Genomic DNA, 230,686 nt, shown 5'->3' with positions numbered 1-230,686 from the left:
ACGTTGCCGGTGACGCCGGCACGCGGGGTCAGGAACATGTTGACGGTGGTGTTCTGACCGAAGTCGAACAACCGACTCCAGCTCTGGGTGGCGCCGAGATTCACCCAGGTGGCGATGGTGAAGTCGGCGAGCTGGCTGATCGCCTCCTGAGGAAGGGTGACGTGCTGCGCCCGGCTGGGGCCGTTCAGCCGGAGGGCGTTGCCGAAGCGGCCCGGCACCCGACCGATCTCCGGCTCCTCCGGATCTTCGCCGCCCGGGCCGCCGTTGCCCATCCGCGCGGTGATCGCGGCCTGGCACGCCGCGAGCTCGTCGACCATCCAGTCGAGCTTGGTCTTGAAGATCGGCTCGCCGAGGTCGGCGTAGCCCTGGGCCAGGGCCGTCAGGTAGTGCCCGGCCCAGTGACCGCTGAGCAGTCCGCCGTCCTCCCAGCCGCCGGGCACGGCGACGCCCGGCGGGTTCGGCCGACCGGCCTGGTTGTTGAACAGCACCAGGAAGCGCCGCTCGTCGAACTGGCGGAGGTAGTCCTTCGTGCGGTCGCGCTTCTCCTGGAGCAGGCCGTTGCCCAGGGTCACGTCGCGTAGCTGGAAAGGCCGGACCGGGGCGGTGCCGCCGGGGCCGGGCTCGGGTGGGGTCGCGGGCAGCGGGGCCGGGCCGGCTGCGGCCTCGGTGGCCGTCGCCGTCTCGGCGGCTGCCGCCGGGAGCGCGCCCGCGCCGACCGCGGCGGCCACGCCGATCGCCGATGCCTGAAGAACGTGGCGCCGGCTGACAGGGACCTTCTCGGGTTCAACCACTGTGGATCATCCTTCCCAGGTAGCTAGGGACTGACCGCTCGGCCGTTTCCTGCACGAAACCGTTGCGCTTGGCCCACCGACGTCGAACGCACTCGGCGGCCGCGGAGGGGGACTGGGTTTTCGGCGGCAGGCCTCGGGACCGCGCCGGGATTGTGAGCGTTAACTCTATGGCCGCTCACCCGCGCAGACAAGCACTCTGACCTGGTTGACATCTGTGCGAAACAGTCCTATGTTAGCGCTCACCCAACTGCCCTTCATGGAGGCTACGTGGCCGCCGAGTTCGGCGTCTCGGAGTTGTGGGACCCCGCGGTACGCCGTGACCCGCACCCGTTCTACGACCGGGTGCGAGCCGCCGGCCAACCCGTCCTTCAGGTCGACCCGGCGGGCACCAGGTTCTGGGTGATCGCCGGACATGCCGACGTGCTGCAGGCCCTGCGCCACCCGGCGATAGGGCACGAGGTCCAACGGCACTGCCCCGGCGGTCGGCGACCTGCCCCGCACGAACTGTCCGAACTGGCGAGAATCGAGTCCCGGCAGCTCATCAGCCTCGATCCGCCGGACCACACCCGCCTGCGGGGGCTGGTCAGCGGCGGCTTCACGGCCCGCGCGGTGGCCCGGTTGGAGCCGTGGATCAGCCACCTCGCCGACCAGCTGGTCGCGCGGGCGCGGCAACTCGGACGCATCGACGGGATCGTCGACCTCGCCGACCCGGTGCCGGTCAACGTCATCGCGGAGCTGGTCGGCATTCCCGAGCAGGACCAGCCGCAGTTCCGCGCCTGGTCGGCGGCGATCGTGTCGGCCGGGAACGGAAGCTCGGCGGCCACGCTGGCGTTCGGGGCGTACCTCGACGAGCTGGCCGCCCGGCGGCGGGCCGTGCCCGCCGACGACCTGATCTCGGAGCTGGTGACCATCGAGGAGCGAGGCGACCAGCTTGATCGCGACGAGCTGGTGGCGCTCGTGCAGCTGCTGCTGGTCGCCGGCCAGGAGACGACCGTCGACCTGATCGGCAACGGCATCCGCCTCCTGCTCACGCACCCCGGGCAGTGGCGGGCGCTGCGCGACGACCCGCTGCTGGCCGCGGCGGTGGTCGAGGAGACACTCCGGTTCCGGGGGCCGGTCGAGATCGTGCCACCGCGATTCGCCCTTCAGGACGTCGACCTGGCCGGCGGGCGGATTCCCGCCTTCGACCGCGTGGCCCTGTCGTTGTGGGGGGCCAACCGGGACCCCGGTGTGTTCGACCGGCCGCACGTGTTCGACATCCACCGCACGGACGTCCGCAGGCACATCGCCTTCGGGCATGGGATCCACTTCTGCCTCGGGGCTCACCTGGCTCGACTGGAGAGCCGGATCATGATCGAGCGAATCGCGCAACAGCTTCCCGACCTGCGTCTCGCGGTCGACCCCGCCGACCTCGACGGCTTCCGACTCCACCACGATCAGCTGCCGCTCGAGGTGTGAGGCGGGGCGTCCGGCGGCGTCATGCCGGTGGTGGACCACCGATGAGGGTGGCCTCCCGGCCCTGCGCCCGGCCTTCCTCCCGGGCCTGCGCGAGCAGCCGTCCGAGCCGCTGACGGCGCTGCCGGGCGAGGGCCCGCAACGCGAGGACGAGGACGGCGAGGAGAGCGGCGAGGGCCAGTTGCGGCCAGGGCACTGTCCAGACCGTCACCGTGCCCGAGGCCGACCGGATGTCGACGGCGCCCTGATCGCCGCCGAGGACGGCGGGGGTCACGTCGACCCTCGTCCGCAGCGGGCCCAACGCCCAGACGCCGGCGACACGGTTGCCGACCTTTCGGCTGCCGTTCGGCAGGAGTTCCTCGCCCTTGGCCTCCGGGGCGCTCTGTCTGCCCAGGCCGAACGGACCCGCGACCGTCACTCGCCCGCTGCTGGTCGCCGCCACGTTGCCGTCGTTCGTCGCGGTGTAGCTGATCTCGATGGCGCCGGCCGAGAAGGGGTTCCACGAGCGCCGGTACCTGGCGGTGAGGTCGCTGATCGCCACGGCTGCCGTGGCCGTGCCGCTGGCCCGCATCATGACCCGGAAGCCGACCCGGCTCTCGACGGCGACCGTACCCCCGGCGCTGGTGATCGTCGCCGCGATACCGGCCGGGTGGTCCCCCGGTGTGGCGTCCGGTGGCGCGGTGATGGTGAACGGCACCACCTTCGTCTCTCCGGCGCCGACGGTGACGTTCTGCTGCACCTGGATCCAGGTGCCGCCGTCGACCGATTCCTGGTCGGAGGCGAGCATGTTGAAGCGTCCCTTGTCGGTGAGGTAGCCGTCGGCCGCCTTCAGGGCGAAGACCGCACTGCCGTCGCTGAAGTTGCGTACGGCCAGGTGCTCCGTCACGACCTGACCCGGGTCGAGCGTGCGCTCGATCCACCGGCGGCCGTCCGGGCCGTGCCGGTCGGCCGGCTGGACCGACCAGGTGAGCGTCGGAGTGGCCGGTTGCGCCACCGCGGCGGCGGGCGCGATCGGCACGGTGACGAGCAGCGCGGCCAGCACGGCGAGCAACCGCGGCAGGGTTCGGTTCATGGGGAGCCCTTCGACATGGGGGCGCGGTGGGGGGCCGCGCGGCCCCCCACCCGTGCGCTACTCGAACAGGGACAGGGTCAAGGTCGAGGTGTACGCGCCGGCGGCGACCTCCACCGGGGTACGCAGGTACAGGTCGGCGTTGACCGAGTACGAGTCGCCGGCGACGGCCCCGGAGTCGAACGTCGAGACCAGCAGCTCCTGGTCGACCAGGCCCACGTTGTTGCCGGGCTGGGTCGGCTCGTCGAGGACGGTCCCGACCTCCTCGCCCTCGGTGACCAGGCCGGTGTCGCCGCCGTCGAGCAGGCGTGGCGCCCAGCCGAGGTGCCCGGCGCTGATCGGTGCCTGGCCGGCGCTGCCGGCGAAATCGGTGGCGCTACCCAGCACGGCCCACGCGGCGCCCGCCGGCACCTCCTCCTCGGTACGGGTGTCGGTGACGGTCACGGTCGGCAGGGTGCCGACGAACTGGCGTACCAGCAGCGTCGAACCGTCCTCGGAGAGCGCGACGGAGTCACCGGCGATCGACATCGCCAGGACGCCCGGTTCCCGGATCTCCTCGATGTCGACCGTCACCCGTACGTCGGCGCTGTCGTCGGGATCGGCCAGGGCCGGCGCCTGCAGCGCCATCGTCCCGGCCAGGGCGGCACCGACGGCGCCCGCCGCGACCAGCCGCTTACGCTTGAACGTCTTCATGCGATGCTCCATCGTGAGGTGTGGATCTCGGACAGGGTGGGGTCAGCCGGCGCAGTTGACGCCGGGGTGTTCGGCGGTGAGGACACTCGTCACGTCCTCGCCGTCGACGGATCCGGTGGCCCGGACGGTCACCGTGCCCGCCGCGACAGAGGCGGCCCGCGTGCCGAACGACTGGTAGGCGTTCGCGCCCGGCGCGACGTCGGCGAAGGACCGCTGGCCGTACGCGGTCTCCAGAACGATGTCCACCGGCGCGTCGTGGTCGTTACGCGCCTGCACGGCGACGTACGCCCTGCCGGCGAGGCACCGCGACTGGGCGGTGACCGTGACCGGCAACTCGGGCTGGACACCCGGATCGTCGGCGAAGACCCGCCAGTCCGTGATCGCGACCGCGGAGTAGGTGGTGCCGTTGCCGTTGGCCCGGATCGTGGCTCGGACCCGGGGCGTGGTGACCGGGTCGAAGGTGACGGTGTTGAACGCGGTGGTGCTCGTGCCGTAGGTGCCGGCGCCGGTCACGTCCCGCCAGGCCGCGCCGGCCTCGTCCCAGTACTGCAGCACCCACCCGTCGGGCTCGGCGACGCCGTCGCCGGTGCCGCGGTTGGCGTCCCGCCAGAACTTCAACTCCGATCCGGTGATCCGGACGGGACGCGCCCAGTCGTACTGGACCCACAGGGTCGCCGGGCGGTTGCCGGACCAGGTGCCCCAGAGCTGCGCCTGGCTCGGGTTCGACGGGTCGGTCCCGTCGTTGAGGGCGGTCAGGCTGTTCCAACCCGCGGTGTAGGAGGCGGTCGGGGTCGCGATGGGCGCGATGTTGCCGGTGAGCGGCCCGGACAGGTCCGCCGGGATGGTGACCGTCCGGGCGGTCTCCAGGTTTCCGGCCACGTCGAGCGCGCGGAACGACACGGTGTGCCGGTCCGGATCCGGTGCCGCGATCGCACCGGCGTAGGCGGTCCACGGGCCCGCCCCGATGGCGTACTCGATCCGGGCGACGCCGGAGGTCGCGTCGCTCGCGGTCACCGTGACCGCCCGGGTGGAGCTGTTCACGGTGGCCGTGCTGACCGGCGCCGTGGCGTCGATGCGTACGGTGAGGTTCGCGGCCTCCGAGATGTTGCCGGCCCGGTCTGTCGCGGTCGCCGTGACGCTGTGCTGGCCGTCCCCGGAGACGTTGACGTCGACGGAGCGGACGTCGGTCGCGACGACCGGCGCGCCGTCGTCCACCCGCGATTCGATCCTCAGCCGACCGCCGCGGTCGTCGACGCCCGCGGCGCGCACCCGCACCGCGGAGCGGAACCAGCCGGCGCCGCCCGCGCTGCCGCTGGGGGTGAGCGTCAGCGTCGGCGGGGTCTCGTCGCCCTCGGTGTCGCCCGGCGAGATGACCGTGACCTGCGCGGAGACGCGACCTGCCGCGTCGCCGAGCACGGTGCCCCGGGTCGTGAACGTCCCCGGCGCCGCGACGTCCTCCGGTCGCACCGGATCCCAGTAGACCGGCACCCGCAGCGTCTCGTCGCCGAACGACACGGCGGTGGTGTCGGGCAGCTCGGTCTCCCCCACCTCCACCGTCAGCCGCGGCTCGGCCACGGCCGTCGGCTGCGCGGCGAGGATCTTCCACTCCTCGACCGCCACCGCGGAGTAGGTGCTGCCGTTGGTCGACGCGTCGAACACCGCGCGAACCTGCGTGGTGGTCACCGGGTCGAAGCTGGTGTCCTGGAAGCCCTGGGTGCCGGTCGGGAAGCCGCTCGGGTTGGACACGTCGGCCCACTGCCCGGCGCCGAGGTCCCAGTACTGCACGCGCCAGCGGGCCGGGGCGGCGACCCCCGCGCCGCTGCCCTGCGGATTGTCGTTCCAGAACTCGATCTGCGAACCGGAGATCCGCATCGGCTGGTCCCAGGTGTACTGCACCCACTGCTGGGGCGGGTTGTTGCCGGTCCAGGTCCCCCACATGTCCGGCGGCAACGGATTCGACCGGACGATCTCGTCGTTGAGCGCCTTCACCCAGTACTGGGTGGGCACCGGCTCGTTGGAGACGGTGACCTTCGCCGCCTGGGCGATGTTCGGCCGGGGGGTCAGGTCGCGGCCCTTGACCGGTGTCGGCGTGACGAGCTTCATCCGCGGCGGGGTCTGCGTGTCGTCCCACTCGACCGGGTCGATCGACACCGACCGGCGGAAGTGGCCGCCGCCCACGGCGTCGGCGGTGTGGTACGCGATGTACCACTTGCCGTTGAACTCGAGAATGCCGGGATGGCTCGTCGTGGAGGAGACCGGCCGGAGCATGGTGCCCCGGTAGGTCCACGGCCCCGCCGGCGACGACGCGGTCGCGTACGCGATGCAGGCGTGGTAGTTCGCCGGGGTGCACTGCGACGTCGGGCCGGCGTTGTTCCCGGCGTACGCCAGGTAGTAGGTGCCGTTGCGCTTGAAGATCCACGCCGCCTCGAAGAAGCCGGTCAGCCCGGTGACCGTGCGCTGGGTGCCGACCGGAGTCTTCATGTCCGGTTGGAACTCCTGCATGCGCAGTTGGCTGAAGGAGCCCCAGTAGACGAACACCCGCTGGTTCGGCGCCGTGCCCTCGATGAGGATCGTCGGGTCGATGTTGTGGATGGTGTTCGGGGTGGGCACGCGCTGGGAGATGATCGGGCCGCCGGCGTGGTCGGTCCACGGGCCGGTCGGGCTGTCCGAGACGGCCACGCCGATCGCGAACTTGTCCGACGCCGGGCTGTCCCGTTCGTTGATCGGGACGTACCAGTAGTAGCGCCCGTCCACACCCCGGACCACCTGGCCGGCGTACGCGCGGCCCGGCGTCGCCCAGGCGAAGACCTGTTCCGGCCGCATCAGGGACGGAAAGTGGGTCCATTCGCCGCCCTCGACGTCGGCGGTGCGGAACGCGCCCCACTCGTTCATGACGAAGTCGTTGGTGGAGGGCCCGGCCTGGTCGTGGCCGGTGTAGATGTAGAGCTGGTCCCGGCCGCTGTCGTTGCCGGGGGCGCCGGCCGGCACGACCACCGGCGCCGGGTCGGCCGAGTAGTAGCTGCCGTCGCCGAGGATCGGATTGACGGTGTTGGTGAAGGTGTACGAGTCGGCGGCGGAGGCGGGGGTGGCCGTCGCGAGCAGGCCGCCGGCGACCAGCCCGGCGGCCGCCGCCGCGGCGACCACCCTGCGGAACCGGTGCGACGACCGGGGCTTCGGTGGGGCGGCTGCGCGCCCCACGACGGTGTTCACGGTGTCGATCTCCTCGCTGCTGGGCGGGGTGGTGGCGGCGCCGGGGAGGCGCCGCCACCAGTGAGGGTCAGCCGCAGCTGATGGCGCCGTACGGCGCCGCGATCTGTGCGGTCACCGGCTGCCCGTCGACCATTCCGGTGGCCTTCACCGTCGCGGTGCCGGCCTGGACGGCCTTGGCTCGGGCGTTGAACGCCTGGTACGCGGACTTCCCCGCGCCGACGTCGGAGACCGTGCGCGACCCGTACGGCGTGATCAGCTCGATGGTGAGCGGGACGTCGTCGCCGTTGCGGGCGTTGACCGAGACGTAGGCGTTGGTCCCGATGCACTGGGTACGTGCCTGGACCTCGACGTCCCATTCCGGCGGCGGCGGCACGTCGCCCACGGTGAGGGTCAGCGTGGTCCGGGTCGCACCCGCGTCGCCCACGTAGTCGGGCCGGATCAGGTCACCGATGACGGTGTAGCGACCGGGAGTCTTGACGATGTTCTCGTCGAAGTGCCAGTCGACGCCGATGGCCTGGTTGTCCCGGGAGCCGTCGTTGTAGGAGACCTCCACCTTGTTCGGTAGGTAGGGCAGTTCGCCCACGTCGACGGCCTGCTCGAACGACTCGGCGCCCTGGATCGAGATGCCGCCCGGGGCCGTCTCCGGCCGTACGTAGACGCGGGCCTCGGCGATCAGGCCGTACGCGTCGTTCGTGCCGTAGACCACGAACGGCTCGACGTTGGTCTCCGCGACCATCTCGGGCGTGATCTGCTGCCAGTTGAAGGCGACGGCGCCACGAGCGCCACTGGCGTAGACCGCGTCGAGCGTGCCCGGCAGGGCGGGCACCTGGCCGACCGCGGTCCGCATCAGCACCGGCGAGCGTACGGAGTCGACGGTCTCACCGTTGGCGCGCCACCGCAGCACGCCCGTGCCCGCACCGCCACTCATCAGACCCCAGATGCGGATCCGCAGGTAGCTGGTCGTGACCGGCTGGAATTCGAGGTGGTTGTAGGTGTTGGTGGCCAGCGCGTCGGCGTACGACGAGCCCTCCGCGAGGGTGACCGGGGTCCAGGTGGTGCCGTCCGCGGAGCTCTCGACCGCGTACGTCGTGGCCGTGGGTCGGCGGGTGCCGCCGTTGTCGTCGTACCAGTAGATGTCGGTCGACGACAGCCGCACCGGCGAGTTCCACCGGTACTGGATCCACGCCGCCCGCTCGGTGCTGGTGCCGTTCTGTGGTTGGCCCCAGTTGCCCCAGCCGTTGCCGGCACCGGGGTTCGAGTTGTTCGGCGTGGTGGCCTCGTTGACCCGCTGGTGGTTCTCCCACGACGCGGTGCCGCTGGTGGTGATCGTCGCCGAGGAGCCGAATTCCGCGGTGACCTCCCGCTCGGTGATGGTCACCGCGACCGTCGCCTCGGAGCGCTTCTCGCCGTCGTTGGCGAAGAAGCGGAACACGTAGTCACCGGCGACCGTGCCGGTCACCCGGGTCGCCAGCGCCTTGGCGTCGGCGAAGATGACCCCCGCTCCCGCCGGGGCCGAGACGGTCTCCCAGCCGAACGTGAGGTCGCTGTCGTAGGGGATGCCGTCGTCGGACGCGGTGCCGACCAGCCGGGTGGAGAGGTTGCCGTCCGCCGAGCCGTCGCGCGTGGCGGTGACGGTGGGCGCCTTGTTGGAGACGGGTGGCACGTCGCGCCCGGAGTCGAACACCTGGATCTCGGAGATCGCCGTGTAGAAGGTCGGGTTGTTCGTGAACGCGATGCGCACCTTGTCCGACGTGACGGACTCGAAGAGCGCCTCGTTGAACTTCGCCGCCGGCACGGTCGGGTTCTTGAACTGGCCCGGCACCTCCTTCCAGCCCCCGTTCCCGTCGGGCACCTGGACCCACCATCGCGCGGGCTCCCGGTAGCCGCCGGCCTGACGGTCGCTGACGAAGGTCACCTTGATGTTGTCGAACGACTTGGCCGAGCCCAGATCGAGTTCGACGTAGCCGTTGCGGTCGGTGGTGCCGTGGTTGCCCCAGTACGGCTCGTTGGCGGTGACGCCGTCGGTCACGGCCGCCAGCGACACCGGCCGCTCGGTCTCCTTGATCGCGCCGGGGGTGTAGTTCATCGAGGTGGCGCTCCAGCCGGGCGTGTGGAACTGCCGCCACGGCGTCGAGCGCGCGCCCTGCTGGGTGTACGACGAGTTGAGGGTCGCGCCCGCCGCCAGGTTCGGCGCGTCCTCGGTGAGGTCGATGCCCGCCGTCTTGAGGTACGTGACGACGCGGTCGTCCTCGATCGAGGTGGTCACCGCGGTCGGGAAGGTGGTCCCGGTGGTCGCGGTGAAGGTGACGGTCAGGCCCGCCTCGGCCTGGACCTGGTTGGTGTTCGGGTCGTAGGTGAGCTTGCCGATCTGGTCGGTGCTGACCTTCTTCTCGCCGTTGAGGAACAGGCTGTAGCCGGCGCCCAGCCCGTATTTGCTGCCGTCGGGGTCCCAGACGATCGTGACGTCCTGCCCGTGGTACCGCAGGTTGTTGACCATGAAGTGGTCGTAGCCGAACTTGATCGGCCACAGCTCGATCTTGTCGTCGGAGCGCGGCTGCAGGCCCGCCATGTCCTCGACGAAGATGTAGTTCATGTTCCCGAGCATCACGTGGTTCGGGTTGTTGCGGTTGTAGGTCTTCTCGGCCGCGTTCCAGTTGGAGTAGTACTCCGCCTGGTTCGGGGCGCGCAGGTCGGCGTTGGGGTAGATGCTCCAGGCCATCCAGTCCAGCAGCCGCTTGGCGTACGCCGGGGTGATGTACTTCTGCTCCCGGTCGTAGTGGCGCAGCGCCGAGCGGACGCCGCGGTACTGGACGGTGAAGTTGATGTTGGAGAAGTTGTTGGAGCCGCCGACTCCGTAGGCCGTCCGGTCGTACTGGTTGGCGGTGTAGAACGGGAAGATCGGGAAGTTGTCGCCGTAGGTCAGGAAGCGGTACCCGTCGACGTAGGTCTGCCACTGGTCGAACGGGATGAGGTTCTCGGCGTAGACGTCGTAGAGGTTCGACTCCTTCGCCGGGATCAGGTCACGGGCCTCCGCCGGAAGCGGGTTGGCCCGGCCGTTGGAGCTGGCCGCGGAGGTGGCTCCGTGCGAGGTGCCGGCCAGGAACATCCGCATCTCCGGGCTCCACAGCCGGCCGAGAATCGCCTCGCGAATGCCGTCGGCCGAGGCGGCCATGGCGTCGACCTTCGCCTGGTCGGCGCCGGCGAGCTGGTAGAGCTGCCGGGCCGCGTCGAACGCGCCCCACACGTACGCCGACTCCGGGCGTTCGATGGTGCGGGCGCCGGGCGCGCCGCCGTTGGCCTTCGGGAAGCCGAAGGAGATGGCGTCCGCGTCGTTGCCCGGCATGTAGTTGGTGTCGTAGGCGATCAGCTTGTCGTCGTTGCCGTCGTAGTGCTCGAGCTGACCGACGCCGTCACCCTCGAAGTAGCCGGCGAACTTGCGGGCGATCTCCGCTCCCCCGCCGTGCACGTTGTAAGCCTCCAGCCCGGCGGTGCCCAGGTACTGCGAGTAGTGGTTGTTCCAGCTGGTGTGACCGGGGCTGTCCAGGAAGGCCGAGGAGCCGGACAACTCGCCGATGTTGAGGATCTGGCCGTAGGGCAGATAGGGCGTACGGATCCACTTGGTGTCCTGCAGGTGCATCGGCTGGGTCAGCGCGACGGAGTTCTGGTAGAGGTTCACCCCCTCGATCGTCGTGGGGTACTGGTAGACGTAGCCGGGCGCGTTGGCGTCGAGGCTGTTGTAACGCTCGCCCCACCAGCGATAGACGATCGCCTTCTCCATGGCGGGGTCCGGGACGTCGATGTAGGGGATGTCCTGGGCCCAGCGCCGGTTGAACTCGGTGATGCCGTTGCGCACGGCCTCGGCCGGGGACAGCGCGGCGTAGTCCCGGTAGCTCTCGACCGTCTCCGGCAGGGTGGCCGAGGAGACGGCGCCGACGACCGACAGCGACACCGAGCCGCCGGCGGGCACCGTGACCTCGCGGTCGAGGTTGGTGCCGCTGCGGGTGAAGCCGGCACCGGTGAGGTCGATGCTGACGGTGTTCCAGGCGGTGTCGACCAGCCCGTTGTTGGAGCCGCTGGTGATCGTACGGGTGCCGGTGAGCGCGGCCGTGCCGCTCCCGGCCTGGGTGGCCACGGGCGAGGCGGCGCGGACGGTGAACGTCGCCGGCGCGTCGCCGGGGTTGCGGAAGTCGATGGCGGTCACCGCCACGTTGTCGTACGTGATGAACTTCGTCAGGTTGGCCGAGACCCCGGTGGCGCCGATCGTGTACCGGCCCCTGGCGTGGCTGGGGGCGTTGAACCGGTCGGCGTTGACCTCGGTGACCGTCTGCCCGGGCACGGTGACGGTGTACAGGTTGCCGAGGTTGTTGGGGCCGCCGACGAAGGTGCTGCCGGCGAAGCCCATGACGGTGAAGTTGTTGTTGCTCGCGCCCCGCATGTACAGCGAGCGGCCCCGGGTCATCAGCACCGCCGACCCGACCGGCCCGCTGACGCCGAGGACCCGGTCGAGGTAGTAGTCGGTGCCGCCGGCGGCGAGATCCTTGTCGAAGATCGACTGGTGCATGCTCGTCGCGGTGAACGGCACACCGGGCTTCAGCTGGTTGGCGACGTCACCGACGTTGTTGTAGACCGGGTCCCCGATCTCCATGGCATGGCTCTGCCCGTTGGTGTAGACGCCCACGTCACTTTCGTTGCCGGGCAGGACCGGGCTGTCGGCGTGTGCCGGGGACGGCACACCGACAGCCCCTCCCACCACGAGCGCGGTCAGGGCGGCCCAGAGGGGCGCCCTCCGCACGCGCGGACGGATCATGTCTTCTCCTCCTCGGTATCGGTGCGGCCGGCATTCGAGGCGTCGCCGGCGTCGCACCTCGGGTGGTGGGTCGATCCGGGTCAGTGTTAGCGCTAACACGTGGCACGTTGCTCAGCTTGCTCAGGCGTTCCCTGGTGATCAGTCCTCGATGGAGAGCCAGACGCGCATCGTCGAAGGCCCGCGGTTGGCCCAGGCGTGATATGCCACCAGCGGCACCTCGTCGAGCCGCTCATCCAGCAGACGAGCCGGCTCAGGGTTGACCCGGTAGGGCCAGTCGTCGTCGTCCGGGCGCACCCGCCGGCAGCGCACGGTGACCCTGCCGTCGACCACGCGGGGCGCCCGGCTGGTGTCGACGCGAAGCTCGTCGACGGTCTCGACGCCGGCGACGTCCACCGACTCCAGAGCGAGCACCACCGGGCCGCGTTCCACCGCGACACAGCCCCGCACGGCGTCGATGCGGGGATCCGGGTAGGTGAACCGCGGCACCATCGGCAGGGACAGGACGACCTCGTCGCCGCGCCGCCACCTGCGCCGCTCGGTCACCACGCCCGGACCGACGGGACGGGTGCCGCCGGCAACGGTGACCGTCGCGCCCTCGGCCGCCCAACCCGGCACTCGCAACGACAGCGACCAGGGCTGGTCGTCGTCGCTGTCGATGCGCACCCGGACCTGGCCGTCGTGGGGGTAGTCGGTCACGATGCTCAGGCGCCACTCCCGCCCGTCGGCGAGGCGGTGCTCGACCGTGCCGGGCAGGTACTGGTGCAGCTGGAGGCCGTCGTCGTCGGACGTCGCGACGTACGCCCCCAGGCTGGCCAGGGTGCGGGCGACGTTGGTCGGGCAGCACGAGACCTCGTACCAGGGCGCCCGCAGCGACGCCGCCGCGCGCAGGCTGGGCCGGTCGGCGTCGGGTAGCGTGCCCAGCTCCCGGCGGTGCAGCGTGTTGGTGTAGAAGAAGCTCCGCCCGTCAGCCGACGGCGAGGCCGACACGACGTTGAACAGTGTCCGCTCGATGAGGTCGGCGTACCGGGACTCACCTTCGGCGAGCAGCAGCCGCCAGGCGAGCATCACCGAGCCGACACCGGCGCAGGTCTCGGAGTAGGCCCGGTCGGGTGGCAGCACCCAGTCCCCGCCGAACGCCTCATCCTGGTGGCGGGAGCCCTGCCCCCCGGTGACGTACGTACGCCGTGCCACCGCGTTCTTCCACTGGTCGCGCACCGCCTCCAGCAGGCCGGCGTCCTTCAGCTCGACCGCGACGTCGGCGGCGCCGGCGGCGAGATAGTTCGCCCGCACCGCGTGCCCGCGCAGCACCGCCGCCTCCCGCACGGGAAGGTCGTCCTGGAAGTACTCCCGACCGAACTCCACATCGCTGAGCCGGCCGTGGCCCCTGCGGTCGACGAAGAGGGCGGCCTGGGCGAGGTAGCGGTCGTCACCGGTGGTCCGGGCGAGCTCCACGAGCGCGCACTCGATCTCCGGATGCCCGCACAGGCCGTCGACGCCGTCGGGCCCGAACGTCTCGCACACGTTGTCGGCGGCCTGCCGGGCGACCTCGAGCAGCCCGTCGTCGGCGCCGGGACGCGTCCGGGCGCGGGCCACCGCGGCCTGGAGCAGATGACCGACGCAGTAGAGCTCGTGGCCCCACTCGAGGTCGGACCACCGCGGCGCCTGCCCTCGACGACCGAACCTGGTGTTGAGGTAGCCGTCGGGCTCCTGCGCCGCGGCAACCCGCCGCACCACGGCTCGGAACCGCGACTCGAGCCCGGCATCGCCGGTCCGGCCGATCTCCCACGCCAGCGCCTCGAGGAACTTGTAGACCTCCGAGTCGGAGAACTCGCGTCCCCGGCGCTCGCCGGACAGGTCGCCCTGGGCGGCAAGGTCGAAGTTGCGGATCCAGCCCTCTCGCTCGAGCCAGTACTGGATGTGTTCCAGGCTCGCGCCGGCGTTGACCGACTGACGCTCGGCCCAGAATCCGCCGGTGATCCGGACCTCGCCCAACCCGAGCGGGCGAAGCCGGCCACGGGTCGGCAGGACGGGCGCGGCCGTGGGTGCCGTGCCGCTCATAATCATCCCTTCAGCGCGCCGGACATGAAGCCGCGCACGTAGTGTCGTTGGAGCAGGAGGAACAGGACGATGCACGGCAGGGCCAGCACGACGACGCCCGCTTCGGTCGCCCCGTAGTCGACGACGCCCTGTACCTGGCCGCGCAGGTTCGAGACCGCGAGTGGAAGCGTCATCCGCTCGGTGTCGTTGATGAGGATCAGCGGTGCCATGAAGTCGTTCCACGCGGCCAGGAACGCGAAGAGCCCGACCGTGATCAGGCCCGGCTTGACCGCGGGCAGCAGCACCCGCCACAACGCGCCGAACGACGAGCAGCCGTCGACCATCGCGGCCTCGTCGAGCTGGCGTGGCACCGCTTCGAAGGAGATGCGCATCAGGAAGGTGGAGAAGGGCAGCTGGAACATGGTGAGCACCAGGGCCACCCCGACGAGCGAGTTGTCCAGCCCCACCTCGTTGAGCAGCACGTAGAGCGGAATCAGCAACGTCGCGTACGGGACCATGAGGATGGCGAGCGTGACCAGGAACAGGATGTTCTTACCGGGGAAGCGGAACCGCGCGAACGCGTAACCGCCGAGCAGGGAGAGCAGCAGCGTCAGGGCGACCGTGAGCAGCGACACGAAGGCCGAGTTGCCGAGGTAGACCCAGATGCCGGCCTGGTAGTCGGCCAGGGTCCTGTAGTTGCCGAACCCCCAGCCGTCCACCTGGTTCGTGCCGGCCTGCGGGGCGACCGAGGCGACCGTGGTCCAGACGATCGGCGCCAGGAAGATCAGCCCCACCGCTCCGGTGAACACCCAGTACGGCGTCCGTAAAGCGATCCCGGCGATGGTGACGCCACTGGACCTGCTCCGGCCGGTCCGGGCCGTGCCGGGCGGGCGGGGCGCTCCGCCGACAGCGGTTGACGTGGCACCGGTGGCGATGGCCATCAGCTCTCCTCGGACCGGAAGGCGCGCAGTTGCAGCGCGTTGATGAGGATCAGGGCGAGCAGCACGATGACGGAGAGGGCCGCCGCCACACCGAGGTCGTTCTGGCCCTGGAACGCCATCATGTAGATCAGTTGGACGACGGTGATCGTGCTGCTGTCCGGGCCGCCCTTGGTGAGGATGTAGAACTGTTCGAAGGCGAGCAGGGAGCCGGTCACGCTGAGCACGGTCGTCAGCGCCAGCGTGGGGCGCAGCAACGGCAAAGTGATCTTCCGGAAGGTCTGCCACCGGCTGGCGCCGTCCGAGCGGGCGGCCTCGTAGACGTCCGCCGGAATGCCCTGCAGGCCGACGAGCATGAGCACCATGTAGAAGCCGGCGTAGCGCCACACGATGAGGAAGGTGGTGGAGAAGAGCGCCGCGTTCGGTGAGCCGAGGAACGTCACCCCGAGGCTCTCCATCAGGGGGGCCAGCGGACTCGCGTACGGCGAGTAGAGCACGTAGAACAGCAGCGACGCCGAGGCGAGCCCCAGGGCACTGGGAATCAGGAACGACGCGCGGAGCAGGTTGTTCCACCGGCTCGACTCCTGCACGAGCAGGGCCAGACCCAGCCCGAGGACCAGCAGCAGTACGGTCGCGAGCACGGTGTACTTGATGGTGAACACCACCGAGTCGGTGAAGAAGCGGTGGTCGATCGCCTTCACGAAGTTGTCGGGGGCGTTGATTCCCTGATCGCCCGTCAGCAGGGGCCATCTCGACACCGACATCTTGATCACGAGCAGCAGCGGCACAGCGAACAGCGCCACCACGAAGACCGCCGTCGGTGTCGCGTAGAGCCAGCCGAGCAGGGCGTGGCGGCCGCGGGAAGGAATGCGGCCGCGCGTCGCCACCGTGGGCGGACGAGACGGCGCGTTGACACTCATGGGAACCCCTCGTTCATTCGGCAGCGAGCAGATCGTCGACGCGTCGCGGGCAGGGCCCCGCCGCAGGCGTATGTCGGCCGATGAACCCATCGGTCGCCATACGCCTGCGTGCGGCGGCTACTGCTTGAGCACGCCGGTGATCTCGTCGTTGTCCTTGCGGACGTCGCCGCTTCCGTTGAGCACCTGATTGCGTACGAGGGTCAGCCAGGGGCTGCTCGGCGCGTTGAACGCCTGCTGGAAGTTCAGGGCGACGGGCGTGTCTCCCTTACCGGCCACCTCGTTGATGGTGACCAGCCGCGGGTCCTCGGCGGCGTACTTGTTGTTCGCCAGGTCGGAGCGCGACACCACGTCCTTGTTCTTCGCCAGCACCTCGACCTGAGCGTCCTCGGACATCATCCAGCTCAGGAAGTTCCAGGCCTGCGCGGCCTTCTTGGAGTCCTTCGAGACGCCGATGCCGTCCCCGCCGACGAACGTGGAGGCCCCACCGCTCGGGCCGGGGATGCCGGCGACACCGACGTCGAACGGGGTCGACGAGAGCAGCGTCGCCGGGTAGAACATCAGGCCGACCTTGCCCTCGGTGAACGCGGCCGTCCAGGTCGGGCCGGTCTCGTCCGCCGAGGCGGGCAGCACGGCACCGGACTTCCACAGGTCCTGCCAGGTGCGGTAGACCTTCTGGGCGGTGTCGTCGGCCAGCTTGGACTCCTTGCCGTCCGCGCTCAGCACCTCACCCCCGTCGGCCCACACCGTCGGGAACCAGGTGAAGACCAGGCACCCACCGCAGTTCAGACCGGCCGCCGTGCCGTAGACGCCGTCCTTCTTCGTCGCCTGGACCGCCTTGGCGGCGGCGGCGTACTCCTCGAGCGTCGCCGGAGCCTTCTCCGGATCCAGCCCGGCCTCCTTGAACAGCTGCTTGTTCCAGAACATCATCGACAGGTCCAGCACGAAGGGCAGCACGTGCGCCTTACCCTCGACCGTGCCGGCCGACAGGTGCCCCTTGTTGATGGTGTCCTTGAAGCTGAGGCCGTCGATGTTCGCGCTGAGGTCCTGGAACAGCCCCTGGTTCACCCAGTTCGGCACGTAGACGATGTCGGCGGCGAAGAGGTCCGGAAGGCCGCCGGAGCCCGCCGCCGCACCGACCTTGGCGACGTAGTCGTCGTTGGGTACCACGGTCAGCTGGACCTTGTTCTTGTGGCTGGCGTTGTACGCGTCGACGAGGAGCTTCGCCTGCTTCTCCAGCGGCGCACGGGTCCACAGGGTGAGTTCACTGCCGTCGTCGACGCCATTGGGTCCGGCCTCGGCCGCACTCGAACCGGCCGGGTCGTCGCCGCTGCACGCCGCCACGCCGACCGTCAGCGCCGCAACGAGGACTCCGGCCAACGACCGCAGGGCAGTTCGCCTGCCCAGAGGTCTTGTCATGGTTCTCTCCTAAGGTTCGTCGTTCACCGGGAGCCGCTGCGCGGTCCCGCCGAGCCGATGTCTCGTGTTCGTCACTTCGTGTTTCTCGATGAGGTGGAGCTGTCGCCGCTGCGTCAGTCGGCAGCAGGCGCTGTTGCGGCGGCCGCGCTCGGCGGACCGGCGGTGATCGGTCGCGGTGTCGCTTGGCGCGCTCGGCGCCCCGCCAGGTCGCCCGTCGGTGAGTTCATCGCAGTGGAAGCTGAAGGCCTGGCCGGCCGGGTCGCGGCTTTCGCCGGTAGCGGCCGGAATCTCGTCCGTTCGTTTGTGGACGGCCTGGCCGTCCACCACACCGCCCGGGCCTCGAGCTCGACGGCTCGACCGGACAGCGCACCACAGTCGACGCCCCGCCCTTGCCAGCGGAGTGAGCGATAACAGCGGGCGACGGCATCGGTGGCTCCTCACAGGGGTAGCGCGAGGCCAAGGCGGGGGTTCCCAGGCCGTTGTGAGTGGAGTCACAGATGATGTTAGCGTTAACTTCGCTGTCGTCAATACTTGGTGACGTGATTGTTTCCGGCAGATTGCGGCCGGGAAATCCGGGGCGGACGCGCCCACCGGAGCAGCACCCGGGACGCGGTTTACCGGTGCGCTCGAAGCGTCTCGCGCCCCGATCGGCGCGGCGAATTGCTTAGGCTCACCGCATGGCAGGCATCGCCCAGCTCAGCGGCATCGCCCTGGAATGCCCCGACCCGGCCGCGCTGGCGGCCTTCTACAGTGCCGTCACCGGCTGGCCGATCGTGTACGCCGCCCCGGACTGGTACTCGATCGGACCCAGCGAGGATGCCGCACTGCACCTGTCGTTCCAGTTGGCGCCCGGCCACCAACCGCCGACCTGGCCCGACCCCGCCTCGTCCATGCAGTTCCACCTGCACCTGCGCGTCGACGACGTGGCGGAGGCCGAACGGAGGCTCGTCGAACTGGGCGCGACGAGGTTGGCCGAGCAACCCGACCTCGCAGACGTCCGGGTCCTGGCGGACCCGGCCGGTCATCCGTTCTGCCTCTGCCCCCGCCGGGCGACGCCCGAGGCGGCCAGCTGAACCCTGGCTCTCATGGGTAGTCGGCGAGGGTGGGTTTGTCGGGCTTGCCACGGCTGGCGGGGCTGGGCCAGGCGGCGGCGGGGCAGGTCGGTGCGCCGGTGGCGGTGCAGCCGTTCTGTTCGCGCCTGCGGCGCCACTGCTCGTGCGCGGCGAAGACGCGGTTCAGGCCGTCGTGCTCGGCGCGTAGCTCCAGGAACTCGTCGAGCAGGTCGAACAGGGTCTCGACGGCGCGGGCGTCGAGGTCGGAATCCAGGTCGCGGAAGGGCTTGGGGCCGATGGGCTCGGTCAGGTGGGCGACGATGCTCCACCAGACGTGGTTGTCGAGGCCGTCGGCTCGCGTCACCAGCCACGGCTGGAAGCCGGTCAGCAGGCTCCGGGCGTTCGCCTGGTCGCATCCTTCGACGAAGGCCACGACGCAGGCGAAGTCGGCTCGGATGAGCCACATGCCGGGACGTCTGCGGATGTCGGCGAACAGGTCCCGGTAGTTGGTGATCGAGATCGGCACAGCCGAATTGTGCCTGGCGGCGGCCCCGTCCGGGCGGTGGCCTGGCCGCGGCTGTGGCGCATGCCGCGACCCGACCTAGGACAGTCGCTGCGCCCGGTGCAGGAGCCGCTGCGTGACCACCACCAGAGCGAGGAACGCGCCGCTGACGACCTGCTGGAACGACGAGGTGAGCACGCCGATCTGGTTGATCAGGCTCTGGATGACGCCGAGCAGCAGCACGCCCGCCATCGTGCCGGTGAGTCCACCGGCGCCGCCGGTGAGCAGCGTGCCGCCGATCACGACGGCGGCGATGACGTCGAGTTCCATGCCGACGCCGAGGATCGTGACGCCGGAGGAGAGCCGGGCGGCGTTGAGCGCGCCGGCCAGCCCGGCCAGCAGACCGGAGATGAGGTAGACGAGGACCTTGACCCGGGTGACCGGCACGCCCATGAGCACAGCGGCCTCCTCGCTGCCGCCGATGGCGAACACGTTCTGCCCGAAGCCGGTGCGTTGTAGCAGCACCCCGCCCAGCAGGACCAGGGCCAGGGTGATCCAGACCGGCACGGTGAGGCCCAGGAAGGCCGCCTGGCCCAGGGCGCTGAAGGCGTCGTCGCGCACCAGGTAGGTGTTCGCCCCCTCGTCGGAGATTGCGAGCATGAGGCCCCGCATGCCGAGCAGCCCGGCCAGGGTCACGATGAACGGCGCCATGCCGGTACGCGCCACGATCAGCCCCTGGATCAGCCCGATCGTGCCGCACACCGCGAGCGGCAGCAGCAGCGCGACGAGCAGCCCGTACCGGGAGCCGTAGGCGGCCAGCACCCCGGCGAGCACGAAGGACGAGCCGACCGAGAGGTCGATGCCGCCGCTGATGATGACGAAGGTCATCCCGATCGCGACGATGGCGAGGAACGACGACGACACCACGATGTTCGCAGCGTTCTGCGGGGTGGCGAACGAGTCGAACGTGGCGGCTCCGACCAGGACGGTGACCGCCAGCACGACGAGCGCGCCGTGGTGCTGCAGGAGGTGACCGATCCGTTCGCGGCGCAACGCGCCCGGTCCGCGTCGGGCGTCGGCGCCGGTGTCCGCGTCGGCGATGGTGGTGGTCATGCGCGCCTCCCTCGAGCGGCGTAGACGGCGGCCAGGATGATGACCGCCTGGGCCATCTGGGTCCAGGACTGCGGCAGGTTGTGCTTGATGAGCGTGGCCTGGAGCAGCTGGATGAGCAGGGCGCCCATCACCGTGCCGAGGACCCGGACCCGACCGCCGGTGAGCGGGGTGCCGCCGACCACCACGGCGGTGATCGCGGAGAGCTCCATCAGCAGGCCCAGGGAGGTGGGGTCGCTGGCCTGCAGCCGCGACGTGGCGAGGACGCCGGCCACCGCGGCGAGCAGGCCGGAGATGACGTAGACGGTGACCAGGATGCGCCGTACCGGTAGGCCGGACAGCCGGCTCGCGGCCCGGTTGCCGCCCACGGCCACGAGTTGGCGGCCGAAGGTGGTGCGCTTGACCAGGAACGCGACCAGCACGGTGAGCACCGCCGCGATGACGACCACGAGCGGCAGGCCGAGCACCGACCGGCTGCCGAGCGTGATCAGCGTCGGGTTGCGGAACTCGGTGAGCTGCGGCACCAGCACGTTCGCCAGGCCGCGTACGCCCACCAGCAACGCCAGCGTCGCCACGATGGGTTGCACCCCCACGTACGCGACCAGCGCCCCGCCGCCCGCGCCGACGGCCGCGCCGGCGATCAGGGCGGCGATGATCGCGACCGGGGCGCCGTATCCGAGGTAGAGCACCACCATCGCCGAGGCGAGGGCCATCACCGAACCGACGGAGAGGTCGATCCCCTCGGTGCCGATCACCAGCGCCATGCCCAGCGAGGTGATCACGATGGGCGCCACCTGGATCAGCTGGGTCCGGAAGTTCGCCACCTCCAGGAAGTGCGGTGTGAACGCCACGTTGAAGAGCAGGAGCGCGAGCACCGACGCGTACACGCCGTACTCCTGCAGCCACGCGAGCAGGCGTACGCGCCCGCTCCACGCGCGCGGCGCGGCCGCGGTCTCAGCCATCGGTCTCTCCCGTCGCGGCAATCGTCGCCATGATCGCTTCTTCGGTCACCTCGTCACCACTCAGCTCGCCGGCGACCGCGCCGTCGCGCAGCACGACGACCCGGTCCGCGCCCTCGACGAGTTCCTCCAGGTCGGAGGAGATCAGCAGCACGCCGAGCCCTTCGGCCGCCAGCTCGTCGATGAGCGCCTGCACCTCGGCCTTGGCGCCGACGTCGATGCCGCGGGTCGGCTCGTCGAGCAGCAGCACCTTCGCGCCGGTGGCCAGCGACCGGGCCAGCAGGACCTTCTGCTGGTTGCCGCCGGACAGCTCGGAGACCTTCTGGTGCGGCGAGGCGGCCTTGATGCGCAGCCGCCGCATGAAGCTGTCGACGAGCCGGTCGATCCGGGCTTCGGACACCACTCCGGAGCGGGACAGTCGGGGCAGGGCGGCCAGCGCGATGTTGTCCCGGACCGACAGGGTGGGCACGATGCCCTCGGCCTTGCGGTCCTCGGGGACGAGGCTGACGCCGGCCCGGATCGCCGCGGCCGGGGAGCCGCGCCGTACCTCCTGCCCGGCCACCGTCACGGTGCCGCCGTCGACCGGGAGAGCCCCGGCGATCGCCTTGGCGGTCTCGCTACGTCCGGCGCCGAGCAGCCCGCCCAGGCCGACCACCTCGCCCGGGCGTACCTGCACGGACACGTCCTGCAGGACGGGCCGGCGGGACACCGAGCGGGCCTCGACCAGGGGTTCACCGGCGGCGGTGGTGTGCTCGCCGGAGAACTTCGTGGCGCCCTCCCGCCGGATCTCGGCCGGGTCGCGGCCGAGCATCAGCGCGACGAGGTCCACCCGCGGCAGTTCGTCGAGCGGCCCGGCGTGCGCAACCCGGCCGTCGCGCAGGACGGTGACCCGGTCGCAGATCCGGTACAGCTCGTCGAGGCGGTGGCTCACGTAGATCACCGAGATGCCCTGGGCCCGCAGGTCGGCGATGACGCCGAAGAGGGTGTCCACCTCCCGCGGTTCCAGCGCCGAGGTGGGCTCGTCCATGATCACCACGCGCGCCTCGACGGAGACCGCGCGGGCCAGGGCCACCATCTGCTGGGTGCCCATGCCGAGCGAGCGAAGCGGCCGGCGTACGTCGGTGCGGATGCCGTACCGGGTCATCACCCGCTCAGCCTCGGCGTGCAACCGCGCCGTGTCGATGACGCCGAACCGGCTGCGGGGCTCCCGTCCGAGCAGCAGGTTCTGTGCGAGGCTCATCTGCGGGACGAGGTTGACCTCCTGGTAGATGGTCGAGATCCCGGCCCGTTGGGCGGCGAGGGGGTTGTCGTAGCTCACCGGCTCGCCGTGCAGCAGCAGCGTCCCGCGGTCCGGCCGATGGACGCCGGTGAGCACTTTGATGAGGGTGGACTTGCCGGCGCCGTTCTCGCCGACCAGGGCGTGCACCTGCCCCGCGTCGAGCCGGAAGGACACGTCGTCGAGGGCGAGGATCCCGGGGAATCCCTTCGAGATTCCCCGGGCCTGCAGAACCGCGGTGGCCATCAGTAGGCGTTCCCCAGGCTCTCCTTGGCGTTCGCCGTCGTGTACTCCCGGTCGCTGATGATGACCGTGGCCGGGATGCCCTCCCCGTCGAGGAACTTCTGGGCGGTGGAGAAGGCGAGCGGCCCGAAGCGCGGATTCGATTCGACGACCGCGGCCAGCCAGCCGTCGACGATGCCCTGCACGGCGGCACGGGTGCCGTCCACGGACACGATCTTCACGTCGCCGGGCGACTTGCCCGCGCCCTTGAGCGCCGTGACGGCGCCGAGCGCCATCTCGTCGTTCTCGGCGTAGATGCCCTTGGTGCCGGGGCGGGACTGGATCAGCTGCTCGGTCACCTGCTGGCCCTTCTCGCGGGTGAACTCGCCGGTCTGCTCGAAGGAGATGGTGATGCCCGGCGCCTTCTGCTGGATCTGGTCCTTGAAGCCCTTGGTCCGGTCGGTGGTGACGTTGTTGCCGGGCGCGCCGAGCAGGATCGCGACGTCGCCCTGGCCGCCGAGGGCTTCGATCATCCGGTCGGCCGCCCGCTGGCCCTGCTGGTAGAAGTCCGAGCCGATGAAGGTGAGGTAGTCGGTGCACGGCTGAGCGTTGATCTTGCGGTCGATGGTGATGATCGGGATCTTCTTCTCCGCCGCCTGCCGCAGCACCGGCTCCCAGCCGTCGGAGTTCAGCGGCGCGATGACCAGCAGCTTGGCGCCCTGGGCGATGAGCTGCTGCACGTCGGAGATCTGCTTGGAGAACTGGGACTGCGCGTTGGTGACGCGCAGGTTTGCGATGCCCAGCGTGGCGGCCTCGTCCTTGATGGACCTGGTCTCGGCGATCCGGAACGGGTTGGCTTCCTTCTCCGACTGGGAGAAGCCCACCACGTCCTTCTTGAGGTCGAACGTCTGCCCGCCGAAGCTCTGCAGGGTGCAGGTCGGACCGGTGGCGCCCGAGCTCTGCACGACCTGGTTGCCCGCGCTGCCGGCCGGCTCCGGCGTGCCTGCGCCATCCTCGCTCTTGGCGCAGGCCGCGGTGGTCAGGAGGGCGGCCAGCGCGACCGCCACCAATCTGGATGTCCTGGACATGGCGTTTCCTTCCGGAGACGGGGTTGTCAGTCGCGGAGAGGTGATGCGGGGGCGGCCGTCGCCGCGGCGAGCACCGCTGCGGCGACGGCGGTGCGGCGGATTCGCCTCACCGGAGCCCTCCGGAGGAGTAGAGCTGGCCGACCTCGGCGGCGGACAGGGGGCGGTCGTAGACCCGCACCTGGTCGATCGCGCCGCGCCAGTAGTCGACCGGGCCGCCGTTGAACTTGGCCCGCCCGATGACGGTCGGCCCGTCGGACGCCTCGCCGAAGCAGGAACTGGCCGTGCCGGCGGGCTGCCCGTCGACGTACAGCGTCAGCGTGCCGGCGGCGGCGTCGCGCACGCCGACCAGGTGATACCAGCGGCCCGGCTCCGGTGCGCTCGGCGCGAGCGCCCGGACCCCGGCGAAGCTGAACGCGAACCGGTTGTCGGCGCCCGAGTACTGCAGGAAGAAGGCGCTGTGGTTGTTGCCGTCCTGGCTCACCGCGGTGGCGAAACCACCGAGGCTGTCCAGCTTGACCCAGGCCGAGGCGGTGTAGTTGCCGGTGGTGTCGAGGATCGCGGCGCCGGTGTCGACGTACTGGTTCGCCCCGTTGAGCTGCACGGCGCCGCCGGTGCGCCCGGTCGTCCAGGTCGCGCCGTTCACCAGCGTCCCGTCGTGCTCACCGGCCCGGTCGTCGGTGACCGTGCCACTGCCCTCGTCCAGCGGCCACCAGCCCACTCCGGTGAGGCCGGGCGTGCCCGGCGGCAGCTGCGGCGCGTCCCCGCCGGTGCCGTCCACCGAGCGGACGATGGCCCGGTTGATGTCCCGGACCCGGTCGAAGTCCATCTTCTTGATCTGGCGGTCGTAGGTGTAGAAGCCGTTGACCTCGTGCTCCACGTCCGTGGTCTGGGTGTAGACGGCGCCGGAGAGCCCGCACCGGTTGGCCACGGTCAGCAGGTCACGCTGGTTCTCCACGTAGCGCCGGGTGAGGGTGGCGCTGTCCGGCGTCATCTCGTAGCCGTGCCCCTCGCCGAACCACATGTGCCCGGGCACCTCCAGTCCGAGCCCTCCGTGCTCGCCGTCCACGGCGACCCGGTCCCCGCTCGGCGTCGGCGAGGCGGGGCCGAGGTACTGGTGGAAGTCGATGATGTCGCCGCGTCCGGAGTCGCCCTTGGAGTCACAGCAGTTGACCCCGCTGTGCGCGTTGACCATCCGGCTCGGGTCCTGGACGCGCAGCTCGTCGGCGATCCGCCCGGTGGCCGTACGGTCCCACTCGCCCCAGCCCTCGTTGAACGGCACCCAGACCGTGATCGACGTCCAGCTCTGGTGCTCGGCGACGATCTCCTTGAGCTGCCGCTCGAACTCCTGCTGCGCGTCGACCGGCGGGATGCCGCCGGTACGCATGGACGGCATGTCCTGCCACACCATCAGGCCCAGCCGGTCGGCCCAGTAGTACCAGCGGTCCGGCTCCACCTTGATGTGCTTGCGGATCGTGTTGAAACCGAGCCGCTTGGTCTCGGCGATGTCGAAGCGCAGCGCCTCGTCGGTCGGCGCCGTGTAGATGCCGTCCGGCCAGTAGCCCTGATCCAGAGTGGACATGTTGAACAGGATCTTGCCGTTGAGGGCCAGGTGGAGCTTGCCGTCGGCGCCCCTGACCTTGCTCACCTCGCGCATGCCGAAGTAGGAGTCGACCTGGTCGACCACCTTCCGGCCGTCCAGCACCCGCACCTTCAGGTCGTAGAGGTACGGGGAGTCGGGCGACCAGAGCCGCGGCTTCGGCACCGGCACGCGCAGCTCGGTGCCGGCCGGGCCGGACGCGCGACCGACGACCTTGTTGCCGGCGTACGCGACGGCTTCCACCGTACGACCGTTGCCGCCCGCGACCTCGGGGGTGACCCGCAGGCTGGCGTCGTCGAGATCCGGCGTCATCGGCAGCCGCTCGACGTGGCTCGCCGACACCGGCTCCATCCAGACGCTCTGCCAGATGCCAGACGACGAGGTGTAGAAGATGCCCCGGTCCGGCACGTTGCGCTGCTTGCCGACCGGCTGCCACGTCTGGTTGGTGCGGTCCTCGACGCCGACCAGCAGCTCCTGGGCGCCGCGGCCGCGCAGGGCGTCGGTGACGTCGACGCTGAAGCTGTCGTAGCCGCCGCGGTGGGTGGCGACCTGGACGCCGTTGACCCAGACGGTGGCGTCGTAGTCGACGGCGCCGAAGTGCAGTCGCAGCCGCTCGGCGCCGCCGACCCGCCAGTTCGCCGGCACGTCGAACGCGCGCCGGTACCACATCCGGTCCTCGTGCCGCTGAATGCCCGACAGCGCCGACTCGATCGGGTACGGCACGAGCACCCGCTCGCTGAGCTGCTCCCCGATCGGCGGGGCTTCGCCTTCGTGCGCCCCGGCGAACTGCCAGACCCCGTTGAGGCTCGCCCATCTCGGGCGGACGAGCTGCGGGCGGGGGTACTCGGGAAGCGCGTTGTCTGGTGACACCTGGTCGGTCCAGGGGGTGGAGATCGGCGGCGTCCCCGGTTGCCAGCTGGCCTGCGCGTGCGCGACGCCCGGCACGCCGGCGACGACGCAGGCCGCGGCGACCAGCGCGGTGACTGCTTTCCTCATCGTTCAGGGCCCCTTTCTCACGAGCGTGGCGTGAGAGGGCAGGCCGCAGCGCCCGGGCACCTGACCGGGTGGAAAACCGGTCGGGGTCGGGTGGCGGTCTGCCGGAAATCGTTGAGAAACAATCAATCACCGTCACGATCCCAAGTCAATACCGTTCGATCAGTTCCGATCAGAAACGATCCCGAAACGTGGTCACCAGGCGCGGAGGCGGCACCGAGTACGATCACAACCAGACCGACTCGTTCACGAGGAGAGGACCACGTGGCACCTGGCGACGACGCCCGGACGGCGACCGAGGGCCGGCGCACCATGTTCGCCGCCGAGCGCCGGCAACGCATCCTCGAGCTGATGCACGCCAACGGGGCCGTCTCGCTCCGGGACATCGCCCAGGCCGTGCAGTCCTCCGAGGTCACCGTCCGGCGTGATCTGCGGATCCTGGAAGCCGACGGGCTGCTCAACCGCCATCACGGCGGCGCCACCCTGCCCGGCGCGCTGGCCACCCTGCCCGGCGCGCTCTCCCGCGAGCCGACGTACGCCCAGAAGGCCCAGCTCGCCGCCACCGAGAAGGCCGCGATCGCCGAGCTGGCGGCCTCCCTCGTCGAGGACGGGGACGCCATCGTCGTCGGCGCCGGCACCACCACGCAACTCTTCGCCCAGCAGCTCACCCGGCACGCGGAGCTCGCCGTGGTGACCAACTCGCTGCTGGTGGCCCAGGCGCTCGCCAACGCCCCGCGGGTCGAGGTCGTCCTCACCGGCGGCACGCTGCGCGGCGCCATCCTCGCGCTGGTCGGCAGCGCCGCCGAGCGCTCACTCGCCGGTCTGCGGGTGCGTCGCGCCTTCATCTCCGGCAACGGGCTCACCGCCGAACGCGGCGTCTCCACGCCGAACATGCAGGTGGCCAGCGTCGACCGGGCCCTCGCCGCGGCGGCCGAGGAGATCGTCGTACTGGCCGACCACACCAAGATCGGAGTCGACACCATGGTGCAGACCGTCCCCACCGACGAGATCGACCACCTCGTGACCGACGACGCCGCCCCGCGCGACGTGCTCGACGAGCTGGCCAACCGGGCCGTCCGGCTGCACGTCGCCCGCCCCTGACGTCTTTACCTTTCCACCCGCCGTACGCAATCATTCGCCTCAATCGGCTCGCCGGTCGCTGCGAGGAGGCACCGTGGCAGGCACGAGCACCGTCATCGAAGCCGCCGGCGTCGTCCGGGACTTCCCCGGCACCCGCGCGCTCGACCACGTCTCGTTCACGCTTCGCCGGGGCGAGGTGCACGCCGTCCTCGGCGAGAACGGCGCCGGCAAGTCGACGCTGGTCAAGGTGCTCTGCGGCATCGACCCGCCGGACGCCGGGATACTCCGGCTGCGCGGAGCGCCGGTACGGTTCGCCTCACCCCGGGACGCCGAGCGCGCCGGGATAGCCGCCGTCCACCAGGAGGCCAACCTCGTCCCGCAGATGAGCGTCGCCCGCAACCTGTTCCTCGGCCACGAGCCGCGCCGGCTCGGCCTGATCAGCGTCGCGGCGATGAACGCCCGGGCGGGCGACATCATGACCGGCTGCGGCCTGCGGATCGACGTACGCCAGCCCCTCGAGTCGTTCGACGGCGGGATCCGCCAGCTGGTCGCGGTGGCCCGCGCGGTCGCCATGGGTACGTCGGTGATCGTGCTCGACGAGCCCACGGCCGGCCTGGACGACGAGCAGGTCGACCGGCTGCTCACCATGCTCGACACGCTGCGGGCCCGGGGCCGGTCGATCGTCTACGTCAGCCATCGCCTCGCCGAGATCGAGCGGATCTGCGACCGCGCGACCGTGCTGCGCGACGGCCGCGTGGTGCACACCGGTCCGCTCGCCGGCCTGGATCGGATGCGGCTCGTGTCGCTGATGCTCGGTCGCCGGGTGGCGCTCGGGACGCCCAGCCCCGGAGGCGTGGCCACCGAGCCGGCCGACCCGCCGATCCTGCAGGCCACCGGCCTCACCCGTCGCCACGTGCTCGGCGGTGTGTCGATCAATCTCCGGCCGGGTGAGGTGGTCGGCCTCAGCGGGTTGCTGGGCGCCGGCCGCAGCGAGACGGCGAAGGCGATCGCCGGCGCCATGCCGCTGGACGCCGGTCAGGTGACGGTTTCCGGCGCCCGGCTGCGCCGGCGCTCCATCGCCGGCGCCGTCCGCGCGGGCGTCGGGCTGCTGCCGCAGAACCGTACGACCGAGGGCATCATCGCCTCGCTGTCGGTACGCGACAACATCGCGCTCGCCGCGCTCCCCCGGCTCTCCCGCGCCGGCATCGTCTCCGACGCCCGCCTCGACCGGATCGTCGACACCTTCATGCGCCGGCTACGGATCAAGGCGACCAGCCCGGGCCAGCCGGTCGGTGAACTCTCCGGCGGCAACCAGCAGAAGGTGCTGCTGGCCCGCTGGCTCGCCACCCACCCGCGGGTGTTGATGCTCGACGAGCCCACCCGGGGCATCGACATCGGCACCAAGTCCGAGGTGCGGTCCCTCATCGACGATCTGGCGGTGGACGGGCTCGCGGTGATGCTGATCTCCTCCGATCTGGAGGAGCTCGTCGGTTCCTGTGACCGCGTGCTGGTGCTGCGGGACGGCGCCGTCGCCGGGCAACTGACCGGCCCCGACGTCACCGAGAAGAACATCATGGCGCTGCTCGCGGCGAGCTGAGCACCGCGGTCACTAGGCTGTAGCGATGCAGCGGGCGGTGTGCTGGAGCGACCTCGATGGCTGACGCCGACGACGTGCGTCGGCTGGCGCTGGCGCTGCCGGACGTGGTCGAGATCGACAGCGCGGGCTTCGACTTCCGGGTCGCCGACAAAGGTTTCGTCTGGTCCTACCCGGAACGCAGACCCGGAGCCGCACGCCGCATCCGCACCGACATCGCCGTGCTCTACGTCGGCGACGAGGCCGAGAAGCAGGCCCTGCTCCTCGGCGAGCCGGAGGTCTTCTTCACCACTCCCGCCTATGACGGGCTGCCCCTGGTGATGCTGCGGTTGGCGCAGGTGAGCGTCGAGCGTCTGACGGAACTCGTCACCGACGCGTGGCGCATGCGCGTCCCGGGCGGTTGACGCAGGCCCTTACTCAACGGCTCAGCGCGGTCTCCCGTTCCACCCGCGACAGCTTCTCCGGATTGCGGACGTAGTAGAGCCCGGTGACGAGGCCGTCGTCGATGCGCAGGGCCACGACGCCGTCGATCTCCCCGTTGAGCCGCATGATCAGAGCCGGGCAGCCGTTGACCTGTACCGGTTCGAGCGACGCCTGGCCACCGACCCGGCCCACGCCGGCGGCCAACAGGCGGGCCACCTTGTCGGCCCCCACGACCGGCCGCGGCACCGCCTGCTTGACCCCGCCGCCGTCGCTCAGGGCGACCACGTCCGGCGCGAGGACGTCGAGCAGGCCCTGCAGGTCGCCCGTCTCGACCGCCCGCTGGAAGGCCTTGAGCGCGGCCCGCGTCTCGGCCGGGGAGACCACGTCCCGCGGGCGGCGTGCGGCGACATGCGCCCGCGCCCGGTGGGCGATCTGCCGGACCGCGGCGGGGCTCTTGTCGACGGCTTCCGCGATCTCGTCGTACCCGAGGTCGAACACCTCGCGCAGCACGAACACCGCCCGCTCGGTCGGCGAGAGCGTCTCCAGCACCAGCAGCATCGCCATCGAGACGCTGTCGGCGAGCGCGACGTCCTCGGCCACGTCGGGCGCGGTCAGCAGCGGCTCGGGCAACCAGGGGCCGACGTACGTCTCCTTGCGGCGGCCGAGCGTACGCAGTCGGGTGAGCGCCTGCCGGGTGGTGATCCGGACCAGGTAGGCACGCTGATCCCGCACCGCGTCGAGGTCGACGCCCGCCCAGCGCAGCCAGGTCTCCTGCAGGACGTCCTCCGCGTCCGCCGCCGAGCCGAGCAGCTCGTAGGCGACGGTGAAGAGCAGGTTGCGGTGGGCGACGAACACCGCGGTGGCGGGGTCCGGGCGGCGGTCCTCGCTCATAGCCCCACCGAGGTCCGCGTGCTGGCCATGCTGGCTCCTGTCGTCTCTTTCCCGTGCCGGTCACCCACCAGACGCCGGCCCGCGCCGTTCTGTGACACCGCGCCGGTAGGGGTCGGTTGGCCGATTCACGGCGTGGCGCCGCTTGACCTTGACACAGTGACAAGGTCTTCACTGTGCCGAGGAGGTGGTCCCGATGACCAGGCCACAGGAGGACACGGTCGCGATGCGCGCTCTCCAGGCGCTGGAGAGCGGCAGCTCGTCGGTGCGGCTGCAGGCGGCGCTGGCGGTCGGCACGGCCCCTGACCCGCGGTTCATCGACAAGCTCGTCGAGCGGTGCGCGATCGAGCCCGACTTCTACGTGCGCGAGATGCTCACCTGGGCACTCACCCGGCACGCACCGTCAGTGACGGTCCCGAAGCTCGTCGGCGAACTGCGCTCCGAGCGCACGCAGGCACGAAGCCAGGCGTTGCACACGCTGTCCAAGATCGGGGATCGACAGGCGTGGCCGGCGATCACCCCGGCGCTGCTGACCGACGCCGACGACGAGGTGGCGCGCAGCGCCTGGCGAGCAGCGGTCGCACTCGTACCGGAAGGTGACGAAGCCGAGTTGGCCGCAGTGTTGGCGACCCAGCTCGGGCGCGGCGAGCGTACGACGCAGTTGAGCCTCAGCCGGGCGCTGATCGCGCTCGGTGAGGTGATCATGCCGCGGCTGCGCGCCGCGATGACCGATGCCGACCCTCGCCGGCGTGAGCACGCGATCGCCACGGAACGGCTGTTGCGCGACCCTGATGCCGGATTCGAGCTTGCGATCGAGGAGGCGAAGCGCATCGTGGCCCTCGGCAGGACCGCCCAGGAGGGGTGACAGCCAGTGTTGATCGGTGATGTGGCACGACGGTCCGGGGTGAGCGCCCGCATGCTCCGGCATTACGACTCGCTCGGCCTGGTGCGGCCGACGGGCCGTACCGAGGGTGGCTATCGCGAGTACTCCGGCGAGGACATCCGGCGGATCTTCCATATCGAGAGCCTGCGGTCGTTGGGGCTGTCGCTGCGTGAAGTCGGGCGCGCGCTGGATGATCCCGGCTTCACGCCCTCGGAGCTCGTCGATGACCTGATCCGCCAGACACGCGAACGCATTGCCGGCGAGATGGAGCTGCTCACCCGACTCCGTCGGATCGGCGCCGCGGAGCCTGCCGGTTGGGAGGACGTCCTCCAGACCGTCGCGCTACTGCAGGCCCTGGGGTCGGAGAGCGCCGGGAAGCGGCAGCGTGCGGCCCTGTCCTCGGTCGAGCGGGTTCCGGTGCCGGTGGAAGCTCTGGTCGAGGCGGCGTTGAGCGAGTCGGACCCGAACGTCGCCGGAGCCCTTCGATGGGCTCTGGCGCAATCGGGCGACAGCGGCTTGGCGCTGCTGGCGGAGGGCCTCGGCGCACCCGTGGCCGAGGTGCGGGACCGTGCCGTCCGGGCCATCGCCGAGATTCCGGACGGTGCGGCGACCGCGCTGCTGCGGGACGCCCTCACGAACTCCGACCTCGTGGTCCGCAGGTGTGCGGCGCTGGCGCTCGGGGCACGTGGAGTGGTCGCGGCTGTCCCGACGCTCATCGACATGATCGTCGAGGAGAGGAATGACGTCGATGCAGCCGATGCGCTGAGCGCGCTGGCGAGTGATCCCGCGTCGGCGGATCAGATCGTCACCCGGCTCGTCGATCGCCTCGCCCACGGCACGACTGATTCGTCTGCACGCCGGCGGCTGACCCAGGCGCTCGCGGACATCCCGGGGAGCACGGCGTCGCGTGCCCTCGCAGATCTGTCCCATGACGAAGACCGCGCCGTCGCGCTCACCGCGGCCTACATTCTCGACCTACGGAACGCGCGATAACGGTTGGAGCTGGCGCTCCCTACTCTTCCGGGACGCCGGGACCGACCTCGCCGCGACTCAGGTGCTCGGCGTTGCGGTCGGCTTCGCTGTCGGCGTGCTCGGCTCCGGCACCCGGGTCACTGGTGCGCCGCCCCTCGGCATCCTGATACAACGCGCCGGTCTCGAGCGCGTCCTCCTGCCGCCGCTGACTCTGCTCAGGGTTCGTCACAACCGCCCCATTACCCCTCAGTCGCACCAGCAAACGAACGCACAACCGTGGCGTCGGTGGTCAGCGCTGGGAGAGCCGCGCGGCCAGCTCCGCCCGAAGCTGGTCGATCCCCTGCCCGGTCAGCGCGGAACCCGGCACCGCGTCCGGATACGCGCGGCACAGGGCGTCGACCCACTCCGGTGGCGCAACGTCGATTTTGTTGAGCACCAGCAGCTCCGGCACCTGCCCGGCACCGATCTCGTGCAGCACTCCGTGGACGGTGGTGATCTGATCGAGGGCGTCGGGCGCGGAGGAGTCCACCACGTGCATCACCAGATCGCTGCGGCTCACCTCCTCGAGCGTCGAGCGGAACGCGTCGACGAGCTGGTGCGGCAGATGCCGGACGAAGCCGACGGTGTCGGTGACGGTGTAGGTCAGCTCGCCGGTGCTGATCCGCCGCACCGTCGGATCCAGGGTGGCGAACAGGACGTCCTGGACCTGGGCGTCCGCGCCGGTGAGCCGGTTGAGCAGCGCGGACTTGCCGGCGTTGGTGTAGCCGGTGATGGCGACCGAGGGCACCTGATTGCGAGCCCGGCGGACCCGTGTGCGTTCCCGCCGCCGGCCCAGCTCGGCGGCGTTGCGGCGCAGCCGGGAGGCCCGCTGCCGCAGCGTGCGCCGCTGCGTCTCCAGTCGCATCTCGCCGGGACCGCGAACACCGATGCCCGCGCCGCCGGCGACTCGGCCACCACCCACCCGGGACATCGACCGGCCGTCGCCGCGCAACCGGGGCAGTTGGTACGCGATCTGCGCCAGCTCAATCTGCACCCGACCCTCACTGGTCCGGGCGTGCTCGGCGAAGATGTCGAGGATCAACGCCGTACGGTCCACCACCCGCACGCCGACCCGCTCCTCCAGGTTGCGCACCTGGCCGGGGCTCAGCTCCCCGTCGGCGATCACCAGCTCGGCCTGGACGCGCTCCGCCGCCGCGGCGAGTTCGTCGACCTTGCCGGAACCGACGAAGGTGGCCGGGTCGGGCCGGGACCGGTTCTGCACCACGGCCTCCGCGACGGCGAGGCCATCGGTGTCGGCGAGCCGGCGCAGTTCCGCCAGGGACACGTCGCTGCCGGGGCCGCTGCCGTCCGCGTTCTCCTCCTGCTGATGCACCGCCACCAGCACGGCCGTGGGTCGGCGCCCCGCGGGGCCACCGTCGGGGCCGAGCAACCACGATCCCGCCATCGTCCACCTCACCTCATGTCCGGTGGACTTCGAGCTACCCCCGACCCCGCCAACCATGCCGGTCACGTCGCTCCGCCGGGCGCGACCCCTGCGACTGATCACGACATACAGGTTCACAGCAGTTGTTACGCCGCAAGGCGGCCGTCGCCGTTGGGCGGGGCTGTCAGTCGAGGGGCCCGCGACGCACGCCTGGGACGGTGGGCCACTCGACCCGCCGGCGCAGCCGCCGCAGCCACCCGGGCGCACCCCACCGCGTTGTGCGGGTTCGGGTGGGTCGCTGGCCCGCCCGCTCCGCCGTGAGGCCGGCGCGTCCGAGCAGCCGGATCAACAGCCAGCAGAACACCGCCAGCGTGCCGAACAACGCGACCGTCACGATCCGCCAGGGCATGCTGTTGACCTGCAACATCTCCGGCAGGAGCGCGGCGACGCCGGCCACCGCGGTGATCGAGAAGAGCCATTGGAGCCGCTGCTGGAACAGCGCCGTCTGCAGCCCGAAGAGCTGGCTGAGATTGCTGCGGAGCAGTTCCAGACGCTGCCGGGCGGCCGCCAGGTGCCGGGTCACCCGGAGCCCTTCGATCAGGAAGGTGGCGACCGCGATCCGTACCGGATCCCGGTACATCAGGTCCACGTTGCCGACTTCGGCCAGGCCCCGGGCGAGTTGCAGTTGCACCCGCGCGAGCTGGGTGATCCGAGCGCCGAGGGAGTGCCCGGGCCCGACGAGTTCGTCGCGGTCGTTCGGATCCACCCCCACCCAGAGTTGGCAGAAGAACCACTGCGCATGGATCTGCCCGTACATGTCCTGGACCAGCCGCAGGGCCGCGGAGCCGCCCTCGACTCCGTCGTGCAGGACGGCCACCGTCGACCATCCGGTGGTGCGCACCACCAGGCCGCGTAGTCGCAGCGGCCCGTCGTCGGTCGTCGCGCCGGTGGCCTCCGGGAGGGTGGCGAGCCGCAGCAGCGACTCGACGAGGGGTGCGCCGTCGTCCCGCTCGGGGCCGCGTAGCACGAAGAACTGCCGCATGTTCTGGAACGGATAGCACCGCTCCCGCGGCTCGAATCCGGCCGAACCCTGGAGGATTCCGCGGATCGCCTGGACGTAGGCCGAGACGGTCAGCCCACCCGGTTCGGGCGTCTCGGCCTCGACCGTGCGCAGGTGCCCCGCCAGGTTGGACGGGAAGGTGTCCAGGTCACGCAGATAGCGGAAGTAGTCGAGGGTGTTCTCGTGGACCAGGTCGTCGTAGAACCGGCAGATGTCCTCGGTGCTCACCGGTGGCTCCGGTGCGGCGAACCGCAGGTCCACCGAGAGCACCCCGAGCGCCGGATAGATCACGATCTGCGTGCTGGTGTCCCACGTGGTGCGCCCGATCCGCACCGCCGACGTGCCGAGGGAGAGTTGCAGCACCGGTGGATGGGTGGCGAGGTACGAGATGTTGTAAGCCCGGGTCTCCTCGTGCTCGACCACGTCGACCGTGACAGCGCCCAACCGGGCCAGCAGCGGGATCACCGGCTCCATGTCCTGCACCGTGCCACCGAGGTCGAACTTGACGGGCACGTAGATGTGGTCGATGTCGAGGCTCACTGGATCATTGTCACCGCCAGCCCGATCCGCTTCTGCCCCGTCCATGCCGCCTCCAAAAGGGACGCACGCGACCTCTGTTGTGGATCGGGCGGGTTTGCTGCGACTATTGGTAAAGAGTCATTACAGTTAGTCCGGGTATCGCCGCAAGACTCGCAACTTGCTCAATTCGCTTAAGTCCGATATTGACACATGATCCGGACAGACATAGCGTGTCATCGATCGTTGCGCCCCGTCTCGACACCCCAGCGCGACGACAACCGAGAGGACGCGCCATGATCGCCCGTACCCGCAGCACCGTGACCCGAAGATTGGCCCAGTTCCTCGCGCTCTGCCTGGCGCTGGCGACCGTCTTCGCCCAGCCCGCCCACAGCAGCGCCCGGGCCGCGGCCCCGGCCTTCAACGTGATCGCCTTCTACAACGGCACCTGGGACGCGGCCCACATCAGCTTCGTTCGGGAAGCCAACCAGTGGTTCCCGCAGCGGGCCGCGGAGTACAACTTCTCCTACACCGCCACCAACGACTGGAGCCGGCTGAACACCGCCAACCTCGCCCAGTACCAGGTAGTGATCTTCCTCGACGACCTACCGCCGGCCGCCCAGCGGCCCGCCTTCGAGCAGTACATGCGCGGCGGCGGCGCCTGGCTCGGCTTCCACGTCTCGGCGTACACCGACAACCCGGGCGGCTGGGACTGGTACCACAACCAGTTCCTCGGCACCGGCGCGTTCCAGACCAACACCTGGGGGCCGACCACCGCCACGCTGCGGGTCGAGAACCGCACCCACCCGTCGACCGTCCGATTGCCCGCCACCTTCACCTCGTCGGTGAGCGAGTGGTACAGCTGGAGCCGCGACCTGCGGACCAACCCGAGCATCAACATCCTGGCCTCGGTCGACCCGAGCAGCTTCCCGCTGGGCACCGACCCGAACCAGACCTGGTACAGCGGCTACTACCCGATCATCTGGACCAACACCAACTACAAGATGCTGTACGCGAACTTCGGCCACAACGCCATGGACTACGCCAACAACGTGCCGCTGTCGTCCACGTTCGCCAGTGAGGTGCAGAACCGGTTCATCATCGACGGGCTGCTCTGGCTCGGCGGCGGTGGTGGCACCACTCCCCCGCCCACCGACCCGATCTCCCCGACCGCCTGGTACAGCCTGGTCAACCGGGGCAACGGCAAGTGCGTCGACGCCCGCGCCGCCGGCACCGCCAACGGCACGGCGATCCAGCAGTACGCCTGCAACACCAGCTTCGCCCAGCAGTACCAGTTCCAGCCCACCAGCGGCGGCTACGTCCGGGTGAACAACCGAAACAACAGCGCCCGGGCGCTGGACGTGACGAACGTGTCCACCGCCGACAACGCGCCGATCCAACTCTGGACCTACAGCGGCGGCAACAACCAGCAGTGGCAGGCGGTGCCGGAGACCGGCGGCTACTACCGGCTGGTCAACCGGCTCAGCGGCAAGTGCCTGGACGTGCCGGGTGGCTCCACCGCCGACAGCGTCCAACTGGTGCAGTACGCCTGCAACGGCACCGCCGCCCAGTCGTTCCGCCTGCAACAGCGGTAGCCCCGACACCGATCGGGCCGGTCGCCGGGCGCCCTGCGCGCCCGGCGACCGGCGTCCGTCGCCGCCTAATGTCCCTCGCCGCCTCGCGGCCTGGGTCCGTGGCCCGCCCGGCCGGGGCGGGTCGCGTACACCCGGCGTTCCGGCGGCGGCCACGTCCAATTGATCATGGATTTGGGTGCGCTTCGTAGCGTCCCGACCATGACTGTCCTTCCCGCACCATCGCCGCTCGGGCGCGCCGCGACGAGGCTCGTCGCCACGCGTACCCGTGCCGCAGCCGTCATCGCCGCGCTCGCCGTCACCGGCGGTGCCGCCGCGGTGGCCATCGCGACCTCGGCGCCCGCCGCCGCCGAACCGGGCAACGTCGTGGTCTCGGAGAACTTCTCCTCGGGGTCCCTGCCGGCCGGGTGGAACGCGGTCGACGGCGCCTGGAAGGTCGAGAACGGTCGGCTGTACGGAACCTCGGCCAGCTCCAGCGCGAACAACAAGATCACTTTCGGCCGGCACCTGAACGACTTCCGGCTCGAGGCGACCATGCGGTTCGAGTCGGTCTCCGCCGCGACCCGCTGGGCGTCGCTCGGCATCGACGTCCCGGCCGACGGCGCCACCCCTTGGTGGATCGCCACCATGCGCAGCGGCACCACCGCCGCCAACGGGCTCGAATTCGCCCAGCGGACCACGGCCAACGCCTGGGTGGTCACGAACACCGCCTCCGCCCCGTACGCCGCCGGCACCGGCCGCGACGTCCGCGTCGCCGTCGAGGTGCACGGCAACCAGGCTCGCTGGATCTTCGACGGCCGGGAGGCGATGCGCACCAACAGCCTCCAGCGCTCCGCCGCCGGCGTCCAGGCGCTCTTCGTCAACGGCGCCACCGTCTCGTACGACGACGTCACCGTCACCGAGCTGGCGCCGAACGGCTACATCCGCCCCGAGGGCAGCCCGTTCACGGTCATCGCGCACCGCGGCGCGTCCGCCGCCGCGCCGGAGAACACCCTGGTCGCACAGGAGATCGCGCGCAGGGGTGGCGCCGACTGGATCGAGAACGACGTCCAGCCGAGCAAGGACGGGATTCCGTTCATCCTGCACGACGGCACCGTCGACCGGACCACCGACGGAACCGGCAACATCCGCGACCTGACCGCCGCGCAGATCAAGGCGCTCGACGCCGGCTCCTGGTTCGGCCCGCACTATGTCGGCGAGCGGGTGCCGACCCTGGCCGAGCAGCTCGCCGACCTGCGCACCCGGGGCGGCAGCCTGCTGCTGGAGATCAAGGGCAGGCACACCAGGGACGAGGTCGCGACGATCATCCAGGTGATCCGCGACGAGCAGATGATGGGCCGGGTCTTCGTCCAGAGCTTCGAGGTCGACGCCCTGAAGTACACCTACGAACTCGCCCCCGAGCTGCCGCTCGGCCTGCTCCGCAGCAGCCTCGACGCCGACCCGGTGGCGATCGCCAGGGAGCTGCACCTGACCGCCTACAACCCGGATGGCAACGCGCTGCTGGCCAAGCCGGAGGTGGTCGCCCCGCTGCACGCCGCCGGGGTCGCCGTGATGGCCTGGACGATGGACTCCGCCGGCCTGTGGCAGCGGCTGGAGCGGATCGGCACCGACGCGATCATCACGAACCGCGCCTCCGAACTGGTCGGTTGGAACTCGGCGCTCATGCAGCGGGCTTCCGCCGACCCGACCGTGGAGGTCACGTCGCCGGCCGACGGAGCGCGCCTCGACCGGGCTCAGTCCCCGGTGATCGCGGTCGCCGCGACCAACGCGGACACCGTCACCGTCACCCTCGACGGCAAGAAGTCGGCCGCGGGCCGCAAGCTCGACCTGGGCAGGTTGACCGCGGGCAGGCACACCATCCGCGCCGAGGTCACCGGCCCGGAGGGCACCGCGATCGCGACCAGCACCTTCACCGTGACGGTGAACCAGGCCGGGCTCGGCTACCAGATCCTCACCTCCGGCGCCGAGGCCGCCGCGATCAACGCGATGACCGTGAAACTCGCCCACGCCCAGTACGCCGAACTGGCCAACTACGTCGACCGCCAAGCCGGCAAGCTGGTGCCGGCCGAGGTCGCCAGCGTCATCGCGGCCGACGCCCGGACCCTCGCGCTGAAGTAGTCCGGCGCACCACTGTGGAGATCCCCGTCGTCCGTCGGACGGCGGGGACTTCCGTTCTCGACTGCCGTACCCAGAGCCATGCCGTACCCACCGAATGTGAGTCGGTGTTCTACAATCGACGCCGTCCTGCGAGGCGTTCGGAGACACTGCGATCTCCACTCCCCGAGGGCTACTCGGGGGAGGCGCGCATGGACAGCGGGGCTCTGGGCAAGGGGTCGATTCCCGGGCAGATCCGTGGCTGCGCCGCGGGCGTCGTGGACAGAAGCTGGCTGGGCGGATGACCGACGATTCACTGGTCGCGGATGTCACGTCCACCCGGGAGGTGTGGACCGGTTCCTCGCTCGCCGACGGCGTCGAGGGGCTCGTGGACGCGATCCGCAGCGAGGGGTGGGTCGACGACCTGCTCGCCGGGGCGGCCTTCGGCCTGGACGTCGTGGCCACGGTGCTCGACCCGTTCAGCGCGTTGCTGGCCAACGGCCTCGGCTGGGCGATGGAGTACTTCGAGCCACTGCGGGAGATGCTCGACTGGCTGACCGGCATGCCCGACGTGGTCGCCTCGCACGCGGCGACGTGGGACAACATGGCCACCCACCTGCAGCGGATGGCGGCTGACCTGCAGGCACATCTGGCCGGGGACGTGCCGGACTGGCAGGGGCACGCCGCCCAGGCGTACCAGTCGCTGATGGTGAACAACGTCGACGCGATCGCCGGCCTGGGCGGGACGGCCGCCGCGATGGGGGCCGCCACCCAGGCCGCGGGAAACCTGGTCTCCTTCACCCGCGACATCGTCCGCGACCTCATCGCGGACCTGGTCGCACGCGTGGTCGTGTGGGCCGTCGAGGCGATCTTCGTGGTCACCATCCCGGTGATCGCCGTGCAGATCGCCGCCGCCGTGCTCAAGTGGGCGGGCCGGATCCTGAGCTACACCACCGCCCTGGTCACCAGCCTCACCAACCTCTCCAAGCTCATCAACGGCTGACCGGGGGGATCGTGGCGAAGCCCAAGGGACCGGACGGCGACGGTGGTGACGGGAGCGACGGCGGCGACGGCGGCGTGCCGCGCCCCCGGAGAAGCCACAACGGCAAGTCCACCACCATCGCCGAGGGCCACCAGGCCATCGCCGAGGCCGCCGCGGACGGCCGCCCCGGCGGACCGGGCTCCCGCGACGGCAAGCCCACCGATTCGCAAGGGGACGGCTCGGACTCGCGGCGCGCGCAGAACGACCCCGAGGTGGGCAAGCGCGAGGACGCCAGCGTGGCGGAGATCGAGAAGGCACGCAAGGAGGTCGCCCCGCGACTGCAGGAGATGGTCGACGAGGCGTGGGACCACGTCGACCAGAACAAGGACGCGATCCTGCAACGGGAGGGCTACCAGCGGCAGCGCGAGGAGCTCATCGCGAAGGGTTACCCCGACGAGGTGGCGGACCTGATCGTGGAGCGCACCGCGATGGGCACCGAAGCCCACCGCCACCTCGCCAATGCGATCGACGCCGAGGCGGACAGCATGTTCACCCCGGAATCGGGTTTCCGGCTGCGTGCCGAAATCGGCTTCGACAGCGGCGGCGTCGAGACTCGGACGGTACGGGACCAGGACTTCCGGCCCGACGTCATCCTCGAGCGGCAGTACAAGGACCCCGTGACCGGTGACCTCGATTGGGAGGTCGCGCACGCCTACGACCTGAAGACCGGTCTGAAGACCGGCATCGCCCCGGGCTGGGCCAACAACGTGCAGACGACGCTGGATCTACCCAGCGCACCGGAGGAGCTACGCCCGACGAAGCGACCATTGGGCGGATAGACTCACCAGGCCCCGGTCCCACCCGCTGCGAAAGGTTCGTATGTCGTCTGCTGAGAAGGCGCGACGGTGGCGGCAGATCCTGTCGGAGCTGCGGCCTCAGCTGCCGGGAGAGTGGTCCATTCGCGGAACCGGCGTCGGGACGACGCTGGTGCGGGAGCCGCTGGACTGGTCCCTGGCCTGGATCGGCTACTCCGGCTCTCCCACTCGCCCCGTGGGTTGGGTGTCCGCCGGCGTGCAGCCACTGGTGATGCCCTTCACCAGCTGGATCATGACCTACGGCGTCCGGATGGACGAGGTCCGATCCGGCCCGCGTACGGTGGATCTGCTCTCCGACGCGGCGGCTGATCAGACGCGGCAGTTCGTGCTGGAGACCGGCCTGGAGAAGATCGACGGCTGGCCGCCCGAGCGCCTCGCCGACGTGGCCGAGCGGGATTTCGCCCAGGACCCGCGCAAGCGCCGCACGCACTGGCATCAACTACCGGGCTGGCGGGTGGTCAACGGCACAGCGTCGCCCGTCGAGCCCGCGACGCAGCTCGCCGAGTCGTGCCAGGAGCGGGCCCGCGCGGCGTCCGCCAAGGGCGCGCGGCAGTTGTCGGAGCAGGCCGCGTTCTACGAGGGGCTGCGCCGAAGCTGGGACGAGGGCGGAGGCGAGGCGGCGCTGCGATTCCTGACCGAGCAGCGGGACCAGGCCCTCGCCGCACAGAAGCTCGACAAGGTCCTGGCCGCGTAGGTCGCCGTACGGGTGCTGCCCTAGAGCTCCTGGACAGAGCGTGACAGCAGGCAGAACTCGTTGCCCTCAGGATCAGCGAGCACGACCCAGCTCACGTCGGAGGGCTGTCCCACGTCGACGCGTCGTGCGCCGAGGGCGAGCAACCGGTCAAGCTCCGCCGCAGTGGTCACGCCGTCGGCACGCAGGTCGAAGTGCAACCGGTTCTTGAGCACCTTGCCCTCGGACACAGCCGCCACGTCGATCATCGGCCAGGCGCGGTCGGCGCTGCGGCGCCAGGGCGCTCAGTGATCGCGGTCCAGCCGCTCCACCACCGCAGCGAGAGCCGCCGGCACTCGTACCTGCGTCGCGCCGCCGGCTTGGCCGGCCGCGATGCGTACCGGATGGAACTCGCCGTCGTGCCACCAGAAGATCTCGTCGGAGCAACGATCGTCGGCTGCGGTAAACATGGACATGGCCAGGCGCTGCAGCGCCACCGCGCTGTCGTTCACCGGGGCATCCACAGGGTGCAGCAGCACCGCGCTGTAGCGTGGCGCCGCGACCAGCGCGCCGTACTCGGCGGCGTCCGGCAGGAAACGCTTGAGCGACATGAGCGCGGTCGTGACGAAGGGGTTGCCGTCCGCGGCGAGCAGGCGAACCGACCCACCGCCCGGCATCGCGTGATCGCGTACGTCGAGCGCGGCCAGCTCGTGCTGCACGGTCTGCCGCACGGCGAGGCGGATCAACTCCACGGGCTCGTGTCCGAGCTGCCCTGCCTGGGCGATGGTGAGCATCTCCAGGCGATCGGACCGGTTGATCACGACGGCCGCGGTGAAGTGCTCGCCGAACGGCATCGCGAGGTAGCTGTTGGCCTCCGCGGTCGCGGCCGCCGGGGTGAGGCGTAGCCGGAGCTGCCCGACGTCGGCCGGCCCGAGTTCGTCGGGGGTGACCCGCGCGGGCAACTGGCGGCGGATCCCCGCGACCCAGTCGGCCAGCAGGTCGGGCCACATCTGGCGGGGCTGATCCAGACAGAGGCGCAGCAGCGGAACCAGGGAGACACGGGCCCGACCGCCGGGTACGGGGATGAGGACCTCATCGGTGTCCGGGGCGACGCGGGCTCCCGGCATGAGGATCGGCAGCGCATCCTCGGCCAGTGCGCGGACGTTGCCCATCAGGTCTACGTTCTGCGACGACGCCACGATGCATTCATACCATCGGCGTACGACGGCAGCGACGTCCGCCGGTCGGGAACTAGGGTGGCGCCATGGCGGCCCGCAACGCTCCCGAGCAGATCATCCGCACCCGGACAGTCAGGGCGGACGCGATCCTGGGCAACCGCGTCGACCTGCGCGGCTACCCCTACCGGTTGCTGTCCGTCGTCTCCCATGGAGTCGGCGGCGACGCGGTCACCCTGGCCATCGCCGCCGCGGAGGTGCTGGAGACGTTCGGCTGGGAACTCGTGACCGTCTCCGAGTTCGGGAGCAGCAGGATGGTGTACGCCGTGCTGAGGCGCGCCCCGGGGCCGGCCCCGCTCCCCCGCCATCCGGACGGGCTCCGGCCCGCTTAGCGATCCGGAGCCAGGGTCGATCGACGTGTAGACCTTGCGTGACCCGGCTCACAGTCGGACCATCGACAGATGGCAGACATCGACGCAGATGGACGCGATTCGCGAGCGACCGTACCCGGACAACGAGGCGACGAGCGGTCGGACGCACCGGCCCGGGTCGACGTCGACGAGGCGCTGCTCGGCGGTGCCACCTACCGTGGCCTCGCCGAACAGCGGCTTTCCGAGGCCGAGGAGCGGTTCGAGAAGCGGCGCCGCACGGTCGGTCTGATCCTCGCACCGGCGCTGGCGCTGATCTTCCTCGCCCTGCCGCTCGACATGCCACCCAGCCAGCAGACCCTGGCCGGGATCCTGATCGGCGTGATCGCCCTCTGGATCACCGAGGCGGTGCCGATCCCGGTCGGCGGTCTCATCGGAGTTGGCGTGATCGTGCTGATGGGGGTCGCCCCGGCCGGTGACGTCCTGCAGCCGTTCGGCTCGTCGACCGTGTTCACCTTCATCGGCGCCTTCATCCTCGCCCAGGCCATGCTCAAACACGGTCTGGCGCAACGATTCGCGTTCCGCATCCTGTCGCTGCCCGGGGTGGGCAAGACCACCGGCCGGGTGATCATCGCCTTCGGTGTGATCACGGCCCTGCTGTCCGCGTTCGTGTCCAACACCGCGACGGTGGCGATGCTGCTGCCCACCGCCCTGGGCATCCTCGCGGTCATCGCCAAGCTGTTGCAGAGCCGCGGCCTGACCAAGCCGGGCTGGGACCCGACCCGGTTGCGGGTCGGCTTCGCGCTGATGCTGATGCTCGCGTACGGCGCCAGCGTCGGCGGTCTGCTCACACCCGTGGGCACGCCGCCGAACCTGATCGGCCGCGCCCTCATCGAGGAGGCCACCGGGGAGCGGATCTCGTTCGCCGGTTGGATGGCCACCGCGTTCCCGATCTGCCTGGTGATGTTCCTGGCCCTGGCCACCATCCTGCTGCTGCTCAACAAGCCGGAGATCCGCCGGATCGAGGGCGTGGAAGAGTACGTCGCCGCCGAGCGGGCCCGGCTGGGCAAGCTGTCCCGGGCCGAGAAGAACACCCTCATCGCCTTCGGGGTGACGGTGACACTGTGGATCTTCCCGGGCATCGTCGCGCTGATCGCGGGCACCGAGTCCAGCGTCTACGAGACGGTCAGCGGCCGGCTCAACGAGGGCATCGTCGCCGTGCTCGGCGCGTCCCTGCTCTTCCTGCTGCCGACCGACTGGCGCAACCGGGAGTACACGCTCAACTGGAGCGACGCCGCCCGCATCGACTGGGGCACCATCCTGCTGTTCGGCACCGGCATCATCTTCGGGGCGCTGCTCGACGACACCGGCCTGGCCCAGACCATCGGCGACGCCAGCTCCGACTGGCTCGGCCTGACCAACGTCTTCGCGATCACCGCCTTCGCCGTGGTGCTGGCGATCATCATCTCCGAGACGACCAGCAACACCGCCTCCGCCGCGGTCGTCGTGCCGATCGTCATCCCGGTCGCCGTGGCCGCCGGAGTGGATCCGTTCGTGCCCGCCCTCGCGGCCACCTTCGCGGCGTCCTTCGGCTTCATGCTGCCCGTGTCGACGCCGCAGAACGCGGTGGTCTACGGCTCCGGCACCGTACCGATCACCCGGATGATCCGCTCCGGCGCCTCGTTCGACGTCATCGGGGCGATCGTCATCCTGCTCCTCCTGCCGCTGATGCTCGCCGTCACCGGGGTCGGCCGATGAGCCAGCGGATCGCCGTCATCCCCGGCGACGGCATCGGCACCGAGGTCACCGCCGCCGCGCGCACCGTTCTCGACGCCGTCTGCCGCCGGCACGGCATCGAGCTCAGCTACGACGAGTACGACTGGTCGTGCGAGCGCTACCTGCGCGCGGGCGCGATGATGCCGGCGGACGGGCTGGACGTGCTGCGACCGTACGACGCGATCCTGCTCGGCGCGGTCGGCGCGCCCGGCGTGCCCGACCACGTCTCGCTGTGGGGCCTGCTGATCCCGATCCGGCGGGCGTTCCGGCAGTACGTCAACCTGCGACCGGTACGGGTGTTCGAGGGCGTCGACAGCCCGGTGCGGGGCGCCCGGGCCGGCGAGGTGGACTTCGTCGTCGTACGGGAGAACGTGGAGGGCGAGTACAGCGAGATCGGCGGCCGGCTCAGCCGCGGCCACCCCGAGGAGATGGCCGTGCAGGAGTCGGTGTTCACCCGGGTCGGGGTGAGCCGGATCGCCGACTACGCCTTCGAACTCGCGCGCACCCGCCGCCGCCACGTCACCTCCGCCACGAAGTCGAACGGCATCGTGCACACCATGCCGTTCTGGGACGAGGTGGTGACCGAACGGGCGGCGGCCTTCCCCGATGTGCGGTGGCGCAGCGAGCACATCGACGCCCTGGCCGCGAAGTTCGTACTCCAACCGGGCAGCTTCGACGTGGTGGTGGCGTCCAACCTCTTCGGTGACATCCTCAGCGACCTCGCCGCTGCGGTGGCCGGCTCGATCGGCATCGCCCCCTCCGGCAACCTCGACCCGACCCGCAGCTACCCGTCGATGTTCGAGCCGGTACACGGGTCGGCGCCGGACATCGCCGGCAAGGGGGTGGCCAACCCCGTCGGCGCGGTGTGGTCGGCGGCGATGATGCTCGACCACCTGGGTCATCCGGCGGCCGCGCAGGACGTCCTGGCGGCCATGGAGGCGACGCTACGCGAGGCGTCCACGCGTACCCGCGATCTCGGTGGCACCGCCGACACCCGGGAGGTGACGGCGGCCCTCGTCGACCACGTGGCCGGCTGACGACAACGCGTGCTCGCGGTCCGCTGGCGGCGAAGGCCGCCGGGGCTCAGCTCGCCGGCCCGCCCTCACCACCGCGCCCGGGGTCCCGACGGTACTCGGGGCGCAGCTTCGCGCTGGCGAACGCCGCCTTCACCGCCGCCGAGAGCGCGGTGATGTCGTACGCGCCGTGGTGGCGCCGGCCGTTGATGAAGAAGGTGGGGGTTCCGGTGACGCCGCTGAGGTCGGCCGAGTCGACGTCCTCGGCGATCCGGTCGACGGCCTCGCGCTCGACCATGTGCTCCCGGAACCGGTCGAGGTCCAGGCCGAGCCGTTCGGCGTAACCGAGCAGATCGGTGGGATTGAGCGCGTCCTGATGCGCGAGGAGCAGGTCGTGCATCTCCCAGAAGGCGCTCTGCGCGCTCGCCGCCTCGGCAGCCTCGGCGGCGAGCTGGGCGTGCGGGTGGACGTCGGTGAGCGGCAGGTGCCGCCAGACGTAGCGGATGTTGGCGAAGTCGGCCAGCAGTTCTCGGACCACCGGCTCGGCCTGCCCGCAGTAGGGGCACTCGAAGTCGCCGTACTCCACGACCGTCACCGGCGCCTCGCGCGGCCCGCGCATGTGGTCGCGCTCCGGATCGACCGGAAGCATGAGGTCGACGATGCCCTCGGCGACGCCCAACAGCGCGCGGGCACGCCGCACCGGTGAGAGCCGGGCAGCGGCGCGGAACACCAGCCAGGTGATGACGGACGCACCAATCGTCGCGACGAGGATGCCGAGTTTCGCCTCCTCCAGGGCGGGGCCGTGCAGCGCGTGGGTGGCGATCAGCAGGGCCACGGTGAACCCGATGCCGGAGACCGTGCCGACCCCGGCGACGGCGAGCCAGCCGACCGGTGGTCGGAAGCGGTTGCCGCTCAGCCGCGCCACCAACCACGAGGTGGCCACGATGCCGGCCGGCTTGCCGATGACGTACGCCGCCACGACGCCGAGCGTGACCGTCGAGGTCACGGCCCGGGACAGCAGCTCGCCGTCGATCACGATCCCGACGTTCGCCAGCGCGAAGAGCGGCACGATCACGTAGCTGGCCCAGGGATGATAGATGTTCTGCAACCGCTCGTTCGGCGACAGCGCCGAGGTGAGCCCGGCGCGGGCGGAACGGGCGAGCTGCGGGGTGGGCTGTTCCCGGAAGAGGCGGAACTGGTCGCTCGCCCGCTGCAGTTCGGTGCGACCGGGAGCGTGGGCGTAACTGAGCAGCCCCATCACCAGGCCCACCACGACCGGGTCGACACCGGACTCCGACACCGCGACCCAGGCCGCCACCCCCAGCAGCGCGTAGACCGGCCCGAACCGCACGCCGCCAGCCCGGACGAGCAGCACGAGGGCGAAGATCCCCGCCGCGACGACCAGCGCCGTCGACGAAGGATGCTCCGGATAGGCGATCGCCAGCACCGCGATCGCGACCAGGTCGTCGATGACGGAGACGGTCAACAGGAAACCCCGTAGCCGATCGGAGAAGCGCGGCCCGAAGACGGCCAGCGCGCCGAGCGCGAGCGCCGTGTCCGTGGCCATCACCGCGCCCCAGCCCGCGGCGGTGGTGTGCCCGGCGTTGATCACGAGGTAGATCAGGATCGGCAGGAGCATGCCGCCGAGCCCCGCCAGCATCGGCAACGCCAGCCGCCGCCGCTCCCGCAGCTCTCCGATGTCGAACTCGCGGCGCAGCTCCAGCCCGGCGACCAGGAAGAAGAGCGTCATGAGGCCGCTGTTGACCCAGGTACGCAGGTCGTGTGACACGGGCCAGTCGCCGAGCTGGACGGTGAAGGACGTGGTCCAGAGCGACTCGTACGACGACATGTGCACGTTGGCCCAGAGGAGCGCCACCACCGCGGCGACCAGCACCACCCGTGCGCCGCCGGTCTCGGTGCGCAGGAACGAGCGCAGCGGGGCGTTGAACCGGCCGACCCAGGCGGTCCGGTCGGACCATCGGTGCGGACTGTCGCTTGTCACGTCGACAATCCTCCTGGACCGGGTCGCCGCCTGGCCGGAATTCGGGCACTCTGATCCTTGTGGCAGAGGCGCTGCTCACCGTCGGCCATGGCACCGCAAGCCAGGCGGAGCTCACCGGCCTGCTGCTCGACGCGGGAGTGACCCGGCTGGTCGACGTGCGGCGCTATCCCGGCAGCCGCGCCCACCCCCACGTCAGCCGCGACGCGATGGCCCAGTGGGTGCCGGCGATCGGCCTGGACTACCGGTGGGAGGAGCGGCTCGGCGGACGCCGACGGGTGCCGGCCGATTCGCCGGACCGGTGGTGGCAGGTCGAGGCCTTCCGTGGCTACGCCGCTCACATGCGTACCCCGGAGTTCATCGAAGCAGTCGACCACCTGCTCGCCGAGGCGCAGAATTCGCGTCTCGCGATCATGTGCAGTGAGAGCCTGTGGTGGCGATGCCACCGGCGCCTGATCGCCGACTTCCTCGTCCGCGCCCGCGATGTCCCGGTGTGCCACCTCGACCATCGCGGCAAGCTCATCGCGCACACGGTCGCCGCCGGAGCCCGGCTGACCCCCGACCGGGTACTCGTCTATGACCTGCAGTGAGACGAACGGACCGTGCCGATCTGCGATCGGACCCGCGCAGAAGCATCACCAGGTGCACGACGGCGTGGGTAAGACCCGCGGCTTGCACTTCACCGCTGCAGCCAAGCACGGCGAGTCGTTCGCTGACTCGACACAGGTGGGCGTACGGGTTGCCACCGGGATGCGCGATCTGCTCAGCTCCATGCCGGCGGAGCCAGACCCGCACGCCCTCGTCGGTGCCCATGGCCCGACTGTAGGTATCGGGGCTGTCGGATTCGCTGGCCCCTGGGTATGGGCACTATGTCACAGCGCCGTGGACACGTCTGGCACTCGCCTGCCTGAGGGTCGGCAAACCCCAGCACCTGACGCCACCTGGTTTCGGGTGTTGGGCGTGGCACGAGCATGAGGACGGCCACCGCGTTGATCACCGATGACTTGTGAGGACGACCGAAGATCGTGCGGTGGCCGTGGGCCACGGCGTAGACCCCGCCGGGTGGCGGGTCATCCTGTACTAAGGCGTACTAGTCTCGGCACGACCGACGTCGGCTAGCTCAACTATTTGTGGCGCTGTGACGTCCGGTCTCCGGCGTGCGAGTGGTCGCCGTGCCGGACGCCGGCCGGACCTGAAATCCCTCGTCGTCAGCAGCTTCAGGCCTGCCGACGCTGCCTGTGCTCTCGGATCACCTCCGCGTACCGGTGTCCGCTAGCCTTGATCGTGCGGCGCTGGGTGAGGTAGTCGACGTACACGAGGCCGAATCGCTTGTCATAGCCGTACGCCCATTCGAAGTTGTCCAGCAGCGACCACGCGAAGTAGCCATCGACCGGGACTCCCCGGGCGGCGGCGGCCGCGCACGCCTCCAGGTGCAGTTCGAGGTACTCGGTGCGCCGCTTGTCCTCGACCTCTCCCGCCGGACCGACCTCGTCCCGCCACGCCGAGCCGTTCTCCGTGACGTAGATGCTGGTGGCGCCATAATCCTCGGCGAGGCGGACGAGCAACTCCGTCAGGCCGGCGGGGTGGCTCTCCCAACCCATTGTGGTCTCGAGGGCGCCGGGCACGGGCACCTGGCGGGCGTACGGCGCGGGCCCGCCGGGATCGTCGGCGACGACCTGCCGGAAGTAGTAGTTGAGGCCGAAGGAGTCCAGCGGCGCGGCGATCGCTTCGAGGTCGCCGGGGTGGACGGGCGGGGCGACCCGGTAGGTGTCGAGCATGTCGGGCGGGTAGCCGCGGCCGAAGAGCGGGTCGAGCCACCAGCGGTTGACGTGGCCGTCGGCGCGTACGGCGGCGGCGACGTCGGCGTCGCTGCGGCTGGCCGGCTCGATTGGGCTGAGATTGCACACGGCCCCGACCGACGCCGGCGCGGTGGCGTTGGCGCGCACCGCGGCGGCGGCCAGCCCGTGGCCGAGCAGCAGGTGGTGCGAGGCGGACACCGCGCGGGTCAGGTCGCGCTCTCCGGGCGCCATCCGGCCCTCCAGGTACCCGATCCAGGCGCAGCAGAGCGGCTCGTTGACGGTCATCCAGTCGGTGACCCGGTCGCCGAGCGCAGCGGCTACGGTGGCGGCGTAGTCGGCGAAGGCGAGCGCGGTGTCGCGGGCCGGCCAGCCGCCGCGGTCCTGTAGCACCTGGGGCAGGTCCCAGTGGTACAGCGTGGCGAACGGGCGGATGCCGGCCGTGAGCAGGCCATCGACGAGTCGGTCGTAGAACGCGATCCCAGCGGGGTTGGGCCGGCCGACGCCGTCGGGCATTACCCGCGGCCAAGCCACCGAGAATCGGTACGCGTCGAGGCCGAGCCGGCGCATCAGGCCGATGTCCTCCGGCCACCGCCGGTAGTGGTCGCAGGCGAGATCGCCGGTGTCGCCGTTGTCGATCGCGCCCGGGACACGGCAGAAGGTGTCCCAGATCGAGGGTTTACGGCCGTCAGCGGTCACTCCGCCCTCGATCTGGTACGCCGAGGTGGCGGCGCCCCAGACAAAGGTCGGCGGCAGGGCGGCGAGGTCGAACACGCTCTTCTCCTTCATGTCTTTCTTCGGACCGGCCGCCGTACTACTCGGACACGCCGCTGCGCACCCGCCGCGCGGTGTCCCCGTACCAGAGCGCGCTCTGCTTGGGGACGCGCGCCTGCGTGTCGTAGTCGACCCGGACGATGCCGAACCGCTTGTCGTAGCCGTACGCCCACTCGAAGTTGTCGAGCAGCGACCACGCGAAGTACCCGCGCACGTCCGCGCCGGCCTGCCGGGCCGTAGCCACGGCCGCGATGTGCGTCGCGAGGTACGCGGTCCGGTCGTCGTCGCGCACGAACCCGGTCTCGTCCGGCCGGTCGTCGAACGCCGCCCCGCTCTCCGTGATCACGATCGGCAGGCCGGGGTAGTCCCGGCTGATCCGGACCAGCAGGTCGGTCAGCCCCTGCGGGAAGATCTCCCAGTCCATCGCCGTGGTCGGCAGACCGCGCGGCACTGCCCGCTCCACCGGGTTGCCGTCCGCGTCCTCGGCGCGCCCGTTGTCGTCCACTCCGGAGAAGACGTGGCTGCTGTAGTAGTTGACGCCGAGCAGATCGAGGGGCGCCGAGATGATCTCCAGGTCTCCCGGGCGCACCGGGAGCTCGACCCCGCGCGCGGCGAGGTCGGTGAGCACGTCGGAGGGGTAGCGCCCGTACCGCAGAGGGTCCAGGTAGATCCGGGTGCCCAGACCGTCCGCGCGGCGCGCCGCCGCCCGGTCCAGCTCGCTGTCCGTCTGCGCCACGGCGGTACCCATGTTCAGCGTGATGCCGAGCTCGACCGGGCGGGTCGCGGCGGCGCGCATCCGCTGAGTGGCCAGGCCGTGACCGAGCAGCAGGTGGTGCACCGCGTGCATGGCGGCGGTGAAGTCGCGGCGGCCCGGGGCGTGCGCCCCGTACGCGTAGCCGAGCATCGCCGAGCACCACGGCTCGTTGAGGGTGGTCCAGGAGCGCACCCGGTCGCTGAGCTGGTCGAAGACCAGCATCGCGTAGTCGGCGAACCGATAGGCGGTGTCCCGGGCCGGCCACCCGCCGGCATCCTCCAACTCCTGCGGTAGGTCCCAGTGGTACAGCGTCACCCAGGGGTCGACGCCGCGGCCGAGCAGTTCGTCGACGAGGCGGTCGTAGAACGCCAGGCCGGCGGGGTTGGCCGGGCCCCGGCCGCCGGGCTGCACCCGTGGCCACGCCACCGAGAAGCGGTACGTGTCCACCCCGAGGTCCTGGATGAGCGCGACGTCCTGCGGCATGCGGTGGTAGTGGTCACAGGCCACGTCACCGGTCTCACCGTTGGCGACGGCGCCCGGCACCCGACAGAAGGTGTCCCAGATCGACGCGGTTCGGCCGTCCTCGTGCACCGCGCCCTCGATCTGGTACGCGGACGTCGCGACGCCCCACCGGAAGTTCGGTGGCAGGCCGGCGATGAGGTCGGACTGCGCGCTGGTCAGGGGACTGGTTGTGGTCATGCTTCTCCTCATTTGCGAGGTGCCGGTATCAGGGGGGCGGTGTCCTTCGTCGGGTGCAGCCAGCAGGCCACGGTCCGGGTCCGCCCGTCCGGCACCGGCGGCGCGCCGAGCACCGGCAATTCCCCGGCGCACGGGTCGAACGCCTTCGGGCAGCGCGGGTGGAAGGCGCAGCCGGTCGGCATCGCGCGCAGGTCCGGCGGAGAGCCGGCGATGCCGGTCAGCTCGCGGCGCGGGCCGCGCAGCGCGGGGAAGGAGTGCAAGAGGCCATCGCTGTACGGGTGCAGCGGGTCGCGGTAGAGGGCGGCGGCGGGCGCTTCCTCCACGATCCGGCCGCCGTACATGATGGCGATGCGGTCGGAGAACTCCACCAGCAGCGACAGGTCGTGCGTGATGAACAGGACCGAGAAGCCCAGCCGCTCGCGCAGCTCGACCAACTGGCGGAGGATCTGCCGCTGCATCACGACGTCGAGCGCCGTGGTGGGCTCGTCCATGATGACGATCTGCGGCTCGAGGGCGAGCGCCATGCCGATCATGACGCGTTGGCGCATGCCGCCGGAGAGCTGATGCGGATAGCTGTCCATCCGGTCGGCCGAGATGCCGACCATCTTCAGCAGGGTGCGGGCGCGCTCCAACCGGGCCGATCTGCTCATCGTCGGCTCGTGCGTCTTGATCACGTCGAGCAGCTGGGTGGACACCTTGTGCACCGGGTTGAGCGAGTTCATCGCGCCCTGGAACACGATGGACGTCTCCGCCCAGCGGAAACGCCGCAGCTCGGCCGGAGTGAGCGCCATGATATCGATCGGCTCGCCGCCGGACGGGTGGTAGAGCACCGATCCGCCGCTGACCACACCGGGCGGGGGCAGTAGCCGGGTGATCCCATAGGCGAGGGTGGACTTGCCGCTGCCGCTCTCCCCCGCCAGCCCGAGCACCTCACCGCGGTGCAGGGTGAGGTTCACGTTCCGGACCGCGTGCACGGCGTCGTCGCCCAGCCCGTAGTCGACGTTGAGGTCCCGGATCTCCAGGACGGGTCGCTTCATCGCCCGGCACCCTTCCCGTCGGTGTTGCTCACCACGACAGCGCCGGCCGGAACGTTCCCCGGCGGGCCCGGTCGCGGCGGATCCAGGACCGGGGTGAAGCCGACCCGCATCCGCACGGTGTGCCCGGCCGCGTTCTTGATCCGGGTCTTGCCGCTGCTGCGCAGGCGCGGGCTGACGAACTCGTCGATGCCGAAGTTCACCAGCGACAGCGCGGTGCCGAGCAGCGCGATGGCCAGCCCGGCGGGAACGAACCACCACCAGGCGCCCTGCGCGAGGGCCTGCTGGCCCTGCGCCCAGAACAGGATCGTGCCCCAGTTCCACGTCGAGATCGACGAGATGCCGATGAAGGCCAGCGTGATCTCCGACATGACGGCGAAGATGACGGTACCGACGAAGCCGGACGCAATGATCGCGGTGAGGTTGGGCAGGATCTCGAAGCCGATGATGCGCCAGGTCTTCTCACCGCTGGCCCGCGCCGCCTCCACGTAATCGCGGCGGCGCAGCGACAGGGTCTGTGCGCGCAGCACGCGGGCGCCCCACGCCCACGACGTCAACCCGATCACGAGCGCGACGATCAGGTCACCGGCGTTGCTGATGGTGGACGTCACGATGATGATCAGCGGCAGGGCCGGGATCACCAGGAACACGTTGGAGACCGCGGAGAGGCCCTCGTCGGCGGCGCCACCGAGGTATCCGGACGTCACCCCGATCAGGACGGACAACACGGTCGCCACCACCCCGGCGATCAGACCGACGACGACCACGCCGCGCGTGCCCACCAGGATCTGGCTGAAGATGTCCTGCCCGAGATGGGTCGTGCCGAACCAGTGCTCGGCGGACGGCGGCTGGACCAGGTCCGAGCTGCGCGCGTCCGGGTCGTATGGCGCGACCCACGGCCCGATGATCGCGAAGAGGACGTAGACGGCGAGGATGCCCAGCCCGGTGGCCACCTTGGCGTTCGAGACGAAGCGCAACCGCTCTCGCTTGCTCTTGGTCGGCTCGAGGGCCGGCTGGGCCATGGACCCTTGGCCCGGGATGACCTGTTCAATGCTGGAGGACGAGATGGTCATCGGTCAGCCACTCTTTCGGGTGCGGGGGTCGAGCAGCAGGTAGGCGACGTCGGCGAGCAGGTTGGCCACCAGGACGGCGATCGTGATGATCAGGAAGATGCCCTGCATCAGCGGATAGTCCTTGGCGCCTACCGCCTGGAACAGCTGGTAGCCGAGGCCCGGGTAGGAGAAGACGATCTCCACCAGAAGCGTGCCGCCGACGATGAACCCCAACGCCAGCGCGAAGCCCGAGACGTTCGGCAGCAGGGCGTTGCGCGCTGCGTAGCTCAGCGCCACCCGCCGCTCCGACAGGCCCTTCGCGTGGGCGACGGTGATGTAGTCCTCCGCCGAGACGGTCACCATCATGTTGCGCATCCCGAGAACCCAGCCGCTCATCGACGAGATCAAGATCGTTGCCGCGGGCAGCAGGCTGTGTTGCACGGCGCTGGGGATGAAGTACTGGTCGAACGCGGGCACCAGGCCCGGCTCATAGCCACCGGACGACGGGAAGAAGCTTCCTGGGCCGGCCAGCAGCGCGATCGCGACCAGACCCAGCCAGAAGTATGGGATCGAGGAGAGGAACGTCGTGGCCGGCATTAGGCCGTCGATCCACGAGCCGCGCCGCCAGCCGGCCACCACGCCGAGCGCGGTGCCGAGCAGGAAGCTGATGATCGTGGTGATGCCGACCAGGCCGAGCGTCCACGGCAGGCTGTTGCCGATGACCTCCGACACCGGTGACGGGAAGAACGTGAACGACACGCCGAGATTGCCGTGGAACAGCTGGATCCAGTAGTCGATGTACTGCTCGAACAGGCTCTGGTTCTTGTCGAGCCCGAAGAGCACGCGCAACGACTGGATCGCGTCGGTGCTGAGCCGCCCCTGGTACCTCGACAGGAGCGAGCTGATCGGGTCGCCCGGGATCATCCGGGGAATGAAGAAGTTGAGCGTGATGGCCGCCCACGCCGTGAACAGGTAGAAGGCGATGCGCCGCAGCAGGAACGTCATCGTGCCTCCTCCGAAAGGGTGAGGGCCGGTGGGGTCGGGAGCGTCGGATCGCCGGCCACCGATCCGGGTACCTCGGCGGCGACAGTGGCCGGGTCGTAGAGCCAGCACGCCGCCCAGTGGCCGGGCTGGTCATCGACTGGAAGCCGCGGCGGCAGGTCGGTGGTGCAGCGCGGCATCGCGTGCGGGCAACGAGGGTGGAACCGGCAGCCGGCCGGCGGCCGGATCAGGCTTGGTGGCTCCCCGTTTCCGCGGTCCTGTGCGGTGGTGGCGGCGATTCCGGCGATGCGGTCCGGGTCCGGGGCGGACTCGATGAGCAGCTGGGTGTACGGGTGGGCTGGGCTCTGGGTGACGGTCTCGCTGTCACCGCCCTCGACCATGCGGCCGGCGTACATCACCAGTGTCTCGTCGGCGAAGTACCGGGCGGAGGCGATGTCGTGCGTGATGTAGAGGATGGCTAGGTTCAGTCGATCCTTGAGGTCCCGCAGCAGGTTGAGGATGCCCAGCCGGATGGAGACGTCGAGCATGGAGACCGGCTCGTCGGCGAGGAGCACCTCAGGGTTGGCGCCCAGCGCTCGGGCGATCGCGATGCGCTGCCGCTGCCCGCCGGAGAGTTCGTGCGGGAACTTGTCCACGTACCGCTCGGGTGGCGTGAGACTGACCCGCGTGAGCAGCTCGGCGAGGGTCCGCTCGAGGTCTTCGGAAGTGCGGCCGGCGTTGCCGTGGATGCGCAGCGCCCGGGTGAGGTGATACCGCACCGTGTGCACCGGGTTCAGCGACGCGAACGGGTCCTGGAAGATCAACTGCACGCGTCGGACGTAGGCGCGGAAGCGGCGGCCGCCGCGGACCGACGTCGATACGCCGTGCAACAGGATGTCGCCGCCGGTGCGGGGGTACAGCTGGGCCAGGAGTCGGGCGACCGTCGTCTTGCCGGAGCCGGACTCGCCGACCAGCGCCGTCACCCGACCGCGGCGCAGCTCGAACGATACGTCGTCGACCGCGTGGACGCTGGCCCGCGTCCGGGAGAAGAGGTCGCGTAACCGCCGACGGACGGAGAAGTGCTTGGTCAGGCCGACGGCCTCCAGCACCACCTCGCTGCCCGGCGCCGCCGCGCTTTCGCTCACCGTCATGCCGAGTTCCTGTCTGGGGGTGTCCATGTCACCGAGGCGACGTGATGCCACTGTGGAGACGGGTGCCGCTCCCCCGGGTGGCCGGTGGCCACCCGGGGGAGGCGGTGTTGCTGATCAGCTACCGGCCGGCTTGAGGTGCAGGACCACGTCCACCGCGTTGGGCTGGGTGGGCTGCATCGCGCCGTACGGGTTCGCATCGTCGGGCCAACCGACCCAGTTCTTCGTGCTGTACGCGCCGCCGACCTGGTCCGCGCCGACTGGGATCATCGGCATCTGGTCGACGAAGATCCGCTGCAGCGTGGCCATCGCCGTGGTGCGGTCGGCGTCGCTCGTCGCGGCCGCGTACGCCCGCAGCGCCGCGGTGGCCTCCGGGTTGTTGAAGCGGCCGAAGTTGCCCGCCGGGGAGGCGGTGCCGATCGGCTTCAGCTGCGCACCGTCCATGACGGTCCGGTAGATGTCGTACGGCGTGGCGCCGCCCTCGGTCCACCGGAAGGTCGCGTCGAAGTTGCCCGCCTCGACGTTCTTGAACCAGGCGTCCTGATTGGCCTTGTCGACGGTCGCCGCGATGCCGATCTTGGACAGGTTGTCCTTCACGATCTCGAGGCTGGTCTGGTAGTCGGACCATCCGGCGGGGTCGGTCAGGGTCAGCTTGACCGGCTTGCCGGTCGGGTCCTTGAGCGTGGTGCCCTCGAGCTTGAAGCCGGCGTCGGTGAGCAGCTTCTTGGCGCCCTCGACGTCGACCGCGTGCTCCTTGCCCTTGAACTCCTCGGCGATGAAGGAGTCGCCGGCCGGGCTCGGCAGACCCGTGACGCTCTTCACCTGCGGGTGGAAGTACCCCGCCTCGGCCTGGACGAAGATGTCCTCGCGGTTGATGACCATGTTCATGGCCTTGCGCAGGGCGGCGTTGTCGAACGGCTTCTTGGTGGTGTTGATGTAGAGGCCGTGGATACCGAGGACCGCCGGCGCCCACACCTTGTGGCTGGCCGGGTCCTTGTCGACGAAGACCGTCTTGTAGTTCGGGATGAAGACGAAGCTCCACTCCGACTCGCCGTTGGCCAGCGCGGTCGTCTGCGCGTTGTTGTCCGTGTAGGACGTGTAGCGCAGCTCCTTCACCTGCGGCAGGTCCTGCCAGTAGCCGCCGGTACGCACCGACAGGGTGGTGGTCTGCGGCGTGAAGGACTTCAACGTGTACGGGCCGCTGCCGACCGGGTTCTTGTTGATGTCGGTCTTCGGGTCGCTGATCTTCTCCCAGATGTGCTTGGGCACGATCGGGACACGGAACAGCACCTTCGGCTGGTTGACGAACTGGGGGCTGTCGAAGGTCAGCGTGACGACGTTGCCGCTCACGCTCACCTCCTTGTACGGCGTGCCCTGGTCGTTCAGGGCGTCGTTGTCCTTGACCAGGTTGTAGGTGTACGCGACGTCCTCGGCCGTGAGCGGCTTGTCGTCGGACCACTTGACGCCGTCGCGGATGGTGACCTTGACCGACGTGTAGTCGGGCGCCCACTCGGCGTTGGTGGCGAGCCACGGCTTCATCGGGTCGGCCGGCTTGACCGGGTTCCACATCATCAGCGGCTCGTAGATCTGGTAGGCGTAGCCCAGCGACCTAGCAGCCGACGTGGTGAGGAACGGGTTGTGGTTCTCGGTCTGCGGTCCGTTCGGCATGCCGACGTTCAGCACGGTGGCCGTCTGAGGCTTGTTCTTGTTGGCGTTCGGGCTGTCGCCACAGGCGGCGAGCAGTCCGATCGCGGTCACGCTCGCGAGGGCGAGCGCGAGCGTACGTCTCACGCGCATGTATTCCTCCCATTGTCATGGTGGCGGTGGGAAATCTGGGAGCGGTCGGGGCGGTTGGGCGGACCCGACCATTCGGTAGAGCGCTCTCTTACTTGCGTTGGCAAGGCCGCCCTTGGGCGGCGTGGGGGTTAGGCGAGGTGCGTCGCGGCGAGGGCCGCGACCGTCGAGGTGCGGGTGATCAGGGTGGTGGGGATGACGGTGGGAGCGTCGGGCAGCGGCACGCCCTCGAAGTACGACATGAGCATCCGGGCCGCGGCTTCTCCCATCTCGCGCATCGGTTGGTGCACTGTGGTCAGTGGCGGCTCGGTGTGTGCCGCGTACGGGACGTCGTCGAAGCCGACAACCGCGACATCGTCCGGCACCGTGCGACCCGCCTCGCGGATCGCCTGCAGGGCGCCGCCAGCGGACAGGTCGTTGTGAGCGAAGACGGCGTCGAACTCGATGCCGGCCTTGAATCGCCCGTTGACCGCGTCCCGACCCGAGTCGTAGGTGAAGTCGCCCTCGACCACGAGCTGCGGGTCCAGCGGCAGGCCCGCGTCGGCGTACGTCTCGGCGAACCCCGCCAGCCGCTCCTGGGTGCAGCCGAAAGCCTCGATGCCGGTGATGACGAGCGGCCGACACCGGCCGAGCTCGAGTAAGTGGCGGGCGGCGGATTCGCCACCGCTGCGGTTGGTGGTGGCGACTGACGGAAAGGGCCGCTGGTGGCCGCGGTCGTCGATGAGGACCACCGGCAGGCCACCGCGGTGCAGGTCGGCGATGTAGTCGAGGGTGCCCTCGGGCTCGATCACGAGCAGCCCGTCGAACGACTTCGCGGACACCTGGGAGGCGAACTGCCGCATCGACTCCTCACCCCGGTTGCAGGTGAACAGCAGCAGCCCGTACCCCGCGCTCTCCACGACGTCCACGACGCCCTGCACGACCTCCCCCATCCACGGCCATGTCAGCGACGGCACCAGCATGCCGACGATCTGCGTTCGGCCGCGGGCCAACCCGACCGCGCGGGCACTCGGCACGTAGCCCAACTCGTCAATCACCCGCCGAACACGCGCCGCAGTGGTCTCGTCGAGCTCGCCCTTGCCGTTGAGTACCCGCGACACAGTGGTCTTGCTGACCCCGGCCCGCGCGGCCACGTCGGCGATGGTGATCGGCACCCGCCGCCTCCCTCCGCGCGTGTGTCTGATGAGTTAACGCGGGATACGGAACCGGTTGCGGAAGCGGTTCCGGCACGGAGTCAACCGGAGTGACCTGCGTCACGTCAATACCGCCGAGATAACGAACTAAGACGTGGCCAACCAAGCACCTAACACCTGTGTTTGGCTCGTCTGAGCCAGACCGCCCACGTGCGGCACGGCCCGCTCCGCAACCGATGTGGAGCGGGCCGCGGGCGCACCACCCCAGGCCGCGCCTGGCTGTTCCAACAGTCGGAGCGCCTGAACCGGTACAGCCCGGTGACTTCCCGCCGGGGTCTCTCTGCCGGGGGAGGCGGTTGGCTTTGACGGGTGAGGCGGGAAGCCGTTGCCCCTCCTACCGTCGACGCTCCACGGTCGTCGGGCCGGCCACCCGTGCTATCTCGACAGTTGTCATGCCGCGTTCCGCGGGCTACCACGCCGATGCCCGGCTCGTGCGGGGATAGAGAGCGAGATTTCGCTGTCGCACGCTGCTTGGAAGACGGTAGGGAGCCGAAATGTCATACCCACGTCCTACGGTGGAACGATGGACTGGAAGATCGAGCTCATCCCCGTTCCGGTGACCGATGTCGACCGGGCCAAGGCGTTCTATCAGAAGGTGGGCTTCAACGCCGACCACGACCACAGGGTGCACGAAGGTTTGCGGTTCGTTCAGTTGACACCGCCCGGCTCGGCTTGCTCCATCGTGATTGGCGACGGCATCACCGACAAGACGCCCGGCACGCAGGAGATCCAGGTCGTGGTCGCCGACGCCGCGGCGGCGCGCAGGCAGTTGCTCGACGCCGGCGTCGATGCAAGCGAGGTCGAGGTGCAGCCGTGGGGCAGCTTCGTCTACTTCCGCGATCCCGACGGGAACAATTGGTCGCTGCAGGCGATTGAGTCGCGCCCCAACGGCTGATTGACGCGATCGCGTCTCGGCTTGACCATCACCGCTCGGCGATGGCCGGGTATTGGTTGCTGACCCGAGGCTGCCGTACTGGTCTTCATCGTGTCCGGGCCCGTAGCGGATGACCGGCCCAGCGTCGTAAACCTCGATCTGCCGGACCGGCCAACCGTCGTCATCGACCTCGAAGTACCAGACCAGTGCCCCCATGCGTCGAACTCGTCACCGCGCGATTCGTCCCAGCGGTAGCGATAGAAGCGGCCATCCACGGCCGTAAGCGTAGATCCAATGCCGTGCGCGGATCTGGCCGCGATCCGCGCGGTCATGCCGATTAGAGTCAGTCGGTGGCGGCGTCGCGGGCTGGTTCAGGCCGGTACAGCCCCCTGTCGGCCCGCCTCGACAACCCACCGCGCTGTCGTCGACGCGGCAGCGTCGGCCGAGTCGATGGCCGCGACCGAACACCCCTCGGTCAACCAGCGAGACCGGTCGACATCCATTCGCAGCCACCCGTGGGTGCGGCCGTTGAAGTAGCGCACCCACGGGTTGAACGCCCGGTTCGAGGCCTTCACCACCGGCACCAGTTCGGGCGGGAACTCCGACGTGATCGAGGTGGCGACGAACTCGGTGGCGACCACGGGCGAGGCCGCATCGTCGAAGTTGAGCTTAAGCTCGCTCACCCAGGTCGAGTGGATGTCGCCGGCCAGCACGATCGGATTCGTGGCGCCGCTGGCACCGCGGACAGCACCGACTGGCTACTCCCCGCATCAACTGGCCGCCCTTCCGCTGTCCTCGAGGAGCCACTGGGACGTGCCGATCCAGATCGGACGCCGGAGCGTCCATGTCCTGGTCAGCCACCCCACCCCGCCGGTCTTCGACGGGGCGGAGGACCGCAACGGGCGGCGCAACTTCGACGAGATCCGGTTCCGGGCCGATTACGTGCGCCCCGGCAGGGCCGCTACATCTACGACGACGAGGGGCGGCGGGGTGGGCTGCGCCCCGGCTCGCAGTTCGTGGTTGCCGGTGACACGAACTCCGACCCGTACGACGGCGACAGCGTCCCCGGCGCCGCCCAGCAGCTCCTGGACCACCGCTGGATCAACGCCAACGGCACCCCGTCGAGCAGCGGAGCCGCCGAGGTCAGCGCTCTGCAGGGCGGCGCCAACATTGCCCACCGCAGCGAACCCGCATACGACACGGCCGACTTCGCCGACGTACCGGGACCGGGCAACCTCCGCGCCGACTACGTCTTGCCCTCGCGCGGGTTGACCGTCAGCGACGGCGGCGTCTTCCGGCCCTCAGCGAGCGACCCGCTGTCGCGGCTCACCGGCACATTCCCCTTCCCCAGCTCCGACCACCGCCTGGTCTGGCTCGACGTCCGGGTCCGCCCCCGGAGCTGATCCAAGCAGGCAGCACGAGGGGTCCATCTCGCGCGATGGCCGGGCTATCCCCCGGCCATCGCGCCGAGGATGATGAACGGTTCCTTGCCGGCGATCACCTCTTCAGGCAGTGGCGTGTCGGGTGCGTCGTTGGACAGGTCCTGCTCGCAGGCGTAGAACCGCACGAACGCCCGACGCGTGCCGGTGTGCCGGTCGCGGATCGTCCCTAGCAACATCGGGTACCGCGCCTCGAGGGTGTCCAGGATCAGGCGCTGCGTCGGGGGCCCGGGCACCTCAAGGCGTACCTCGCCGCTGACGTGAGCCAGGTTCTTCAGGTGGGCCGGGAGGACGACCCGGATCACGCCAGCACCTGGACTTCCACGGAGAGCACGGCCGGTAGGTCCCGTACGATCGGCGCCCAGCTGTCGCCGCCGTCCGCCGAGTGGTAGACCTGGCCGCCGGTGGTGCCGAAGTAGATCCCGCACGGGTCGAGCGTGTCGACCGCCATCGCGTCGCGGTACACGTTGACGTAGCAGTCGGACTGCGGCAGGCCCGTGGTCAACGGCTCCCAGTCGTCGCCGCCGGTGCGGCTGCGGTAGACGCGCAGCTTGCCCTCCGGCGGGTAGTGCTCGGAGTCGCTCTTGATCGGCACGACGTAGATGGTCTCCGGCTCGTGCGCGTGCACCGCGATCGGGAACCCGAAGTCCGACGGCAGGTCGCCGCTGACCTCACGCCAGTTCGCACCGGCGTCGTCGCTGCGCATGACGTCCCAGTGCTTCTGCATGAACAGCGTGTCGGGCCGGGACGGGTGCTGGGTGATGTGGTGAACGCAGTGGCCGACCTCAGCGTCCTGGTCGGGGATCTCGCCCGAGCGCAGGCCCTTGTTGATCGGCAGCCAGCTGGCGCCGGCGTCATCGCTGCGGAACGCGCCGGCCGCCGAGATGGCGACGTAGATCCGGTCCTTGTGCACCGGGTCCAGGATGATCGTGTGCAGGCACATGCCGCCGGCGCCCGGCTGCCACGTCGGCCCGGTCGGATGGGTACGAAGCGCGCTCAGTTCCTTCCACTTCAGGCCGCCGTCAGTGGACACGTAGAGGGCGGCGTCCTCCGCACCCGCGTACACCGTGTCAGGGTCATCGCGGGACGGCTCGATGTGCCAGACGCGCTTGAACTCCCACGGGCGCGGAGTGCCGTCGTACCACAGGTGCTCCCCCACGTCGCCCGCGTAGGCGAAGTCGTTGCCGACTGCCGTCCAGCTCTTGCCGCCGTCGTCCGAGCGCTGGATCAACTGCCCGAACCAGCCGCCGGACTGGGACGCGTAGAGCCGGTCCGGGTCGGCCGGGGATCCGGTGAGATGGAAGATCTCCCAGCCGCCGAAGTGCGGGCCGTCGACTGTCCAGTCGCCGCGCCTGCCGTCGGACGTCAACGTGAACGCGCCCTTGCGCGTACCTACCAGCACCCGTATGCCGCTCATGGCCTCATCCTTCCGCTTGTCGACGGTACGGAGGGTTAGACCGTCCGTTGCGCCGAGATTCATCGGTCTCCACCAGTCGTACTTTCCGGGTACGACGAATCGGCGACGCCGGATACCCGGGCTGAGGGGCTGATTCAGATTTGCTCGTCCGGTCACGAGTCCCGGACCCGGGGGTTTCCCGGGCGTTAGGAGGGTCCGAAGGCATGAGCTCCGGACGGTTCAGGCGCATCGTCGCCACCGCGATGCCCTTGTTGGCCGTGCTGTCCCTCGCTGCCATACCGGGGCAGCCCGGCCCAGGCCGACGGTACCTCGCGACCCGGTGAGTCACGCAATCTCTGGCTGGTCGAGCGGTTGCTGCACATCGCGCACCAGAGCGGCGGGAGCGGGGCGCCGTCGAACGCCATGTACGCGTACCAGCGGGCGGTCGCCGTCGGCGCCGACATGCTGGCCTTGGACGTGCACTTGAGCCACGACGTGCTGGTGGCGATCCACGACGCCTCCGTCGACCGGACCACCGACGGCACTGGGCTGGTCCGTTGACGGATACGCCGGGACCGCCGCACGCGAACCTCGACCCGCCGGGACGGGCCGGCGAATGATCGCCTAGCGTACAGCTGTGACTGCCTTGAAGGTCCTGTTCATCGGCGGCAGCGGCATCATCAGCTCGGCCTGCGCCCGCGTCGCCGTCGAGCGGGGCATCGAGCTGACGGTGCTCACTCGCGGAGACACCACCATCCGGCCCATACCGCCGGAGGCGGCGGTGCTGCGTGCCGACATCCGCGACCCTGAATCCGTGCGGACCTCCCTCGGCGGGCGCGAGTTCGACGCCGTCGTGGACTGGGTCGCGTTCACCCCGGAACACGTGAAGAACGACATCGATCTGTTCCGCGGCAGCACCGGACAGTACGTGTTCATCAGTTCCGCGTCGGCGTACCAGACTCCGCCCGCTCGGGTGCCGATCGTCGAGTCGATGCCGCTGCGCAATCCGTTCTGGCAGTACTCGCGAGACAAGATCGCGTGCGAGGACGTCCTCGTCGCGGCCTACCGCGACGAGGGGTTCCCAGCGACGATCGTGCGGCCCTCGCACACGTACGACAAGACGTTGGTCCCGTTCGACGGCGGCTGGACCGTCCTCGGCCGGATGCGGCAGGGCAAGGCGATCGTCGTGCACGGCGACGGCACCTCGCTCTGGACGCTCACCCACCACACGGACTTCGCCCGTGGCTTCGTACCCCTGCTCGGCCACCCCCGTACGCTCGGCGACGTCTTCCACATCACCTCCGACGAGGCCCTGACGTGGAACCAGATCGCCGAGACTCTCGCGGCCGCCGCCGGGGTCGAGGCTCGCATCGTCCACGTGCCGTCGGACGCCATCGCGGTGGCCCACCCGCAGTGGGGTGCCGGTCTGCTGGGCGACAAGGCGCACTCGATGGTGTTCGACAACAGCAAGCTGCGCAGTGTCGTCCCGGACTTCGTCGCGACGATCCCGTTCGCCCAGGGCGCTCGGGAGATCGTCGCGTGGCACGACGAAGACCCGTCGCGGCAGCAGACCGACGCGCGGCTGGACGCGGTGATGGACCAGCTGGTCGAGCGATATCGGCAGTAGGACGACAACGACCGCCTGCCACAACTGCGGCCTGCGATCGGACGCGGTCCGGGGGCCGGGGCATCAACATCTGCAGCTATGACTACTGCTCGTTGAAATGTCCACGGTCGGGCCGGCCGCCGTGCGACGGTTGGCCGCGATGCTGCTGGACGGCGTTGGCCTGCTCGATGCGCCGGTGCTGGGCAGCGTCTCGGAGGCGGAGTCCGGTTCGCTACGGATATTCGTCGCAGGGCCGGAGCCGCTCGCCGAACGGTGGATGCCGGTGTTGGGCGCGCTTGGCTCGCCGATGCATGTCGGACCGCTCGGTGCCGGCGCGGCCGCCAAACTGGTAGCCAATTCGACCCTCTTCGGAGTGCTCGCTGTTCTCGGTGAGGCGCTCGCCCTCGCGGATGGGCTTGGACTGCCGCGCGACACGGCGTTCGAGGTCTTGTCCGCGACTCCCGTCGGCGCGCAAGCGGATCGGCGACGACCAGCGATCGAGTCCGATCAGTTCCCATTCCGGTTCGCGCTGTCACTCGCCCGTAAGGACGCCGATCTAGTCGTGTCGGCCGCCGAGTCGGCAGACGTCGAACTGCCGGTCGCGGTGGCCGCGCGGCAGTGGGTCGCGTCAGCCCAGGAGGCCGGCCTTGGCGACCGGGACTACTCGGCCGTAATCGCGCACATCACTGACACTGCCCGATCAGCCTGAGACCTGGCCGTGCGGCAGGCCCGTCAGGTTCAGCGCGGTCGACTCAGCCACTCCCAGGCGCGGCGGAGGCCCACCTGCACCGGGTCGTCACCCGCGCCCTCGGCCTCTCTGGCCGGCGCGTCCTCGCCCGGCTCGTGCATTTCGGCACCGGGCACCGACAGCACGACCCCCCGCTCGTACAGGTCGGCGATCTGCTCCCGGTGGGCGAAGCGGTGGGACCCGTACGGCTTCGGCGGTGCCACGATCAAGCCGTGAAGGATGTCGGCCTGTTCGTCGGCGATCACGTGCTCGACCACGCCGACGGGTGCCGAGTCGACGTCGTAGACCCGGGTGCCGACGGCGAGCGCGAGGTACGACACCCGCACGCCGAGATCCTCCACGACGCTCACGTTACCCGCCGCCTGATCGCCATGGGCCCGATCATTCGCTGTCGGTGCGGACGCCAGGCGGTGCGCGGCGGGCAACCCGCGCCCACCCAGACCGGGCCACCCCGGACACCATCATGCCGGTCACGCCGTACGCAGCCAGCCGAGGGTCTTCATGGTGGAGAGGCTGGTCGCCTTGAGGCCAGCGCCGGAAACGGTCCAGAGCACTCCGTCGACCACCAGTGACCGGCGGATCGGCGCCAGATCCTCGGGACGCCCCGTGCCCAGCGCGTGATCGACCGTGCCCACCTCGGTGAACCCGCCGTCTTCGACCCGCACAGCCAGCGCCACGTTGCTCGGCAGGGCCGGGCTGCCCGGGCCGTCCACCGCACCGGGTTCGCTCACGGGGCCTGCGCCCAAGACGGTCAGTGGAACCACGACCAGGCGTTCGGCCGGCCAGTAGAGGAACGCATGCGGGTCGAACTCCGCCTCGGAGTGCCCCTGCTTGACGTGATACTGGGCGATCCGGGTCGGCTTGGCCGGATCGGAGACGTCGAAGAGCGAGAGCTGGGTGCCCTGGACACGGCCCTGGTCGGACGCCTCCTGCCCGACGCCGAGCAGCCGTCCTTCGCCGGCCGGGTGCAGGTACGCCGAATACCCGTTGATCTTCAGTTCGCCGCTCACCTTCGGCGCCCCCGGATCACGCAGATCGACGGTGTAGAGCGGGTCGGTCTGCCGGAAGGTGACGAGGTACCCGGTGCCGCCGACGAACCGTACCGCGTATATCCGTTCCCCCTTGCCCAGTCCCGTGACCTTGCCGACCTGGGTCAGCGCCGTGCCGTCGGCGCGCAGGACGTACACGCTGGACGTCGAGTTCGGCTTGTCGCCCCACGTACGGCCACTCGTGGTGGCCACTCTCAGGTGCCCGTCCCACTCGGACATGGCGTACTGGTTGATGAGCCAACCCGGTACGGACGCGGCAGCGACGTAGCGCGGGGCACCCGCGCCCGAGGTGTCGAACTGATAGATCTCGGTGGTCTCGTCCTTGGGACCGGGTGCGAGGTTCCGCGCGGTCAACATCGGCAGCACCCGCCAGCGCTGGTCATTGGCGACGTACAGCCGAGGTCCGTTGCTGTAGACGGTGTCGCCGTCGGCGATCACGGTGACCGGGTCGCCGCCGTCGAGCGTGGCCGCACCGAGGTCGAAGCTGAGCACGGTCACCAGCGACGTGCCGGAATAGATGGCCGGCCGGCTCACCCGGTCGCAGCCGACCCGTCCGGTGCTGGTTCGCCCGCCGGAGGTGACCTCGTACCGGGGCAGCCAGTCGTCGGTGGTGGCGTTGTCGATGATCTCGCGATTGGCGGCGGCGCGCTGCTCGTCGGTGGCCCGTTCCTGGTACGGGAAGGTCAGCCGCGGCGCGGAGCGGACCACGACACGGACCGTCGTGCCCACCTGGCGGGCGTCCACCAGATTGCCGTCGATCCCGTATTCGCTGATGACCTTCGGCGCGCCGGAAAGGTCGACCATGATCAGCCGGGGGCCGACGGTGCCGTCCGGCATCGGGGCGTCTGCCGGGACGGCGCGCGTGCCTTCCCCGGGAACGGCCGGTTTCGCCATCCCGGCCCACCCGTCGCGGCGCAGCACAAGCGCTCGGTCACCGTGCAGCAGCAGGGCGTCTTCGGCCCCGCCAAACCCATCGGCACCCGGTGCCAGTTCCAGCTCTCCGGTCAGCCGGCGGGTGGCCGGGTCGACCACGTACAGCTTGCCGGCGCTCACGGTGACAATCCGCTTGCCGTCGCTCTTGACCAGGTCCGGTTCATCGGCCCCGGCCTCGTGCGTGTTGGTGCCCGAGTAGCCCTTGGGCGCCGCGTCCGCCCGCCCCGCGGCGGCGGGCGCCCCCGCCTGTTCCGCGCTGCCGAAGGTACGGATGTCCCCGTTCGGCCCGAACCCCCAGGGCCCGACGTATGCCTTGGCAGCCGTCTTCAGCTGCCGCAGCGCCTCCGGGCAGGAGTCGAACGCGACGAGCCGGAACCCGCCGGCCGGCACTCCCTGGTCACGTGGCGGCACGGGGACCGGCTCCGCCGTACAGCCGGTGACCAGCGCCAGGCCGGCGACCAGGGCCAGGCCGATGACGCGAGCTGGAGTCATGACTCGGAGGACGCCGGTGGCGGTCGTTGGATGGGGTACGTGGGCACTGCTACCCGTCATGCCCCCTACGACGTGGCTGCCCCAGGTCGGGTTCCCACCATCAGACGGCGCCGGCACACCCATCGGCTCAACGACGCCCGGCCACAACGAGTCACCGTGACGGGTGTCGGCTGTTACCGTCGGGCCTGTGCCCGCCGACGAACTCCGGCATCGGGTCCGGTCGGCCAGGGTGGCGCGGCTGGCCACCGTCCGAGCGGATGGGCGTCCACACCTGGTGCCCGTGTGCTTCGTCCTGCTCGACGATGTCGTCTACCACGCGGTGGACGAGAAGCCCAAGCGCCACCGGCGGCTACGCCGGCTGGAGAACATCCGGGCGACGGGGCACGCCTGCCTGCTGGTCGACGCGTACGACGAGGACTGGTCGCGGCTGTGGTGGGTCCGGCTGGACGGGCACGGCCGGCTGGTGGAGGACCGCGCGGAGGAGGCCGCGGCCCGCGCGGCGCTGGCCGACAAGTACCCGCAGTACGTCCAGCGGCCACCAGCCGGGCCGGTGATCGCGGTAGCGGTGAGAACCTGGTCGGCGTGGTCCGCGGCGGACGCGGCAGCCGACCCGGCCGGGTGAGCGCCCGTCAGGGCTGTCAGCGGGTGGGAGCGAGGGCGTCGAGCACCTCGTCGGCCCGGCGCAGCGACGCTTGCGCGTCGGCGCGGGGTGAGCCGATCTCCGGATCGAAGTTGAGATCGACGAACACTTCGGTGATGCCGGCTTCGGCAAGTCTGCCAAGATCCGACCGGATCTGCTCGAGCGTGCCGGTGAGCGGCTCGCGCTCGGGCGGGCCAGTCGGGCGTACGCGGACCGCGCCGCGGCAGACGAATCGCAGTGAGCGCGGATCTCGGCCCGCCTCCGCGGCGGCGGCCTTGACGGTCGCGATCGCCTCGCCGATGCCCGTCAGGTCCGCCTGGCTGCCACTGACCCAGCCGTCGGCGAGCCGGCCGGCCCGGCGCAGCGCGGCAGGCGCCTGGCCACCGAGCAGAATCGGCGGGTGTGGCCGCTGCACGGGTTTCGGCTCCAGGCGTGTCGGCGGGACCTGGTAGAACTCGCCGCGATGCTCGGCGACGTCGTCCTGCCAGAGGGCGCGGAGAACGGCGAGGAACTCCTCGGCCCGACGGCCCCGCCGATGCTTGCTCACCCCCGTCGCCTGATACTCCTCGTCCGCCCAGCCGAGGCCGAGTCCCACGTCGAGTCGTCCGCCGGCGAGGATGTCGAGAGTCGCGGTCTGCTTGGCCAGCAGCACCGGAGAGATGAACGGCATGTTGAGCACCGCCACGCCGAGCCGCACCCGCGTGGTGTGAGCCGCCAGGAACGCCAGCGTGGTCAGCGGGTCCTGGACGCAGTGGTAGGTCTCGCTCCAGCCGAGGTCGGCGGGCACCAGGAGCCGCTGGAACGTCCAGAGCGAGTGGTATCCGAGCTGCTCGGCGCGGCGGGCGACGTGGACCATGGTCTCCGGTGTGGCCCACGAGCCGGAGACGGGCGGGGCGAATCCAACCTCCACCCGCGCACCGTACCCGGATCGGGCCAGGAAGTGGCTCGGTTCAGGGCCCGACGCCGCGGGCCACTGGATGAAGCAGCTGCCGGATATCCCTCGGCAGCTCGGCTTCCAGACTGTCGAGGTCCTCGGGGCTCAACGCCTCGCGTAGGGTCGTCAACACGGCGCGGGCGCCCTCAGTGGGCCGTTCGTCATCCGTTCCCGCGCGGACCCCTACCTCGTTGAGGAACTCCACGAGGTCGAGTCGTTCGGCGAAGTCGACTTCCTTGTGCAGGTACCCCCGCAACTCCTCGGGGAGCTGGGTGGCCAGGTCCCGCGCCTCGCCGCCACTGACCCCTTCCGCCAAGGTCGTCAGCGTGGCTCCGACGAACGTCGCCGCCTCCGCCGCCGGCATGCCCGCCCGCTTCCCCACCGTTTCGAGAAACTCGGCGTAGTTCACCAGTTCTCCTTCCGGACCAGTCAAGGTGCCCTAGGAGCTGGGGCGCTGCCCGCCACCGGCACCCACCGGTTCGATCACCTGCCGGAACTCGTTCGGAAGCTGGGCCACCGCGTTCTCGAACTCGTCACGGGTAACAGCCTCACGTAGCGTGGTGAGCACCGCGCGGACCCCGGCACCGGCGAGCGCACGGTCGATGGCCGGGCGGTCCGCTTCCGCCACCCGCCGCACGAACTCGTCGAGCCCGAACGACCTGGCCTGTTCCTCCCTTCTATTCGGTGGCGGTTTGCGCAGGTGATCGTCAAGCCCATCGGGAAGCTGATAGGCAAGGTCCTCAGCCTGGCCGGCGCTGATCCGATCTCCCAATGTCTTCAACGTCGCGCGGGTGAGTGTCGCCGCCTGATCGGTCGACACCTTTGCCCGCGTGGCCACTGCGTTGATGAAATCCTGGTATTCCACCTGATTCTCCTCTCCGGCCCGATCGCCGTCGAACCGCCAGTTATGAGCCTCTGACCTCAATACGCCGCGGTTCGGTCCGGTGCGTCTTGCCCCCGCGTAAGGGTCAACACCCCGCACAGGAAGACCCCGCGCCGACGCTGTTCGGGTCGATGTCGCCCCGCAGCGTCACGACGTGTTCGAACTGGCCGGTCCCTGAGTTCCCGGCGACGGAGAGAGGATTCCCCTGCGTTCCCGCTCCTTGAGCTCGCCCGTGATCCCCAACTGGTTGTCGCGCAGCGACCCCTCGACAGCCTGCGGAACGGGGGTGAGCGTGCCTCATCCCGATCGGGCGAATCAGGAGTGGTTGTTTACCACCACCGCAGTTGCGTCGGATTCCGTATGCCAGCCAAGCGGGTCAGCCCCGCATCCCTGATCCCGACACTGCCGGCCGAACCTCTGGTCGCCGCCTGGCTGCTCCAGAACCCGCGCCAGGCCCTCAAGATCGTCCCGCGCCATCCGTCAGTTACCCCGACCCCGACCCCGACCCCGACGCCGACTCCGTGACGGCTGCCCACCGTTGGAGCGAGCTGCGGCACGAGCGGTGTGGAGGGGCGTAGACGGGGCTGCGGTGAGGCAGAATCGAGGGACGTGATCAAGCGGATCATCGGGGAGATGCGACATGACTGACCTGACCGGCGCTGTCCGGCGCGAGCGCACCCGCACCGCCGGCCTACTCGCCACCGAGGCCGAAGGACTCCCGCGGTGAAGTTCAGCTTCGACGTCGGTGTCGAGGAGCGGCACCAGGTGACCTTCTCGTTCGACAAGGTCTGGGGTGGCCTGTCCATCACCGTCGACGGCCAGCCGGTGCACCGCGAACTACGCGTCCTGTCGGTCGAACTGGTCAAGCGGTACCAGTTCACGGTGGGCGTGCACGAGCGGCACGACGTGCTCATCGAGAAGGAGCGCAAGCTTATGTTCGCGGGCTTCCGACCGCAGCAGTACCGCGCGTACGTCGACGGGCAGCTCGTGGCGGAGCACACGGGCTGACCGTGACCCAGGGTGGAAACAGCTTCACGTCGTGCCCCCATCGCGGCCGTCCTCTGTAGGAGGATGTGCGGTGCGATGACCGGCCGGGGAGGTGCCGGTCGGCGTACACGGGGGCGTTTCTCATGGGTTTTGACGTCGATGTGGCCGCGTTGCGCGGCCTGCCGACGGTGTTCGACCGGCTCGGCGACGACGCCCGGGCCGGGTTGGGCTACATCGACACGAACACCGCGCTGGAGTACGGGCCGGGCTTCATCAACCGGATCAGCGGCAAGCACGAGCGGGCCGTGTCCGACGTCCGTGGCTTCGTCGAGGACGTCGCCAAGTTCACGGCCAGCCGGACCGGGTCGTCGCTGCGGCAGTCGCTTGACTACTACGAGCGCACCGACGGGGCGGCGGCGGAGCAGTTCGATCGCGCCTTTCGCGGTGGCGGTCAGGTCGACCGGTCGCAGTTCGCCAGCTTTTACCGATCCACCGGGTCGGCGGCGGGCTTCGCCGACCGGGCGGAGCCTCGGGAGAGCTTCCGGGCGATACCCGACTACGGCAAGGATGACGCGTTCCAGTTCGAGCCGCAGTTGTGGGACATCGCCAGTCCGACCTCGCTGACCCGCGACGCGCTCTGGGGCGCCACGTGGCTCGCCGCCAAGCTGGGCATCTGCGACCGCGCCTACGACCCGTACGAGAGCCTCATCAAGCCGATCGCCGGCGACTGGACCGGTGTGCGGGGCTGCGCCGACGTGTTCGACAACGTCGCCTCGGCCCTGGGTGGCATGGCGGTGAACGTGCGCTGGGCCGCGCTCGGCAGCGAGCAGTACTGGCAGGGCAAGGCGGCCACGGCGTTCCAGGCCCACCTGGTCAACTCGGCGCGCAAGCTCGACGAGGCGGCCGTGCCGCTCGTCGCGTTGGCGGCCGAGTACCGCAAGACCGCCGAGGCCATGTTCGAGATCGGCAAGGTGCTCGGTTCCCTGCTCTCCGACCTGGTCGACGCCGCCATGATCTTCGTGGCGGCGGCCAGCACCGCCGCGGCGACCTCGGAGACCATCGTCGGCGGGGTGGTCTTCGGGGCGGCGGCCCTCTACGAGGGCTACAAGATGTGGGACCTCTTCAAGGAGGCGTTGGATCTGGTGGGCCGGGCCGACTCGCTCACCAGCGCGTTCACCTCGGCCGTCGGCGATTTCGGTCTGGCCGCGGGCGCGGATCAGCTTCCCGTCCTGGCGCCGCCGCCCGACGGTCTGCCGAAGTGACCGCATCATCGGGGAGGATGTCCAGCGTGAACGAGGTCCCGCCCGCCCGTCCGGACGACGTGCTCGCCGCGGTCGACCGCACCCCGTACGGTGCGGTGCTGCGCGACGAGTCCCGCCGGCGGCAGATGATCTACGAGGCGATGCTGGCCGGCCCCGACCCGATCGGCCGGGAGATCGGGCAGCAGTTGCTGGACGGCAGCGTCGCCCCTCGGGGACTGCTCGCCGTGACCGACTACCAGGAGTACTTCAGCCGGGCCCGGACGGACGCGGAGCGGCTCGACCTCGATGATCTTGCCGCTTCGGCGGCGGCGTTGGCCGACGACCAGCAGCTCACCGGCGACCTCGACCAGGACGCGGCCGCCGGCGCGGACGACGAGCCGCCGGCGCCGGACGAACCGGAACGGCCCGAGGATCCGCCCCGATGAGAGCCCTGTCGAAGCAGACGAACCGCTGGCTGGGACGCGGGCTCGTGGCGCTCGGTTGCGTGCTCGCCGCGCTGTGCCTGGGCCTCATGGGCTTCGCCCGGGCCGGCGCCGTCGACGCCGGGCACACCTGGAACGGCGCCGGCCCTGCCTACCTGACCAGCGCCGTACGCGGCGGCCAGCATCCGTGCACCATCACCCCCGATCAGGGCGAGGCGCGGACGGTGGATGTGCCGTCCTGGCCCAACCGCGGTCCCCAGGTCGACGGCCGCCGGGTCGATCCGTGGTTCTCCGGATCGGCGGAGATCTCCTGCGTCGACCCGGTCTATCTCAGCCAGGGCTGGGTGGTGCGGCTCTACCCGCTGGTCGAGCAGTGGCTGGTGCTCCTCGCCGGGATCGCGCTGGCGCTGGTCGGGCTGAACCGGCTCGGCCTGTTCCGCCACACCTCCCGCTACCCGTGACGCCGGCGTGCGCATCTCCCGCTGCCCGTGACGCCCGCCGGAAGACCTGCACATCTCCGGCTGCCCGTAACACCTGCCGGGCGGCGTGAGATGGGCGTTACAGGTGATCAGCCCGCGCTCGGGGTGCGCGCCGACGTACCGTGAGATCGTGCCGAAAGACGTGATCACCAGCGCCGACCTCGCCGAACTTCGCCGTACCGCCCTCGGGACGGCCAACCCGCTCGGCGTCGCCGCCGACCTGGCCGACGCGGTGGAGCAGGGCCGGCTGGCGGACCCGGACGACGCCGGGGACGCGCTGGCCCTGGCCGCCGAGATCGCCGAGGTCCGGGCCCGGTTGGACGCCGCGCTGCGGTACGCGGACCGGGCCGTGGCGGCGTACCCGAGCACGGACGATGTCCGGGCCGGCTTCGCCCGGGCGCTGCGGGCCCGGATCATGTTCCGGACCGGCGGCCGGGAGGACGAGGCGATGGCGGAGCTCGCCGCGCTGCGCCCGCTGCTGACCGAGCAGCCCGAGGCCCCCTCGTACGTCAGCGCGGCGCTGGACGCCGGTGGCCGCTCGGCGACCGCCGACGAGTGGCTGAGCGAGGCGGTCGACACCCTGCTCGGCGAGCGCGCCACGGCCGCCGAGGCGCCGGAGCGGGCCGGGGCGGCCGCGGAACCGGCGGTGGAGGTCGGCCCGCCGGAGGCGCCCGGGGTCCTCTTCTTCCTGCTGCAACAGCGGCACCGGGTACGCCGGAACCTCAACCTGCCGCACGACCGGCACGACGATTTGGCCGACCGGGTGGAGGCTCAGCTCGTCCGCCGGGCGGAGCAGCGCCAGGCCACCGAGCCCGACCTGGTCTTCTTCCCCCGGCCGGAGTTCGACCGCCTGCTCGCCGAGCACCCTGAGCTGACCGAGGTGTACGGGCCGGACTGGGACGAGCACCGGGCGCGGCTGGAGAAGCAGCTGGTCCGGCTGGCCAACGCGGGCCGAGGCGGGTTGAGCGTGCTCACCGGATCGGTGGACGGGCTCACCGGCTTCGCCAGCCGGAACAACGGCGAGCTTGGTGATTCGAGCATCCGGGAGCGGTACGCGCGGGAGCGTTCGGCCCAGCCCGACGCGCACATCCCGTGGCCGCCGGAGCGCAACGACGCCTGCTGGTGCGGTTCGGGCCTGAAGTACAAGAAGGACTGCCTGCCCCGCTCCCGCAGCTGACGTAGCGGACCCCGTGCTGGCCGTGGCGGGGCGCGCCCGTAGATGATCAGGGCGTGAGTGGACTGCCAGGGCAGGAGATGGTCGGGGCGGACGTCGTCCGCAGCGCGCTGGGCGAGGCCTGCCCCGGCGTGCGGGTGGCGGGCATCCGCGGGCTGGACGCCGGCTTCACCAGCAGGCAGTGGGTGGCCGACACCGACGAAGGCCCGTTGCTGGTGAAGACCCCGGTGCGCGACCCGGACCCGGAGCACCTGCGCCGGTTGATCGCCACCACTCGTCGCGCCGCCGAGGTCGGCGTTCCGGTGGTGCGGTTCCGCGGGTTCGTGCCGCGGAGCGCGGCCCTGGGTGCGCCGGTGCTGGTGCAGGAGTACCAGGAGGGCACGCCCGCCGATGCGGCGTGGGAGGCGATGGACTCCTCCCAACGCCTGCGGTTCGCCACGGACCTGGGTCAGCTCGTGGGCCAGATCCACGACTGCTCCGGCCCGTGGTTCGGTGACGTGCTCGGCGCCGAGAAGTACCCGGACATCCGGATGTTCCTGCACGCCCTGGTTGATTCCCGGCTCGGTGGAGCACCGGAGGATTTCACCTCCGTCGGGCGTGACGGCCTGGCCGCGGCGATGCACCGCGCTGTCGGCATGGTGCCCGCGGACGCCGCGCCGTCGCTGACCCACGGCGACCTGTGGCGCCAGAATCTCGTCCTGCGGGCTGGCCGGATCGCGTGCCTGCTCGACTTCGAGCACGGCGGCTACGCGGACCGGTTCCTGGATTTCGGCAAGCTCGACGAGCACATCTTCAACGGGTTCCCCGACGGGCGGGCGGCGTTCCTGGCCGCCTACGGCGAGGTCTGTGCGCTGCCGGACGACTGGGAGTCCCGGGTCCGGCTCGGGCACGCCATCCACGCATTGTCGATGAGCGTCTACTTCCTGCGCTGGACCCCGAAGTGGGCGCCGCAGTACGTGCGCGAGTTGGAGCGGTGGTTGTCCACAGAGCCGTGAGCGGGGATGCCGACTGTAGGCCGGCCGCCTCACGATAATCAATACTTGAAGAAGTTAAATATTCGCCTACGCTTTCAGCCATGTTTCCTGGGAGTGACACGGGTTCGCTGGCCGGGGCCCCGGCGGCGACCGCGGTGTTCACGACGGTGCTGACCGAGGGGCCGGTGAGCCGGGTCAGCCTGGCGCGCCGGCTCGGGCTCTCCTCCGCCGCGGTCACCAAGGCCGCCCGTCCGCTCATCGAACTGGGCTACCTGCGGGAACTGGCCGCGACCGAGCGGACCGGGCCGGGCGCCGGACGCCCGGCGAGCCCCCTGGTGGTACGGGCCGACCGGGAGTTCTTTCTCGGTGTGAAGATCACCGCCGACGAGCTGATCGGGGTGGTCTGCGACCTGCGCGCGCAGGTGCGGGCCAGTGCTCGCCGGCCGCTGACCGACCCCTCCGTCGAGGCAGTGCTCGCCGAGGTCGGCCGGCTCACCGACGGGCTGCTCGCCGCCTTTCCCGGCGACCGGAGCCGGGTTCGCCGGCTCGGGCTCGCCCTCTCCGGCGACGTGGACCGCAGCACCGGCCTGGTCCGCTACTCGCCGTTCCTGCACTGGCGGGATATCCCCCTGGGCCAGCGCGCGGCCCAGGTCACCGGGCTCACCGTGACGGTGGAGAACGACGTGAAGGCGCTCACCGCCGCCGAGCACTGGTTCGGTGAGGGGGTGGGCGCGGAGTCGTTCGCGCTGGTCACCGTCGGCACCGGCATCGGCTGCGGCCTGGTCGTCAACGGCCGGCTGGTCTCCGGCTCGTACGGCGTGGCCGGCGAGATCGGCCACCTCGCCGTCGACACCACCGGCCCGGACTGCCACTGCGGTGGTCGCGGGTGCGTCGAGTCCGTCGCCGGCACCGACGCCATCGTGGCGCAGGCCCGGCAGCGCACCGGCCGCCACGACCTCACCATGGACGAGGCGGTGGCCCTGGCGCGCGGCGGCGACGAGCAGGTCCGCGCCGTCTTCACCCGCGCCGGCACCGCGATCGGGTGCGGCATCGCGGCCGTCGCGAACCTGGTCGGCCCGACCCGGATCGTCGTGTCCGGGGAGGGGCTGGCCGCCTACGACCTGTTCGACACCCACATCCGTACCAGCTTCGAACGCCAGGCGTTCGGCGCCGCCGCACGGTGTCCGCTCTCCATCCGCCCGCTGCCCTTCGAGGAATGGGCCCGCGGCGCTGCCGCGGTGAGCATCCAGTCGCTCGTTCTTCCCTGACCGCTCGGCGTTCCACTCGCCCTATCGCGACCATCCACCCGCGTCAGCAGGAGGTTGACATGCCGTCACCGACGACAACCAGCAGGCAGGCCGGCACCGGCCGGCGCCGAAACCGGACGGGCCTCCCCCTCGTGGCCGCGGCGCTGGCCGTGACGCTCGGCGCGGGGGCCGTCCCGGCGCAGGCCGGGGCGCCGGCGCCGAGCGGTCCGTCGACGGTTGCCGCTCCGGCGGCGGCCGGCGTCGCGGAGCGCCCCTACATGGGGTGGACCAGCTGGAGCATGCAGTCCTCGAAGTATCCGGGCCTGAACCCCGACGGCGACTACAGCTACCTCACCGAGGCGAACGTGCTGAAGCAGGCCGACGCCATGGCCGCCAAGCTGAAGCCGTACGGCTACGAGTACGTCAACATCGACGCCGGCTGGTGGCGCGACAACGGCTGGGCGCCGAAGTTCGACGAGTACGCCCGGCAGACGCCCGACCCGGTCCGGTTCCCCCGCGGCATGAAGGCCGTCGCCGACCACATCCACGGTCTGGGCCTGAAGGCCGGCATCTACCTGCCCGTCGGGCTGGAGAAGGAGGCGTACAACAGCGGGGCGACGCCGATCTGGAACGCGCCGGGCTGCACCACCGCGAGCATCGTCTACCCGGACCTGCGCACCACCAACGGCTGGGACAGCGCCTACAAGTTGAACTTCGACAACCCCTGCGCGCAGAAGTACATCGACTCGCAGGCGCAGCTGTTCGCCGAGTGGGGCTACGACTTCCTGAAGCTCGACGGTGTCGGCCCGGGCTCGTTCAAGTCGGGCGACAACTACAACAACGTCGCCGACGTGGCCGCCTGGCAGGCCGCCATCGCCGCCACCGGCCGCCCGATCCACCTTGAGCTGTCCTGGTCGCTCGACATCAACCACGCCGCCGACTGGAAGCGGTACTCCAACGGCTGGCGCATCGACACCGACGTCGAGTGCTACTGCAACACCCTGGTCACCTGGGAAAACTCGGTTGACGACCGGTTCGACGACGCGCCGGCCTGGAGCCGCAAGGCCGGCCCCGGCGGGTGGAACGACCTCGACTCGATCAACGTGGGCAACGGCGAGATGGACGGCCTCACCAAGGCCGAGCGGCAGAGCTATCTGACCCTGTGGGCCATCTCGAAGTCGCCGCTGTACAGCGGGGACGACCTCACCCGCCTCGACGACTACGGGTTGTCCCTGCTGACCAACCGCGAGGTCATCGCGGTCGACCAGAACGGCGCGCCGCCCGCCCGACCGGTGGCCGTCGCGGGCGAGCAGCAGGTCTGGGGCGGTAAGAACCCCGACGGCAGCTACACCGTCGCCCTGTTCAACCTCGCCGATGCGCCGGCCGCCGTCACCGCCCACTGGGCGAGCTTCGGGTTCACCGGCAACGCCGCGGTGCGTGACCTGTGGAACAGGAAGAACCTCGGCGCCCAGAAGAACAAGATCACCGCGACGCTGCCCGCGCACGGCTCGCGACTCTTCACCGTCTGGCCCGGCACCCCGCTGGCCACCACGAGCTACGAGGCCGAGTCCGCGGCCAACACCCTGAGCGGCAACGCCTCGGTCGCCGGCTGCGACGCCTGCTCCGGCGGGCAGAAGGTCGGCAATCTCTACCTCGGCGGCAAGGTGCAGTTCAACGACGTCACGGTGAAGAAGGACGGGATCTACACCGTCACCGTCGCCTACGTCAGCGGTGACGCCCGCTCGGCGACCGTCTCCTCGAACAGCGGCAACGGCGCCAGCGTGAAGTTCCCCTCCACCGGTGACTGGGGCACGGCCGAGACCATCAGCGTCCAGCTGGCCCTGAAGTCCGGCGCCAACACCATCACCGTCGACAGCGGCACCTGGTACGCGCCCGACATCGACAAGATCGTCGTACCGCAGACGCTCTGACACACCCCGCGCGGCCCGGTCACGGGGCCGGGCCGCGCCCGGGAGCCGCTCTCCCAGCGGTCCCTGAACGCACCCACTTCCGATCCGCGCACCCGCCACCCGCCCCCGGTTGGAGAACCCGCCATGGACCACCGGAACACCGAACCGCGCGACATCCGTCCCAGCCGCCGGGGCTTCCTCGCCCTCGCCGCTGCTGCCGGCGCGGCCAGCACCCTCGGTCTGCCCACCTTCGCCGCCTCGGCGGCGCCCCGCCGGCCCACCGAGTCGCCGTTGCTCGCCGCGGGCGAGGCCATCAGGAACCAACTCTGGTGGCAGGCGCCCGGCTCGCCGAACTCGGTGATCGAGCAGGGCCTGCCGGTCGGCAACGGACGCCTCGGGGCGCTCGCGAGCAACGACCCGGCCAGCGAACACCTGACGATCAGCGACGCCACCCTGTGGACCGGCGGTCTCAACGACACGCTCCAGGACGACGGCCAGTTCCCCTACGGCCGTGACGACTTCGGCTCACTGACCCTGCTCGCCACGCTGACCATCGACATCCCCGGGCACGATCTGGGCGCCGTCGACAACTACCGCCGTACCCTCGACCTGGCCCAGGCGCTGGTCAGCACCACGTACGACGTCGACGGCGTCAGCTACCGGCGGCAGATCTTCGCCAGCCGCCCCGACGATGTCATCGTGCTGCACTTCTCCCAGCAGGGCGGCGGCTCGTACACCGGCACCATCTCCCTGGCCGGCACCCACGGCGAGTCGACCACGGCCGACAGCGCGGGTCGGCACGCGTCGTTCGGCGCCTCCTTCGCCAACGGGCTGCGCTACGGCGCCGCCGTCACCGCCCGCGGCAATGGCGGGAAGGTCGCGGTCACCGGCTCGTCGATCTCCTTCACCGGCTGCCGGGAACTCACCGTCGTGCTCAGCGGTGGCACCAACTACGCCCCCGACCCGGCCGCCGGGTTCCGCGACCCGTCCGTGGACCCGGAGCGTCTCGCCCGGACGAAGGTGCTGGCCGCGGCCCGCGAGTCCGTCCGCGACCTGCTGCACACCCACGTCGCCGACTTCCGTCCGCTCTTCGAGCAGCTGGGCCTCAGCCTCGGCTCGTCGTCCGCCACGCAGCGGGAACTGGACACCTGGGAACGGGTGCAGGCGCGCTGGCGGGACAACGTCCCCGACCCGGAGCTGGAGGCCGCGTACCTGCAGTTCGGGCGCTACCTCATGATCTCCGGGTCGCGGGGCAGCCTGCCGATCGGCCTGCAGGGCCCGTGGCTGGACGGCAACGACCCGGACTGGATGGGTGACTACCACACCGACGTCAACATCCAGATGAACTACTGGCTGGCCGACCGGGCCGGCCTCACCGACTGCTTCGACGCCTTCGCGGACTACTGCCTCGCGCAGCTGCCGGCCTGGACGGACGTCACCCGACGGCTGTTCAACAGCCCCACCAACCGGTTCCGCAACTCCAGCGGCCGGATCGCCGGATGGGCGGTCGCCTTCTCCACCAACCCGTACGGCGGAAGCGGCTGGTGGTGGCACCCGTCCGGCAACGCCTGGCTCTGCCAGAACCTGTTCGAGCACTACGAGTACACCCAGGACCGCGCCTACCTGGCGAAGGTCTACCCCCTGCTCAAGGGCGCCGTGCAGTTCTGGGAGACCCGCCTGGTCACCACCACCGTCACCGACACCTCCGGCGCCTCCCGCGAGGTGCTGGTCGCCGACAGCGACTGGTCAGCCGAGCACGGCCCGCAGGACACCAAGGGCAACACCTACTCCCAGGAGCTGGTGTGGAACCTCTTCCAGAACTACCGCACCGCGACCCAGGTGCTCGGCCGGGACACCGGCTACGCCGAGACCGTCGACGGGCTTCGCCAGCGGTTGTACCTGCCCGAGGTCAGCCCCACGACCGGCTGGCTGCAGGAGTGGATGTCCCCCGACAACCTCGGTGAGACCACCCACCGGCACCTCTCCCCGCTGATCGGCCTCTTCCCCGGCGACCGGATCCGCCCCGACGACTCCACGCCGCCGGAGATCGTCACCGGCGCGACCGCGCTGCTGACCGCGCGCGGCATGAACAGCTTCGGCTGGGCCAACGCCTGGCGGAGCCTGTGCTGGGCCCGACTGAAGAACGCGGAGAAGGCCTACCAGCTCATCGTCAACAACCTGAGGCCGTCGACGAACGGCAGCAACGGCACCGCGATGAACCTCTTCGACATCTACGAGACGAACCCGGGCCGCGGCATCTTCCAGATCGACGCCAACCTCGGCACCCCGGCCGCGATCATCGAGATGTTGGTCTACTCGCGGCCCGGCCACGTCGAGCTGCTGCCCGCGCTGCCCGCCGCCTGGGCGGGAGCCGGTTCGGTGAGCGGCGTGGGCGTCCGCGGCGGCTTCGTCGCCGACGTCAGCTGGCGCAACGGCAAGGTCACCAAGGCGACGCTGACCAGCGTCGGCGGGCGCAGCACGACCCTGGTCGCCGGCGGCGCCGCGCGGCAGATCAACCTCAGGTCCGGCGAGTCCGTCACGCTGAGGGACCTCTGATGCGGGCCCACCCGGGCCGCCGCACCGGGCGCCGGGCTCGGCCCGGCGTCCTGGCGGTCGTCGCCGCACTGGTCACGGCGGTCTGCGTACCCCTGACGGCGTCGGCGGCGCAGGCCCGGCCGCCGGCCTCGGTGCAGACGCCAGCCCACACGCAGGCGCGGGCGCAGGACGAGCCGGCAACGACCCCGGCCGGCCGGGACCGGCACTTCGTGGTCACCTGGGGCGCCAGCGCCGACCGGCAGGGCGCCGGGCCCGCCGACCGCAGCTACCGGCTGGTCGTACGCACCAGCGTCGGCGGCACGGCGCTGCGCGTCCGCCTGAGCAACGCCTTCGGCGAGCACCCGGTCACCTTCGCCCGTGCCCACGCGGGGCTGCAACGCCAAGGCGCGGAGCTGATCCGCGGCAGCAACCGCCAGCTGTCCTTCGGCGGGCGGCCCTCCGTCACCGTGCCGGCGGGTGAGACGGTCCTCAGCGATCCGCTGCCGGGGAGGCTCGCCGCCCAGAGCAACCTGGTCGTCAGCCTCTATGTCACCGGCGCCGAGGGGCCGACGACCGGTCACGGCATGGCCATGCAGACGAACTACGCGGCCGCGGGCGATCACGCCGCCGAGGAGGCGGCGACCAACTGGACCGACCCGATGAGCTCCTGGTACTGGCTGGACGCCGTCAGCGTCGAGACGTCCACGACGATCAGCTCGGTGGCGACCCTCGGCGACTCCATTACCGACGGGTGGGCCTCCAGCACGGACGCGAACCGGCGCTGGCCCGACTACCTCTCCCGGCGGCTGCAGGCCGCGTCCGGCAGCACCGTGAAGGGCGTGGCCAACGAGGGCATCTCGGGCAACAAGGTGCTCGCGGACGGCGCCGGCGAGGCCGCGCTGCGCAGACTGGAGCGCGACGTGCTCTCCCAGCCCGGGGTCCGCACGGTGTTCCTGCTCGAAGGCATCAACGACATCAAGGCCCACTCCGGCGTCACCGTGGACGACCTGGTCGCCGGCTACCGGCAGATCATCGACCGGGCGCACGCGGCGGGCAGGTGTGTCGTCGGCGCGACGGTCATGCCGTACAAGGGCTGGTCCGAGTACGACGCCGCCGGCGAGACGGTGCGCCAGGGCGTCAACGACTGGATCAGGAACGGTGGTGCGTTCGACGCGGTGGTCGACTTCGACAGGATCACCCGCAGCCCGTACGACCCGCAGGCGATCCTGCCGTTCTTCGACGGTGGCGACCACCTGCACCCGAACGACAAGGGCATGCAGGCGATGGCCGACGCCGTCGACCTGTCCGCGCTGCGCTGTGACCGCTGAGCCGAGAGCGTCCGGCGACCGGCGGCCGACTCACACGGCGAACACCTGGGAGTCGTCGGCGAACGCCTTGAACTCCAGGGCGTTGCCGGCCGGGTCGAGGAGAAACATGGTCCACTGCTCGCCGGGCTGCCCGGTGAAGCGCAGGTAGGGCTCGATGACGAACGCCGTGCCGGCAGCCCGCAGCCGGTCGGCCAGCTCGTGGAAATCCGGGATGGTGAGCAGGAGTCCGAAGTGCGGGACGGGTACGTCGTGCCCGTCGACCTGGCTGTGGGCGGGCGGCCTGCGCCCCGGCGCGAGGTGCGTCACGAACTGGTGACCGCGCAAATTCCAGTCGACCCAGTTCTGCGCGCTGCGTCCCTGGGCGCATCCGATGATCTCGCCGTAGAAGTGACGGGCGGCGTCGAGGTCGTCAACGGGCATGGCGAGGTGGAACCGCGGGACGGGCGAGTGGGGTGTGGTCACCGAACTGGTCCTCTCGTGGCAGAAACGTCCAGGCTGGCCGCGGCCGCGCGCCCGGCACCGCAGACGACTACCGGCGAGCGCGTCGGCAGCAACGTGAGTTCGACAGTACGTGCATCTGATTTCCAACTGTCTTCCGTGGCCTGGTTGCAGCGCGCTCGTCAGACTCAGGTGGTCCACGGCGGCGAGGTCTCGGCGGGCGGCGTCCGGGCCAGTTTTGGCGCTCCAGCCGTGTCGAGCCACATCGAGGCCAATCGAAAGACGCTACGATCTTGACTAGCAAGCCGATCTGTGACCGTGATGTCGTCCTGGGGAGCCGGCATGAGTGAGGCGTTGCTGGCTGGTCTGCGCGAGTTGGCCGGGCCGGAGCTGTACCAACGAAACGCGTTCCGGGTGACCGGCCTGCCGGTCGACGTGGATCGACCGACGGCGCGCCGCCAGCAGCAGCGGCTGGCGGCGGCGCTCCAGGTGGGCGCCGATATCGACGGGTTGGGCGCGTCGGTCGACCCGGAGGAGGTTCGAGCCGCGTTCGACGTCGTGTTGGGTGACCCGCGACGTCGTCTGGTCCACGAGATCTTCGCCAGTTGGGGAGCGCCGGCTGGCTGCGGTTGCCCGGAGAGCCTGCACGCGGACCACGACCGGGCCGTGCAGGCACACGCCGACGCGCTCGACATCGAGCCGGCCGAGACGTTGGCCCTGGCCATGGACGGCCGAGTGGACGACAGCTGGGCGACGGCGGCAGCGGCCTGGACCAGGACGCTGCGATCGGCGGCGTTCTGGCGTCACCTGCACCACCGGGTCGAGCAGCTCGACGACCGGCAGCTCGACCGCTCCGGCGTGGACGTGTTGCGCGCGGAGCTGCCGACGGCGCTGGTCCAGCCGTTGCTGCAGCTGGCGGCGTCCGCGCCGTACCCCGCGCCGTTCGCAAAGAGCCTCGCCGACTGGCCGGTTCCGGACCGGGACCGGCTCGTGGAGGAGGCGGCCGGCCCACAGTACGCGGCGCTCGACGCGCTCATCGGCGACCTGCACACGAGGCTCGATTCCGGTGAAGCCGAGGGCACGGTGGCGCGGATGCACGCGCAGGCGAACCTGGCCCTCGCGCGGCTGGAAGGGCTTGCCCCGCTCGACCGCCATCGCCGCACGGCCACCGTCCGCAACCGGCTCGCGGTGCTGCTCAACAACTGCGCGCTGGCTCAGTACGGCCAGACCGGGCGGTACGAGGGCGAGGTCCGGGCGTGGTTGGGCGAGGCGGAGAAGCTCGCCACCGACCCGCAGACCGTGCGCCGGATCCGTGAGAACCGCGACGGGTACGTCCGCGAGGAACGGGACCTGCGCGACTTCCGGGCGAAGGTGGCGCAGCTACGGCGGACCCACGGGCCGTACGCGACCGCGCAGCTGCTGCGCACCCTGCTCAATCAGACCAGCGACCCAGCGGTGACCGCCGCGATCCGGGAGATGCTGGCGGAGGTCGACGCCGGCGGCACCGGCTACCACCAGCGGTCGGGTAGCTCCGCGCCGCGCGCATACGGTGTGCGTCGCCCGCGCCGGCGGCTGGTCGGCGTCGTGGCCGTCTGCGCGGTGCTGCTCCTGAGCTACGTCCTCTATCAGCGTGCCACCGGTGCCCCCGACGCCCAACGCGTGGACCTCCACCAGCCCGACCGGGGCGCCAATCCGGCGACGGTCGCCTGCGTCGCCGAAGCCGACGACTGGCGCGACGGTGACTCGGCGGTGGCCGTGGTGGACTGCGGGGAGGAGCACTGGGCCGAGGTCGTGGCGTACCTGCCACTGATGGTGGAGCCCGCGGAGTATCCCGGTGACGAGACGCTCAGCAGGTTGGCCCGGTTCACGTGCACGGAGAGGATGACACAGTTCTTCCTGTCGCCTCCCACGTACGAGGCGGAGGTGATCGTCCCCGACGCTGCCGACTGGGACGAGCTGAACCCGGAGGCCAACTACGCGACCTGCGCGGGCCGTCGTGCCGACGACGAGCCGTTGAAGCGCCAGGCCGCCGTGTCGAACCCGGTCTCCGCCGTGTTCCCCGTTCCGATGCCGTTGACATCGCGCCGCGGATCTCATCACAACGCTCCGGTGGGCTACTGCGTGCAGTCCACCCGGCCCTTCGACAACAGGTGGGACGAGGCGCTGCCCATCGTGCGCTGCGAAGAGCCCCACTGGGCGCAGATCCTCGGCTACCCGCACGTGACGGGGCCCTGGCCCAACGAAGACGCGGTGGCGGAGGAGGCCGGGCGCGCCTGCCGCGAGCTGACCGGTACGCGCCAGCTCCCCGAGCGATACACCGTGACCGCCGCCTGGCCGCCGTGGTGGAAGGACGCGTCGCCGCCGAACTACGTGGCCTGCCTGGCTCACCACGAGGACGACCACTGGTCGCAAGGGGGGATATGACGATGAGCGTCGCGTCGTCGAACCGGGCCGTGCGGTTGCGCGTCCGCTCGCCCGAGGGGGTCGTCACGGGGGTGGAGCTGGCGGACGGGCCGGTCACGGTCGGCCGCACCGCACCGGACCACACCCCCGACGTGCTGCTCGAACCGGACCCGCAGCGCTGGGTGGGTCGGTTGCACTGCACGTTGGATGTCGTCGACGCGGGTTGGTCGGTGACCGACAACGCGAGCGTCAACGGCACCCTGCTGCGATCGCTCAGCGGCCGCAGCGAACGCCTCGTCGGCCGCCGCCGCCTGCGCCACGGCGACACGCTGCTGATCCTCGGTGACATGTCGCCGGACGGTGAACCGCTGTACTGGGAGCTGACCCTGCTCGACCCGCACACCACGCAACCCGCACCGTTCGAGCCGCCACCGGCGCTGCCCGTGCGCGGCCCGAGCGTGCGCTACGACTGGGTGGAGGCGCGCGCGTACCGCTGCGACACCGACGGCGAGACCCCGGTGAGCGGGCTGCGCCCCCAGGGGCACCAGCTGCTGCGGTACATGGTCGGTCGTAGCAGCAACGGCGCCGCGGTCGCGTGTGGTCACGAGGAGCTGATCTCCGCGCTGTGGGGCCCGCCGGAGGAGTGGCCGCCGAGCCGCTCCTACACCCGCGCCGACCTCGCCGGCGTGGTCCGTGCGGTGCGCCGCAGCATCGAGGCGGACCCGTCCACGCCGCGCATCCTGGAGACGGTCACCGGCATCGGATACCGGCTCAACGTCCGCCCGGCCGAGGCGAAGGACGGCTCGTGACGCTGCTCGCCAACGGTGACCAGGTGACCGAGACGCTGGTGGTGGACCGGCTGCTCGGCGAGGGCGCGTTCGCCGAGGTGCACCGGGTGCGTCACGAGTACCTCGGCTGGCAGGCGATGAAGGTCTTCAAGCGGGTCGCGTCGCTCGACGACACCCGCACGCTCCTGGAGGAGGCACGACTGCTGTCCACCCTGGGGCATCCGAACATCGTCCGCCTCTTCGACGCCGGCACCGTACCCACGGCCAAAGGCGTTCGCGGGTTCTTCACCATGGAGTACGTCGCCGGCGGCAGCCTGGAGCGGCTGTCCCGCGCCCACTCCCCCACCGTTCCGGTCGAGCTGGTCGTCGAGGTGGCCGAGCAGATCGCGGCCGGGCTGACCGTCGCGCACGACCAGGACCCGCCGATCCTGCACCGGGATCTCACCCTGGCGAACATCCTGGTCGGTTACGACGGCAGCGGCATGCGGATCCGGATCAGCGACTTCGGCCTCGCCAAGCGCGCCGACCCGTTCACGATGCTCGCCAGCGCCCAGGGGACCTTCGCCTTCATGGCGCCCGAGGTGCTACGACGCGAGGGCTACTCCCGGGCGAGCGATGTGTGGTCCGTCGGCACCATCGCGTACCTGCTGCTCACGGGCCGCCTGCCCTACGACGACAGCGGACCGCTGTCGTCGTACTCGCCGAGCCGGTTCGCGCGGGCACCGCTGCCACCCAGCCGCTACAACCCGGAGGTGGACGCGGACCTGGACCGGATCGTGCTGGCCACCCTCGACGTCGCGCCGGCGAACCGCCCGGCCTCGGCGGGCGTCCTGGCCGCGCAGCTGCGCGACCGGCGGAGAACCCTTGGTGCGGCGGTGACGCCCGGCGACGATGCCGTGGACCCGCCGCCGCCGAGCGCGCGAGCCCTCCAATTGGCCGCCGAGGCCCTGGAACTCTCTCGGCGCGCGGGCCAACTCGGTCGCGCCGCCGATCTGATGGAGGAGGCGGTCAACCTGTCACCGGAGCTGCGGGCGCGTTACCTGCCCAAGCTGACCCTGTGGCGACGAGGGGTGATGCTGTGACTCGGCTGAACCGGCTGCGCGAGGAGCTACGCCAGCGCCGGCACCACCGGGCGTTCCGGATCCCCGTTCCCGCGTGGACGGAACCGCAACGCGTCCAGCTGGAGGAGCTGCTGACCCAGGCCCGGGCAGCCACCCCGAGCCGGACGCCAGATCCAGATCCGATTGCGGAGCCCCCGGTTGACGGGGCCGCGCTGGCGACGGCCGCGACGAACCTGTGGCGGGCCGAACGCAAGCTCGCCCCACCCGGCGAGCGGCCCACCCCCCGCGACCGCCAGGCCGCTCGCTACCTGCGTACCTGCGCCGAAGCACTGGCCGACGCCGGCCTGGTCGTGCAGGACCACGACGGTGACGCCTTCAACCCCGGCCGGGCGCTCGAAGTGCTCGTCTACCAGGAGAACCCGGCCCTGACCGGTGAGATCGTCCTGGAGACTGTGCGGCCCTCGGTCTATCTGCACGGCCGCCTGGTCCAGATGGGGCAGGTGATCGTCGGTACCCCTGGCCAATCCCCCGACAGGAGAAGTGACGATGCGTGACACCATTGACTTCGGCATCGACCTGGGCACCACCAACAGCGCGATCGCGGTGGTCGAAGAGGGCGGCGCGGTCGCTGTCATCAAGAACAACGACGGTTGGGACATCACGCCGTCGGCCGTGTGGATCCCCAAGCCGGGCATGGTCCACGTCGGTCGCAAGGCGCGCGAGCGGGTGGAGAGCGACCCGGACAACGCAGCCGCCGAGTTCAAACTCGAGATGGGCCTCGCCGACGCCGGCATGGACTTCACCAGGGGCGGCACGAGGCTGACACCACCGCAACTCTCCGCCGAGGTGCTCAAGTCGCTGCGGGCCGACGCCGCGCACCACACGGGCAGCGCACCGGACGCCGCCGTGATCACCGTGCCGGCGGCCTTCTCCCTGAACCAGAACAAGGCAACGACGGAGGCGGCGGCGCTCGCCGGATTCAGCTCCGCGTGCCCGCTGGTCCAGGAGCCCACCGCGGCCGCGTTCGCGTACGGCTTCCATGACGCCGACGACCGGGCGTACTGGATGGTCTTCGACTTCGGCGGCGGCACCTTCGACGCGGCGGTGGTGAGCAAGCGGGACGGCGACCTGCGGGTGCTCAACCACGCCGGCGACCCCTACCTCGGCGGCAAGCTGATCGACTGGGCGGTGGTGGAGCGGATCCTCGCCCCGGCGGCCGCGACCGCGATCGGGTTGACCGACTTCGGGCGCGACAACCCCGCCTGGCGGGGGAACTTCGCGAAGCTGAAGGGTGCGGCCGAGGACGCCAAGATCCAGCTTTCCCGCCGTGACGCGGTCGACCTGATGGTCGAGCTGACGGTTGGCGGCGGCGACACCGAGACGTTCGAGTACACGCTGCGGCGCGACCAGCTCGACCGCGTCGCGGAACCGTTCTACGCCCGGGCGATCAACCTGTGCCGCAAGGCGCTGGCCGACGGCGGGCTGCGACCGGACGACATCGACAAGCTGCTGCTCGTCGGCGGAGTGACCCTCGCCCCCGGCCTCCGCGAGCGCCTCGCCGACCCACGTGACGGTCTCGGCATCGCACTCGACACCAGCCTCGACCCGACCACCGTGGTCGCCCGTGGCGCCGCGATCTTCGCCAGCACCGTCCGGCACCCCGACCCGCCCTCGCACCAGCCCGCCGCCGGCGAGTTCGGCCTCGAACTGGCCTACGAGCCGAGCGTCACCACCACGACCCCCACGGTGGCCGGCCGACTGCACGCCCCTTCGCCCGTCGACTGGACGGGATACGGCATCGTGCTCAGCAATCCGGACGGCCAGCCCCCGTTCCGAACCGGCCGGATCGCGGTGAACGCCGCGGGCGCCTTCGTCGCCGAGGTCGACATCGACGCGCACCGGGCCTCACGCTTCACCGTCGAGCTCAGCGACCCGTCCGGCGTGCCGCACAAGGTGGTTCCAGACTCGCTGTCGATCACCCACCGGGACGTCGAGTTCGGCGGCGCGCGCCTCACCCACTCCCTCGGGATCCAGCTGGCCGACCGGGCCTTCGCGCCGCTGCTGCGCAAGGGTGCGACGCTGCCGGCCCGGGCGCGCGAGGTGTTCCGTACCGCGGGCACGCTGCGCCGCTCCGACAGCGAGGCGGTGATCCGCATTCCGGTCGTGCAGGGTGAACGCAGCCGTGCCGACCGGAACCGGCAGGTCGGCATGCTGGAGATCCGTCCGGTGGATCTACGGATCGACCTGCCGGCCGGCACCGAGGTCGAGGTGACCTTCGAGGTGGACGCCTCCAGTCTCGTCACCGTGGTCGCCGACGTCCCGCTCATCCAGACCCAGTTCGACGCGGAGATCAACCTCGACGACGTACGGGCACCGAAGCCGGACGACCTCGTGCGGACCCTCGGGGAGGTCGAGGGTCGGGTGGAGACCCTGCGCCAGTCGCACGCCGCGCAGACACCGGACGTACGCGAGCGGCTGGAGCAGTTGTCGGAGGAGGGCACACTGACCACCGCGCGGGAGCAGGTGCGTGCCGCCGCCGTCGACATCGGCGCGGCGGCCACCGCCGAGGACCGGCTGCGTGAGGTGCAGGCGCAGCTCGACGACATCGAGGACGCCGCCGACCGGCCCGCGATGATCCGCGAGCTGCGCGAACTGCTCGCCGAGATCGCCGAACTCGTGGCCCGCTCCGGGCAGCCGGCCGATCGACAGGAGCATGCCGAGCTGGACCGGCGCGCGACCGAGGCGATCGAAAGCGGCAACTCGACGCGGATCAAGTCGGAAACCGAACGGGTCACCGCCTTCCTCATCGAACTCCAGCGGCGCCAACCCGGCTGGTCCGTTCAGGTGTTCTACTGGCTCTGCGAGCAGCAGAGCCGGATGCGGCCCGCCGGCGAGGCGACGAGGCTGATCCAGGAGGGTCGCGAGGCGCTGGCTACCAACGACGAGCGGGCGCTCGACTCGGTCAACAGCCGGTTGGTCCGGTTGCTCCCGGACGAGGAGCAGGACAAGGTGATCGGGCTGGCGTTCCGATGAGCACGCCGGCCATCGACACCGACCTGGCGGCGAGTCGGGCCGCCGCCGCCGCACGACGCGGTGAACTGGACGCCGCCGCTGAGGTGCTGATCGCGCTGCCGTCCGACGAACCCGCGGTCCTCGACCTGCTCGCCCGGATCCGCGCCCAGCAGGGCCGCTGGCGCGACGCCGACGACTGCTGGGCACGGGTGCAGGCCATCGACCCCGACCACGCGGGCGCCGCCGAAGGCCGGCGGGTCCTCGCCGGCATTCTGGCCGGCAAGCGCCGGCCACGGCCGGTCGTCCAGCCGGCGCCCCTCGCCGTGGCCGGCGGATTGCTCACCGTCGCCGCCCTGGCAGCTGGAACGATCGCCGTGGCCAATGACGACGTACGCCGGCCGGCGCAGTCGTCAGCCGCGCCCTCGGCTGTCACCCCGTCACCGTCGGGCGGCGTGGACGCGGAGGGACGCCGCACCGAGGAGTTGGCCCGCCGACTGGCACAGATCGAGGCTGAGCGGGCCGCCTCCGCACAGCGGCTGACTGCCCGGCTCGACGTGATCAGCCGGCGCCTCACGATGCCCGGTGTCATCGTGAAGCGCCGTGCCAGCGCGGTCGAGGTCTACTTCCGCGAGGGCCTGTTCAGCCGGGACGCCCGCCTGACCACCGACGGCGCGGCGCTGCTCGCCGACGTCGGCCGGCGGCTGCGCGACCTCGACGTGCCCATCACCGTCGTGGGGCACAGCGTGCCCGTCCCCGGCGGGCTTTCCAGCGGTGGGTCCGGCACGGCATTGAGCCGAGCCCGGGTCACCGCGCGGGAGCTCGCCGAGGCCGGTGATCTGCCACTGACCGCGTTCACCCTCAGATCCGCCGACCAGTCGGACGGCCCGTTCAAGGAGGCCGCGCGCAACCGTACGGCCAGCCTCGTCCTGACCCCATCCTGAGCGGCACCGCCACACTTGAGCGGTGGCCTCTCCGAACAATGTGGACTAACCCTTGGGGGCTGACACGCTCGGCCGGTACCTATAGCGTCCATGCCTGACCGTGAATGATCCACCTGCCGCCGCCCAGAGGAGACGTCGATGTTCGAGGAGTTCATGGGCATTCCCGCCCACCCGCTCATCCTCCACGCCGCCGTCGTCTTCGTGCCGCTGCTGGCCCTGCTGACGATCGGCTACGCGCTCATCCCGCCGATCCGCCCGCACACCCGCTGGGTGCTGGGGCTGCTCGCGCTCGGCGCGCCGGTCGCCGCGCTGTTCGCGAAGCTCTCCGGCGACGCCTTCTACGCCCGCCTGAGCGACGCCAACGCGGTCAGCCCGGACTACGTGCCGAAGCTGGACGCCCATCAGCAACTCGGCAACCTGACGCTCTACGCCACGGCCGCGCTGGCGGTCGTCGCGCTGGCGCTGGTCTGGTTCGTCGCGCCGCGGGCCGCCGCGACGAGCACCGCCGGTGGCGTGGCGCCCAGCCGGGTGGTGACCCTGTCGTTGCAGGTGCTGGCGCTGGTCGCCGGCGGGTTCGCCCTCTACTACGTGGTGCGCACCGGCGACTCCGGCGCGAAGGCGGTCTGGACGGGCCTCTGACCCGCGCGCCGGCGCCGCAGGCTACGCCGGATACGGCGGTCAGCTCGCGGCCCAGCTCGGCCAGGTTCAGCGATTCCTGCTGGCGCGGTCGACCCCCCGGTGCACCCGCATCGTGCGGTCGACGAGTTCGCGCAGCGCGCTCTGGTCGACGTCGTCGAGGCGCTTGAGGTAGAGACATCCCTTGCCGGTCCTGTGCGGGCCGAGCCGGGCGAGCACCGCGCCGTAGCGTTCCTCGAACCCACCCACCAGGTAGACGACGAGTTGCTGCTTGCGCGGCGAGAAGCCCACCAGCGGCGCGTCGCCCGAACGGCCGCTCTCGTAGGTGTAGTGGTAGCTGCCGAAACCGACGATGCTCGGACCCCACATCGCCGCCGGCTCGCCGGTCACCTCGCCCATGAGCGCGCGGAGACGCTGCGCGTCGGCCCGGCGGCGGTCGTCAGGGACCGCGGCCAGGAAATCGTCGACGCTGACGTCGGTCGGGACCGTCACCGGCTGCTTCGAGGTGGCCACGACGTGATGCTCGCACGCGGGTACGACAAGAAGCCGAGCCGACGCCGAAGGTCGGTGACCGACCCGTCACGGTAGGAGACGGCGGACGAGATTCAAGCGTGCGTGCGGGTCCATCTGGCGCCACGATCGGTCGGCGGACGGCGGACGACCCGACTGTTGATCTGGCCTGACCGGGCAGGATCACCCTCGCCGAACGGTGCGCCGCAGGCGCGTCGAACCCGTCAGGCGATGGAAAAACCGGCTTCGCGATCCCGGCGATCCACCCAGTCGCGCCGGGGCTGGCCGCATTCGGGCGCCGACAGCAGCGCTACAACGTGTGGAAGATTCACTGGTCGTCTGCCGCTCGGCCGTGCCGGCGCCCCTGGACGGAGGATCTGACCCCACCCGACCCCGCGACCTGGTCCACACCTGGCCTGGCGGCCCGCCCACGTACCGGCCCGCTCCTGCGCGCCGACGGCCGGCCACCACCGCATCAACCCTCGCGCTTTCGAGACGGAGAACGACCATGCCTGGCGGCAGCGTGCCCTCGACGAGTCCGTGCCGATGACGTCGGTGACAGGGCCCTTGTGGCTGCTCGGCATCTGCGTTGCGCTCCTGCTCGTCCACCTGGTGGTGGAGCGCGCTCGCCATCGCCGCCAGTTGGCGCAACTGCCGACACGGATCGTGGTCAACGGCATCCGAGGCAAGTCCTCGGTGACCCGACTCATCGCCGGCGCCCTGCGAGCGGACCAGCGGCGGACCGTGTTCGCCAAGACCACCGGCACCGCCGCCCGACTCATCTACCCGGGAGGTCGGGAGGTACCGATCCGCCGCGGCCGGGGTGGGGTCAACGTCATCGAGCAGATCGGTGTGGTCCGGCGGGCCGTGCACGCGGGTGCGGACACCCTGGTCGTGGAGTGCATGGCGGTCCTGCCTGAGCTGCAGCAGGTGAACCAGGATCTGCTCATCGACGGCGGCATCGTCGTGATCAGCAACGTCCGGGAGGACCATCTGGACGAGATGGGCCCGACGCTCGACGACGTGGCGCGTTCGCTGAGCCGCTCGATGCCCCACCGGGGCACGGTGGTGACCGCGGAGCGGGACCGGCTGCACATCCTGCGCGAGGAGGCCGACCGCCGCCAGTGCACCCTCATCGCCGTCGACCCGGACACGGTCACCGACGCGGAGATGCGCCGCTTCCGATGGATCACCTTCAAGGAGAACGTGGCGATCGCGCTGGCCGTCGCCGAGCTGTGCGGCGTGGACCGGGCCACCGCGCTGAAGGGGATGTGGCAGGCCGACCCCGACCCCGGCGTCCTGCGGGTGGACGCCTGCGCCCACAACGGGCGGCGGTTCGCCGCGGTCAACTTGTTCGCCGCCAACGACCCGGCCTCGACCCTGATGAACATCAACCTGCTCCGGGAGCGGAGGCTGATCGGCGACCGGGTCGCCGTGGTGATCAACTGCCGGCCCGACCGGATCGAGCGCAACGGCCAGATGGGCGGCATCATCCCGGAGATCAAGCCGAGCCGGGTCTTCCTCATCGGCTCCCCCACCCGCAGCGCCCTGCACCTGATCCCGGACGAGTGGCGCGACCGGGTGGTCGATCTCGACGGTGAGCAGCGCAAGGGGACCGAGCTGCGCGACGCCATCGTCGACAAGCTCGGTGCCGGCGAGACCGGCACCGCCCTGCTCATGATCGGCAACATCCACGGGCGCGGCGAGGAACTCCTGGAGGCGCTGCACTCCGTCACGGTCGCGGCCACCGCGGCCGCGCCGTTCGACGAGCTATCGCTGACGCTGGAGCGCATCTACAAGCTGGACAGCGCGCGCAAGCCGGCGGCGGCGGACAGCAGGGCCCCGGTCGACATGGACGCGACGGTCGTGCTGTCCCGCGCGGACCTGACCGCCACCGCCGTGCTCAACACCGCCCGGATCGCCGTTCTGCACGCCGACCGTCGCAGGGCCCGGCCATGAGCGAAGGAACCGTCATGCCCACGTTCGACCTGTCCTCCGAACTCAGCGCCGTGGTCATCGCCGCGGGACTGCTGTTCGGGCTCGTCGGCTACCTCGTCACCAACGTCGCGCCGGCCGGGCTGATGGTGCCCGGCTGTCTGGTGCTCACCGCACTGCAGGACGCGCGCAGCCTCATCACCATCGTGGCGATCACCGCGGTCACGGTGGCCATCATGAAGGTGCTGCAGCGCATCACGATCCTCTACGGCAAGCGGCTCTTCGCCGTGGCGGTGCTGGCCTCCTCCTTCATGTCGGTGACCTCGTTCGTGCTGCTGCACGTGCGCTTCCCGTTCCTGTTCGGCGGGGACACGCTGTCGTTCATCATTCCCGGGCTGATGACCTATCAGCTGGTGCGGCCGAGAGCGTTGCAGACCCTTGCCGCCACGGGCGTGGTCAGCGCCGGCACCGCAGGTGCCGCCCTACTGATGATCTCGCTCTGATGCGCAACCCACGGGTCATCCTGGCCGTCGTGGCGGTCGCGGTCGTGATCGTCGCCGGCACGGTCGTCGTCAAGCTCTTCGACAGCGGCCCGGCGGCCACGCCCGGCTCCGGCTGGGCCGGGCCGACCCAGTCCGCCCGCGCCTACCGCAACGACGTCGAGCGGCTGACCCAGCAGTACCAGCTGGTCGAGCGGACCCGTCCGGAGCGCACCGAGGTACGCCGGCGCAGCGACCAGGCGGTGGTGGCCACCCTGACCGCCGGCGCCCGTACCGTCGTCGTCGCCGGACCACCACGCCAGTTCACCGAACCGTCCACCACCCCCGCGGTGATCGATTCGACGTCCTGGGTGCGGGTCGCTCCTCGGGCCTGGCAGGCGGAGCACGACCTGGACGAAAAGTTCGCCAGCTGGCTGCTCGACCAGATCGAGGCGAAGAACCCGCCGGTCGACGTGCTCGCCGCCGCCATGCAGTACCTGCCCGACGCACCCGACGGGGTCAACGACGACGGGGTCCGCTACATCGGTGACGCCGGCTTCGGGTACGTGCACAGCGCCGACGAGCGCGACGGCGCCGACTTCTACGACTACCTCGAGATCCCGTGGAAGTTCAGCGACAGCGGCCGGGCGAAACCGTCGAAGCGGTGGGACCGCGACCTGGACTGCTCCGGCTACCTCCGACTCATCTACGGCTACCGGTTCGGCATCCCGCTGTTCAACGCGCCGGTCAACACCACCGTCAACGGACTGCCCCGCACCGCGTCGAGCATGGCCTCCTACGCCCGCTCGGTGCTCATCGCCGCCGGACGCAACCCGAGCCGGGCGCCCACCAACCTCTCGGCGATGCAGCCCGGCGATCTGGTGTTCTTCGCGCTGCACGACGACCCCGGTCTCATCACCCACTCCGGGATCTACCTCGGCAAGGACCAGGACGGCGGCATGCGGTTCGTGTCCTCCCGCGGCACCGTCGACGGCCCCACCTTCGGCGACGTCCGGGGCGACGGTGTCGTCGACTCCGGCTACTTCGGCGAGCGGCTGCGCCGGGTCATCCGCCTCTAGCACTAGGAACGATCATGCGTGCTGTCCGCATCGTCCTCATCGTCGCGCTCGTACTCTCGCCCGGCATCGTCTTCGCGCTGCGCGGCGATGTTCTTCGCGACCGCCTGGCGACGACCGAAACCCGCCCGGCTGGCCAGACCGCCGCACCCGCCCCGTCGGGTGGGCCACGGCAGATCACCATCGCCGGCTCCGGCGACATCCTGGTCCATCCGCCGACCTGGCAACGGGCCCGCGCGGACGCGAAGGCGGCCAACCGGGACGGGTACGACTTCGACCCGATGTTCGCCGACATCCAGCCCGTCGTCTCGGCCGCTGACCTGGCCATCTGCCACATGGAAGGACCGATGGGCCCCGGCAGCCCGCAGGACTTCCCGCGGTTCCGCGCGCCCACCGACCTCGCGGCCGCGGTCAAGACCGCCGGCTACGACACCTGCTCGACGTCCAGCAACCACGCGCTGGACCAGGGCGAGAAGGGTGTCTACGACAACCTCGACGCGCTCGACGCGGCTGGCCTCGGCCACACCGGCACCTTCCGCAGCGCCGCCCAGCGGGCCCGGCCGACGATCTACAACGTGAACGGCGTCAAGGTGGGGCACCTGTCCTACGCGATGCACTTCAACGGGCTGAAGCCGCCGGCCGGCAAGGAGTGGATCGCCAACCGCATCGACGTGAAGGCGATCAAGGCTGCTGCCGCCGCCACCCGCAGGGCAGGTGCGCAGATCATCGTGCTCTCCGCCCACTGGGGCACCGAGCTTGTCCACGAACCCAGTGGCGAGCAGTTGTTCTGGGCGCGGCAGCTGATCGCCGATCCCAACATCGACCTGATCATCGGCCACCACGCCCACGTCGTGCAGCCCTTCGAGAAGGTCGGTGACAAGTGGATCGCGTACGGCGTCGGTAACACCCTGGCCCGGCACGACTTCCCGGTCGACGCCAACCGGGAGGGCGTCATCGCCATGTTCACCTTCACCGAGCAGCCGAACCGCAGGTGGAAGATCACCCAGGTCCAGGCGACGCCCATCTGGCTGTCCCTGAAGCCCACCATCCGCGTCGTGGATCTCGCCGCCGCCATCGAATCGATGCCGCGCCTCGACCGCCGACGCACGCATTACACCGCGGCGATCGACCGGATCTCGAGCTACCTGAATCAACGGGGCGCGGTCGCGGCGGGGCTGCACATCGTCCGCTGATCCCGACGGCAACGAGATCGGGTTCGGCGGCGCTCCGCTCTGATCGACGCGGCGGCCGGACGTCCGGCCGCCGCGTCAGATCACCACGCGCGCCGATCAGGTCGCCTCGGCCCGCACCCGGTAGGAGACGGCGACGAGCCAACCGGAGATGATCACCGCTCCGACGGCGAAGCGAACGCTCGCGCTCCCCTCGCTCCACGGCAACGCGGTGAGCACGAACGCGACGACGCCGCTCACGGCGCTGTAGGCGGCCCACCCGCGGCGGCCCTGGCCGGCGAAGCGCCGGGCGAAGATCAGACCGGCCGCGATCAGCGACAGGAACGCCGCGGCGCCGCAGACCACGTGCAGCATGCTGCCCGTGCTCACCTGCTCGGGTAGCCCGTCCGGTGCGCCGGGCGGCCATCCGTAGCCGGGGTCAGGGACGAAGAATCCGCCGCCGATCATCGCCACCCCGTAGACGCCGACCAGCACCGGCCCCACCGTGCCGGCCCGACCCGGGCGCAGCACCTGGCGCAGGCCCACCGCGAAGGCGATCGCCAGCAGGCCGGTTACCGCGAACGCCACGGTCTGCAGCCAGCCAAGCTCGCCGAGGGTGAGCGAGCTCAGGGCGTGGCGGCGCAGGTCGAACCCGGGCCGGCTGAGCGCCTGCCCGAACGACAGGGCGGGAAAGACGACCCCGGCGATCGCGCCGCAGGTCAGGAGGTACCGGGTCCGGTCGCCCCGGGTCGACATGGTCCGGTCGGAAGACGTGATGGGGGAGGTCATCGGCGCACCTTTCAGGACGGCTTTCGGGCTCTGCCGGAACGACGAACGAGGTCCGACCGGATCGACACCGTCGGCGAGAAAGTTTCCGGCGGGTCTGACGTGCTGGTTTAGCGGCGGCCCGGAGCGGTGAAGGTAGGGCGGCACTGTTCCTGAGGGGGGATCACCATGTCCGACGCCAGCCGTACGCCCGCCAGCGCCACAGACCGTCCCGCCGAAGTGAGCGATCCGCTGCTGTGGAAGCTCGCCCTTCAGGTGGCCGACGCCCACGAGCCGGATGGTGCGGACGGCTGCCGCAACCTGGCCTGCGCCGGCCAGCCCTGGCCGTGCCCGGCCTGGGACAACGCCCAACGCGCGCTGCACCTGGCACAGGGCGGCGCCACCGCCGGCGCGACGCCGCCGGCCGCGCAGGACTCCCCCACCGGCTGGCCCGGCGCCTCGGCGACGCCGGCGGCCCGCCGGGCCACGGCGACCGCGCGACGTGAGTCGGGCGCAACCGCTTCGGCCGCCTGACCCCGCGCGGCCGAACCGCCCGGGCGGCGAGGCGCAGCCCGATCAGCGATACCCCTGAGGCATCAATATGCCTCAGGGGTATTTTCGCTCGCGGACACGCCGCCGGAGCCGATCCGGTGAGGCGCCGATGTGGGCACTGGCCTCGGGCGGTGTGCCTGCGCCCGGGCGGTGCCGCGCACCGACGGCCTTCTTTCTGGACCGTCGGTCAAATGGCGACATCAGCACGCAACCGGCTGGACACATTGACGGAGATCTAGGGGCTCGACTACCGTGCCGGACTGAGAGAGCGCTCTCTCACCGGACCTTCTCCCCCACTTCAGACGAACGTGTCGGAGCCGGCAATGCCGGTCTCCCGGCGCGCGATGGAGGCAGCATGAAACCTCCCGTCCCCCACCGCCGATGGGCCCTGGCCGTCACCACCACACTGGCCCTGGTCGTCAGCGGCCTCGCGATCGCCGTCACCCGTCCCGCCGAGGCCGCCCCCGTCGGCGCCGGCAGTTACACCACGACCCCGGTCGGCCCGCTGCCCACCGGCTGCGGCCAGATGACGAGCAACCCCCGGCAGTTCGCCACCGCCAACGCGCCCGCCGGTGCTATACCCACCAACGACTGGTGGTCCTCGCTGCTCTGGAAGCGAACCGACTGCTCCTTCAGCGAGCCCCTGCACGCGCATCCGATCTCGTACGACACCTTCGGCGACGGCCTCGGCTTCTCGGCCAACTCCACACCCGCCATCAGCGGCACCGCGACCGGCGTCGGGGAGTACCACTACCCGTACGTCCAGGACATCCGGGTCGGCGTTGCCGGGCTCGGCGCACCCCAGGTCAAGGTGGACGGCTGGACCGACTGGACGGTCAGCCCTCACTGGAGCGACGGAGCGCGGACCATGCGCGCCACCATCGGCCACGGCCTGCCCTTCGCGTACTTCCAGACCAGCGGTGGCGACGCGGTGATCAACACGAGCGGCACCGCCGACGTCTGGTCCAACAGCGGCGCCACCGTCGGCTTCCGGGTCAACGGCCACGACTACGTCGCGTACGCCCCCAGCGGCGCCAGTTGGACGGTCAGCGCCGGGCGCATCTCCTCCGCCCTGGCCGGCCGAGGTTACTTCTCCGTCGCCCTGCTACCGCCGACGGCGACCACCGCGGAGCGCGCCGAACTGGCCACGACCTACGGCCGGTACGCGCATGCCCACGTCACCGGCACCCAGGTCTCGTACGCCTACGACCCGGCGACCAGCGGACTCACCACCACGTACGCGTTCACCACGACGGCCCGGGAGGGCACCGCCACCCAGACCGTGGTCAGCCTCTACCCGCACCAGTGGAAGTCGCTCGCCGGCTCCACTGCGATCACTCCGACCTACCCGTCGGCGCGGGGCCGGATGAAGGTACTCACCGGCGTCAACCAGTTCCGCACCGCTATGAAGTTCCAGGGCGTCCTGCCGGAGCTGCCGGCCGTCGGCGACGGCAGCGGTGCCGACCTGGCGACGCTCAACGGCCACCTGGCCGCCGCGCGGGCGAACCCGATGGACCAGCGCGGCAACGACACGTACTGGACGGGCAAGGGACTCGGCCGGGCCGCGCGCCTCGCCGAGGTGGCAGACCTGGTCAACGACACCGCGACCCGGGACAGCGCGCTGAACGCGATCCGCAGCACGCTCACCGACTGGTTCACCGCGTCGACCGGCAAGACCTCGAAGCTCTTCTACTACGACAACAACTGGGGCACCCTGATCGGCTACCCGGCGTCGTACGGCTCCGACCAGGAACTCAACGACCACCACTTCCACTACGGCTACTTCATCGCCGCCGCAGCGACGCTGGCCAAGTTCGACCCGGCGTGGGCCGCCACCAGCCGCTACGGCGGCATGGTGGACCTGCTGATCCGCGACGCCAACAACTACCGCCGCGACGACACCCGCTTCCCCTACCTGCGCGACTTCGACATCTACGCCGGCCACGACTGGGCGTCCGGGCACGGTTCGTTCGGCTCCGGCAACAACCAGGAGTCCTCGTCGGAGGGGATGAACTTCGCCAACGCCCTGATCCAGTGGGGCCAGGTGACCGGCAACGCCGCCGTGCGTGACGCCGGCATCTTCCTCTACACCACCCAGGCCGCGGCGATCCAGGAGTACTGGTTCGACGCCAGCGACCAGAACTTCCCCGCCGCCTTCGGGCACTCGACGGTCGGCATGGTCTGGGGCGACGGCGGCGCGTACGCCACCTGGTTCAGCGGCGAACCGGAGATGATCCAGGGCATCAACCTGCTGCCGGTCACCGGTGGACACCTCTACCTGGGCAACAACCCGGCGTACGTGCGGACCAACTACGCCGAACTGGTCCGCAACAACGGCGGGCCACCGACGGTGTGGCAGGACATCCTGTGGCAGTTCCAGGCCCTCGGCGACGGAGCCGCGGCGCTGGCGAACCTGCGCGCGAACCCCGGATACACCCCCGAGGAGGGTGAGAGCCGGGCACACACCTTCCACTGGATCCGCAACCTCGCGGCGCTGGGCACCGTCGACACCACGGTGGCCGCCAACCACCCGCTGACGGCGGTCTTCTCCCGCAACGGGGCGCGTACCTACGTCGCGTCGAACCCGACCGCGAGCCCGGTCACGGTGACGTTCTCCAACGGCACGACGCTCGCCGTGCCGGCCGGACGGACGGCCACCACCGGGGCGTACACCTGGAGCGGCGGCAGCGCGACGGGCGGCACGCCTCCCGGCACCACCCCGCCGCCGACCGACCCGCCGCCCACCGATCCGCCGCCGTCGGGCTCGCCGACGCGATACCTGCTGCCCGGTGGTGGGCTGGGCGCCGCCGGCGGCGTGGCCACGACGACGGTCGCGGCGGCCAACGGAAACCACGACGGTACGCCGACCAACCCGCAGGTCTTCACGGCGACCGGCCTCAACCTCGCCTACGCCGGCGGGCAGACCGCGTTCGACCTGTTCGTGGACGCCGGCACGGCGGTCGGCAACGGTGTGCAGGTGCGGGTCTCCTACGACCTGACCGGCAACGGCAGTTGGGAACGGGTGGAGACCTTGCGCTACTTCGCCACCGATCCGGTCCCCGGCTACGAGCACTACACGCAGAGCGCCGGCCTGGCCTCGGCCACCGGCACGTTGGGCGCGCTGAGCAACGGCACCGTCCGGGTGGAGGTCTGGTCGGCGATCGGCAACAACCCCAGCACCCTGGGCATCGGCAACCAGTCGGTGCTTCGCCTTCCGTACTCCTGATCGGCCCCGCCCACGCCGCCGCCGGTCGAGGTTCGACCGGCGGCGGCTGGGACCGGGGCGCCGGGTTGCCGCGCCCGGTTGCCCTGCGCGGACACGGCTCAGGCGGTGAGGTGCAGGATCGCGTCGGCTCCGCCGACGGTCGCCTGGTCGAGCGGAAAGTAACCCTGCTGCGGAGTGTTGTCGGTGCGGGTGCGGGCCGGCGACACCCCGGTGGCCGGGATCAGGCCCCAGTCGGTGATGCGGCGTTGCAGGAAACCCTCGAAGGTGTCCGGCTCGGGCTCGCCTAGCTGAAGAATCGCACTGCGCCCGAGACTGCCCGCGATGAAGGTGTAGCTCTCGTTCCGCAGGGAGTCGACGATGGACCCAGCACCGAACCAGTTGGCGCTCATCTCGCCCAGGCTCCAGGCGCTTCCGTTTCGTTGCAGGTGAGTGTTGTGGGCGAAGAGCATCGTCGGGCCGCGCTCCGCCTCGACGCCGCGGATGTCGAGCAGGTTGCGCGCCATCAACGTGTCCCGCGTGGTCAGCAGGAGGCAGATCCGATCGCTCTGCCCGAGGGGCTGCGCCGCCTGCCAGTGGTAGTGAAGCAGCCCGAGGCCGGCATCGAGGTACGCCTTGGCCCGGAGCCACTCGGCACGGGAGGTCCGCGCGATCAGCTCCGGCGCACGAGCGTAGAGCCTGGTGAGCAGGTCCTCGCCGATCTCGCGCAGCCGCTCGGCTTCGGGCGTGGCGCCCATCGAACTGGCGAAGTCGAGGATCGCCTCGGCGCGGCTCCAGCGATGGTCGTCCCCAGCGACGCCCGCGATGTCGAGATTCTCGATCTGGAGATAGTCGCGGGCGTACTCGAGATAGCTTCTCGGGCTGGGTGCGCTGGTGTTCTCCGTCGGGGCGTCGAAACCGTGGAAGGTCAGGCGCTCCCGTGCCGGCCGGTTCCGGTTGTAGTCCCGCATCCAGGCGACCAGCCGCCGATTGGCGTCCACGGCGCCCAGGTCGTGGGAGAAGCCTCGGCTCAACACCGAGTCGAGGCTTCCCGTGCCGTGCAGTACGTGGTCGTTGACGGCGAACCCGGCCACGCGATCGGTCTCCAGAGCGATCGAACGGAAGCCGAGCTCGACCAGCTGCGCGAAGAGTTCGTTGCGGACCGCGCCGAAGGCGGGCTCCTGGTGGGTCGGCTCGCCCAGGGCGAGGAGATCACATGGCTCGGGTACGAAGGCTCGGATGTCCTGGCTCATGTGGTTCAACCGTACCGTTGAACCTTCGGTGGAAACTTTTCGTCGACGAGAAGGGCGTGGCCTAGCAGGAAGTTTAAACGGGGGTGCTGCTGACCATTGCCGAACACCCGGCCCGACGGGAGCGGGGCCCGGGGGTGCGAATATGGCGTGCGTGCCGGCGGCTCGGCCGTTTACGGTACGCGCCGTGACCCTCCACATCGCGAGCCTGGCGGACCGCCCGGATCTCGCCCCGCTGCTCGACGACGACTTCGACGGGGCGTGGCCGCCGTTCATGCTCTGGGACCCGATGGGCGCGGTGTACTACAACGTCGCCCACGACCTGTACCCCGAGTTCGTCTTCGCCGCCGTCGACTCCGACGAGCCGGGGCGCGCCATCGCCCGGGCGTACGCCGTGCCGTTCCGCTGGACCGAGGCCGAGCTGCCCGACGGCGGCTGGGACCGGGTGATCCAGCGGGCCACCATCAACCGGCTGAGCGGGACCGAGCCGAACATCGTCTCGGCGCTGGAGATCTGCATCCGACCCGACCGGCGCGGCGGCGGCCTCTCCGCGCTGATGCTCACCGCGATGCGGCAGGCCGTGGCCAAGCTGGGCTACGACACGCTGGTCGCCCCGGTCCGGCCGAGCGGCAAGCACAGCCAACCGGACCTGCCGATGACCGAGTACGCGACGCAGGTCCGCGCGGACGGTCTGCCGGTCGACCCGTGGCTGCGGGTGCACATCCGGGCAGGTGGGCGCATCGAGCGAGTCGCACCGCGGTCGATGACGATCACCGGGACGCTCGCCGACTGGCGGCGCTGGACCGGCCTGCCGTTCGACACCAGCGGGCCGGTCCACGTGCCGGGCGCCCTGGTGCCGGTGCACTGCGACGTGGCGCACGACCACGCCGTCTACGTCGAGCCGAACGTCTGGGTGCGGCACCCGCTGTAGTGCCACCGGGCCGCCGACCCTCCCGTACGGGATCGCCGAATCTATTGACAGTCGATAGGTTGCGAGCGAGACTCGATACGTGGCTCAGCCTCTTAAAGGAGACCCGATGAAGTACCTCCTCGGCATCGTCGCTCTCCTCGGCGTCGCGCTCGGCGTCGCCGCCGTCGTGTACGGGGGTGCCGATGACTCACCGGGCCTCCAGCTCCTGGGCGCGGCGCTCGTCGTCGGCGCGATCGTGTTCGGGGTGCGGACCGCCCGACGCGGCAGGTAGCCGTCGCGCGAGGTTGAGGACGCCACCGTGCTGTTTCTCGTACTGCTCGTCGCCTCGTTGGGCGGCGCCGCCACCGCGGCGGTCCTCGCCGTTCGTGGGCTCGTCGCGGTGTTCCGGAGGAACGCGCGCTCCCGGCCGGGTTGGCTGCGAGCGGCGGCGCTCCTCGCCGGTGCGGGCGCCGTCGCCGCGTACACGTGGGGGGTGCTGCACGTCGGCTACGCGGTGATGCAGGCGGAGGACGGCGGCGCCGGCTCCTTCCCGATCGCCCCGTGCCGGGAAGCCGGGCCGAGGCTGGCGAGCCAGGTCGACGGGTACGACGTCAGCTTCCTACCCATCCGATTCGAGTGCCATCTCACCAGTGGCGGCACGTACGTCACATCGTCCGTGCCCGGCCACGTCAACCCGACCGCGGCCGGCCTCGGGCTGATCACCGCCGGCTGCGCGGTCCTCGCCGCCGCGACCGCACGGCGCACCCGAGCACCGGCCGGGTAGCAACCCCGCTCGCTCCTCCCCTGCGCCCCGGCAAGGGAGGAGGCGGTGGAAGGCGGACTCGCGGCTAGCGGGCCGACTTCATCCAGTCCTGGTAGTGCGTGGGCGCCAGGTGCGCGTCCGGGCCGGCGATGAGCACGTCGCCGGGAACGGCCGCGAACATGCCGGCGCTGTCGTCGGTGACGACGGTGCGGTTGTCCTGCTGCGCGGCCAGGGTGAGCCTTCCGAGGTCGTCGAGAGCGTAGACGTCCGGGCCGGCGACGTTACGGATGCCGCCCAGCGGCGCGCCGGTGGCGACGTCGACGACCGCGGCGGCGACGTCGGCGGCGGCCATCGGCTGGACCGGGGTGGCGGGCAGGCGGACCGTGGTCTCGTCCGAGGTCCAGGACATGATCGCGTTGACGAACTCGAAGAACTGGGTGGCACGCACGATCGAGTACGGCGTGGGGCCCTGCCGGAGCAGTTCCTCCTGGAGGGCCTTGGCCCGGTAGTAGTCGAGCAGGGGCACCTGATCCACACCCACGATCGAGAGGATCACCTGGTGCCCGACCCCGGCACGCTCCCCGGCCGCCAGCAGGTTGCCCATGGTGGTCCGGAAGAAGTCCAGGGAGGCCTCGTCGAAGGTCGGCGAGTTCGCCACGTTGACCACGACCTGGGCGCCCTCCAGCGCCTGGTCCAGGCCGTCGCCGGTGAGCAGGTCGACGCCGGTCGACGGTGCCGCCGGGACCGCCTCGTGCCCGGCCGCGGTCAGCCGCTGGACCACCTGCGAGCCGATCAGGCCGGTACCGCCGATGACTGTGAACTTCATGACTCCCACCTTCCTACAACGCGCCCCGGGGCACGCCGACTTCGTCGAGGACGGATGGCTCCGAACTCGGATACTTCTTGTCCGAGACAATAGTCGGATAGTCTGTATCCGAGTCAAGGCGGGGGGGTCGGATGAAGCTGTCAGGCGGGGTCGAGTGGGCACTGCACTGCTGCGTGGTGCTGACCACGGCGACCCAACCCGTGCCGGCTGCCCGGCTCGCCGAACTGCACGACGTCTCGGCCAGCTACCTGGCCAAGCAGCTACAGGCGCTCTCCCGCGCCGGCCTGGTGACCTCGGTGCAGGGCAAGGCGGGCGGATACGTCCTGACCAGGGCGCCCGAGCTGATCACCATCCTTGACGTGGTCGCCGCCGTCGACGGCGCCCAGCCCACGTTCGTGTGCACCGAGATCCGCCAGCGCGGCCCCTTGGGGGCGTCGCAGGAGGCCTGCACCCGGCCCTGCCCGATTGCCCGAGCGATGGCCGGCGCCGACGCCGCCTGGCGGGCCGCCCTGCAAGCGGTCTCCATCGCGGACCTCGCCGCCGGCGTCGACGAGGACTACGGCCCAACCGCGCTCGCCGGCATCCGCGGTTGGCTCAGCGGACCCCGCGACAGCGACACCGCAGCCGCCGAGCGCAGGTAGCCGCGCAAGCGCGCCCAGTCGTATCCAACGGCTGGCGGTCAGCGAGGCACCCGCACCTGACGCGAGGTACGCGCGCCCCATGCTCTCCGAACTCTGCTAGTCCTCGAAGTCGAACGTGAACGTGCCCGCCTCGATTCGGTCGACGAGTTGGCTGACATCGTCGGCCTGCAGGATGGCGCTGTCCCATCCGCTGCTCGTGATGTCGACCAGCAGCACCGGTGCGGGGTCGCTGCGCAGGTCGAGCACGAGCTGCTCACGGGAGCCGTCACCGCCGATGATCGCGATGCCGGGGTGCGCGTCGGTGGCTTCGTCCCATGCGTCATGCAGCTCCAGCATCTCGCGTGGCGAATTGAGCCAGACGTAGGCTCCGCTGGTCATCCACCCTCGCCGGAACCACGACTCACCCTGGAGATAGGTTCGCCACGCGGCAGGCAGAGCTCGGCCCAGGGCCTTGTCGGCGTCGGTGAACTCCTGGTCGTTCACCGGGCCGCGATACTCGGCTTCCTCGATGATCGCGCCGACGATGTGGGCGTTGAGGTCGGCAAGCTCCTCGGCGGGGATCCAGTACTCCAGCACGTCGCGGCCACCGGCCTGATGAACCTCGTAACGGTCCAGGTATGAACGCTGGACGTCAAACCGGGTTACGTAGCCGACGCCCTCGGCGGGGACGTTCCACTCGCGGGCGATCTTCGTGGCGTACCAGCGGTTCAGTACGGGGTAGAAGATCGGCTGGTCCGGCAGGCGTGGTGGCCAAGCCCGCCACCCTGACGCCGCCACGAGGTCGAGTTCGGCCTGCCCGGTGGGCCGCCACAGGGTGATCGTGTCGGAGTTGTCGATGGTCTGCTCCCCGCCAATCGTCATGGTCCTGCAGTCGTGGCGAGCCACGCGTCCAACATTCTGGTCGCATCGGAACCGAACGCTCCGCGCGGGTTAATCGGCCCGGTCGACGGTGAGTTCGCTGTGGGCCGGCTTCAAGCGCCAAGCAGCCTGAAGTTGTGGATGTCGGTCCATGCCGGTTCGCATCTCAGCCAGTGCGGCGTGTCGATGACGGCCGATTGGAGCGAAGTTGAAGCCGGTGTCCCGCTCGGGCAGGGTGCCGATGCCCGCGAGATCAGGTCCGTCGTCAAAGCGCATCTCAAGACTGACCTGCCAGTACTCGCGATCCACGTGGCGGCCGTCTCGGTCATCAACGCCGACGATGGCCGGCTGCCGGGTGAACGTCAGCGACGGGCGGTGGCCGTGCCAGGAGTAGCGGCCCCACTGAACGATGAAGCCGTCAGCATCAGAGTCCGGGTCCGGATCAACACCGTCGATCTCCACCTGCACAAACTCGCAGAAAGCTTGCCAGGCTGCCTCAACGTCGGCGACACCGGCGGCATCGAGACCATGACTGCCGAGGCACTGGGCGAACACCTCGGCGCTGGATCGCCAGTGAATGGGCATGGCGATCATTGTCGAGGAGACCCGTCCACGCCGGCATCCTGGGCGGGCCTACTACTGGTAGTGCCCGGTCCGGGCTGCCCGGACCATCGGCACCGGGGCGATGATGCGGTATGGCGTTGTCGACGGAGTTCACGAAGTTGTTCGGCGTGCGGCATCCGATCGCGCTGGCGCCGATGGGCGGGTCGGCCGGCGGCGCGCTGGCCGCGGCCGTCTCGCGGGGCGGCGGGCTCGGGATGTTGGGCGCCGCGGACGGGGACCGGCAGTGGCTTGATCGCGAACTCCCGATCGTCGCGTCGGGCACCGACCAACCGTGGGGCGTCGGTTTCCTGACCTGGGCGATCGACGTCGGCGCGGTCGAGCGTGCGCTGGAGTACGGACCCAGGGCGGTCATGTTCTCCTTCGGCGACCCGAGCCCGTTCGTGGCACCTGTCCGTCAGGCAGGGGCGGTCCTGATTGTTCAGGTCACCGACCTGGAGGAGGCCAGGCAGGCCGTCGACCTGGGCGCCGACGTCATCGTGGCGCAGGGCACCGAAGCCGGTGGCCACGGGGCCCGGCGCGGGCGGTCCACCTTGCCGTTCGTACCCGTCGTGGTGGATCTCGCGGCGCCGACGCCGGTGCTGGCGGCCGGTGGCATCGCCGACGGCCGCGGCGTGGCCGCCGCCCTGGCGCTGGGCGCGAGCGGAGCGTTGATCGGCACCCGCTTCCAGGCCACCGTCGAGGCCCTGGTCGACCCCGCGATCAGCAAGGCGATCGTCGAAGGACGGGGGCAGGACACCGAGCGCAGCAGCGTGCTGGACATCGTCCGCGGCTCCCGGTGGCAGTCGAAGTACACCGCCCGCACCCTCGGCCACCCCTACCTCGACCGGTGGCGCGGCCGCGAGGCCGAGCTGGCCGGCGACCCGCAGGCGAGCCGGGACTACCAGGACGACCTGGCGCGAGGCGTCATACCGCCGCTGCCGGTCTGGGCCGGGGAGGCCGTCGACCTCATCACCGACCTGCCCTCCGCGGCCGACCTCGTCACCACTCTGGCCGCACAGGCGGAGGAGGCCCTGTCAAGGGCTGGAAGGCGCTGACGGGGGCGGCCTCGACGCCCCGGATGCCCAGCGACGCGGCATGGCGGGCTGCCTCAAGGAATGCTCAAATCCCGCTCGCCCGTCCCATCAATGTCATGAATGCACATACGCTCACCGCACCCAGCCCGCTCACGGCTCCCCCGATCCTTTCCGCGGCGACCAATGTGGTGCCCAGGCTCAGGTGGGCGGGCTCAGCACGGCAGTCCTGAGTGGACCGGTCCCATCCCCGGGCGGACCGGCCACACGTCAACCACACGCCGCAAGCAGAAGGAGGGGGAATGCGACGCAGACAACTGCGCATCGCGCTTCTCGCAGTGTCCGCCCTGGCGGGCAGCGTCCTCGTGGCGACCGCGCCCGCGGGCGCGGAGCCCGCGGGGTCGACAGCCACGGCGGGCTCGGGGCGATCCGCCCTTGAGGACCAGGAGCAGGTACGGCTCGTTCGCATCCATCTGGCCGGCGCGGACCTGCTGGACAAGGTGGCCGCCGCCGGGTTCGACCTGGAGCACGGCCTCAAGCGCGTGCCGACCGGCATCGAAGGTGAGGCGGTGGTGACCGCCGCCCAGCTCACCGAACTCGAGGCGATGGGCGTCGACATCCTCGGCGACGACGAGGGCTTCGCCTGGAACGAGCAGGCCGACGGCGGATTCCAGTCCCGGCGCACGCAGACGGTCCAGCCGCTCAGCCACGAGAAGACGGTACGGGTCGTCCGCGCCGACTGGTTCACCACGAAGGGCCAGGGCTTCCTCTACGTGGAGGCACGGACCACCGAAGGGCAGCAGGCGGACCCGGTCGTCGAGATGCAGCTCGAGAACGACTCGGGCCGCGGCACCTCGTTCGGCTTCGCCCGGACGATGAGCCGGTTCGTCGACTCCGGGCAGTACATGTTCCACCGGAACCTGTTCAAGCTCGACGCGCGACCGAACCAGATCCGGGTCACGAGTTCGACCGGCGGCGTCGCCACCGGCGACGTCTCCAACTGGCTCGAGGACGGCGCGCCGCCGCTGACGGCCAACCCGGGCTACAAGTGGGACTTCGTCGACGGCTACCGGCATCCGCAGCAGCTCTACAGCCGCGCCGAGGAGATCGCCCGCCAGTACCCGGACATCGCCGAGATCGTCTACCTGCCGAACCAGACGAACGGCTACCAGCGCAACGCGCAGGCCACCATCGGCGGCACCGGGCAGGCCGCGGTCGTGGTCAGCTCGGCGGCGTGGGGCCACGAGGGTGGCAACGACATCACCGTCGAGTTCGTGGAGCGGCCGGGCGCGGACCTTCCGCTCTCGGTCGAGGTGGCGGGCAAGGCGATCCGGGTCCTGCTCGCGAAGGACGCCTCCGGTGGGCTCGCCAGCACGGCCGCCCAGGTGGCGGCGGCGCTGGAGAGTCAGTCCCAGGGCCTGATCGGCCGGGCGCACCCGTACCGCACCAACGCGGGCACCGGCGTCGTCGTACCGACGTCCGGCCCGGTGGCGCTGACCGACTTCCTCGACCAGAAGCGCGCCGGCGCGCCGGAGGGCGAGGTGCCGCGCGGCCCGGCCACGATTCCTGTCCTGCGGATCGGCAAGCACCGCGACGGCAAGAAGCCCGGCGTCCTGATCCAGGCGCAGGACCACGCCCGCGAGTGGGTGCCGGCGACGACCAGCCTGGAGTCGGCCGAACGGCTGGTGCACAACTACAAGTCCGACCGGGAGACGAAGAAGATCGTCGACAACACCGACGTCTTCTTCATCCTCTCCAACAACCCCGACGGGGCGAACTACAGCTTCTACAACTTCGCCTCGCAGCGCCGGAACATGACCAACCACTGCCCGGACGAGAACGCCGATCCGGCCCGGCGCAACTCCTGGGGCGTCGACCTGAACCGGAACTACCGGGTCGGGTCGGGCCACGACGGCTACGCGGGCGCGTCGACCAGCTGCGTCAGCGACACCTACCAGGGACCGGCGGAGCTGTCGGAGCCTGAGTCGAAGAACATCATCTGGCTGGTCGAAAAGTACTCGAACATCAAGTTCATGATGTCTGTGCACTCCAACGGCGGCCAGCTCTTCTGGCAGCCCGGCGCCTACATCGCGGACGGGCGGATCACCACCCCGCGCCCGCCGTTGGGTGACGAGGCGTTCTACTGGCAGTCGGCCGCCCGGATCCTGTCGCAGGTCAAGGCGCACCGGCAGACCGTTGTCACGCCGGAGAACGTGGGCGGCTCGTCGGACGTCCTCTACTCGTCGGCGGGCAACGTACGCGAGGACCTGTACCACACGTACGGGATCTACGCCTTCGGCTGGGAGGTCGGCGGCTCGGTCTACAACCCGGCCACCGGCAACTGGCAGGGCGGCTCGTTCCAGCCGGCGTGGGTCGGGGATCCGAACCTCGTCAGCGGCCACGCCGAGACGATGGAGTACGCCAACGGGATCATGGAGATGTTCCGGGTCGCGGCGGACTGGGGCAGGGACAAGAAGGACCCGAAGTCCTCGCTCGTCCCCGGTGGCGGGAGATACTCCGCGCCCGTCGACGTGCGCTTCGAGACGAGCGAGCCGGCCACCATCTACTACACGACGGACGGCAGCCGACCCACGCTCGAGTCGCCCCGCTACGCGGCGACCGAGTTCCGTGAGCCGGGTCAGGTGTTCCACGTGACCGAGACCACGACGTTCCACTGGTTCTCGGTCGACAGCGCCGGCAACATCGAGCAGAACTACGACCCGACGAAGAACGACAAGCGCAACAACTACCGCAAGGCGACGATCACCATCAAGCGGTAGTCGCGCGCCACGCCGCTGGTCATTGCCTCGTCAGTCGGGTCCGCCCGCACTGACGAGGCAATGATCGCGTATGCCCGGCGGGGACGGCGTCGGACGCCGGCGCCGACCTCGCCCTCTTACGTGGGGGTAGCGCTCAGCTCTCTCGAACCGTCGGCTCGGCGGGCAGGCTGTCCATGAAAGAGCTGACCGAGAAGACCGCCCGGCCGGGGCCGGCGGGGCCGTACCCGGGCGGGCTGGACAGGCCGTTGGCCTCCATGGTCGCGCGGTAGATCTCCAGCAGCCGGATGTGGTATTCCAGCGGAGCGCCCTGCGGGTTGGTCCGGCCCAGCGGGGTGGTCGGCTCCGGGCACCAGGTGGTGAACCGTGGGGTGATCCCGCGGGACATGAAGTACTGCAGGCCCTCGGCGGTCGATTCGATCGCCTCGTCCACGGTGGCGAAGCCGTGCGGGGCCGCCATCTCCACGCCGGCGACGAAGTTCGGGATGACGTTGCGCGGCCCGAAGATCTCGGCGGAGTCGAGGATGCGCCGGTGCCACTCCTCCCGGCCCACGTAGCGCTCCTTGCCCGGGCAGTAGAGCTCGAAGAGCCGCTTGTCCCACACCTCGTAGTTGGGGTGGTAGATCCGGATCCCGTAGTCGTGGAAGCGCTGCACGTCGGCGCGCGGCAGGGCCTGGGCGACCACCTTGCCGATCCACCGGCCCGGGAACCGCTCCTCGATCGCCTGGGCGTAGCGGCCGTAGAAGTCCGCCTCGGCCAGCCCGTCGACCTTCGACGTGATGCTGCCACCGGTCAGCGTGTACGCCTGCGAGGTGCGGTCCTGGTCGTACCGGTCGATGATCGCCAGCGCTTCGAGGACCTCGTCGACCGGCTTGACCCCGGTGTACGGGCGGCCGGCCTGCTTGTGCTGACGCCAGTTGTGGTTGATGTCGCAGTACTGGCACTCCTCCTTGACGCCGAAGTACTGGCAGACCCGGAAGGCGGTCAGGTAGATGAGGTAACCCCACTGGATCGTCGGGGCGACCTCCATCACCGACTTGCCGTTGGCGAGCGTGTGCCGGTAGTAGTCCGGCATCGGAGGTAGGCCGACCTCGGCGATCGCCCGGCCGTCCAGGAACAGCATCAGCCGCCCGTCGCCGTCGGGCTTGACCCGGTAGGGCGAGTCGGGGTTGGTGCGGACCGACACGACCGTCCGGCGCAGCTCGTACGGGCCGCCGGTGAGCACGATCTCCTCCGGGGGCCGGCGCAGCGCGGCGGCGCCCAGCTCGGGCAGTGTCCGGTGGTCGAACGAGAAGATGAAGTACGACTTGGGCTTGACGTCGCCGTGCTCGTTGTCGGTCAACGCCGAGTCGTCGAAGGCCAAGCCACCGCGCAGCAGGTCCTCCTTGATCACCGCCTCACGCGGGACGTGAGGAAAGCGTCCCATCAGGTCTTCGATGAGATCCGTACGAGACTGCATGCGCACTCCCTGTCACCTGTTCGCAAGAGCGCCGGGCGGGTTGAATTCCCAAGCTCGCGCGGGAGCGAAACGCCTCCCGGAACCGCCTCTCGCCGACCCGCCCGGGCCCGGACTCAAGAGGCGAAACGTAACACTTCCCCGCTCGGACGATTGCCGGTCTGAGATCCAGTTCACGACAGTTGACTTGAAGTTGGATTCAGGTTCTAGCGTGACGTTCTCCACCGGTCAGCGCCGACCTCACCCGCACCCTCAGTCGAAGGAAAGAAGCCGATGCGACTTACCCGTCTTCTCACGCCCCGCGTCGTGGCGAGCGCCCACTGCGACCTGCCGTGCGGTGTTTACGACCCGGCTCAGGCGAGGATCGAGGCCGAGTCGATCAAGGCGATCTGCGAGAAGTACCAGGCCAGCGACGACCCGGAGTTCCGCACCCGCTCTCTGCTCATCAAGGAGCAGCGTGCGGAGTTGGTCAAGCACCATCTCTGGGTGCTGTGGACCGACTACTTCAAGGCGCCGCATTTCGAGAAGTACCCCCAGTTGCACGACCTCTTCAACCAGGCCACCAAGCTGGCCGGTGCCGGCGGCGCGAAGGGCTCCGCCGACCCGGATGTCGCGGCCGAGCTTCTTGGGAAGATCAACGAGATCTCGGAGATCTTCTGGGAGACCAAGCAGGCCTGATCGAACTGCGCGGCACGAGGCGGCGGCGCCGGTGGACTACCGCGCCGCCCGGCGGTTGAACGATCGCTTCGCCCAGAGGTAGGACAGCAGCGCCGCCACCACGCACCACGCCAGCGCGACGACGGCGCTGCTGCCGATCCCCGAGCCGAGCAGCAGGCCGCGCAGCGTCTCGATGACCGGCGTGAACGGCTGGAAGTCGGCGAACCACCGTAGACCGGCCGGCATGGTGTCGGTGGGCACGAAGCCGCTGCCCAGGAACGGCAGGAGAGTCAGGAACATGGGCAGGTTGCTGGCCGTCTCGACGCTGTCGCTGACCAGGCCGAGCGCGACCGACAGCCAGATCAGCGCGAAGGCGATCGCGGCGAACATACCCACGGCGGCGAGCCACTCGATCGCGGTGGCGTTGGGGCGGAAGCCGATGGCCAGTGAGACGCCGAGCACGACGGCGAAGCCCAACATGGTCTGGACCAGGCTGCCGAGGACATGTCCGGTCAGCACGGAGGCGCGGGAGATGGCCATCGTGCGGAAGCGGTCGATGATGCCCTCGGTCATGTCCATCGCGACGGAGATCGCGGTCCCCTGCGCGGCACTGGTCGCGGTGAACAGCAGGATGCCCGGCACGAGGTAGTTCAGGTAGGCGCCGCGGTCGCCGCTGCCGCCCGCGAGTCCAGCGCCCAGCGTCCCGCCGAAGACGTAGACGAACAACAGCAGGAGGACGACGGGGAGGCCGATCAGCATTCCGGTCAGCGAGGGATAGCGCTGGATGTGGCGCAACTGTCGGCGGAGCATGGTTGCCGAGTCGGTCAGGGTGTAGGCGAGGCTGGTCATCGGTGTCCCTCCGGAATGGCGTCCTGCGCGGCGGCGGACGCGGGCGTGCCGGTGAAGGCGAAGAAGACGTCGTCCAGGTCGGGGGTGTGGATGGAGAGCCGGTCGACCTCGACCTGTGCGTCGTCGAGTCGGTCCAGTACCTCCCGCAGCGAGCGCACGTCGCCGTCACTGGGGATCTGCAGGGTGAGGGCGTCGTCGTCGCGCTGCGCGACGGCGAGCGTGCGGGCGGCACTGTGCAGCGCCGTGGGGTCGGGAAAGCGCAGCAGGATGTGCCCGCCGGGAATGCGGCGCTTGAGCTCGTCGGGGGTGCCCTCGACGACGATGCGACCGTGGTCGAGGACGGCGATCCGGTCGGCGAGTTCGTCGGCCTCGTCGAGGTACTGAGTGGTCAGGAACACCGTGACCCCCTCGGCGACGAGTCCGCGGATGATCTGCCACATCGCGTGGCGGCTGCGGGGGTCGAGGCCGGTGGTGGGTTCGTCCAGGAAGATCAGACGTGGGTCGCCGACCAGGGTCATCGCCAGGTCGAGGCGGCGTCGCATGCCCCCGGAGTAGACCGCGGGCGTCTTACGCGCCATCTCGCCGAGGTCGAAGTGTTCGATCAGCCGGGCGACACGGCGTCTGCCCTCGGTGCGGCCGAGATGGTGCAGGTCGGCCATCAGCTTGAGGTTCTCCTCGCCGGTCAGCAGGTTGTCGACGGCGGAGAACTGCCCGGTGACGCCGATCGCCGCTCGTACCGCGTCGGGCTGGCCGGTCAGGTCGTGGCCGGCGACGCGGACGGATCCGCCGTCGGCGGGCACCAGGGTGGACAGGATCCGCACCACGGTGGTCTTGCCCGCGCCGTTCGGCCCGAGCAGCGAGAAGACCGTCCCCTCGGAGACCATGAGGTCGATGCCATCGAGGACGACCTTGTCCCCGAACGTCTTGCGTAGGCCGGACACCGAGATGGCCGGGCGGGTCGCGATCGTTGTCGCCATTGCTCCTCCAAGATCAAAGGCGTTGCACGGGTACGGAGGGCGCGCGCCATCGCCGGTCGAGCCGATGAAGCCGACCGGGGGTACGAGGCCACGCGTTCTCCCCGGTCGCGGCGGATCAACCGCGACCGGACCGACGGGAAGGGTCAGGAACGGTGGATGAGGATGTCACCGAAGGCGGTACGGGCCCGCACCTCGGCCTGCTCGTCGGTGTCGGCCGGACCTGCGGCGGCGTCCAGCTCGCTGCGGACCTTGCCGAACTGGGTGTGCAGGTCGAGTCGGGCCGCGGTGCCGCGCCGGACACCGACCTCGATCCGCCCGGCGGCGGTGCGCAACGTCGCCGATCCACGAACGAGCTCACCGACGCGGATGTCGCCGTTGGCGGTGTTGGCCGTGATCGAGGCGGCAGCGTGCTCGGCGGCGACGTGACCATTTGCGGAGCGAGCCCGAAGTTCGCCGGCGGCATCACCTATCCACGTGTCGCCGTTGCCGTTCTTCAGCATGGCGCGGCCGCCGACGGCGCGGACGCTGAGCTTGCCGGACCCGGTGGTGATGTCGGCGTCGCCGGCGACGTTCTCGGCGATGGCGGCACCGAGACCGGTGTGCAGGGTGAGCGCGTCGGTGTCCTCGACCTGGAGATCGCCGGCACCGGTCTTGAGTCGGCAGTCGGCGAGCGCCCCGGCGCAGCGGACTCCACCGACGCCCAGCTTTGCCTCCACGCCGGAACCGGTCGGCAGGTCGATGGTCACCTCGACAGTGCCGGGCTTACCGAAGATCCCGAAGTTGGGTTGTTTGGGGCCGCGGATCACCAGGCGGCCGGACGCGTACTCCACCCGGGTCTGCTCGGCTGCGCGGACGTCCCGGTCGTCGGACTCGTCGGCCGGCCGCACCTGCACGACGGTGTCGGCGCGCGGACCGGCGGTAATCCGCACGTCGCCGCTGACGAATTCGATCGAGGCCGAGATCGGTCCGGGGGTGTCGAAGGATGGCATCATGCTTCCTTTCAAGATTTGGTCGGGCGGGTGTCGCTAGCGCACCCATCCCGTGAAGCGCTGGCCGTGGCTCGGGGCGACGAACGGCTCGGGCCGCTGGTGCTGGCCGTCGGCGTCGACGGCTCGGGCCGCGGCCCGGATCAGCCAGGTGTTGATCGATACGCCGGCCCGAGCGGCCGCCTGCTCGACGCGGGCTTTGAGGTGCTCCGGTAGGCGCAGGCTGATCCGTACGGTCGCCTCGTCCTCGCCGTCCGCGGGAGCCGGCGGCAGTGGCTCCGGCGCGGGCGGCACCGGCGCCTCGGTCTCGTCGGCCCACCGATCGGCCGGCGGTGGCACCACGACGAAGCTCGGCTCCCGGTTGCGCAGCCGAAGGTCGACAGATCCGGGTGCGAGATCCCGGGTGATCTCCGTGGCCGCCTCGGAGAGCGCGTCCAGCAGGGCGAGCCGGATCGCGGACTCCAGCGGCGCGGTCAGCCGCTCTGCCAGCTCCCGAGCGTCGTCGCCGCCGGTGGCCGCGGCCACCGCCAGCTCGTGCCGGACGGCGTCGACGTAAGCGCGAAGTTCCATGACGCCATCATGGCATCACGGTGATGCCACCTGCAAGAGTGATGGCATCACGGCGCTCGGCGGGAGGTCGCCGAACGACAGCGGTGGAGGAGATCAGCGCGAATCCAGATCGATGCGGATCGTCAGCGGGCTCGTGGTTGCGGCCTGGGAGGTGCACAGGCAAAGCCGGCGCGCGAGCCCGCTCCGGGCAAGAATCCGCTGACGCTCGCGCGGGTCGTCGTCGTCGAGAACATGCGCCGCGCCGCTCCGCCAGCTCGCCCGTGGCCCGCCGCCCACCTTGACCCGGACCCGAGGGTCGGCTTCCAGGTTGCGCACCCAGTCGGCCCGGCGCCCCCGCTGGGAGATCAGCCAGAAGGTGTCCCCGCTCAGCCCGTCGCACACCGGGGTGTACCGCGGCCGTCCCGTGCGGCGTCCGGTCGTCTCCAGCAGGGCGTCGCCGGGGATCGGGAGTCTCAGGCTCCAGGCGAGCCTGACGATCGGGTTGACCAGGCGCTGCTGGAGCCCGCTTCGGATCGCGGTCGGCCAGGACATCTCAGGCCCCGCCGGTCCGCGCCGACGGGCGACTGAGCTGCCCACACCGGTTGCCGAGTTGCGTCATGCCCGTCCCGTCGAGGTCTGGTGACTGCCACCGTAGATCGACCTCTCCCGCCGGGTGCCGGAAGCGCCGACGACCTACCCGGTCGACACCTCCGGCCCACTCCGACCGGCACCGATTCGTCCCGAAACCCACCGGTCCGCGCAGGGCCGGTGGAGAATGGACGGCCGGGGATGAGATGCGTGCGACGAACCCGGGAGACCAGGCGTGCTCGGAACCAGCCTCCTGGGCCGGCTTCGCCACCGCGACCCGGGGTACGCCGCCCTACGGCGCGCGGCCCGACTGACGCTGGTCGCCTCGACCGTCTTCTACGCCTGCCGATACGGCGCCGGCGATCCACTCCTGGCCACGTACGCGCTGTTCGGCACGGTCGCCGCCGGGATGTTCGCGCAGCTGCCCGGCCCGGCGCCGCAGCGGGCCCGGATCCTGCTCACCACGCTGCCGGCGGCCTGGGTGCTGGTCGCCGCGGGCACGCTGCTGGCCTGGAACACCTGGGCGGCCGCCGGCGGGATGCTGGTCATCGGCTTCGCCGTGGCGTTCGGCGGGGTGGGTGGCCCGCGTCTGGTCGGGCTGGGCAGCGCGTTCCAGCTCTTCTACATCCTGGCGTCGTTTCCCCCGTTCCAGCCGGGCACCCTGCCGCAGCGGCTGGGTGGCGTGACGCTCGGCATCGCGCTGCTCGCCGCCGCCGAGGTGGTGCTCTGGCCCGACCCGGTGCCGATCTCCTACCGACAGCGGCTCGTCTACGCGGCGGACCGCGTCGCGGCGTTCCTCGACGCCACGGCCGACGCGCTGGCCGAATCCACCGGCGACCGGCGCGAGTGCGACGCGCGGCACGACCGGGCGTCCGAGGCGGTCGCCCGGCTGGCGCTGAGGGAGTTTCCGCCCACCGAGGCGCCGACCGCCGCAGATGCCCGTGACCGGGCGCTGCGGATCGCCGGGGCGGCATTGCGCGAGGTGTTCGTCAAGGCGGGCCGGCTGGCGTCGGATGCCCCGCCGGAACCGATCCCGGACCTGGCGGCAGCACGGCTGTTGCGCTCGTGCGCCGACACCGCCCGCGCCGCCGGCGCCGGTCTGCTTCCGGGTACGCAGGCGGTGGCCCTTGACGATCTGGACACCGCGATCGGGCGGGCCGAGGCGGCGTACCCCACCAGCCCGGACGTGCGGGGCGAGGGCCTGCACGTGCCCCGGCTGTGCCGGGACGCGACCGCGCTGGCCCTCGCCGACCAGGTACGGGTCTTCGCCGTCGCCACCCGGGTGGCGACCCGGGCCCGGTCCGACGACGCCGACCTCGGGCTGTTCGAGTACGTGCGGCACGGGCCGTGGACGCTGTACTCGCGGCAGTTCCGGTCCCATCTGACGCCCCGTTCCGCCTATCTGCACAGCGCGTTGCGACTGGCCGTGGCGCTGGCCGCCGCCCGGGTGGTCGCCGGGACCTTGCAGCTCACCCACGGGTTCTGGGTGCTCCTGGCGACTCTCACCGTGCTGCGGACCTCTGCCGCGGACACCCGCACCGCGCTGCGGCCGGCGGTGGTCGGCACGATCGTCGGAGCCGCCGGCAGCGGCCTGTTGATGTTCCTGATCGACAGTCCGATCGTCTACGCCGCGGTCCTGCCGGCGATCATGCTGCTGGCCTTCGGCGCCGGTCGCCTGCTCGGCCCGGCCTGGGCGCAGGCCATGTTCACGCTGCTGCTCACATTCGTCTTCGCCCAACTCGCTCCCGAGGGGTGGCGGCTCGCGGAGGTCCGCCTGGTGGACGTCCTGCTCGGCGGGGTGATCGGCGTGCTCGCCGGAGTGGCGATGTGGCCGCGCGGCGCGAGCCGCGACCTGCGGCGTAACGCTGCCCGCTACCTCGTGTACAGCGGGGACGCGGTCGAGCAGACCGTCGAGGCGGTGCTCGGCGGGGGGCGACCGGATCGGGCCGTCGACCGGGTCAACCGGAGCATGACCCTCGCCGACGCGTCCTACTGCCAGTACCACGCCGAGCGGCACGCCCCACCGGGCCGTGACATGGACTGGGAGGCGGCACTGAACGCCGGCCACCACGTGGTCGAGGGGGCCGAGTCGTTGTTGCGGCGCAACCCGCCCGGCTGCCTGGCCGGCTGGCCGGGGGCGGCGGCGCAGCTGCAGAGCGCTGCCGGGCAGTTGCGCTCGGCGTTCCACGAGGTCGCCGACGACCTCGCGGGCCGGCGGACACCGACACCGGCTCCTGTCGCCACCAGCTGCGCGGACGAACTCGACCGGATCCGTCCGTTGCTGGACGAGCCCGGCTCCCGGGCCGAGCTGCGGCATCTGGTGGAGGTCGACCTGTGGCTCACCGACCTCGCCGACAGCCTCGCCCGGATCCGACCACCCGCCGGGAGGTAGCGACGGCCGGGGGGTCAGTCGACCCGCGGCGCGGTGATGAGCTGCGCGAACAGCTCGGCGGCGGCGTCGAGGAGCTCCCGGTCGCCGGTGATGAGCAGATCCAGCAGCAGGCCGCGGGTCGCGGCCAGGCCGAGGCGGGCCCGGCGGCGGGCCTCGGCCGGGTCGAAGCCGAGCTGGACGAACAGCTCCTCGACGGGCCCGGTCCAGGCGGCGATGACCGAGGCACGGAACGGCTCCGTCCACGACCGCTCATAGAGCGCCTGGGCGTAGATCTCGAAGAAGAGCCGCTCCGCCGGTGCCAACGCCGGGTCGGCGAGACGCTGCCAGAACTGCCGGCTCACCGCCACCGGGTCGTCGTCTCCGGCGGCGAGCGAGACGAGCGCGGCGCGCTGCTCGGTCTCGACGAGCCGGACCACCTCGGCGAGCAGGCCCTCCCGGCTGCCGAAGTGGTAGATCAGCATCCGGTGGCTGGTGCCGGCGCCGGAGGCGATCTCCCGCAGGCTGAGCTGACCGAACCCGGCCTGCTTCAGGAAGGTGACGCACCGGTCGAGCAGCGCCGCCCGGGCGTCACCGGCCACCGGTGGATGCCGCCCCGTCGCCGGCCGCCGGCGGCGCGTCCGTCTCGGCTGCCGCCTTGAGCCCGGCCGCCTCCATCCGCATGTACCGGCGGGTCTTCGCTGCGGTCAGCAGGGCGACCAGCCGGGCGAGCGCCCCGGTCTGCCGGATGCCGAGGCTGATCCGGGTGGTCCCGTCCGCCTCGGCGTGCAGGATGTGCTGGGCGATCGTGCGCACGCCGGGAGCGGTCGCCGCCCAGGCGAAGGAGACGCCCGGCTGCACGTCGCAGACCCGCCAGACCGTCGTCGGCAGGCCGGGCTGGCGGATCCGGAACCGGTGGCCCACGGTGAGCGCCGCACCGTCGAGGGGCTCCACCGACGACATCGACGCGGTCCACCGCGGATACGTCGTCACGTCCGCCAGGGCGGCCCAGGCCCGATCGAGGCCGGCGGAGGTGGTGATGGTCTCCGCGTAATCCATGTACCAGATGGTACATGGATTACGACGAATGCGGCTTACTCGAAGCGGGACGGGTCACCGGCCCCGCGGCGCAGGATCACCGGCTCGTCCTCGGACAGGTCGACCACGGTCGTCGGCTCCTTGCCGCCGTCGCCGTCGTCGATGACCGCGTCCAGGACGTGATCCAACCGCTCCTTGATCTCCCACCCCTGGGTCATCGGCTCCTCGTCGCCCGGCAGGATCAGGGTGCTCGACACCAGCGGCTCGCCCAGCTCGGCCAGGAGCGCCTGGGTGACCACGTGGTCGGGGACGCGCACGCCGACCGTGCGCTTCTTGGGATGCATCAGCCGGCGCGGCACCTCCTTGGTGGCCGGCAGGATGAAGGTGTAGCTGCCCGGCGTGCTCGCCTTCACCAGTCGGAAGACCGAGTTGCTGACGTGCACGAGTTGACCGAGCTGGGCGAAGTCCTGGCACACCAGGGTGAAGTGGTGCCGCTCGTCCAGGCGGCGGATCTCCCGGATCCGGTCCAGGCCGTCCCGGTTGCCGAGCTGACAACCGAACGCGTAACACGAGTCGGTGGGGTAGGCGACCAGTCCGCCGTCCCGGATCAGGTCGACCACCTGACGCAGGACGCGGGGCTGCGGATTGTCCGGGTGCACGTCGAAGTACCTCGCCATACGCCGAGACTAGTGCGGCCCGGAGGACGATCGCCCACCCGGACCGCGAACCCTGGCCGCCCCGGGTCGACCGCGCCGGTGCTAACTCGGGTAGCGCGGGATGATCGGGGTGTCGTTGATGTCCGGACCGAAGAACTTGAACACCACCAGGTCGGTGTCGCCGGTGTTCTCCACCAGGTGCGGCGCAGTCGCGGCGGCATGGCTGACCAGCAGCTCGTCGGACTCGGCGTCGCCGGCTCGGACGTCGTGGCCGCAGTACCGCCCGGCACCCGACCAGACCAGGATCGAGTACACGCCGCGTTCGGTCGTCGAATGGCTCGCCCCGGCCGGGACGACGAGCTTCTTCCCGGAGAACTTCGTCGTGTTGTAGAAGATCCACCATTCCCGCCCGCCAGCCGGCTCGCCGGCGTCGACCGGCCGGGGCGTCAGGTGGTTGTGCTCGTAGAAGAACGGGTCGCCGTTCAGCTCCCACTCCACGAAGCCCAGCGGAAAACGCTCCGCATGCTCGCGCCGGTCCTCGGGACGAACGTCCTTGAAGAGCAGGTCCTTGGAGATGATCCGGCCGGCGTTGAGGGCCTGGAACATGGCGAAGACGTCCGAGTCCTCCTGGAGCTCCACGGTCAGCGCCGTTCCCGGCGCGTGCAGCACCCCCGACGGGACCTGGAATCCGTCATCGGGCACCTGCAACTCGGCCCGCGCGTGGCGCAGGATCAGGTCACTGTCCCAGTCGACGAGGTACGGCAGCAGCACCTCGTAGGAACGCTCCCGGGCGATCCACGGGTGCACGCCGAAGAACGTCTCCGGATGCGGGCCGGTGTCGACACCGGCCGGGAAGTAGTACGCCTCGTCCTTCGACCGGCGTCCGACCAGTTCGGCGAAGCGTTGCGGCGGATGGACGTGGTACGGGATGCGGGCGCCGTAGTCGAGCAGCTTCGCCAGGCGGCCCAGACCCTGCGGGTGGGTCGCCGCGTACGCCTCGCCCATGACGGCCGCGGGGTCGGCGTCGATCGCCTCCCGCAGGGTCAACCGCGGTCGCCCTGTGGCGTCGACGAGGTGGCTCAGCCCCTCGTCGGGCGGGCCGACACGGTTGTCGGCCCGGGTGGTCGAACCCAGCCACCGCTCGCAGAGGTAGCCCCGCTCGCCGAGGTCGTACGCGTCCTCGGGCAGGCCGAGCCGCCGGCCGGGCGGCACCAGGTCGCGCGCGACGAACGCCGGCGCGAGGCGCAGCACTCCCCCGCCCTCGTTCAGCAGCTCCTCGACCAGCTGCCGAGGCCCGCCGCCGGTCATCCCTTGAGCCCGCTCATCGAGATGCCCTGGATGAACCGGCGCTGGAACACCAGGAACGCGACGATCATGGGAAGCGTGGCGACGACCGAGCCGGCCATCAGCAGGTTCCAGGACGTCCGATTCTTGACCACGAACAATGCTAGGCCGAGCGGTGCCGTGTACTTGTCGGAGCTGGAAATGACGATGAGCGGCCAGAGGAAATCTTCCCACGCGTAGGTGAAGGTGAAGATCGCCGTGGCGGCGAGCGCGGGGGTACAGAGCGGCAGCACCACTCGCCAGAACACCCGGAACTCCCCGGCGCCGTCGATCCGGGCGGCGTCCAGCAGCTCGTCCGGGATCGACATCATGTACTGGCGGAGCAGGAAGATGCCGAACGCGCTGACCGCTCCCGGCAGGATCAGCCCCCAGTACGAGTCGAGCCATCCGTGACCGCCGTTGCCGAGCACGTCGTTGCCGCCGAAGAACGGGATGTGCTTGAGGACCAGGTAGTTCGGGATCAGCGTCACCTGCGGCGGCACCATCATGGTTGCCAGGAAGATCAGGAAGATGATGTCGCGCCCGGGGAAGCGACGCTTGGCGAACGTGTAGGCGGCCAGCGCGTTGAAGAACAGCTGGAGCACCGTCACCGAGCCGGCGACGAAGGCGCTGTTCAGGAACCACCGCCAGGCGCCCTCGCTGCCCTGCGCGTGCTCGCCGGCCTCGCCGATGCCGAAGAAGCCCTTGTAGCCGTCGAGCGTCGGGTCTTTCGGGATCCACTGCGGCGGCCAGGAGAAGATGTCGCCCATGTGCTGGAACGAGGCGCTGACCAGCCAGGCGAACGGCGCGACGAAGAGGATCGCGCCGGGCACCAGGATGGCGTAACAGGTGGCGAGCCAGAGTCGCCGGGGCAGCTTCGAGCGGCGGGACGGTGCCGGTGCCGGCGGTGGGGTCGCGGGGGCTCGGGTGAGGGTTCCGCGGGACTCGGTCACAGGTCCGCCTTTCGATACAGCCTCAGCTGGAACGCGGTGAACACCAGCAGGAGTACGAACAGGCCGTAGGCGAGCGTGCTGGCGTACCCCATCTCGTAGAACTTGAAGGCTGCCTCGTAGATGTAGTAGACCATCGTGGTGGTCCGGTTGACCGGGCCGCCGCTGGTCATGACGTAGATCTGGGTGAAGACCTGGAACGAGCCGATGATGCCCATCACCGTGAGGAACAGCGTCGACGGCGAGAGCATCGGCAGGGTGACGTAGCGGAACCGGGCCCACGCGCCGGCGCCGTCGATCCGCGCCGACTCGTAGAGCTGCTCCGGAATGGCCTGCAGCGCCGCGAGGTAGACCACCATCGAGAAGCCCAGGCTCGCCCACACGCTCATCAGCACCACGGCTGGCATCGCCAGGTCCTTGTTCGACAACCACACCAGCGGCTCGCTGATCAGGTGGGTCTTGAGCAAGTAGAAGTTGATCAACCCGAAGTCGCCGTTGTAGAGCCACTTCCAGACGATGGCCGAGACCACGAACGGCGTGACGTTCGGCAGGAAGTAGAGCGTCCGCAGCAGTCCCCGGCCACGGATCGGCTGGTTGAGCAGCAGGGCGATGCCGAGCCCGGCGGCCATGCCCAGCGGCACCGAGGCGCCGGTGAAGTAGGCCGTGTTGATGATCGACCGGCGGAAGTCCTCGTCCTGGACCATGTCCCGGTAGTTCTGCAGGCCGACGAACGGCTTCTCGGGCTCCAGGATGTTCCACTCACGGAAGGTGAGGTAGAACGCGAAGAGCAGGGCGAACACCGTGAAGACCGAGAACAGGATCAGGCCGGGGGCGAGGAAGCCGTACGCCGACCGTTCGCGCCACATCAGCCGAGCCGTCCTGCGTACGCCGCGGCGAGCGGGTCGGCCGCCCCGGCGCTCGCGCGGACCGCGGCGCCGGGTCTCGTCTCCCCCGCCCGGGGGCGGGGACGTCGTCACCGCGGTCATCCCGTCACCACCGCCCTACCTGCCTTCCGTGCCGGCCCGTTCCCCCGGGTCACCTGATGATCTTCTCGGCCTCGGCCGCCGCGTTGTCGAGAGCCTGGGCCGCGGTCTGCTCGCCGTAGATCGCCTTGGCCAGCTGCTCGTTGAGGGCTTCTTCGATCTTGGGCCAGTCCGGATTGGCGACCACGTTGCTGACCCCGCACTTCATGGCCTCCGCGAAGCCCTTCAGCACCGGCTTGGTGGTCACCAGGTCCGGCGAGTCCAGCAGGCTGTTGATCGGCGGCAGCAGGGTGCCGTCCTTGGACTTGTAGGTCCAAAATGCGACGTTGTCAGGCTTGGAGAGGAACTCGATGAACTTCCACGCGGCGTCGGACTTCTTGCTCTGGCTGAAGATGACCAGCGCGTCGCCGGCGATCGTCGTTCCGCAGCCCGCCGAGCCCTGCGGGAGCGGGGCGGTGGCCCACTTGCCGTTGATGGCGGGGAACTCGTCGGTGAGCGTTCCGGCGAACCAGGATCCCGCGACGTACATACCGACCTGGCCGTTGGCGAACGACTGCCGGCCGTCGTACGAGTTGGAGTTGAGGTAGTCCTTCGGCGCGTACCTGGCCATGTTCACGTAGAACTCGGCGGCCTTCTTTGCGTCGGCGTTGTTGAACAGCACCTCCTTGCCGTCGTCGGAGAGCAGCTTCCCGCCGGCCTGCCAGAGCCAGGGGTACCAGTAGTACGCGCCCTCGGGCGAGCTGGTGAACATGGCGTGCCCGTAGGTCCGCTTCGCCGGGTCGGTCAGCGCCCGCGCCGCCGCCTCGTACTGCTCCCAGGTGGTGGGCGGGCTGGTCAGGCCGGCGGCGGAGAACAGGTCGGTGCGGTAGTACAACGCGGTCGACTCGCCGTCGAACGGCAGCCCGTACATGCTCTTCTCGAAGGTGGTGAAGGTCTTGAAGGCGGGCACGTAGGCGTCGGCCTTCACGATGTCGCTGCGGCCGATGTAATTGTCGAGGTTGACCAGCGCCTTGCGGGAGGCGAAGGCGGCCACCGTGCTGGCGTCGATGTAGGCGACGTCCGGCGGGTTGCCGCCGGCCACCTGGGCGGTCAGCTTCTCGTTCGCCTCCTCGGCGGGCACGTTCTGCACCTCGACCTTGATGTTCGGGTGCTCGGTCTCGAACTGCTGGATCAGGGTCTTCATCTCCGGGATCTCGGCGACCCAGGAGGCGAACGAGATGCTCACCGGCGCGGTGGGCTCGGGGACCGGGCCCTCTCCGGCACCCTGGTCGTTCGACGAGGATCCCCCGGTCGAGCAGCCGGTCAGCGCCAACACGACGGCCGTCGTCGCCGCCACCACCATCGCCAGAGAACCACGGGACGCGCGATGCTTCATCGGATCAGCCCCCAATGTCGTTGCCGGCCGGTGATGCGTGGATCACACTTCGAAGGGCCGGTGCAAAACGTTTGGCATGATGCGGCTAGGGTCTGCCGCCCGCCCCGGGCTTGTCAAGAGATCACGGATAACGAACGCAACAGACCCGTAATCAGTTGTTCTTCTGCGTCCGGTCGGTGAGGGCGTTGTCGCCCAGGGTGCGCTCAGCCGAGGGCGGCTGGCCGAAACGGCGCCGGTACGCCCGGCCGAAGTGCGACGGGCTGTTGAAGCCGGCGGCGTGGCAGATCTCGGTGACCCCGAGCGTGGTCGAGGCGAGCAGTGACCGCGCGAACCGCAGCCGCCGGTTCTGCAGGTAGCTCTGGAAGGACACGCCGACCAGGCGGCTGAAGCGCTCGCTCAGGTAGTTCGGCGACAGATGCACGTGCGCCGCGACCTCGGCCAGCGTCAGCGGCTCGCGGAAGTGCCGCTCGACGTACTGGACGGCACGTCGGATGTCGACGGCCGCGTCCTGCGGCGCGGGCGCACGCGGTTCGCCGTCCAGGGCCGGGATCGCGCACCGCCGGGCCATCTCGATGAGGATGCAACCGAGCACGGCGTCGGCCACCGCCGGCGCGCCGGGCCGGCGGCCCTCGGACTCCCGCCACAGCCGATCGAAGTCGCCGCCGAGGTCGGCGCAGTCGTCGGCCAGCCAGGGAGACCCGGTCACCGCCGCCGGGCCCGGTCCCATCGCCTCCAGCCACCGCTCGACCACCCGCGGGTCGATGACGACGTTGTAGCAGGTCAGCGGCGCTTCCGAGGTGGGGCGCAGCTCGTGGAAGTCGGTGGGCGTCAGCAGGAAGGCGGCACCCGGACCGAGCGCCCGGGGCACGCCGTTGACCACATGCCGGGCGGCGCCCTCGATGACGTACCCGAGCTCGTAGTAGTCGTGCCAGTGCGCCGGCACGTCCCGCAGCAGCGGGCGCATCACCCGCAACCCGGCCTCGCCCGCTACCAGGCCGTCGATCATGTACCGGTCGAGGAGCCGCGTCATCCGACCTCCCGCGACGATCTCCGGGGTGAAAACGTTTTGCTACCGTACGAAGCCGAGCTGCGGTGGTCAACGGCGGGAAAGGGCGAAGTCGATGTCCGACAAGCGGTCACCAGCACCGGCGCCCGACGAGAACCGGGTGACGCTGGTGCAGGTGGCGAAGCTCGCCGGGGTCAGCCCGACCACCGTGTCCCACGTGCTCTCCGGCAAGCGCTGGGTCGCCGAGGCCACCCAGGAGACCGTCCGCAGCGTGATCCGGGAACTCGGCTACCGACCCAACAACGTCGCCCGCAGCCTGCGGACCCGGCGGTCCCGGATGGTCGCCGTCGTCGTACCCGACATCACCAACACGTTCTACGCCGTGCTCACCCGCGGGCTCGCCGACGCGGTGGACGGCGCCGGATACGGCACCTACGTCTGCAACACCGACGGCAACCCGGAACGCGAGGACGCCTTCCTCGCCGACGTGCTCGACCGCGGCGCGGACGGCGTGGTGATGGCCGCCGGCCGCACCGCCGCGCAGCCACGGACCGGCCCCGCCGGGCCAGGGCTGCCCGCCGTCCGGGTGGGCGGCTCCCGCGACGACGAGCCGCACGCCGACCTGGTGATGCCGGACGACACCGTCGGTTCGCACGCCGCCGTCAGCCACCTGATCCGGCGCGGTGCGCGCCGCATCGCGATCATCGAGGGACCGCTGCCCGCCGGGTCGGCCCGCGAGGAGGGCTACCGGCAGGCGCTCGCGGAGAACGGGCTCCCGGTGGAGCCGGAGCTGATGGTGCACGGCGACTGGACGCGCCCGGGTGGCCGGCGCGCGATGCACCTGCTGATGTCGGCACCCGAGCGCCGCCCCGACGCGGTGTTCTGCGCCAACGACCTGACCGCCATCGGCGCCATCGACGCGGTGCACGAGCTGCGGCTGCGAGTGCCGGACGACATCGCCATCGTCGGGTTCGACGACGTCGACGCGGCCACGATCGTGAACCCTCCCCTCACCACGGTCCGCAACCCGGCCTACGACATCGGCCGCACGGCCGGGGAGCTGTTGCTGAGCCGGATGGCCGGCACGTACGACGGCGAGAGCCGCAAGGTCGTCCTGCCCTGCCCGCTGGTGGTCCGCGAGTCCGCGTGAGGGCTACGCCGGGCCCGGCCGGTCGAGCGGCGCCCGCGTCGCTCAACCGAAGGTGACCGTCGCCTTCACGAAACCGGCCGGCTTGTCGCGGGCGGCACGGAACGCGGCGTCGATCTGCTCCAGCGGGAAGCGGTGCGTCACCAGCGTGCGCAGCGACAGCACATCCGAGGCGAGGAGGCGCATGCCCACCGTCATCCCCCGCATGATGGTGTCCAGGTCGCGGTAGTGCGCGTTGATGATGGCGAACGCCATCCAGTTCCAGTACGCCAGGTTGATGCTGCGCGCCGCGCCCTGATGGAAGCCGACCAGCACGATCTTCCCGCTCATCCGGGTCACGTCACCGACCGCGTCCAGCGCGGCCTGCCCACCCGTGCACTCGAACGTCACGTCCGCACCCCGCCCGCCGGTCAGCTCGCCGACCACCTCGGCCAGTGACTCGCTGCGGACGTCCACCACCCGGGTCGCACCGAGGGCGGTGGCCCGCTCCAGCGCGTCGGGCCGGGTGTCGGCCACGACGAGATGCCGCACCCCGCGCAGCCGCACCAGCTTCTGCACGAGGTTGCCCATGAACCCCGCGCCGATCAGCACCACGTCGTCGCCGAGCCGGACGTCGGCCTCCTCCACCGCGTTGACCGCACACGCGAGCGGCTCCGCCAGGGCCTCGTCGAGCGGCATGTCGCCGGCCGGGCGGCAGTGTGCGGCCTTGACGGCGACGTACTCGGCGAAGCCGTGGGAGGTCACCCACGCGCCGACGGGATCGCCGAGCGCCAACGACTGGACCTCCGCACCGACCGCGGCGACCGTGCCGCTCACCTCGTGCCCGAGGTGGCGGGGATAGTCCGGCGACTGGGCGCCGGTGAACGCCGGAAGCTCCGACGTGCACACCCCGCAGGCCGCCACCCGCAGCAGCACCTCGTCCGGCGCGATCTCGGGCGGCGGTACCTCGGCGATCTCGAAGCGCTCCGGCGCGGTCAGCACCGCGATCCTCATCCCGCCCCACCTTCCGCTCGGTGCCGCCGGATCGGCGGGACTGACCTGCTCATGATGCCTGCGCGTCGGGCCGCGCCGGGTCGCCGGAGAAGACCACGACGGCGTACGGGCCGAGCGAGTCCAGCGTCACCACGTGATGTTCCCCGTCGACCCGCACGTCGAGCGCCGTCGCCTTGCCGTCGCAGCTGTGCACGGCGGCCTCCGGTCGGCGCTCGGGCAGCCGGACCCGCAGGTCGAGCCCGGGAACGGGGCGTACCTCGTCGTCGCCCGGCCGGTAGTCGTAGTTGACGAGATGGACGGCGACCGAGCCGTCGGCCAGTTCGGCCGTGTTGGCGGCGACGGCGGCCGTGCCGCCGACGGCGGCGAGGGCGATCTGGCGGCCCTGCGGCAGCAGCGCCGACAGGTCGGCCGGTTCCGACTCGGCCATGCCCCGGTGCCCGGTCAGCGCGCTCCGCTCGTCGTCGGTGAGGTTCTCTCCCAGCGCACCGGTGCGCACCACCTGGCCACCGCCGTCCAGGTAGCCCCGCAGCGCCGCGACCTGGGCCGACGTCAGGTAGGTACACGCGGGCAGCAGCACCGTGCGGTAGCGCCGCAGGTCCTCGGCCGTGATCCGGTCGGCGGCAGTCCGCGCGTCGGGGAAGATGACCACGTCGAAGGGCACCGCGCTCCCGGCGAGCGCCTCGGTGACCTGCCGGTACGGCACCCGCACGCTCTCGTCGCGGGCGTTGCGCAGGTTGTCCCCGACGTCCTGGCGGGCGACCAGTTCCCGGTTGCTCTCCACGCTGTAGGCGACCGCGACCTCGTTGCCGCTGCGCCGCTCGAACAGCCGCTCGTTGTCGGCGAGGAACGCCTGCACCTCCGCGGCGACCTCGTGCGGTGGGTAGAATGCGTCCTGGATGGTCGCGCCCATCCACGCGCCGTACGGCACCGCCATGTTGGCGCCGAACGCCGCCGCCTCGTAGCACGACAACCGCAGCAGGTCGTGCCCCTTGCCGGCACGGAGCAGCTCGACGAGTTCCGGCACCACCCCGCCGTACGGGTTCTCCACCACGATGACGTCCTTGTCGCCGGCGAACCCGGCCACGTAGCGGTACCACTCCGGCTGGCGGTAGGTGGTGTTGCGCATCTCGGTGACGATGACGTCCACGTCGTCGGCCAGGCCCAGGTACTGCGGATCCATGTTGAAGAAGTTGCCGGAGACCAACACCTCCCGCCCCTTCGAGCGGGCGTAGTCGCGGGCGTGCGTGGCCAGCTCGCCGAAGTGACGCCGGATCGCGTCGCACTGGAACCGGTAGTACTCGCTGTAGAGCGGCGTCGAGTCGTGCCGGCCCTTGAAGTCGTAGCCCCGTTCGAGCAACCACGCCCCGTAGTGGAAGGTGTCCAGGTCGACGCCGGCGAGGTGCGGGCTGCGTTCGCTCTCCGGCAGCGCCCTGAGGTAGGCGCGGAAGCCCTTCATGCAGTCCTTGCAGAAGCAGCCGCCGTACTGCAGGGAACCCAGCGGCAGCTCCGTCTCGTCCAGCTGCACACCGTCGACGCCCGCGTCGATCTGCAGGCGGATGACCGCCTTGAGGTACTCGCGCCAGACCGGGTTGTTGCGATCCATGTAGAAGCACTGGTGCTCGCGGTCGGGGCACTCGACCCAGCGCGCGTGCAGCGCCGTCTGGTGGATGTCGCGGGCGCAGCACTCCTCGATCAGGTCGACGACCGGTTCGCCATCGCTGTTGACCAGGCCGCCGGGAAAGTAGTGCTCGAACGGTTTCCACAGCTTCGGGTACCGGTTCCGGGTGAACTCCCGCAGCCCTATCCAGTCGCGGTGTCCGACTCCGCGCAGCTCGTTGAGCGCGAGGACCTCGTCCTCCTCGGCGTTGAGCTCCACCGGGAACTCCCAGCCCTGCGCCTCGAACACGATCCCGAAGACTTTGATGCCGCGCTGCTGGGCGGCGGCGATGAACTCGCTGTCGTTGACGAAGCCGTAGAAGCGGGCCCGGGCATCGATCGCGCCGAAGGCCTCCTGTTCCAGGTAGGGCAGCGAGATCGAGCCACCACCGAGCGAGGCCCAGACGAGGGTGGTCGCGCGGTAGTCGACGAGGTCGTCGATCATTCGCAGCCGCCGCGGCGGCAGGCTCGGGTGGTAGCAGTGCTGCCGCGGGAACCAGGCGTCGAAGTAGACACCACGTTGCATGCTCGGGCTCCTTGTCTCACGCGACGATCAGCGGGCCGAGGGTGCGCTCGGCGATGACCAGGCCCTGCCGGACCTTCTCGGGAGACCCGGACCAGACCGGGTCCTCGTGCTCCACGGAGACGAAGCCGTCGTACCCGCCCTCGTAGAGCACGTCGACCAGCCGGCGCCAGTCCACCTCGCCCAGGCCGGGAACCCGGTAGCGCCACCAGCCGCTGGCCCACGGCGACTCCCGCCCGATCAGCTGGCCGAAGACCCCGAACCGATCCCGCGCGCGGGGGTCGACCTGTGCGTCCTTGGCCTGCACGTGCTGGACCAGGTCGAGGTTCTCGGTCAACGCCACCACCGGGTCGATGCCAAGCCAGACCAGGTGCGACGGGTCGAAGTTCAGGTGGAAGCCCAAACCCGCCAGCCAGCGCCACAGCTCCGGCGAGTACGCGAGGTTCGCCGGATAGCCGTCGGGATGCCAGCCCTCCATCGGGCAGTTCTCGACCACCAGCCGCACCCCCCGGTCCCGGGCGTACTCGACGAGCGGGGGCAGGACCTGCTCGGCCAGGCGCAGGTTCTCGGTCACCGACCGGGTGACGTCGCGGCCGATGAAGGTGCCGACGTGCTCGCAACCCAACAGCGCGGCGGCGTCGACGCACGCCCGCAGATGCCGGTGGATCCGCTCCCGGGTCGCCGGGTCGGCGTGCAGGTTGTTCTCGTAGTACGCCACCGCCGAGAGGGTGAGGTGGTGGCCGTCGAGCAGGTCGCGCACGCGACTCGCGGCGGTCTCGTCGAAGCCGTCCACGTCGAGGTGGCTCGCCTCCCACGGGCGTCCGGGGTCCCGCGGCCAGGCGGCCACCTCCAGACCCTGGTAGCCGTGGGCCGCCGCCCACCCGGCGATCTCGTCGAGGGACTCGCCGGGCAGGCAGGCGGTCAGCAGCCCGAGCTTCACCGCGGGTCCGGCTGGTAGGTGTTGCCGGCGCTGTCACGTCCGCGGGCGAGCCAGATCTTCCACCCGTCGTTGGCCGGGACCGGGAGCACCTTCACCGAGGCCGGGAAGTAGCGCATGGTGTAGCCGGTCCGGCGGATGTCGCTGGTGTTCGGCTCCGCGCCGTGGATGATCCGCCCGTCGTGCAGCGAGCACTGCCCGCGTTCCAGCTCGAAGTAGACCGCCCGGCTCTCGTCCACCCCCGGGATCTCGGCGTGGAAGGTCTGCTTCGACTTGTCCGTCGGCACGTACTCGGAGAAGCCGTTGTCGTGCGTGCCGGGGATGACCCGCATGCAGCCGTTGCCGCGGTTGCTCGGTCCGAGCGCCAGCCAGACGGTGACGATCCGGTCGTACTCGCTGAGCCGGCCGTTCCAGTAGGCGCTGTCCTCGTGCCAGGGGGTGGCCCGACCCACCTTCGGGTCCTTGGAGATGAAGTGGCTGGTCCAGAGCGCGATGTCCGGACCGACCAGCGGCTCGACCAGGTCGAGGACCTCGTCGGAGAGCAGGAGGTCCAGCAGCCGCGGGTCGCGGAAGTGCGGCGTGTCCAGCTCGTCGGAGAGCTTGTCGCCCTTGTCGGCGAGGTGTTCGTCGAAGATCTGCTCAAGGGTGTCGAGCTTCGCCGGCGAGAAGATCTGCGCCCGATGGAGGTGGTAGCCGTTCGTCCGGTAGAAGTCGATGGCCTGTTGGTCCAGCACCGGTGCACCTCCTGTTGCCGTGGCCGCCGCGACGTGGCGACATCGTGGGCTCGACGCTAGTTGCGGGCCTGCCGGAGGGGCGGCACCTATCTCCGGCGGGACTCGACGGATCTTCCGGTCTGTCTCAGACCCGGGCTTCGGTGTCGGCGGGCATCACCCGGATCAGCTCGGCGAACAGGTCGAGATCCTCGAGGAAGTCCTCCGGACCGGTCTTCGGCCGGCCGCCCTCGACGACCATCCGGTGGAAGTACTCCAGCTCGTGGGTGTACGGGTCCTTCAGGTGCGGGCGGGAGACGATCCGGTGCAGGCCGTCGCCCCGGGTCTCCTCGCTGATCAACACGGTCGGCAGGTGCCGGATGTACGGGGTGTCGTACTGCACCCGCATGGTGGCGTGCTCGCCGTACACCTCGATGTGCGCGTCGAAGCGCAACTGCTCGTCCACTCCGGTCTCGTAGGTGACCATGAAGTCGTCGTACTCCAGCAGCGCGGTGATGAACCGGCCGTCGCGCCACTGCCGGGCGGCGACCACGCCGCGCGGGGGGCCGAGCAGTTCGCGCATCGCGGAGAGGTCGTGGCTGCCCAGACCGCAGAGCAGCCGGTAGGCGCCGGCCAGGACGTCCGGCACGTCGCCCAGCGCGTCCGCGACCAACGCGCGCCCCTTGGCCCAGCGCGCTTCGACCGCCGAGCGGGGTAGGTCGGACGGCCGGTCGACGAGGATCGTCTGGTCGATCATCAGCTGGTTGCGGCCGATGATGTCGTGCACCCGCGCGTAGTTGAGCCGGCCGAGGGCGCCGATCTGCTGGGTGGCCTCGACGAACGCCGGTGCGAAGCGCCGCATGTAGCCGACCATGACGGTGGCTCCGGAGCGGTCCCGCGCCTCGATGACGGCCTGCGCCTCGCGGGGGCTCAGGCAGAGCGGCTTCTCCACCAGCACGTGCACCCCGCGGTCGAGCGCGGCGATCGCCGCCTCCGCGTGGTACTCGTCGCTGTTGAGCACGAGCACGCAGTCGAGCTTGTTCTCGTCGAGCATGGCGGTGTAGTCCGCGTAGCGGCGCTCGACGCCGTAGCCGCCGCCGACCCGCTGCAGCAGGCCCGGGGAGAGGTCGCAGACGGCGGTCACCTGGTAGAGATCGGAGAGCGACCGCAGGGCCGGGAGGTGTACCACCTGCGCCACCTCACCCAGCCCGATGATGCCCATGGAAAGCCGGCTCATGGCGGAACCCCCTCATGCAAAACGTTTGGCAGCGGGTCGCCGGCAGCCTAACCGCCGCAAAACGCGAGAGGCAACCATGTCTTGTCCGGGCGTGACCGCGGGTCGTACCCTGCTCAGCAGCGACATGGCAAAACGTTTTGCAATTTCGCGGCACGTCAATCGAAGGAGGCGGCACCATGAGTGACGTCCATCCCGTGTCCCGCCGGTCCCTGCTGCTCGGCGCGGCCGGCCTGGCCACCGCCGGCGCCCTGGGCGTCCCCCGGGCGGCGGGCGCGGCACCCGCCGGGAGCGGCCCGCTGGGCACGGCCGGCGCCCAGCGCCCCCCACTGTGGAAGCTGGCCCGACCGAACGGCCTCGCCTTCGGCACCTCGGCGGCCACCTGGCAGCTGACCGACACCCCCTACCGGCAGCTGGTCAGCCGTGAGGCGGGCCTGCTCTTCACCGAGGACGACCTGCTCTGGTACCGGCTGAAGCCGACGCCGGAGGCAGAGCTCGACTTCACCTACGCCGACCAGATCATCTCCTACGCCGAGGCGCAGCAGATGGCCGTGTTCGGCGCCCACCTCGTCTGGGACGAGGGCTTCGGCGACGGGTGGAGTGAGGAAGACCTGTGGGGCATGGGCGAGCAGGAGGCCCGCGACGTGCTCTTCGGCACGGTCGAGGCGGTCGTTCGCCGCTACCGGGGCCGGGTCGGCACCTGGAGTGTGGCCAACGAGGTCACCAGCCCGGAAGGCCAGCGCGGCTACCGCACGGACGTGCCGTGGTGGGAGCCGCTCGGGCGCTCGTACGTGGCCGAGTCGTTCCACGTCGCGCACGCCGCCGACCCGAAGGCGGTGCTCGTACTCAACGAGTTCGGGTTCGAGACCGTCAACGAGTGGGGTGACGAACCCGGGCCCCGGCGGCGCGCCACCCTGCAGGTCATCGACGACCTGCTCCGCGACGACGTGCCGGTGCACGCCCTGGGCGTGCAGGCGCACCTGCTCGCCGACCAGTTCGCCGACCGGTTCGACGCGCGGGCCTACCTGAACTGGTTCTCCCAGGTCGCCGACCGCGGCCTGGACATCCTCATCACCGAGTTGGACGTGCTCGACGACGGCCTGCCGGCCGACATCACCACCCGGGACGCCGCCGTCGCCGACGTCTACCGCCGCTACCTCGACGTGGCGCTCTCGCACCGGTCCGTCAAGGCGGTGATGGCCTTCGGCCTCTCCGACCGCTACACCTGGCTCGAAGAGGACTATCCGCGCGAGGACGGTGCCCCGCGCCGGCCGCTCGCCTTCGACGACGAGCTGGCGCCGAAGCCCGCCTACCGGGCGATCGCCAACAAGCTCAGCCAGGCGCCCCGACGCTCGCCCCTGCGGAGCCTGCTGCCGTGACCGCCGAGCGCCACGTCCTCGTCGTGCGGGGCGGCTGGGAGGGGCACCAGCCGGCCGAGACCACCGACAGCTTCCTGCCCTTCCTGCGGGCCAACGGCTTCACCGTCGAGGTGAGCGACGACCTCGCCGTCTACGCGGACGCCGGGCGGCTCGCCCGCACCGACCTCGTCGTGCAGTGCTGGACGATGGGCACCGCCACCGAGGAGCAGATCGCCGGACTCGTCGCGGCGGTGCGGGGCGGTACCGGGTTCGCCGGCTGGCACGGGGGGATCGTCGACTCGTTCCGTGCCTCGACGCCCTACCTGCAGCTGACGGGCGGCCAGTTCGCCGAACATCCCGGCGGTTTCGTGGACCACGAGATCGAGGTGGTGCCCGAGCGCGCGGACCACCCGATCGTCCGTGGGCTGCACCGGTGGACCCAGCGCACCGAGCAGTACTGGATGCTGACCGACGCGGGAAACGACGTCCTCGCCACCACCCGCTTCCCGGCGACAGCCGACACGCCCTGGCGGCAGGACGTGGTGTCTCCGGCGGTCTGGACCCGGCAGTGGGGGCTCGGCCGGGTCTTCGTCTCCACGATCGGGCACCAGCTGGAGGATCTCGACCGCCCCGAGGTGCGCGGGTTGACCGAGCGCGGCCTGCTCTGGGCCAGCCGGTAGCCGACCTGGACGGTCAGGACGGACGGGTCACCGGTGGGTCGTTCCGCCGGTGACCCGTCCGCACCGAGGGCGCGGCGGCGTCGACGACGGCGAAGTAGTGGTCGAGGAAGGCCTCCGGCCGCACGTCGACCGCGACCTGGTGCGGGCCCGCGCTGCCGGCACCGGGCTGCCGTTGCGCCGGATCGGTCGGTATCGCGTCCGGCCCGGCCGGGTCATCCGGCCGCCAGGTGGTGACGCCGGAGGCCGGCCCACCGTTCCGGTCGACGACCACCTGACCGGCGGCGAACGAACAGAGCGAGGGGTCGAAGATGCTCGCCGCGGCCAGCGGGTCGTGGAACGTGACCTCCGGCCGGTCGGCGAACCACGACGCGGCCATGTCGGCGACCGGCCGCAGCAGCGACCCGGTGCAACGCCGCAGGAACGCGTCGGCGTCCATCTGGACCCGGGTCGTGACGTCGAGACCGATCGAGCGGTGCACCGCGACCGGTGCGGCGTAGACGCGGGCGGCCGCGTGGGGATCACAGTGGATGTTCCACTCGGGCCCCGCCACGGTGGTGAACGCCCCACCCATGATGACCAGCGACCGCAGCAGCGCGGGGATCTGCGGGTCCACGGCGAACAGCAGCGCGACGTTCGTCAGCGGGCCGATCGCCAGCAGCGTGACCTCGCCCGGATGCTCGCGGATGGTCCGGCGCAGGAACTCCACCGCCTGACCGGCGGGGAAAGACGTCTCGTGCTGCCACCGGGCCAGCGCGGCCGCCTGGGGCGGTGGCCCCTGCACCGGCGGGCTGGCCAACGGCTCCGCGGCCCCGGGGAAGATCGGCACCCGGCGACCGGCGGCATGACAGAGCACGCTGGCAAGGCTCGCGCGGCGCTCCGGTTCGGCGGTGACCGTGGTGATCCCCAGCAGCTCACAGCGGGGCTGCGCCAACAGATAGGCGAGACACACGGCATCGTCGATGTCGTTGCCGATGTCGGTGTCCAGCAGGACGAGGGTTCGGCTGTCCATGGTTGATCCATTATCCGGGAGGTGTGGCCGGACGCCAGCGATGTTCGGCTCATCTTCCTTGCGGGGCGCACCGGTGTGCCGGCGCCACGGATCGCGGGCCGGCACACCGGCGCCGGTCACACCCCGGCGGTGATCGGAGCGAGCCCGAAGACGCTCAGCGGGATCGACTCGCCGAGCACCCGGTCGCCCGCCGCGTTCGGGTGGTAGCAGTCGTAGCGCCACGGGCCGTGGATGACGGTCGGATCGTCCGGGTCCTTCAGCACCGCGTCGAAGTCGAGCACCGAGTCGAAGACGCCCGAGGTGCGGATCCAGCGGTTCACCGCGAGCCGGGTCTGCTCCTGGACGCTGCCGGCCGGGTTGCACATCGGCAGGATCGTCGCACCGATGATCTTGTGCCCGGCGGCGTGCACCCGGGCGGCGATGTCCCGCATCGCGCCGATCACCTGCTCCGGTGGCGCCGACGGGGCGTTCGCGCCACCGCCGATGTCGTTCGTGCCCTCCAGCAGGATCACGTACTCCACCCCCGGCAGGGACAGCACGTCGCGCTCCAACCGCAGCGGCGCCGGCGGTCCGCAGCACTGGCCGGTCGGGTCGTACGGGTTGGGCTGGACGCTTACCGTGTTGCCGCTGATGCCGGCGTTGGCCACCGAGAGCTGCCGCCCGGGCGGCAGCGTGTTGATCCGTTGGGCGAGCACGTCGGTCCACCGCGCTCCCCCGCCGACCGCCTGGTAGCCGTCGGTGATGGAGTCGCCGAGCGCGACGATGGTGCCGCGGGCCGGCGACCGTCCGGCGACCGCGTCCACCCACCAGAGCGTGCCGGGGCGGAACGCGCCGTACGCCCGCCCGGTCGTGTCGACGGTCGCGTCACCGGGCCCCACCGACAGGAACGAGCCGGGGGTGTCGGTCTCCGGTGGCGGGAAGCTGTGGTCGTTGACCGGCCCTCCCGGCGCGTAGACGCTGACCGCCACGTGGTCACCGGCGCGGACGTTCAGCCCGACCGGATCCGACCAGACGCTCGTGCCCGGGGCGACGGTGACGCCGCGGGCCCCACGGAAGGTCAGCGACCGCACCGACCGGGGCAGCAGCGCGGGGTCGTCCACGCTCGTCTGCAGACCGACGGACGCCGCCCGGACGCGGAGCGCGGTCGCGCCGAACGGGTTGCCGAGCCGGACCCGCAGGTGCTGGCCCGTGGCGGTCACGGTGAGGACGTTACGGACGGTCGCGTCGGGCGAGGTGCCGTGGACCCCCTGCAACGCCGACTCGGTCAGCGTCACCTCGCCGGGTCGGGGGCCGCTCGGCGGTCCCGCCCCGGCCGGGGTGGCCGGCGCGACGAGCCCGGCCAGGACGAGGACAGCGGCCGCCGCCGCCCTGATGACGGGTCTGATCATGGCTCCTCCAGTCGTGACGGCCGGGCCGCCGGGCGACGCCCCGGTCACAGCTCCGCGCAGCACGAGTGCCGGCTCTCGTCGACGTAGTGGGGGTCGTGCCACCAGTACCGGGCGTTGTCCGGGTGCTCGGGCACGCCCGGCAGCAGGGTGTTCACCGGGGTGGCGGTAGAGGTCCGCGCGGCAGCGCCGGGCTCGAAGGGCGCGAGCAGCTCGTCGACGCTGTGCAGCACCCCGTTGGCCATTGTGTGCCGGACGTTGGCCGCCTGGTCGATGTCGGCGAGCGGGTCACCGCCGAGCACCACCAGATCGGCGTATCCGCCCGGCACGACCTGCCCGATCGGCTCCTCGAGGAACTCCCCCGGCCCCCGGGTGGCGGTCGTCAACGCCTCGTACGGGGTGAGCCCGTAGGCGACCATCGCCCGCAGGTTGAGGTGCAGGCTCACCGCGTTGAACGCGATCGGCGAGTCCGTCCCGGTGAGCACCCGGCCGCCGCCACGCACCATCGCCGCCACCTGCGCGACCTGCCGGGCCAGGTTCTCCCGGTTGGCCGTCTGGTCGGTGGTCTGCGCGGTGGTGACCGCGGCCTGCAGGGCCGCGTACTGCCAGGAGGGGTAGAGGGTGCGGACCCGGCGGTCGGTGACCAGTGAGGTGTCCTCGCGCAGCAGGGTGTTCGCCCCGAACAGGGTCGGCGTGCGCGCCGCGCGGGAGGTGTTGAAGATGTCGATGACGTCCTGGTAGCCGGCGCCGATCGCGGTGACCGTGCGGGAGTAGCCGAATCGGTTCGTCGCACCGGTGTGTTCCATGCCGTCGCTGCCGAAGGCGAACGCCGGGTAGTGGTAGTGGGAGGTGGCGTGCACCCCGTGCCGGTGCGACCACTCGACCACCGCACGCTGCCACGCGACGGGCAACCGGACGTACGCCTTCATCAGGTCGTAGTCCAGCGCCCCGGCCCGTTCCAGCTCCAACGCCAGCTGCCGTTCGTCGAAGGTCGGGCGCATGAAGTTGTAGAAGATCCGGGCTCCGTCGACCGCCTCGCCGGTGGCGAAGTACCGCGGTCCGATCCGGGCCCCCGACTGCACCGACTCCCGCTCCTCCACCATGTGGTACGCCGGGCTGCCCGGTGACCGGGTGGTGGTGACGCCGAGGGAGAGCCACAGCCGGTTCTGTCGGGCGCCGTAGGCGTACCCCTGCATCTCCCGGTGGTGGTGCATGTCGATCAGGCCGGGGGCGACCACGGCGTCGCGGGCGTCGACGATCCGGCCGTCGCGGCCGGGCCGGGACTTCTCGACGGCGACGATCCGGTGCCCCTCGACGACCACGTCGACGTCCGCGCGCAGGCGCGGACCGACGCCGTCCCACAGCCGGCCGGCGCGGATCACCGTACGCCCGCGCGGCCGACTGTTGGTCCAGCTCAACCCGACGGGCACGGTACGCGGCGCACCGCCGTCGGCCGGCACGAGCCGCAGCCGGCCGTTGTTCAGGTAGAGCAGCTCGCCGGAGTCGCCGCTCCAGCTCGGCGCGTCGGTGACCTCGTGGGTGACCTGGCGGGGCGGCCCGGCGAAGGTGCCGTCGGGGTGGACGTCGACCACCCAGAGCACGCTGGCCACCACGAACGCCATCCGCCGGCCGTCGGGCGACCAGACCGGGCCGTCGTCGCCGCGGGTCTGGATCGACCGGTGCGGCATCGGGTCGACGTAGCGGGCGGCGCCGGTGCTCCGGTCGACCAGCAGAATCTTGCTGAGCCCTTCCCGGTAGCGGGCGGAGTAGGGCACGACGGCGGCGAGCGCGATGACCGTGCCGTCGGCCGACCAGGTCGGGCGGCCGGGTTCGAAGGTGGCCGCGAAGACCGGCTGCACGGCCCCGGACGCCACCTCGACGGTGTAGAGCGCGCCGTTCTGGTCGAGGAACGCGAGCCGGTCGCCCGCCGGCGACCAGGTCCCGGAGACGGCCGCGGCGTCGGGCAGGTCGGTCAGCTGCCGCTCCGCGCCGGTACGCAGGTCGCGCAACCAGATGTCCAGCTTCCCGCCCCGGTCGGTGGAGTACGACAGGTAGCGCCCGTCCGGTGACCACGCCGGGTCGCAGGTCCACCAGTGGTCGCGGGTGAGCGGGCGGGGTGGCTGCCCGATGGTCATCAGGTAGATGTCGTTGAGCGCCCGGAAGGCGACCTGCCGTCCGCCCGGCGAGAGCACCGGGCTGCCGATGCCCACCACCGGTTTGCGGGTGGTCGAGTCGAAGTCGCGCCGCCGCTTGCGATAGCGGGGGGTGGCGACGGTGACCGCGGCGGCGAAGCCGACCTCCTGGCGGCGGTCACCGTCGAGCCGGCGGCGGTGGATGCGCCCGTCCGCGGTGTAGACGAACTCGCGGTCGGAGCGCCAGGACACCCGGAACGGGTAGGTGTCCTCGCCGCTCACCAGGGCCGCGCCGTTGCGCCACAGCTCGCTGCGGCCGTCCAGCAGCCGGTGGTAGACCAGGTCACGGCCGTCCGGGGTCCAGGTCGGGCTGTGCAGGACCGCGCCGGCCGGGGCGGTCACCGCGGTGCTCCGGACGCCGCTGGCCACGTCGACCACGTCGATGCGGGTGTTGGCGACGACGAACGCGATCCGGCTGCCGTCCGGGGACCACGCCGGCTCGTACTCCTCGACGTTGGTGTCGGCGACGGGGGTGATCCGGCCGGTGTCCACGTCGAGCAGGTGGATGCCGTAACTCCCGGACAGGTCCGAGGAGAAGGCGATGCGCCGGCCGTCCGGCGAGAAGCGGGGCTCCCGGTGGTCGTACGGGCCGTTGGTGAGCTGCCGCAGGCCGGAGCCGTCCGGCCGGATCAGCCAGAGGTTGAAGGCGCCGTCCCGGTACGACTGGAAGGCGATCGTAGAGCTGTCCGGCGCCCAGTCCGGCTGGGCGATGTCGAACAGGTCGCTGGTGAGGCGCCGGGCCGGACCACCGGACGCGGGCAGCACCCACAGCACGCTGACCAGGTCCATCGCGATCATCCGGCCGTCCGGGGAGAGCTGGGCGGCGACGTCCGTGCCCTGCCGCAGCCGTACCCGCCGTTCGTCCGGTCGGTGCGCGTCTCCCGGGCCCCGGGCGGCCTGGGCCGGTGCAACCTCGGCGATCCCGCTCCCCGCCAGTGCCGCCGCGCCGGCCGCTCCCGCCAGCAGATCCCGCCTCCGGACGCCCGTCATGATGCCTCCCCGCCGAAGCCACTGATCGAACATCTTTGATCCTTGCGACCGGGTCAGGTACGGGACAGCTCCCGGCGGCCGCAGTGCGGCCAATGGGCGCTCGGCAGCGGCGATCGGCCGATTGGGCGCGGAAAGCGGTCGACGAAAGTTTCCTTCAATCGATGCGGTCAGGCGAGACGGTGCGGGACGACGCAGGTTCGGGTTGCCCGCATGTCGGCGCCACCTGGCGAACGAGAGACAGCAGAATCGCTGAGATGGAAGAGCATGTGCGGCGCGCCGAAGAGCTGGCCCGAACCGTCGCCGCACGCTTCGCGGCCGAGGGGCTGGTCTTCGACTACGAACTCCAGCCGTACGACGGCGGGTGCATGATTCATGTCGATCTGGCGGACGGTGACGGCTTCACCGTCACGGTCGCGCGCACCGACCCGGCCACGTGGATCGAGGTGTTGGACCCGGAGGACTATCACCTACCGCCCACGTCGCTGCCGCACTACGCGCTCCTGCGCGCGCGTGGAGCACGGCCCCGGGACGCGTGGAACCTGGCCGAAGGCTGATCCGCCCGAGGTCGACCGCCTGCCTTCTCGGCGTGCGGACACCTACGCGACTCGGGCCGTTGTCAGGGCGGCGGGGCGGCGGGCTCGGGTTCCCGGCCCCGCGCGCGGCGCAGGTCCGAGGCGGCGACCCCGAGCAGCACGCCGGTCGCCACGGCACCGGCGGCCAGCGGCGGCACGTGGAGCAGCGCCGGCGCCAGCGCGCCGAGCGCCACCAGGCCGGCCAGCCGGGACCGGGAGATCCGGCCGAAGACCTGGAACTCCAGGGGCGCCCGCCCGATCAGGAAGAGCGCCGGACCGCCGAGGATGGCGAGCAGCCACGCCGGTTCCAACTCGCCGAGCGGGTCGGCGACGATCAGCTCGTAGCCGACCCCGGCGAGGACGATGCCGGCGATCATCGGCAGATGGGTGAAGGCGACGGCGAAGCCGATCTGGGGCGGCCTCCGCGCGCCGCCGATCGCCTCGCCGAGCAGCTGCCCGGCCCGGAAGAAGTAGATCTGCCAGAACAGCATGGTGCCGGCGAGCCCCAGCGCGAACCCGGCCGCCTGCGGAATGTCGAACGGGCTCTCGCTGAACGCCAGGCCGACGGTGAAGATCACCTCGCCCAGGGCGATCAGCAGGAACTGCTGATAGCGCTCCGCCAGGTGACCGCCGGCGATGGGCTGGGTGCCGAGCCGGTCGCGACCCAGCCGTGGCACCGGCGACCCCCAGGCCCAACCGATGTACTCCAGCAGGAGGGCGCCGGCCCAGAGCCAGCCGCGCGGCGGCCCGGACGGCGCCAGCGCACCGGCGATCCAGAGCGCCCCGCTCAGTACCGACCAGACGAGAGACCGGGTGGCGAACCGTCCCTGCGGTAAACGGCGTGTCGCGATCCCGTAGTAGGCCGTCCTGGCCACCTGGACCGCGACGTGCGCACCCGCGAAGACGACCGCGCGCTCGCCGAACCCGTGCGGCACCGCCACCGCCATCACCATGCTGCCGACCATCGTGATCAGCAGCACCACCCGGACCACCGGCACGTCCGGATCCAGCCTGCTGGTCGCCCAGGTGGTGCTCGCCCAGGTGATCCAGAGGGTCAGGAAGAGCAGCAGCGTCTCGACGCCCTCCGCAAAGGGCATCTGCCCTTCGGTGGTGAGGTCTCTGATCAGGCGCTGGGAGATGCGGGTCAGCGCGAAGACGTACACGAGATCGAAGAGCAGTTCCAGGAAGGTCGGCCGTTCCGGGGTGGCCTCGCTGCGCTCGATCCGGATGTCCGTCATCGGCCGGCCGGGCCGGTCGGGTCGGTCGGGCATCCACCCACGGTGGCCACCGCCCCTCCTTCGTCGCTGATCCCACCGGGGCAAACGAGTGACCCGACGTCGACGCGACGCGGCGCCTTCGCCAACGGACCGGATCGGCCACGCCGCACGTGGCCACGGCCCCTTAGCCCGGCGTTAAACCTCGGCTATCGCGGTCTTAGCGACGACCCCGCGACGGTGAGACGATCGACGGTCGCCACTGGCTCCGGATTGTCGCGGCGCAGGTGGCGGGCCGGTCCACAGAGTCCAGGAGGAGTTCAGTGGTCAGACGCACTGCCGCGCGGATCGCCGTCGCGTTCACGGGGGTGATCACGCTGCTCGTCGTGGGACAGACCGCGGCACACGCCGCGCCGGTCAACGACGACTTCTCCGCCGCCATCGCGGTGGAGACGCTTTCCTACACCACCACCATCGACACCCGCGGCGCCACCGCGGACCCGACCGACCCGACCGGGTGCCACAACAACGCCTCGGTCTGGTTCAGCTACACCCCGACCCGCGACGGACGGATCCGGGCACACACCATCGGCAACGACTACGAAGCAGCGCTCTCGGCCTGGACCGGCGAGCAGGGCGCGCTCACGCAGGTGGCCTGCCACTACGACAACGGCGGCCTTTACGGCCAGGTCTCCTTCGCCGTCACCGCCGGCACCACCTACCACTTCATGGTCGGCGCCTGTTGCGGCGACGGCGGCGCCGGCGGCGGCACGCTCCGGTTCTCGCTCGAGCAGTTCGAGGCGCCGGGGAACGACGACTTCGCCGACGCCGCTCCGGTCGGCGCGCTGCCCTACGCGAACAGCCAGGACTATCGGGGCGCCACCGGCGAGACTGGTGAGCCTCGGTCCTGTGCCCCCGCGTCCCACACGGGCTGGTACTCGTACACGCCGACGACCACCAGGTCGGTCACGGCCCGGACGAACCCCGGCCACGCCGGCATCACCGCGTACGTCGGCTCGGCGCTCAACCAGCTTTCGTTGGTGGCGTGCAGCCCGCTCTACAGCTATCAACCGCTAACCTTCGTCGCGCAGGCGGGTCGGACCTACCTGTTCCAGGTCGGGTCGGACGGAAGCGCGGAGCACACCTTCCAACTCGACGTCGCCGCGCAGCCCACCGCCGAGTTCTACCACTACCCGAGCGACCCGAGTTCCTACGACCAGATCAGTTTCAGCAGCTCCGCCTGGGACTCCGCGGGGCTGGGCATCTCCTCCTACGCCTGGGACTTCGGAGACGGGACGACGTCGACCGAGGCGAATCCGGTTTACCGGCTGGGCGCCGACGGCGATCACACCGTACGGCTGACAGTGGAGACGCCCGACGGGCGCAGCGCTTCCGTCTCCCACGTGGTCCAGGTGCGCACCCACGACGTGGCGATCGTGCGGATGACCGTGCCCAGGACGGCGCGGGTCGGGCAGACCATCGCGGTCGACGTCCACATCCGGAACACCCGCTACCCGGAGACCGTCCAGGTCGAGCTGTTCCGCGGCACCCCGACGGGTTACACCCCGGTCGACTCCGCCAGCAAACCCGTCCCGGTCAAAGCCGACGGCAGAACTACCCGCTTCTCGTTCACCTACACCGTCACCGGCGACGACCTGCCCACCGGCAAGCTCACCCTCCGGGCCACCGCCGACCTGAGCCCGAGCCGCGACGCCCTGCCGGCGGACAACGAACTGCACTCGACGCCGATCAGAATCAGCTGAGCAGGGGGGCCGCGGGATCCGTCCGGCCCGGGGCGCCGCCGCGTGGCTCACTGGCTGCCGTGGGCATAGGTCAGCGGGACGGCGACGGTGGCGTCCGCGCCGACCGTGACCCGCAGCTCCGGGGTGAGTTGGTAGCCGGGAACCGGTTCGCCACTCACGAGGTAGGTGCCCGGGTCCACCGGGACCGTCACCTGGCCGTCGGGGCCGGAGCGTCCCCGGGCCACGAAGTCCCGGGTGGTGGCACGGATCTCGAATCCGGTGCCGGGCCGGGGCATCGGGTAACAGCGCGGATCGGGTGTGGCCACGATGTGCCCGCACTGCTCACCGAGCTGGGTCGTGATCCGCAGGGCACCCTGGGCGGTGCGTCCGGGTTCGCTGGTCGTCGGGCCGCCGCCAGGTGCGGTGCTCGTCGGGCCGCCGCCGGGAACGCCGCCGCTCGTGGCGCCGCCGCTGCTTGTCGCGCCGCCGCCGGTCGTCGTGCCGGGGCGCGGCGCCGCCGGCGCGGAGCATCCCGCCGCCAGCAGAACGGCGGCGACGGCGAGAACCCCCGGCCGGAGCGCCATGCTTCAACTCTACGACCCGAGCTGCTCGCCCTGACGCCGTCGACGTCAGGCGACGATCGGGTCGAGCCGGCGGTCGACGACGTGCGCCAGTGCCAGCATGTCGGGCATCCGCTCGTTGGGGTCCGCGCCGGAGCGGACGTACCAGACCGATGCCACCAGGGTGTGCCGGCGGAGCTTCACCTCCGGTTCGGCGACCAGGTCCGCGGAGCGGGCGGCCTCGTCTCCCAGCTCGGGCACCGGGACGTCCGGTGGCACGATCGGCCGGCGGAACTCCCGGGTCGCGGTTGACTCGGCGGCGTACCGCACCACCGCGACGGTCAACTGGCCGGCCTCGGGCGCACCCCACCGACACGTCTCGGACTGCTCGTTGCGCCCCTCGTCGTGGCTGCGTTCACAGCGCGCCGGCTCCGTGCGGCCGAGGAAGCCGTGGACGTCCGCCTCCTGCACGAGCCGCTCGGGTATCGAGGGGAACGACTCGAACGGGTCCTCCGCGCCGCCGAACGCTCCTCGGACGACGCCGACCAGCACCACCACGGCCACCAGCAGCAGCGGCACCACGGGTGACTTCCAGGTGAGCTGACGGGTCATCACGCGCCTCTTCGCAGTGGGTCGGCCTCCGCACCTATGTGTACCTGTTCTACGGGTCGCCGCCACCCGCCCACGTCAGCGCCGCGGCGGTCACCGGCGCCGGAAGGGTGCCGAGCAGGAACCGGTCCGGCCGTACGAGCGTGACAGCTGACCGTCGCGGCGCGGGAAGCGCGCCGTCGAGATCCTCGACCAACGCGCAGCCGGGCCCGACGTGCGTCTCCCGACCCGGCACGGCGATCGTCAGAACGACCGCTCGGTGGGCCTCGGCCCACTCCCGGGCGGCCGCGTCCAGATGGGTGCGTGGGTCGTCGCCGTACCCGATGATCGCCCAGTGGTTGCCCTGCAGATCGTCGAGTCGGACCACCTGACCGCTGGCGGTACGCACTCGGATGTCCGGCAGGAGCCGACCGGTGCCGGGGTGGGGACCGGTCGCACCCCGGGGAAGGCGTCGCGCGGGCTGGGCGCGCTGGGCGCGGCGGCTGACGAACGCCTGCGCTCCGGGCACCGCACCGATGGTCCGCAGCACGGAGCGCAGCAGCGCCGAGCCGACCCGGCTTCGGGTCTGCACGACCCGCCCCGCCCGCAGCGCCATGATGCTGGTGGCGCGCACGTCGGGGCGCCGCTCCCGCTCGTACCCGTCGAGCAGCTCGTCGCCGTCGATCCCCCGCGCCACCTGCGCGAGTCGCCAGGCGAGGCTCGCGGCGTCGCGGATGCCACTGCCGAGGCCCTGCCCGACGAAGGGCGGCATGGAGTGCGCGGCGTCCCCGGCCAGCAGGATGCGCCCGTGGCGCCAGCGCGATGCCGCCCGGGCGTGGAAGGTGAACACCGCGGCCCGCCGCACCCGCACCGCGTCCGGGTCGGCCCACGGGCGGATCAGCTCCCGGACGGTCGCTTCGTCGCGCATCCGCTCCGGATCCTCACCCGGCAGCAGCATCCACTCCCACCGACGGGCAGCCGGGCGCGTCATGGCCACCTGGGGCCGACGCGGGTCCAGCACGAACGACATCGTGGGCCGCCGGTCGCGTTCCCCCTCGTCGCTCGCCTCGACGCTCGCGTCGACAACGAGCCAGGGCTGGGGGAAACTGACCCCCTCGTAGGCCACACCCAGTAGGCGGCGGACCGTACTGGACGCACCGTCGCAACCAACGACCCAGTTGGCCCGAATCCGCTCGGCGTCGTCGAGGAGCACCTCGACGCCGCCGTCGTCCTGCTCGACGGCCAGCACCGACCGACCGAACCGCAGCTCCACCGTCGACAGCGCGGCCAGCCCCGCCCGCAGCGACGATTCCAGTTCCGGCTGGTCGATCAGTACCGGCTGCGTCGAGGCCATCGCGTTGTCCGGGACGTCGACCGTGAACAACGGCCGACGGTCGGGCCCGAGCACTTGCGACCGGCGCACCGGCACCGCCCATCCCTCGGCGTCAACCAGGCCCGGCACCTGGCCGAGGATGCGCATCACCTCGGCGTCCAGGGCCGCGGCACGCGGACGGGGGTAGGGCTCGTGGCTCGGGTCGACCACCGTCACACGGGCGCCGTGGGCACCGAGGAGCGCGGCCAGGACGCCGCCGACCGGTCCGCAGCCGGCGACGAGCACATCAACCTCGACGTCGCTTCGGCCGTCCATCGCACGCCTCCGATCGCTCGGCCCACCCACGCCGCCGCTGCCCGGCAATCGCACGCCCTGGTTATCGCACGTCGCCGAAGCGGACCAGGTTCCACCGGGCGGGCGGCCAACCGGTGGGATCGTGGTCGGTGACCCACTCGGTGATCGAGGCGGGAGCCGTCGTCACGTCGAACGCCCGCAACAGCGGCTGGCCGGCAAGCGCGTGGAACGAGCTCTCCACCGTCTCGCTGTGCCCGACCAGGACGACCGTGCCACCGTGATGCCGTTGCGCGCTGTCCATGATCGCGCGGCTGATGCGTACGACCAGCTCGGCCCAGGTCTCGTTGCCCTCCTCGAAGGGCCGGAACACCCCGCCGCCGGGGGCCGCGTGCTCGGACTGGAAGCGTGCCGTCGGCAGACCGTCGGCGTACGACGGGGTGTGCCAGGTGCACAGGCCGCAGTCCTGCACCGGTCTGACACCCAGCGCGTCGGCGATCGGCTGCGCGGTCTCGACGGCCCGGCGGAGCACTGACGAGTAGACGGCGACCGGACCGGCGCCGGCGAGTTCGGCGCTGAGCCGTCCGGCCAATCGGCGCGCCTGCTCATGGCCGGCGTCGGTGAGCCCTCGGCAGCCGTGCGGGCCGCCCACGATGCCGTCGAGCTGATGGACCGACTCGCCGTGGCGTACGAAGAGCAGTCGGGTTCGCATCCGGTCATCATTGCAGCGGTGCCGGCGCGGCGTGTCCCCGGCAATCGGCGGTCACGTGGGTGCGTGGCCCGACCGGCGAGCCGCGCGATGCCGGTGGCGAAGGCGACGGCCCGCGCGGCCCACCGGGTCAGGCGCGGGGCGGGTCGTCGCTTCCCTGCGCCGTGAGGTGACCGGCGTGCAGCGTGACCGTGGCGCCGGGATAGACGATCGGCTGGTCCAGGTCGGACTGCTTCCGGTAGAAGGCGTTGGCGGCGGGCAGCGCGAGCAGCACGAGGGCACACAGCAGCGCGGGGGACGCCACCCAGCCGGAGACGTCACCCACGGGCTCGGCCCACCCGGGCATGAGCTGGGCGGCGACCGCATGGACGGCGTCCCAGTCGGTCGTGTCCGGGCTGGCACCACCCGTCGGGACGAGGTTCAGCGCCAGCCCGCACCCGGCAACCATCAGCGTCACGCCACCGAGCGCCCAGGTGCCGACCCGGGTCCAGTTCCAGCCGGCCAGGTTGGCCAGCGACAGCAGCAGCAGGGTGACGGCGGACAGCGCCACGACCAGGCCGACGCCCATCAGAAAGACCATGGGCAGCGCGGCGAACGCGCTGGGCGTGCCCACCCTCTCGTGCGCTCTCAGATAGGCGTCCTGCTCGGCCGCCTCCGCCGCCACCTGCGCCAGCCGTGCCAGTCCGCTGAGCGCCAGCAGCAGGCTGGACCCGACGACGACCGGCGGTATCCGTCGTCGTCCCGCCCCGGTCGTGATATCCCCCGTCATCATGGCCACGGATGCTAGTGGCGATCCCGTGGCCGAGGTGGTGCGCCTGACCGGCGGCGCTCAGCGTCAGGCCATGTTGATCGCACCTACGTATTGACGTAGCCCGCGTCGGCGACGGGACGGAGCGTCACGTCGCCGACGACGGGATCCGCGCTGGTCACACCGATTCCGCTGCGGTTTCCGCGCGGGCGTAGGTGAGGAAGATGGCGCCGCTGCCCAGGACGGTGTGCTCGGCCAACTGCCAGGTGCGGGGCTCGAAGACGGCGTCGCGCCCGAAGAGCGGAATGCCGGCGCCGACGGTCAGCGGGGCCAGCTTGACGATCAGCCGATCGATCTCGGGATACAGGGCACCGGCCAGGGCGCCGCCGCCGATCACCCAGATGTCCTTGCCGGCTTGCCGCTTGAGCTCGCGCACCACGGCGATCGGGTCGTCGGGCACGACCTGCACCGCCGGGTCCGGGCTCTCCGCCAACGTACGCGAGAACACCAGGTGGCGCAGGTGCGGGTAGGCATCGGTCAGGCCGACCTTCAGCCCCAGCTCGTAGGAGTGCCGCCCCTCCAGCACGGTGTCGAAGCGGGTGCCCTCGGCGGCGACACCGAGCGCCTGCCGGGCCGGGCCCGGCAGGGTCTCCGGGTACTCGGCGATGATGTGGCGCAGATAGTCCTCCGGGATCGGCCAGAAGCCGTCGGGACCGGTGGGGTCCGCACCGTCGGGACCGGCGATGAAGCCGTCGAGGGTGGCGGCGATGTAGTAGACGAGCCTGCGCACGATCTTCTCCTTGCCTGATGTGCCGGATGCCGACTGACGGCGGCGTCCGGTGCGGGCCGGCTGGCGGTGTGAGACCTGGTGATCCGGCGTCCGCCAGTCTCTGCGCTGGCGTCCGCGGCGGCAAGGTGATCTTTGGTACCGTCCCCGATCTCACCGTCGGCCCGGTCGTCTACACCGAACCCATCGTGCTGGCCGTCGCGGCGGACCACCCCCGGGCTGCGCACCAGCTCGACGCCGACACCTGACCCGCTAGGGGGCGCGGGAGGTCAGCTGGGCGGCCACCCGCTCGTGCAGTGCGGTCAGGGCCGGGCTGACGGTGACCGTGAGCGGCACCGGGTCGGCCAGCCGCCGGGCCGGCTCCGGCAGCCAGCCGAGGTCCGCTTCGAGCCGGTGACGCGCGGCGCGTACCGCACCGGCCGGGTCGACCGGGTCGAGGCGGCGGCCGTCGCGCATCACCGGGACGAGCAGGGGTTCCCGGTCGCCCGGTGCTTCGTCGCGCAGCCCGACCACGTCGCCGCTCGCCCCGCTGCGGTCCCGGAAGATCTGCTTCGGACCGGGCAGGGTGGCCTTGCCGGGCGACAGCTTCAGCACCGGGCGGTCACCGACGGCCACCAGCTTGTACGCGCTGTCCAGCGACGGGGCGTCGTAGGAGACGCCCATCTTCGTGCCCACGCCGTACGCGTCGATCGGCGCGCCGGCCGCGACCAGGGCGGCGATGACGTCCTCGTCCAGGCTGCCGCTGGCCACGATCTGGGCGTCGGTGAGGCCGGCATCGTCGAGGATCGCCCGGGTCTGCCGGGCCAGCTCGGCGAGGTCACCGGAGTCGAGCCGGACGCCCAGTGGCCCGGTGAGGCCCAGCTCGGTGATCACGTCGACAGCGGCCCGCACCCCGGCCGGGGTGTCGTAGGTGTCCACCAGGAAGATCGGGTTCGTCGGGAAGTCCGCGGCGAACGCCCGGAACGCGGCGCGTTCGTCGGGGAACGCCTCGACGTACGCGTGGGCCATCGTGCCCGAGGGTTGCAGGCCGTAGCGGCGGGCGGCGTCGACGTCGCTGGTCGCGGCGAAGCCGGCGATGGCCGACGCTCGGGCCACGGCCGCCGCGGCCTCGATGCCGTGGGTGCGGCGGAACGCGAAGTCGACCAGTTGGGCGCCGCCGGCGGCGAGGCGGCACCGGGCGGCCTTGGTGGCCACCGTGGTGTGGAAGGTGATCAGGTTGAGCACGCCGGTCTCGGCAAGCTGCGCCTCGGCGAGCGGCGCGGTGACCTCCAGCAGCGGTTCGTCGGCGAAGACCACCCGGCCCTCCGGTACGGCCCAGACGTCGCCGGTGAACCGCAGCCGGGCGAGCGCCGCCAGGGTCGCCTCGTCGAAGCCGACGACGTCGCGCAGGTAGCCGAGGTCGTCGTCGTCGAACGCGAAGTTCTCCAGGAAGGTCAGCGCCTCGGCCAGCCCGGCCGCGACCAGGAAACCGCGCCGGGGCGGCAGCCGGCGGGAGAACAGGCTGAAGGTGGCCCGTTCGGTCATGCCACGCCGCAGGTAGCTGGCGGCCATCCGCAGCTCGTACAGGTCGGTCCACAGTCCGGTCATGTCACCTCCTCGGCCACGGCACCACTGTGGTGGATCCGGTGCCGACGTGTCCGGGAAACGGGTGATCCGGGCTCGGCAGGCGGGCCCGCGGGGAGGTGTCCACGGCTTGAAACGCAGGCTACGAGCGGGTAGACGGTTGTCCCGGTCCGCGCCGGCCAGCATGATCGTTCCGTGGGGCCGAGGCGCGGCGGCACCAGGTGGTGAAACTCAGGTCGCTCCGGCGACTCGTGAGACCGCGTTCGCGGGGTACCTGACGTGATGACGATCCAGCGACGAGGCGACGGGAGGATCTCATGCAGGGTGAGTTGCAACGCCTTGTCGACGCCCTCGCCGCCCATGCGGGCCGGCCGGCGCTGATCGAGGACCGACGCCAGCGGGTGGTGGTCTACAGCGAGCACACCGGGTTGATGGACGACGTGCGCAAGGCGTCGATCCTGCGCCGGCAGACCACCCCGGAGGTCATGGCGTGGTTCCGCGACACCGGGATCATGGACGCCCGTACGACGGTGCGGACGCCCGCGTCGCGGGAGCTCGACCTCCTGCCACGGGTCTGCGTGCCGATCCGCCACCAGGACCTCCTGTTGGGATTCGTCTGGTTCATCGACCCGGACGGCACGATGGCCGACGCGGACCTCGCCGCCACCGGTCTGATGAGCGAGCTGTCGCTGGCGCTCTACCGGGAGAACCTCCTCGGTGAACTGGCCTCCCAGCGGGAGACCGAGGCGGCGCGGACGCTGCTCTCCGAGAGCGAGGCCACCCGGGACCAGTCGGTGCGGACCCTGCGCGAGGCCGGCCTGATCGCCGGGGACGGCCCGGCCACCGCGCTCGTCGCGCAGCTGGTGCCACCGGGCGGCGAACTGCCCGACGAGGTGGCCCGGCTGGCGCTGGAGCAGGCGCTGGTCACCACCCGGCGGTGGATCGGCACCCGCGAGGCACTGCACCTCGTCCGCGACGACCACGGTGTGCTGCTGCTCTGCGGCGGGCGGGGTGGCGGGCGTCCCTCGCCGGAGGTCGTCGCCAAGCTCCTCGACGACAACCTGCGGCAGGCGACCCGCGGCCTCAGCTCGGTGGAGCGCGTGGTGGTCGGGGTCGGACAGACCCGGCCCGGGCTGGCCGAGGCGGTCGGCTCGTACGGGGAGGCGGTGCAGTCCGCCCGGGTCGGCGTGCGGCTGCCGGCCCTCGGTTCGGTGGTCTCCTGGGCCGGGTTGGGCATCTACCGCGTGCTGTCCCGGCTGGAGGGCCGTCACCTCGACATGGCCGATGTGCACCCCGGGCTGGAGCGGCTGCTGCGTGAGCAGCCGAACCCGGTGCTGTTGCAGACTCTGGAGCGCTACCTGGACCTGGCCGGCAACGCGCACGCCACCGCCCAGCAGCTACGGCTGCACCGCACGACGCTCTACTACCGGTTGCAGCGGGTCGAGGAGCTGGCCGACACCGACCTGAAGGACGGCAACGAGCGGCTCTGCCTGCACCTGGCGTTGAAGCTGGGCCGGCTGACCGGCGCGTACCGGCCGGAGGAGTGACCGGGTCGGGCGGGGCGCTCGGGGCACCCCGCCCGCCGGTCTCCTACAGGCCCGCCCGCACAGCGGCGGACCGGCCGCCGACGACCGGCAGCTCGATGCGGCTGCGATCGAAGTGGACGGTGATCTCGGCCCGGTTCTGCTTCGCTCGGCTGCTGTAGCCGGAGTAGGAACCGAGCAGGACCACGCCCACCTGGTTGCCGGCCGCGAAGACGTAGTCCTCCGGGAGCAGCGCGAGGTCGACGGCGTTCTTGTCGCCCGGCACCAACGGCGTCGACTCACTGAGCGAGTCGATGTTGAGCCCGTCGATGATGCCCTTCGTCACGAGTTCCTGCGGCTCGGTGGCGATGGTCTTCTCGGTCTGCTTGTAGCAGGCCTCCTCGGCGTGCCCGCCCCAGGTGGCCTCCGCGCCCCAGCAGTCCTCCTCGGTCAGCGTCCGGATGCCGTCGCCGGACGTGCCGAACCGCGGCCGGGTGCCGTAGTCCACCAGCAGGCCGGCGAAGCTGGTGTCCTCGCCGTTCACCGTCGCGTTGATCTTGACGATGGGGGTGCCGGAGATGTGCAGCGGCGCGCGCAGCGGCTGGGAGAGGAACACCAACCGGTTCTCCTTGTTCGCCGCCGGATCCGACGGGTGCCGGATCGCGTTGGTCTGGCTCATCGTGGGGGTGTCCTGGAACGTCCGGGACGCCTTGCCGGGCTGCGGACGCACCGACAGTCCGCCGGCCGCGCCCTCGGCCCCGGGCCGCAGGAACACCTGGGTCGACCGGGCGGCCGGGATCGGCCAGTCCCGGTGGGTCTCCCAGACGTCCGGCGACCGCTCGATGTCGACCCTCGGCTCGGCCATGATGCCGTTCTTCACGCCGTGCAGCCAGAAGTCGAACCAGCGGTGCAGGGTGTCGACCCACTCGCCGCGGCGGAAGTCGAACGGGTCGACGTGGCCGGTGCCGGTCAGCCAGAGCTTGCGCGGGACGTCCTGCTCGGCCAGCGCGTCCCACCACTTGCTGAAGTGGTCCGGCCGGACGTTGTTGTCGTTGATGCCGTGGACCACGAAGACGCTGGCCCGCACGCGCTTGGCGTCCGGGACGTAGTCCCGCTCGGCCCAGAAGTCGTTGTAGTCGCCGGTGACGTCGTCGCCGTCGACGCCGAGCTGCTCCCGCACCGCCGCGCAGTGCTCCCGCCGCTCCGGATTGGTGACCGTGTTGGCGAGGCTGCCGGAGTAGTTGTTGGCCCGGGTGACCAGGCCGTTGCTGCGCGAGTAGTCGTACCAGCTGGAGATGGCCGAGATCGGCACGATGGTGGTGAGCCCCCGCACGCCGCTGGCGGCGGCCGCGTTGGCCAGCGTGCCGTCGTACGACTTGCCGATCATGCCGGTGCGGCCGTTGTGCCAGTCGGCGACGACCCGCTCGCCGGCGGCGTTGGTGCCGGCCCGGCGGCCGTTGAGCCAGTCGATCGCGGTCGGTGCGCTGATGTTGTCAGCCCGCCCACCGGTGACCGGGCAGCCGGTCGAGTTGTTGGTGCCGATCATGTCGAGCAGCACCACCGCGTAGCCGCGCGGAACGAAGTAGTTGTCGTAGAAGAGCGGCCACTGGTCGTTGAGACCGTCGCCGTCGACGTCGGCCTTGCACTCGCCCTCGTTGCCCCGGCACACCGTCGAGTAGTAGGGGCTCGCGTCCATGACCACCGGCACCCGCAGACCCGCCTCGCTGGCCTTGGGCCGGATGATGTCCATCGACACGACGTCGCGGGCGCCGTCGCCGTCGGTGTCGACGTCGGAGGTGACGAATACCCGCTCGCGGATCGCGTCGACATATCCGAACACCGGTTGGGTGACTCCGTTCTCGATGACCGGCCTGACACGGTCCACCGCCGGCTGCGCCGTCGCGGCGGCCGCCGGCAGGCCGACGGCGGCGGTCATCACGACCACCACCGACGCTCGCCACCAGCTCCTTGTGGTTCGCATCGTGCTCCTCCCCTTGTCCAGCACCGGCCGTGGACCGGTCGTCCCAGGCGAGGACGACGGACCGCCGGCGCGGCAGTTGCCTCGCACCCTAGGAACGGATCCGCGTTCGGTCATCGGACAGGTGCGGGACGTGATCGCCGCCGTCTCCTACGTCTGTCGCATCTCGACAGGCGTAGGACCGGGTGGCGTGCGATTCCAACAGGTGCCCGATGACGCGACCGTCGCCCGGCCATAGGTTCGGCCGAACCACCTCCACCGACCGGCCGGGACCCCACCCGGGTCGGCGGCGGAGCCCAGGCGGCATCGCCGGCGAGCGCGCCGATCGGTGGCCGGGCGACGGGAAGGGCGGGATGTGCGGTTCTCGGGCCCAGCCGTGATCCCGCGGTTCATCGGGCGGTTCCTGGTGCCGGCCGCGTTCGCGGCGCTCTTCGCCGCACCGCTGTGGTTCATGCTGGTCGGCTCGCTGCGACCCGCCGGCCTGCCCCCGCCCCGCACCCTCGAGCTGTTCCCGCCCGAACCGACCGTGGCCGCGTACGCCCGGCTGCCCGAGCTGATCCCGCTGTTCCGGTATCTGGCCAACTCGGCGCTGGTCGTCGCGGTCGCCGTGCCGCTGACCGTCGTCGTCGCCTCGCTGACCGGCTTCGGGCTGCGGCTGCTGACGCCGGTGGCCCGCCGCCGGGCGGTCCTCGGCCTGCTGGCGGTGCTCCTCGTGCCGGTCACCGCGGTGTGGGCAACCCGCTTCGAGCTGTTCCGGCTGGCCGGCGTGGTCGACACGTACGTCCCGCTGCTGGCTCCGGCGGTGCTCGCCGGCAGCCCGTTCCTGGTGCTGCTCTACGCCTGGAGTTTCGGCGGCGTGCCGGATACCCAGCTCGGCGCCGCCCGGCTCGAGGGCGCCGGGTGGCTGACGATCTGGCGGCGGGTGGCGCTGCCGCAGGTGCGACCGGCGACCCTGGCGGTCGGCGTGCTCGCCTTCACCCTGCACTGGTCCAGCCTGATCGACCCGCTGCTCTACCTGCACAGCGGCGACCGCTACACCTACCCACTCGGCCTGCAGTTCCTGCGGCTGCTGAACCCGACGGACTGGCCGCTGCTGATGGCTGCCTGCGTCGTCGCGACGGCGCCCTGCGTGGTGGTGTTCCTGCTCGCCCAGCGGATCCTGCTCAACGACGACCCGCTGGCCGCACTGAGATCTGGAGGTCGAAGGTGAACACGTTCCGGACCCGACGATGGGTAGCCCTGATCACCGCGACGCTGCTGCTCGGCTACAGCGCCGGCTGCGGTGCCGGCGACCGCGCGGACGACAGCTCCGGGATCACCGTCGTGCTCTTCGGCGACGCCGAGGAGGTCGCCGGCTACCGCAGCATGGTCGCCGCGTTCGAGGAGGCCCATCCCGACGTCGCGGTCAACCTCTCCCCGGTCGCCACCCAGGACGACCTGATGGCCCGCCTGACCACCTCCTTCGCCGGCGGGCAGCCACCCGACGTGTTCCTGCTCAACTACCGCCGCTACGGCCAGTTCGCCGCCCAGCAGGCGATCGAACCGGCGCAGGCGTACCTCGACCGCAGCGCGGTGCTGAACGAGAGCGACTTCTCCCCGCGGGCGCTGGACGCCTTCCGTTTCGACGGCAAGACGCTGACCTGCCTGCCGCAGAACATGTCCTCCCTGGTCGTCTACTACAACGCCGACCTGTTCGCGGCCGCCGGCGTGCCGTTGCCGAAGGCCGGCTGGACCTGGGACGACTTCCTGGCCGCCGGCCGGGCCCTGACCGGCGACGGGAAGTACGGCGTGGGCGTGGAGCCGTCCCTCCCACGGCTCGCCCCGTTCGTCTGGTCCAACCGGGGTGAGCTGGTCGACCACCCGGACAAGCCGACCACCCTGACCCTCACCGGCGACCCGGCCAGCCGCGCCGCCGTCGACTGGTTCCTCGACCTGCAACTGAAGCACCACGTCGTGCCGCCGGACGCCGAGGAGCAGAGCGAGTCGAGTGAGGCCCGCTTCCTTCGCGGCACGCTCGGCATGTACCTCAACAGTCGGGTCGCCGTGCCGACGCTGCGCACCATCGACGGCTTCACCTGGGACGTGGCGCCGCTGCCGATCGCGCCGGGCGGCGTACCCGCGTCGATCCTGCACAGCGACGCCTACTGCATGAGCGCCGGCCTGCCCGACCACGACCAGGCCTGGCGGTTCATCGAGTTCGCGATGGGCGGGCAGGGCCAGCGGATCCTCGCCGGGTCCGGCCGCACGGTGCCGTCCCGGCTCGACGTGGCCAACTCCCCCGAGTTCCTCGACCCGGAGAAGCCCCCTCGGTCGTCGCGGGTCTATCTCGACGCCGAGCCGCACCTGCGCGCCACCCCGCGCACCGCCACCTGGTCACGCGTCGAGCGCGAGGGCGACGCCCTGCTGGAGGAGGTCTTCTACGGTCGGGTCGGCCGCGAGCAGGGGCTGCGACAGTTGGAGGAGAAGGTCCGGCCGCTGTTCGGCCCGACGGTGGGCGCCGGTGGCTGACCGCGGTGTCATCCGGCTGGAGGCGCTGACCAAGTCGTACGGGAAGGTGTCCGCCCTCGACGGCGTCGACCTGGAGGTGCGGGCCGGCGAGATGGTGACGTTGGTCGGCCCGTCCGGCTCCGGCAAGTCCACCGTCCTGCGACTGATCGCCGGACTGGACCGGCCGGATGGCGGCCGGGTCGTCGTGGACGGCGAGGACGTCGCCCAGGTGCCGCCGCACCGCCGCGCGGTGGCGATGGTCTTCCAGGACTACGCGCTCTATCCCCACCTCACCGTGCGTGGCAACCTGCTGTTCGGGCTGCGGGTCCGGCGGGTACGGCGCGCGGAGGCCGAGCGGCGGGCCCGGGCGGCGGCCGACCGGCTCGGCATCGCGGACCTGCTCGACCGCTACCCCGACGAGACCTCCGGCGGGCAGCGTCAGCGCATCGCCCTCGCCCGCGCGCTGCTGCGCGAGCCGACCGTCTACCTGCTCGACGAGCCGCTGGCCAGCCTGGACGCGCCGCTGCGCTTCGCCACCCGCGCCGACCTGCTCGCCCTGCACCGCGAGCTGGGCACCACCACCATCCACGTCACCCACGACCAGGCGGAGGCGATGACCCTCGGCGACCGGGTCGTCGTGCTCGACCACGGCCGGGTCCGCCAGGTGGGCCCACCCCAGCAGGTCTACGACGAGCCCGCGGACACCTTCGTGGCCGGCTTCCTGGGCAGCCCGCCGATGAACCTGGTACCCGGTGGCGGCGTGCTGGGCGGCGCCGTTGACGACACCCTCGGTGTACGCCCGGAGGATCTGCGCCTCGACCCCGACGGACCGGTGGCGGCGACCGTCGAGGCGGTGGAGGCGCTCGGCAGCGAGGCCGTCCTGCTGACCCGCTGCGACGACGGCACCCGGTTGACCGTCCGCACCGGTCCCCGGCCGGGGGTGTGGCCGGGCGACCACGTCCGACTGCGCGCCGACCCGGGGCGGATCCACCGCTTCGACGCCGACACCGGGCGCCGCCGGTGAGCACCGGCCGGGTCAGCCGGCCGCTGACCGCGTGGGCGTTCCTCACGCCGTACGCGGTGGCCGTCGCGCTGCTGATCGCGCTGCCCGCCCTGCTCAACCTCGGCTACGCGTTCACCGACCACACCGGACTGACCCGGGACCCGCGGTTCGTCGGTCTGGACAACGCGCGCCGCCTGCTCGCCGACGGTTTCCTCGCCGACAGCATCCGGGCCTCCGCGATCCACCTGGCGCTGGCCGTACCGCTGCGGCTGCTGGCCGCCATCGGGCTCGGGCTGCTGCTGGCCGCGCCCCGCCCGGGCGGCCGCTGGTTCCGGGTCGCGGTCTACCTGCCGACCGTCGTGCCCGACGTGGCCCTGGCGGTGCTCTTCCTGTGGGTGCTCAACCCGCTCTACGGCCCGCTCAACCAGCTGCTCGGGCTCTTCGGCCACCCGGGCATGAACTGGCTCGCCGAGCCCGGCCCCGCGCGGCTGGCGGTGGCGCTGATGCTCGCGTTCCCGATCGGTGAGGGTTTCATCGTCGTGCTCGCCGCCCGGCGGATGCTCGACGGTCGGCTCTACGAGGCGGCGGCGCTGGAGGGCTGCGGCCCGTTCGGCCAGCTGCGCCGGCTCACGCTGCCGCTGCTCGCGCCGGTGCTGGTGCTGCTCGCCGTCCGGGACACGATCCTCACCCTGCAGGTCAACTTCGTGCCGGCGTACGTCCTCACCGACGGCCGGCCCGCCAACGCCACGCTCTACCTGCCGGTCTACATCTTCGACCAGGTCTTCGAGTTCTCCGGCTTCGCCTACGGGGCCATGATCACGAGCGTCCTCATGGTGGTCACCGGGGTCATCATCGCCGCGCTGCTGCTGATGGTGCGACGCTGGCGGGTGCTGCGCTGAGCGTGACATCCTGCTGCGGTGAGACTCCGGATGTTCGCCGTCGTCGTCACGGTTCCGTTGCTCGTCGCCTGCGGCGGCACGGACGCCGGGCAGCCCACCGGCCGGGGGCCGGGAATGCTCGCGAACCTGCCCAGCTGCGACCGGGTGCCGCTGGACGCCGACGCCGAGGTGGACGGCCAGGTCACCGGCCTGCTCCTGCCCGACGGCGCACGGGTCACCTCGGTGGTCGAGCAGGGCGCCCTGACCACGGTCGCGGCCACCATCCGGATGACCCCGCTGGACGTACGCGCCCACTACGAGAGCCGAGGCGACATCGATCTGCTGCGCGCCGAGGACGAGGTGTTCGAGGCCGAGGTGCTGATGCGGGCCCAGGAACGGCGGACGTATCTGCGGGCCACCGCGCTCTGCGCGGACGGAACGACGCTGACCGCGGTGGTCGGGCCGGACTCGGAAGAGGCGGGCCTGCCCGAGTTCCAGAGCGACTGACCCTCGATCCCGCTCCCCCGCGCGCGGGCAGCCCTCAGACGAAGGTGAACAGTCGCGTGCCGGGTCGCAACGCGGGCGGATGGGCGGGGTGCTCGACGAGTTGGTGCATGCCCACCCGGAACCGGGCGTCGGTGGGGCTGGTGAACGCCAACTCGGCGAATCCGTGATCAGCGAGGCAGGCACGAACCTCCAGGCTGGGATCAGGTCCGTCGACGGGTCGGCCGCGGGTCCAGATCACGATCCCGCCCGGGGCCAACAGGGCCGGCAGCGCGGCCACCGTCCGCCGTACGTCCTCTACGGTGACGTTGCCGAAGACACCGCAGGCCATCACCACCTGCGCCCGCTCGACCTGCTGGTAGGTGTCGGCGGCGCCCGCGTCGGCCGTCCACACCTCGACCTCGGACAGGCCGAGGTCGACGGCTCGCGCCCGGGCGCGTCGGGACAGGGTCGGATCGAGTTCGATCAGCAGGGCGCGGACGTCCCGACCGCGTTCGGCCAGTACCGGCAGAACGTCGCGCCCGTCGCCCGCGCAGATGCTGACCAGGCGCCGAAGGCCGTGCTCGCCGCACGGCGCGTCGGCGAGCGCGCTACGCAGATCGCGTTGCACCACGGCCAGCCGACGGGCCAGCGGCGAACTCGGGGCGTCGTAGTCCTGGTGCCACCGGATCCAGTCGGTCGTCACCGGGTCATTGAAGCAGCGCCGGGTCGCTCGCCGGGGGCCCGGTCAGGCCGTCAGCAGCACGCCCGCGTACGCCACCCCGGCGATGACCGCCCACGAACTCAAGCCCAGGGCGGCGGCCCGCCCGCCGGTGCGGGCCAGCGTCGGCAGGTGCACCGCGCTGCCGAGGGCGAACAGCGCCGCGGAGAGCAGGATCTCCTGCGCCAGGCCCGCGCCGACCAGCACACCCTCCGGTAGCCAGCCGGTGCTGCGCAGCCCGATCATCACGAGGAAGCCGACCACGAACAGGGGCACCAGCGAGGGCTTCGCGCCTCGCGGACCGTCACCGGCCGGACTTTGCGCTGCCGCCCGCCGACGCCGCAGTCCGATCGCCACCACGGCGACCAGCGGGGCGAGCATCGCCACCCGCATCAGCTTCACCAGGACGGCGTCGCCGAGGGCCGCGGGGCCGGCGGTCTGCGCGGCGGCGACCACCTGCCCCACGTCGTGCACGCTGGCCCCGACCCACCGTCCGAACTCCGCGTCGCCGAGGCCCAGCGGCTGTTGCAGCAACGGGAGCACGGCGACGGCCAGGGTGCCGCAGAGCGTCACCAGGGCGACCGACGCCGCGGCGTCCTCCTCGTCGCTGCCGGTCGCCGCGCTGACCGCGCCGATCGCCGAGGCGCCGCAGATCGCATAGCCGGCGGCGATCAGCAGGGGTTGGTCGCCGCGTAGACCGATCCGACGGCCCAGCCACCACGTGCTGGTGAAGGTCGCGGCCACCACGGCGACGACCATGAGCATGGTCGGCCACCCGATCGCGCGTACGTCCTGCACGCTGAGCTTCAACCCGAGCAGCACGATGCCGAGCCGCATCAGCCGTTTGCCGGCGACGCTCAACCCGGGCCGGGCCGGGCCGCGTACCCGGTCGCGGAGGACGGGCAGGTGGGCGGCGGCGATGCCCAGCACCATGGCGACGGTCAGCGCCGGCACGACGGGCAGCGCCCAGTGCACCGCCCATGCGCCGGCGGCCCCGACGCTCGCGGCGATCAGACCGGGCAGGATGCCCGGTCCGCCACCCCGCCGCGCACTCGTGGACCGCCCAGCGGCGGGCCCCTGCGGGGTGTCCGACCGGCCGTCGGGGGCGCCGTCGACGGTGCGGCCGGCCGGGTGGCCGCCGAGTGGCGGTGAGCCCGGGTACGGCTCACGGCCGGTGGTCCGGATCAGGGTCATTCCGGTACCCGCGTCCCGTTCACGACTCGTCGGTCCGCTGCTCGTACACCCGGCGGACGCTCGACCCGAGCCGGGAGATGTCCGCACCGTAGATGTGCAGGGACACGGCCATGCCGTCGCCCCCGTTCCAGACCCGGTGGATGTCGCCGGGTGGGGCGAAGCCGCACACCTCGCCCTGCCGGTTGACGACGTCCTCGGTCGCGACGAGCCGGGCGGCGGTCCCGTCGGAGACGAGGCGGTAGCGCCGCTCATGCTCCTCGCCCTGGTGCACCCCCGTGACGCACCAGGCGACGTGGTCGTGGATGGCGGTCCGCTGGCCGGGGAGCCAGACCAGAGCCACGATCGAGAAGGACCCGTCACGCTCCGCATGCAGAACGTGCTGCCGGTAGTGGCCCGGGTCACTCTCGCACTGCTGCGGGGTGAGCAGGTCGGCAGCGCCCAGATGCGGAGCGAGCCGCTCCCCCACCAGGTACGCCGTCAGGTCGGGCGGCAGCCCACGGTCCACCACGTCCCGTACCTCCTCGGCGAGCCGGGCGAGGCGGGGCGTACTGGCGGTGACGACGGAGACGGCGGACGGAGCGGTCATGTCGCCAGCCTGACCGCCGTAACCCATTACGTCCAACAACAGTTTCTTGGACGAACCCAAGCACCGCTTATGTGTCGAGGGTGAGCCCCGGCCGCCACTCAGGCGGCACCGGCGGCCCGCCGTCCGGCCACCGAGGCCAACGCCTCCAGCACCTGGGCGGTCGCGGGGATGCGCAGGTGCTCGCGCAGGACGTAGGCCGAGACCTGACGCCGCGAGGCGGGTGACAGCGGGCGGCCGCGGACCTTGTCCCGGCGGAGGAAGGACAGGGTGAGTTTCGGCATCATCGCGACGCCGAGGCCCTGCGCGACGAGCGACTGCACGGCGAGATTGTCGTCGGTGGTGAACACGATGTCGGGCGTGAACCCGAGTTGGGCGCACTCGTGCAGGAAGTTGGTGCGGCAGCGCAGGCATCCGGCGATCCAGCGCTCCTGAGCGAGATCGGCCAGCTCGACCGCGCGACGCCGGGCCATCGGGTGCCCGACGGGCAGCAGAACGGTGAGCTCGTCCTCCAACAGCGGGATCTCCACCAGCTCGTCCGGCACCTCCTCGCGAAGGCCGGGATAGGTGAAGGCCAACGTCAGGTCGCTCTCGCCCTGCACCACCCGGCGGAGCGAGTCGGGCGGCTCGTCCTCGAGCAGTTCCACCCGGATGCCGGGATGCTCGGCCGCGAGCAGACCCATGGCCTCGGGGATCAGCGTCGCGTTGGCGCTGGGGAACGCGCAGACCCGCACCCGACCGGTACGCAGCCGCGCTATCGCCGCCATCTGCTCCCGGGCGACCGACATGCTGTCGAGGATGCTCTCCGTGTGGCGGGCCAGCGTCTCGCCGGCCTCCGTCAGCCGCAACCGCCGTCCCACCCGGGTGAACAGCGGAGTCCCGACCTCGCGCTCCAGGGCCTTCATCTGTTGGGTGATCGCGGGTTGGGTGTATCCGAGGGTCTGCGCCGCCGCCGAGTACGACTGGGTCCGGACCACCTCGTGGAAGGTCCTGATATGGCGCGAATCGAACACCACCGGATCATAGGCTCGCCGGCCTGCCCGCAGCCCGCCTACGGACCGTGATGCTGGGCTCACCTCATGGTCGGACGTCCGTCCGCTGCCGGTTGGCGGCCAGCCAGGCGGTGCCGAAGTCGACGAGCGCGCGCTGCCGCATCAGGCAGGCCGGCGCGGCGCCGACCCGGCCGACCGAAGCGCCGTCGGCGGCCTCGAAGGCGGCGCCGAGCCGCTCGAAGTCCCCCTCGTCCGTGGCCATCTCGACCCAGGTCGCCCATCGGCTCGTCCCGTCCGGGTGGCGCACCGCCGAACCCGTGGAGGTCCGCGGCGGGGACGACTGCCGCCGCTCGGCGAGATGAAGCGAGGTGTTCGAGTCGTGGCCGCAGCCGAGCAGGAGCACCGTGCCGTCGAGCCGGTTGACCGCGCCGAGCGGCGACTCCTCGCCCAGCCCGTCGTCGAGTCGGTGCCCGCACACGATCTCGGGGGCCCGGCGACCCAACGCGGCGAACGAGACCTGCGGATGGTCACTGCGCAGCGCCCCCGGCCAGGTGCGGACCGTCTCGGCGAGGCGACCCATCCACCGGCTCGGCGTACGTGCCGGGTCGAAAGCGGGCATCTGGTCACGAATGATCGGCCACCACGCCTCGGGCACGGGTGGATTCCGCCAGTCGGCCGGGTCGGTGTTGTCGGGAGTGTGGGTGGGCACCACCAGCGTGCCGGCGGGGCCGAGCACGTCCAACAGCGCCAGCACCACCGCCTGCGGGCCGCCGACGACGAACCCGAGGCTCCGGTACGACGAATGCAGCAGCAGAACATCACCGGGCGCGACCCCGAGGGCGCGCAGGTCGCCCGCCAACGACTGCGCCGTGTACGGCATCGGCTGGTCCATCGGCGGAGTGTAGGTCAGGCCCGGCAGGCACCGGTCGGGTGTTTTTCCGGCGGGCAGGCCGATCAGCGGGGCGCACGGCATCGACAGGTGTCCTAACCGGACGGGCCGAATCGCGACAGATGCTCGGTGACGTGCGTCACTCCACTGTCTAGCGTGAATGTTGGAGACCGCTTTCCCGGTCGCCACGACGCGTGCCCAGGGAGACCCGAATGAACCTCACGCTCGTCCGAAGATACCGCGGCCTCGCGATGACAACGAGCCTGGCGATGGTCGTCGCGCTCGCGCTGACCGCCTCGTCCACCCCCCAGCCCGTCCAGGAATCGTTCGCCACCAACTCCCCCACCGGGCCCATGGAGCTGCCCGACGAGTGGATGACCGCCCAGCGGATGAGCGACGGCAGCCGGGACCTCTCCGTGGCCAAGTACGAGAAGGCCCGCGGCGAGGCCCACCAGCTCGACCTGCGCACCCGCCTGCTCTACCGCCACCTGGCGCAGAAGAAGTGGAACTTCTTCGGGCCGAGCAACATCGGCGGCCGGGTGGTGGACATCGCGCTCGACCCGAAGGTGCCCGACCAGCTCTTCATCGCCGCCGCCTCCGGCGGCGTCTGGAAGTCCGACGACGCGGGCGCGACGTTCGAGACGGCCTGGCCCGACGGGTGGACGCAGAGCATGGGCGCGGTCGCGATGACCAGCGACGGCGTCCTCTTCGCCGGCACCGGCGAGGCCCAGCCGGGCGGCGGCTCGATCACCTTCGGCGGCGACGGCATCTACCGCTCGAAGGACCGCGGCAAGACCTGGCGGCACGTCGGGCTCAAGGACAGCCACGCCATCGGGCGGTTCGCCATCGACCCGAGCAACCAGAAGCGCGTCTTCGCCGCGGCCAGCGGCAACCTCTTCGTACCCGGCGGCCAGCGCGGCGTCTACCTCTCCGACAACGGTGGCGACAGCTGGAAGCAGGTGCTCGCGCCACCGAACGCGACAACCGGCGCCACCGAAGTGGTCATCGACCCCACCAACCCGCAACGGGTGTACGCGGCGATGTGGGACCACCTGCGCGAGCCGCACCAGCGCACCTACGGCGGTCCCGGCTCCAGCCTCTGGCGTTCTGATGACGGCGGCCGGACCTGGGTGCGGATGACCAACGGTCTGCCCACCGACGCCGACCAGGGCCGCTGGGGCATCGCCGTCGCGCCGAACAACCCCCAGCGGCTGTACGCGTACGTCGGCACGGCGCTCGGCCCGTTCCGCGCCTTCTACCGCTCCGACGACGGCGGTGACACCTGGGCGCAGACGCCGGTCACCGCCGCTCAGGCGTCCCAGTCCACGTTCAGCTGGTGGTTCGGCAAGCTCTTCGTCGACCCCGGAGACGCCGATCACGTCTTCCTCACCGGGGTCAACCTGATGCGCTCGACGAACGGGGCGCAGAGCTTCTCCTCCGTCAGCGGGGTGCACGCCGACCAGCACACGATGCGCTGGGATCCGAAGACGCCCGGCCGGGTCTACCTGGGCAACGACGGCGGCTTCTACCGTTCCGAGGTCAACGGGGCGAGCGGCTGGGTGAAGGCCACCTACGAGCCGTACACCCAGTTCTACACGGTGGACGTGGCGCAGACCGATCCGGTGCTGAAGGTGGGCGGCGCGCAGGACAACGGCTGCAACCGCGGCTACAACGGCGTCGGTGGCCCGTGGAACGCGATCGGCTGCGGCGACGGCCTCCAGGTGATCATCCATCCGGACGCCTCGAACATCGTCTTCGGCTGCAGCCAGTACGGTTCGTGCTACCGGTCGGAGAACTCCGGCGGCACTCCCCGGCAGACCATCGGCACCGGTCAGACGACCTCGCAGCGACGCAACTGGCTGACGCCGCTGCAGTTCGACCCGAGCGACCCGAACGTCATGTACTACGCCGGGAACATCGTCAACCGGTCGACGGACAACGGCCGCACCTGGACGCCGATCAGCCCGGATCTCACCGGCGGCGGCCCGAACGATCCGTCCGGCTACCCGTGGGGCACGATCACCACGATCGCCGCCGCGCCCACCGACGGCAACACGCTCTACGTCGGCACCGACGACGGAAAGCTGTGGTGGACCGACGACCTGGGGCAGAACTGGCACCAGGTCGACCCGGCGCAGCTGCCCGGCACCTGGGTGACGCGGGTGGCGGTGAACCCGGCCGACGAGAACATCGCCTACGCCACCTTCTCCGGCTTCCGGTCCGGCAGCGACCGGCCGCACGTGATGATGACCCGCGACGGCGGCCGTACCTGGAAGGACATCGGCCGGGGCCTGCCCGACGCGCCGGTCAACTTCGTGGTGCCGACCGCCGACGGCCTGCTGCTGGTCGGCACCGACGTCGGGGTGTTCATGTCGGCGTGGAACGGCGGCGAGTGGGCGGCGCTGGGCACCAACCTGCCGCAGGCGGCCGTGATGTACCTGCGCTACCACGAGCCGACCCGGCAGCTCACCGCGGCGACGTTCGGCCGGGGTGTCTACGACCTCACCGTGCCCCGCTGCCCGGCGGCGTCGACCAAGCTGCCGCCCAAGCCGACCGGGGTCGGCGTGGTCGGCGTACTCGCCTCCTGCCGGCTGGGGTGACCGACCGGTAGACCGCGCTGTGCGAGGGCCACCTTCCGGAGACGGGAGGTGGCCCTTCCCGCTGAAGGGTCCCCGGTGGTCGTCGCCCTCCGGCGCACTCGTCGGGCGGCGGACGGCGCAGCGGGAGCGCCGAGGCCGTTCTCCGAGCCTATGATCCCCGGATGGCCACCTTCGACGGCGCGGACGGCACCCGGCTCGCGTATCACCGGACCGGTGAGGGGGATCCGCTGATCTGCCTGCCCGGCGGGCCGATGCAGGCTTCGGCGTACCTCGGCGACCTGGGCGGGTTGTCCGCGCATCGCTCGCTGGTGCTGCTGGATCTGCGCGGCACCGGGGAGTCCGCCGTCCCGGCGGACCCGGCGAGTTATCGGTGCGACCGGCAGGTCGAGGATGTCGAGGCGCTGCGGCTGCACCTCGGGCTGGACCGGCTCGACCTGGCCGCGCACTCGGCCGGCGCGACGCTCGCCCTGCTGTACGCCGCCCGGCATTCCGACCGCGTCGGTCGTCTCGCGCTGATCACGCCCAGCCCGCGGGCGGTCGGCGTGGAGGTCGGCGACCTCGATCGCCGTGAGCTGGCCGAGCTGCGGCAGGGAGAGCCCTGGTTCCCGGCGGCCTTCGCCGCCTTCGAACGGATCTGGTCGGGCCAGCCCACCGCCGGCGACTGGGAGGCCATCACCCCGTTCACCCACGGTCGGTGGGACGCCGCCCGCCAGGCCCGGGTCGCCGGGGAGGTCGAGCAGCGCAACGACGACGCGGCCGCCGTCTACTACTCGGCCGGCGCCGTCGACCCGCCGGCCGTCAGGTCCGCCCTCGGTCACCTCCAGGCGCCGGTCCTGCTGCTCGCCGGAGAGTACGACGTCGCGCTCCCGCCGAAGCGCGCCGCCGAGTACGCCGGCCTGTTCCCGCGGGCCGAACTGACGGTGCAGCCGGGCGCCGGGCACTATCCGTGGCTCGACGATCCGCAGTGGTTCGTGGAGACGATGGCCGGGTTTCTGCGCTGACCGGTGACGGCCGCGGTGCCGAACGCACCGCGGCCGTCACCGGCTGCCGTGATCGGTCAGCCGGTCGGCAGGACCGCCTGGCCCTTGCGGTAGTTCTTGCCGTTGCCGTCCGGCTTGTAGTTGTTCTCCACGTTGCCGGCCGAGTCGACCGAGAACCAGTTGATCCGGGTGCCGGCCGGGACGGTGAGGGTCTCCCCGCCCTCCCGGATGCCCGCCGAGCCGTAGAGCGCCGACGAGTACGTCGGCGCGGCGCCGTCGAGGGTGTAGAAGACCGAAGCGGGCTCGGAGACGCCGAAGGTCACGTTCACCATGCCGGGGGTCGAGCTGGGGGCGACCGTGAGGGTGCTCCCCGGGCGGGTCCGGTCCTTGGCGAAGTCCCGGGCCACCCGCATCAGCTCGACCAGGCCGTTGGCGAACTCCATCGCCTCGGAGTGCGCCTCCTCCCAGTCCGGTTGGAAGGACGTGCCGACCTCGAAGTTCCAGGCGTAGATGCCGTACTTGTACCAGAGCATGTCGCCGGAGTTGCCCGCCGCCGAGTAGAGCACGTCGGAGATCGGGCCGGTGCGCGCCGGAGTGACCGCCATGTTCCGGTGCTGCTTGATGGCGGTCAGGATGCGCGAGGACGCGCCCCAGAAGGCCGACTCCTCGGCCAGCGTCGGCCGCGGCGCCGAGATCCGGTCCGGCAGGGCGTACGCGCCCGGCGACCACATGAAGTAGTTCCCGGAGGAGTGCAGGTTCATCGAGAACTTGATGTTGGGTCGAGCGGCCAGCCAGTCGAGGTTGCGGTTCTCCGGCTCGGAGAGCTCGCTCGGCCCGGCGTAGGTGCCGCTGGTGCAGCTGCTCGACGCGCCCGAGTACCCGTCGAAGAGGCTGTACTCGGTGTAGTTGCGGTTGTTGTCGACGCCCCACGAGTCCCGGCCGAGGAAGTCAGCGGCTCCGGTCGACGGGCAGTGGTTGGTCATGTTCTTGCGCTGCGAGTTGAAGTCGTAGAACGAGTAGTGACCACCGTCCGGGTTGACCGACGGGGCGATCCAGATGTCCAGGTTGTTCAGCAGCTGCTTGGTCTGCCCGTCGTGCGCGTAGTTGCGCAGCAACCGCTCAGCGGTCTCGACGGTGACCAGCGGCGGCACCCACTCCCGGGCGTGCTCCTGCGCGTAGGCGAGCACCCCCGGCTTCGAACCGTCCCGGACCTTGCCGATCCGGATCGCGTACACCGGATGCGGCTCGCGGGAGACCGAGGCCGGCGCGCTCAGGTCGTCGGTGAGCGCGGTACGCGCCGCCGGCGCGACCACGCCGTCACCTGGGCTGCCGCGATAGGTGTACGCCTTGACCAGCGACCCGGCCGCGGCGTTGAGCGCCGCGACGACCTCGGCCGCGGTGCTGGTCACCGTGCCCGCACCGTTGGTGCCGAGGGACACCCGGATGGCCGTGCCGCTCACGGTCACCGCCAGCGCCGAGTTGCCGGTGCCGGGGTTCGCCAGCTCCACCGAGACGTCGTTGCCACCCTGGTGCCCCCACGCCAGGGAGTCCACCGCGACCCGGCTGGCGTTGGCGCTGCCGAGGACGGCCTGGGCGTGCCGCCGGTAGCCGTTGGTCTTGTACGGCAGCTCGACGATCTCGGCCAGATTGGGGAACTCGGCGGCGAGCTGGTGGATCCGCGCGTACAGCTCGGTCGGGGTGAGGTAGCTGGTGACGAAGTCCTTCTGGTAGCCCGGCCCCTCCGGGCTGGTCTCCGGGGTGGGCAGCCACTCCTGCACCTTGACCTCGGCGACGTCACCGGTGGGGCTGGTGATCCGGATCCGGTCCGGCCGGCTGGTCACCGCCGAGGCGCCGCGGTGGTAGAGGTAGACGCCGGCGTCGACGAAGCGGGAGATGGTCTGCGTACCGCCGGAGCCGATCGCGGTGCCCGGCCCGCTGTCCCGCTCGACGGTGAGCGTGTTGCTGGCCGTCTGGCCCTGCGCCCACTTCGCCTCGACGGAGAGGACCTGGCTGGTCCCGGAGGTGTAGTAGTCCGCACGGATGATCTTGACGTCGGAGACGTCCGGCGCGGTCGGGTCGGCCGCGGCGGCGGCGAACTCCCGGTTCTCGGCGAGGTGCGCGGTGATGGTCGAATCCCGCTCCTCGACCCGGGCCCGGGCATCCTCGGGGCGGTGCAGGATCTCGCCGAGGGTGAAGCCGGCGGCGGTCAGTCGGGCGGCTTCGCTCGGCGTGATCACCGCGTGCGCGACCACGCCGTTCTCCGAACGCTCGACGTGGTGGTCGAGGTCGACGCCGGTGGCGACCAGCGCGTCCAGCTCCGCGGTGCCGGCGAGCAGCACCTCCACGACGTTCGCCGGCTCACCGGCGACCGGACCGGAGTCGGCCGGCACGGCGGCGTCCGGCCCGGTCGCCGAGGCCGGGCTGACCAGCAGCACGATGGCCATGGTGGCGGCCAGCGCCGTCGGGACCGGAAGGCGGCGTCGCCACCGCGCAGGTAGGGGTTTCGGCATGTGATGTCTGCCCTTCTGGCTACTCGGCCTGATGGCCGCAGGAGATGGCCGAGGGGCACGCCCGGGGTACGCGGCTCCATCCGTTGGGTCGCGCGCGGTCGTTGCGGCAACCGGGCGCGCGACACGGTGAGATAGGGAAGGTGATGTCGTCCGGCTCCGTCGCCTCGACCTGGCCCGCATCGCCGAATTGCGGGGCGTCGAACGGTGGTGACGGAGGTGCTCCGGTGACGGTCGGTGTACTGAGGCAATCCTCAGGTGTCACAACGTGAACTGTCAATCCTCTGCGGGGCCGTTGACCATCGGCCGCATCCGCCCACTCGAACCGGCCTCGACCGAGTTCGATCAATGCTCGCAGCTGGAAGTTTCACCCGGAGTGCCCGGAGACTGTCCTTTCCGACAGATCCGGCGCGTTGTCCCCACAGCGGATAGCGGCCCGCCCGACCCGACCGTTAGGCTCACCATCGAGTGAGGTCGTTCACCGCCGATCATTCACCTTCGCTCTGTGCCGACGTGACGGATACTCGCTGGTGGCAACATCGGAAGGCAGGCTGGGGTGGCCCGAGAAGGGGAACCGGGGACCGGATTCGCCTATCGCGCGGACAGCTCGCGGGTGGCGTTCGAGGTCTCTGGCGCGCCGGACGGCTACCCGGTCTTCCTCATGCACGGCACGCCGGGCAGCCGGCGGGGGCCGAAGCCACGGGGCATCGTCCTGCACCGTCTCGGGGTCCGGCTGATCACCTACGACCGCCCCGGCTACGGCGACTCCGACCGATCCGAGGGCCGGACGGTGGCCGACGCCGCGGCAGACGTCGAGGTGATCGCCGACCAACTGGCGCTGACCCGGTTCGCGGTCGCCGGTCGCTCCGGTGGCGGCCCGCACGCGCTGGCCTGCGCGGCCGACGCCCGGCTGCGGCACCGGGTCTCCCGGGTCGCGGCGCTGGTCGGGTTCGCCCCGTCCAACGCGGGCGAGCTGGACTGGTACTCGGGCATGAACGCCGACAACGTCAACGGTTTCGGTGGCAACGGCGGCGACACCGCCGGTCTGGTGGAGGAGATCCGCCGCCGAGCCGAGCGGGCCAGTGAAGACCCCCGGCGGCTGCTCGAGGACGTCATGGCGGAGATGACCGCGGCGGACCGCCGCGTGATCAACGACGCGGCGCTACGGCGGTTGATCACCGACACCTATGAGGAAGCGCTCCGGGCCGGGCCCTACGGGTGGATCGACGATGTGCTGGCGTTGCGCCGCGACTGGAAGTTCGATCCACGCATGATCGACACCGCGGCGACCCAGGTCCGGCTCTGGCACGGCGCCGAGGACACCTTCGCACCGGTCAGCCACACGCGGTGGCTCGCCACCCGGATTCCCGGGGCCGAGATCGAGGTGCAGCCCGGCGCGGCACACTTCGACGCGATGAAGGAGCTACCGCGCATCCTGCGCTGGCTCACCGTCGACGACGCGACGGCGAGCCGAGACGTCCTCATCGGCGCCCGCCCCGGTCAGTAGGGGTGCGGGTCGAGCACCCGTCGCACGTAACGTCCCTCCCGCAGGTTGACCACACTCGGGTGGTGCTGACCGATCCGGTTCGCGAGTCGGTCCGCCAGCCGCATCCGCTCGATGCTGCCGGTCGCGCCGGACGCCGCCTGCTCAGCGATCACCAGGTTGCCCAGCCCACGCAGGGCGTCGGGGTGATCCTCGCCGAGCACCTCCCGCAGCCGGCCGACGACGACCCGCAACTGGTCACGCCCGGTCTCCAACTCCCCGGAGAGGATCGCGAAGACCGCCACGTTGTTGGCCGCCGCCATGGTCAGCGGATGGATGTCGCCCAGCGCCGCCGCCAACGCCGTCGCGGTGACCGCGGCCAGCTCGCGAGCCGGTCCCACCTCGCCGTGGTCCCACATCGCCACGCTGAGATTGTTGCGACACACCAGCACGTACGGATGCCCGTCGCCGAACACCTCGACGAACTGCTCCTCGGCCTCGATGAGCTCCCTGCGGGCGTGCTCCCGCTCCCCCTGGAGCATGAGGTTCGCCGCCCGGCTCAGCCGGCTGAACAGCGTGTCCGGGTTCATCGGGCCGAAACCGGCGAGCAGGTCCTCGTAGGCGTCGTCGAGCAGCCGGGCGCCCTCGGCGATCTCGCCGGTGCCGCGCAGCGACGCCGCGAGATTGGTCTGCGCCGTCAGCACGTTGCGGGACCGGTCGCCGAAGAGGTCGCGGTAGCCGGCGACCACCGTCTGCAGCAACGTCGCCGAGGCCTCGTAGTCACCGGCCTCCCGCAGGTCCCGGCCCAGGTTGTTGGCCGTCAGCAGGGTGCGCAGGTGGCCCGGGCCGAGTACCACCCGCAGCCGGCGGTAGGTGCTCTCGTCGGTGTCGAGGGCCCGCTGGATGTCGCCGGTCAGCCGGTAGGACGCGGCCAGGTTGTTCGCGGCGGTCAGCGTACGGCGGTGGTCCTCGCCGAACACGTCGACCGAGGCGGAGTAGGTGCGCAGGTCCCGCTCCAGGGCTTCCTGGTAGCGGCCGATGGCCCGCAGGTCACCGCCGTAGCCGCCGGCCGTCATCAGGGTGTACGGGTGAGTCGAACCGATCAGCTTCTCCTGGGCGCTCAGCGTCTCCTCGTTGAGCCGGCGGGCCTGCTCGAACTCGCCGAGGCTGCGCAGCAGGTTGGCCCGGTTGAACCGCAGGTGCAACAGCTGCACCTGCAACGCCCGGTGCGCCGGCGTGTCCGGAGCCAGCTGGGCCAGCAGCCGCGACCACGCCACGTCGGCCTGCTCGGCGTACCGGGCGCCCTGGGCGTAACCGCCGTTGAGGTAGATGTAGCGGACCCGGTCGACGATCAGCTGGCGGACGTCGTCGTCGGACGAGGAGAGGGCATCCGCCCCGTCGAGGTGCGGCCAGAGCAGGCGTAGCCGCTGCTCGACGGACGCGTCCTCGACCTCGCCCGAGGGCCGGGCCCCGGCGAGGATCCGGTGCACATCGTGCTTCACACCGGCCAGCTCCTCGTCGGACATCCGGGCCCGCAACGCCGCCTGCAGCAGGCGGTGCACCAGCACCTGCTGCGCGTGCAGGTCGAGCTTCACCAGCGCCAGCCGGTTGATTCGCTGCACCAGCGCCGCGGCGATGTCACGCTCGGAGACCCGGTCGGCCACCCGCGCCGCGACCATCGGGTCATGGTCGGCGATGACCTTCGCGACCTCGTCGCTGTAGAGCAGCTCCAGTGAGATCTCCGGAGCGAGCACCGACGCCAGTTGCAGTAGCCGGTACGCGCCCGCGGAGCCCTCCCGCAGCCGTTGCAGCGAGATGTCCCAGACGTCCTCGGTCGGCCCGCCGCGTTCCAGACTCGTCAGGTAGTCGGGGATCGGCGTGCCGGTGTCGGCCAACCAGGCGCCCGCCATCGCCACGAAGATGGGCACGTTCTCGACCGCCTCGGCGACCTGCTCGGCCTCGGCGACGGTGATCGACCGTTCGCCGATCCGGGACCGTAGGTGCGCCACGCTCTCCGCCCGCTGGAACGCCTCCACGTCCACCCCGCGGGCCAGGTCGCCCCACTCCGGGTTCCGGGTGGTGACCAGCACGTGTCCCGAGCCCTGCGGGAGGTAGTCGCGTACGTGCTCGTACTGGTCGACGTTGTCGAAGACCAGCAGCCACTGCTCGGGCACCCCGCCGTCGGCGCGTCGCTCCGGCCGGCTCAGCCGCTGCCGCACCGCCCGGGTCATCTCCGGGATGGTCTGCTGCCGGGGCAGCCCCAGCTCCTCGCCGAGGTCGGCCACCCGCACGTCGACGAACTGCGGCGGGTCGGCCTGCACCCACCAGATGATGTCGTACGCGCCCCGGAACCGGTGGGCGTACTCGATGGCCAGCTGGGTCTTGCCGATGCCGGGACCGCCGCGCAGCGCCACCGGGGTTCCCTCGTTCCCGCCGGCCCGCAGCTCGTCACGAAGCGTGCGCAGCAACTGCTCCCGCCCGGTGAACCGGGTGTTGCGGCTCGGCGGGTTGAACACCAGCGGCCGGGCCCCGGGATAGCGGGCGGTCCGCACCACCGACGCGGCGCCGCTCCGCGCGGGCGCGGTCACCCCGAGCAGCTGCACCAACCGCTCGACCGCCTCCTCGGCGGCGACCTCGTGCAGCGAGACCCAGGCCCCGATCGGCAGGTCCGGCGAGGGCGTCGTACCGTCCACGTAGACCGTCAGCGGGCCGGCCGAGCCGGCCGAGCGGGAGTCGGCGGGCTCCCCGTGGGCGGCCTGGTAGGAGCGGGAGACCAGGGTGAGGTCCCGGGTGACCGTCCCCGCCCGCGCCGGCTCCGTCTCGTCCACCGCCGCGGTCACCACCCGCAGGTCGACCGCGGTGAGCGCCGCCTGCACCCACTCCGCCCAGGCCTGGTCCTCCGGGACGTGGCGCACCACGACCAGCTCGTCGGCGATCGCGGGCTTGCGCTCGAAGCGGGCCACGACCCGCCGGCGCAGCGCCTCGTCGACCCGGGGCAACACGGAGATCCGCCCACCGGTGATGTGGCTGGTCAACGTCTCGTACGCGGAGAGCAGGGTGGTCCGGCCGCCCGGCACGTCCGCGAAGGTCGCCAGGGTCTCCTCGTAGGCGTAATAGGCCCGGTACGGCACCTCGACGGTGAGCCAGTACTCCCGCCGTTCGGCCTCGGTCATGCCGCCCGGCAGCCCGGCGAACCGCTGCATCGCCACCGCCCGACCGGCGTCGGCCTTGCCCTTCTCCCCCTCGTCGACCCGCATCGGCACCGGCAGCACCCGGCGGGCCCGCCGCCCCTCGTAGCCGCGGACCCGGCTGGCCACCGTCGCGGCGCCGTCGATGCCCTGGTCGCTCAGGGTGAAGCAGTCCACCAGCACGTCCGGCAGGTGGATGGTGCAGATCTCGGCGACGTCGCTGATGCCCGTGCGGCTGTCGATAAGGGTGTAGTCGTAGTGCCGCTTCATGTCCTCGCGCAGGGCATCGAAGAAGAGGCCGCCACCGAGCCGGTTGTAGAAGTTGTCCCAGTTCAGGCCGGTCACGTTGGTGGCGTAGTCCGGGTTGTGCTTGCCCGCCAGCAGCAGGTCGAGGCTGCCGCCGCCGGGGAACTCCCAGCCCACCGAGAAGGCGTACTTCTGCACCTTGGCCAGGTGTCGGTGCCAGTCGCCGGGCCGGGTCTCCACCTCCTGCGGACCGTCGGCCTCCTGGGCCTGGCGGCGCTGCTTGAGGTTCGCCCACTCGTACTCGAGGATCAGGTCCATCACGCCGCCGGTGGAGGCGACCTGGTCGGCGTCGAGGAACGGCGCGAAGAACTTGTGCAGGCCGGGCGACTCGAGGTCCCAGTCGGCGACCAGCACCCGCTGACCGTTCGCAGCCAGGATCCACGCCGTGTTGGCCAGGGCCATGGTCCGCCCGGTGCCGCCCTTGTACGAGTAGAAGGTGACCACCTGACCGTCTCGCTGCTGTGTCATCGGTCCTCTTCTCGTCGTCGCCGCACGTCGGTCGCGTCGGTCGGCCGCAGGCTCGGTCGGGGCACGCTCGGGCCGTCCTGAGGGTAGAGCGGTCCATGTCGCAGGAACTGTTTGCGGGCCTCGATCACCAGCAGTGGCGCGCTGTGTTCGAACTCGTCCACCCCGTGTACCGGTCGTGCCTCCGGGAACCGGGCGACGCGCAGGGCGGCGACGATCTCCTCCGCCGCCTCGCCCGGCCCGGCCACCACCAGCGGCACCACCCAACGCGGCAGCCCGGCGACGGCGGCGCGCACCGCGGACAACCCCAGGCCGGCGTCGATCAGCAGGACGGTCGGGCTGTCCGGGGCCCGCTCGCGCGCCGCGCCGAACTCGACGACCCGGGTGGGCAGCCCCAGCCGCTGAGCGGTCGCGGCGACGTAGTCGGCGATGGCCAACGCGTGCTGCGCCCCGAACGGTCGCCACTGCCGCCCGTCCTCGCCGGCGAGCGCGGCGACGACCAACGCGGCTTCGCCGGGCTCCTCCGTCGGCGCGGCGGTCAGCGGTGCGGCCCGGGACCGGCGCAGCGGCGCGGTCTCGGTCACCGCGATGATCCGCTCGGCCAACATGTCGAGGACCTCGTCGTACTGCCGCCGGTACGCGCTGAGCTTGCACAGCGCCCGCAGCCCGTTCTCGGCGTACTCGGCCGGGCCGCCGACCAGCTCCAGCGCCTCGGCCATCTCCGGCCGGTCGTCCCAGGGCGGGAAGGGGATCCACAACACCGGCAGGACGTGCCCGTCCGTCTCGGCCGGGCGCAGCCGGTCCAGCCGGGATCGGAAGGAGGCCCGCTCGCCGACCGCCCAGGCGTTGCTGAAGTAGTTCGGCGAGTAGAGCGGCACGAAGACGTGCGCGAGGCTGAGCGCGTCGGTGAGCGCCTGCTTGAGGTCCGCGCCGGGCGCGACGAGCCCGTCGAAGAAGCCGATGTCGAGATCGCCGGTGCGGCGTGCGCCGCGCTGCACGGCGGCGTTGAGGTCGTGGAAGAAGCGGGTGACCCAGTAGTCGGTGTCCGGGCGGGCCGCGGCGGAGAGCGGCACGGAGTGGGCGTAGCTGAGAAAGAAGTACGTCTCCCGTCCGGCGACGGTCGGGGCGGTGTCAGTCCAGCTCATCCCCGGCCTCCTCGAACTCGTCGCCGAGTTCCTCGATGTCCGACACGTACGGCTGCACCCAGTGCGTGTCCACCGCGCGGACGACCCGCTGCGCCAACCGCCACACCACCGCGTCGTAGGCGTCCTTGCCGTTGCGGCCGAGGCTGAGCAGGCCGTAGATGCCTTCCTGCTGGTATTGCGGCGCGATCTCCGGAGGAAGGCCGGTCGGGGAGAACATCTGCCGATGCCCGATCGCCGCCGGCAGCCGGCGTCGGCGGCCCATCACCGACCAGTTGACCGGGATGATCGGCCGTTCACCGGGGGTCGGCCGGGCGTCCGGACGTCGGATCTCGCGGCGATGCACGAACGCGTTCCACTCCCGGGCGCACCAGGCGCTGCTCAGGTACTGCGGGGAGATCAGCGGGATGAAGACCTGGCAGTGGCCGGCGGCGAAGGCGAGATCGTCGGTCCACAGCTGACCGCCGTCGAGGAGCCGGTCCAGGAAGCCGGCCGTGCTGCCGGCCGGCAGCCCGAGCAGCTCGGCGACGTGGTCGGAGAGGTCGACGTAGAGCTGGAAGACCTTCTGGTTGGCGTCCCGCGGGGGCTCGCCGGGGCGCTGTTTCGCCCGGGCGTAACTGAGGAAGAACACGGGCGCCCGTGGGTCGACCCGGTACTCTTCCTCGGTCACCCGCCGCTCCCGTCCCCTGAGGACACAGTCACCCTCACTACATTATCGGCCGCGGCAATGCCCGGGCCGCCCTCACTGTCCGGCCCGGTGCCGGCACATCCAGCGGCCGGCGAAGTCGACGGCGGGTCGCATCCGGACGGCACGGCAGGTGCCGCCGCCCAGCGCACCGCGCCGGACGACCGGCAGGCGCTCCAGCGCCGCGCCGATCCGTGGAAAGTCGGAGTCGTCGAGGTCGAGGGCGAGGAAGTCGCGCCGGGCCCGACGACCGGAGCTGTCCAGGACATAGCAGCGGTACGGCCGCTGGGCGGCCGGCTGGGGCAGGCGGTACTCGGCGAGGTGGAACGCCGTACAGGCGGCGTAGTCGACGCCGAGCAGCAGGACGAGGGCGTCGGCGGCGTAGAGCGCGCCGAGCGGGGACCGTTCGCCCAGGTGGCAGTCCAGGTCGTGCACGGCGGTCAGCCGCGCCGCCGCCGGGCCCAGCGCGGCGAACGAGGTCTGCGGGTGCCCGCTGCGCACCGCTCCCGGCTGCCGCCGCACGTGCTCGGCCAGCACCCCCATGCCTTCGGCGGGACTGCGCGCCGGGTGGAACGGCGGGATGCCGGCCTCCACCCGCGCCGCCTGCCGCGTGCTCAGGCCCGCGGTCGCCGCGCGAAAGGCCGGCGAGGTGATCGAGTTGAAGGCGGTCTGGGTGGGTACCACGATCGTCCCGGCGTCACCCAGCACCTCGCGCATCGCGGCAAGCAGGGTCGCCGGACCGCCGGCGACGGGTCCGATACGCGACAGCGAGCAGTGCACCAGAACGATCGCGCCGGCGCCGAGCCCCACCGCCCGCAGCCCGGCGGCCAGCTCGACCCGGCCGACCGGCCGCGCGGTCATGCCCAGCGGTCCACCGTCGCGCGCATTTGCCGCGCGAACCGCTCCCCCGCCGCCGTCAACGCCCCCAGGCCGAGCAGCGCGTCCAGCGCCCCGTCGGTCCAGTTCCGGTAGCGACGGAAGTGAGCGCCGGCCGCGGCGCCCGCACGGCGGCGCCACACGTCGGCCACCGCCAGGTGGGCGTAGGTGCCGTGCAGCACGCCGTCCACGGGGCGGGGGTCGTCCCGCCACGGCACGACGAGCCGGCGGGTGTCGCGCCGGTCGACCAGTTCGCAGACGTCGAGCACGCCGTTGAGCTTCAAGTGCTGCACCTCGTGCACCAGCAGCACCGCGAGGGCGGCTTCGTCGGGTGTTGGCGTGACGGCGACGGCGCCGAAGGCCGTCGCCGCCGCGGCGCTGCGCTGCCGACCGCCCCGGTCGGGGCGCAGCGGCACCACGGCGCGTAGCACCGCCCGCATGCCGGGGGCGTAGCCGGGGGCCTCGGCGTCGATCCGCTGGAGCGCGCGGCCCACCTGGCGTACCCACCCGACGGCCTCCGCCGCGGTCAGTCGGGGTGTCACCGCCAGGTCCTGGTAGCAGTCCCGGTAGGGGTCGGCGTCCTCGATCAGCAGCGATGAACCCTCGAGCGGCATCCGCCGGGCCGGCCGCCAGCCCGGTGGGTGCTCGGCCGTGTCGGGCCGCACCGTGATGACGTCGTCGCCGACGCGGACGCGGAACCCGTCCGCGTCGACGGACACCATGGCGGCGTCCGTGCCCGGGAGGGGGAGCGTGCCGAGAGTGGGCAGGCTGAGCACCCCGCCGGGAGCCGGCACGACGAGTTCGGCGGAGGCGCCGGCCCGGATCGCCGCGGCTGCGGCGACCGCGGCGGCATGTCCGAGGTGGACCGGGGTCGGGCGGTCCTGGCACCGATGAGCCCAACGGCGGACGAACGGGTGGCCGAGCACGTCCCGCACGGCCTCCGGCGCGGTGACGTCGAGCCCGACCAGCACGGCCCAGCCGGCCGCGGCGACCGGTAGTTCGGCCATGGCCGGGCTGAGCGCGACCAGCAGCGCCCGGGTCTTCGCCAGGTGGATCGCGGCGAGCTGGTCGACCGAGTCATCGCTGCCCTGGCCGGTGCCGAGGTCGTCGAGGACCGTGGGGTCCAAGGCGTCCGCGCCGGCGTCGGCGCGCCCCGGACCGTCGGAGCCGGCGGCTCGGGGCGCCGGGCCGGCCGGGGCCCCCATCAACCGGATGAGGTGTGTGAGGTCGCGGCAGTAGACCGACGGGTTGTCGAAGCCGCTGCCCGTGCGGTAGCGGTGCGCGAAGAGACCGCCGCCGCACTGCCGGACCACCGGGCAGGACTGACAGGTGGCGCTGAGGCCGGCCAGCCCCGCCTGCCGGACGGCGATCATCGGATGGGCGGCGACGTCGTCGATCCGGTCGGCGAAGATGTCCAGCCCGGTTGCCGGAGCGCCGTCGAAGGCCGTCTTCAGCGAGTCGACCTGCTCGTAGCTGCCGTCGGTCTCGATCACGGCGAGGTCGGCGGCGTCCAGCCCCACTGCTTCGGTCCGGCTGGCACCGCCGGCAGCGATGGAGTGCAGCGAGTCCAGCATCCGGATCGGCACGGGACAGCCGTCCGCGGTCCAGCGCCGGTGCACGGCGAGCAACCAGTCGCCGTACGGGGTCGCGACGCCGTCCGGGCGCGGCGGCGGCCGGTCCCAGTTGGCGTGCGGCAACAGGAAGTCGATGTGCGGCGGGTCCTCGGCCAGCAGCGCCTGGTAGACCTCGATCGGGTCGTTGGCCAGGTCGACGGTGCAGAGGATGCCGGCGTAGGCCGGCCGGTATTCCGGGCGGCGCAGCAGCGCGAGCGCCCGCAGCACCGAGGTGTGGCTGCTCGCGCCATTGGCGTAGCGCCGGTGCCGGTCGTTGGCCGCGCGATCACCGTCGAGGGAGATGCCGACCTTGACGCCGTAGCGGACCAGCACCTCGGCGATCTCCTCGGTGAGCAGCACACCGTTGGACTGCATGCGTAGATCCAGATGGGTCACCGGGTCGAGTTGCCGGCGCAGCTCGGCCGCGATGGCGGCGAGCCCGGCGGCCCCGGCGAGCAGCGGCTCGCCCCCGTGCAGCACCACCCGCACCGCGCCGAGCCGGCGCGTGCTCGCGTGCTCGGCGATCCGCCGGGCAGCGGCAGTCACGGTCGCCGGAGCCATCGTGCGCGGCTGTCGGCGCCAGCTCTGATCGGGGTGTTCGTAGACGTAGCAGTGGTCGCAGGAGAGGTCGCACCGGCTGACGATCTTGATTACGTACTGACTCAGGGCGCCAGCCGGTGCGCTTGTCCCAGAGGCTGCCGTCTCACCCGGATCAGATCGAAGCACCGAAGGCCGCGACATCGACGCGTGCCGGCCGATCGACTGGGCGGGTGTCGGACAGCGCCACGAGTCGGGCGCGGACAAGTGAGATCTCGCCGAGCGGAGTTTGCCGGAGATCATCCAGCGGTGCGGTGGTCTTCGTCGACCGGCCTGCGTTGCGATCCACGTGAGCCCCCCATCGGACTTGGTGGGTCAGAGGGAGTCGGCCTCGCTGGCGACCCACACAACTGTCGATGACTCTACCGCACTGCCGGTAACGTCAGTGCTGCTGTGAGCCATCTTCTTCAAGGGTTCTGGCCATCCAGGCCTCATTGGACAGTGAGATGATCCGCTCGACTTCCGCCACGAACGCCGCGTCGTCGGTCCACCCGTGCCCGTCGCGTCGGATGCGGGCCAGCCGGGACAACTGGTCGGCGGTGCGCGCGTACTCGATCTGCTGGTGCTCGAACTGCTGGGCCGCGCCGTAGCCGACCAGCGCCGTCGTCACCGTGGCGACGACGCCGACCCACGCGGCCAGCCCGAGGCCGTCGCCGAGCACTCCGACCACGGCGGACAACACCGCCCCGGCGGCGGTCAGCGCGGTGGTCGCCGTACGAATGCGGCTGGCCCGCCGGGCCATCTGCCGGGCACCCGGCAGGTAGTAGCCCTCCACCTGCCCCACGAGCCGATGGGTCAGGTAGGACGGCACGTCGGAGACCGCGGGCAACGGCCGCTCGGCCGGCTCGAAGTCGACGACCAGCCCGGCGAGGTCACCGGCGTCGTCCAGAAGCGTGTCGAGCCGGCGCAGCAGCGCGGCGTCGCGATCCGGCCCGACGAACGGCGCCACCCGGGCCAGATAGCGGTAGAGCTCTGCCTTGAGCGATTCGGAGACCGACCGCAGCCGGGCCCAGGCGTGCACCGCCTCTCGTGCCGTCGAGCGGGCCACCACCGGGACCAGCGCCAGGGCGGCGCCGGCGAGCACCGCGAGAGCCCGGCTCGCGGGCTGGTACACCCCGTCGAGCTGGCTGGCGGCGGTACCGGCGACGGCGGCGGCGGCCGTCAACCCGGCGAGAGCCCGCCGCCCCCGCACGATCCGGCGCTTCGCCACCGTCGCCGCGCGCGACCAGACGCTCTGCTGCTGCCAGACCGCGACGGCGGCGGCCACCCGATCGACGTTCGTCACGCCCGCATGGTAGGTCACCGGTTCCCGCGGCGGCTGACAACGCAACCGGGTCGGCCACCCCGATCGTCGGATCACTCAGGCCGGGCGCAGGTGCGGGTGTCGGTCCTTGCGCCCCGCCTCGTACCCGGCCCGGGCGCTCCGCGCCTCGGCGGTGGTGGAGACCTCGGCGACCGGCACGTCCCACCAGGCGCCGCCGTCCGGGCCGGTCTCGAACCGGTCGGTCCGCACGTGGACCACGGTGGTTCGCTGCGCCCGCTTCGCGGTGGCGAGCGCCGCGCGGAGCTGGGTCATGGTCGACACCCGGATCAGCTCCGCGCCGAGGCTCGCCGCGTTGGCCCCGAGGTCGACCGGCAGCGGCGCGCCGCCCCGGTCGAGGTAGGCGGTGCCGAGCCGGCGCGCCCCGACGCTCTCCGAGAGCCGGCCGATCGAGGCGAACCCCTGGTTGTCGACGAGCACCACCACGAGCTTCACCCCGTCGGCCACCGCGGTGGCCAGTTCGCTCGGCAGCATCAGGTAGGAGCCGTCACCGACCAGCACGAACACCTCGCGTTCCGGGGCGGCCAGCTTGACCCCGATCCCCCCGGCGATCTCGTAGCCCATGCACGAGTAGCCGTACTCGACGTGGTAGCTCTTCGGGTCGGCGCTGCGCCACAGCCGGTGCAGGTCACCGGGCATCGACCCGGCCGCGCAGACCACCACGTCCCGCGGACCGGCGGCGTCGTTGACCGCGCCGATGACCGCGGTCTGGGTCGGCCGCGCGTCCGGCTCCGCGTGCCGGGCCCGCTCGACCACGCGGGCCCACCGGTCCTTCAGTTCGGTGACCGACGCACGGTACGCCGGCTCGCTCCCCCATCCGACGCAGGCGGCGTTGAGCGCGGAGAGGCACTCACGGGCGTCCCCGACGAGCTGCACTCCGGAGAGCTTCGCCGCGTCGAAGCCGGTGATGTTGAGGTTGACGAACCGGGTCTCGGCCCCGAAAAGGGTGCCGGAGGCGGTGGTGAAGTCGCTGTACCGGGTGCCCACCCCGATCACCAGATCCGCGCCGGCGGCGATCTCGTTCGCCGCCGTGGTGCCGGTGACCCCGACCGCGCCGAGCGCCAGCGGATGATCGTGTGGCAGGGCGCCCGTGCCGGCCTGGGTCTCCGCCACCGGCACCCGGTACGCCTCGGCGAAGCTGCGCAGCGCCTCGCCCGCACCGCTGTAGATCACCCCGCCCCCGGCGACGAGCAGCGGCCGCCGTGCCGCCGTGACGACCGCCGCGGCCCGGCCCACGGCGGCCGCGTCCGGACGTGGACGCGGCACGTGCCAGACCCGGTCGGCGAACAGCTCCGCCGGCCAGTCGTACGCCTCGGCCTGCACGTCCTGCGGCAACGCCAGGGTGACCGCGCCGGTCTCCACCGGGTCGGTGAGCACCCGCATCGCGGCCAGCAGTGCCGCCGGCAGCTGCTCGGGACGGTTGATCCGGTCCCAGTAGCGGGACACCGGCCGCAGCGCGTCGGTGACACTCACGTCGTAGGAGCGTGGATCCTCCAGCTCCTGCAGCACCGGGTTGGCCACCCGGGTGGCGAAGATGTCACCGGGGAGCAGCAGCACCGGCAGCCGGTTGACGGTCGCGCCGGCCGCCCCGGTGACCAGGTTCGTCGCGCCCGGACCGATCGAGGTGGTGCAGGCCAGGGTGCTCAACCGGTCGGTCATCCGGGCGTACGCGGCCGCGGTGTGCACCATGCCCTGCTCGGTGCGGCAGAGGTGGTACGGCAGGTCGACCTCGGCGCTGGCGAGCGCCTCACCGATGCCGGCGACGTTGCCGTGGCCGAAGATGCCGAAGCAGGCCGGGATCAGCCGGCGGCGCACCCCGTCGCGCTCCGAGTACTGCCGGGCCAGGAACGTCACGATCGCCTGCGCCACCGTCAGTCTGGGCATCACGCCTCCCGGGTCGTCGGGCCGGCCAGCGGCAGCCGCGGATCGACCGGCTGATCGGCCCAGCTCGCCCGGATCCAGCCGTGCCGAGGGTCGTCCACACAGGCCATCGTCCGGTTCCGGCCGGGCCCGGCCAGCACGTTGAGGTAGTAGAGGTGGTAGCCGGGCGGAGCCATCGACGGCCCGTGGTAGCCGTGCGGAACCAGCACGACGTCCCCGGCGCGCACCTCGGCGAGCACCTCGATCGGGCGCTGCCCGGTGCCGTAGACGCGCTGGTAGCCGACCGGTCCGGCCGGGTCCCCGGGCGCGCCGCCGGCCACCTCGAAGTAGTAGATCTCCTCCAGCGCCGCCTCGACCCGGCCGTCGTCGTGGACCCGGTCCTCCTCGTGCTTGTGCGGCGGGTACGACGACCAGTTGCCGCCGGGGGTGAGCACCTCGACGGCGACCAGTTGGTCGCAGTCGAAGGCGTCCGGGGCGCAGAAGTTGTTGACCTGGCGGCTGGCCGGCCCCGCCCCGCGCAACTCCACCGGCACGTCGCGGGCGGCGGCGTAGCGCGGCGAGAGCCGGCGGGTCGCCCGGGCCGACGGCAGCGCGAACCGGCCCTCGCCCCGCACCGTGACGGTGGCGTCCCGGGGCAGGTAGGCGAAGTCGGTCACCGCGGTGAAGACCGACGTCCGCCCGGTCAGGGCGAACCGGACCCCGTCGCACCGCACGGTCGCGGCGCCGGCCAGCGGCAGGACCAGCATCTCCTCGTCACCGGTGTCGAAGGTGACCGCGCCGCCCGGCGGCAGGGTGAGCACCCGCAGCCCGGCAGAGGTCCATCCGGCCCGCTCGGGGGTGACCTCCAGCGCCCACGGCGTCCGGGCCGTGCGGCCCCACGGCAGGTGGGCGTCCGCCGTCCTCACGCGTCCTGCCCGGCGGGGAGCAGCGACCCGGCCACGTCCACGGCGGCGGCCACGTCGTCGTCCGGCGGATAGAGCAGCGCTCGGCCCACCACCAGCCCACGCACCCCGGGCAGCCGCAGCGCCCGTTCCCACCTCGCGTAGACCGTGTCGGGAGCCTCGACCGGGTCGCCACCGAGCAGCAGGACCGGCAGGGTGGTCGCGGCCATCACCCGCTCCATCTCGTCGATCGCCGGCAGCTTCAACCAGGTGTACGCGGAGGTGGCGCCGAGCGCCTGACCGACGCTGACGCCCTTGATGACCGCCTCGGGCCGCAGGTCGGCGTGGACCCGGCCCTCGGTGCGCGCCACCCAGAGCGGTTCGACCAGGGCGACCGTCCGGTGGGCCGCCAGGGCGGTGACCGCCCGGGCGCAGGCCTGCAGGGTGGGGGCGGTGCCCGCGTCGTCCGGGTCGATGCGGCAGAGCATCTTGCCGCCGTCGTAGCGCATCGCGGCGATGCTGTCGGCGTCGTACGCGGTGAACCGGTCGTCGAGTTCGAAGGTGGCACCGGAGAGGCCGCCGCGGTTCATCGACCCGATCGCCAGCCGGTCCTCCAACGCGCCGAGCAGCAGCAGGTCCTCCAGGACGTCCGGGGTGCCGAGCACCCCGTCGACGCCGGGGCGGGACAGCGCCAGGCGCAGCCGGTCGAGCAGGTCGGCCCGTCCGGCCATGGCCATCGGCCGGTCCCGGACGCCGAGGGCGCCCCGGGCCGGGTGGTCGGCGGCGATGATGAACAGCGGCCGCCCGTGATCCGGCCAGGGCCGCCGGACCCGGCCGGCGGCCGCCTCGGCGATCGCCTGTGGCCGGTGGGCCCGGGTGAGGGTCAGCGCCTGGTAGTCGGTGTTCACCGGTCTTCTCCTCCGACGGCGGGGTTCGACGGCACCGGTTCCGGCTGGACGTCCCGCAGCAACGCCAGGGTCTCGGCATGGTCCGGCATGGCGGCGGAGCAGGCCAGGCGGGAGGCGACGATCGCGCCGGCGGCGTTGGCGAAGCGCAGCGTCCGCTCCAGCGGCCAGTCGCGCAGCAGCCCCAGACAGAGCGCGCCGCCGAACGCGTCGCCGGCGCCGAGCCCGTTGACCACCCGCACCGGCACCGGCGGCACCCGGGCGGTCTCGGTGCCGGTGCTGGCCAGCACCCCTTCGGGGCCCAGCTTCACGACCGCCAGCCGGGGGCCGCGGTCGAGCAGCCGTTCGGCGGCCCGCTGCGGATCTCGGGTGCCGACCGCGATCTCCACCTCGTCGAGGTTGCCGACGGTCACGGTGACCTGGGGCAGCACCTCGGCGATGGCCGCCGTGGCGGTGGCCGGATCAGGCCAGAACATGGGCCGGTAGTCCAGGTCCAGCACGGTGTGTGGTCGTCCGGCGCGGACCGCGAGCGCGGCGTTGTGCGCGTCGCGACTCGGCTGCTGGCAGAGGCCGGTGCCGGTGAGCCAGAAGATCCGGGCCGCGGCGATCGCCTCGGCGTCCAGCTCGCCGGGGCGGATCTGCAGGTCCGGCGCGGTGGGGGTGCGGTAGAACCAGAGCGGGAAGTGGTCCGGCGGGAAGATCTCGCAGAAGGTCACCGGGGTCGGCAACCCCTCGACCGGGTGGACCTGGCTGTCGTCGACGCCGAAGTCGCGCAGCGCCCGGTGCACGTAGTCGGCGAAGGCGTCGGCGCCGGTCCGGGTGATCACGCCGGCCCGCAGCCCCTGCCGGCTGGCGGCGACGGCCACATTGGTCGGACTGCCGCCGAGGAACCTGCCGAACGTCTCGACCTCGGCCAGCGGCGTACCGATCTGCAGCGGATAGATGTCCACCCCGACCCGGCCGATGGTGAGCACATCCAGCATGTGGCGTCCTTCGTCCCGGCCGGCGACGGCGTACCCGCCAGCGCTGTCCCTGATTGGTAACAGTGCTCGGTGAGTTGTGTCAATGTGTTGTCATGACATCCGCCCTCTGCGCTCGGTGACCGCTTCGGTACAGTGGCGCCCATCCTTCCGCCCCTGCGGATCCGCGCGCCCCACCCGAGGAGGTGCCGTGCCCGGCCCCGAGATCGCGGTCGACCGGAGCAGCCCGGTCCCGCTCTACTTCCAGGTCGCCGAGCAGTTCGCCGCGGCGATCCAGCGCGGCGAGCTGGCACCCGGCGACCGGCTGGACAGCGAGCTGCAGCTCGCCGACCGGCTCGGGCTGTCCCGTCCGACCGTGCGGCAGGCCATCCAGCACCTCGTCGACAAGGGACTCATCGTGCGCCGCCGCGGCGTGGGCACCCAGGTGGTGCGCGGCGAGGTCCGCCGCGCGGTGGAGCTCACCAGCCTGCACGACGATCTGTTGCGCGCCGGTCAGCGACCGTCCACGTCGGTGCTGGAGCTGGCCACCGCCGCCTGCCCGCCCGCCGTCGCCGCCGCACTCGGCGTGCCGGCCGGTGGCGAGGTGTGGCACCTGCGCCGGCTGCGGTTCTCCGACGACGAACCGCTCGCGGTGATGGAGAACTGGCTCCCCGCCGACCTGGTCCGGCTCACCCTGGACGCGTTGCAGGCCAAAGGGCTGTACGCGATCCTGCGGGCCGCCGGCATGCGGGTCCGTGGCGCACACCAGCGGATCGGGGCGCGCGCCGCGACCTCGGCCGAGGCCCAGATGCTCGGCGAGCGGCGGGGCGCTCCGCTGCTCACCATGACCCGCACCGCGTACGACGACCGCGGGCGCTACGTCGAGCACGGCGCGCACATCTACCGGGCCAGCCGCTACTCCCTCGAGGTGACCGTCGCGGAGCGGTGACCATGGATGTTTCGCGCTCATTTCAGTGACAGGTATTTACGTCGTCAGGCTGTCATGACATTGTGGCCGCTAAGCACCGCCGGCGAGTGACCTGCGGCCGGCGGGCGACCCGCGAGTCTCTTCGAAGTCTCTCCTTGCGAAGGGAAGCAGCCATGTCAGCCAAGCCGAGACACGCAGCGGGCTTGCTCGCCGCGTTCACCGCCGTTGCCCTCGCCGCCACCGCGTGCGGCGACTCGTCCGAGCCCGCCGGCAAGGACGCCAAGAACATCACCCTCACCATCGCCGCCAACTCCATCGTGGGCGGCAAGAGCTCCGCCGGTGCGGAGTGGATCGAGAAGTGGGTCATCCCGAAGTTCGTCGAGGCCCAGAAGGCCAAGGGCGTCACCGCGAAGGTGACCTTCGTGCCCAGCGGCGTCGACGACGAGCAGTACAAGACCAAGCAGGCCCTCGACCTGCGGTCCAAGAGCGGTGCGGACGTCATCGCGCTGGACGGCATCTGGGTGGGCGAGCTCGTCCAGGCCGGCTACCTCAAGCCGCTCTCCGAGGTGGGCGGGAGCGAGGTCGACTCCTGGGAGGGTTGGTCGCAGATCCCCGAGACGGTGCAGGGCCTCGGTTCGTTCGAGGAGAAGCGCTACGGCATCCCGCTCGGCACCGACGGCCGGGTCCTCTACTACAACAAGAAGCTCTTCGCCCAGGCCGGCCTGCCCGCCGAGTGGCAACCCAAGAGCTGGCAGGAGATCCTCGACGCCGGCGCCAAGCTCAAGGCGCTGCCCGGGGTGACGCCGATCCAGATCAACGCCGGTACGGCGATGGGCGAGGCGACTTCCATGCAGGGCGCGCTGCCGCTGCTGGCCGGCGCCGGGGGCGAGATCTACTCCGACGGCAAGTGGGCCGGAGCCACCCAGCCGGTCAAGGACGTACTCGACTTCTACACGAAGGTCTACGGCGGCGGCCTGGGCGACCCGAAGCTCCAGCAGGAGGCGAAGGGGCGCGACAAGTCCTTCGCCGAGTTCGCCGCCGGGAAGATCGGCATCCTCGGCGAGGGTGACTACTTCTGGCGCAGCGTCGTCAACCCGACCAGCGGCATCGCCAAGATGGCCGACCGGGACACCGCCGTCGGCTACGCCATGATCCCCGCCAAGCAGCCCGGCGCCGGCATCCGGGGGCAGGACTTCGTCAGCATGTCCGGCGGCGGCGTGCGGGTGCTCAACCCCAACTCCAAGTTCCCCTCCCAGGCGTGGGAGCTGCTGTCGTTCATGCACTCGGCCGAGGCGGTCAAGGCCGAACTGGCCGGCGAGAAGCGGATCACCGCCCGTACGGACGTCAACAAGGAGGTGCTGGCGGGCGACCCGATGCTGAGCTTCATCACCGACAAGGTGCTGCCGATCACCGCCTACCGGCCGCCGCTGGCGGTGTACCCGCAGGTGTCGGTGGCGCTGCAGGAGGCGACCGCGGACGCGACGGCCGGCAAGGGTGTCGACGCGGCCGCCGGTGCGTACCAGAAGAAGGTCGAGGGGTTCGTCGGTGGCCCAGGCAACGTCACCTCCTGACCAGGTGGTGGAGGGAGCGCGCCCGGCCACGGGCGCCTCCCCCGCCGCCGACGCCGCCGGGCTGGGCCGGGGCCGGGCCGCCGGGTTCCTGACGCCGAGCATGGTGCTGATCCTGCTCTTCCTCGTGGTGCCGGCCGCCTGGACGATCTACCTCGGCGTCACCAACTACCGGCTGACCGGCCTGGCCGCCGCCAACCCGGAGATCGTCGGCCTGGACAACTACACCCGGGCGCTGGACGACGAGCGGTTCCGCAACTCGCTGCTGCTCACCCTGCAGTTCGTGCTCGGCTCGGCGGTCATCGGCCAGGCCGGGCTCGGCTTCGCCATCGCCTACGCGCTGCGCGACCGTCGCGGCCCGCTGCGCCGGCTGGTCGAGGGGTTCGTCCTGCTCTCCTGGATCCTGCCCAGCTCGGTGGTCGCGTTCCTCTGGATCGCCCTGCTCGACCGCGACGGCGGCACACTCAACACGCTGCTCGGCATCCCCGGTACCGCCTGGCTGCTCGACCATCCGATGCTGTCGATCATCGTGTTCAACACCTGGCGCGGCACCGCGTTCTCGATGATGCTCTACGCCGCCGCGCTGGAGAACGTGCCCCGCTCGCACCTGGAGACCGCCCGGCTCGCCGGCGCGTCCACCTGGCAGCAGCTACGCGACGTGGTCTTCCCCCGCATCCGCGGGCACGTGCTGACCAACCTGCTGCTGATCAGCCTCTGGACGTTCAACGACTTCGCACCGTTCCTGATCACCGCGGGCGGCCCCGAGCAGCGCTCGGAGATCCTCCCGGTCTACGTGTACAAGGTCGCGCTCTCCGGCGGCGAGCTCGGCTTCGGCGCGGCCATCTCGTTCGTCATGTTGCTGATCAACCTGGTCATCGCCCTGGTCTACCTGCGGATGCTGGGCCGGCGGAAGGAGACGGCGTGAGCGAGCTCAGCGAGGGGCCGGCATGAGCACCGCGACCGGCACCGCGACCGCGGCGCGGACCGCGACCGAGCCGACGAGCGACGGGCCGCGCATCGTGGTCCGACACGTGCTCGCCCGGATCGCGCGCTACGTCTTCCTCTGCGCCGTCCTCGGGTTCTTCGCCCTGCCGCTGCTCTGGCTGGCCACCGCCCCGTTCGACGACACCCCGACGATCACCGCCTCGCTGCCGCGGTTCACCCTGGACAACTTCCGCGCCCTGCTCGACAACCCGTACGCGCTCGGCTCGCTGCTCAACTCGGTCTACCTGGCCGCCGGCACCGCCGCGCTGGTGGTGACGTTCGCGGCGCTGGCCGCGTACGCGCTGAGCCGGGTCCGGGTGCCCGGCCGGGACGCGCTTCTCTACGGGCTGCTGCTGCTCTCCTCGATCGTCACCGGCACCGCCACCATGGTGCCGCTGTTCGAGCTGGCCGACCGGCTGCACCTGATCGACTCCCGGCTCGGCGTCATCCTGATCCTCAGCGGTGGGCTGCTGCCGGCGGCGATCTTCATCCTGAAGGACTTCATGGACGCCACGCCGACGTCCTACGAGGAGTCTGCCCGGGTCTTCGGCGCCAGCCCGCTGCAGATCATGCGGCACATCGTGGTGCCGCTGGTCCGCCCCGGGCTGGCCACCGTCGGCGTGTGGGCGGTGGCCAACGTCTGGGGCAACTTCCTGGTGCCGTACCTGCTGCTGCGCGGGCCCGACAAGGCTCCGGCCGCGGTGATCATGTACACCCTCTACACCGAGGGCGGCCAGGCCGACCTGCGGCTGCTCTCCACCTTCTCACTGCTCTACTCGCTGCCGGTGGCGCTCATGTTCGTCTTCGTCAGCAGCCGGTACGGATTCCGCTTCCACGGAGGGATCAAGCGCTGATGTCCGCCATCGCCATGCGCGCACTGACCAAGGTCTACCCCAACGGGGTACGCGCCCTGGACGCCCTCGACCTGGAGATCGCCGACGGCGAGTTCTTCGCCCTGCTCGGCCCGTCCGGCTGCGGCAAGACGACCCTGCTGCGCACCATCGCCGGGCTGGAGCTCGCCTCCAGCGGCAGCGTGCACATCGGCGACCGCGAGGTCACCAACCTGCCGCCCGGAAAGCGGGACGTGGCGATGGTCTTCCAGGACTACGCGCTCTTTCCGCACATGACCGTGCAGGAGAACATCGCCTACCCACTGCGGATCAAGAAGATGGACCGCCGCAGCCGCGGCGACAAGGCCGCCGAGACCGCCGACGAGCTGGGCCTCTCCGCGCTGCTGGACCGCCGTCCCGGGCAACTCTCCGGCGGGCAGCAGCAGCGGGTCGCGCTCGCCCGGGCGATGGCCTGCCACCCCCAGGTCTTCCTGCTCGACGAGCCGTTGTCCAACCTGGACGCGCGGCTCCGGCTGGAGGCCCGGACCTTCCTCAAGCGGCTGCAGCGCGAACTCGGCGTCACCACCGTCTTCGTCACCCACGACCAGGCCGAGGCGCTCGCCCTGGCGGACCGGATCGCCGTCATGGAGGGCGGCCGCATCCGGCAGGTCGGCACGCCCACCGAGGTGTTCCGTCGCCCGGCCAACACCTTCGTCGCCGGCTTCATCGGCTCCACCCCGATGAACCTCATCGACGCCGAGGTGCACGAAGGTCAGCTGTCCGTCGCCGGCGCCCGGCTGCCGATCCCCGACGACGCCCCGGTGACCGACGGCGAGAAGCTCGTCTACGGGGTACGCCCCGAATACCTCGACCACTCCCCCGACCCCGCGCCGGGCGCGCTGCAGGGGGAAGTGGTCGTCGTCGAGAACCTCGGCAGCTTCTCGCTGGTCTCCCTCGACGTGGCCAGCGGCGGAGCAGCCGACGGCTCGGGTGCGGGCGCGGCGGGCGGGCCGATCCGGGCCGCCGGCACCAGCGTCCAGGTCGTGGTGCCCGAGGGGCGGGAACCGGCACCGGGCGACACCGGCTGGGTGGTGCCCCGGCCCGGCCGGTCACTGCTCTACCGGGACGGGGAACTGGTCACTCCCGCGGCGGCGCCGGCCGTACCCGCCGCCCGGACCGCCGCCGCCGCGGAGCGTTGACCATGGTGGCGCACCGGGGCCGCTGGACGCTGACGGACCGCGCCGAGAGCGTGCTGCGCACCCTGCCAGTCACCGTGGCACCGGGCACCGCCGCGCTCACCGTCCGCCTCGACTATCCCCGGGGGGCCGGGGTGCTCGACCTGGGCTGCGTCGGGCCGGCCGGCTTCCGTGGCTGGTCCGGCGGCGCCCGCGACAGCTACACGGTGGCCGCCGACTGGGCCACCCCCGGCTACCTGCCCGGCGAGCTGGAGCCCGGCGAGTGGCAGGTGCTGCTCCGGCTGCACCGCATCCCGCCCGACGGGCTCAGCTACGAGGTCACCGCCACCACCAGCGCCAGCGCGCCGCCCGAGCCCTCCGTGCCGCCGGCCCCACCCCGCCCACAGCGCCCGCCCCGCCGGAGCCTGCCCGAGGTGAACGGCCGCCGATGGCTCGCCGGTGACCTGCACGCGCACACCGTGCACAGCGACGGCGCGAGCACGATCGACGAGCTGGCCGCCCTGGCCGCCGGTCGCGGCCTGGACTTCCTCGCCGTCACCGACCACAACACCGTCAGCCACCACCCGTGGCTGCCCGCCGCCTCGGCCCGCTACGACATCACCCTGGTCCCCGGCCAGGAGGTGACCACCGACCGGGGCCACGCCAACGTCTTCGGTCCGGTCGGCTGGGTCGACTTCCGCCAACCACCGGACGAGTGGGCGGCCGCCGCGGACCGGGGCGGTGGGCTGATGTCGGTCAACCACCCGCTCGGCGGCGACTGCGCCTGGCGGCAACCGCTGAGCACCCCCACCCGACTCGCCGAGATCTGGCACTCCGGCTGGTGGGACCGCACCTGGGGCGCCCCGCTGGCCTGGGCCCGGGCGTGGCGACCGGACGTCGTACCGATCGGCGGCAGCGACTACCACCGCCCCGGCGACGACGCCGCGCCCGGCTCCCCCACCACCTGGCTGCTGGTCGACGACGACCAGCCGACCGGTACGGCCGTGCTCGACGCGCTGCGCGCCGGTCGTACCGCCGTCTCCGCCGACCCCGACGGGCCGCTGCTGCTGCGCCTCGGTGACGAGCTGCTGGCGCTCGACGCGGACGGCGCGCTGCTCGGCTACCCCGACGGCAGTCACCGCGTGGTCCACGGCGACCGGTGCCGGCTGCCCGCCGGCGACGGCCTGCACGTCCTGGAATCCCACCGCATGGAGGTGATCGCACTGTGCAGCTGACCGGACGAACCAGGGTGGCCGGCGCACCGGTCAACCACGGCATCTACCAGCCGGACGACAGAGAGCTGGGCCCGGACGACCTGCTCGGCGCGCTGGCCCGGGACGGCTACGACGGGATCGACTCCGGGCCGATCGGCTACCTCGGCACCGGCGAGGACCTGACCCACCGGATGCGGACGGCCGGCCTCGGTCTCGCCGGCGGCTGGGTCGACCTGCGCTACGGCGACCCCGACGGGTTCGCCGCAGATCTGGCCCAACTCGACGCGGCGCTCGACGCGTTCACCGCCGTACCCGTCGACGACCAGCGCTTCGCGCCCCGGCCCACCCTCGCCTGCCCGGGCAATCCGGCCCGGATGGCCCGACCCGGCATCCCGACCGACCTGACCTCGGCGCTGCCGGCGAGCGCCTGGCCGGACTTCGCCGCCCGCGTGCAGCAGGCCGCCGACCGCTGCCGCGACCGCGGCCTGGAGCCGGTGTTCCACTACCACCTCGGCACCGACGTGGAGACCGAGGCCGAGGCCGACCGGCTGCTGGAACTCACCGACATCGCGGTCTGCCTGGACACCGGGCACCTGCTGCTGGCCGGCGGCGATCCGGTCGCGGCGGCCCGCCGGTGGGCCGGACGGATCGGCCAGGTGCACCTGAAGGACGCCGACCTGGCCATCCACGAGCGGGTCCGGGCGGCCGGCGGCGGCCTGGCCGACATGGTGGCCGCCGGCGGGTTCTGCCCGCTCGGCGCCGGCGACGTCGACTTCGCCGGGGTGTTCGCCGGGCTCGACGCGATCGGCTACACCGGCTGGCTGGTCATCGAACAGGACGCCCCCGCGCAGGGGCGCGACCTCGACCGCACGGTGGCCGACCAGAGCGCCAACCGGCGCTGGCTCGAAGCCGCGCTGCGATGACCGAGCCGGGCAAGCGGATCCGGATCGCGGTGGCCGGGCTCGGCATCATCGCCCGCACGGTGCACCTGCCGCTGCTGCAACGCCGCGCCGACCTGTTCGAGATCGTCGCCCTCGGCGACCTCTCCCCCGGCCGGGTGGCTGAGCTGGGCGGCCGGTACGGCGTCGAGCCGGGCCGCCGGTACACCGACGCCGAGGCGATGCTGGCCGACGGCGGGTACGACGCGGTGCTGCTGGCGACCTCCGGCTCGCACGGCGAACTCGCCGCGCAGGCCCTGCGCGCCGGCCTGCCGGTGCTCTGCGAGAAGCCACTCGCCTACACCCTCGCCGAGGCGGACCGGCTGGCGGAGCTGGGCGGCGGGGCGTCGACGCTGATGGTCGGCTACATGAAGCAGTACGACCCGGCGGTCGCCGAGGCCGCCCGGCTGCTCGACGAGCTCGGCGGCGCGCAGCGGGTGCACGCGGTGGAGGTGACCGTCCTGCACGCCGGCGGCGAGCGGCAACTGGCCTTCGCCAACCTGCCGCCGGCGCCCGGCGACGTGCCGCCGGCCGAGGCGGCCCGGCTCCGGACGGCGGACTCGGCGCTGCTCGACGCGGCGGTCGGCGGTGACGCCGGCGCGCGCACCCTCTACCAGATCCTGATCAACAGCGTCTGCCACGACCTGTCGCTGCTGCGGCTGCTCACCGGTCCGCCGGCCACGGTGGAGCACGTCGCTGCCTGGTCGGCGACCCCGGACCTGCCGGTCGAACCGTCGGTGGAGGTCAGCGGAGCACTGCCGGGCGGGGCACGCTACGGCATCCGCTGGCTCAACCTGCCCGACTACCCGGCCTACCGCGAGACGGTGACCCTGCACCACTCTCGCGGCTCACTGGAACTGGTCTTCCCGTCGCCGTACCTGCTCAACGCGCCCACCACGCTCACCGTGGTCGACGCGCACGGCGACGGCGAGCGGCGGGCGGTGTTCCGGTCCGTCACCGAGGCGTTCGAGCAGGAGTTGGTCGCCTTCCACGCGATGGTCACCGCCGGGGTGGCGCCGCTGAGCGGGCTCGCCGAGGGCGCGGCCGACGTACGGACCAGTCAGCAGGTGGTGCGCCGCTACGGTCAGCTGACCGGCGCGGCGATCAGCGGAGAGGCGGCGAGCGGATGACGCGACCGACCGAGATCATCGTGGTGCCGCACACCCACTGGGACCGGGAGTGGTACGAGCCTTTCCAGCGGTTCCGGCTGCGGCTGGTGGCCCTGCTCGACGAGGTGTTCGAGCGGATGGCGCGCGACGACCGGCAGCGCTTCACCCTGGACGGGCAGCTCGCCGCGGTCGACGACTACCTGGAGGTCCGCCCGGAACGGCGCGAGCAGGTGATCGCGCTGGTACGTGCCGGCCGGCTCGCCGTCGGCCCGTGGCAGATCCTGCTCGACGAGTTCCTCTGCTCCGGGGAGAACATCGTCCGCAACCTGGAGCGCGGCCTGGCCCGCAGCGCCGACCTGGGTGGCGCCATGCCGGTCGGCTACCTGCCCGACATGTTCGGCCACATCGCCCAGATGCCGCAGCTCCTGGCCCGGGCCGGTCTGGCCCACGCCTGCGTGTTCCGCGGCGTCCCGCAGCAGGTGCGCGCCCACGCCTTCGCCTGGCAGGCGCCGGACGGCACCAGCGTCCGCACCGAGTACCTGCCCGGCGGATACGGCAACGCGGCCGGCCTGATGGACGACGCCGCCCTGGTCACCCGCCGCGCCACCGACCTGGCCGCGCGACTGACCGGATGGCGTCCCGACGGTGGCGCGTCTCCGATCCTCGCCATGTACGGCACCGACCACGCCGCGCCCGCCCCGAACGCCCCCGACCTGCTCGCCGGGGCGGACGTCGACGGCGTGCGGCTGCGCCTCGGCACCCTCGCCGAGTACTTCGCCACCCAGCCGAGCACCGTCGACGGCCTGCCCGTGGTACGCGGGGAGCTGCGTTCGCACGCCCGGGCCAACATCCTGCCCGGCGTCATCTCGGTGCGCGCCCACCTCAAGCAGGCGATGGGCCGCGCCGAACGCCGGGTCGAGCGGTACGCCGAGCCGCTCGCCGCGCTCTGGCACGACCCGTCCGTCCAGCGCTTCCTGGACATGGCGTGGACGCGGCTCATCGACGCCAGCTGCCACGACTCGGTGACCGGGTGCGGCTGCGACGAGACCGCCGAGCAGGTCGCCGCCCGCCTCGCCGAGGCCGACCAGCTCGGCCGGGCGGTCTGCGACCTCGTCGGCGCCCGGCTCAGCGCCGCCGTGCCCCGCGACGGATACCTGATCTTCAACCCCAGTCCGACCCCCCGAACGGCGCTGGTGCGGCTCGACGTCGAGGCGCCCGCCGACGGCGTCGCGCTGGCCGGGCCGGACGGGCGGGAAGTGCCCGCCCAGGTCCTGGATCGGGCCCGTACGCTGCTCGCCGACGAGGTGGTGCCGGCCGGCGGCCTGCCCGCGGTGCTCACCCGGGTGCACGGCCGGGAACTCTACGGTCAGGAGGTCCGCCGGTGGTCGGTGTCGGCGGCCGACGCGACCCTCACCTTCGAGCTGGCCCGACAGGGCGACCCCGCCTTCGACGTGGAGGACGTCCGGCTGGCGCTCGCCGACGCCGGGCAGCCGGACCGGTGGCGGGTGCGCATCGTCGCCGCGCCCCGGGCCACGGTCGCGGCGCTGGTAGATGTCCCCGCGCTCGGCCACGTCGCGGTGCGGCCGGTGGCCGCCACCACCGGGGAACCCGCCGGGGCGACCACCCTCGTCGGCGAGCGGACCTTGGACAACGGGCTGCTCCGGGTCGACGTGGCCGAGGACGGCACGCTGCGCCTGTCCACTCCGGACGGAACGACCGTGGACGGGGTGGGTCGGCTGGTCGACGGCGGCGACGTGGGCGACAGCTACAACTACGCCCCGCCGGCCGTGGACGAGCTGGTCGACAAGCCCCGCGCGGTGCGGGTCGTACCGCGCCACCGGGGGCCGCTGGTCGCCGTCCTCGACGTGATCCGGGAGTACCGCTGGCCGGTGGCGGCCGACGTGGACGCGGGAACCCGGTCGGTCGACCGGGAGGCGATCGTGGTGACCACGCGGGTCGAGCTGCGCGCCGGCGAGCCGTTCGTCCGGCTCCGGGTCGAGTTCGACAACCGCTGCGACGACCACCGTCTGCGGCTGCATCTGCCGTTGCCGGCCCCGGCCTCCGCCTCCTTCGCCGAGGGGCAGTTCGCGGTGGTGGAGCGCGGGCTGACCGCGGAGGGTGGCGGCGGTGAGGTGCCGCTGCCGACGTTCCCGGCGTCCGGGTTCGTCGCCGCCGGCGGGCCGGCGGGGTCGCTGGCGGTGCTGCTCAACCAACCCACCGAGTACGAGCTGACCGACTCCGGGCGGGAGCTGGCCGTCACCGTGCTGCGGTCGATCGGGATGCTCTCGCGCAACGTGCACGCGCTGCGCGACGAGCCCGCCGGCCCGCAGCTGCCCATCCCGCAGGCGCAGTGCCGCGGCCAGCGCAGCGTGGAGCTGGCGGTGCTGCCCTTCCGTGGCGACTGGCACACCGCGGGCGTGACCGAGGCGACCGAGCGCTACCGGCACGAGCTGCTGGCCTTCCCCGGCACGGCCGAGGAGTCCGTCGCCCCGCCGGCCCCGGTCACCGGGCTGGCGGTGACCGGGCCGGGCGTCGCGCTGACCAGCGTCCGGGACCGGAACGGCCGGATCGAGGTGCGGATGGTAGCCGAGACTCCCGACGCCACCACCGCGGTGCTCGGGGCGGGCCGGGCGGTACGCGGCGCGAGCCGGGCCGACCTGCTCGGCCAGCCGGGTGACCGACTGACCGTCGACGCCGACGGCCTGGTGCGGTTGCCGCTGCGTGCCTGGGAGATCGCCACGGTGCAGCTCGACCTGGCCTGAGTGAGCAGGTGGCACCGCCTGCTCGACGGTGATGCGGCGCCCGGGCAGGCCGCATCACCGAGGTCCGGGGTCCACGGGGTCGTCGGTCCGAGTCCCGCCGTCCCGACGACGGTCGGAGGGAGTCACCCGGGCGCGGCGTCAGACCGGCCCTAGACGTAGCTGAACAACGGAGGAAAGACGAGGACCACGATCCAGGCCCACGCGGCGTACACCGGCAGGTAGCCGGTCTGCCAACGTTCGAGCGCCGCGAACGGCGTGCGCCGACGGATGAACGTCAGCAGGAGCCACGCCGACCACGCGAGGTTGACCAGCAGGATGACGTTCTCGCCGAGCGCGGCCGCCCTGTTGGGTGTACTGCCGTATTCGTCGGTGATGCGCCCGGTGATCTCCAGCAGCACCAACACGTCGATGGCCAACGCGCTGACCACGAGCGCGAGTTGGAGTTTGTCGAACGGGCCGGGTGGGGCCAGCGGATCGCGGGCCGAGAGCGAGTAGAGCAGCAGCCCCAGCACCACGACCAGCAGAAGGTCGAACAGGATCAGCGCTTCGCGCTCGACGTCGATGCCGTGGCTGGTCCAGACGACGGCGCCGAGGAAGGCCAGGAGGGCGGCTGTGAAGAGCGGGGTGAACAGCCGGGTGAGGACCGGCGCGATGTTCTCGACGACACTCTGCTTGGCCTCGACGAGCCATCCGGCCACGACGACCGCGGCCGCGGCGCCGCAGGGCAGGAGCCACTGGGAGATGAACTGCTCCGGGACGATCCCGATGGCCTCGAAGGTGTTGAACAGGAACGCGGAGAGCACGCCGCCGCCGAGGGCCATGAGTACGAGGTAGATGAACCACTCGCCGGTGAAGCGGATGAAGTCCATGCGTCGACGGGAGGATCGCCAGTCGTCGGCGACGTAGGCCAGACCGACCACGAGCCACAGGGCGATGGGGAGGTGGATGCCGGTGACGACCACGGACTGCGAGTCGTCCGCCAGGGGGTAGGCGTTGGCGGCGACAGCGCCGAGAGCGAACAGCGCCACCAGGATCGCGATCACTGGCCGCCGGGCTTCGCGGCGCCAGGCCAGGAACGCCGCGAGCCAGGGCAACGCGAACAGGGTGAAGTTCCGGGCGTAGAACGAGCCGTCGTCGTCAAAGCTCAGCCCGAACAGTGCTGGCACCTTGACGGACAGCACCGCGCCGGCCGCGCAGATGAGCATGGCCCACAGGTCCCGACGGGAGCGCGTGCCGGCGACCTGACTGCCGGCGTCGGCGGTCAGCACCAGCTGCTTCCACAGCCGTTCCGAGTGCTCCCGGGCGAACTCGCGGGAGAGTTCGTCGAGGCTGCCCATCCGTTTGACCGCGACCAGGAACGCCTCGTCCGGGCTCAGGCCTGCCGCGACGAGCTCGTCGACGGAGCCGCGGAGGTGGTCTTCGAGCTCGTCGGCGTCCGACGGTTGCAGTTCCCTGCGGCGGAGCACGTACTGGCGCCACTGCTGGAACTGCGCTTCCAACTCCTCCTGCCCGTCGTGGTTCGTCATGCGAGGCCCTCCAGCGGGTTCACCGTCAGCGGCACACGGTCCTGCCAGATCTCCTTGAGCGCGTCCACGACGGTGTCCCACTGCCGGCGCTGCTCGGCCAGCTCAGCCAGACCCTTGTCGGTGATGCGGTAGTACTTGCGCTTTCGCTCACCGGTGACCGACTGCCAGCTCGACTCCACATGACCGAGGCGCTCGAGCCGATGCAGCAACGGATAGAGCAGGCCCTCGGTCCAGTCCAGCTCGCCCCCGGACAGCTCGTTGATCCGCCTGAGGATGGCGTAGCCGTAGCTCTCGTCCTCGGCCAGGATGCCGAGCACCATCGGTGTCGCCGAGGCGGCCACCAGATCCTTGGCGACCTTCATAAGACCTCACCCCACTCCTACCCTAGAACTATGATGCATAGTACTGGCAGGTATTGCCCGGGCGCAACGGGCGATCATGTGCCCCCGCCGGCGGTATCCGCGATGCGGCGCGGCACCCGGCGGTTGACGGCCAGCAGGTACTGCTTGCGGTCGGTCGGATTCTGGTCCCACCGCGCCCGGACGGGCGGCTCGCCGCGGACCGGACGGTGGTGGTCGAAGGCCGACTCGAAGATTCCCTCACCGTGGGTCAGCGTCGGCAGCCGGCGCTCCACGGCACGCACCCGCCGCGCCGGGACCAACCCCTCGACGACGTACGCCTGCCCCAGCGCCGTGGTGGTGTGCGGCTCGGCGTCCAGCCGGGCCAACGCCGGCAGCAGGACGCTGAGCACGTCGGCCGGCGCCTCCAGCCGGAACCTGTGCACCGGTTCCTGCACCCGGGTGCCGGCGCATCTGAGCGCCGCGATCAGCACCAGTGGGGTGAGGTTGCGGAAGTCCCCGGCCGTACTGGACATGCTCTTGTCGAAGGTGCCGTGGGAGTGACTCTGCCGGGCATAGTAGCCGGCGTGGGTCATCGTGACGACGCAGTCGAGGACCTGCCAGCCGTACAGCCCCTGGCCCAGGGTCTCGCGCACGGTCTCCTCGACGGCGGTGAAGAAGGCCGGCGGCATCGAGCCACGCTCGACGCCGAGCCGGAACTGGACCCCGCTGCCGGTCTCTCCCGGCGCCACGCGCAGCCCCACGGTGGCCAGGAACGGGTTGGGTGCCACCCCGATCAGCTCGACCGCGCCGCCGGCGCCGACCGGCCGTTCGACGAACACGGTCGTCGTCTCCCGGAAGTCGACCGCCAGGCCGTACTCGTCGGCGAGCGTCGCCTGGAGCACCTCCTTCTGGACCTCCCCGTAGAGCGAGACTGTGATCTCCCGCCGCACCCCGTCGCGCCGCACGTTGATCAGTGGATCCTGCTCGGCCAACTCGCTGAGCGCGGCGTACAGCGCCATCTGGCTGGCGCCGTAGGCCGGCGCCACCACGGTCTCCAGGCTGGGCAGGGCGAAGTGCCGGACGCTCGCGCCGGCGCGCGCCCGCCCGACCGGGTCACCGATCCGGACATCCCCGAGACCGTGCAGCAGCGCGATCCGGCCGGCGGTCACCGCGTCGGCGCGTACGGTCGACCCGCGGTCGAAGACCTCGATCCCGGTCACCGTGGCGACCCGTCCCGCTGCGACGGGCAGCCGGTCCCGGATCCGGACCGTCCCGGCGAAGAGCCGGACGTAGGCGGTCTTCTCGCCGGACGGGCTCCGCTCCACCTTGAAGACCGTGCCGGACGTCGGGCCCCCCGCATCCGGCTCGGCCGCGGGCAGCAGCTCGGTCAGTCCGCCGATCAGCGACGCCACGCCCGCGCCGGTGATCGCGGAGCCGGCGAACACCGGGTGTACGGCTGCCTGTCGGCTCTGCGCGGCGAGCGCGCCGCGCAACCGCTGGCCGGTCAGTCGCCCCTCGTGCTCGACGTACTCCGCCAGCAGCCCGTCGTCGCCGGCGGTGAGCAGATCGCGTAGCTCTCGGGTGAAGGCCGGGTCGCCGTCGGCGTGGGGAACGAAGCGGGCTTCGCCGGTGCCCGCCGTGGGGACGGTACCGATCGCCACCACCGACGAGGTCAGCCGCTCGCCGATGTCACGCAGCACCCGCTCCGGGTCCGCGCCGGCCCGGTCGATCTTGTTGATGAAGATCAGGGTCGGTAGCCGCAGGCGACGCAGCGTACGCATCAGCACCCGGGTCTGCGCCTGCACACCCTCGACCGCGGACACCACGAGTACGACGCCGTCGAGCAGGTCGAGGACGCGTTCCACCTCGGCGATGAAGTCCGGGTGGCCCGGGGTGTCGATGAGGTTGACGGTCACCCCGTCGACGACGAACGAGGCGACGGCGGAGCGGATGGTGATGCCGCGCTGCCGCTCCAGCGCCAGGGAGTCGGTCCGGGTGGTGCCGTCGTCCACACTGCCGATCTCGTCGATGACGCCGACGTCGTGCAGCAGGCGCTCGGTCAGGCTGGTCTTGCCGGCGTCAACATGCGCGAGGATCCCGACATTCAAGGTTTTCACGAAGCGTCATGTCCTTCGGGTAGATGAGCATTCCCAGCTGGTTGGACATGAACGCAGCGCGCATCTCTGTTACCTCTCCGGTCGGTTCGTGGTGACCCACCCAGTCGACCAGCCGGCCTTCCAGCTCGGCAACCGAATAAGCCGAACGGGTTGGCTCACGGCCCCGGGTTGCGACAGGCGCGGTCCCGAGCACGCCGCTCGGGGTGCTCGGGACCGCGGCAGGCCAGGCGACACCGGGGTGCCGCGGGCCGGTCGATCAGTCGTTGCCCTGGTCGTGCGGCACGGTGACGGTCACCGTGCAGCCGACCGGACGGCCGATCTCGTCGTGTCCGGCGTAGGTCAGGGTGTAGACCCGGTCCCCGCCGCCGGACCGTTCCGCGCGGAGCTGACCGCCGAGGTCGGCGGTGCCGACGGTGAAGCCCCGGACGTCCGCCGCGTCGCCGCCGGTCACGCCGGTCAGGGCGAACGCGCGCGGGCCGAGCACCCCGTCCGGGAGGTCAGCGGTCACCGTGACGTCGACGAGTTTGTGGTTCGGCGGCCACAGGACCGGCCGGTCCACCGCGCAGTCCAGCTGCCGGCTCGGCAGCGGCTCGGGCAGGGCGGCCACCGCGTGCCCGATCGTCGCGGTGAGCCGGCCACCGGCCTCGTAGTACATGTGCGCGGTGCGGCCGTCGAAGTAGAACGTCGGTGCGGCCGACCTGCCCAGGTCCGGGGCGACGTCCATCGAGTCGTGCACGACGCCGAGGTGGACCTCCTGGTCGAAGTTCTCCCCGACGTCCACGGCGTGCATGTTGCCGTCGGCGGCGTGGAAGATCACCAGGTTGCGGTCCTGCCAGCGCAGGAAGAACGGGCCCGACGCGTTCGGGCCCTCGCTGCCCTGCGGGGTGATCAGCGGCTCGGGCTGGATCGTCCAGGTCCGTGCGTCCGGGGACACCGCCCAGCGGATACGCCGGGACACCGGACCGGTCGGTCCGGGCAGCGCCGCCGTCGGGTTGTCCATGAAGACCATCAGGTACCGGCTGCCCAGCCGCGGCACCGACTGCTCGAAGACCCGGGCGTAGGAGGTCTCCCCACCGGTGGTGGCGTCCCGGCTCACCGCGGTGCCGCCGTAGTCGAAGTGGATGCCGTCCGCGGAGGTGGCGTAGCGCGTGATCGAGTTCTCGCCGTGGAAGTAGAGGAAGAGCTTGTCCTCGCCCTCGACCCAGACCGCGTGCGGCGAGGAGACGTGGCTGACCGTCGAGTAGTGCGGCAGCCAGGTGTTGCCGACCAACGGGTTGGCCGCGTACTCGGTCCACGGGCCGTCGATCGAGTCGGCGTAGGCCAGGGAGATTCCGCCGGGCCGCTCGTGGGGGGCGTAGTACAGGTAGTAGGTGCCGAGCGGGTCGGGGAAGTAGTCCGCGGCCCGGATGACGCTCGGGAAGATGAACTCGTTGGTCGGGTTGTAGGCGAGGGCGGCCTTGTCGAACGCGGTGCCCACGTAGCTGAACCGGGGGAAGTCGATTGCGGCCTGTTCCGCGGTGGCGGGCGTGCCGGCCACGGCGGCGACCAGCAGACCGGCGCCGACCGCCGCGCCGATGCGGCGGGGCGATGAGACAGGTGTTCTCGTCATACGTCTTCCTGTTCTCGGGACGGGTCCCGGCCGGGGCGGACGGCCGGGTGTTGCTCGCGCCGACCGGTCCGTGCGGCTTGGGTCCGGCCGGCGACAGTGGACGTTCCGGGCTGGTTCGGCTGGTCACCCGGGCACCGCAACGGTGACATTCGGTGATGCGCGCAGCGGTCAGCGCCCGGAGATCGGTACCGATCCGGCGTGGTAATACGTATTAGCAATGGTGTTAGTCGAATGTTGCTCGTCATCGGGGGCGGCTGTCAAGAGCGCCCGGGAAGGCGGCGCCGATGAAGCGCCGAACGGTCGAGCAGCCGGCCGGCGCTACGGCTAATACGCATTACTCCCGGGTGTTCATCTCGGCGAAATCTCAGTTCACCCTCTTGACACAGGCCGGGACCGGCGGCCAAGCTCCTCCCTACACCGAGCGCTAATGCGTATTAGCGCCGCCGGAAGGATCCCCCGTGACCGCTACTCCCCGACGAGTCACTCAGCGTGATATCGCACGGTTGGCCGGCGTCAGCCAGGCGACCGTGTCCCTGGTGCTCAACAACCGGGCCGACGCCGATGTGCGCATCGCCCCGGAGACCCGGGACCGCGTGTTGCGGGCGATCGCCGAGACGGGCTACGCCGCCGACCCGGTCGCCCGCCGCCTCGCCTCGCGCTTCAACCGCATCATCGGCGTCTTCACCTACGAGCCTGCCTTTCCCAGTGGCAGCCGGGACTTCTTCCACCCGTTCCTGCTCGGCATCGAGGAGTACGCCGAGCGGGTCGGCTGCGACCTGCTGCTCTTCACCAGCGCGCCGGTGGTCGACGGCCGACGCAGAATCTTCCATCAGGACAACCGGCTGCGCCTGGCCGACGGGTGCATCCTGCTCGGCCGGGAGATCGACGGAGCGGAGCTGCACCGACTCAACCGGGACGGCTACCCGTACGTGGCGGTCGGCCGTCGCGACGACGCCGGCGGTCCGGTGCCGTACGTCGGAGCCGACTACGGCTCCGCCGTCGGCCAGCTGGTCGAGCTGGCCCTCGCCCGCGGCCACCGCCGGCTGACCTACCTGAGCATGGGCACCACCGCCGAGTCGTCGCAGGACCGGCACCGCGGATACGTCGCGGCGGCGACCGCCGCGGAGAGCGCCCGCCACCGGCCGGCCACCGCCGAGGACGCCGACGCGATCCTCGACGATCTGCTCGCCGAGGGGAGCACCGTCGCCTTCGCCGAGGACTTCGCCACCGCGGTCGCGCTGGAGCGGGCGGCCCGGCGACGCGGGTTGACCGTGCCCGGCGACCTGTCGCTGCTGACCCTTGGCGACCCGACCGTCCCCGTCCCGACGGACCTGGCCTTCACCGGCTTCCGGATTCCGCGCGAGGAGATGGGCCGGCAGGCGGTCGAGGTGCTGGCCAACGTCATCGACGGCAGCGCCAGCGGGCTCCAACAGCGACTGCTGCCCTGTGAACTCGTCGAGGGGGACACCCTCGGCGCCCCCGGACCGGCGGTCGGCCGCCGCTGAGCGGCGATCGCGCAACTGGAAGGAAGCAAGTGGTACAGATGCGTGCGGACGTCCTCGTCATCGGTGGCGGGCTGGGCGGCGTCGCGGCGGCTCTCGCCGCTGCCCGCGCCGGCCGGTCCGTCATCCTGACCGAGGAGTTCGACTGGCTCGGCGGGCAGCTCACCAGCCAGGCCGTCCCACCGGACGAGCACTCCTGGATCGAGCAGTTCGGCGCCACCGCGAGCTACCGGGCCCTGCGCAACGGGATCCGGGACTACTACCGACGGCACTACCCGCTCACCGAGCGGTCCCGCGGCTGGACCGACCTCAACCCCGGCGCCGGCTGGGTCAGCCGGCTCTGCCACGAGCCCCGGGTCGCGGTCGCCGTCCTCGAGGGCATGCTCGCGCCGTACCGCGGGTCCGGGCGGCTCACCGTGCTGCAGCCGTACCGGCCGGTCGCCGTGGCGACCGACGGGGACCGGGTCGTCGGGGTCACCGTGGCGCACCGCGACCGGGACGAGCGGATCGACCTCACCGCGCCCTACGTGCTGGACGCCACCGAGGCCGGCGACCTGCTGCCGCTCTCCGGCACCGAGTACGTCACCGGGTTCGAGTCGCAGGCCCAGACCGGCGAGCCGAGCGCGCCGGCCGAGGCGCAGCCGATGAACATGCAGGCGGTCTCGGTCTGTTTCGCCATCGACCACGTCGACGGCGACCACACCATCGACCGCCCGGCCGACTACGACTTCTGGCGCGACTACAAGCCGGACTTCTGGGGCGACCGCCTGCTCTCCTGGCGCTCCCCGCACCCGCGCACCCTGGAGATCGTCGAACGCAGCTTCACCCCCAACCCCGACGACGACCCGCTGACCGTCAACGCCGACCAGCGGCTCAGCCCCGGAGACGGCAACCTGTGGACGTTCCGCCGGATCGCCGCCCGGCGCAACTTCACCGCCGGGGCGTACGGCAGCGACATCACCCTGGTCAACTGGCCGATGATCGACTACTTCGAGGGCCCGGTCATCGACGTGCCGAACGCGTCCTGGCACCTGGCCAAGGCGCGCGAGCTCTCCTACTCGGTCCTCTACTGGCTGCAGACCGAGGCGCCGCGCCCGGACGGCGGCACCGGGTTTCCCGGGCTGCGACTGCGCGGCGACGTCACCGGCAGCCGGGACGGCCTGGCCCAGGCGCCGTACATCCGGGAAGCACGCCGGATCCGCGCCGAGTACACGGTGGCGGAGCAGGACCTCTCCCTGGACGTACGCGGCGAGCACGGCGCCGTGCACTACCCGGACGCGGTCGGGGTCGGGATGTACCGCATCGACCTGCACCCGTCCACCGGCGGCGACAACTACATCGACGTCGGCTCCTGCCCGTTCGAGATCCCGCTCGGCGCGCTGATCCCGCAGCGGGTGGAGAACCTGCTGCCGGCCGGCAAGAACATCGGCACCACGCACATCACCAACGGCAGCTACCGGCTGCACCCCGTCGAGTGGAACGTCGGCGAGGTCGCCGGGCTGCTCGCCGACTTCTGTCTGGCGCGAGGCGAGTCCCCGCGCGCGGTCCGCAGCACCCCCCGCCTGCTGGCCGACTTCCAGGACCGCATCTCGTCGGCCGGCGTGGAGCTGCGCTGGCCGGCGATCGCGGGCTACTGAACCCCCGGTGAGGAGATGATTGTGAAACCAGGAAAGAGCCTGCGGCTCACCGCCGCGGCGCTGGCCGGTGTCCTTGCGCTGTCCGCCTGTGGTGGTGGTGACCAGGCCGGCGACGACGGCCCGGCCAGCCTCCGGATGACGGTGTGGTCGGCCAACGAGGCGCATCTCAAGCTGCTCAACGAGATCGCCGACGAGTACCGCAAGAGCCACCCGGACGTCAGCGCGATCAAGTTCGACCCGCTGCCCTTCGAGAACTACACCACGACGCTGACCACTCAGATCGCCGGCGGTAACGCCCCCGACCTGGCCTGGGTGTTCGAGAACTCGGCCCCCGACTTCGTGAGCTCCGGCGCGCTGCTCCCGCTCGACGACACGCTCAAGAAGGCCGAGGGTTACCAGTACGAGGACCTCTCCCCCGCCACGCTGAAGCTCTGGCAGGACGGCGGCAAGCTCTACGCGTACCCCTTCTCCACCTCACCGTTCGGCGTCTTCGTCAACACCGACCTGCTCAAGAAGGCCGGCCAGAAGACGCCCGCAGAGCTGATCGCCGCGGGGCAGTGGACCTGGGACGCCGCGCTCGCCGCGGCCGGCGCCACGCAGCGCGCGACCGGCAAGGCGGGGCTGGTGATCCGGGACTTCGACTACAAGGGCTGGGACAACCTCTCCACCTTCTGGGCCGGCTGGGGTGCGCAGGCGTGGAGCGAGGACGGCAAGTCCTGCGGCTTCGCCGCCCCGGAGATGGTCGAGGCGATGACCACCCTGCACAAGGCGATCTTCACCGACAAGGCGCTGCCCGGGCCGGGCACCACCGCGGACTTCTTCGCCGGTGACGCGGCCATGACCATCACGCAGATCTCCCGCGCCTCGCTGTTGAAGGACGACGGCTTCGCCTGGGACCTGGTCCCGCTGCCGGCCGGGCCGAAGGGCCCCTACGCGGTGGTCGGCCAGGCCGGCATCGGTGTGCTGAAGAAGAGCCCGCACGCGGACGCGGCGGCCGACTTCCTCGCCTTCCTCACCAACCCCACCAACTCGGCGAAGCTCGCCCAGTTCTTCCCGCCGCCGCGGCAGTCCCAGCTGACCGCGGAGACCCTGGGCAAGACGAACCCGAAGCTCAAGCCCGAGCAGCTGCAGAAGGTGGTCGTCGACGGCATCACCAGCGGCGTCGTGAAGCCGAGCCACGCCGGGCAGGCCGAGCTGAGCCAGCAGGTGCGCGCCAGCCTCGACCCGCTGTGGAAGCCGGACGCGGATGTGAAGGCCGTCCTGGACGGCGTCTGCGCCAAGATCCAGCCACTGCTGGCGAAGTAGGGCAGTCGGATCATGTCCCAGACGGACACCAGGGTGGGCGGGGTCGAGGCCCCGCCCACCCTGGGCGGCGGGCGGCGGCCCTACTGGACAAGCCGCCGCCGCGACCAGCTCACCGGCTACCTCTTCATCGCGCCGCAACTGCTCGGCAGCGTGGTCTTCGTGATCCTGCCGCTGCTGCTGGTTGTCTGGTACAGCCTGCACGAGTGGAACGTGCTCGCCGGCACGTTCGACTTCGTCGGTGCCGACAACTACGCCGCCCTCGCCGACGATCCCAACCTCGGCTCTGTGCTACGGGCCACCGGGCTCTTCTCCGTGGGCCTGGTGGTGCTCAACCTCGGCCTGGCGCTGCTGCTCGCCGTACTGCTCAACCAGAAGCTGCGCGGCACCATCGTCTTCCGGACCCTGTTCTTCTCTCCCGTGGTCGTCTCCCTGGTGGCCTGGACCATCGTGTGGGGGTTCCTGCTGCAGGACAACGGCGGCCTCAACGGGCTGCTCGACACCGTCGGCGTGGACGGCCCGAACTGGCTGCGCGGCGAGGGCAGCGCCATGCTTTCGGTGATCGTCGTGCAGGTGTTCAAGAACGTCGGTCTGAACATGGTGCTGTTCCTGGCCGCCCTGCAGGGCGTCCCGGCGGAGCTGTACGAGGCCGCCGAGGTGGACGGGGCGAGCCGGCTGCGCCAGTTCTGGCGGATCACCGTGCCGCTGATCAGCCCGACGATCCTGCTCACCTCGATCATCACCGTGGTCGGCTCGCTGCAGGTCTTCGCGCAGATCGCGGTGCTCACCCAGGGCGGCCCGGGCACCTCCACCACGGTGCTCGTCTACTACCTGTACCAGCAGGCCTTCCAGTTCCACCACTTCGGCTACGGCGCGACCCTGTCGATCGTGCTCTTCGGCATCGTGCTCGCGCTCACCGTGCTGCAGTGGCAGATGCGCAAGAGATGGGTCTTCCATGAATCGTGACCTGTCGCCCCGGACCAAGCTGGTGCTCTACGGGGTGCTGCTGGTGCTGGCGATCCCGTTCGTCTTCCCGACCTGGTGGATGGTCACCTCGTCGCTCAAGCCGGTGTCGGACATCTTCGCCTTCCCTCCGCAACTCCTTCCGGTGAGTCCACGGCTCGACGCGTACCAGCGGGTGTTCGAGTTGCAGCCGTTCGGGCGGCAGTACCTGAACAGCCTCTACATCGCGCTGGTGGTCACCGTCGGCACGCTGGCGGTGTCCGCGCTCTCCGGCTACGCCTTCGCCCGGATCCGGTTCCGCGGCCAGAACGTGCTGTTCCTGGTCGTCCTCGCCGGCCTGCTCATCCCGAGCGAGGTGACGATCGTGCCGTTGTTCCAGATGTTCTTCAAGCTCAACCTGGTCGACACCCACTGGCCGCTGATCCTGGTGCCGATCCTCGGCGCTCCGAGCGTGCTGGCGACGTTCATCATGCGGCAGTTCTTCATCAGCCTCCCCGGGGAGTTGGAGGAGGCGGCCCGGGTCGACGGTCTCGGCCGGTTCGCCACCTTCTGGAAGATCGCCCTGCCGCTGTCCCGGCCCGCCCTGGGCGCGGTCGCCATCTTCACCTTCCTGCACAGCTGGAACCTCTATCTGGAGCCGATCGTGTTCCTCTCGTCACCGGAGAAGTTCACCCTGCCCCAGGCGCTCACCCAGTTCGTCGACGCCTACGGCGGGCCGATGTGGAACGTCCAGCTCGCCGCGGCGTCGATGACCGCGCTGCCGGTGCTGATCGTCTTCGTCATCGCCCAGAAGCAGTTCGTCGAGGGCCTGGCGCACACCGGCCTCAAGGGATGACCGGAGCCGCTCCCCTGGTCGGGCTCGACATCGGCGGCACCAAGACGCTCGCCGCGCTGGTCGGCCCGGGTGGCGAGGTGCTCGACCACCGTCGGGCGCCCACGCCCGCCCGATCCGGGCCGGCGGCGGTGCTGGACACCGCCGCGCGGCTCGCCGCGGACCTGCTCCCGGCGGCCGGGGCCGGACCGGTCGGGGTCGGCACGGCGGGCACGGTCGACCCGGCGACCGGCGTCATCCGGTACGCGACCGACAGCCTGCCGGGTTGGTCCGGCACGCCGGTCGCCGACGCGCTGGCCGACCGGCTCGGACGACCGGTCCGGGTCACCAACGACGTGAACGCGGCCGCGCTCGGCGAGTGCTGGGTCGGTGCCGGCCGGGGCAGCGATCATCTGCTGCTCGTCGCGGTCGGCACCGGCCTGGGCGGGGCGGTCGTGCGGGACGGCCGGATCGAGACCGGCGTCCGGGGCGCCGCCGGCGAGGTGGCCCACCTCCCGGCACCAGGCGCCGAGCGGCTGCGCTGCGGCTGCGGCCGGTACGGGCACCTGGAGGGGATCGCGTCCGGCAGCGGCCTGGCCGCGGCCTACACCGCCGAGACCGGCGTACGGGTCAGCGGGCGGGCGGTGGCCGAGCGCGCGGCGGCGGGCGATCCGGTGGCCGGCCTGGTGGTCGAGCGGGCGGGGGGTGTGCTCGGCCGCACCCTCGCCGGCCTGGTGGCCCTGCTGGACCCGGCGACGGTGCTGCTGGCCGGTGGCGCGGCCGGCGCCCTGCTGCCCGCCGCGCTGACCGCCTTTGCCGCGGACCTGCCGCCGGCCTGGGCCGAGGTGCCCCTGCGGCCGGCCGCGCTCGGCGAGCTGGCGGTCGCGATCGGGGCCGCCCGGCTCGCGATGGCCGGACAGCCGTGACGGCAACGGACGGTAGCCCGGCACCGGGAAGGGAGAGTCAGCGGTGAGTGTGCTCGACGAACTGGCCGGCGGGCTGGTGGTCTCCTGCCAACCGCTGCCCGACGACCCGGACGACCCGATGCGGGACCCGTACGTCCAGGCCCGGGTGGCCGCCGCGGTGGTGCGCGGCGGGGCGGTGGCGGTCCGGGCCAACGGACCGGCCGACATCCGGGCGATCCGCGCCGCCGTCGAGGTGCCGGTGATCGGGCTCTACAAGCACGGCAGCGCCGACGTCTTCATCACCCCGACGGCGGCGCACGCAGTCGAGGTGGCCCTGGCCGGGGCCGAGATCGTGGCGGTGGACGCCACCCACCGGCCCCGGCCGGACGGTCGGAGCTTCGCCGACACGGTCCGCGCGCTCCGCGACCGGACGGCGGCCCTGGTCCTCGCCGACGTCGCCACCGTGGCCGAGGGCGTCGCCGCCGTCGAGGCCGGCGCGGACGCGGTCGCCACCACGCTCGCCGGCTACACCCCGGCCCGCCCGCGCTCCGACGGCCCGGACCTGGCCCTGGTCGACCGGCTCGCCGCCACGGTCCCGGTGCCGGTGATCGCCGAGGGCCGGTACCGGGACGCGGAGCAGATCCGCCAGGCCTTCGCGGCTGGCGCCCACGCCGTGGTGATGGGCAACGCGATCACCTCGCCGCTGTGGCTCACCCGGCGACTGGTGGCGGCCACCGGCGCAGCGGGCTGACCGGCCGCCGTCGCGGTTGCGGTGCTCCCGGCGGCGGAAGCGCCCGGCGCGGAGTACGCCCCGACCCGCTTGGACGGCCTCAGGCCGTGGCCGCCGCGGTCAACTCGGCGGCCAGGGCGTCGAGCTGGCTGGCAGCGCCCTGTTGGCGCCAGGCCGGCTGCTCGTGGCCGTCGAGGAAGGTGCCCTGCTCGGTCAGGGACAGCCGGGTGCCGTCGCCGTCGGCGGTGAACTCCACCGTGGTGACCGAGACGGTGACCACGGTGCCGTCGGCCGCGAGCGTGGAGCTGCACACGATCCGCTGGCCGGGGACGATGTCGTGATAGCGGGACTCGAAGGTGAGCAGCTTGCCGTCGTGCCGGCCGCCCGCCCGCTCCCGGCCGCCAACCCGGAAGTCGAGCTCGTGCTCGGCGCCCGGGCCGGCGAACCACCGGGCCTTGACAGCCGGGTCAGCCCAGGCGGCGAAGACCGTGTCGGGCGGAGCGGCGTAGTGCCGCTCCAGGTTGAACGTCGAGTGGACGATCGCTGCGTCTGTCATCGTCGGTCCTCTCCTCCTGTTGTCAACTCCTCGGTGGCGTGCCCGGCCACGACGTCGTTGAGGCGGTCCAGCCGCCGCTCCCAGTCGGTCCGCTGCGCGGTGAGCCAGCCTTCGGCCGTGCGGAGCACGGCGGACTCGATCCGACAGGTCCGCACCCGGCCGACCTTCTCGGAGACGACCAGGCCACTGCTCTCCAGCACCTGGAGGTGTTGGAGCACCGCCGGCAGGGACATCTCCAGCGGGCGGGCCAGTTCGCTGACCGAGGCCGGCCCACGGACCAACCGCTGCACGATGTCGCGCCGGGACGGGTCGGCCAGCGCGTGGAAGACCCGGTCGAGTGACCCCTGATGGTTAGGCACTCTCTTAAGTTTCCAGAGCGCGACCCAATAGTCAAGTGATTGCTTAACCTTCTGCCCGGGCGATCCGCGCACTCCGGCCCGCCTGGGCAGCCTGGGGCGTTTGCCGGACCAGGTCGGGGGAAGACCCGGCCCACGCGACCCGCCACGCCGTGGTCTCCGCGATGCTGGCGGTACCGGGACAGACCGGAGGAGGAGCGAGGATGACCGCAGGCAGGAGCGCCGTCCCGGCGGGCAGCCGGCCGACCGGGGCCCGCAAGGCCACCGGGGCGAAGAAGGCTCCGATGAGCCGCAAGGCGGCGGCGAAGAAGGTCGCCGCCGCGACGAAGCGAGCCACCGGCGCGAGCGCGGCCAAGGCCCCCGGCGGCAAGCCCACGTCGACGACCACCCGCGTCGCCCGCAAGAAGGACACCTCTGCCACCACCGCCACGCCGACCCGCCGGCCAACGGCGAAGGCGGCGGCCGCGAAGAACGCCCCGCCCAAGAAGGCGCCGGCCACCAGAGCCGCGGCGAAGAAGGCGGCCGCGAAGAAGGCCGCGCCGACCCGGGCCCGCGCCACCTCCGCCACCAGGGCGCCGGCGAAGAAGGCGACCACCATGGAGTCGTTCGGCAACCGGCGTACGCCCCGCAAGGCCTGACCGCCGCCGCGCGCCGCATCGAGCCCGAACACGGCGGTGCCGGGCACGGAGGGTGGGTCCTCCGTACCCGGCACGCCATCTCGGTTACAGCTCGCGGACCCTCACGTCGCGGATCTCGATCAGGTCGTTGGTGCCGTGGTTCTGCAACCCGACGAACCCGCTGAGGAACTGGCGCAGGTCGGTCGGCGGGTCACCGGCGCGGGACGACGCCTTGCCCGGCGTGTTGTCGAACTCGTTGATCACCACGCCGTTCCGGATGATCGTGTAGTGCTGCCCCACCACCCGGACCTCGTAGTCGTTCCACTGGCCCTTCGGGGTGACCCGAGCCTGGTCCAGCGTGTTCGGGTCGAAGTTGTAGATCGAACCGGTCTTCTGCGACTCACCGGTCGGTCCGTCGTAGATCTGGATCTCGTGACCGCAGTAGATCGCCACCCAGGCCGGTGAGCCCGCGGCCGAGCCGACCTTGCCACACTCGGGCCGCTGGTCGACCGGCGTCCTCGGGTCTGGGAACCGGGTGAAGACACCGCCGTTGGCGTACGTGCTGCCGGTGGAGACGTCCCGGAACCTCATCCGGAGGGAGAAGTCGCCGAACTCGCTTCCCGCGTACCAGAGCATGCCCAGGCCACCGGAGCTGCGGATCGAGCCGTCACTCCGCAGCGCGAACGACCCGCTGGGCGCCTGCCGCCAGTCGGCCAGGGACTGTGCGGTGCCGTCGAAGATCGGGCGGTAGCCGGGGACCGTGCCGATCGTCGACTCCCTGGCCGCACGGTTCAGCCGGTTCCCGTCCTGCTTGTCGATCTCACCTGCGGCGCGCAACTGCGTGACCACGTCCTCGACGTGCCGGACGAACGCCCGGTGGTCGGCCCACTCACGCTCGTCGTCGATCAGGTCGTTCACCGTGCAACCGCCACCGACCGCGTAGTTGGGCACCCCGGTGTCGGTGTCGAGCATGCGCACGGTGGAACGGCTGTCCGGCACGGCACAGCCGACGCTGACCGGCAGGACGGTGGTCGCCACCTCGCCGTTGGCGTAGGTCACCTTGAGGGTGACCTGGTAGGAGCCGTAGTCGGCGTACCGGTGGGTGGGGTTGGCCTCCTGCGACTTGGCGCTGCCGTCGCCGAAGTTCCACTCCCAGGCCACGCCGCCGACCTTGGCGCTGGAGAACTGGATCATCGTCGGGTCGCTCTGCGCGACGGCCCGCACGCCGGCGTCACTCGGGTTCGGCGTCGCCGGTCCGCCGGTGTAGGCGATCCGGATCAGCTTCTGGTTGGGGTGCAGGCTGAAGAACCCGCCGGCGTAGTCGAGCATGTAGAGCGCGCCGTCCGGGCCGAACTTGGCGTCCATCCAGGACTGGAGCTGGTTGGCGCCGGTGCCGGAGCGGATGATGGCACGCAGGTCCTCGGCGAAGGCCGGCCGGCCGGCGTCCTTGACCGTCTTCGGGTCGACGGTCACGGCGATCCGGTTGTTGGCGTTGGACTGGTCACCGATGAACCACTTGTTGTCCCAGTACGCCGGCCATGCGACGCCGCTGGTGGTGTCGACCTTCTCCACCTGGTAGGTCGGGCCGTCCATGATGGCCTGGCCGCCGCCCTTGAGGTACGGCTCGGTGAAGGTCTCGTCGCCGAGCTTGTAGGTCGGCAGGCCGCTGCCGTCGGTCCGCTCCGGGTAGACCGGGCCGCCGCCCTGGGGCGAGAACCAGATCATGTTGTCCCGGGCCGGCGGGATGTCCACCAGACCGGTGTTGCGCGGCGACGTGTTCTTCAGGTTGTCGCAGTCGTACCAGCCGGTCAGGACGGTGGCGTCGGTGTTGCTGCGGTCCCGGTAGGGCTGCCGGTTGCCCATGCAGTACGGCCAACCCTGGTTGCCGGCGGAGGTGATGATGGTCGCCGTGTCGTACTTCGCCGGGCCCAGTTCCGGGCTCGGGGCTCCGGCGTCCGGGCCGACCCACGCGGCGGTCAGCCAGTCGTTGACCGGGTCCCAGGCGATCCGCGCGATGTTGCGGACGCCCATCACGTAGATCTCCGGACGGGTCTTGCCGCCGCCCTCCTCCTGTCCGGTGAACAGGTTGCCCGCCGGGATGGTGTACGTGCCGTCGGCCTCCGGGTGGATCCGCAGGATCTTGCCGTTGAGGTCGTTGGTGTTGCCGGAGGTACGCCGGGCGTCCTGGAACGAGACACCCTGGTACTCCTGCGTCCAGTTGTTGCCGGAGTAGCCGTCGGAGCCGCCGGAGGAGTTGCTGTCACCGGAGCCGATGTAGAGGTTGCCGGACTCGTCGAAGGTCATGCCGCCACCGGCGTGGCAGCAGCTGTGGATCTGGGTGTCCCAGGAGAGCAGGTCCTTGCGGGTGCCCTGGTCGAGGGTCTGCGTCGCCGCGTCGTAGGTGAACCGGGAGACGGTCCGCTTGCCGATCCGCTTCTCCCGGTCGATCGACTCGTGCGGCATCCAGTAGGCGTAGATCCAGCCGTTCTCGGCGAACTTCGGGTCCAGGGTGATGCCGACCAGACCCTCCTCGTTCTTCACCAGCTCGCTGCCACTGCCCCGGTTGCCCATCACGGGCAGCGTGGTGAGCAGCTTGACCTGCTTGGTCTCCGGGTCCCACTGGTGGATGGTGCCGCAGCCGAGGCCGACCTTCGGGTCGTCCCAGCTCACGATCGGCCCGCTCGGGCAGGCGGCCTTGCCGATGTAGAAGACCGTGCCGTCCTCGGCGACGGTCAGCCCGTGCGGCTCACCGACCTGGTCGAGCTGGCCCTGCTGGTTGGCCGCGGTCAGCCGGTCGATGCGGTAGTTCGCGGCGATGGTCGCCTGGCAGTCTCCCCGAACCATGCCGGTGGTCCACTTGATGGCGCCGGCCAGGTGCGACTGGAACTGGGTGTCGGAGCTCCAGCTCTCCGCGGTACGGCCCATGCCGGTGTAGAACGACCGGCCGCCGTCGTAGTCCTGGCACCAGGAGATCGGGTGGAAGGTGCCGTTGCCGCTCAGGCCGGCGTCGTAGGTGCCCTCCTCGACCTGCGCGACCGTGTGCACCTTGCCGACCGGGCTGGGGTCCCAGTTGATCCACTGGTCGGACCGCTTCGTGGTCAGCGGCATCCCCTTGTTGGCCGGGTGCTGCCGGTCGGTGAAGTCGACCACGGCCTGCTGCACGGTGCTGTCCGGCGGCGGGCCGGCGTCCGGCCCGATCAGCCACAGTTCGGCCAGCTGGAGCAGGGGCTCCCCGCTGTTCGCGGTGATGTTGAGCCGGTAGTGCTGGTAGGCCGTGGTGTTGGTGAAGCTGTACTGGTTGGTCTGGAACCGCTGCGCGAAGGTCTCGTTGCTGCGGGTGTCCAGGTCGGTCCAGGTGCTGCCGTCCTGGGAGCCCTGCAGGGTCCAGTTCTTCGGATCCCGCCCCGGCGAGTCGTTGGCGGAGGTGAGCGCGTACCGGCTCACCACCACCGGCTCCGCGAGCTTCGCCGCCAGCCAGCCGGTGGTCGTGCGGGCGAGCCACTTGCTGCTGGTCGACCCGTCGATCGCGTGCGCCGCGGTCTCGTTCGGCGGGTTCTCCCCGCTGGCGGTGGCCGACACGGGCCGCTCGGCGTTGGGCAGGCCGGCCGCCGGACGGGTGCCGATCAGGCCGGTGAACCAGGAGGACTGCGGCTGGGCGCGCGCCGCGTCGTGCACGCCGACGAAGCCGCCGCCGCCCTTGACGTACGCCTGGAAGGCCGCCTCCTGGGTGTCGTTGAGCGTCACCCCGTCGGCGGACAGGAACACCACGCCGCGGTAGCGGGTCAGGTTGGCGAAGGTGAACACGGCCGGGTCGGCGGAGACGTCGACGGTGAAGCCGTGTTGCCGGCCGAGTTTCTTGATCGCGGTGGCGGCACCGTCGACCGGGTCGTCCTGCTCGGCGGCCAGACCGTGGAAGACCAGCACCCGCACCGGCGCGGCGTCCACCGCCGGGGCGGGGGCCGCGGCGCTGGCGGGTACGGCGAGGGTGCCGAGCGCCAGCACGGTGCCGGCGGCCAGGGCGAAGATTCGACGGGGTAGACCGGGGCGGCGAGGCCCGGCCGTTACGGGATCAGGGCGAGTTCCGGTCGGTTCGAACCGGAAACGTCTGTGCCAGGGGGAGATCCGGGAATGGCGTGGGTTAGCCATCTCGACTCCTTCTCAGGTTGAAACGGACCTGGGATGACGAGGGTTGCCGGGGGTGGTGGCCGCTGATCCGGGGTGGATCCGCGGCCACCGCTTCCCTTCGGCCGGTGCGGTGCGGCCGCCGAGGAGGGCGACCGCCGACGGTCACTTGTGCTGGTGTGCTCCGGCGACGGCCGGCTCCGCGCCCGCGGCGCCGGCCGGAGCGGCACCGGTGGCGGCGGCGTGGTCGTGGCCACCACCGGGCGGCATGTTTCCGTTCTCGTCCAGGACGTGCAGCGTCGTGGACATGCCCGCGTCGGAGTGGAACTGCATGTGGCAGTGCAGCATCCAGTGGCCGGGACCGACCGACTCACCGGCGATGATCTGCACCCCGAACGAGTCACCCGGGCCGAGCGTCTTGTTGTCGACGATCGGGATCTGGTCGACTTCGGCGTTCGTGCCGCTCACCGCGCCGGTCCTGGTGTCCGCCCAGGAGTGCCCGTGCACGTGGAAGGTGTGCATGTCGTTGCCCATGCCGACGACGATGAACTCGACCCGCTCCCCCTTCTTGGCGACAAGGCAGGTGGGGCCCGGTTGCGGGTTGTCGTAGTCGCAGGTGTCGGCGGCCGCGCCCCGGCGCAGGTTGATGCTCTGCAGGTCACCGAAGACGGTCGTGTAGGTCCGGTCGGGTTTCGGATCGCCGGCTCGCCGTACGACCAGGCCGCCGAAGAGGCCGGCGCCGAGGCCCTTGGTGCCGTGCGGGCCGCCCACCACGTGGTCGTGGTACCACCAGTAGCCGGCGGTGCCCGGGGTCCCGGTGGTGCGGTTGCGCTTCTGCGCGAACCAGGTGTAGGTGCGCGACTGGCCGGGCGGCACGTACGAGAAGCTCTGCGCCGTGCCGTCGGACAGTTGGGTGTACTTCACCCCGTGCGCGTGCAGCGACACGCCCAGCGGATGGGTCGGATCGGTGCGCAGCGCCTCCAGGGTCGCCACGGGCACCTGGTTGTACAGGGTGATGGCGAGGCACTCCCCCTCGGTCATCTCCATCGTCGGGCCGGGGTAGGAGGCCGTCTCGGGGGTGAGTCCGTAACCGAGCCGGATCTGGTTGCCGTCCCGGGGCAGCTCCACCGCGTACAGCTTGATGCTGCGGTCCGGGCTGGCGCAGCCCTCGGGCCGCTCCGGGAGCAGGGCGGCGGTCCCGCCCGCGACCGCGAAGCCGCCCGCGCCCAGGAGGGTCACCACCACGATCGCGGCGACGACGAACATCCGGCGCGTGGTGGAGCCGGAACGGGCGGGGCGCGCCGGGCCGGCCTCCGGGGCCGGGCCAGCCTCCGGGGCCGGGCCGTCCTCGGTCAGCCGCCAGGCGGGGGCGCTCACTTGGTCCCCCGCAGGTTGCGCATCCGGCGGTAGCTGCGCGCCGCGGCGCCCAGCGAACCGGGCGGGTTGGGCTGGGCACTGGGCCCGGTGTCCTGCTCCCACAGGTACTCGAACCGACCACGGTTCTTCAGCTCACCGAAGAACTCGGTGAACGGAATGACACCGGCGCCGAACTCGACGTCGAGGTAGGAGTTGCCCTGCTGCGGGTCGGGCAGCGGGACGCCGTCCTTGACGTGGAACAGCGGGTAACGGTGCGGGTTGGCGTTGACGTAGTCGACCGGCCGGAAGCCCGGATACTTGCGGGCCCCGCCGTACGCCCACAGGATGTCCATCTCCAGGTACACGTAGCGCGGGTCGGTGAGCTCCAGGAACAGGTCGTAGAGCCGCACGTCGGGACGGTCGGTCGCGAAGCTGAACTCGATGGTGTGGTTGTGCTGGTAGAGCTTGATGCCCCGGGCGGCCGCGGCGGCGCCCCAGGTGTTGAACTCCGCCGCCGCCTTCTGGTAGCCGCTGATGGTGCGGTCGCCGGTGGGCGCCTGGGCGGTGCCGAGGGCGGGCATGCCGAGGGTCTCGGCGATGTCCAGTTCCTGCTCCAGGTTCGCGCGGAAGTCGCCCAGGCCACGGTGGCTGCCGGCCGCCTTGAGGCCGTTGTCGTCGAGCAGCTTGCGGATCTGCTGCGGGGTGATGGTGCCGACGTCGCCCTGGGTGTAGCCGGCGAACTCGACCTCCCGGTAGCCGATCCGGGACAGCTCGTCGAAGACGTACGCGAACCCGAACTGGGAGATCTTGTCGCGGACGCTGTAGAGCTGGATGCCCATGTGCCCCTGCGGGATCAGCCGGCCCCGGCCGCCGGCGGCGGAGGCGGGAAGGGCTCCGGCGAGGCTGGCCGCGCCGACCGCGACCGTGGAGCCGGCGAGCCCACGCAACAGGGCTCGACGATCGATTCTCTGCTTTGCCATTGGTGGTGTTCCCTTCGCTCAGTTGCCGGCGGAGGCCGGGGTCAGCGGGGCGATACGGACGTCACGGAAACTGATGACGTCGGTGGCGCCGTGGTTCTGCAGACCGATGTATCCGCTGGCGCTCTGCCGGCCGGCCCCACCGGGGTCGTCGGATCGGGGCGGGTTGAAGACAGCGCCCGGAGGGTTGAGGTACTCGTTGATCAGCTCGCCGTTACGGAAGATCGACCAGTGCTGGCCGACCACCCGGATCTCGTAGTCGTTCCACGAGCCCTTCGGCGTGACCCGCGCCCCGGTGAGGTCCACCCCGTCGAAGCCGTACACCGAACCGCTCTTGTACTGGTCGCCGTCGGGCCGGTCGTAGATCTGCAGCTCGTGGCCGTACTTGATGGCCACCCACTCGGGCCGGGACTCGTCGGGGTGCTGGTGGACCTGCGGGAAGCGGGCGAAGACGCCGCTGTTGGCGCGGCCGTCGCCGGGCGCGTCGTCGCGCCACTGCAGCTTCAGTGAGAAGTCCCCGTAGGTCTGCTTCGGGAACCAGAGCATGCCCATGCCCGGGACGGCTCTGCTGGTGATCGACCCGTCGGCGTTGCGCAGGAAGCCGCCTCCGCCGACGTGCTCCCACTGCTTGAACGAGGCGGCGGTGGAGTCGAGCAACGGCAGGTAACCGTTCTTGGCCTCCGACTTGCCGACGCCGGAGCGGCGGGCCGCGTCGACGAGCTTGTTGCGCTCCTTCTGGCTCAGCACCTCGAGGTGGACCAGGTGCTCGGCGATCAGCTTGACGTGGTCGACGAACTCGGCGTGGTCGCGCCAGGTCCGCTGGCCGTCGAAGAGGTTGTTGATCGTGCAGTCACCCTCGACCGGCCGGTTCGCCACGCCGCTGTCCAACGTGCCGAACCACACGGTCGGCCGGGTGTCCGGCACCCGGCAGTTCACCCCGGATCCGCTCGCGATCACGGTGAAGGTGATCGAACCGGTGCCCGAGGTGTTGCCGACCTTGTCGGTGGCCCGGAAGCTGAGCGTGTGCTCGCCGGGCTGGTCGACGGTGGTCGGGCGGGCGTAGCGGACATACTCGCCGCCGTCGAGGGCGTACTCGATCCGGTCGACTCCGCTGCCGGCGTCGAAGGCGAACAGGGTCAACGTGGCGCTGCCGAGGTAGGCCCCCTCGCCGTCGACCTGGCCGGACACCGAGGCGGTGACCGTGGGCGCGGTCGTGTCGTCCGACGGGGGCGCGACCACGGTGAACGACACGCTCTTCACCGTCGAGGTGTTGCCCGCCTTGTCGGTGGCCCGGTAGTTGACGGTGTGCTGACCCGGCTGGTTCACCGTCACCGGCGCGGAGTAGAGGGCGTACGGCTGCCCGTCGAGCGAGTATTCGATCTTGTCGACGCCCGAACCGGCGTCGGTCGCCGTCACCACCACGGTGGCGCTGCTGACGAACGCTCCGTCGCCGTTCTTCTGACCGTGCAACACGGCGGACGTGGTCGGCGCCGTGGTGTCCTGCGGCGGGGGCGCCGCCACGGTGAACGACACCGACTGCACGGACGAGGTGTTGCCCGCCTTGTCGGTCGCCCGGTAGTTGACGGTGTGCTGACCCACCGTGTTGACGCTCACCGGCGCCGAGTAGGTGGCGTAGGCGCCGCCGTCGAGCGAGTACTCGATCTTGTCCACACCGGACTCGGTGTCGGTGGCCGACAACGTCACCGTGGCACTGCCCACGTACGCGCCCGCGGCGTCCTGCTGACCGGCGACCGAGGCCGAGGCGGTCGGCGCCGTGGTGTCCCCCGGCGACGGCTCCACCACCGTGAACGACACGCTCTTCACCGCCGAGGTGTTGCCCGCCTTGTCGGTGGCCCGGTAGTTCACCGTGTGCTCGCCCGGCTGGTTCACCGGCACCGGCGCCGAGTAGACGGCGTAGGGCTGCCCGTCGAGCGAGTACTCGATCGTGTCCACGCCCGAACCGGCGTCGGTCGCCGCCAGCATCACCGTGGCACCGCCGACATACGCGCCGTCACCGTTCTGCTCACCGTGCACCATGGCGTCCGTGGTCGGCGCGGTGGTGTCGTCCGACGAGGGCGGGACCACGGTGAACGACGCCGACTGCACGGGCGAGGTGTTGCCCGCCTTGTCGGTCGCCCGGTACGTCAGCGTGTGCTGACCCACCGCGTTGACGCTCACCGGGGCCGAGTAGGTGGCGTAGGCGCCGCCGTCGAGCGAGTACTCGATCTTGTCCACGCCGGACTCGGTGTCGGTGGCCGACAGCGTGGCGGTGGCACTGCCCACGTAGTTGCCGTCGGCGTCCTGCTGGCCGGAGAGCGACGCGGTCACGGTGGGTGCGGTGGTGTCGTCGGGCGCGGGCGCGGCCACGGTGAACGACACGGTCTGCACCGCCGAGGTGTTGCCCGCCTTGTCGGTGGCCCGGTAGCTGACCGTGTGCTCGCCCGGCTGGCTCACCGTCACCGGCGTCGAGTAGACGCCGTACGCTCCGCCGTCCAGCGAGTACTCGATCTTGTCCACGCCCGAGTCGCTGTCCGTCGCCGAGAGGTTCACGGTGGCGCTGCCCACGTACGCGCCGGTGCCGTCCTGCTCGCCGGTCACCTCGGCCGACGCGGTCGGCGCGGTGGTGTCCGAGCTTCCGCCGGACACCTCCAGGAGGCCGGTCATACTGCCGTGGCCGGGAATCGCGCAGAAGTACCGGTAGGTACCCGGGGAGAGCACCACGTCGACGGTCCACCGGCCGCCGTTGGCGTCGTTCGGGTCGGCCAGGATGTTCACGTCGACGTCGCTGTTGTACGCCGGGTTACCGGTGTCGAAGGTCAGGGTGTGCTGCATGCCGGTGGTGTTGCCGGTCGCGGCGCTGTTCTCGAAGACGAGCGTCGCCGGCCCGGCCACCGCGGTGGTGGGGGCCGAGCGGTACGCCAGGAAGTTGTCGCCGGCGGTCCAGGTGAGCACCTGGGCCTGCAGCTGACGCGGCTGGGCCGTGGGGGCGGCTGAGGTCGACCGTTCCGGATCGACGGGGCGCGCGCTCGCGGGCACCGCCACCACTCCGGCGGTCACCCACACCAGGGCGGCCGTGGCGACGGCCGCTATCGATCTCCGGAGCCGGCCCGGCCGGAGCCGGGCGGGGGGTGTGTACCCGTTCATCTATGCCTCTCTCCCAGGTTCGAGGCGCGCCGGGCGGGAGCAGGCAGCCCCCCGTCAGGTCACCTCTGTCCAGATGTGTCGCCGAGCGACCATCCGCTTGGCCCCTCCCGGCCGCACGGAGCCCCGGCCGTGGCGGTGCCACGGCCGTCCGGTGTGTGGATGGAGTAAGCCCGGATCAGTGCGCGAGCCGGATCGCACGCGTCATCGGGCGTGTTCAGCGTGGAGCTGACGGGGTGGTGGTGCCACGCCTCGCAGCTGGCGGGGCGCCATCGAGAGCGGGACGAACGAGGGTCGACCCGCGGCGCGTCTCCGCACCGGGTCGCCGGGTGTGCCGCTGACCCCCGTGGTGCCGTCCCTGGTCGGGTCGGCGATCGCCGGACGGGTTGCGCCGCCCGGAGACCAATCGATCGAGATCTACCGCGCCGCCGGTTCGTCTCGATGAAACATATTGATGTGCACCGACACTACTAAGTTGGCCCCATCGTGTCCAGGCCTTTCGTCGGCCCTCGCCGTACTTTTCTCTGAACCGACGAAAGTCTCCGACGAGGTCGACAACCGAGGCGTCAGAAAGCGCCAGAGGTCCACAGGGGACGGAAGCCGGGCCCGGTTGGTCAGGCGCGGGGCTCGGGACAGCAGACGGTCAGCGCGGCGGGAACCGAGCGGACCTTGAGTTTCTGGACCGCGTCACGCGCCCCGCCGTCGAGCTCGTACGTCCGCGGCGCGGCGAAGCGGACCGTCACCCGGCGGCCCCGGGTGATCCGGACGAAGGGCGAGTCGGTCGACCGGCCGGCCGCCATCCGGCCGAGGGTACGGGCCCAGTCGATCGCCCCGCTCGCGGTCGACACGCCCACCTCCAGGCAGCCGTCATCGGGACGGGCGTCGTCGAAGGCGGGGATGCCACCGGTGATCGTGCCGACGTTGCCGAAGAGCACGCAGCTCGCCTCGCCGTCGAACCAGGTGACCCCGTCCACCCGGATCCGGGTGCGCACCAGCTCGCCCCGGACGTGCCGCAGCCCCGTCCAGACGTACGCGAGCCTCCCGAGCCGGCCCTTGAGATCGCGGTCCGCCTCGCGGATCAGGTCGCCGTCGAACCCCGCGCCGGCCATCACCGCGAAGTGCTCGCCGTTGAGCCGGCCCAGGTCGAGGCGCCGCCGCCGACCGTGCAGACCGATCCGGACCGCCTCCGCCAGGTCCTCGGGGATGCCGAGGTTGGCGGCGAAGAGGTTCGCGGTGCCGGCGGGCAGGATCGCCATCGGCGTCCCCGAGCCGGCCAGGGCGTCGGCGCAGCGCTGCACCATGCCGTCCCCACCCCAGACGAAGACCAGCCCGGCACCCTTCTTCAGCGCCTTGCGCACCTTCTTCGGCGCCTTGCGGCTCTTCGGCACCTCGTACCAGAGCAGGTCGTCGACACCGGCGCCGAGGAGCGTCGCCCGCAGCTCGTCGAGGCCGCCGCCGAGGCTCTTGCGTCGGTGGGCGACCACCGCGACCGTGCCCACCGGGGCGGCGGTCGGGGTCGGGACGGGGGCGACGCTGCTCGTGCTCATGTCCGGCGGTGTTACCCAGTCCGCGAACCCGGCAAGCGTGGGTCACCGGCGGTGACCGCGCCCGCCACACTGGGGTGGCCCGCTTCCCGGCGACGCGGGGCGCCGCCTCGGCCGCTCCCCCGGAACGGAGACCGCGATGAGCCCGCCCTCACCCGCCCACCAGCCCCGGCTCGCCATGCCCTGGCGGGTGGGACTCGTCTTCGTGGCCGTCACCGCCGCGCTGATCGTCATCACCCCGGTGGCCCGCTCCCCCTTCGGGGTGGCTCCGGACGAGTACCACCGCGGGGCGCACGCCCTGCGGGCCCTGCTCACCGCCGTCGTGCTGTGCGGCATCGCGGTGCTGGCGTGCCGGTGGCTGGACCGGCGTCCGCTGGCACAGCTGGGCGTCGCCGGGCGTGGCGCCGTACGGATGGCACTCGTCGGCGCCGCGATATGGCTGCTGCCGGCGTTGTTCGCGATCGCCGGCTGCGTGGCGCTCGGCTGGGTGCGGATCGACCTGCTCCACTCCCCGGCCGCGCTCCTGCTGCTGGTGGCCACGCAGATCGTGCTCGTGTTCCTGCTCGAGGCGCTGCCGGAGGAGCTCGTCTTCCGGGGCTATCTGTTCGTCAACCTCGCCGAGCGGCTGCGCCGGTGGGGAACGATCCTGGCGCAGGCCGCCCTCTTCGCCGCGTGGGGTGTGCTGGTCGGCGCGGTCGACGACCCGGTGCGCCTGGCCGTCTTCCTCGGCTTCGGTGTCGGCCTGGGATACCTGCGCGCGCTCACCGGCACCATCTGGGCCGGTGTGGGCCTGCACGTGGCGTTCCAGACCGTCGCCCAACTGCTCAGCGGCACGCAGGTGCCGGCCTTCTCCGTGACCGGGTTCGGTGTGCTCACGTTCCTCGCGCTCGGCGTCGTGCCGTTCGGCGTGGGCCTGCCGATGCTGGAGCGCCTGCTGCGCAGCCGGCCGGCGTGGCTGCCCGGGGCCGCCGCGTCCGCGCCCTTGAGGTGAGCGGTGGGGAACCCGCCGGGTCCCCCACCGCTCGCGCTCAGATCGTCCGGGCCAGCCGGTCGGCCAGGATCCGGGTGAACCGGGACGGGTCGGCCAGCTCCCCGCCCTCGGCGAGCAGGGCCATGCCGTACAGCAGCTCGGCGGTCTCCCGCAGCTCGGCCTGGTCGCCGCCCTGCTCGTGCGCCTTGCGCAGCCCCGCCACCAGCGGGTGCCCGGGGTTCAGCTCCAGGATCCGCTTGACCGACGGCACCTCGTGCCCCATCGCCCGGTACATCTTCTCCAGCGTCGGGGTGAGGTCGTGGGCGTCGCCGACCACGCAGGCCGGCGAGGTGGTCAGCCGCGACGAGAGGCGGACCTCCCGGACGCTGTCGGCGAGCGCGCCGGCCATCCAGGTCAGCAGCTCGGCGTGCTCCTTGCGCTGCTGCTCCCGCCCGGCCTCGGCCTGCGTACGCTCCTCGTCGGTGTCCAGGTCGACCTCGCCCTTGGCGATCGAGCGCAGCGGCCTGCCGTCGTACTGGCCGACCCGTTCGACCCACACCTCGTCGACCGGGTCGGTGAGCAGCAGCACCTCGTGCCCCTTGGCCCGGAACGCCTCCATGTGCGGTGAGTTCTCCAGCATGGCCCGGGACTCCCCGGCGGCGTACCAGATGTCGCTCTGGCCGTCCTTCATCCGCTCGACGTAGCCGCGCAGGTCGGTCGGCTCGGCCGGGTCGTGCGTGGAGGCGACGCTGACCAGCTCCAGCAGGGTGTCCCGGTTCTCCGTGTCGTCGATCAGGCCTTCCTTGACCACCGCGCCGAACTCGGTCCAGAAGGTCCGGTACCGCTCCGCGTGGTTGGCCTTCAGGTCCTTGACGGTCGCCAGAATCTTCTTCACCAGCCGCCGCCGGACGGCCTGGATCTGGCGGTCCTGCTGGAGGATCTCCCGGGAGATGTTCAACGACAGGTCGTGCGCGTCCACCACGCCCTTGACGAAGCGCAGGTAGCCGGGCATCAGCTCCTCGCAGTCGTCCATGATGAAGACCCGCTTGACGTAGAGCTGCACGCCGCGGCGACCCTGCGGGGCGAAGAGGTCCAGCGGCGCGTGCGCGGGGATGAAGAGCAGCGCCTCGTACTCGAAGGTGCCCTCACCACGCATGTGCACGATCTCCAGCGGATCGGCCCAGTCGTGGCTGACGTGCTTGTAGAACTCGTGGTACTCGGCCTGGTCGACCTCGTCGCGGCTGCGCGCCCAGAGCGCCTTCATCGAGTTGAGCGTCTGCACCTCGCGGGTGCTGGCCCCGTCCTCGCCGGAGCGCTCAACGGTCATCCGGATCGGCCAGGCGATGAAGTCGGAGTAGCGCTTGACGATCTCCCGGATCGTCCACTCGGCGGTGTAGTCGTGCAGGTTGTCCTCGGCGTCGGCCGCCTTGAGGTGCAGGGTCACCGTGGTGCCCTGCGGGGCGGCGTCGACCGGCTCGATCGAGTAGGTGCCCTCGCCGCTGGACGACCAGCGGGTGCCGCTCTCCTCGCCGGCCTTGCGGGTCAGCAGCTCGACCCGGTCGGCGACCATGAACGCGGCGTAGAAGCCGACCCCGAACTGCCCGATCAGCTCCTGCGAGGCGGCGGCGTCGGCGGACTCGCGCAGCGTACGCAGCAGCTCGGCGGTGCCCGACTTGGCGATGGTGCCGATCACCGAGACCACCTCGTCGCGGCTCATCCCGATGCCGTTGTCCCGCACGCTCAGGGTGCGCGCGTCCCGGTCGACCTCGATCTCGATGTGCAGGTCGGAGGCGTCGACGTCGAGGTCCTTGTCGACCAGGGAGGTCAGCCGCAGCTTGTCCAGCGCGTCGGAGGCGTTCGAGATCAGTTCACGGAGGAAGACGTCCTTGTTCGAGTAGATCGAGTGGACCATCAGCTGGAGCAGCTGACGCGCCTCGGCTTGGAACTCCAACGTCTCGACCGGGTTGCCCACACCGTCTCCCTTCCCTCGTCGCGTGGTGGCTTCGCGGAAAGGATACGAGTCGTCACCGAACGGGTCGCGGGGGCGTCCGCGGTCGCCGCCCGCCGGAGACGGCGCCCCGGCGCGGGGCCGCCGCCGGAGAACTCCGGCGGCGGCCGTCACCCGGTCAGCTCCGGCCGGGCGTGCTGCGTGCCGGGTGTCAGCAGCCGCAGGTGTAGAAGAGGATGTCCCAGTGGCTGCCCTCCTTGGTGTAGAGGTTCCCGGAGGCCGCCCGGTACTGGTATCCGAAGCCGGCGATGTAGCCGAGGTACGTGTAGTGCGACGAGATGTAGTTCTGGATGCAGGTGCTCAGCGCGATGTCGAGCTTGTAGCCGTTCCAGTGGCTGTAGGTGCCGCTGGCATGGCCGACCTCGGTGCCGGCGGTGATGGTGACCGCGCAGCCGCTGGCCCGTTTGAAGGTGATGATGCCGTCGATGGTGGCCTGCCGGACGCCGTCGAACGAGGTGCAGGTGGCAACGTTGCGGTTGCTGCAGTTGCCGCTGGAGGTCCACGAGATGTTGGCGGCGCGCAGCTGCGAGGTGGCGCTGGAGTGGCTGATGGCGAAGGCCGGGCTGGCGAGCCCGAGCGCCGCGCCGAGCGTGGCGAGGGTGGCCACGACCACGGTGAGCACGCGGCGGCGCAGGGTGGTTCGGGTGGACGACATGGGTCTCCCGTTCGCTCAGGGGGTTGGGAATGTGCGAAGCAGGAGGCCGGCCTTGCAGAATTTCTACCATAAATAGATGTGTGTGAATATGTGGCGGCCGGCCACGGTTCACCGGGACGCGATGTCCACCCCAGCCATCCCGTGCCCGGCCGCCGGCCGTGCTCAGCTCGCCTGGAGTGTCACGTCGTCGATCACGAAGCTGGTCTGCAGCGAGGAGTCCTCGGTGCCGGTGAAGGTCAGGCTCAGCGTCTGACCGGCGTACGCCCCGACGTTCAGGGTGCGCTGCACGTAGCCGGCCGCGGCGTTCAGGTTGGACCAGGTCGCCAACGTGGTGCTGCCGAGCCGCACGGTGAGCCGGTCGTACGCGGTCGAGGTCGTGGTCTCGGCGGTGTCGATGTGCAGCCAGAAGGTCAGCGTCGAGGCGGTGCAGCCGGCCGGCAGCGTCACCGACTGGGCCAGGGTGTCGGTGCGGGTGCGGCCGTACCCGTCCAGCCACGCCTTGTAGGAGCCGGTCCGGGCCGGTTGGTCGGCCGAGTTGGTGATCACGCCGGAGGTCGCCGTCCACGGGCTGGTGCCGCTCTCGAACCCGCCGTTGCCGATCAACTGGCCGCCGGCGCAGCCGCCGGTGCCGGTCACGGTGAGCGTGTACGTGGCGGTCCGGGTCACCGAGCCGGTGCCGGTCACGGTGATGGTGAAGGCGCCGGTGGTGCCGGTCGCGGACGCCGTCAGCGTCATCGTCGCCGAGCCGCCCGAGGTCACCGACGACGGGCTGAACGAGACCGTCACACCGTTGGGCGCTCCCGAGGCGGAGAGCGCGACCGGCTGTGCGGCGCCAGCGGTGGTGGCGGTGCTGACGGTCGCGGTCCGGGAGCCGCCCCGCGCGACACTGCCCGAGGTCGGGCTCACCGAGACGGAGAAGTCACTGCCGGGGGTGCCGCTGCTGACCGCGAGCTGCCAGATGGCGTACGCGACACCGTCGGCGGCCCGGTTCAGCACGGTCGCGCTGATGTTGCTGCTGGTGTCGCAGGCCCGGTGGTAGCACGGGTCGTACGACGCGTTGGCCGTACCACCCCACTTGGCCGCCTGCGTGCTGGTCTTGCGGGCGCTGGCGCCCGCGGCGTAGCCCGAGGTCGGGATGCCGGCCTGCTGGAACGGGTAGTCGTCGGAGCGTCCCTGCCCCTCGACGTTCTCCTCCGGCTGCAGACCGAGCGAGTCCCAGTACGCCTTCAGCGGCGCGGCGGTGGTGGAGGTGAGCCGGTTGATGAAGTATCCGCCGTTCGTCGACCCGACCATGTCGAAGTTGTAGTAGCCCTTGATGTAGCCGCGCTGCGTCGCGCTCAGCGAGTTGACGTAGAACCGAGAGCCGTTGAGCCCCTGCTCCTCGTCGGTCCACCAGGCGAACCGGACCCGCTTGGTCATCGTCGGGTTCTGCTGGGCGAGCACCAGGGCGTTCTCCAGCAGGCTGGCCGAGCCGGAGGCGTTGTCGTTGATGCCCGGACCGGCCGAGACGCCGTCCAGGTGCGCGCCGAACATGACCACCTGGTCGGCCGGGCCGCCCGGCCACTCCGCGATCAGGTTGTTCGACGGGTACGTGCAGGACGAGCAGTACTGCTCCGAGACCGTGTAGCCGGCGGCCTGGAGTCGACTCTTGACGTAGCTGACCGACGCCGTGTAGCCGGCGGAGCCGGCCCGCCGATTGCCGCCGTTGCTGGTGGCGATGCTGTTGAACTGGGTCAGGTGCGCCTGCAGGTTGGTCACCGAGATGTCCGGCGCCGCCAGCACCGCGGCTGCGGTCCGTGCCGGGGCTGCGGGCATGGCGGCGGGAGCGGCGGCTGCGGCGATCGGTCGCACGCCAGCCGGACCTGCGGACGGGGACGCCTCCACCGGTTGGGCGGCCAGCGTCACCGTCAGTCCAGCGCACACGACGAGCGCGAGCCGCGTGCGCATCGTTCTACCTCTCATGAGGGCTCCTCGGGGTCGGAGGGAGCTAGACAGTGACACATGTCGATACATTGGAGCAACGGTCGTTCGTCCGGAACCGGCCCGACGCCGGTCTTGTCGTTCTTGACCTCAACCACGATTGAGGTTCTACGTTGGCCCGGTCGCTGATCCGCGAAGCCACGTCGCTGGCCCACAAGCCAGTCGCTGGTCCGCAAGCCAACAGGAGACGACGCGCATGACGACGCAGCACCTTTCCGATGCCGAGCTCGCGGCTCAGCCTGCCGCGTACTGGACCGGGGTGGCCTACGAGGCCCTGATCGCCTTCACCCGCGCCCGGCAGGCCGAGTTCGGCTTCACCCAGCCCCAGTTCTGGCTGCTGCGCAACCTGTCGAAGAACGACATCTCCCCCGACGGGCGCGGCATGACCATCGCCGAGCTCCGGCAGGCGATGAGCAGCTACCTCAGATCCGAGGACGACCTGGAGGCGGAGTCGGCGGTGCTACTGGACCGGGGTTGGCTCACCCGGGACGGCGAGGGACGGCTGTGGATCACCGAGGCGGGCGACGAGGCCCGCGCCGATCTCAAGAAGCACGCCCCCGCGATCCGCGACCGCATCCACCACGGCATCGACGACGCCGACTACGTCACGGCGCTGAAGGTGCTCCAGCAGATGATCCGGAACACGGGCGGCCCGGTGAGCTAGCCGACGGGCCACCGCAGCCGGCATCAGCGTCGTCGGGCACGCCGCCGCCCGGTACGCCGGCGACCCGCTGCGCCGAGACGACGGCCGGCCGTCGCGGGGCCAGCCTTTCGGCAATGGGACGACGAGAAGGCCGGCCCGTTGTGGGCCGGCCTTCTGCATGGGAGATGCCGGAAGGGCCGGTCCCCGTGGTGGGGTCCGGCCCTTTCGGTGTTTTGCGGTGTTCGTTTGTTGTTCGGGTCAGCTGGTGGAGTAGCCGCGGGTGGCGATCCAGTCCGCGAGGTGCTCGGTGCTGATCCAGTAGGAGGC

At 71.2% G+C, this 230,686-nt stretch carries 189 protein-coding genes and 4 pseudogenes (1 of these 193 cut by a window edge); 86 read left to right on the top strand and 107 right to left on the bottom strand.

Annotated elements, in window-relative coordinates:
- Positions 1-791, bottom strand: the beginning of a protein-coding gene (locus ACIP9D_RS21775; RefSeq protein ID WP_350873866.1) for a beta-L-arabinofuranosidase domain-containing protein. The gene continues 2,308 nt to the left of window position 1, outside the view; the window shows 791 of its 3,099 coding nt (coding positions 1-791); it begins with the start codon at positions 789-791; the stop codon falls past the left edge of the window.
- A 267-nt stretch (positions 792-1,058) separates the two neighbouring features.
- Between ACIP9D_RS21775 and ACIP9D_RS21770 the strand changes: the two genes are divergently transcribed.
- Positions 1,059-2,249: a cytochrome P450 gene (locus ACIP9D_RS21770; RefSeq protein ID WP_350873865.1), complete on the top strand. Its 1,191-nt coding sequence runs from the start codon at positions 1,059-1,061 to the stop codon at positions 2,247-2,249.
- 19 nt (positions 2,250-2,268) lie between these two features.
- Here ACIP9D_RS21770 and ACIP9D_RS21765 read toward each other — a convergent pair whose 3' ends face one another.
- The 8 genes from ACIP9D_RS21765 to ACIP9D_RS21730 all read right to left on the bottom strand — a co-directional run bounded on the left by ACIP9D_RS21765 (position 2,269) and on the right by ACIP9D_RS21730 (position 17,336).
- Complete coding sequence (locus ACIP9D_RS21765; RefSeq protein ID WP_350873864.1) at positions 2,269-3,318, bottom strand: hypothetical protein; 1,050 nt, start codon at positions 3,316-3,318, stop codon at positions 2,269-2,271.
- Between the two features lie 57 nt (positions 3,319-3,375).
- On the bottom strand, positions 3,376-4,008 hold the full coding sequence (locus ACIP9D_RS21760; protein ID WP_350873863.1) for a hypothetical protein: 633 nt from the start codon (positions 4,006-4,008) through the stop codon (positions 3,376-3,378).
- A 42-nt stretch (positions 4,009-4,050) separates the two neighbouring features.
- Positions 4,051-7,227: a family 43 glycosylhydrolase gene (locus ACIP9D_RS21755; RefSeq protein WP_350873932.1), complete on the bottom strand. Its 3,177-nt coding sequence runs from the start codon at positions 7,225-7,227 to the stop codon at positions 4,051-4,053.
- Positions 7,228-7,285: 58 nt separating this feature from the next.
- On the bottom strand, positions 7,286-12,025 hold the full coding sequence (locus tag ACIP9D_RS21750; RefSeq protein WP_350873862.1) for a discoidin domain-containing protein: 4,740 nt from the start codon (positions 12,023-12,025) through the stop codon (positions 7,286-7,288).
- A 138-nt stretch (positions 12,026-12,163) separates the two neighbouring features.
- Positions 12,164-14,083 carry a beta-L-arabinofuranosidase domain-containing protein gene (locus ACIP9D_RS21745; RefSeq protein ID WP_350873861.1) on the bottom strand — a complete coding sequence of 640 codons (1,920 nt, stop codon included), beginning with the start codon at positions 14,081-14,083 and terminating at the stop codon, positions 12,164-12,166.
- 2 nt (positions 14,084-14,085) lie between these two features.
- Complete coding sequence (locus tag ACIP9D_RS21740) at positions 14,086-15,003, bottom strand: carbohydrate ABC transporter permease (RefSeq protein WP_350873860.1); 918 nt, start codon at positions 15,001-15,003, stop codon at positions 14,086-14,088.
- On the bottom strand, positions 15,003-15,920 hold the full coding sequence (locus tag ACIP9D_RS21735; protein ID WP_350873859.1) for a sugar ABC transporter permease: 918 nt from the start codon (positions 15,918-15,920) through the stop codon (positions 15,003-15,005). Before ACIP9D_RS21735 ends, ACIP9D_RS21740 begins: the two co-directional genes overlap by 1 nt.
- 117 nt (positions 15,921-16,037) lie before the next feature.
- Positions 16,038-17,336 (bottom strand): sugar ABC transporter substrate-binding protein, encoded by a 1,299-nt coding sequence (locus tag ACIP9D_RS21730; protein ID WP_350873858.1) that lies wholly within the window; start codon positions 17,334-17,336, stop codon positions 16,038-16,040.
- 677 nt (positions 17,337-18,013) lie between these two features.
- Between ACIP9D_RS21730 and ACIP9D_RS21725 the strand changes: the two genes are divergently transcribed.
- Positions 18,014-18,409: a VOC family protein gene (locus ACIP9D_RS21725; RefSeq protein WP_350873857.1), complete on the top strand. Its 396-nt coding sequence runs from the start codon at positions 18,014-18,016 to the stop codon at positions 18,407-18,409.
- A 10-nt stretch (positions 18,410-18,419) separates the two neighbouring features.
- Here the strand turns inward: ACIP9D_RS21725 and ACIP9D_RS21720 are convergent, their stop codons facing one another.
- The 6 genes from ACIP9D_RS21720 to ACIP9D_RS21695 form a co-directional block, all read right to left on the bottom strand.
- A complete protein-coding gene (locus ACIP9D_RS21720; protein ID WP_350873856.1) occupies positions 18,420-18,914 on the bottom strand; it encodes a hypothetical protein in 495 nt (164 codons plus the stop codon).
- Between the two features lie 75 nt (positions 18,915-18,989).
- Positions 18,990-20,003: an ABC transporter permease gene (locus ACIP9D_RS21715; RefSeq protein WP_350873855.1), complete on the bottom strand. Its 1,014-nt coding sequence runs from the start codon at positions 20,001-20,003 to the stop codon at positions 18,990-18,992.
- Positions 20,000-20,962: an ABC transporter permease gene (locus ACIP9D_RS21710; protein WP_350873854.1), complete on the bottom strand. Its 963-nt coding sequence runs from the start codon at positions 20,960-20,962 to the stop codon at positions 20,000-20,002. Before ACIP9D_RS21710 ends, ACIP9D_RS21715 begins: the two co-directional genes overlap by 4 nt.
- Positions 20,955-22,481: a sugar ABC transporter ATP-binding protein gene (locus ACIP9D_RS21705; RefSeq protein ID WP_350873853.1), complete on the bottom strand. Its 1,527-nt coding sequence runs from the start codon at positions 22,479-22,481 to the stop codon at positions 20,955-20,957. The genes ACIP9D_RS21710 and ACIP9D_RS21705 overlap by 8 nt, the downstream gene beginning before the upstream one ends.
- On the bottom strand, positions 22,481-23,545 hold the full coding sequence (locus tag ACIP9D_RS21700) for an ABC transporter substrate-binding protein (RefSeq protein ID WP_350873852.1): 1,065 nt from the start codon (positions 23,543-23,545) through the stop codon (positions 22,481-22,483). The genes ACIP9D_RS21705 and ACIP9D_RS21700 overlap by 1 nt, the downstream gene beginning before the upstream one ends.
- Before the next feature lie 106 nt (positions 23,546-23,651).
- Positions 23,652-26,138, bottom strand: a complete 2,487-nt coding sequence (locus tag ACIP9D_RS21695; protein ID WP_350873851.1) for a LamG-like jellyroll fold domain-containing protein — start codon at positions 26,136-26,138, stop codon at positions 23,652-23,654.
- Between the two features lie 261 nt (positions 26,139-26,399).
- On the opposite strand from ACIP9D_RS21695, the gene ACIP9D_RS21690 reads away from it, so the two are divergent.
- From ACIP9D_RS21690 to ACIP9D_RS21680, 3 genes are all read left to right on the top strand, one after another.
- Positions 26,400-27,236 carry a DeoR/GlpR family DNA-binding transcription regulator gene (locus tag ACIP9D_RS21690; protein ID WP_350873850.1) on the top strand — a complete coding sequence of 279 codons (837 nt, stop codon included), beginning with the start codon at positions 26,400-26,402 and terminating at the stop codon, positions 27,234-27,236.
- Between the two features lie 73 nt (positions 27,237-27,309).
- The gene (locus ACIP9D_RS21685; RefSeq protein WP_350873849.1) at positions 27,310-28,812 is read left to right on the top strand and encodes a sugar ABC transporter ATP-binding protein; all 1,503 of its coding nucleotides are present in this window, start codon (positions 27,310-27,312) and stop codon (positions 28,810-28,812) included.
- 56 nt (positions 28,813-28,868) lie between these two features.
- A complete protein-coding gene (locus tag ACIP9D_RS21680; protein ID WP_350873848.1) occupies positions 28,869-29,213 on the top strand; it encodes an MmcQ/YjbR family DNA-binding protein in 345 nt (114 codons plus the stop codon).
- Positions 29,214-29,226: 13 nt separating this feature from the next.
- On the opposite strand, the gene ACIP9D_RS21675 is transcribed toward ACIP9D_RS21680, so the two are convergent.
- A complete protein-coding gene (locus ACIP9D_RS21675) occupies positions 29,227-30,123 on the bottom strand; it encodes an RNA polymerase sigma-70 factor (protein WP_350873847.1) in 897 nt (298 codons plus the stop codon).
- Positions 30,124-30,316: 193 nt separating this feature from the next.
- Here ACIP9D_RS21675 and ACIP9D_RS21670 point away from each other — a divergent pair, with 193 nt between their 5' ends.
- The gene (locus ACIP9D_RS21670; protein ID WP_350873846.1) at positions 30,317-30,985 is read left to right on the top strand and encodes a HEAT repeat domain-containing protein; all 669 of its coding nucleotides are present in this window, start codon (positions 30,317-30,319) and stop codon (positions 30,983-30,985) included.
- A 6-nt stretch (positions 30,986-30,991) separates the two neighbouring features.
- Positions 30,992-31,996, top strand: coding sequence for a HEAT repeat domain-containing protein (locus ACIP9D_RS21665; RefSeq protein ID WP_350873845.1), 1,005 nt, complete (start codon positions 30,992-30,994; stop codon positions 31,994-31,996).
- A gap of 19 nt (positions 31,997-32,015) precedes the next feature.
- Here the strand turns inward: ACIP9D_RS21665 and ACIP9D_RS21660 are convergent, their stop codons facing one another.
- The 3 genes from ACIP9D_RS21660 to ACIP9D_RS21650 all read right to left on the bottom strand — a co-directional run bounded on the left by ACIP9D_RS21660 (position 32,016) and on the right by ACIP9D_RS21650 (position 34,998).
- A complete protein-coding gene (locus tag ACIP9D_RS21660) occupies positions 32,016-32,204 on the bottom strand; it encodes a ribonuclease (protein ID WP_350873844.1) in 189 nt (62 codons plus the stop codon).
- A gap of 60 nt (positions 32,205-32,264) precedes the next feature.
- Entirely contained in the window at positions 32,265-33,419 is a 1,155-nt protein-coding gene (hflX, locus tag ACIP9D_RS21655; protein ID WP_350873843.1) for a GTPase HflX, read from the bottom strand.
- A 163-nt stretch (positions 33,420-33,582) separates the two neighbouring features.
- Positions 33,583-34,998 carry a hypothetical protein gene (locus ACIP9D_RS21650; RefSeq protein WP_350873842.1) on the bottom strand — a complete coding sequence of 472 codons (1,416 nt, stop codon included), beginning with the start codon at positions 34,996-34,998 and terminating at the stop codon, positions 33,583-33,585.
- A 272-nt stretch (positions 34,999-35,270) separates the two neighbouring features.
- On the opposite strand from ACIP9D_RS21650, the gene ACIP9D_RS21645 reads away from it, so the two are divergent.
- From ACIP9D_RS21645 to ACIP9D_RS21625, 5 genes are all read left to right on the top strand, one after another.
- Positions 35,271-36,569, top strand: a complete 1,299-nt coding sequence (locus ACIP9D_RS21645) for an RICIN domain-containing protein (RefSeq protein ID WP_350873841.1) — start codon at positions 35,271-35,273, stop codon at positions 36,567-36,569.
- Between the two features lie 198 nt (positions 36,570-36,767).
- Positions 36,768-38,684, top strand: a complete 1,917-nt coding sequence (locus tag ACIP9D_RS21640) for a glycerophosphodiester phosphodiesterase family protein (protein ID WP_350873840.1) — start codon at positions 36,768-36,770, stop codon at positions 38,682-38,684.
- A gap of 277 nt (positions 38,685-38,961) precedes the next feature.
- A complete protein-coding gene (locus ACIP9D_RS21635) occupies positions 38,962-39,663 on the top strand; it encodes a hypothetical protein (RefSeq protein ID WP_350873839.1) in 702 nt (233 codons plus the stop codon).
- 74 nt (positions 39,664-39,737) lie between these two features.
- The gene (locus tag ACIP9D_RS21630) at positions 39,738-40,481 is read left to right on the top strand and encodes a hypothetical protein (protein WP_350873838.1); all 744 of its coding nucleotides are present in this window, start codon (positions 39,738-39,740) and stop codon (positions 40,479-40,481) included.
- 40 nt (positions 40,482-40,521) lie between these two features.
- Entirely contained in the window at positions 40,522-41,211 is a 690-nt protein-coding gene (locus ACIP9D_RS21625; RefSeq protein WP_350873837.1) for a hypothetical protein, read from the top strand.
- A gap of 20 nt (positions 41,212-41,231) precedes the next feature.
- On the opposite strand, the pseudogene ACIP9D_RS21620 reads toward ACIP9D_RS21625, so the two are convergent.
- Positions 41,232-41,474, bottom strand: a pseudogene (locus ACIP9D_RS21620) (VOC family protein); the annotation flags it as partial.
- 18 nt (positions 41,475-41,492) lie between these two features.
- Positions 41,493-42,386, bottom strand: a complete 894-nt coding sequence (locus ACIP9D_RS21615; protein ID WP_350873835.1) for a hypothetical protein — start codon at positions 42,384-42,386, stop codon at positions 41,493-41,495.
- Between the two features lie 65 nt (positions 42,387-42,451).
- On the opposite strand from ACIP9D_RS21615, the gene ACIP9D_RS21610 reads away from it, so the two are divergent.
- The 3 genes from ACIP9D_RS21610 (at position 42,452) to ACIP9D_RS21600 (ending at position 45,543) form a co-directional block, all read left to right on the top strand.
- Entirely contained in the window at positions 42,452-42,754 is a 303-nt protein-coding gene (locus ACIP9D_RS21610) for a transcriptional regulator (RefSeq protein ID WP_350873834.1), read from the top strand.
- 69 nt (positions 42,755-42,823) lie between these two features.
- Positions 42,824-44,488, top strand: coding sequence for a DASS family sodium-coupled anion symporter (locus ACIP9D_RS21605; RefSeq protein WP_350873833.1), 1,665 nt, complete (start codon positions 42,824-42,826; stop codon positions 44,486-44,488).
- Positions 44,485-45,543 carry a tartrate dehydrogenase gene (locus ACIP9D_RS21600; RefSeq protein ID WP_350873832.1) on the top strand — a complete coding sequence of 353 codons (1,059 nt, stop codon included), beginning with the start codon at positions 44,485-44,487 and terminating at the stop codon, positions 45,541-45,543. The genes ACIP9D_RS21605 and ACIP9D_RS21600 overlap by 4 nt, the downstream gene beginning before the upstream one ends.
- 46 nt (positions 45,544-45,589) lie before the next feature.
- Here ACIP9D_RS21600 and nhaA read toward each other — a convergent pair whose 3' ends face one another.
- On the bottom strand, positions 45,590-47,521 hold the full coding sequence (gene nhaA, locus ACIP9D_RS21595) for a Na+/H+ antiporter NhaA (protein WP_350873831.1): 1,932 nt from the start codon (positions 47,519-47,521) through the stop codon (positions 45,590-45,592).
- Between the two features lie 59 nt (positions 47,522-47,580).
- Between nhaA and ACIP9D_RS21590 the strand changes: the two genes are divergently transcribed.
- Positions 47,581-48,108 carry a DUF488 domain-containing protein gene (locus tag ACIP9D_RS21590; protein WP_350873830.1) on the top strand — a complete coding sequence of 176 codons (528 nt, stop codon included), beginning with the start codon at positions 47,581-47,583 and terminating at the stop codon, positions 48,106-48,108.
- Here the strand turns inward: ACIP9D_RS21590 and ACIP9D_RS21585 are convergent.
- From ACIP9D_RS21585 to ACIP9D_RS21545, 9 genes are all read right to left on the bottom strand, one after another.
- Positions 48,038-48,331: a DUF6817 domain-containing protein gene (locus ACIP9D_RS21585; protein WP_350873829.1), complete on the bottom strand. Its 294-nt coding sequence runs from the start codon at positions 48,329-48,331 to the stop codon at positions 48,038-48,040. The genes ACIP9D_RS21590 and ACIP9D_RS21585 overlap by 71 nt on opposite strands.
- A 404-nt stretch (positions 48,332-48,735) precedes the next feature.
- Positions 48,736-50,103 (bottom strand): GH1 family beta-glucosidase, encoded by a 1,368-nt coding sequence (locus ACIP9D_RS21580; RefSeq protein WP_350873828.1) that lies wholly within the window; start codon positions 50,101-50,103, stop codon positions 48,736-48,738.
- Between the two features lie 25 nt (positions 50,104-50,128).
- Positions 50,129-51,541 (bottom strand): GH1 family beta-glucosidase, encoded by a 1,413-nt coding sequence (locus ACIP9D_RS21575; RefSeq protein ID WP_350873827.1) that lies wholly within the window; start codon positions 51,539-51,541, stop codon positions 50,129-50,131.
- Positions 51,542-51,549: 8 nt separating this feature from the next.
- On the bottom strand, positions 51,550-52,578 hold the full coding sequence (locus tag ACIP9D_RS21570) for an ABC transporter ATP-binding protein (RefSeq protein WP_350873826.1): 1,029 nt from the start codon (positions 52,576-52,578) through the stop codon (positions 51,550-51,552).
- Positions 52,575-53,648 carry an ABC transporter permease gene (locus tag ACIP9D_RS21565; RefSeq protein WP_350873825.1) on the bottom strand — a complete coding sequence of 358 codons (1,074 nt, stop codon included), beginning with the start codon at positions 53,646-53,648 and terminating at the stop codon, positions 52,575-52,577. Before ACIP9D_RS21565 ends, ACIP9D_RS21570 begins: the two co-directional genes overlap by 4 nt.
- A gap of 3 nt (positions 53,649-53,651) precedes the next feature.
- Positions 53,652-54,632, bottom strand: coding sequence for an ABC transporter permease (locus tag ACIP9D_RS21560; protein ID WP_350873824.1), 981 nt, complete (start codon positions 54,630-54,632; stop codon positions 53,652-53,654).
- A complete protein-coding gene (locus ACIP9D_RS21555; protein WP_350873931.1) occupies positions 54,629-55,759 on the bottom strand; it encodes an ABC transporter ATP-binding protein in 1,131 nt (376 codons plus the stop codon). The genes ACIP9D_RS21560 and ACIP9D_RS21555 overlap by 4 nt, the downstream gene beginning before the upstream one ends.
- A gap of 114 nt (positions 55,760-55,873) precedes the next feature.
- Complete coding sequence (locus ACIP9D_RS21550) at positions 55,874-57,553, bottom strand: ABC transporter substrate-binding protein (RefSeq protein ID WP_350873823.1); 1,680 nt, start codon at positions 57,551-57,553, stop codon at positions 55,874-55,876.
- A gap of 128 nt (positions 57,554-57,681) precedes the next feature.
- Positions 57,682-58,704, bottom strand: a complete 1,023-nt coding sequence (locus ACIP9D_RS21545; RefSeq protein ID WP_350873822.1) for a LacI family DNA-binding transcriptional regulator — start codon at positions 58,702-58,704, stop codon at positions 57,682-57,684.
- A gap of 562 nt (positions 58,705-59,266) precedes the next feature.
- Between ACIP9D_RS21545 and ACIP9D_RS21540 the strand changes: the two genes are divergently transcribed.
- A complete protein-coding gene (locus ACIP9D_RS21540; RefSeq protein WP_350873821.1) occupies positions 59,267-59,638 on the top strand; it encodes a VOC family protein in 372 nt (123 codons plus the stop codon).
- Positions 59,639-59,988: 350 nt separating this feature from the next.
- On the opposite strand, the pseudogene ACIP9D_RS21535 reads toward ACIP9D_RS21540, so the two are convergent.
- Positions 59,989-60,336, bottom strand: a pseudogene (locus ACIP9D_RS21535) (alkaline phosphatase D family protein); the annotation flags it as partial.
- Between ACIP9D_RS21535 and ACIP9D_RS21530 the strand changes: the two are divergent.
- Entirely contained in the window at positions 60,310-61,020 is a 711-nt protein-coding gene (locus ACIP9D_RS21530; RefSeq protein ID WP_350873820.1) for an endonuclease/exonuclease/phosphatase family protein, read from the top strand. The pseudogene ACIP9D_RS21535 and the gene ACIP9D_RS21530 sit on opposite strands and share 27 nt — an antisense overlap.
- A gap of 44 nt (positions 61,021-61,064) precedes the next feature.
- Here the strand turns inward: ACIP9D_RS21530 and ACIP9D_RS21525 are convergent, their stop codons facing one another.
- Both ACIP9D_RS21525 and ACIP9D_RS21520 read right to left on the bottom strand, forming a co-directional pair.
- Positions 61,065-61,361: a MoaD/ThiS family protein gene (locus ACIP9D_RS21525; RefSeq protein ID WP_350873819.1), complete on the bottom strand. Its 297-nt coding sequence runs from the start codon at positions 61,359-61,361 to the stop codon at positions 61,065-61,067.
- Complete coding sequence (locus ACIP9D_RS21520; protein WP_350873818.1) at positions 61,358-62,473, bottom strand: exo-alpha-sialidase; 1,116 nt, start codon at positions 62,471-62,473, stop codon at positions 61,358-61,360. Before ACIP9D_RS21520 ends, ACIP9D_RS21525 begins: the two co-directional genes overlap by 4 nt.
- A 351-nt stretch (positions 62,474-62,824) precedes the next feature.
- Between ACIP9D_RS21520 and ACIP9D_RS21515 the strand changes: the two genes are divergently transcribed.
- The 3 genes from ACIP9D_RS21515 (at position 62,825) to ACIP9D_RS21505 (ending at position 64,767) form a co-directional block, all read left to right on the top strand.
- Positions 62,825-63,013 carry a glycerophosphodiester phosphodiesterase family protein gene (locus tag ACIP9D_RS21515; RefSeq protein WP_350873817.1) on the top strand — a complete coding sequence of 63 codons (189 nt, stop codon included), beginning with the start codon at positions 62,825-62,827 and terminating at the stop codon, positions 63,011-63,013.
- A gap of 76 nt (positions 63,014-63,089) precedes the next feature.
- Positions 63,090-64,079, top strand: coding sequence for an SDR family oxidoreductase (locus ACIP9D_RS21510; RefSeq protein ID WP_350873816.1), 990 nt, complete (start codon positions 63,090-63,092; stop codon positions 64,077-64,079).
- A 97-nt stretch (positions 64,080-64,176) separates the two neighbouring features.
- On the top strand, positions 64,177-64,767 hold the full coding sequence (locus tag ACIP9D_RS21505) for an NAD-binding protein (RefSeq protein WP_350873815.1): 591 nt from the start codon (positions 64,177-64,179) through the stop codon (positions 64,765-64,767).
- 29 nt (positions 64,768-64,796) lie between these two features.
- Here the strand turns inward: ACIP9D_RS21505 and ACIP9D_RS21500 are convergent, their stop codons facing one another.
- Together ACIP9D_RS21500 and ACIP9D_RS21495 are read right to left on the bottom strand one after the other, a co-directional pair.
- Positions 64,797-65,147, bottom strand: a complete 351-nt coding sequence (locus ACIP9D_RS21500; RefSeq protein WP_350873814.1) for a PRC-barrel domain-containing protein — start codon at positions 65,145-65,147, stop codon at positions 64,797-64,799.
- A 129-nt stretch (positions 65,148-65,276) separates the two neighbouring features.
- A complete protein-coding gene (locus tag ACIP9D_RS21495; RefSeq protein WP_350873813.1) occupies positions 65,277-67,280 on the bottom strand; it encodes a beta-propeller domain-containing protein in 2,004 nt (667 codons plus the stop codon).
- Between the two features lie 187 nt (positions 67,281-67,467).
- Here ACIP9D_RS21495 and ACIP9D_RS21490 point away from each other — a divergent pair, with 187 nt between their 5' ends.
- Positions 67,468-67,902 carry a TIGR03668 family PPOX class F420-dependent oxidoreductase gene (locus ACIP9D_RS21490; RefSeq protein ID WP_350873812.1) on the top strand — a complete coding sequence of 145 codons (435 nt, stop codon included), beginning with the start codon at positions 67,468-67,470 and terminating at the stop codon, positions 67,900-67,902.
- A 16-nt stretch (positions 67,903-67,918) separates the two neighbouring features.
- On the opposite strand, the gene ACIP9D_RS21485 is transcribed toward ACIP9D_RS21490, so the two are convergent.
- Genes ACIP9D_RS21485 through ACIP9D_RS21475 form a run of 3 tightly spaced genes read right to left on the bottom strand, consistent with a single transcriptional unit; the run spans position 67,919 to position 69,719 of the window.
- The gene (locus ACIP9D_RS21485; protein WP_350873811.1) at positions 67,919-68,830 is read right to left on the bottom strand and encodes a TIGR03619 family F420-dependent LLM class oxidoreductase; all 912 of its coding nucleotides are present in this window, start codon (positions 68,828-68,830) and stop codon (positions 67,919-67,921) included.
- 40 nt (positions 68,831-68,870) lie between these two features.
- Positions 68,871-69,263 (bottom strand): DUF2267 domain-containing protein, encoded by a 393-nt coding sequence (locus ACIP9D_RS21480; protein WP_350873810.1) that lies wholly within the window; start codon positions 69,261-69,263, stop codon positions 68,871-68,873.
- Positions 69,264-69,293: 30 nt separating this feature from the next.
- Entirely contained in the window at positions 69,294-69,719 is a 426-nt protein-coding gene (locus tag ACIP9D_RS21475) for a DUF2267 domain-containing protein (protein ID WP_350873809.1), read from the bottom strand.
- A gap of 741 nt (positions 69,720-70,460) precedes the next feature.
- On the opposite strand from ACIP9D_RS21475, the gene ACIP9D_RS21470 reads away from it, so the two are divergent.
- From ACIP9D_RS21470 to ACIP9D_RS21425, 10 genes are all read left to right on the top strand, one after another.
- A complete protein-coding gene (locus ACIP9D_RS21470) occupies positions 70,461-70,745 on the top strand; it encodes a hypothetical protein (protein WP_350873808.1) in 285 nt (94 codons plus the stop codon).
- Between the two features lie 122 nt (positions 70,746-70,867).
- Positions 70,868-71,986, top strand: a complete 1,119-nt coding sequence (locus ACIP9D_RS21465) for a hypothetical protein (protein ID WP_350873807.1) — start codon at positions 70,868-70,870, stop codon at positions 71,984-71,986.
- Between the two features lie 17 nt (positions 71,987-72,003).
- Positions 72,004-72,411, top strand: coding sequence for a hypothetical protein (locus ACIP9D_RS21460; protein ID WP_350873806.1), 408 nt, complete (start codon positions 72,004-72,006; stop codon positions 72,409-72,411).
- Entirely contained in the window at positions 72,408-72,869 is a 462-nt protein-coding gene (locus tag ACIP9D_RS21455) for a hypothetical protein (protein ID WP_350873805.1), read from the top strand. Before ACIP9D_RS21460 ends, ACIP9D_RS21455 begins: the two co-directional genes overlap by 4 nt.
- Before the next feature lie 148 nt (positions 72,870-73,017).
- The gene (locus tag ACIP9D_RS21450; RefSeq protein WP_350873804.1) at positions 73,018-74,064 is read left to right on the top strand and encodes an SEC-C domain-containing protein; all 1,047 of its coding nucleotides are present in this window, start codon (positions 73,018-73,020) and stop codon (positions 74,062-74,064) included.
- 53 nt (positions 74,065-74,117) lie between these two features.
- Entirely contained in the window at positions 74,118-75,056 is a 939-nt protein-coding gene (locus ACIP9D_RS21445) for an aminoglycoside phosphotransferase family protein (protein ID WP_350873803.1), read from the top strand.
- A gap of 80 nt (positions 75,057-75,136) precedes the next feature.
- The gene (locus ACIP9D_RS21440; protein WP_350873802.1) at positions 75,137-76,303 is read left to right on the top strand and encodes an ROK family protein; all 1,167 of its coding nucleotides are present in this window, start codon (positions 75,137-75,139) and stop codon (positions 76,301-76,303) included.
- 59 nt (positions 76,304-76,362) lie between these two features.
- Positions 76,363-78,213, top strand: a complete 1,851-nt coding sequence (locus ACIP9D_RS21435; RefSeq protein ID WP_350873801.1) for a carbohydrate-binding protein — start codon at positions 76,363-76,365, stop codon at positions 78,211-78,213.
- A 123-nt stretch (positions 78,214-78,336) separates the two neighbouring features.
- Positions 78,337-80,748 (top strand): glycosyl hydrolase family 95 catalytic domain-containing protein, encoded by a 2,412-nt coding sequence (locus ACIP9D_RS21430; protein WP_350873800.1) that lies wholly within the window; start codon positions 78,337-78,339, stop codon positions 80,746-80,748.
- Positions 80,748-82,055, top strand: coding sequence for an SGNH/GDSL hydrolase family protein (locus ACIP9D_RS21425; RefSeq protein ID WP_350873799.1), 1,308 nt, complete (start codon positions 80,748-80,750; stop codon positions 82,053-82,055). Before ACIP9D_RS21430 ends, ACIP9D_RS21425 begins: the two co-directional genes overlap by 1 nt.
- Before the next feature lie 30 nt (positions 82,056-82,085).
- Here ACIP9D_RS21425 and ACIP9D_RS21420 read toward each other — a convergent pair whose 3' ends face one another.
- Complete coding sequence (locus ACIP9D_RS21420) at positions 82,086-82,517, bottom strand: VOC family protein (RefSeq protein ID WP_350873798.1); 432 nt, start codon at positions 82,515-82,517, stop codon at positions 82,086-82,088.
- Between the two features lie 318 nt (positions 82,518-82,835).
- Between ACIP9D_RS21420 and ACIP9D_RS21415 the strand changes: the two genes are divergently transcribed.
- The 7 genes from ACIP9D_RS21415 to ACIP9D_RS21385 all read left to right on the top strand — a co-directional run bounded on the left by ACIP9D_RS21415 (position 82,836) and on the right by ACIP9D_RS21385 (position 91,337).
- A complete protein-coding gene (locus ACIP9D_RS21415) occupies positions 82,836-84,917 on the top strand; it encodes a septum formation family protein (RefSeq protein ID WP_350873797.1) in 2,082 nt (693 codons plus the stop codon).
- A gap of 2 nt (positions 84,918-84,919) precedes the next feature.
- Positions 84,920-85,705, top strand: coding sequence for an FHA domain-containing protein (locus tag ACIP9D_RS21410; protein WP_350873796.1), 786 nt, complete (start codon positions 84,920-84,922; stop codon positions 85,703-85,705).
- Complete coding sequence (locus ACIP9D_RS21405; RefSeq protein ID WP_350873795.1) at positions 85,702-86,766, top strand: serine/threonine-protein kinase; 1,065 nt, start codon at positions 85,702-85,704, stop codon at positions 86,764-86,766. Before ACIP9D_RS21410 ends, ACIP9D_RS21405 begins: the two co-directional genes overlap by 4 nt.
- The gene (locus ACIP9D_RS21400; RefSeq protein WP_350873794.1) at positions 86,763-87,299 is read left to right on the top strand and encodes a hypothetical protein; all 537 of its coding nucleotides are present in this window, start codon (positions 86,763-86,765) and stop codon (positions 87,297-87,299) included. Before ACIP9D_RS21405 ends, ACIP9D_RS21400 begins: the two co-directional genes overlap by 4 nt.
- Positions 87,292-89,778 (top strand): Hsp70 family protein, encoded by a 2,487-nt coding sequence (locus ACIP9D_RS21395; RefSeq protein ID WP_350873793.1) that lies wholly within the window; start codon positions 87,292-87,294, stop codon positions 89,776-89,778. The genes ACIP9D_RS21400 and ACIP9D_RS21395 overlap by 8 nt, the downstream gene beginning before the upstream one ends.
- A complete protein-coding gene (locus tag ACIP9D_RS21390; RefSeq protein ID WP_350873792.1) occupies positions 89,775-90,698 on the top strand; it encodes a hypothetical protein in 924 nt (307 codons plus the stop codon). Before ACIP9D_RS21395 ends, ACIP9D_RS21390 begins: the two co-directional genes overlap by 4 nt.
- A 138-nt stretch (positions 90,699-90,836) precedes the next feature.
- The gene (locus ACIP9D_RS21385; protein WP_350873791.1) at positions 90,837-91,337 is read left to right on the top strand and encodes a DUF2231 domain-containing protein; all 501 of its coding nucleotides are present in this window, start codon (positions 90,837-90,839) and stop codon (positions 91,335-91,337) included.
- 66 nt (positions 91,338-91,403) lie between these two features.
- On the opposite strand, the gene ACIP9D_RS21380 is transcribed toward ACIP9D_RS21385, so the two are convergent.
- Positions 91,404-91,847: a DUF1801 domain-containing protein gene (locus ACIP9D_RS21380; RefSeq protein ID WP_350873790.1), complete on the bottom strand. Its 444-nt coding sequence runs from the start codon at positions 91,845-91,847 to the stop codon at positions 91,404-91,406.
- Between the two features lie 552 nt (positions 91,848-92,399).
- On the opposite strand from ACIP9D_RS21380, the gene pgsB reads away from it, so the two are divergent.
- From pgsB to ACIP9D_RS21360, 4 genes are read left to right on the top strand one after another with little or no spacing between them, the layout of a single operon-like run.
- A complete protein-coding gene (gene pgsB / locus ACIP9D_RS21375) occupies positions 92,400-93,803 on the top strand; it encodes a poly-gamma-glutamate synthase PgsB (protein WP_350873789.1) in 1,404 nt (467 codons plus the stop codon).
- A gap of 14 nt (positions 93,804-93,817) precedes the next feature.
- Positions 93,818-94,282, top strand: coding sequence for a poly-gamma-glutamate biosynthesis protein PgsC/CapC (locus ACIP9D_RS21370; protein ID WP_350873788.1), 465 nt, complete (start codon positions 93,818-93,820; stop codon positions 94,280-94,282).
- Positions 94,282-95,337 carry an NlpC/P60 family protein gene (locus ACIP9D_RS21365; RefSeq protein WP_350873787.1) on the top strand — a complete coding sequence of 352 codons (1,056 nt, stop codon included), beginning with the start codon at positions 94,282-94,284 and terminating at the stop codon, positions 95,335-95,337. Before ACIP9D_RS21370 ends, ACIP9D_RS21365 begins: the two co-directional genes overlap by 1 nt.
- A 14-nt stretch (positions 95,338-95,351) precedes the next feature.
- On the top strand, positions 95,352-96,527 hold the full coding sequence (locus tag ACIP9D_RS21360; RefSeq protein ID WP_350873786.1) for a CapA family protein: 1,176 nt from the start codon (positions 95,352-95,354) through the stop codon (positions 96,525-96,527).
- 96 nt (positions 96,528-96,623) lie between these two features.
- Here ACIP9D_RS21360 and ACIP9D_RS21355 read toward each other — a convergent pair whose 3' ends face one another.
- Positions 96,624-97,292 (bottom strand): DUF998 domain-containing protein, encoded by a 669-nt coding sequence (locus tag ACIP9D_RS21355; protein WP_350873785.1) that lies wholly within the window; start codon positions 97,290-97,292, stop codon positions 96,624-96,626.
- Positions 97,293-97,457: 165 nt separating this feature from the next.
- Here ACIP9D_RS21355 and ACIP9D_RS21350 point away from each other — a divergent pair, with 165 nt between their 5' ends.
- Together ACIP9D_RS21350 and ACIP9D_RS21345 are read left to right on the top strand one after the other, a co-directional pair.
- Entirely contained in the window at positions 97,458-97,802 is a 345-nt protein-coding gene (locus ACIP9D_RS21350) for a hypothetical protein (protein WP_350873784.1), read from the top strand.
- Positions 97,803-98,175: 373 nt separating this feature from the next.
- On the top strand, positions 98,176-101,046 hold the full coding sequence (locus tag ACIP9D_RS21345) for a glycosyl hydrolase (protein WP_350873783.1): 2,871 nt from the start codon (positions 98,176-98,178) through the stop codon (positions 101,044-101,046).
- A gap of 98 nt (positions 101,047-101,144) precedes the next feature.
- On the opposite strand, the gene ACIP9D_RS21340 is transcribed toward ACIP9D_RS21345, so the two are convergent.
- Positions 101,145-102,275 carry an erythromycin esterase family protein gene (locus ACIP9D_RS21340; protein ID WP_350873782.1) on the bottom strand — a complete coding sequence of 377 codons (1,131 nt, stop codon included), beginning with the start codon at positions 102,273-102,275 and terminating at the stop codon, positions 101,145-101,147.
- Between the two features lie 184 nt (positions 102,276-102,459).
- Between ACIP9D_RS21340 and ACIP9D_RS21335 the strand changes: the two genes are divergently transcribed.
- From ACIP9D_RS21335 to ACIP9D_RS21325, 3 genes are all read left to right on the top strand, one after another.
- A complete protein-coding gene (locus ACIP9D_RS21335; protein ID WP_350873781.1) occupies positions 102,460-103,203 on the top strand; it encodes an N-acetyltransferase in 744 nt (247 codons plus the stop codon).
- Between the two features lie 106 nt (positions 103,204-103,309).
- Positions 103,310-103,474: a hypothetical protein gene (locus ACIP9D_RS21330; RefSeq protein WP_350873780.1), complete on the top strand. Its 165-nt coding sequence runs from the start codon at positions 103,310-103,312 to the stop codon at positions 103,472-103,474.
- 27 nt (positions 103,475-103,501) lie between these two features.
- A complete protein-coding gene (locus ACIP9D_RS21325; RefSeq protein WP_350873779.1) occupies positions 103,502-103,966 on the top strand; it encodes a hypothetical protein in 465 nt (154 codons plus the stop codon).
- Between the two features lie 64 nt (positions 103,967-104,030).
- On the opposite strand, the gene ACIP9D_RS21320 is transcribed toward ACIP9D_RS21325, so the two are convergent.
- The gene (locus ACIP9D_RS21320) at positions 104,031-104,771 is read right to left on the bottom strand and encodes an NAD(P)H-binding protein (RefSeq protein WP_350873778.1); all 741 of its coding nucleotides are present in this window, start codon (positions 104,769-104,771) and stop codon (positions 104,031-104,033) included.
- A 131-nt stretch (positions 104,772-104,902) separates the two neighbouring features.
- On the opposite strand from ACIP9D_RS21320, the gene ACIP9D_RS21315 reads away from it, so the two are divergent.
- A complete protein-coding gene (locus tag ACIP9D_RS21315; RefSeq protein ID WP_350873777.1) occupies positions 104,903-105,412 on the top strand; it encodes an Rrf2 family transcriptional regulator in 510 nt (169 codons plus the stop codon).
- Between the two features lie 489 nt (positions 105,413-105,901).
- Here the strand turns inward: ACIP9D_RS21315 and ACIP9D_RS21310 are convergent.
- A pseudogene (locus ACIP9D_RS21310) lies at positions 105,902-106,273 on the bottom strand (ADP-ribosylation/crystallin J1); the annotation flags it as partial.
- Between the two features lie 69 nt (positions 106,274-106,342).
- On the bottom strand, positions 106,343-106,855 hold the full coding sequence (locus ACIP9D_RS21305; RefSeq protein WP_350873776.1) for a hypothetical protein: 513 nt from the start codon (positions 106,853-106,855) through the stop codon (positions 106,343-106,345).
- Positions 106,856-106,965: 110 nt separating this feature from the next.
- Between ACIP9D_RS21305 and ACIP9D_RS21300 the strand changes: the two genes are divergently transcribed.
- Both ACIP9D_RS21300 and ACIP9D_RS21295 read left to right on the top strand, forming a co-directional pair.
- Entirely contained in the window at positions 106,966-107,928 is a 963-nt protein-coding gene (locus ACIP9D_RS21300; protein WP_350873775.1) for a nitronate monooxygenase, read from the top strand.
- Positions 107,929-108,206: 278 nt separating this feature from the next.
- Positions 108,207-110,684, top strand: a complete 2,478-nt coding sequence (locus ACIP9D_RS21295) for a M14 family metallopeptidase (RefSeq protein ID WP_350873774.1) — start codon at positions 108,207-108,209, stop codon at positions 110,682-110,684.
- A gap of 133 nt (positions 110,685-110,817) precedes the next feature.
- Here the strand turns inward: ACIP9D_RS21295 and ACIP9D_RS21290 are convergent, their stop codons facing one another.
- Positions 110,818-112,140 (bottom strand): radical SAM protein, encoded by a 1,323-nt coding sequence (locus ACIP9D_RS21290; RefSeq protein WP_350873773.1) that lies wholly within the window; start codon positions 112,138-112,140, stop codon positions 110,818-110,820.
- A 270-nt stretch (positions 112,141-112,410) separates the two neighbouring features.
- Between ACIP9D_RS21290 and sodN the strand changes: the two genes are divergently transcribed.
- Positions 112,411-112,815 carry a superoxide dismutase, Ni gene (sodN, locus tag ACIP9D_RS21285; RefSeq protein WP_350873772.1) on the top strand — a complete coding sequence of 135 codons (405 nt, stop codon included), beginning with the start codon at positions 112,411-112,413 and terminating at the stop codon, positions 112,813-112,815.
- Between the two features lie 36 nt (positions 112,816-112,851).
- Here the strand turns inward: sodN and ACIP9D_RS21280 are convergent, their stop codons facing one another.
- The 5 genes from ACIP9D_RS21280 to ACIP9D_RS21260 form a co-directional block, all read right to left on the bottom strand.
- Positions 112,852-113,643 (bottom strand): ABC transporter permease, encoded by a 792-nt coding sequence (locus ACIP9D_RS21280; protein WP_350873771.1) that lies wholly within the window; start codon positions 113,641-113,643, stop codon positions 112,852-112,854.
- A complete protein-coding gene (locus tag ACIP9D_RS21275; RefSeq protein WP_350873770.1) occupies positions 113,640-114,620 on the bottom strand; it encodes an ATP-binding cassette domain-containing protein in 981 nt (326 codons plus the stop codon). The genes ACIP9D_RS21280 and ACIP9D_RS21275 overlap by 4 nt, the downstream gene beginning before the upstream one ends.
- A 143-nt stretch (positions 114,621-114,763) precedes the next feature.
- Entirely contained in the window at positions 114,764-115,609 is an 846-nt protein-coding gene (locus ACIP9D_RS21270; RefSeq protein ID WP_350873769.1) for a DUF4097 family beta strand repeat-containing protein, read from the bottom strand.
- Between the two features lie 36 nt (positions 115,610-115,645).
- The gene (locus ACIP9D_RS21265) at positions 115,646-116,176 is read right to left on the bottom strand and encodes a ribbon-helix-helix protein, CopG family (RefSeq protein ID WP_350873768.1); all 531 of its coding nucleotides are present in this window, start codon (positions 116,174-116,176) and stop codon (positions 115,646-115,648) included.
- Positions 116,177-116,269: 93 nt separating this feature from the next.
- Positions 116,270-116,707, bottom strand: a complete 438-nt coding sequence (locus tag ACIP9D_RS21260; RefSeq protein WP_350873767.1) for a nitroreductase/quinone reductase family protein — start codon at positions 116,705-116,707, stop codon at positions 116,270-116,272.
- Between the two features lie 271 nt (positions 116,708-116,978).
- Between ACIP9D_RS21260 and ACIP9D_RS21255 the strand changes: the two genes are divergently transcribed.
- On the top strand, positions 116,979-119,135 hold the full coding sequence (locus ACIP9D_RS21255) for an FUSC family protein (RefSeq protein WP_350873766.1): 2,157 nt from the start codon (positions 116,979-116,981) through the stop codon (positions 119,133-119,135).
- A 14-nt stretch (positions 119,136-119,149) separates the two neighbouring features.
- Here ACIP9D_RS21255 and ACIP9D_RS21250 read toward each other — a convergent pair whose 3' ends face one another.
- The 8 genes from ACIP9D_RS21250 to ACIP9D_RS21215 all read right to left on the bottom strand — a co-directional run bounded on the left by ACIP9D_RS21250 (position 119,150) and on the right by ACIP9D_RS21215 (position 126,466).
- Positions 119,150-119,713 carry a TetR/AcrR family transcriptional regulator gene (locus ACIP9D_RS21250; protein WP_350873765.1) on the bottom strand — a complete coding sequence of 188 codons (564 nt, stop codon included), beginning with the start codon at positions 119,711-119,713 and terminating at the stop codon, positions 119,150-119,152.
- Complete coding sequence (locus tag ACIP9D_RS21245) at positions 119,703-120,170, bottom strand: SRPBCC family protein (RefSeq protein ID WP_350873764.1); 468 nt, start codon at positions 120,168-120,170, stop codon at positions 119,703-119,705. Before ACIP9D_RS21245 ends, ACIP9D_RS21250 begins: the two co-directional genes overlap by 11 nt.
- Positions 120,171-120,205: 35 nt before the next feature.
- Positions 120,206-120,826, bottom strand: coding sequence for an L-threonylcarbamoyladenylate synthase (locus ACIP9D_RS21240; RefSeq protein WP_350873763.1), 621 nt, complete (start codon positions 120,824-120,826; stop codon positions 120,206-120,208).
- An 81-nt stretch (positions 120,827-120,907) separates the two neighbouring features.
- Positions 120,908-122,113, bottom strand: a complete 1,206-nt coding sequence (locus ACIP9D_RS21235; protein WP_350873762.1) for a hypothetical protein — start codon at positions 122,111-122,113, stop codon at positions 120,908-120,910.
- Positions 122,110-123,081 carry a carbohydrate ABC transporter permease gene (locus ACIP9D_RS21230; protein WP_350873761.1) on the bottom strand — a complete coding sequence of 324 codons (972 nt, stop codon included), beginning with the start codon at positions 123,079-123,081 and terminating at the stop codon, positions 122,110-122,112. The genes ACIP9D_RS21235 and ACIP9D_RS21230 overlap by 4 nt, the downstream gene beginning before the upstream one ends.
- Complete coding sequence (locus ACIP9D_RS21225) at positions 123,078-123,944, bottom strand: sugar ABC transporter permease (RefSeq protein WP_350873760.1); 867 nt, start codon at positions 123,942-123,944, stop codon at positions 123,078-123,080. The genes ACIP9D_RS21230 and ACIP9D_RS21225 overlap by 4 nt, the downstream gene beginning before the upstream one ends.
- 169 nt (positions 123,945-124,113) lie before the next feature.
- Complete coding sequence (locus tag ACIP9D_RS21220) at positions 124,114-125,436, bottom strand: sugar ABC transporter substrate-binding protein (protein ID WP_350873759.1); 1,323 nt, start codon at positions 125,434-125,436, stop codon at positions 124,114-124,116.
- Positions 125,437-125,587: 151 nt separating this feature from the next.
- Positions 125,588-126,466 carry an AraC family transcriptional regulator gene (locus ACIP9D_RS21215; protein WP_350873758.1) on the bottom strand — a complete coding sequence of 293 codons (879 nt, stop codon included), beginning with the start codon at positions 126,464-126,466 and terminating at the stop codon, positions 125,588-125,590.
- Between the two features lie 91 nt (positions 126,467-126,557).
- Between ACIP9D_RS21215 and ACIP9D_RS21210 the strand changes: the two genes are divergently transcribed.
- On the top strand, positions 126,558-127,592 hold the full coding sequence (locus tag ACIP9D_RS21210; protein WP_350873757.1) for a LacI family DNA-binding transcriptional regulator: 1,035 nt from the start codon (positions 126,558-126,560) through the stop codon (positions 127,590-127,592).
- Between the two features lie 42 nt (positions 127,593-127,634).
- Here the strand turns inward: ACIP9D_RS21210 and ACIP9D_RS21205 are convergent, their stop codons facing one another.
- From ACIP9D_RS21205 to ACIP9D_RS21185, 5 genes are all read right to left on the bottom strand, one after another.
- On the bottom strand, positions 127,635-128,582 hold the full coding sequence (locus ACIP9D_RS21205) for a zinc-binding dehydrogenase (protein WP_350873756.1): 948 nt from the start codon (positions 128,580-128,582) through the stop codon (positions 127,635-127,637).
- A gap of 49 nt (positions 128,583-128,631) precedes the next feature.
- Positions 128,632-130,764 carry a hypothetical protein gene (locus ACIP9D_RS21200; RefSeq protein WP_350873755.1) on the bottom strand — a complete coding sequence of 711 codons (2,133 nt, stop codon included), beginning with the start codon at positions 130,762-130,764 and terminating at the stop codon, positions 128,632-128,634.
- Positions 130,765-130,780: 16 nt separating this feature from the next.
- Complete coding sequence (locus tag ACIP9D_RS21195) at positions 130,781-131,701, bottom strand: sugar phosphate isomerase/epimerase (RefSeq protein ID WP_350873754.1); 921 nt, start codon at positions 131,699-131,701, stop codon at positions 130,781-130,783.
- Complete coding sequence (locus ACIP9D_RS21190) at positions 131,698-132,432, bottom strand: phytanoyl-CoA dioxygenase family protein (RefSeq protein ID WP_350873753.1); 735 nt, start codon at positions 132,430-132,432, stop codon at positions 131,698-131,700. The genes ACIP9D_RS21195 and ACIP9D_RS21190 overlap by 4 nt, the downstream gene beginning before the upstream one ends.
- 124 nt (positions 132,433-132,556) lie before the next feature.
- Positions 132,557-133,645 (bottom strand): Gfo/Idh/MocA family oxidoreductase, encoded by a 1,089-nt coding sequence (locus ACIP9D_RS21185; RefSeq protein ID WP_350873752.1) that lies wholly within the window; start codon positions 133,643-133,645, stop codon positions 132,557-132,559.
- 176 nt (positions 133,646-133,821) lie between these two features.
- Between ACIP9D_RS21185 and ACIP9D_RS21180 the strand changes: the two genes are divergently transcribed.
- Positions 133,822-135,021 carry an endo-1,4-beta-xylanase gene (locus ACIP9D_RS21180; protein WP_350873751.1) on the top strand — a complete coding sequence of 400 codons (1,200 nt, stop codon included), beginning with the start codon at positions 133,822-133,824 and terminating at the stop codon, positions 135,019-135,021.
- On the top strand, positions 135,018-135,680 hold the full coding sequence (locus tag ACIP9D_RS21175; RefSeq protein ID WP_350873750.1) for a ThuA domain-containing protein: 663 nt from the start codon (positions 135,018-135,020) through the stop codon (positions 135,678-135,680). The genes ACIP9D_RS21180 and ACIP9D_RS21175 overlap by 4 nt, the downstream gene beginning before the upstream one ends.
- 13 nt (positions 135,681-135,693) lie before the next feature.
- On the opposite strand, the gene ACIP9D_RS21170 is transcribed toward ACIP9D_RS21175, so the two are convergent.
- From ACIP9D_RS21170 to ACIP9D_RS21160, 3 genes are all read right to left on the bottom strand, one after another.
- Positions 135,694-136,689, bottom strand: a complete 996-nt coding sequence (locus ACIP9D_RS21170; protein ID WP_350873749.1) for a nucleoside hydrolase — start codon at positions 136,687-136,689, stop codon at positions 135,694-135,696.
- 116 nt (positions 136,690-136,805) lie between these two features.
- On the bottom strand, positions 136,806-138,077 hold the full coding sequence (locus tag ACIP9D_RS21165; RefSeq protein WP_350873748.1) for a GDSL-type esterase/lipase family protein: 1,272 nt from the start codon (positions 138,075-138,077) through the stop codon (positions 136,806-136,808).
- A 44-nt stretch (positions 138,078-138,121) separates the two neighbouring features.
- A complete protein-coding gene (locus ACIP9D_RS21160) occupies positions 138,122-141,256 on the bottom strand; it encodes an amidohydrolase family protein (RefSeq protein WP_350873747.1) in 3,135 nt (1,044 codons plus the stop codon).
- A gap of 254 nt (positions 141,257-141,510) precedes the next feature.
- Here ACIP9D_RS21160 and ACIP9D_RS21155 point away from each other — a divergent pair, with 254 nt between their 5' ends.
- Entirely contained in the window at positions 141,511-141,810 is a 300-nt protein-coding gene (locus tag ACIP9D_RS21155; RefSeq protein ID WP_350873746.1) for a hypothetical protein, read from the top strand.
- A gap of 62 nt (positions 141,811-141,872) precedes the next feature.
- Here ACIP9D_RS21155 and ACIP9D_RS21150 read toward each other — a convergent pair whose 3' ends face one another.
- Positions 141,873-143,099 (bottom strand): low temperature requirement protein A, encoded by a 1,227-nt coding sequence (locus ACIP9D_RS21150; RefSeq protein ID WP_350873745.1) that lies wholly within the window; start codon positions 143,097-143,099, stop codon positions 141,873-141,875.
- 266 nt (positions 143,100-143,365) lie between these two features.
- Here ACIP9D_RS21150 and ACIP9D_RS21145 point away from each other — a divergent pair, with 266 nt between their 5' ends.
- Complete coding sequence (locus tag ACIP9D_RS21145) at positions 143,366-144,805, top strand: PKD domain-containing protein (RefSeq protein ID WP_350873744.1); 1,440 nt, start codon at positions 143,366-143,368, stop codon at positions 144,803-144,805.
- A 47-nt stretch (positions 144,806-144,852) separates the two neighbouring features.
- Here ACIP9D_RS21145 and ACIP9D_RS21140 read toward each other — a convergent pair whose 3' ends face one another.
- From ACIP9D_RS21140 to ACIP9D_RS21110, 7 genes are all read right to left on the bottom strand, one after another.
- Positions 144,853-145,368 (bottom strand): hypothetical protein, encoded by a 516-nt coding sequence (locus ACIP9D_RS21140; protein ID WP_350873743.1) that lies wholly within the window; start codon positions 145,366-145,368, stop codon positions 144,853-144,855.
- A gap of 45 nt (positions 145,369-145,413) precedes the next feature.
- On the bottom strand, positions 145,414-145,956 hold the full coding sequence (locus ACIP9D_RS21135) for a hypothetical protein (protein WP_350873742.1): 543 nt from the start codon (positions 145,954-145,956) through the stop codon (positions 145,414-145,416).
- Between the two features lie 49 nt (positions 145,957-146,005).
- Entirely contained in the window at positions 146,006-147,580 is a 1,575-nt protein-coding gene (locus ACIP9D_RS21130; RefSeq protein WP_350873741.1) for a bifunctional 3-(3-hydroxy-phenyl)propionate/3-hydroxycinnamic acid hydroxylase, read from the bottom strand.
- 61 nt (positions 147,581-147,641) lie between these two features.
- On the bottom strand, positions 147,642-148,268 hold the full coding sequence (locus ACIP9D_RS21125) for a histidine phosphatase family protein (protein WP_350873740.1): 627 nt from the start codon (positions 148,266-148,268) through the stop codon (positions 147,642-147,644).
- Positions 148,269-148,395: 127 nt separating this feature from the next.
- Complete coding sequence (locus ACIP9D_RS21120) at positions 148,396-149,037, bottom strand: hypothetical protein (RefSeq protein WP_350873739.1); 642 nt, start codon at positions 149,035-149,037, stop codon at positions 148,396-148,398.
- A gap of 154 nt (positions 149,038-149,191) precedes the next feature.
- Entirely contained in the window at positions 149,192-149,803 is a 612-nt protein-coding gene (locus ACIP9D_RS21115; RefSeq protein ID WP_350873738.1) for a dihydrofolate reductase family protein, read from the bottom strand.
- Positions 149,804-150,052: 249 nt separating this feature from the next.
- Positions 150,053-151,387, bottom strand: a complete 1,335-nt coding sequence (locus ACIP9D_RS21110; protein WP_350873737.1) for a nicotinate phosphoribosyltransferase — start codon at positions 151,385-151,387, stop codon at positions 150,053-150,055.
- A 293-nt stretch (positions 151,388-151,680) separates the two neighbouring features.
- Here ACIP9D_RS21110 and ACIP9D_RS21105 point away from each other — a divergent pair, with 293 nt between their 5' ends.
- Positions 151,681-152,910 carry a helix-turn-helix domain-containing protein gene (locus tag ACIP9D_RS21105; protein WP_350873736.1) on the top strand — a complete coding sequence of 410 codons (1,230 nt, stop codon included), beginning with the start codon at positions 151,681-151,683 and terminating at the stop codon, positions 152,908-152,910.
- A gap of 43 nt (positions 152,911-152,953) precedes the next feature.
- Here the strand turns inward: ACIP9D_RS21105 and ACIP9D_RS21100 are convergent, their stop codons facing one another.
- Complete coding sequence (locus ACIP9D_RS21100; protein WP_350873735.1) at positions 152,954-154,867, bottom strand: Xaa-Pro dipeptidyl-peptidase; 1,914 nt, start codon at positions 154,865-154,867, stop codon at positions 152,954-152,956.
- A 373-nt stretch (positions 154,868-155,240) separates the two neighbouring features.
- Here ACIP9D_RS21100 and ACIP9D_RS21095 point away from each other — a divergent pair, with 373 nt between their 5' ends.
- The 5 genes from ACIP9D_RS21095 to ACIP9D_RS21075 are packed head-to-tail and all read left to right on the top strand — an operon-like array spanning position 155,241 to position 159,739.
- The gene (locus tag ACIP9D_RS21095) at positions 155,241-156,074 is read left to right on the top strand and encodes a carbohydrate ABC transporter permease (protein ID WP_350873734.1); all 834 of its coding nucleotides are present in this window, start codon (positions 155,241-155,243) and stop codon (positions 156,072-156,074) included.
- Complete coding sequence (locus tag ACIP9D_RS21090; RefSeq protein WP_350873733.1) at positions 156,071-157,372, top strand: sugar ABC transporter substrate-binding protein; 1,302 nt, start codon at positions 156,071-156,073, stop codon at positions 157,370-157,372. Before ACIP9D_RS21095 ends, ACIP9D_RS21090 begins: the two co-directional genes overlap by 4 nt.
- Positions 157,365-158,375 carry an ABC transporter ATP-binding protein gene (locus tag ACIP9D_RS21085; protein WP_350873732.1) on the top strand — a complete coding sequence of 337 codons (1,011 nt, stop codon included), beginning with the start codon at positions 157,365-157,367 and terminating at the stop codon, positions 158,373-158,375. Before ACIP9D_RS21090 ends, ACIP9D_RS21085 begins: the two co-directional genes overlap by 8 nt.
- Positions 158,372-159,253, top strand: a complete 882-nt coding sequence (locus ACIP9D_RS21080; protein ID WP_350873731.1) for a sugar ABC transporter permease — start codon at positions 158,372-158,374, stop codon at positions 159,251-159,253. Before ACIP9D_RS21085 ends, ACIP9D_RS21080 begins: the two co-directional genes overlap by 4 nt.
- A gap of 18 nt (positions 159,254-159,271) precedes the next feature.
- Positions 159,272-159,739: a hypothetical protein gene (locus ACIP9D_RS21075; RefSeq protein WP_350873730.1), complete on the top strand. Its 468-nt coding sequence runs from the start codon at positions 159,272-159,274 to the stop codon at positions 159,737-159,739.
- Positions 159,740-159,773: 34 nt separating this feature from the next.
- Here the strand turns inward: ACIP9D_RS21075 and ACIP9D_RS21070 are convergent, their stop codons facing one another.
- The 5 genes from ACIP9D_RS21070 to ACIP9D_RS21050 form a co-directional block, all read right to left on the bottom strand.
- A complete protein-coding gene (locus tag ACIP9D_RS21070) occupies positions 159,774-160,421 on the bottom strand; it encodes a class I SAM-dependent methyltransferase (RefSeq protein ID WP_350873729.1) in 648 nt (215 codons plus the stop codon).
- A 42-nt stretch (positions 160,422-160,463) separates the two neighbouring features.
- On the bottom strand, positions 160,464-161,630 hold the full coding sequence (locus ACIP9D_RS21065) for a putative sulfate exporter family transporter (RefSeq protein WP_350873728.1): 1,167 nt from the start codon (positions 161,628-161,630) through the stop codon (positions 160,464-160,466).
- A gap of 19 nt (positions 161,631-161,649) precedes the next feature.
- On the bottom strand, positions 161,650-162,216 hold the full coding sequence (locus ACIP9D_RS21060; RefSeq protein WP_350873727.1) for a cysteine dioxygenase family protein: 567 nt from the start codon (positions 162,214-162,216) through the stop codon (positions 161,650-161,652).
- Between the two features lie 98 nt (positions 162,217-162,314).
- Positions 162,315-163,226, bottom strand: a complete 912-nt coding sequence (locus ACIP9D_RS21055) for a LysR family transcriptional regulator (protein ID WP_350873726.1) — start codon at positions 163,224-163,226, stop codon at positions 162,315-162,317.
- Between the two features lie 64 nt (positions 163,227-163,290).
- Positions 163,291-164,097: an AAC(3) family N-acetyltransferase gene (locus ACIP9D_RS21050; RefSeq protein ID WP_350873725.1), complete on the bottom strand. Its 807-nt coding sequence runs from the start codon at positions 164,095-164,097 to the stop codon at positions 163,291-163,293.
- A 248-nt stretch (positions 164,098-164,345) separates the two neighbouring features.
- On the opposite strand from ACIP9D_RS21050, the gene ACIP9D_RS21045 reads away from it, so the two are divergent.
- Positions 164,346-166,694, top strand: coding sequence for a glycosyl hydrolase (locus ACIP9D_RS21045; RefSeq protein ID WP_350873724.1), 2,349 nt, complete (start codon positions 164,346-164,348; stop codon positions 166,692-166,694).
- A gap of 161 nt (positions 166,695-166,855) precedes the next feature.
- Positions 166,856-167,695 (top strand): alpha/beta hydrolase, encoded by an 840-nt coding sequence (locus ACIP9D_RS21040; RefSeq protein WP_350873723.1) that lies wholly within the window; start codon positions 166,856-166,858, stop codon positions 167,693-167,695.
- A 56-nt stretch (positions 167,696-167,751) separates the two neighbouring features.
- Here ACIP9D_RS21040 and ACIP9D_RS21035 read toward each other — a convergent pair whose 3' ends face one another.
- A complete protein-coding gene (locus ACIP9D_RS21035; protein WP_350873722.1) occupies positions 167,752-170,184 on the bottom strand; it encodes a M14 family metallopeptidase in 2,433 nt (810 codons plus the stop codon).
- A 553-nt stretch (positions 170,185-170,737) separates the two neighbouring features.
- On the opposite strand from ACIP9D_RS21035, the gene ACIP9D_RS21030 reads away from it, so the two are divergent.
- Positions 170,738-171,688, top strand: coding sequence for an alpha/beta hydrolase (locus tag ACIP9D_RS21030; RefSeq protein ID WP_350873721.1), 951 nt, complete (start codon positions 170,738-170,740; stop codon positions 171,686-171,688).
- On the opposite strand, the gene fxsT is transcribed toward ACIP9D_RS21030, so the two are convergent.
- The 10 genes and pseudogenes from fxsT to iolC all read right to left on the bottom strand — a co-directional run bounded on the left by fxsT (position 171,682) and on the right by iolC (position 186,507).
- Complete coding sequence (gene fxsT, locus ACIP9D_RS21025; RefSeq protein ID WP_350873720.1) at positions 171,682-175,626, bottom strand: FxSxx-COOH system tetratricopeptide repeat protein; 3,945 nt, start codon at positions 175,624-175,626, stop codon at positions 171,682-171,684. The genes ACIP9D_RS21030 and fxsT overlap by 7 nt on opposite strands.
- Positions 175,623-176,768: a TIR-like protein FxsC gene (locus ACIP9D_RS21020; RefSeq protein WP_350873719.1), complete on the bottom strand. Its 1,146-nt coding sequence runs from the start codon at positions 176,766-176,768 to the stop codon at positions 175,623-175,625. The genes fxsT and ACIP9D_RS21020 overlap by 4 nt, the downstream gene beginning before the upstream one ends.
- A complete protein-coding gene (locus ACIP9D_RS21015) occupies positions 176,755-177,435 on the bottom strand; it encodes a TIR-like protein FxsC (protein WP_350873718.1) in 681 nt (226 codons plus the stop codon). Before ACIP9D_RS21015 ends, ACIP9D_RS21020 begins: the two co-directional genes overlap by 14 nt.
- Positions 177,432-178,311 (bottom strand): annotated as a pseudogene (locus tag ACIP9D_RS21010) (aminoglycoside N(3)-acetyltransferase). Before ACIP9D_RS21010 ends, ACIP9D_RS21015 begins: the two are co-directional and overlap by 4 nt.
- A complete protein-coding gene (locus ACIP9D_RS21005; protein WP_350873717.1) occupies positions 178,308-180,680 on the bottom strand; it encodes an FxsB family cyclophane-forming radical SAM/SPASM peptide maturase in 2,373 nt (790 codons plus the stop codon). The pseudogene ACIP9D_RS21010 and the gene ACIP9D_RS21005 overlap by 4 nt, the downstream one beginning before the upstream one ends.
- 238 nt (positions 180,681-180,918) lie before the next feature.
- On the bottom strand, positions 180,919-181,821 hold the full coding sequence (locus ACIP9D_RS21000; RefSeq protein WP_350873715.1) for a DUF4231 domain-containing protein: 903 nt from the start codon (positions 181,819-181,821) through the stop codon (positions 180,919-180,921).
- A 75-nt stretch (positions 181,822-181,896) separates the two neighbouring features.
- A complete protein-coding gene (gene iolD / locus ACIP9D_RS20995; protein ID WP_350873714.1) occupies positions 181,897-183,741 on the bottom strand; it encodes a 3D-(3,5/4)-trihydroxycyclohexane-1,2-dione acylhydrolase (decyclizing) in 1,845 nt (614 codons plus the stop codon).
- Entirely contained in the window at positions 183,741-184,643 is a 903-nt protein-coding gene (gene iolB, locus ACIP9D_RS20990; RefSeq protein ID WP_350873713.1) for a 5-deoxy-glucuronate isomerase, read from the bottom strand. The genes iolD and iolB overlap by 1 nt, the downstream gene beginning before the upstream one ends.
- A complete protein-coding gene (locus tag ACIP9D_RS20985; RefSeq protein ID WP_350873712.1) occupies positions 184,640-185,527 on the bottom strand; it encodes an aldolase in 888 nt (295 codons plus the stop codon). Before ACIP9D_RS20985 ends, iolB begins: the two co-directional genes overlap by 4 nt.
- Positions 185,524-186,507: a 5-dehydro-2-deoxygluconokinase gene (gene iolC / locus ACIP9D_RS20980; RefSeq protein WP_350873711.1), complete on the bottom strand. Its 984-nt coding sequence runs from the start codon at positions 186,505-186,507 to the stop codon at positions 185,524-185,526. Before iolC ends, ACIP9D_RS20985 begins: the two co-directional genes overlap by 4 nt.
- 187 nt (positions 186,508-186,694) lie before the next feature.
- Between iolC and ACIP9D_RS20975 the strand changes: the two genes are divergently transcribed.
- The 9 genes from ACIP9D_RS20975 (at position 186,695) to ACIP9D_RS20935 (ending at position 197,991) form a co-directional block, all read left to right on the top strand.
- On the top strand, positions 186,695-187,432 hold the full coding sequence (locus ACIP9D_RS20975; protein WP_350873710.1) for a GntR family transcriptional regulator: 738 nt from the start codon (positions 186,695-186,697) through the stop codon (positions 187,430-187,432).
- A 152-nt stretch (positions 187,433-187,584) separates the two neighbouring features.
- Positions 187,585-188,982: an extracellular solute-binding protein gene (locus tag ACIP9D_RS20970; protein WP_350873709.1), complete on the top strand. Its 1,398-nt coding sequence runs from the start codon at positions 187,585-187,587 to the stop codon at positions 188,980-188,982.
- Between the two features lie 4 nt (positions 188,983-188,986).
- The gene (locus ACIP9D_RS20965) at positions 188,987-189,904 is read left to right on the top strand and encodes a sugar ABC transporter permease (protein ID WP_350873708.1); all 918 of its coding nucleotides are present in this window, start codon (positions 188,987-188,989) and stop codon (positions 189,902-189,904) included.
- A gap of 22 nt (positions 189,905-189,926) precedes the next feature.
- Entirely contained in the window at positions 189,927-190,817 is an 891-nt protein-coding gene (locus ACIP9D_RS20960) for a carbohydrate ABC transporter permease (RefSeq protein WP_350873707.1), read from the top strand.
- On the top strand, positions 190,817-191,992 hold the full coding sequence (locus tag ACIP9D_RS20955; RefSeq protein ID WP_350873706.1) for an ABC transporter ATP-binding protein: 1,176 nt from the start codon (positions 190,817-190,819) through the stop codon (positions 191,990-191,992). The genes ACIP9D_RS20960 and ACIP9D_RS20955 overlap by 1 nt, the downstream gene beginning before the upstream one ends.
- Positions 191,993-191,994: 2 nt before the next feature.
- On the top strand, positions 191,995-193,203 hold the full coding sequence (locus tag ACIP9D_RS20950) for a CehA/McbA family metallohydrolase (RefSeq protein ID WP_350873705.1): 1,209 nt from the start codon (positions 191,995-191,997) through the stop codon (positions 193,201-193,203).
- On the top strand, positions 193,194-194,105 hold the full coding sequence (locus ACIP9D_RS20945) for a sugar phosphate isomerase/epimerase (RefSeq protein WP_350873704.1): 912 nt from the start codon (positions 193,194-193,196) through the stop codon (positions 194,103-194,105). The genes ACIP9D_RS20950 and ACIP9D_RS20945 overlap by 10 nt, the downstream gene beginning before the upstream one ends.
- Entirely contained in the window at positions 194,102-195,250 is a 1,149-nt protein-coding gene (locus tag ACIP9D_RS20940) for a Gfo/Idh/MocA family oxidoreductase (protein ID WP_350873703.1), read from the top strand. The genes ACIP9D_RS20945 and ACIP9D_RS20940 overlap by 4 nt, the downstream gene beginning before the upstream one ends.
- Entirely contained in the window at positions 195,247-197,991 is a 2,745-nt protein-coding gene (locus ACIP9D_RS20935; protein WP_350873702.1) for a hypothetical protein, read from the top strand. Before ACIP9D_RS20940 ends, ACIP9D_RS20935 begins: the two co-directional genes overlap by 4 nt.
- A 149-nt stretch (positions 197,992-198,140) precedes the next feature.
- Here the strand turns inward: ACIP9D_RS20935 and ACIP9D_RS20930 are convergent, their stop codons facing one another.
- From ACIP9D_RS20930 to ACIP9D_RS20915, 4 genes are all read right to left on the bottom strand, one after another.
- A complete protein-coding gene (locus ACIP9D_RS20930) occupies positions 198,141-199,517 on the bottom strand; it encodes a permease prefix domain 1-containing protein (RefSeq protein WP_350873701.1) in 1,377 nt (458 codons plus the stop codon).
- A complete protein-coding gene (locus tag ACIP9D_RS20925; protein WP_350873700.1) occupies positions 199,514-199,879 on the bottom strand; it encodes a PadR family transcriptional regulator in 366 nt (121 codons plus the stop codon). The genes ACIP9D_RS20930 and ACIP9D_RS20925 overlap by 4 nt, the downstream gene beginning before the upstream one ends.
- A 74-nt stretch (positions 199,880-199,953) precedes the next feature.
- Positions 199,954-201,975 (bottom strand): translation factor GTPase family protein, encoded by a 2,022-nt coding sequence (locus ACIP9D_RS20920; RefSeq protein ID WP_350873699.1) that lies wholly within the window; start codon positions 201,973-201,975, stop codon positions 199,954-199,956.
- Positions 201,976-202,231: 256 nt separating this feature from the next.
- Complete coding sequence (locus ACIP9D_RS20915) at positions 202,232-203,584, bottom strand: hypothetical protein (RefSeq protein ID WP_350873698.1); 1,353 nt, start codon at positions 203,582-203,584, stop codon at positions 202,232-202,234.
- A 458-nt stretch (positions 203,585-204,042) separates the two neighbouring features.
- Here ACIP9D_RS20915 and ACIP9D_RS20910 point away from each other — a divergent pair, with 458 nt between their 5' ends.
- Genes ACIP9D_RS20910 through ACIP9D_RS20880 form a run of 7 tightly spaced genes read left to right on the top strand, consistent with a single transcriptional unit; the run spans position 204,043 to position 211,455 of the window.
- Positions 204,043-205,089 carry a LacI family DNA-binding transcriptional regulator gene (locus ACIP9D_RS20910; RefSeq protein ID WP_350873697.1) on the top strand — a complete coding sequence of 349 codons (1,047 nt, stop codon included), beginning with the start codon at positions 204,043-204,045 and terminating at the stop codon, positions 205,087-205,089.
- A gap of 38 nt (positions 205,090-205,127) precedes the next feature.
- Positions 205,128-206,723 (top strand): FAD-dependent oxidoreductase, encoded by a 1,596-nt coding sequence (locus tag ACIP9D_RS20905; protein ID WP_350873696.1) that lies wholly within the window; start codon positions 205,128-205,130, stop codon positions 206,721-206,723.
- Positions 206,724-206,744: 21 nt separating this feature from the next.
- Complete coding sequence (locus tag ACIP9D_RS20900) at positions 206,745-208,028, top strand: sugar ABC transporter substrate-binding protein (protein WP_350873695.1); 1,284 nt, start codon at positions 206,745-206,747, stop codon at positions 208,026-208,028.
- A gap of 12 nt (positions 208,029-208,040) precedes the next feature.
- A complete protein-coding gene (locus ACIP9D_RS20895; RefSeq protein WP_350873694.1) occupies positions 208,041-208,991 on the top strand; it encodes a sugar ABC transporter permease in 951 nt (316 codons plus the stop codon).
- A complete protein-coding gene (locus ACIP9D_RS20890) occupies positions 208,981-209,823 on the top strand; it encodes a carbohydrate ABC transporter permease (protein WP_350873693.1) in 843 nt (280 codons plus the stop codon). The genes ACIP9D_RS20895 and ACIP9D_RS20890 overlap by 11 nt, the downstream gene beginning before the upstream one ends.
- Entirely contained in the window at positions 209,820-210,725 is a 906-nt protein-coding gene (locus tag ACIP9D_RS20885) for an ROK family protein (protein ID WP_350873692.1), read from the top strand. Before ACIP9D_RS20890 ends, ACIP9D_RS20885 begins: the two co-directional genes overlap by 4 nt.
- A gap of 43 nt (positions 210,726-210,768) precedes the next feature.
- Entirely contained in the window at positions 210,769-211,455 is a 687-nt protein-coding gene (locus ACIP9D_RS20880; RefSeq protein WP_350873691.1) for a putative N-acetylmannosamine-6-phosphate 2-epimerase, read from the top strand.
- Positions 211,456-211,534: 79 nt separating this feature from the next.
- On the opposite strand, the gene ACIP9D_RS20875 is transcribed toward ACIP9D_RS20880, so the two are convergent.
- Together ACIP9D_RS20875 and ACIP9D_RS20870 are read right to left on the bottom strand one after the other, a co-directional pair.
- On the bottom strand, positions 211,535-211,990 hold the full coding sequence (locus ACIP9D_RS20875) for an SRPBCC domain-containing protein (RefSeq protein WP_350873690.1): 456 nt from the start codon (positions 211,988-211,990) through the stop codon (positions 211,535-211,537).
- Positions 211,987-212,349: a metalloregulator ArsR/SmtB family transcription factor gene (locus ACIP9D_RS20870; protein ID WP_350873689.1), complete on the bottom strand. Its 363-nt coding sequence runs from the start codon at positions 212,347-212,349 to the stop codon at positions 211,987-211,989. The genes ACIP9D_RS20875 and ACIP9D_RS20870 overlap by 4 nt, the downstream gene beginning before the upstream one ends.
- A 200-nt stretch (positions 212,350-212,549) precedes the next feature.
- Between ACIP9D_RS20870 and ACIP9D_RS20865 the strand changes: the two genes are divergently transcribed.
- Complete coding sequence (locus ACIP9D_RS20865) at positions 212,550-212,984, top strand: hypothetical protein (protein ID WP_350873688.1); 435 nt, start codon at positions 212,550-212,552, stop codon at positions 212,982-212,984.
- Positions 212,985-213,068: 84 nt separating this feature from the next.
- Here the strand turns inward: ACIP9D_RS20865 and ACIP9D_RS20860 are convergent, their stop codons facing one another.
- The 5 genes from ACIP9D_RS20860 to ACIP9D_RS20840 all read right to left on the bottom strand — a co-directional run bounded on the left by ACIP9D_RS20860 (position 213,069) and on the right by ACIP9D_RS20840 (position 224,106).
- Entirely contained in the window at positions 213,069-217,109 is a 4,041-nt protein-coding gene (locus ACIP9D_RS20860; RefSeq protein ID WP_350873687.1) for a ThuA domain-containing protein, read from the bottom strand.
- Positions 217,110-217,250: 141 nt separating this feature from the next.
- Positions 217,251-218,462 carry a multicopper oxidase domain-containing protein gene (locus ACIP9D_RS20855; protein WP_350873686.1) on the bottom strand — a complete coding sequence of 404 codons (1,212 nt, stop codon included), beginning with the start codon at positions 218,460-218,462 and terminating at the stop codon, positions 217,251-217,253.
- A complete protein-coding gene (locus ACIP9D_RS20850; RefSeq protein WP_350873685.1) occupies positions 218,459-219,421 on the bottom strand; it encodes a sugar phosphate isomerase/epimerase in 963 nt (320 codons plus the stop codon). The genes ACIP9D_RS20855 and ACIP9D_RS20850 overlap by 4 nt, the downstream gene beginning before the upstream one ends.
- An 18-nt stretch (positions 219,422-219,439) precedes the next feature.
- The gene (locus tag ACIP9D_RS20845; protein WP_400450592.1) at positions 219,440-222,562 is read right to left on the bottom strand and encodes an OmpL47-type beta-barrel domain-containing protein; all 3,123 of its coding nucleotides are present in this window, start codon (positions 222,560-222,562) and stop codon (positions 219,440-219,442) included.
- A 611-nt stretch (positions 222,563-223,173) separates the two neighbouring features.
- Complete coding sequence (locus tag ACIP9D_RS20840; RefSeq protein ID WP_350873683.1) at positions 223,174-224,106, bottom strand: diacylglycerol kinase family protein; 933 nt, start codon at positions 224,104-224,106, stop codon at positions 223,174-223,176.
- A 136-nt stretch (positions 224,107-224,242) separates the two neighbouring features.
- On the opposite strand from ACIP9D_RS20840, the gene ACIP9D_RS20835 reads away from it, so the two are divergent.
- Positions 224,243-225,094 (top strand): type II CAAX endopeptidase family protein, encoded by an 852-nt coding sequence (locus ACIP9D_RS20835; protein WP_350873682.1) that lies wholly within the window; start codon positions 224,243-224,245, stop codon positions 225,092-225,094.
- Between the two features lie 37 nt (positions 225,095-225,131).
- Here ACIP9D_RS20835 and htpG read toward each other — a convergent pair whose 3' ends face one another.
- The 3 genes from htpG to ACIP9D_RS20820 form a co-directional block, all read right to left on the bottom strand.
- On the bottom strand, positions 225,132-227,045 hold the full coding sequence (gene htpG, locus ACIP9D_RS20830) for a molecular chaperone HtpG (RefSeq protein WP_350873681.1): 1,914 nt from the start codon (positions 227,043-227,045) through the stop codon (positions 225,132-225,134).
- A gap of 187 nt (positions 227,046-227,232) precedes the next feature.
- Entirely contained in the window at positions 227,233-227,736 is a 504-nt protein-coding gene (locus ACIP9D_RS20825; protein ID WP_350873680.1) for a hypothetical protein, read from the bottom strand.
- 162 nt (positions 227,737-227,898) lie between these two features.
- Positions 227,899-229,698 carry a M28 family peptidase gene (locus tag ACIP9D_RS20820; RefSeq protein WP_350873679.1) on the bottom strand — a complete coding sequence of 600 codons (1,800 nt, stop codon included), beginning with the start codon at positions 229,696-229,698 and terminating at the stop codon, positions 227,899-227,901.
- 214 nt (positions 229,699-229,912) lie between these two features.
- Here ACIP9D_RS20820 and ACIP9D_RS20815 point away from each other — a divergent pair, with 214 nt between their 5' ends.
- Positions 229,913-230,380: a MarR family winged helix-turn-helix transcriptional regulator gene (locus ACIP9D_RS20815; protein ID WP_350873678.1), complete on the top strand. Its 468-nt coding sequence runs from the start codon at positions 229,913-229,915 to the stop codon at positions 230,378-230,380.
- Positions 230,381-230,686: the final 306 nt, after the last annotated feature.

Origin of the sequence: Micromonospora sp. NPDC093243 (genome assembly GCF_044753725.1) — a bacterium.
In the GTDB taxonomy this organism is placed as follows: domain Bacteria; phylum Actinomycetota; class Actinomycetes; order Mycobacteriales; family Micromonosporaceae; genus Micromonospora.
The sequence above is the reverse complement of the archived record's forward strand: the minus strand, read 5'-3'. Positions and strand labels throughout refer to the sequence as shown.

Coding starts and splice junctions, on each gene's coding strand:
- ACIP9D_RS21765 (WP_350873864.1), bottom strand. CDS start 3,318: ATGAACCGAACCCTGCCGCGGTTGCTCGCCGTGCTGGCCGCGCTGCTC.
- ACIP9D_RS21760 (WP_350873863.1), bottom strand. CDS start 4,008: ATGAAGACGTTCAAGCGTAAGCGGCTGGTCGCGGCGGGCGCCGTCGGT.
- ACIP9D_RS21750 (WP_350873862.1), bottom strand. CDS start 12,025: ATGATCCGTCCGCGCGTGCGGAGGGCGCCCCTCTGGGCCGCCCTGACC.
- ACIP9D_RS21745 (WP_350873861.1), bottom strand. CDS start 14,083: ATGAGCGGCACGGCACCCACGGCCGCGCCCGTCCTGCCGACCCGTGGC.
- ACIP9D_RS21740 (WP_350873860.1), bottom strand. CDS start 15,003: ATGGCCATCGCCACCGGTGCCACGTCAACCGCTGTCGGCGGAGCGCCC.
- ACIP9D_RS21735 (WP_350873859.1), bottom strand. CDS start 15,920: ATGAGTGTCAACGCGCCGTCTCGTCCGCCCACGGTGGCGACGCGCGGC.
- ACIP9D_RS21730 (WP_350873858.1), bottom strand. CDS start 17,336: ATGACAAGACCTCTGGGCAGGCGAACTGCCCTGCGGTCGTTGGCCGGA.
- ACIP9D_RS21725 (WP_350873857.1), top strand. CDS start 18,014: ATGGCAGGCATCGCCCAGCTCAGCGGCATCGCCCTGGAATGCCCCGAC.
- ACIP9D_RS21715 (WP_350873855.1), bottom strand. CDS start 20,003: ATGACCACCACCATCGCCGACGCGGACACCGGCGCCGACGCCCGACGC.
- ACIP9D_RS21710 (WP_350873854.1), bottom strand. CDS start 20,962: ATGGCTGAGACCGCGGCCGCGCCGCGCGCGTGGAGCGGGCGCGTACGC.
- ACIP9D_RS21705 (WP_350873853.1), bottom strand. CDS start 22,481: ATGGCCACCGCGGTTCTGCAGGCCCGGGGAATCTCGAAGGGATTCCCC.
- ACIP9D_RS21700 (WP_350873852.1), bottom strand. CDS start 23,545: ATGTCCAGGACATCCAGATTGGTGGCGGTCGCGCTGGCCGCCCTCCTG.
- ACIP9D_RS21695 (WP_350873851.1), bottom strand. CDS start 26,138: ATGAGGAAAGCAGTCACCGCGCTGGTCGCCGCGGCCTGCGTCGTCGCC.
- ACIP9D_RS21680 (WP_350873848.1), top strand. CDS start 28,869: ATGGCTGACGCCGACGACGTGCGTCGGCTGGCGCTGGCGCTGCCGGAC.
- ACIP9D_RS21675 (WP_350873847.1), bottom strand. CDS start 30,123: ATGAGCGAGGACCGCCGCCCGGACCCCGCCACCGCGGTGTTCGTCGCC.
- ACIP9D_RS21670 (WP_350873846.1), top strand. CDS start 30,317: ATGACCAGGCCACAGGAGGACACGGTCGCGATGCGCGCTCTCCAGGCG.
- hflX (WP_350873843.1), bottom strand. CDS start 33,419: ATGGCGGGATCGTGGTTGCTCGGCCCCGACGGTGGCCCCGCGGGGCGC.
- ACIP9D_RS21645 (WP_350873841.1), top strand. CDS start 35,271: ATGATCGCCCGTACCCGCAGCACCGTGACCCGAAGATTGGCCCAGTTC.
- ACIP9D_RS21640 (WP_350873840.1), top strand. CDS start 36,768: ATGACTGTCCTTCCCGCACCATCGCCGCTCGGGCGCGCCGCGACGAGG.
- ACIP9D_RS21635 (WP_350873839.1), top strand. CDS start 38,962: ATGACCGACGATTCACTGGTCGCGGATGTCACGTCCACCCGGGAGGTG.
- ACIP9D_RS21625 (WP_350873837.1), top strand. CDS start 40,522: ATGTCGTCTGCTGAGAAGGCGCGACGGTGGCGGCAGATCCTGTCGGAG.
- ACIP9D_RS21610 (WP_350873834.1), top strand. CDS start 42,452: ATGGCGGCCCGCAACGCTCCCGAGCAGATCATCCGCACCCGGACAGTC.
- ACIP9D_RS21605 (WP_350873833.1), top strand. CDS start 42,824: ATGGCAGACATCGACGCAGATGGACGCGATTCGCGAGCGACCGTACCC.
- ACIP9D_RS21600 (WP_350873832.1), top strand. CDS start 44,485: ATGAGCCAGCGGATCGCCGTCATCCCCGGCGACGGCATCGGCACCGAG.
- ACIP9D_RS21585 (WP_350873829.1), bottom strand. CDS start 48,331: ATGGGCACCGACGAGGGCGTGCGGGTCTGGCTCCGCCGGCATGGAGCT.
- ACIP9D_RS21580 (WP_350873828.1), bottom strand. CDS start 50,103: ATGAAGGAGAAGAGCGTGTTCGACCTCGCCGCCCTGCCGCCGACCTTT.
- ACIP9D_RS21575 (WP_350873827.1), bottom strand. CDS start 51,541: ATGACCACAACCAGTCCCCTGACCAGCGCGCAGTCCGACCTCATCGCC.
- ACIP9D_RS21570 (WP_350873826.1), bottom strand. CDS start 52,578: ATGAAGCGACCCGTCCTGGAGATCCGGGACCTCAACGTCGACTACGGG.
- ACIP9D_RS21565 (WP_350873825.1), bottom strand. CDS start 53,648: ATGACCATCTCGTCCTCCAGCATTGAACAGGTCATCCCGGGCCAAGGG.
- ACIP9D_RS21560 (WP_350873824.1), bottom strand. CDS start 54,632: ATGACGTTCCTGCTGCGGCGCATCGCCTTCTACCTGTTCACGGCGTGG.
- ACIP9D_RS21555 (WP_350873931.1), bottom strand. CDS start 55,759: ATGACGGTGAGCGAAAGCGCGGCGGCGCCGGGCAGCGAGGTGGTGCTG.
- ACIP9D_RS21550 (WP_350873823.1), bottom strand. CDS start 57,553: ATGCGCGTGAGACGTACGCTCGCGCTCGCCCTCGCGAGCGTGACCGCG.
- ACIP9D_RS21540 (WP_350873821.1), top strand. CDS start 59,267: ATGGACTGGAAGATCGAGCTCATCCCCGTTCCGGTGACCGATGTCGAC.
- ACIP9D_RS21520 (WP_350873818.1), bottom strand. CDS start 62,473: ATGAGCGGCATACGGGTGCTGGTAGGTACGCGCAAGGGCGCGTTCACG.
- ACIP9D_RS21505 (WP_350873815.1), top strand. CDS start 64,177: ATGTCCACGGTCGGGCCGGCCGCCGTGCGACGGTTGGCCGCGATGCTG.
- ACIP9D_RS21495 (WP_350873813.1), bottom strand. CDS start 67,280: ATGACTCCAGCTCGCGTCATCGGCCTGGCCCTGGTCGCCGGCCTGGCG.
- ACIP9D_RS21465 (WP_350873807.1), top strand. CDS start 70,868: ATGGGTTTTGACGTCGATGTGGCCGCGTTGCGCGGCCTGCCGACGGTG.
- ACIP9D_RS21460 (WP_350873806.1), top strand. CDS start 72,004: ATGTCCAGCGTGAACGAGGTCCCGCCCGCCCGTCCGGACGACGTGCTC.
- ACIP9D_RS21455 (WP_350873805.1), top strand. CDS start 72,408: ATGAGAGCCCTGTCGAAGCAGACGAACCGCTGGCTGGGACGCGGGCTC.
- ACIP9D_RS21440 (WP_350873802.1), top strand. CDS start 75,137: ATGTTTCCTGGGAGTGACACGGGTTCGCTGGCCGGGGCCCCGGCGGCG.
- ACIP9D_RS21435 (WP_350873801.1), top strand. CDS start 76,363: ATGCCGTCACCGACGACAACCAGCAGGCAGGCCGGCACCGGCCGGCGC.
- ACIP9D_RS21430 (WP_350873800.1), top strand. CDS start 78,337: ATGGACCACCGGAACACCGAACCGCGCGACATCCGTCCCAGCCGCCGG.
- ACIP9D_RS21425 (WP_350873799.1), top strand. CDS start 80,748: ATGCGGGCCCACCCGGGCCGCCGCACCGGGCGCCGGGCTCGGCCCGGC.
- ACIP9D_RS21415 (WP_350873797.1), top strand. CDS start 82,836: ATGAGTGAGGCGTTGCTGGCTGGTCTGCGCGAGTTGGCCGGGCCGGAG.
- ACIP9D_RS21410 (WP_350873796.1), top strand. CDS start 84,920: ATGAGCGTCGCGTCGTCGAACCGGGCCGTGCGGTTGCGCGTCCGCTCG.
- ACIP9D_RS21395 (WP_350873793.1), top strand. CDS start 87,292: ATGCGTGACACCATTGACTTCGGCATCGACCTGGGCACCACCAACAGC.
- ACIP9D_RS21390 (WP_350873792.1), top strand. CDS start 89,775: ATGAGCACGCCGGCCATCGACACCGACCTGGCGGCGAGTCGGGCCGCC.
- ACIP9D_RS21385 (WP_350873791.1), top strand. CDS start 90,837: ATGTTCGAGGAGTTCATGGGCATTCCCGCCCACCCGCTCATCCTCCAC.
- ACIP9D_RS21370 (WP_350873788.1), top strand. CDS start 93,818: ATGCCCACGTTCGACCTGTCCTCCGAACTCAGCGCCGTGGTCATCGCC.
- ACIP9D_RS21365 (WP_350873787.1), top strand. CDS start 94,282: ATGCGCAACCCACGGGTCATCCTGGCCGTCGTGGCGGTCGCGGTCGTG.
- ACIP9D_RS21360 (WP_350873786.1), top strand. CDS start 95,352: ATGCGTGCTGTCCGCATCGTCCTCATCGTCGCGCTCGTACTCTCGCCC.
- ACIP9D_RS21355 (WP_350873785.1), bottom strand. CDS start 97,292: ATGACCTCCCCCATCACGTCTTCCGACCGGACCATGTCGACCCGGGGC.
- ACIP9D_RS21350 (WP_350873784.1), top strand. CDS start 97,458: ATGTCCGACGCCAGCCGTACGCCCGCCAGCGCCACAGACCGTCCCGCC.
- ACIP9D_RS21345 (WP_350873783.1), top strand. CDS start 98,176: ATGAAACCTCCCGTCCCCCACCGCCGATGGGCCCTGGCCGTCACCACC.
- ACIP9D_RS21340 (WP_350873782.1), bottom strand. CDS start 102,275: ATGAGCCAGGACATCCGAGCCTTCGTACCCGAGCCATGTGATCTCCTC.
- ACIP9D_RS21330 (WP_350873780.1), top strand. CDS start 103,310: ATGAAGTACCTCCTCGGCATCGTCGCTCTCCTCGGCGTCGCGCTCGGC.
- ACIP9D_RS21320 (WP_350873778.1), bottom strand. CDS start 104,771: ATGAAGTTCACAGTCATCGGCGGTACCGGCCTGATCGGCTCGCAGGTG.
- ACIP9D_RS21315 (WP_350873777.1), top strand. CDS start 104,903: ATGAAGCTGTCAGGCGGGGTCGAGTGGGCACTGCACTGCTGCGTGGTG.
- ACIP9D_RS21305 (WP_350873776.1), bottom strand. CDS start 106,855: ATGCCCATTCACTGGCGATCCAGCGCCGAGGTGTTCGCCCAGTGCCTC.
- ACIP9D_RS21300 (WP_350873775.1), top strand. CDS start 106,966: ATGGCGTTGTCGACGGAGTTCACGAAGTTGTTCGGCGTGCGGCATCCG.
- ACIP9D_RS21295 (WP_350873774.1), top strand. CDS start 108,207: ATGCGACGCAGACAACTGCGCATCGCGCTTCTCGCAGTGTCCGCCCTG.
- ACIP9D_RS21290 (WP_350873773.1), bottom strand. CDS start 112,140: ATGCAGTCTCGTACGGATCTCATCGAAGACCTGATGGGACGCTTTCCT.
- sodN (WP_350873772.1), top strand. CDS start 112,411: ATGCGACTTACCCGTCTTCTCACGCCCCGCGTCGTGGCGAGCGCCCAC.
- ACIP9D_RS21280 (WP_350873771.1), bottom strand. CDS start 113,643: ATGACCAGCCTCGCCTACACCCTGACCGACTCGGCAACCATGCTCCGC.
- ACIP9D_RS21275 (WP_350873770.1), bottom strand. CDS start 114,620: ATGGCGACAACGATCGCGACCCGCCCGGCCATCTCGGTGTCCGGCCTA.
- ACIP9D_RS21270 (WP_350873769.1), bottom strand. CDS start 115,609: ATGCCATCCTTCGACACCCCCGGACCGATCTCGGCCTCGATCGAATTC.
- ACIP9D_RS21265 (WP_350873768.1), bottom strand. CDS start 116,176: ATGGAACTTCGCGCTTACGTCGACGCCGTCCGGCACGAGCTGGCGGTG.
- ACIP9D_RS21260 (WP_350873767.1), bottom strand. CDS start 116,707: ATGTCCTGGCCGACCGCGATCCGAAGCGGGCTCCAGCAGCGCCTGGTC.
- ACIP9D_RS21245 (WP_350873764.1), bottom strand. CDS start 120,170: ATGGATTACGCGGAGACCATCACCACCTCCGCCGGCCTCGATCGGGCC.
- ACIP9D_RS21240 (WP_350873763.1), bottom strand. CDS start 120,826: ATGGCGAGGTACTTCGACGTGCACCCGGACAATCCGCAGCCCCGCGTC.
- ACIP9D_RS21235 (WP_350873762.1), bottom strand. CDS start 122,113: ATGACCGGCGGCGGGCCTCGGCAGCTGGTCGAGGAGCTGCTGAACGAG.
- ACIP9D_RS21225 (WP_350873760.1), bottom strand. CDS start 123,944: ATGTGGCGCGAACGGTCGGCGTACGGCTTCCTCGCCCCCGGCCTGATC.
- ACIP9D_RS21220 (WP_350873759.1), bottom strand. CDS start 125,436: ATGAAGCATCGCGCGTCCCGTGGTTCTCTGGCGATGGTGGTGGCGGCG.
- ACIP9D_RS21215 (WP_350873758.1), bottom strand. CDS start 126,466: ATGACGCGGCTCCTCGACCGGTACATGATCGACGGCCTGGTAGCGGGC.
- ACIP9D_RS21210 (WP_350873757.1), top strand. CDS start 126,558: ATGTCCGACAAGCGGTCACCAGCACCGGCGCCCGACGAGAACCGGGTG.
- ACIP9D_RS21205 (WP_350873756.1), bottom strand. CDS start 128,582: ATGAGGATCGCGGTGCTGACCGCGCCGGAGCGCTTCGAGATCGCCGAG.
- ACIP9D_RS21200 (WP_350873755.1), bottom strand. CDS start 130,764: ATGCAACGTGGTGTCTACTTCGACGCCTGGTTCCCGCGGCAGCACTGC.
- ACIP9D_RS21185 (WP_350873752.1), bottom strand. CDS start 133,645: ATGAGCCGGCTTTCCATGGGCATCATCGGGCTGGGTGAGGTGGCGCAG.
- ACIP9D_RS21180 (WP_350873751.1), top strand. CDS start 133,822: ATGAGTGACGTCCATCCCGTGTCCCGCCGGTCCCTGCTGCTCGGCGCG.
- ACIP9D_RS21170 (WP_350873749.1), bottom strand. CDS start 136,689: ATGGACAGCCGAACCCTCGTCCTGCTGGACACCGACATCGGCAACGAC.
- ACIP9D_RS21165 (WP_350873748.1), bottom strand. CDS start 138,077: ATGATCAGACCCGTCATCAGGGCGGCGGCGGCCGCTGTCCTCGTCCTG.
- ACIP9D_RS21160 (WP_350873747.1), bottom strand. CDS start 141,256: ATGACGGGCGTCCGGAGGCGGGATCTGCTGGCGGGAGCGGCCGGCGCG.
- ACIP9D_RS21155 (WP_350873746.1), top strand. CDS start 141,511: ATGGAAGAGCATGTGCGGCGCGCCGAAGAGCTGGCCCGAACCGTCGCC.
- ACIP9D_RS21150 (WP_350873745.1), bottom strand. CDS start 143,099: ATGCCCGACCGACCCGACCGGCCCGGCCGGCCGATGACGGACATCCGG.
- ACIP9D_RS21140 (WP_350873743.1), bottom strand. CDS start 145,368: ATGGCGCTCCGGCCGGGGGTTCTCGCCGTCGCCGCCGTTCTGCTGGCG.
- ACIP9D_RS21135 (WP_350873742.1), bottom strand. CDS start 145,956: ATGACCCGTCAGCTCACCTGGAAGTCACCCGTGGTGCCGCTGCTGCTG.
- ACIP9D_RS21130 (WP_350873741.1), bottom strand. CDS start 147,580: ATGGACGGCCGAAGCGACGTCGAGGTTGATGTGCTCGTCGCCGGCTGC.
- ACIP9D_RS21125 (WP_350873740.1), bottom strand. CDS start 148,268: ATGCGAACCCGACTGCTCTTCGTACGCCACGGCGAGTCGGTCCATCAG.
- ACIP9D_RS21120 (WP_350873739.1), bottom strand. CDS start 149,037: ATGATGACGGGGGATATCACGACCGGGGCGGGACGACGACGGATACCG.
- ACIP9D_RS21110 (WP_350873737.1), bottom strand. CDS start 151,387: ATGACCGGACTGTGGACCGACCTGTACGAGCTGCGGATGGCCGCCAGC.
- ACIP9D_RS21105 (WP_350873736.1), top strand. CDS start 151,681: ATGCAGGGTGAGTTGCAACGCCTTGTCGACGCCCTCGCCGCCCATGCG.
- ACIP9D_RS21100 (WP_350873735.1), bottom strand. CDS start 154,867: ATGCGAACCACAAGGAGCTGGTGGCGAGCGTCGGTGGTGGTCGTGATG.
- ACIP9D_RS21065 (WP_350873728.1), bottom strand. CDS start 161,630: ATGACCCTGATCCGGACCACCGGCCGTGAGCCGTACCCGGGCTCACCG.
- ACIP9D_RS21060 (WP_350873727.1), bottom strand. CDS start 162,216: ATGACCGCTCCGTCCGCCGTCTCCGTCGTCACCGCCAGTACGCCCCGC.
- ACIP9D_RS21050 (WP_350873725.1), bottom strand. CDS start 164,097: ATGGACCAGCCGATGCCGTACACGGCGCAGTCGTTGGCGGGCGACCTG.
- ACIP9D_RS21045 (WP_350873724.1), top strand. CDS start 164,346: ATGACAACGAGCCTGGCGATGGTCGTCGCGCTCGCGCTGACCGCCTCG.
- ACIP9D_RS21040 (WP_350873723.1), top strand. CDS start 166,856: ATGGCCACCTTCGACGGCGCGGACGGCACCCGGCTCGCGTATCACCGG.
- ACIP9D_RS21035 (WP_350873722.1), bottom strand. CDS start 170,184: ATGCCGAAACCCCTACCTGCGCGGTGGCGACGCCGCCTTCCGGTCCCG.
- fxsT (WP_350873720.1), bottom strand. CDS start 175,626: ATGACACAGCAGCGAGACGGTCAGGTGGTCACCTTCTACTCGTACAAG.
- ACIP9D_RS21020 (WP_350873719.1), bottom strand. CDS start 176,768: ATGAGCTGGACTGACACCGCCCCGACCGTCGCCGGACGGGAGACGTAC.
- ACIP9D_RS21005 (WP_350873717.1), bottom strand. CDS start 180,680: ATGTCGCGGCCTTCGGTGCTTCGATCTGATCCGGGTGAGACGGCAGCC.
- iolD (WP_350873714.1), bottom strand. CDS start 183,741: ATGCCCAGACTGACGGTGGCGCAGGCGATCGTGACGTTCCTGGCCCGG.
- iolC (WP_350873711.1), bottom strand. CDS start 186,507: ATGCTGGATGTGCTCACCATCGGCCGGGTCGGGGTGGACATCTATCCG.
- ACIP9D_RS20970 (WP_350873709.1), top strand. CDS start 187,585: ATGTCAGCCAAGCCGAGACACGCAGCGGGCTTGCTCGCCGCGTTCACC.
- ACIP9D_RS20960 (WP_350873707.1), top strand. CDS start 189,927: ATGAGCACCGCGACCGGCACCGCGACCGCGGCGCGGACCGCGACCGAG.
- ACIP9D_RS20955 (WP_350873706.1), top strand. CDS start 190,817: ATGTCCGCCATCGCCATGCGCGCACTGACCAAGGTCTACCCCAACGGG.
- ACIP9D_RS20950 (WP_350873705.1), top strand. CDS start 191,995: ATGGTGGCGCACCGGGGCCGCTGGACGCTGACGGACCGCGCCGAGAGC.
- ACIP9D_RS20940 (WP_350873703.1), top strand. CDS start 194,102: ATGACCGAGCCGGGCAAGCGGATCCGGATCGCGGTGGCCGGGCTCGGC.
- ACIP9D_RS20935 (WP_350873702.1), top strand. CDS start 195,247: ATGACGCGACCGACCGAGATCATCGTGGTGCCGCACACCCACTGGGAC.
- ACIP9D_RS20930 (WP_350873701.1), bottom strand. CDS start 199,517: ATGACGAACCACGACGGGCAGGAGGAGTTGGAAGCGCAGTTCCAGCAG.
- ACIP9D_RS20925 (WP_350873700.1), bottom strand. CDS start 199,879: ATGAAGGTCGCCAAGGATCTGGTGGCCGCCTCGGCGACACCGATGGTG.
- ACIP9D_RS20915 (WP_350873698.1), bottom strand. CDS start 203,584: ATGACGAGAACACCTGTCTCATCGCCCCGCCGCATCGGCGCGGCGGTC.
- ACIP9D_RS20905 (WP_350873696.1), top strand. CDS start 205,128: ATGCGTGCGGACGTCCTCGTCATCGGTGGCGGGCTGGGCGGCGTCGCG.
- ACIP9D_RS20895 (WP_350873694.1), top strand. CDS start 208,041: ATGTCCCAGACGGACACCAGGGTGGGCGGGGTCGAGGCCCCGCCCACC.
- ACIP9D_RS20890 (WP_350873693.1), top strand. CDS start 208,981: ATGAATCGTGACCTGTCGCCCCGGACCAAGCTGGTGCTCTACGGGGTG.
- ACIP9D_RS20885 (WP_350873692.1), top strand. CDS start 209,820: ATGACCGGAGCCGCTCCCCTGGTCGGGCTCGACATCGGCGGCACCAAG.
- ACIP9D_RS20875 (WP_350873690.1), bottom strand. CDS start 211,990: ATGACAGACGCAGCGATCGTCCACTCGACGTTCAACCTGGAGCGGCAC.
- ACIP9D_RS20865 (WP_350873688.1), top strand. CDS start 212,550: ATGACCGCAGGCAGGAGCGCCGTCCCGGCGGGCAGCCGGCCGACCGGG.
- ACIP9D_RS20860 (WP_350873687.1), bottom strand. CDS start 217,109: ATGGCTAACCCACGCCATTCCCGGATCTCCCCCTGGCACAGACGTTTC.
- ACIP9D_RS20850 (WP_350873685.1), bottom strand. CDS start 219,421: ATGGCAAAGCAGAGAATCGATCGTCGAGCCCTGTTGCGTGGGCTCGCC.
- ACIP9D_RS20845 (WP_400450592.1), bottom strand. CDS start 222,562: ATGAACGGGTACACACCCCCCGCCCGGCTCCGGCCGGGCCGGCTCCGG.
- ACIP9D_RS20840 (WP_350873683.1), bottom strand. CDS start 224,106: ATGAGCACGAGCAGCGTCGCCCCCGTCCCGACCCCGACCGCCGCCCCG.
- ACIP9D_RS20835 (WP_350873682.1), top strand. CDS start 224,243: ATGAGCCCGCCCTCACCCGCCCACCAGCCCCGGCTCGCCATGCCCTGG.
- ACIP9D_RS20825 (WP_350873680.1), bottom strand. CDS start 227,736: ATGTCGTCCACCCGAACCACCCTGCGCCGCCGCGTGCTCACCGTGGTC.
- ACIP9D_RS20820 (WP_350873679.1), bottom strand. CDS start 229,698: ATGAGAGGTAGAACGATGCGCACGCGGCTCGCGCTCGTCGTGTGCGCT.
- ACIP9D_RS20815 (WP_350873678.1), top strand. CDS start 229,913: ATGACGACGCAGCACCTTTCCGATGCCGAGCTCGCGGCTCAGCCTGCC.